Origin of the sequence: Hyphomicrobium sp., from assembly GCF_051860585.1 — a bacterium.
Lineage (GTDB): Bacteria > Pseudomonadota > Alphaproteobacteria > Rhizobiales > Hyphomicrobiaceae > Hyphomicrobium_C.
The window spans coordinates 55795-234332 of the sequence record NZ_JBHYDS010000008.1; the positions used below are offsets into that span (position 1 = coordinate 55795).

The window sequence follows — 178538 nt, forward strand, 5'->3', positions numbered from 1 at the left end:
TGTTGATACGGGTGTTATTCCAGACCACGCTCGTGCACTTGGCGAGAATGGTGATGCCACGCTCGCGCTCGATATCGTTCGAATCCATCGCCCGTTCGGCAACCTTCTGGTTCTCGCGGAACGAGCCGGACTGCTTGAGCAACTCGTCGACGAGGGTCGTTTTGCCGTGGTCGACGTGCGCGATAATCGCGATATTCCGGATTTCCATGGGTGTCCTGATGGCCGGGCGCAACCTGTGATAGACTTGTGTGCGCCGCAAAATCTGGCGCGGAGGTAGCACACCCCGCGGCTCATCGCCAGCGACAGGAGCCACTTTGATCAAGGGTGCGGCGCGCTGACAGCTTTCAGACGCCGGTGCCTGCCTTTTCCGCTTGGTAAAGGTCGTTCAGAAGGGCATCGACCTCAGGTTTTACGGGTGGTGCGGCATCCCGGCGCTTTTCCTGTCGGCCCTGGCGGAAGAGCGCGCGCCGCGTCGCCCCCGGCTGCTTGAGCCTCCGGCCCCTCGAAATCAGCAGCGGATGCGCCGGCTCGTCGAGATCGAGCTCCTCGAGCAGGGTCTCGCGCAGGGCGTAGAACGATTGCAGGATCGCATCGCGGGCGACCTTGCGGTCGTCCGGCGCGAGGTCCGGCCGTTTGCGCGGATCGATGGACTGCAGCGCGCGGCGCATGTCGTGCAGCGGTGCATAAGGATAGAGGCCAACCAGCGTCGCCGTCTCGCCCGCGTTGGCGTACACGATGCGCATGTTGTCGATCGTCTCGGAGATGCGGCAGAAGGCGGCCAGATAATCGTCCGTCGAAACGTACGTCTTCTCGCAGTAGGTGAAGAGCGCCGACTTCGTCCGCACGATGCCGCGCCACTCCTCTTCCAGGCTTTCCACGAACTTGGAGCGCTTCTGGAAGACATTGGCCAGATAGGCCGCAACCACCGTGACGAACACCAGCGCCATGTCCTTCAGATAGTCGTAGAGGTCCCGCGCCGCCGCCTCGATCGGACCGCCGGCGATGCCCGGAATCCGGTCGGCGAACTTCGCGGCCAGCGACAAGGCCAGCACGAGGAACAGCCAGAAGTAGGCGCGGCGCAGCGTGCGGTTCAGGGATGTGCGGGTCATGGGAGCTTCGAGCTGGCTTGCAGGAGAACTTGAACGGCAACCGTGAGGGGGACACGGCGGCAATTCAAGGGCAATCCGTAAGCCGTTCACCGGGCGGCGAAAAAGCACGCACGCCGCGCGGCCCTGAACGGCACGGCCCTCGCCCGCGCTGCCACCAGATCTGCGCCAGGCCTACTGTGCCGCGTCGCCACGCTTCTCGATCAGGAGCCGCGCGCCCTCGTAGGCCAGATAGGCGCCGCCCGCGAACAGCAGCGCCGCGAGCGCGTACGCACCGGCCCACGAGGCGCCGCTCGCAACGGCAACGGACCGGGCGAGGCACAAGAGCCCGAGCACGATCTTGCCGACGTTCCACCACGCCGGGCGCGATCGGGCGATGGCGTCGTCGCGGGCGTTCTCCCGCTCGAGGAACGCTTCGGCGCGGGCAAGTTTGTCCTGGAGCGAAAACATGGGAGGCCTCCTCTGGATCTGCAGCGGCGGCGATCCTCAGAGAACAATGGGCCCAACGCTGCTCCGTGCGGAACAGGCACGACGCGCCGAAAACAAATGTGCCGGAGACGAGGTCCCCGGCACATTCAAACAGTCAGTCTAGCGTGCGGCCGGCTTACGGACAGAACCATACCGGGCCGACGACGACACAACCGCGCGTCTGCCAGTAGCTCGGACGCCTGCTGTGGCGATGCCAGCCCTTCGGCGCATGCGCATGGCGGCTGCCCGGGCGGAAGCCATGGTTGCCTTTGAAGCCTCCCTTGTTGCCGCCGTAACCCTTGTTGAAGCCCTTATTGTAGTTCTTCTTCTTGTACTGGCTGTACTGAACCGGCGTGAAGCCGCTGTCGGCTTGAGCCGTTGCCGAAGCAGCGCCGGAAACCGGTGCGGCGAGCGTGGGAGCCGCGCCTGCAAAGGCGAGCAGGCATGCGGACATGGCGAGTGTGATAATTCTCAAAACAAGTCTCCTTTGGGGGAAATCGGCATGATGCGCGAAGAACGCGGCAGGTGCCGTTATTGTTCCCCAATGTGCGCAAACTACGGCGATGCGTCCGCAGACAATCCGTAAAAAGATCAAAAAATAGATCAGCCGTCACGGCGCACTGGCGTGGGTGCTGGCGCGTATGAAACGCAAGCGCGGGCGCGTTGCGCGAGACGCGCACGAGAGGGGTGCGCGATGATGCTCACGAGACGGACTTGAGCGCAGAACTCAGTCGATGTTGAAGCGATAGCTGAGGCCGAGGCCGCCGAAGAACTGGTTCTCGTCCTCGACGATCGGGCTGTCGGACGCGTCCCCGACGAGGCGCGAATAGCGTCCGCTGAGCTTGAGCGTCCAGACGTCCGACAGCGGCACATCGGTGGTCAGGCCGAAGTAAACGTCCTTGATGCCTGCTTCCGCGTCGTAGACGGCGAGACCCGCGACCGAGGCCGCGCTCTGCCCCGGTGTCACGGAGAAATAGGCATCCATGTACTCGTCGTCGGCGTAGCTCGCGCCGAGTGTCGCCAATACGAAAATGCCCGAAGCCAACGGCGCCCTCGCCTCGGCGCCGAAACGGATCAGCCCGCCCGTGTCGTCGCCTGACACCTGATGATGATACGAGACGAACGGCGTCACCGGTCCGCCGCGATAGGCCACATAGCCGCCGGCAACCACGCCGCCGTCCACATCGCCGAGACCGCGCAGACGGGCCGCGTCGTTGTCGTCGCGGTCGAAGCGCCAGCCGACCAGTGGGCCCGCCTCGAAGCCGCTGAACTCGAGTACGCGGAAACGCAGGTCGTCCGGTCCGCGGAACTGCACGCGGCTGGTGCCATTGTCGAGCCCGGTCGGAGCGATGAACGGCGCGCCGCGCACCTCGTACTCCTTCGCGCCTTCGTATTTCGGGGCGACGAACACGAACCCGCCGACTTGCCAGTCCGTATTGCCGAGGCCGAGATCGCCGAACCCGCCCGCAGATGCGAAGGAAACCGGTGTCGCGGCGAAGACAACAAGCGCAGACGCAACAGCCTTGGAACGAACAGACAGCATTGTGACAGCACCCCACGTGACAGGCGGCGAGTATGCAAACCGCCACGTCCGTTGACTACCGCCAAATGGTTTGGAATCTCCCAACGCACGGGCCCGGACGCGTAGTCCGTGGACGACCGTGTCCGATATGCATCACGAACAACGTGGTCAGAGGAATGAGCCGCCCACTGGATTGCAGCAGGCTTCCGGGCGTGCGTGCCGTCTCGCGGCCATCCCCGCCCAGCAAATGCACCGAACAGCACGGCGTCGACGTCGCGAGCCATGGTCCAGCGAGCCATGGCCAGGATGGGCCACGGCTGCATTGGCGTTGGTCAGTCCGTGTCGGGCTCTTTCTTCAGAACCTTGTAGTCGGCTGTGCTGATGTCGAGATCGTACAGCTTGCCATCGGCCGCGACGGCATCGTCCACGTCCCATTTTTTGTCATCGTCGAGTTCGATTTTGCCCCAGGCCGAGTAGCCTTCAGCCTTAAGCACGGTTTCGATTTTGGTCCGCTCTTCGTCTGTCGGAGGGCGGTCTTTGGCCTCGGCGTTGGCAGTAAAAATCGCTAATGCGGCCGCCGATACGAGAAGACGTTTGATCATGAGCGCTGTCCTTCGATTGCGGGCTGGGGGTGCCCGCAACAGGAATAGCACGCCGGCCCGAGGCGTCACAGTTTGCGGCATTAAACGGTTGATGTGACGTCAACTTCCCAGGTGGCCGCGTGCCGTATCGGCGAGCCAACCCCTCAACGGAACCGCTGTCGCCGCGCTTCGCCGCAATGTCATGTGACCGTGCACCCAGCCCTCGCCAGCGCACCGAGCAGTGCCGCGTGGACGCCACCGGCGTCGAGCGGTGAGGCGCGCGTGGGTTCTTGCGATTTGGACGCGGAAACAAGCAGCTCCAGCCATAATAGGCGTCGCGCCTCGGAAATTCCGATGTCCGCAATCGGCCTGGGGCAGAATTAGTCGCCGCCTGCGGCTGGAGCGTTGACGGAGTTCAATTTGAGGTCTTGGCGCCTTGAAACACCGATCGCAGCGCTGCTTTCAGTTCGTCGACGCCGCTTCTCTTGCTGGCCAAGAATTCGTTGAGTTCATATCGGGCGGGGTTCTGCTGAATGGAGCGGGTCAGATGATGCGACGTGTGTTCGACAAATACGGCGCGCGCTGTCTCGTCATAGACGAGATGCCACCAGTCCTCGTCCATGCGAGCCGGCCCGGACTCCATCTTTTTTAGTTCGAGCGTGTGACGGTCGCCTCGTGCCATGTGTCTATCCCTATGCAAATTTCGAGATCGTCTAAATTACACGGCGCGGGCGTCGGAGGTGACCCCGTCGCTCTCAAATACTGCCCGTTTCACTTCCTTGACAACGTCGGCGATGGTGACGCCAGGCTCCATGCGGATTGCTCCGCGTTCGACCATGTTTTTGAATTGTGAGTTACGGAGAATTTCGAAGAGTTCGTGCTTCGCCTGCAGATCCATTGGCAGGTCGCCTACCACCTTGAGTGCACGGATATCGATTTCAGCAATCTTACTGCTGCGCCCGATATCCAAAGTGGTGAGCGTGTCCGTTGCCTGAAAATATGCACTTGCTGTCATGAGTTTCTCACAGTCCTGAACTGGGTTTCAGCTGGCGACACGCCTCGCAGATAAAAAAATCCTATTCCCCTATCTCTTTTCGCGGCGACACAGCAGCGAGCTTTAGAGCTGCTGTTCGGGGTCGGGCCTCAGGCCACGGTCGACAATGACTTTCTCGAATCCGGCTTCGAGCTCAGCCTGCGTCAAGTTTGGAAACTTCCGCTGCATGGCTGTCAACAGGCTCGAATCCTGATGACCGAGCGTGATCAAGCGATCGAGCTCACAGGAAACTTCGCTACAATCCGTCATGATGCTGGATCACCCTTTGATGCCTGTCGACGCGCGTAGCCTCAGCCGGCGAAGTGCGGGTAAGCCACGGCGCGCGGCTTTGACGGCGAGCTTGCACGGCGAACGTGGAAGTCGCAGTAGGGGTACCCATCCACCTTCCGCTTGCCGCAATAGTGGAAGTCTTCTTTTTGCGGGTCGCCGATCGGCCAACGGCAGTCGCCGGCCAGCAGCGTCTCCATCGTCTTTCGTTGACCGACGGGAATGATCGGCTCCGGCGCTTGAACGGGGAGTGTCGGCTTTTTGTGCGGAAACATGACAAAGGCTTTCGCTGGGCGTACCGAGCACAATTGCCGGCAAGCAAATGGTGATGGAAAGCCCAAGCGACTTGCTTGGGCTTTCCATCTTAGCGTTTCGTCAGATCGAACAGCGCCTTTTAATAGTCCATTCCGCCGCCGGGCATTCCTGCACTCGGGGCATCTTTCTTCGGCAGCTCGGCAATCATCGCCTCAGTCGTGATCAGAAGGCCGGCAACAGACGCGGCATCCTGCAGCGCGCAACGAACGACCTTGGCTGGGTCGATCACGCCTTGCGCGACGAGATCGCCGTAGGCTCCTGTTTGGGCGTTGTAGCCAAACGCGTAGTCCGTATTGTCGATGATCTTGCCGACGATGACCGAGCCATCTTCTCCGGCGTTGATGAAGATCTGCCGGGCTGGCGCCTGCAGTGCTTTGCGCACGATGGAGATGCCCGTCTTTTGATCGTCATTCGTGGGCTTGAGGGCCGCCAGCGACGCGATGGCGCGAAGCAAGGCGACGCCGCCACCGGGAACGATGCCTTCCTCGACGGCCGCGCGAGTTGCGTGGAGTGCGTCGTCGACGCGGTCCTTGCGCTCCTTGACCTCGACTTCTGTCGAGCCTCCGACCCTGATCACCGCTACGCCACCGGCGAGCTTCGCCAAACGCTCCTGCAGCTTTTCGCGATCGTAGTCCGAGGTCGTGTCCTCGATCTGCGTCTTGATCTGCTTGATGCGCGCGTCGATATCGGCCTTCTTGCCCGACCCGTCGACAATCGTCGTGTCGTCCTTGTCGATGGTGATCTTCTTGGCGCGGCCAAGCATCTCCAGCGTGACGCTCTCGAGCTTGATCCCGAGATCCTCAGACACAACGGTACCACCGGTCACGATGGCGATGTCTTCCATCATGGCCTTGCGGCGATCGCCGAAGCCAGGAGCCTTGACGGCCGCGACCTTGAGCCCACCGCGCAGTTTGTTGACGACCAGCGTTGCAAGCGCCTCGCCTTCGATATCCTCGGCAATGATCAGCAGCGGCTGACCGGACTGAACGACTGCCTCGAGCAGCGGAAGCAGCGTTTGCAATCCACCAAGCTTCTTCTCGTGCAGCAGGATGTAGGGGTTCTCCAGCTCCACGCGCATCTTCTCGGCATTGGTAATGAAGTAGGGCGAGAGATACCCGCGGTCGAACTGCATGCCTTCGACGACTTCGAGTTCGGTTTCGAGGCTCTTGCTCTCCTCGATCGTGATCACGCCCTCGTTGCCCACGCGCTTCATGGCCTCGGCGAGCTTTGCGCCGATTTCCTTGTCGCCGTTTGAGGAGATGGTGCCGACCTGCGCGATTTCCGCGTTGGAGGTCACCTTCTTGGCCTTGGCCTTGAGCTCTGCCACGACGGCTGCAACCGCCTGGTCGATACCGCGCCGCAGGTCCATCGGGTTCGCGCCGGCTGCAACCGACTTTGCGCCTTCTTTGATGATCGCCTGTGCGAGCACGGTTGCGGTCGTCGTGCCGTCGCCCGCGAGGTCGGAGGTCTTGGACGCGACCTCCTTGAGCATCTGGGCGCCCATGTTCTCGAACTTGTCCTCGAGCTCGATTTCCTTGGCGACCGTCACACCGTCCTTGGTGATGCGCGGGGCGCCATAAGATTTTTCAAGCACGACATTGCGGCCTTTGGGACCGAGCGTCACTTTGACTGCGTTGGCGAGGATGTCGACGCCGCGCAGCATGCGGTCGCGCGCGTCTTGACCGAATTTAACGTCTTTGGAAGCCATGAGTGGCAACTCCTGAATGTGAGGAAGGCGCGTGAGGGTTAGGCGGCGGCTTTGACTTTGGCCGAGCCTTCGATCACGCCGAGGATGTCGCTCTCTTTCATGATAAGAACGTCGTCCCCGTCGATCTTGACCTCGGTGCCCGACCACTTGCCGAACAGCACCGTGTCGCCCGCCTTGATGTCCAACGCGTTGATCTTACCGCTCTCGTCGCGGGAGCCAGGACCGACGGCGATAACCTCGCCTCGCATGGGCTTTTCCTTGACGGTATCGGGAATAATGATGCCGCCTGCGCTCTTGCTGTCCTCTTCGAGCCGCTTAATGACGACACGATCGTGCAAGGGCCGGAATTTCATTGAAATCCTCAAATCTCTTATTTTTGGGGCGATGTGCGGTTCGGAGCGTTGAAAAACACCCATCACAGGCACGAAACAGCATCTTAGCACTTGCGCCGACAGAGTGCTAATTATGGTTTGGCCGGCTCCGTCGAGCGCTACTTCGACAACAGTTGTTATGCGAACGTGAGCCCGTGGATGTTGTCGCCCTCCCCACTCCCCCTATCCTGCCCCATCCCGCCTCGTCATGAGGGTCATGCCGGAGGCATTCTTCCAGCATGACCTCGCGAGGCGTCGCGAGAGGCGTGAGTAGGTCGGAACTATCGGCTACGGAGCCTTTGGTCCGAGGCTCGCGTCGTGCCGAAGGCGCGCTTCCGAGGCGTGCCGAAGGCGCGCTTCCGAGGCGTGCCGAAGGCGCGCTTCCGAGGCGTGCCGAAGGCGCGCTTCCGGAGTCGGTTGCGTCTCAGAACCGGTAGCCATAGCGGATACCGAGCCGGTCGAGCCCTTCGTTCGGGCTGACGGTATACCCGTTCGACGTGTGCTCGAAATATGCCGAGAGGCTGTTATGGGCGTCGAAACGGTAGCCGACTTCCACGGGGATGTGGAACAGCAGCCTTGATCCAAGCGCCTTCTGGTCCCAGTCCACGAGCTTGAGCTGCCCGTCGTGGATGGCGCCTCCGATCCCAAGACCGAAGAAGATGCCGCTCGGTGTTTCGTACTGCCAGCGGGCATCGATGTAGCCGTGACTCGTTGCTCCGGCGGTGTTGATCGTCCCGCCGATCGCGGGCCGAAGTGTGCCACCAAGGAACAACAGGGACGGCGACAAGAGGGCTTCAAGATTGATGTCGACAGAGTTCGGTTCGGCTCTGAACCCGCTCCACAATCCTGGGACGTCATGGTCGAGGACGCCGAATTTGAGTTCCTGGATGAGCCCATCGGCCAGCACGGGCGCGCCCGCGTCGAGCAGCAGCAGCGCCACCACGAGAAGGATTGCTAAGCTTCTTGCGAGCATCTGTTGTCAACCCGTCCGTCTCAACTGATCTTACAGAACACGAATGCTTGAGTCCGGGTAGCTAAACTGAGGAGTTCACGTCCATACAAATCGGCAATGTTGCTGCCGAGCAGCACAAGACCACGCGATGCAGCAATCATGGAAAGGACTAAGCCTGCCTGGAACGAAGTCTAGACAGACGCCTCACCTCCCAACTGATCGACGCGAGGCGCGCATCGCTGGCGCACCAAATGTCTCCCAACCCGTTGCCGCCGACCGGCGTTATGATCTCGCCGCTGGCGCCGACGTCGGCGCCGAAACCAACTTCAGCCGAGGGGTCGTGATGGTCGAAACTTCAAAGGATTTTCGCAGATCGCGCATCGCGGTCGCCGCGTCAGTTGCCGTGTGGTGTGTCGCGTTCTGCGTCGCAGCCGGCATCGCACCCGCGGCCCGCGCGGACGATGCCGCAATCCCGAACCTCGTCGGGTCCTGGGTCGGCGAGAACAGAACCGTGTCCGACAAGAAGGGCTACAAGATCTGGGGCGAGAAGACGGTCGAGATTACCGAGCAGCAGGACCGCCGCTTCCGGGGCCACTTCACCTACCCCGAAGGCACCAAGAATTTCTTCGGCGTGATCTACCCCGACAACGTGTCCTTCACGTGGGTTGCCTCCGACAGCAAGGGCTACAATCACGGCCGCATCCTCGGCCCCGACAAGATTGCAGCCTGCTACGTCGAATCCGGCGAGGACGCGACCGCAGGCTGCGCGGAGCTGACGCGCAAAAAGTAGCGCCACACGCGCTGTCCTCCGTCTTTAGAGTTCATTCAAGTTTAGGACCTCCGTGCGATCGTGATCGCCGCTGGAACGGGAGAGGCCCGTCTCATTGCGTGCATGGGATTGACGATGATCAAGTCTTGGCTCGAAACGCACTGGGTCGCCGGCGCTTTGTTCATGAGCCTCGCATTCCTGTTGCTGGTGCCGGTGACCTTCGCCGGCGAAGGGCAAGCCCTCCTGCTCATCTTCCTCGCGTCCCCCGTCTATATGCTTCACCAGCTTGAAGAGCACACCGGCGACCGTTTCCGCGCCTACATCAACCGCACGGTATTCGGTGGCGTCCAAGCACTCAGCGTGAGCGACGTCCTCTGGATCAATCTCCCGGGTGTCTGGGGTCTGAACTTCGCGGCCCTCTATGCGGCTCATTTCATCGACGTCGGCTGGGGTGTCGCCGCGGGCTATCTCATCCTCATCAACGCCATTGCGCATATCGGGATGGCTGTGCGGTTCCGCGGCTACAATCCGGGCCTCGCCACGGGCATAGTGATGTTCGTGCCATTCGGCCTCGCCACCATCCTGCTGGTGCCGGCAACGCTGTCGCAGCACGCCTTCGGCTTTGCGATCGCGCTCGCCATTCATGCCGCCATCGCAATGCGGGCAAATCACAACGCGACGGCCGCGCGTCGAATGGAAGACGTGCGGATGCCGGCGGCGGTCGCCTGACCGGTCGTCGCCAGTTTTTTCGGGCACCCCCATTTGAAATGCAAACGCCCGGCCGCAAAGGTCGGGCGTTGTCTTTTGCGAAGGACGGGTCGGCAGGATGCGCGGAGACGGGCGAAGGCTCACTGCTCACCGTCCAACGCCTTCAGCGCCGCGCGAGTTGGATCGTCGCGCGCCTGCTCTTGTAAGTACCCCGGCAGCCCCCAATGTTACACATCTTAACATTGGCCAAAACGGACGGAGCGGTGAGCATGCCCAGACACATGATGATGTGGTTGCTTGCGGGTGGCGGCACCCTTGTCGGCGCCAGCATGGCGTATGTCGCCACGCGCCCCGCCTTGGCCCCGTCGGCCGCGCGCGCACGCGCCGGATTGCAACATATCCGCTCCGCGTTCCCGAGCCTGCCGAACATTTTCATGTCGAGTGCGTTGGGAGAGCGAAGCCGGCGCGGACAGACATCCGTGACGGCGACCGAGAGCACGACGACGCGACGCTCGGACACCGAAAGCGCGGCGTTCGACGCCTACCGGTCTGTGGAACTCGCCAAGCTGGATGAGCAGGAGCGAGACTTTCAAGCCTATCTCAGCGGCCTCCGCATGGCGCGCGATCGGCAAGAGTTTAACGTGTTCCTGGACAACAGGCGTGAGCGAGGCGGCGTCGCGAACAAAGAATGAAACGCAATATCGCATCGGTCCTTCGGCTCGGTGCGCCCTTTAAAAAGAGATCGGAAAACTCATGAAGATGGCAGGATCGATCGTGATCGCAGCTGGCCTACTGGCCGCCAGCGCAGGCGGCGCCTTGGCGGAAAAGGTCACTGTCACCGGAACGGTGACGGACACGTTTGGCCATCGTTACGTCGTCGACGAAGGGACGAAGAAATCGCTGGTCGACATCGGCCCCAAGGGGCGGGATGCAGTCACGATCAAGAACGGCGATAAGGTCACGATCGAAGGCGAATTGACCGATGCCGGGGAGGTCCGTGCGGCTCAGGTCGCAGTGGGCAGCGACAAAGCAGTCGAGCTGCCGGGCGAGAAGTCGTGGCTTCAGAGGCTAACCGGTGGCAAGGCCGAAAAGGCGCCGTTCGGTCCCGCCGAAGCGAAGGCCGTTGTCACCAAGGCCGGTTACGAGCCGGTCGGCGAGCCGAAAGCGGAGAAGAAACACTTCGAGGTGCTCGGCAAGAAGGACGGCAAGTTTTTTGCGCTCGATGCGCACCGCAATGGCGACGTCAAGCATGTCCACGCGGTCGATGCCTCGGACCCCAAATGGGGTTCTCTCGTCCACTGAGGTTTGAGCCTTTGAATGAAAAAAGCTTCGGGCCCAGCCAAGGCCCGAAGCTCGCGACGTTTGAAAAATGTCCGGCGCCTTGGCCTTATTTCTTCCGGTCGCGCGCGCCGAGCGTGCGCAGCCGCAGCGCATTGAGCTTGATGAAGCCCTGCGCGTCCTTCTGGTCGTAGGCGCCCTTGTCGTCCTCGAAGGTGACGAGTGTCGAGGAGTAGAGCGACTTCGCGCTCTCGCGGCCGACGACGATGACATTGCCCTTGTAGAGTTCGAGCGTCACCTCGCCCTCGACGTGCTCCTGCGATTTGTCGATCGCCGCCTGCAGCATCTCGCGCTCGGGCGAGAACCAGAAGCCGAAATACACGAGTTCCGCATAGCGCGGCATCAGCTCGTCCTTGAGATGCATCGCGCCGCGGTCGAGCGTCAGGCTTTCGATGGCGCGATGCGCCTGCAAAAGTATAGTCCCGCCGGGCGTCTCATACACGCCGCGCGACTTCATGCCGACGAAACGGTTCTCGACGAGATCGATGCGGCCGATGCCGTTGTCGCGGCCGAGATCGTTCAGCGCCTTGAGCAAGGTTGCGGGCGAGAGCTTCTTGCCGTCGAGCGAAACCGCGTCACCCTTCTCGAAGCCGATCTTGATCGTGGTGACCTTGTCGGGCGCATCCATCGGCGAGATGGTGCGCTGGTAGACGATCTCGGGCGCCTTCTTCGCCGGATCTTCCAGCACTTTGCCTTCCGACGACGAGTGCAGCAGGTTGGCGTCGACCGAGAACGGGCTATCGCCTTCCTTGTCCTTGGCGACCGGGATCTGGTTCTTGCGCGCGAACTCGATCAAATCCTCGCGGCCCTTGAACGCCCATTCGCGCCACGGTGCGATGATCTTGATGCCGGGTTCGAGCGCGTAATAGGTGAGTTCGAAACGGACCTGGTCGTTGCCCTTGCCGGTGGCGCCGTGGCAGACGGCGTCGGCGCCGGTCGCGCGCGCGATCTCGATCTGCTTCTTGCCGATCAGCGGGCGCGCAATCGACGTCCCGAGCAGGTAGATGCCTTCATAGAGCGCGTTGGCGCGGAACATCGGGAACACGTAGTCGCGAACGAACTCCTCGCGCAGGTCCTCGATGAAGATGTTCTCTGTCTTGATGCCGAGCATCTCGGCCTTCTTGCGCGCCGGCTCGAGCTCTTCGCCCTGGCCGAGATCGGCCGTGAACGTCACGACCTCGCAGCCGTAGGTTTCCTGCAGCCACTTGAGAATGATCGAGGTGTCGAGACCGCCCGAGTATGCGAGCACTACCTTCTTAATGTTCGGCTTGGCGTCATTCGTGCTCATCGTCGCGACCTCGTTCCCTTCCTCGATTCGGCGGCACTATAGGGGCCCGCCGCGGCCTCGCAAGGCGCACGCCGTCTCATGTGCCCACAGCAAATCTGGCGGACCATGATCGCTTCGGACCCTATCAGTCCGAAGCGTGAATCATCGGTCCATCAAGTGCATAGGGCGCATTTGCGCCCCGGCCACGCCCAGGCTTTAAGGTACCGATGGGAAAATCTCCATCATCTGGCCCTGTTTTTCTGCATCAAACGGCCTAATCTGCGGGCAAACACGCCAAGAAGAGCAGTTCGGGGGAACGATTGTGAGAATGAAGCCGGCTAAGCTGTTCGCCAGAAGCGCTATCGCCGCCAGCCTCGCCTGGTGCGCGCCGGCCGTGGCCGAGGAGCTTCCCTGGGCGAACCAGCCCGTAGCGCCGCAGGCGGTCGCCCCACCCTCCGGCGATCAGGCCACCCTCGAAGCCGCTCAGTCCCAATGCGCGAGCCTGTTCGAAGCAGCCTGCCGCGATCTCAAAACGTGCAGCTGGGTGGGCGAGGTCGCCCTTCCGGACGGGACCGTTTCGCCGCAGCGCTGTGTCGCCCGGCCTCCCGCGCCCCCCAAGGCGGCCAAGAAGACGCCGAAAGCCCCGGCCGCCAAGAAGGAAGCCGCGGCGCCCACCGCTCCGGCCGCCCCCGCCGTGAAGGCGGCTGTGACGCGCGTCGAAGAGGTCGAAGCCCCCGCCGAGCCGAAGAAGGCCCCGGCCAAGCCGAAGCCGGTGAAGCAGGCTGCGCCGACGATCGAAGTCACGCCCGCCGCGGCGGACAAGCCTGTGGTTGTCGCGCCGGAACCGAAGGTCGAGGCCACGGCGAAGGAAGAGGCTCCCGCCGCGCCGGCCGACAAGGCTGAGGTGGCCGAGCCGAAGAAGACGGAAACCAAGTCGCCGATTGCCGTGAAGCCGCCGCAGCCCGAAGGCGCGCAGATGCCGTCGTTCAGCACGATCTCGCCGGTTATGCCGGGCGCGGACAGCAATGCGGTCGTCGTCACGGTGCCGTCGAAGCAATAAGCGAGCCCAAGCCCCCCCGCAGGTCCGCCAGCCGCCGATCGCTCGGCGGCTCAGGAGGCAACGGGAGCTAGGACGCCCAGGGAAACTTGAACGTCGGGATCGGCGCGGGGAACAGCGTCGATAGGAACGACTGCGCGGACCCCATCGGCGAGACGGCGTGGCCGCTGTCCGAGCGGTAGGACGAAAACGCCCGGTCGATCGATTGCGTCGCAAGCTGGGCTGCATCCATGGCGGCGATGTTAGCCTCGGCGGTCGGCATGGCGACGGCACGTGGAACGCCGGCGGACATCATGGCATAGGCCATCGGCCAGCTCGCCGGATTGCCCTGCAGCGGAAACAGACCCCACCAGGCCCGCGCCGGCGCGAACATCGGCGAGTTTGCCCAATCGGTTGAGATCTTTAGGAATTCATTCGGTGTCGATGGCACGACATGGGCCGATGAGACGGCCGACCGGTATGGCCGGGGGCCGGTCACGAGACGCAGATCGCGGTCGTCGCTGCTCGCGCCTGAGGTGTAGGCCTGCGCAGCGGTCGACCAGAAATCGAGCGCCTGGTCAGCCAGCGCCGCATAAGCAGCCGAGGCGGCTTGCGCATATCCGAACGCCGCCGTCGTGCAGCTTTTCGCAAAGCGCGTCGAAAGTTCGTGATCGTAGTGACCCATCGTGGCTCCACTCCCGTTCGCGTCGTAGCGCCCATTGTGCAGTGCACAATATAGGCGCGAACCCAGATTCGGGCAACCGGTCCGGTGGGTGATCTTTGGTGTAAGGGGAGAAGCGTGACCGATCGCTGGCTCAGACGCCGGAGGCTTGGTTTTTCGGAACAGCAACAAGCACATACATCAATCCGGCGGCCAAGCCGGAGGCGACGTAGGCGGCCAGCGCATAGCTGTTGTAGATCGTCTGCGCCCCCGCCTCGCTGACGTACTGGGCGGAGAACCCCGCGAGTGCGATCAGAATGCCGCAGGCCACGAAATAGAGCCGCGAGCGGATCGGCAGCCAGGCCGCGACGAGCGCCGCCAGCGCCGCGAAGGGCAGCGCGAACACGGCCGATTGCGTCGCCGCCAGCAATGTCAGCAGGCCGAGGCTTTCCAACCGCGCGAGCGCGAGCCCGTCTGCGCCCGCCACGAACAGGGCTTGGACGGCCCCCGCGGTGAGCGCCGCAGCCGCAAATCCGAGGGTGAACCTGACAATCGCAACGACAACCGACACGTGTCACCCCTGCCGAGATCTGTGACGTACCCTAGAGCCTGATCGTTGCGCATGCGAGCGATCAAGCTCGCATCATGCTGAAAGCATGCCTCCGGCATGACGACGATGTCAGACTCTCAAACGATGGTCCTAGAGCACGTCCGCGCCTGCCATCCGATGCGATGAAGCGAACGTGCTGTAGAAGAGACGCCTGACCCGCTCAAGCGTTCCGGCCTGCCAGCAACCAATAAGCGAGCCCGCCCGCGAAACCCGCCGTTGCGAACACGTGCCACAGCGCCGGCAGCGCATAGGTCATCGTGCCGGTGTCGACCTTGGCCAACAGCGGAATGACCGCCAGCGCGACACCGCCGCCGATCATGTAGTAGAGCCACGAGCGGATGCGGGCGACCTCCCCCGCAATGACGACCAGCAGCGCGGGGATGAGCGTCGCCCCAGACGCGATGATGGACCCCTGCCAGACCACGTCGTAGGCGGCCGAGATCGTATCGGCCTCGTCGAGGTTGTGCACCGCGTGCGTGATCGTCTCGAGGCCGAGCGTGACGAGCACGAGCATCGCCAGCGCGGCCGCGATCACAAACGAGAGCGGCACCCAGATGATCCGCCCGATCGTGCGCAAAACCATGACAGGTCAGTCTCCGGCGGTGGGAGAGGAAGCGGCGCCATCCGCGCCCGGCCGGTCGCGCGCCCGCAGCTTGACGCTCTCGCTCTTGAGCTGGCCGCACGCGGCGAGGATGTCGCGGCCGCGCGGCGTGCGCACCGGGCTCGCGTAGCCTGCCTTGTTCACGATGTCGGCGAAGCGCTCGATGGTCTCCCAGTCCGAGCACTCGTACGTCGAGCCCGGCCACGGATTGAAGGGAATGAGATTGATCTTGGCCGGAATGCCCGCCAACAGCCGCACCAGCGCCTTGGCGTCGGCCGGACTGTCGTTCACGCCCTTGAGCATCACGTATTCGAACGTGATCCGCTTCGCATTCGAGACGCCCGGATACGTGCGGCAGGCGTCCAGAAGCTGCTTGATCGGATACTTCTTGTTGATCGGCACCAGTTCGTCGCGGAGCTCGTCGCGCACGGCATGCAGCGAGATCGCGAGCATCGTGCCCGAAAGCTCGCCCCAGCGATGGATCTCGGGCACGACGCCGGACGTGGACAGCGTGATGCGCCGCTTGGAGAGCGAGATGCCCTCGCCGTCCGAGACGATGTCCATCGCCTCGCGCACGTTGTCGAAATTGTACAGCGGTTCGCCCATGCCCATCAGCACGACGTTGGTGATCTTGCGATCCGTCTCCGGCAGCAGTCCCTTGTCGTCCGGACGCGCCGCGCCCGGCCAATCTCCGATGCGATCCCGCGCCAGCAGCACCTGTCCGACGATCTCGGACGCCGTCAGATTGCGCACCAGCCGCTGCGTGCCCGTGTGGCAGAAGCTGCACGTCAGCGTGCAGCCGACTTGGGACGAGATGCACAGCGTGCCGCGCCCGCTTTCCGGAATGTAGACGGCTTCGACCTCGGGGGCGCGCGCTTCATGCCCGAGCTTGGGCAGGCGCATCAGCCACTTGCGCGTGCCGTCGACCGACACCTGCTCGGCCACGATCCCCGGCCGGTCGAGGGTGAAGAGGGCTTCGAGCGCCTGCCGCGTCTCCTTGGAGATGTCCGTCATCTGCTCGAACGACGTCACGCCGGTAATGTAGAGCCAGCGCCAGAGCTGTCCGACGCGCATGCGCCGCTGCTTTTCCGGCACACCCGCGGCCGCCATCGCCTCGGCCAGCCGTGCACGGCTCATGCCGGCGAGCGTTGGCCGGAATGCGGCGTCGGGCGCCTGCGTCTCGCGCGGCGGCGTATGGTCCAGAACCAGGGTCATGCCGCATCTTCTAGCGATTTCCGGCCCGCGGCGAAAGAGCGGCGCCGAGCGGCAAAGTGGTAAGCTTTGCCGGTTTTGGCGCATCCGCTATAAGGCGGCTCCGCGCAGTGCTGCCGATTTGCGCATCAGCAACCTAAGTCCGAAGACCGTTCCCATGGCTAAGCCCGACAAAAATGCTCCGAAGCGTCCCAATGCGCGCCTGCCGAAGGGCATGCGTGACATCGGCCCGGCGGAGTTGCGCCAGACGCACGCCATGCTTGAGACGATCCGCGGCGTCTACGAGCGCTACGGCTTCGAGCCGCTGGAGACGCCCGCCTTCGAGTACACGGACGCGCTGGGCAAGTTCCTGCCCGACAGCGACCGGCCCAACGAGGGCGTGTTCTCGTTCCAGGACGAGGATGAGCAGTGGCTCTCGCTGCGCTACGACCTCACGGCCCCGCTCGCTCGTTACGTGGCCGAGAATTTCCAGGACATGCCGAAGCCGTTCCGCCGCTACGCGACGGGCTCGGTCTATCGCAACGAGAAGCCGGGACCTGGACGCTTCCGCCAGTTCACGCAATTCGATGCGGACACGGTCGGCGCCGAGAGCGTCGCGGCCGATGCCGAGATGTGCATGCTGGCGGCGGACACGCTCGAAGCCCTCGGCATCGAGCGCGGCCAGTACGTCATCAAGGTCAACAACCGCAAAGTGCTCGATGGCGTAATGGAAGGCGTGGGTGTTGGCGGCGAGGAATTCGCCGCAACTCGGCTGACAGTGCTGCGTGCAATCGACAAGCTAGATAAGTTCGGCCCCGACGGAGTCCGTCTGCTGTTGGGTGCAGGTCGCAAAGATGAGAGCGGCGATTTCACCAAGGGTGCCGGCTTAAACAACGATCAGATCGAGTACGTGATGAGCGTTGTGGAGTTTCAACCCGGCTTCAATGCGGAAGACATCGAGTTAGTCAATTCGTGGCAAGATCGTCTTCGATCAAATGAGACGATGAAGACTGGCTTCGACGAACTCGACCAAATTCACAAATTAGTGCTGGCATCGGGTTACGGTCGAAATCAAATCCGCATCGATCCCTCCGTCGTCCGCGGCCTCGAATACTACACCGGCCCCGTGTTCGAAGCCGAGCTGCTGATCCCGGCCAACGACGAGAAGGGCAATCCCGTCCGCTTCGGCTCCGTCGGCGGCGGCGGCCGCTACGACGATCTCGTCGCGCGCTTCACCGGCCAGAAGGTCCCCGCCACCGGCTTCTCCATCGGCGTCTCGCGTTTGCAGGCGGCGCTGAACCTGATCGGCCGCGCGCCTGCTCCTGCACTGGGACCGGTTGTTGTCACCGTGATGGATAAGGACCAGATCCCCGCCTACCAGAAAATGGTGCAGCGTCTTCGCGAAGCGGGCATCCGCGCCGAACTCTATCTCGGCAACCCGAAGCAGTTCGGCCGCCAGCTCCAGTATGCCGACAAGCGCGGCGCGCCCGTGGCCGTCATCCAGGGCTCGACCGAGCGCGAGGCCGGCGAGATCATCCTCAAGGACCTGATCGAAGGCGCGAAGGCCGCCGCGGCGATCAAGGACAACAAGGAATGGAAGGAGACCCGCCCCGCGCAGGTCTCCGTGCCGGAAGCCAAACTGGTCGAAGCCGTCCGCGAGATCCTTGCCCGCCACGCCTAGTCCCACTCCGCGAATTCGTGGTTCGCCTCTCCCCTTGGGGAGAGGCCGGGCGCGATCGAAGATCGCGTCCGGGTGAGGGGGCCTGCAGCAGACGGTCGCGCGTGTCGCACGCCCCCTCACCCTCACCCTCACCCTAACCCTCTCCCCAAGGGGAGAGGGAATTGCGGGTTCGCCTCTCCCCTTGGGGAGAGGCCGCGCAGCTATGCTGCGCGGGTGAGGGGGTGAGAGGGACGCCGCGCAAGGGAGTGCTCTCACGCTCATCTGCCCATCACGGGTCTTGGCTCCCCCTCACCCTAACCCTCTCCCCGAGGGGAGAGGGAATTGCGGATTCGCCTCTCCGTCCATGCAAAGCATGGCTTCGCCATGATGGGAGAGGCCGACGCGAAGGCGTTTGCCTGTGCGGCGGGTGAGGGGCTTGCCGCTGGGCTCTGCCGGAACAAGAACCGTGAACCATCGGCGCGGCGCCTCCTTGCTCTCCCGCGTCGTCACCCCTATGAACGGCTTCCCTCTCTCTCCACACCTCCGGAGAAGGCCCACCGAGGACACGATGCCCGCTGAGACGGTGAAACATTTCGAGGCGCTGGAAGCCTCCGCCCAGACGCTTCTTGGTGCGTTCACGCGCGGCGGCTATGAAGCCGTGACCCCGGCCATCATCCAGCCCGCGGGCGTGTTCCTCGACGTGGTGGGTGAATCGCTCCGCGCCCGCACGTACGTCTTTTCCGATCCAGACGGCGACGAGCTGTGCATGCGGCCCGACCTCACCGTGCCCGCCTGCCGTCTGCATCTCGAGCGCCACCCGTCGGCCGACGTCACCGCGAAGTACTGCTACGACGGCTTGGCCTTCCGCTTTCAGCCGCTCGGCAGCGGCCTCGCCCACACGCGCGAGTTCCGCCAGACCGGCATCGAAGCCTTCGGCGAAGCGAACCGCGAGCGCGCCGACGCCGAGGTCGTGACCACGATTGCGGCCGGCCTCGAAGCGGCGGGCCTCGCGAATTATCAGCTGCGCTTCGGCGACCTCGGCCTGTTGCGCGCCATTCTGAAGGCCGCGGACATGCCCCCCCGCTGGCGCCAGCGCCTGATGCACCTGTTCGTGCGCCCGAAGGCGTTCAAGGCGGAGCTGGCGCGCCTCACGGTCGAGCCCGGCGCCGCATCGGCGAACATTCCCCCGCAGCTCCGGGACGCGCTCGATCCCGGCGATCCCGAAGGGGCGGAAGCGGCCGTCGCGAGCTACCTCGAAACCAAAGGCATCGAGCATATCGGCCTGCGCGATGCGTCGGAGATTGCCGCCAGCCTGCTTGGGCGTGTGGCGGACGCGCGCTCCGAGCCGCTGTCGGCCAAGACGGCGCAACTGATCGCGAGCTACGTCGCCATCGTCGCGCCGGCCCGCGCCTCCGTGCGGCGCATCCGTGAGCTGGCGACGCTGATGGGCATCCAGATCGAGGAAGCGGTCGGCGCCTACGAATGGCGCCTGGAACTGATGGCGCAAGCCGGCCTCGACCTCGAAAGGGCGGAGTTTTCCGCCGACTTCGGCCGCGCGCTGGCCTACTACACCGGCTTCGTTTTCGAGGTCGTGACGCCGGGCCTCGGGCACCGCAGCCCGGTCGCCGGTGGCGGCCGCTACGATCACCTGCTGAAGGCCGTCGGTGCACCGGTCGATGTGCCCGCGGTCGGCGCCGCCGTGCACACCGATCGCCTCGTCACGGCGCTGGCCAATGGCGGCGCCGCTCTCGCCAACGGAGGCGCGCACTCATGACAGACCTCGCTCGCACCGCAGGATCTCTTCTCCTCCCCCCTCGTGCCGAAGGCGCGGCTCCGCCACGACGTGGGGGAGGTCGGGAGGGGGGGACGGCGGAACGATTGCCGTTGGGATTCCCCCCACCCCTGGAGGGGAAAGTCCGCGTGAGCCTTGAGCGGCAGGGGCGACGCGATGTCTGACAGATTGATTTTGGCCGTGCCCTCGAAGGGCCGCCTGATGGAGCAGACGGCCGAGGCCTTCGCCGCCGCCGGCCTCACGCTGCGCAAGACCGGCAACGAGCGCGGCTATCGCGGCGAGATCGTCGGCCACCCCGATATCGATGTCGCCTTCGTGTCGGCGTCCGAGATCGCCTGGAACCTGAAGACGGGACGCGTGCATGTCGGTGTCACCGGAGAGGACCTTGTCAGCGAGCAGATGTCGGACGCGGCGACCCGCGTCACGTCCCTGAAGAAGCTCGGCTTCGGTCATGCCGATGTCGTCGTCGCCGTCCCGGACTTCTGGGTCGACGTGCGCAACATGGACGACCTGGCCGAGATCGCGCTGCCGTTTCGCCGTGCGCATGGCCGCTGGTATCGCGTCGCGACGAAGTACCTGAACCTTACCCGCCGCTTCTTCGCGGCCCGCGGCGTCTCCGATTACCGCATCGTCGAAAGCCTGGGCGCGACCGAAGGAACGCCAGCAGCGGGCACCGCCGAGCTGATCGTGGACATCACCACCACGGGCACGACGCTCGCCGCCAACGGCTTGCGAATTCTCGACGACGGCTTGGTGCTGCGGTCGGAAGCGAACCTGATTTCCTCCAACGTCGCGCCATGGACCGAGGCGACGCGGGCGGCCATGGCCGAGATCGCGCGCCGCTTCTCGGCCTGACGCCCGCCAGCAGGGTTGAAACGGGTGCGCTCCCTGGTCCACATTCAGGCGCGGTTCAGGCCGCCTCTGGCACGATGGGAACATCCGGGTCGCCGGCGCGAAGAAATTGGGGTCGAACATGCGTTTTCCGCGTCTCACCATCTCGGCGTGCCAGATCTCTGGGTGCATGCTGGCGCTAGCCGGCGCGATCGCCCTTTCGCCAGGCGCCCGCGCGCAGGCCAATTGCGACATGTACGGCAAGCTCGCGATGCAGCAGCAGCAGGAGAACGCTGAACACAAGTGCGGCTTCTCCGGCCCCCAATGGAGCCCGGACATGAAAGCTCACATCTCCTGGTGCGGCGGCGTCGGCCCCGATCAGTGGAAGGCCGAGCTTCAGGCGCGCCAGCAGAAACTCGACGCCTGCAAATCGAAATAGCTGAGAACAACGAGCGGCGCTTCTGCGCCCGCGTTGCCGATAAAAAAAGGGCGAGCCCGCTGAGCAGGCTCGCCCTTCATGTCTTCGCTATGCAGCGAGCGCTCTTAGTGGACGCTTGCGATCTGCAACTCGCCGTCCATGGCGTGGCTGAGCGCGGCCTGACGCGTATCCGTCAGCGCGATCGGCGTACCGTCGGCGGCGTGAAGTGCAAAGAGGTTGATGCCGCGAGGGAGATCCTCGATGGCCGGGAACATCTGCAGCGCCTCGTCGGAGGACAGCGTCTTGATGTAGGCGACCTGCCCGCCGCCGAGCCTTGCCAGCTCGATTTCGCTCATAATCGGAGCAACTGGTGCGGACCGCGTCGAGCGGCGCCGCTTCGTGGTATTCTCTTTCATGACGCAACTCCTCCTCTTTTCGAGGTCACTCGTCATGGAAACGTTCGACGGCGCGAAAATCCATCGCACCTACCGTCCATGATCGTACGATTCTAGGGTTTTGGCTGTAGCGGGCGGGCATCTAGCCCATTTGAATCAATAGCCTCTTGCCCCGCTTTCGCGTCCAAAGGACGCACTGTCCTCAGCCGTTCTCGATTTCGATCCGCCGCACCAGCCGATGCGGCTCATGGCGCACCAGATCGATCGCCAGCATCCCGTTCGAAAGCTCTGCCGACTGAACCTCGATCCCGTCGGCGAGCACGAACGTCCGGGTGAACTGACGCGCCGCGATGCCGCGATAGAGATAGGCGCGCGTCTTGTCGTCCTGCTGACGCCCGCGCACCGTGAGCTGATTGTCTTCGACGGTGATCTCGAGCTGGTCGCGCGAAAATCCTGCGAGCGCCACGGTAATCCGCAGCTTTTCCTTCTCGCCGGACTGCGCGGAGATCCGCTCGATGTTGTACGGGGGATAACCCTCGTTCCCGCCCTTGCCGGTGCGATCGATGAGACGCTCGATCTCCTCGAACCCGAGCAGCAGTGGATTGGACAGCACAGATAGTCTGCTCATGACAGCGAAAGCCCTTCCTTAAGCGACCTTCAAAACCTTCAAATTCGAGCGGCATCCGGATGGATCGCCGCCGGCCCGGCCCTCAGCGGCTCCGGACGTTTCGACACTTGATGATATGGGGCGAGCGTGGCGCCGTTCAAGCCGGTGAGCGGGCGCTCGCGGAGGGTGCGGCCGCGAGGCTGCGGGACGGCTCCAGAACCGCCTTGAGAAGGGTCGCCTTGCGCTCGAGGTGCCGCGTCACCGTATCGAGCAGGCCAGGCGATTTGAGTGGCCGGCCGATGGCCGCGATCAGCACGCCCTTGAGGTCGTTGAGCGTGTCACGCAAGGCCGCTTGAGTGAGCGCCAGGGTCTCGCCGATGAGATCGGCTGGATCGCGCCCGGGGAGCACGGCCCCGCGTGCCGGACGCGTCCAGCGGACCGGTTTCCCGGCCGTGATGTAGCGTCCGTAGGCGACCATGACGTAGCGGCCGAGCGGGGTCAGCGCGATCGTGGCCCGCGGCGCGGTCTTGGCCGGGCTCCCGACCTCCTTTTGGCGAGGGCCGGTCAGGGTGACGGCCCCAGTGACGACCGGTGTGACGACCGGGGCGACCAATCCGGCCTTGCCGAGCGAAAGCGCCGCCCGCCGCCGGGCCGCACTGAGCGAACGCGACATGCCGGGTTCCGTGAGAACGAGCGCATCTTGGGCAGCCGCCGCCAGCAGAATGTCGCGCTCGCGCTGGCCGAGGCGCATGTGGCGAAGCTTGTCGCTGCCCGCTGCCGAGGCGACGCTGCATTGGCCGCACGGCGCCAGCGAGCGGACGAAGGCGTGAATGTCGGCGGCGGTGTCGGCGGAGTCAGGACCGGAAACGGCTTGGAGGTAGGGGAAGAAAGCCGCGAGAGCGGGGCACGGCGCACCGGAATAGGGGCAGGCGAGGCCTGAACCGGCTGCGCAGGTTTCGCGTTGGGCCTCGGCCATGGGCGGCGGAGCGCCCGGCACGAAAGTCTGCGGCGGAGCGCCCGGCACGAAAGTCTGCGGCGGAGCGCCCGGCACGAAAGTCTGCGGCGGAGCGCCCGGCAGGGGAGCCCGTGGCGCATCCGGCACCTGATGATGCACGGGGTCTGCAACGTTGAGTGTCTTTGGCACGAGGTGATGCATGATCCGCCCTTCGACCGCCGTACGTGGCGCGAAACGTTGCGGGCCGTGGCACGAGGCGGTGCAGGCTGAGCTGCATCGGCAAGTGCCAGGCACGAAACGATACGTTGAGTCAAAGGGTTACTGGCATTTGCTGATGCGAAGCTTGCGCCCCGTTCCAAGCGCCGGTGCCAACATGCGCGCGTCTTTGAGAGGTCTGCGAGCGTCGAGAACTCCGAGACTTGCGTGGGTCCCGACCTGCGTCGGGATGACGATGAGGGGACAGGCGGCCAAAACTACGTCATCCCGGCGAAGGCCGGGACCCACGCAAACATCCCCAAGCGGCACGTCGGCCGGGTCCTCGTGCGACGCCAGAGTCCGGGGTCAGCGGACGTCTCACCCCCTTTGCGCATCGTAGAGTGGGGGGCGAGCCCTTACCGGAACCGCCCGCCGCGCTCCAGCACTTCGATCTTGTAGCCGTCCGGATCCTCGATGAAGAAGAACCGGCCGAACGGCTGCCCGTCGTGGGTCATTTGCTTGATATCTTTAGGAGAATATCCGGCGGCCTCGATCCGGGCACGCGCCGCGGCGAGGTCCTCCACCACGAATGCCAGGTGCCCGTATCCGTTACCCAGGTCGTAAGGCTCGGCCCGGCCCTTGTTGACCGTCAGCTCGACCTCGAAGCTGGCCTCGGCATTGCTCATGTAGATCAGAGTGAAATCCGGAAAATCGACCCTCTGCGCGACCGTCAGTCCAAAAACGGTGCTGTAGAAGGCGACGCTGCGCTCCTCCTCGAGCACCCGCACCATCATGTGGACTGCCTTCGCCATGGTCTTCTCCTCTGTCGGGCGGTCCCTGCGGGCACGCGCCAAGCCGCACCGGTCAGGCCCAACCTCCCATTGGCTGGCCCCCGAGGGCTGTGCTATCCCACGCCGCAGCACGACGTGTCATCGTACATTTACATACGGGATGGGGACTTATGAAGGACGTCATCGAGGAGCTTGAGCGCCGGCGCGACAACGCCCGTCTGGGTGGTGGTCTCGCGCGCATTGAGGCGCAGCACAAGCGGGGCAAGCTGACCGCCCGCGAGCGTATCGAGCTTCTGATGGACGACAACTCCTTCGAGGAATTCGACACCTTCGTCGAGCACCGCTGTGCCGAGTTCGGCATGGAGAAGCAGAAGACCCCGGGCGACGGTGTCGTCACCGGCTGGGGCACGATCAACGGCCGGACCGTCTACGTGTTCGCCAAGGACTTCACGGTGTTCGGCGGCTCGCTTTCTCAGGCGCACGCCCAGAAGATCATGAAGATCCAGGACATGGCGCTGAAGAACCGCGCGCCCATCATCGGCGTGTTCGATGCCGGCGGCGCGCGCATCCAGGAAGGCGTCGACGCCCTCGGCGGCTACGGCGAAGTCTTCCTGCGCAACGTGCTGTCCTCGGGCGTCATCCCGCAGATCTCCGTCATCATGGGCCCGTGCGCCGGCGGCGACGTCTATTCGCCGGCCATGACCGACTTCATCTTCATGGTGAAGGACACGAGCTACATGTTCGTGACCGGCCCCGATGTCGTGAAGACCGTCACGAATGAAACGGTGACCGCCGAAGAGCTCGGCGGCGCCAAGGTCCACACCACCAAGTCGTCGATTGCCGATCGCGCCTACGAAAACGACGTCGAGGCGCTGCTGCAGATGCGCCGCCTGATGGACTTCCTGCCTGCCAACAACAAGTCCGGCGTGCCCGCGCTTCCCACGTCCGACAGCGTCGATCGCCCGGACTATTCGCTCGACACGCTCATCCCCGACAATCCGAACAAGCCCTACGACATGAAGGAGCTGATCCTGAAGGTCGTGGACGAGGCGGATTTCTTCGAGATCCAGGAAGCCTACGCCCGCAACATCGTGACGGGCTTCGCGCGCATGGAAGGCCGCACCATCGGCATTGTTGCAAACCAGCCGATGGTTCTTGCCGGCGTGCTCGACAGCGACGCGTCGCGCAAGGCCGCACGCTTCGTCCGCTTCTGCGATTGCTTCGAGATCCCGATCATTACGCTGGTCGATGTGCCGGGCTTCCTGCCGGGCACCGCGCAGGAATACGGCGGCCTCATCAAGCACGGCGCCAAGCTGCTGTTCGCCTTCGCCGAGGCCACCGTGCCGAAGGTCACGCTCATCACGCGCAAGGCCTACGGCGGCGCCTACGACGTCATGAGCTCGAAGCACATCCGCGGCGACGTGAACTACGCCTGGCCCTCGGCTGAAATCGCGGTCATGGGCGCCAAGGGCGCGGCCGAGATTCTCTACCGCGCCGACCTCGCCGATCCCGAGAAGATCAAGGCCCGCATCGACGAGTACCAGAAGCGCTTCGCCAACCCGTTCGTGGCCGCCGAGCGCGGTTACATCGACGAGGTGATCCTGCCGCATGGCACGCGCCGGCGCATCTGCCGCGCGCTCAACATGCTGCGCAACAAGACCCTCGAGAACCCCTGGAAGAAGCACGACAACATCCCGCTGTAATCGGAGTGAGGTTGGCGATCTCGCTTTGGTGAGGTCGCCGGCCCTCTCAATTCCGTCATCCAGGCGTACCTTCCACGCGCGCCGCCATGCCTCTCTTGTGCTCCATGCGCGCGGAGTGGCTTGCCTCATCTCAGCCGCATCTCGACCTTAGTTTTCCCTGGCGCGGGACTGGCGGAGGGGATGGGGCTTGAAGCTGCATCAGATCGAAATGCTTGGCGTCGGCCGCGCTGTGCTGGTTCACCTCGTGATCGGCGATGAGCCGGACCCGGCTGCGTCGCGGCAATGGATCGAGGCCACCGTCGAGATCCCTGTCAAGGGCACGATGGACGAGGACGGGTTGCGCACCGCGGCGATGACCGTCCTGCGCGACACTCTGAACGACGAAATCGCCGCCCTCAGAAGCGGCCCGCTGGGCTGACGGGTACTCCAAGGGCGGGCGGCCGATCTTGCTCCTGCCGCGCTCGCCCGCTAACCTCGCTGTCAGTTTGGAGCAACGGGCTGCATGCCGCCAAGGGTGGCGCGCCCATCTTGAGAGATCACCAATGTCGCAATCGCACGACCGGACGACCTGTGAGGTCTGCGGGCATAGCGGAACCTCCGTCGTTCCCAAGTACACGCGCAGCCCCTGGCCCGTCGTGTCGTGCAACAACTGCGGCTTCGTGTTCCTCGGCAAGGTGCCCGACTACGAGGATTTGTCGGTCACGTACGCCTGGGAAAAGCAGCACGCCGAGGAAAAAGAGCGGCGCAAGAAGACCAACAAGCTGGCGCGCTTCGATGCCCTCACGCGCTTTCGCCTGAAGTTCGGCAAGGTCGTCGACCGCAGGCGTCATCAGCGCGCCGTCGGTGCCGGTGGGCGCGTGCTGGAGATCGGCTGCGGCGGCTCGACGCGCATTCCCGAAGGCCCGACGCCCTACGGCATCGAGATCAGCGAAGGTCTGAGCCAGAAAGCGCGCCCGATCTTCGAGGCGCGCGGCGGCGCCGTCTATCACGAGCCGGCCACCACCGGCATCGAGCGCTTCGACGAGAACTTCTTCGATAGCATCCTGATGCGCAGCTACCTCGAGCACGAGGCGCAGCCGCGGCTGATTCTGGAGCGCGCCTTCAAGCGCCTGAAACCCGGCGGCACCATCCTGCTGCGGTCGCCGAACTACAACTCTGCGAACCGCTTCATCATGGGCGCGGAGTGGTGCGGCTTCCGCTTTCCCGACCACGTCAACTACTTCACGCCGGCCTCCCTCAAGGCGCTGGCCACCGGCATCGGCTACGAGTTCCGCTGGATGAACTGGATGTCGCTGTTCGATGACAATCTCATCGTCGAGCTGAAGAAGCCGCGCCGGCCCGCCCGTCAGGCAGCGGCCGAGGACGTCGCCGCGGCTGCGTAATATCGCAATCCGGCTGCTACGGCTTGCCGCCCGGCAATGCCGCGTAGCGGGAGAGATACGCAGACCCGATCGCATTGAGATGTCCGCGGTCGCGATACACCAGTACGTCGTCCTTGAACGCGCTGCAGCGCTGCTCGGTGCACAGCAGCTTCACCATGTCGAGAAAGGTCACGCCGGGGTCCGCCTGCGCGATCTCCTGGAACGCCTTCTGCGACGCCGCGAGATTATGATCGACCGCGGCGCGCGGGATGGTGCAATCCACGTCCTCCGTGTCGCTGCGTGCGGCCGTCGCGAAGCAGTTGAGGGAAAACGTTTCAAAATGCGGGATCTGGCCGATGATGAGCACTTTGATCCCGCGCTTGCGAAAAATTTCGACCGTTGAGCGTGCAAACTCGGCGAAGACCCGCCGCTCGGGGGGCCCGTTCGGCGTCAGCAGATGATTGGTCATGGCGGTGCCATAGCTGCTCCAGGATGAGGACAGCACCGCGACCTTGAGATTGGGATTGCGGTTGACGAAGTCGAGAATGGTCTCCTGGTAGCGCGTGCAGGCCTCTTCCTGGATCGCAGGCCGGGCGCGCGCCGCGCCGATCAAGGCCGCGCACGCGCTCTGCGTCACCTGACGGCCGGCAAGATGAGCGCGCTGCGCGAGGCCAGCGACCATTGGGACGAAATGATCGGCGTTGGAATCGCCGAAGATTGCGATGTCGTAGCCGGATTGGGTCAGCGGTGCGCCGAAGGTGCAGCGGCTGTGACGGCTGAACGCCGCTTGATAGCCGTCGCAGGCCTGTCGCATCGGATTGCTCGAGGTCGCCGCGCGATAGACCTCCGCAGCAGGCCGGTCGAGGCGCTGCGGCCATCCATCGCCGGCGATGCCGGCCAGCGCGACCAGGATGAGGGCCGTGCTCGCGGCCAGCGCGCGCGCGATCAGCGGGAACGGGGGCATCGTCCGGAGCCCGAGCGCGCCGGTGAGCTTCTGCTCGACGAGCACCCACGAAAGCGCCGCGAGCACCAGCGCGATTGCGACCAGCACGCCCGCTTCGCCAGCGTGCGGCGCCCGTCCGAGCGCGTAGGTCGCCAGCGCCAGCACCGGCCAGTGATAGAGATAGATCGAATAGCTCATCTTGCCGGTGAGCAGGACAGGTGGAAGCGACAACGCGCGCGACACAAGCGTGGGCCCGCTCAGCCCCGCGCCGATCAGCAGCATCGACCCCAGGACGGCAGGCACCGCGGCGAGGCCGGGGAACGGCGTCTTGCCCGAAAGCAGGATCGCTGACCCGAGCACGAGAATGAGACCGGCGGCGTCGAGAAGCCAGCGGCCGCGCGCAGGAGACTTGAGGTACGGCAGCGCGAGCGCCAGCGCGCAACCGGCCAGTAATTCGAAGGCCCGCGACAGCGGTAGGAAGAACGCGGCTTCGGGATTGCTCGCAGTGGCGTGTTGCGAATGGGTGAGGGACAGGATCGCGAGCACGGCCAAGGCCGCGATCAAGCGCGGCCGGCTCCAGCCGCGCTTGAACAGCAGGAGCAGCAACAGCGGCCACGTGAGGTAGAACTGATCCTCGACGGCGAGCGACCACATGTGCAGCAGCGGCGCCTCGGCTGCGGGCGCATCGAAGTATCCGGTCTCCCGGTAAAAGTAGACGTTTGCGATCATCATCCAGACGGATGCGAGACTTCGGCTGAAGGTCTCGATCGCGTCCGGCATCAGGATGGCCATCGCGGCCATCGTCGTCAGGATGCAGCAAACGGCGGCAGCCGGAATGAGGCGACGGATGCGCCGCCCGAGAAACGCGAGATAGGAAAAGCTCCCGCCGTCCATCTCGACCGCGAGTTGCCGCGTGATGATGAAGCCGGAGATGACGAAGAAGACATCGACGCCGATGAAACCGCCCGGCAGCAAATTTGGCCAAGCGTGAAATATCACGACGAGCGCGACGGCAACCGCGCGCAGCCCGTCGACGTGCGGGAGATACCCAAGATGCTCGGCCTGAGTGTGAGAATTCCGCGTCACGAACGAATCCCGGAGCACAAATTTATGAGCGAGGCATTTGAACTCAGGAGCCCGCGATCTACATTAAAGAGAACAACACATGAGATCGTCGATAACGCAATTGCGTTGTCGCGCCGCACAGCAACCAAGACAGGAACTAAGGCTGTGCGTTGGCGTTGGCTATAAAAGTTGGAAGTGCGCGTGATGGGCATGCGTTCGATTAACTGCAAAGTCCGCGCTTATTGACCAGCGCGCGCAAATAGGCCGACATCGGAGCGATAATTCGGTCAAATTGCGAGCGCAATATGTTGGTCATGTGGATCAACTCAAGAATTTGCCGGGACCAACCTAGAAAGGACGTTCACATGCGAAGCTTGATAGCCGTGGCCTTGATCGGGGTAGGCGCGGCGTTGTTTTCCGCGAATGCACCGGCAAACGCCATGACTGCCGGTAGCAGCGTTGCAAAATCCGCCGCCACGGGCGCTGAAAGCGCGGTTCAAGAAGTCGGACGCCGCCACTGGCGGGGCGGTCACCGTCATTGGCGCGGTCACCGCCATTGGGGCGGCCATCACCGCTGGCACCGCCGCCACTATTATCGGCCGTACTATTATGGCGGATATTCGCCGTACTATTATAACCCGTACCGCTATCATCGCCGCCGCGGGTTCGGCCTCTACTTCGGATTCTAGCGGATTTTAAAATTCCCTAGGTAGTTGCGGCCGCGAGCAAAAAGCTTGCGGCCGTATTGCGTTGCGGCAGGGCACTCGCACATGCTCACTTGAAACGTCGTTTCGCAGGCCCCACCTCAGCTTCGGTTTCAAAATGCAACCGTCGGGGGTGCGCATGGTGATGCGCGATACGCTGGCCGGTTACGGGCTTGTGAGCCGTCTCGCACACTGGCTCATGGCGATCGCGATTTTCGCGATGTTCGGGCTCGGCCTGTGGATGGTCGATCTCGATTACTACAGTCCCTATTACAACTCCGCGCCTGCGCTTCACAAAAGTGTCGGCATTCTGTTGCTGATCGCTCTCGTGCTGCGGTTCGGCTGGCGCACGGCCAACGTCAAGCCTGACGACGGCGATCTCGGCCCGTTCGAGCGCGTGGCGTCCCGCATCGTTCATTGGGGCTTCTATCCCCTGCTTCTGGCCCTCATGGTCAGCGGCTATCTGATCTCCACCGCCGACGGCCGGCCGATCGAAGTCTTCGGCTGGTTCAGCGTCCCTTCGCCGGGTGAGAACAAAGGGCTCGAGGATACGGCGGGCGCGGTGCATGCCTACCTCGCCTATCTCACCATCGCGCTCGCCGCGGTCCATGCGGTGGGCGCGTTCAAGCACCATCTGATCGACCGCAAAAACACGCTGACGCGGATGTGGTCCGGCCCGCCTTCGATTTGATTTTCTCCACTTAGAAAGGAACTCCCAATGTTGCTTCGCCTTGCGCCTCTGGCCCTCGTCGCCGGACTCTGCCTGACCGGCCCCGCATCCGCCGCCGACTATGCGATCGATACGAAAGGCCAACACGCCGCCGTCAACTTCCGCATCAATCATCTCGGCTTCAGCTGGCTCACAGGGCGCTTCGATCGCTTCAGCGGCACCTTCAGCTACGACGACAAGGCGCCCGAGACGTCCAAGGTGGCTGTTGAAATCGAAACGGCGAGCGTCAGCTCCAATCACGCCGAGCGCGACAAGCATCTCCGCAGTCCCGACTTCCTCGACGTCGAGAAATTTCCCAAGGCGACTTTCGTGAGCAAATCCGTCACCCCCGCAGGCGACGGCAAGGCGAAGATCGTCGGCGACCTGACGCTGCGCGGCGTCACCAAGGAAGTCGTCATCGATGCGGCATATGTCGGCGGCGGCCCCGATCCGTGGGGTTCGACACGCGCTGGCTTCACCGGCACGACCAAGATCGCATTGGCCGACTTCGGCATCCCGAAGGATCTCGGGCCCGGTTCGAAAGAGGTCGAACTCACGCTCGATGTCGAAGGCATCCAGAAGTAGAGCCGTCCGGAAATGGTGAAAGAGCGCCCGGCGTCCGACAGGATGCCGGGCGCTTACGTCTCTCCGCTGCCGCCCGCGCGGCCACCCGCGATGGCGCGGTGCAGGAGAATGAGCGGTACGAGCCCCGCGAGCACGATCGTCAACGCGCCGAGCGCGCCGCTCTCGATCTGTTCCAGCGCCGCGAACGCATAGACGTGCGTCGCCAGCGTCTCGAAGTTGAACGGACGCAGCAGCAGCGTCGCCGGCAGCTCCTTCAAGGCATCGACGAACACCAGCAGCGCAGCGACGCCGAGTGACGGCACGAGCATCGGCAGATGCACGCGCCAAAGCGCCGACACGGCGGTTTCGCCGAGCGCCCGGGCGGCCGCATCGAGGTTGTGCGAGATCCGCTCGAGGCCCGCTTCGATGCCGCCGAGCGCGACGGCCAGGAACCGGATGACATAGGCGTAGACGAGCGCCGCGATCGATCCGGACAGGATGAGCCCGGTCGAGAGGCCGAGCAGGCTGCGCGCCCAGCCATCGACGAAGTTGTCGAAAGCCGCCAGCGGAACAAGAACGCCGATGGCGAGGACCGTGCCCGGCAACGCATAGCCGAACCCGGCCGCGCGCTGGCCGAATCGCGTGAGGCCGCTGCGTGCCACGCGTGGCGCATAGGTGAAGACGAGCGCGAGCGCGGTCGCCGCCGCCGCCGTCACCGATGCGAGGAAGATGCTGTTCCACGCCGCACTGAGAAACCCGCCTTCAATCGCGACCGACACATGCGAGACTGCGAACCTCGCGAGCAGCAGGAACGGCAGCACGAACCCGGCAACGAATGGCAGGGCGCACAGCCCCGCCGCCGCATATCCGCGCCATCCCTCGATGTCTTGAAACGGAATGGCCCGGTAGCGGCCGGTCGTGTGATGTACTTTCGCCCCGCCGCGCGCGAAGCGTTCGGCCGCGAACAGCAGCACGATGAGCCCGAGGATGACGGTCGCGATCTGCGCCGCGCCGCCCAGGTTCGACCGCTGCAGCCACGTCGCGTAGATGCTGGCCGTCAGCGTTTCCACGCCGAGGTGCTGCACCGCGCCGAGGTCGTTCAGCGTCTCCATGACGACGAGCGCGACGCCCGCGGCCAAGGCCGGACGCGACAGCGGCAGCGCCACCGCCCAGAACGTCCCCATCGGCGTACGCCCCAGCGTGCGCGCGACTTCGAGCGCGCAAACCGACTGCTGGACGAAGCTCGCCCGCGCCGCGAGGTAGACATAGGGATAGAGCACGGCCGACATCACGAACACCGCGCCTCCAAGCGAGCGGACGCTCGGGAACCAGTAGTCGTTCACGGACGTCCATCCGAACAGCTCGCGCAGCGTTGTCTGCACCGGGCCGGCGTAGTCCAGGAATTCGCTGTAGCAGTAGGCGGCGATGTACGTCGGAATGGCGAGCGGCAGCACGAGCAGGCGGTCGAGCATCACGCGCCCGGGAAACCGGTACATGGTGACGAGCCAGGCCGTCGCTGTCCCGGTGGCGAGTGTGAGCAGAGACGCGCCAAGACCGAGCAGCAGGGTTTGCTTCAGCGCTTCGGGCAGCACCGAACGCGCAAGATGCGGCCAGTCGTTGTTTTCAGGCGTCGCCGCGATGACGAGGACGGCTGCGGCCGGCAGCGCGATCAGGGCCAGCAGCACCGCGACGGTCAAACCCCACCCGGGCGCATGAGCCGCGCCCCGCCGGGCCGCGAGCCAGCCGCGCAGGGCCTCGAACGGACCGGCGGCCTTGGGCCTCTCTGACATCGGGGGCGTAACGCTCATTGGCCGGGACCATCGCTGCCGTGATCACCCGCGTCAAGCGCGGGCACTGGGCAAAAAAGACGAAGGGAGCGGCCATGGCGCCGCTCCCTCCGGTGCAGAGTGAGACGATGCGGCTTACGAGCTTGGACCGGCGTCGAAGCGCACCTTGTCGACCAGCTCCGAGGCCTTCTTGCGCAGAGCGGCGAGTTCGGAGAGCGGGATCGGATCGGCCTTCAGCTCGCCCCAGCTTTTGACCAGCTCGGACGGTTTCGCCGAGGCGATCACGGGGTACTCGCCGTTCGCTTCGGCATAGATCTCCTGCGCCTCATGCGAGGCAAGGAATTCCATGAGCTTCGCGGCAGCGTCGCGATGCGGGGCATGAGCGGCGAGCGCCGCGCCGGAGATGTTGATGTGCGTGCCGCGGTCGGCGGCATTCGGGAACAGCATCTTCACGGCGTCCGCCCAGACTTTCTGCTCCGGGTTCTTCAGCATCGCGGCCATGTAGTAGGTGTTGCCGACCGCGAGATCGCAGAGGCCGGCCTGCACGTCGCGCACGCCTTCGCGGTCGCCGCCGGCAGGCTTGCGAGCGAGGTTGTTGCGCAGGCCGATGAGCCACGCCTCCGCCTTTTCCTCGCCGAGGTGGGCGATCATCGAGGCGATCAGGGCGATGTTGTAGGTGTGCTGGCCCGAGCGGATGCAGATCTTGCCTTTCCACTTGGGATCGGCCAGCTCCTCGTACGTGATCGCATCCTGCGACACGCGCTCCTTGGATGCGTAGACGACGCGCGCGCGCCGCGTGAGCCCGAACCAGTGATCGTCGGGATCGCGCAAGGCGGCGGGGATGGCGTCTTCGAGCGTCTTGGAGTTGAGCGCTTGCGTCACGCCCGCGGCTTTCGCCTGAATGAGCAATCCGGATTCCGGGGTCAGCAGCACGTCGGCTGGGCTGTTAGCACCCTCCGCGCTCATGCGCTCGATCAAGCCGTCCTTCGAATAGATCGTATTGACCTTGATCCCCGTCTCTTCGCTGAACCGTTTCAGGATCGGGTCGATCAACCCTGGCTCGCGGTAGCTGTAGATGTTCACTTCTTCCGAGGCGCGCGCCTGGTGCGACGACACAAGAAGGCCTGCGATGGCGATCGCCGGCACCGCGAGCGTCGCCACAGCGCCGCGCAGATGGAATGCGTAGGGCATAGTTTGAGATCTCCAATAATCGGGGGTCAAGGCCCCGCTATCGGCCCGGCCGTCACGAATGGAGCTTGAGATCCATTACGGGGCAGGACGCACCGCCCATAAAGCAGCGGCGGTAAACTACGTCAAGAAAGTCAACAATCCGAGATACGGTCAGAGCATTGAAAGATTGTCACAATTCTCGATGCCCTAGGGGTCAGACCGGCACCACGCGATCCCTGCCGAACACGATGCAGGCCGACGTTCCGCCGCCCGGCGAGCTGTCGAGAGCGAATTCGGCGCCGTTGGCCTTGGCGAGGGATGAGACGAGCGGCAGCCCAATGCCGCGACCGGCCGCCGCGCTCGGCTTTCCGGAAGCAGCCGCGCGCAGGATCCGGTTCACGTCCGCGCGCGTCATGCCCGAGCCGGTGTCCGACATTCCAATCTCGAAGGTACCATCCGCCCGCATCTGCGCCGAGACGGTGATCGCGCCGCCGCGGCCGGTGTGCCTCAACGCGTTTGAAAAGAGGTTGAGCACCATCTGGCGGACGCTCGTTGCGTCCGCAATGAGATGCGGGAGGTCGCTGCTGGCGTCGAGCGCGAGGGCGACGCCGGCATCGTCCGCAAGCGCCGTCATTTGAGACAGCAGCTCGTCGAGCACGCGGCGCGTGTCGAGTTGAACGAATTCGAGTCGGGCCGCCTCTTCGCCGGGTGCGCCACGGTCGAGCAGGCGATCGATGAGCCGCAGAATATGCAGCGCGCTGCCGTGAATGTCGGCCGCATAGCCAGCATAGCGCGCATTTCCGAGCGGACCGAACCGCTCGTCTTTCATGATCTCGGACGCGGCGGAAATGGCTGCCAGGGGCGTTTTAAGCTCATGCGCCAGCGTTGCGAGATGTGCGGCATCGGGCGGCGCGCTGTCGTGATCGCCCACCGGATGGTCATCGGCTGATGATCCCTCGCGAAGGCGCCGCGCGATGTCTTTGAGCGTCGCGCCGTCGTCGCCCGTATTGCCGACCGAAGCGTGCGCGCGCGGCGCGTCCGTCTCGGGGCTGGCCGTGACGACCGCCAGCGTCTGCGGACCGGCGCTCGGGAAGTGGATGCGGGCGTGGACTTTTTGCGCTCCATGCGGCGTCCAGAATGTCAGCGCGGCAACCTGCGCGTCATCGCCCGCGGCCGCCATCTCGCGCAGCAGGGCCATCTCACGCAGGAGCGAGAGAGCAGGCGTCGCCGCATCGAGCACCGGCGGCGTGCCATCGCCCTCCGGAAGGCCCAAAGCCGCACGTCCGGCCGTGTTTGCCGCCAGGATCCGGCCGCCGGCGACATCGATCGCCCACGCGGCGGCAGGCCCGCTGGCGTCGAGCGCGTCGGCCACGAGCGCAGGCAGATCGGCCCTGTAGAGCGTGCGTGTGCGGCGTTTCATGCCGCAAACCTAGATCATGCCGCCGCGCGATCCTATCCTCTGTCCGAGGTGGCCGCGCCAAGCCGATGTTTTCGACCGGATATGCGAGCCCGCGCGCCTGGCGCCGGCCGCCACCCGGCCGGATCGTCGCGCGCGGCAGAAAAGCCCGCCGGAACGGCCCTGATGGTGCGTGATGAGGGTTGCAGGGCAGCGGCGCGGCTTCTATAAGCACGCTTCGCCGCATTCGCGACGCGGCCCGATCGGGCACGTCTACCGCACCGGCCGAAATGCCGCCTTAGCTCAGTTGGTTAGAGCGCTAGATTGTGGATCTAGAGGTCCCCTGTTCAAGCCAGGGAGGCGGTACCACCGCTCGGGTTGACCCGCGCCAGCAGCCATCTCACAGCCGGACCAAACACCCTCTCGTCAGCCGACCGGCCCCGCTATGACCGCCTGCGCGACATTGTTGCGCAGGGCCCGACGGCGGCCACGGGCTATCTCATTGAGACTTAATATTGACTAAGCTAGTATAGTTTCATTTATGGGGCTCTGCCACGTAGCCACCGGCGCAACTATGATCGCCTGATGCAGGTTCCGGACCCGACCATGACCTTGATTAGATCTATTCTAGATGCGCTTCTTCCGTCGCGGCCCTTCTTTCCGTCGCGGCCCGTCTTTCTGTCCCGGCAAAGCGTTCACGCTCTAGCCGTTGCGGTGCTGGCCGTCTCGTCTGTGACGCAGCCGCTCGCCGCAGCGCGCGCGCAGGACGCGTCGCCCGCGCCATCTGCTGCAGCACCGTCGGCTCCCGCGCCAACCGCCGAACCGCCGGCCGCCCCCGCAGCGCCGCCGTCAGTCGACACGGCGGCGCCCGCGACCGCACCCGTGACGCCGTCTGTCACGCCCCTCCCCGAAGCGCAGCCAGCCGTCGATGCGGCGGCCGCTTCGAGCGCACCCGAAGCCCCGGCCGATCCCACCGCGCAAGCGGTGCCAATGACACCGGGCGCCCTCGATGCCGCGCCAGAGCCGGTGGCGGAGTCCAAGCCGGATACGTCTCACCTCCCGCGCGATCTCTCGCCGTGGGCCATGTTCATGTCCGCCGACATCGTCGTGAAAGCGGTGATGATCGGTCTCGCTTTCGCGTCCGTCGTCACGTGGACGGTGTGGCTCGCCAAATCGATGGAGCTGACGTTATCGCGCCGCCGCCTGGTGCGCGACGTCAACGAGATCCACGCCGCCGCGAGCCTGGCCGAAGCCGCGCAGCGAGTCGGTACGAACAAGGGCGTCGTCGCCGGCCTCATCGAACTCGCCGCGCTCGAATTGCGGCTGTCGGCCGATGTGCCCGACAAGGCCGGCATGAAGGAACGCATTTCCTCGCGTCTGGACGGCCTCGCCTCAGCCGCGGGCCGCAGCATGAACAAAGGCACCGGCGTGCTCGCCACCATCGGGTCCACGGCGCCGTTCGTCGGTTTGTTCGGCACCGTTTGGGGCATCATGAACAGCTTCATCGGCATCTCGGAGGCGCAGACGACGAACCTGGCGATTGTCGCCCCCGGCATCGCCGAGGCGTTGCTCGCGACGGCCATCGGCCTCGTTGCCGCCATTCCCGCGGTCATTATCTACAATCAGTTTGCGCGCTCGATTTCCGCTTACAAGGCGCTCATCGGCGAGGCCTCGGCGGAAGTGATGCGCCTCGTCTCTCGCGATCTCGATCGCGGGTTCAAAGTCAAAGCCGCCCGGGCTGCAGAGTAAGCCGAACACGAGGGTCGAGACATGGCTGGACGGCTGGACGACGGCGACGACCTGTCGGAAAACCACGAGATCAACGTCACGCCGTTCATCGACGTGATGCTCGTACTCCTGATCATCTTCATGGTGGCCGCGCCCTTGTCGACGGTCGACGTGCCGGTCGATCTCCCGGTCGCCAGCGCCAAGCCGCAGCCGCGGCCCAACAAGCCGCTGTACCTCACCGTCAAGGCGGACCTTTCGTTGGCGCTCGGCAACGACGCCATTCCGGGCGGACGCTTGGCGAGCACGCTCGACTCCGCCACGAGTGCCGACCGCACGCAGCGCATCTTTCTCCGTGCCGACAAATCCGTTCCCTATGGCGAGCTGATGCGCGTCATGAACCTGCTGCGCGCAGCCGGCTATCTCAAGGTGGCGTTGGTCGGGCTTGAAGACGCGCCGGCCCCACCTCCGCCTGCAAAAGGCCCCGCGCCATGACCACCGGCCTCGAATATCTCGAGTCCGATTGGCGCCGCGTGCGCCGCTTCGTGGCGGCCGGCGCGCTTGTGCTGTCGATGCACATCGGCGGCGCCGCGGCCGCGCTCTGGCAATGGCCGGAAGATCAATACGAAGAGGAACCCGAGGGCGCCATGGTGCTCGAGCTGGCGCCGATGGCGATTGCGCCGCCCGAGGAGCGCCAGGACCTGACGCCGGGTCCGCTCGCCGAGGACTCGACGCCGACTCCGCCTGTCGAGGAAATCAAGGAGATGCGGCCGGAGGAACTTCCGCCGGTCGAGGAAGCGCCCCTCGCGCCGAATCCCGAAGTTGCGCTCGAAAAGGTGAAGCCTGTCGAAGAGCAGGTGAAGGAAGAAGAGGTCAAGCCGCAGGAGCTGGTGCAGGCGCAGGCCGTCGCGGCATCGCTGGCGAGCGCGCCGCCCAAAATCGAAGTGGCGGCCCGTGACGTGAAAGCCGCCGCGCCGCTTCAAGGCACGTCGAGAAAGCCCAACCAGGCGACGCTGTCCTGGCAGAAGGCCCTGCATCTCCACTTGAACCGCCACAAGCGCTACCCCGGCGAAGCCAGAAGCAATCGCGTGCAGGGCGTGGTGACGGTGACGTTCGCAATCGACAACACCGGCAAGATCCTGAACAAGAAGGTGACCAAGGGGTCAGGCTCGGCGCTGCTCGACGAAGAAGCGCTTGAGATGCTCACGCGAGCGAGCCCGCTGCCCGCGCCGCCGGAGCAAAACGAGGCAGGCGTCCAGAACCTGTCGCTGCCGATCCAGTTCAGCATCAAATAGTGGCAGCGCGGCCACGCCCGGCGATGCATGCGCCGGAAGCGGCCATCGAATCGCGTATAATATGTTGACATAAAAAGTCATAATAGGATGAATGCGTCCGTAGATACACGGTAGCAAGGCGCAAGCGTAAACCCAGCCCCGGTGTCGCGAGATTTCACTCTTTGGGGGAGTTCGACATGAGTTTGGGCGAAGAGATGACCCGTGGCTGGACGCTGACGGGTCCGAGCGGCGATAATTGTTCACTAGGCGCGGTATCGCTGGGCCTCGCAACCGTGCTGATGGCGTCGGGCGCCAGTGCGCAGGAAAATAACAAGCAGGAGGCGACGCCGCTCCCGCCTCTCGAGGTGACGGCCAAGAAAGCGCCGGCGAAGAAGAAGGCGGTTCAGAAGAGCTCTCCGGCTCCAATCGCTGCGCCCGCGCCGGTTCAAGCCGAGCAGACCGAACAGCCTCCCGCCAATCCGGACGCCGCGTTCACGCCGGGTTCCGGCAATTCGCTGCAAGCCGGAACCGGCATCGGCCGCCTTCCGGGCTCGGTGCAGGAGCAGCCGCAGGTCGTCAACGTCATTCCCCAGGCGCAGCTTCGCCAGCAGAACACGACCTCGGTCGAACAGGCGCTGCGCAACGTGCCGGGCGTGACCGTCGCCATCGGTGAAGGCGGCGGCGGTTTCAACGGCGACCAGTTCCGCATCCGCGGCTTCGAAGCCAAGGGCGATCTCTACGTCGATGGGCTGCGCGACTTTGGTGTCTACGTCCGCGACAGTTTCGCGACGGAAGAGGTGCAGGTCCTCAAGGGTCCGGCTTCGGAGAGCTTTGGCGCCGGCACCACGGGCGGTGTCATCAACCTGCGCCAGAAGACGGCCCACTTGGGCGATGCGTCGAGCTTCGACTTCAGCGTCGGAACGGACAACCTGTATCGCGGCGTCATCGACGTGAACAAGCAGGTGAACAGCACGACCGCCATGCGCGGCGTCGCGCTCTATCACAGTCAGGACATGGCCGACCGCGACCACGTCGAATCCGAGCGCTGGGGCTTCCTCGGCTCGATCGGCATGGGCCTCGGCACCGATACGACCTGGACCATCAACTACCTGCACCAGTCCGGCGAGCGCACACCCGACTACGGTGTGCCGAATATCATCGGCACCGGACAGACGTACGGCCGGCCCGCCACCGAGCTCGGCGTCGATCGGTCGGCATTCTATGGCCGCATCGACGATCACGACGAAACGGACGTCGACATCATCACGTCCAAGCTGCAGCATCGTGTAAGCGGTGCTCTAACGTTCTTCAATGACAGCCGCCTGGCATTCTATCAGCGCGACTTCTCGACGACCGGTCCCACCTGCACCGGTGCCTGCGCGGACGATTTCCTGGCTGGCGGCAATCCCAACACGGGCTTTAGCGGCGGCAACCCGACCATCATGCAGGACTCCTGGGGTTTCCAGAACGTTTCGAGCGCGCTCGCCCGCTTTCAAACCGGTGGCCTGAAGCATGAAGCCGTCGCGGGCATCGACGTCTTCTATCAGGAGGACGATCGGCCGGGATACGCCCAGCTCAACAAGGTCGCGAACAGCCCGATCCGCAATCCCGGCATTCGGTATACTGATCGCTACGATATCGTTCGCAATCCTGCCAATGATCGCAACAGCGACGGCACCGAGGTGGGCGTATTCGCGAGCGACCGCGTCTGGTTCACGCCCGAGGTTTCTGTTCTCGGCGGCGTTCGCTGGACGACCTTCGACTACAATTTCGACCTCCGCGGAGGCATACCCGTCACCGGCAATCCGGTCACGCCCATCGATGGCAGCTCGGAAGGCGACTACTGGAGCCCGAAGGTCAGCCTCATCTGGGAGCCGACGAGTTCGCAAACCTATTATGTGTCTTGGGCACGGTCGGCATCGCCCGTCGGCCAGTTCGTGACGAACTCGCTCAATCCGATTACGCCGACGCTTCCGCAGGATGCTGTCGAGGAGAACGAGAGCTACGAGGCAGGCGCAAAGTGGAGCTTTATGGACGGGCGTCTCGGCCTGACCGCCGCGGTTTTCCAAGTCGAAAAGAACGGCGTCATTGCACAGGACCCTGCCAATCCCAACACCGCGATTCAGACGGGCGAATCTCAGCGTGTCCGCGGCGTCGAGTTCGGCATCGCGGGTCAGGTGACCAGGGCTTGGGTCGTGCAGGCCGGCTACACGTACCTCGACGCCGAGATTACGAACTCGACCACCGCGGCCAACATTGGGCATGACATCGGCGGCGTACCCGACAATGCCTTCAGCATTTGGACCACGTACAATCTGTCCGAGAGCATCATTTCCGGCCCGGGCAAGTGGACCATCGGTGGCGGCATTCTCTATCAATCCGACATGTTCTCGGTGAACAACAGCGCTAATCAGTATGTGATCCCGGAGCTGTTCAGCCTCGACGCCATGCTCGCCTACGAGAACGACGGCTGGCGCTTCGCCGTCAACGGCTACAACCTGACGAACGAGTTGAACTACGACCAGTCGTTCAACAACCGCGCCACGCCGAGCGCCGGAACGACGGCGGTCTTCTCGGTCGGCAAGAAGTTTTAAGCCGATTGCCACGACAAAAGCCGCAGAAGGGCGCGCGTTGCACCTTTCTGCGGCATCCGCCTAATGGCCGGATCAGGCGAAGAAAAATCCTTACGGGTCGCCCGCCGCGCGACGCTTCGCGAGAGCGGTCCTGCACGTAATTTATCTTGATTTTCGGCGTCATATATTGCTGATCTGCAAAGGATAAGACCCGGCGGGCAGTCGATGGCGGCGAGGAAGCCTACAACGCCCATAGCCGCGGGCCACCACCAGACAGGCACAGACAGGCGCATGAGCGCGGAAGTCAGGATCGACGACGACTTTGAGCTCGCGGTCGCGGACCAGGGGGCGAAATTCCGCACGCTCTATGTGCGCGTCCTCCCGGCAGAAAACGCTCTGTCGGACGACCGCCCCGCACACGAGTGGCGCGATCGCGCCCTGCGGGGCTGTCTCGACTCTCAGGTCGCCTGGGGCATGAAGCTGCTCGAAGGCGACGGCGTCCCCCGTGATCCCGAGGCCGCCGCGCGTTGGTTCAACATGGCCGCCGTCCGTGGACACGCCGACGCCCTCAACATGCTGGGCCGCTGCTACGAGTTCGGCTGGGGCGTGCCGGCCGATGGCCGCGAAGCCGTGCGGTGCTATGGCCGGGCCGCCGACCAGGGGCACGCCTGGGGCGAATTCAATCTGGCGTCGTTTTATGCCCAGGGGCGCTTCGTCCCGTCCGATCCGCAACGGGCCTTGACGCTTCTGGTGCGCTCGGCGCGCCGCGGCAACCCGAAAGCGATGAACATGATCGGCCGCTACCGTGAAGAACAAGGCGTGCCCCGCGCGCGCGACCGCTCGGCGGCGCTCTGGTATCGCTGGGCGGCCGAACGCGGATGCTTCCGCGGCGAATTCCACCACGGCCGCTATCTTGTCGCCGACGGCCGCATCGCCGACGGAATTCGCTGGTTCGTAACGTCTTTGAGCCACGCGCCGCAGGAATTCCGCGACGATGCCATTGCCTATCTCGGCGCCCACCCGGACGCGCAGCTTCGCGCGCTTGTGGCAGGCGTCGAAATGCGTGCGCCGGGGAGCACACAGTGAACGTCAACGTTCGGCATCTGACGACCGGCCAGGCCGCCAAGGCCAACCGCCGCGCGCGCTTCATGCGCCAGCTTCGCCAGTGGCACTGGATCAGCGGCGCCATCAGCCTCATCTCGATGCTGCTGTTCGCGATCACCGGCATCACGCTCAATCACTCGTCCGCCTTCGAATCCAAAGCCGCGACCACCACCGCCGAAGGCACCCTCGCGCCGGACGCGCTGTCCGGCCTTTCCGCGGGACCCAAATCCGGCCGCGCTGGTGTATCCGCCGCGCTCGCGGCCGCCGTCGCCGCCACCATCGGGGTCGACGTGGCGGGCCGCGAAGCCGAATGGACGGACGGCGAGGTTTACGTGTCGCTTCCACGCCCCGGCGGCGACGCGTGGGTCTCGATCGAGCGCGACAGCGGCAAAGTCACGTACGAGAAAACGGATCGCGGCTGGATTTCCTACCTCAACGATCTGCACAAGGGCCGCCACACGGGACAGGCATGGAGCCTCTTCATCGACGCCTTCGCGCTTGTGAGTGTGGTCTTCTGCGTCACGGGCCTCTTGCTTCTCCAGATGTACGCCAACGGCCGCCCATCGACATGGCCGGTCGTGGCGGCCGGTCTCGCCATTCCGGTGTTGCTGGCCCTGTTTCTGATCCACTGACCATCAATCCAGACACGTCATTCAACCACGAGGCGATAGATGCGCATTCTCTTGAGTTTCGGCCTGACCGGACTTGTCGCGGCACCCGCGCTGGCGGCCGACATGGAAATCTCGATCGAGATTCCGAAAATCGACGCGTCCGAATATCATCGCCCCTATGTCGCGGTCTGGCTCGAAAAGCCGGACCAGAGCGTCGCGGCCAATCTCGCCGTTTGGTACGACGTCGCGAACGCGAAGAAGGAAGGCGACAAGTGGCTCAAGGATCTGCGCCAATGGTGGCGCCGCACCGGCCGCACGCTCACCGTTCCGGCTGATGGCCTCACCAGCGCCACGCGCGCACCGGGCAGCCACGTCGTGAAATTCGACGGCACGCATGCGGCCCTCAAGGATCTCGCGCCCGGCGAATATCAACTCATCGTCGAAGCGGCCCGCGAAGTCGGCGGCCGTGAGGTCGTGCGCATTCCCGTCCAGTGGCCTCCGGCGAAGGGCACCGCCCTCAACGCCAAAGGCGAACATGAGCTCGGCGCCGTCGCCGTCAACGTTACGCCCTGATCCGTTCGAGGAGACCTGACAATGAAATCGATCATTCGCACCGCAGCCGCCGTGGCACTCGCGGGCCTCGTTCCGCTTTCGGCCGCCCACGCTCACAAGGCCTGGCTACTGCCGTCCTCGACTGTTCTCTCCGGCAAGGACGATCTCGCGGTCACCGTTGACGCCGCCGCGTCGAACGATCTGTTCTATTTCGATCACCGTCCCATTCCCCTGCAAGGGCTTGTCATTACCGCGCCCGGCGGCGCGGCGGTGACGCCCGAGAACACGAGCACCGGCAAATACCGCAGCACCTTCGATGTGCCGCTGAAGGACACGGGCACCTATCGCATCTCGCTGGTCAACGACAACCTGTTCGCCCGCTACAAGGAGAATGGCGCGGAAAAGCGTTGGCGCGGCAAGGCCGAGAATCTCGCGAAGGAGATTCCGGCGACCGCAACGGACGTCGTCGTCACCCAGTCGCAGCGTCGCCTCGAAACGTTTGTCTCCGTCGGCAACCCGGACGAGGCGGCGTTGAAGCCGACCGGTGCAGGGCTCGAACTGGTGCCCGTGACGCATCCGAACGATCTCGTCGCCAATGAAGAAGCCGAGTTCAAGTTCGTCATCGACGGCAAGCCCGCCGCCGGCGTCAAGGTCGAGATCGTGCGCGGCGGCATCCGCTACCGCAACCAGCTCGGCGACACGACCGTGACGAGCGATGAAAACGGCGCGTTCAAGTTCAAGTGGCCCGAGGCCGGCATGTACTGGCTTGAAGCGTCCGTCACGGACGACAAGGCCTCGATCAAGGAAGCGAAGGAACGCCGCGCGAGCTACGCCGGAACGTTCGAAGTGATGCCGGAGTGAGCAGCGCCACAGCGGGCAAGATGGATACTTATGTCCATTCCGGCGGCGGCGAGCGGCGCGTGCTGATCCCGCACGACGTCGCCTTGCCGCCATCGTTCGCCGCGCTGCGCGTGCTGCAGATGAAGGAGTTCGGCGGCGAGACCATGGGCACGTCGTGGTCCGTCAAGATCGCGGTGCCGGCAAGCTTCGATGTCGCGCCGCTCGCGCGCGAGATCGAGGGCGTTCTCGCGGGCATCGTCGACGAGATGAGCCCGTGGGAGCCGAACTCCCACCTGAGCCGCTTCAATGCGGCGGCGTCCGGCACGTCCCATCGCCTGCCGCCGGGATTTTTCAAGGTTCTGTCGGCGGCGCTGCACTGGGCCAGGATGAGCAACGGCGCGTTCGATCCGACCGTCGGCGCGGCGGTTGGCGTGTGGGGCTTCGGACCCGGCGCTCGGACATCAGAGGTACCGGATCAGGCCGCGATCGAGGCCGCGCGCGCCGATCAGGGCTGGCGTAGCGTCACGCTCGATCGCCCGAACCGCACGGCCGTGCAGCCGGGCGGTGTGGCGCTCGACTTATGCGGCATCGCCAAAGGCTATGCCGTCGACGAGGTGGCGAAGGTTCTGCGCACGCAAGGCATCGGGCACATGCTGGTCGAAATCGGCGGCGAATTGCGCGGCGAGGGGTTGAAGCCGGACGGCGCACCGTGGTGGATCGCCTTCGAGCGTCCGCGCGGTGCCATCTCGGGCGCGTCGGCGCTTCCCGACATGCTGCTCGCGCTGACAGGCCGCTCGGTGGCGACGTCGGGCGACGAGCGCCGCTATTTCGAACGCGGCGGCCGCCGCTACGCCCACACCATCGATCCGCGCTCCGGCACCCCGGTCGCGCATGATCTGGTCTCGGTGACGGTGGTTGCCGAGGCGTGCATGACGGCCGACGCGGCGGCCACTGCGCTCACGGTTCTCGGCCCGGAACAGGGGCCGGCCTTTGCCGAGCGCCACGGCCTGGCGGCCCGGTTTGTGCGGTATGACGGCAAGACGCTGTCCGAGCAGCTGAGCCCGGCGATGCGCGCCATGCTTGATTGATCAACACGGAAATGCCACAGCCCGGTGCGAGGATCTGGCCATAAATTCACTTGACCCGACGCAATCCGCACGGCTTTTCTGACCTATGCGCCAGTTGGCTCGCCAGTCTCTGCAACTTCTCATGCTCGTCGTCGCGTTCAGCGTCACGGGCCTGAACGGGTACGCGTCGGCGCTCGCCGCATGTCCGATGCACGAGCACGGCGGCGCCGCGCATGTGCACGTCGCCCCGGGTCAAGTCGCAATCGATCATGACGCAGCAGCGTCGGCGCACGAGCATGGCATGGAACTTCCGGTTCTGCATTCTCATGCAGCCGCTGATGCAGCCACGCCCGACGGCGACCAACCCGCGTCGGGTGAAGGACCTTGCACGCACGTCCACCTGCATAGCTGCGCTACGTTTGCCGTGACCGCCTCAGACTGCGGGCTCACGATGGCCGCCCACGACCGGGCCGCCGTTCCCGTCGGGGAAGCGCATATCCTGCTCGGCCAGATCTCCTCGCCGCTCTTTCGGCCTCCTCGCGCTTCGGCCTGATCGCGCTCTCCGCCCGCGTATTTTGCGGGCGCAAGAGCTATCCCGCAATCGTCAGGCCACTTAGCGCTCCACGTTCGCGACGCCGTCACGGCTCGCGAGGCGCGTGACACACTCTCATCCTGCCGATTGCTCGAGCTTTCTCACGACGAGGCTTGCAGCATGATCGATTCCGCCAAGACGCTGATCCGCGTGGCGACACTTGCCATTGTCACAATCGCCGCCCCGGCGCTGGCCCACGAAGGCCATGACGACGCCCCGCCCCCGAAGCAGGGCGCCGCCGTGCCGCGCCTCGTCGCGGAAGGCAGCGACGTCGAGCTGGTGGCGGTGGCGCAAGGCCATACGCTGACCATCTATCTCGACCGTATCGCCACGAACGCGCCCGTTGCGGGGGCGAAAATCGAGGTCGCCGGAGACGGGCTGACGCCGGCGGCTGCGGAAGATCTCGGCAACGGCGTCTATGAGATCGACGGCGCGTGGGTGGACGAGCCCGGCAGCAAGCCACTTACGTTCACGGTAACAGCGGATGGCGAAGCCGACCTGCTGGCGGGCATCCTGGTCATTCCCTCGAAGACTGAGGCGGCAACCGAGCCCGACGCGTTATGGAAACGCCCCGTGGTCTGGCTCCTGATGATGGCAGCGGCGCTCGGCGGCTTCTGCCTCGCCTTTGCGTTCCGGCCCGTGCGCCTTCCGCCCGACGATCTATCTCCTCCCACGTCGAGCGCCGAAGCGTCGCCCCCGCACGCATCGAGCGCGCGCGTCGCGGCCGCTCTTGTCGCAATCGTTGCTCTGGCAGCGTTTCATGCGCCGTCGGCCGAGGCGCATGAAGGCCACGACCACGGCGAGGAAGAAAGCACACCCGTCACGTCCGGTATCGCGCCATCGAAGTTGCCGACCGGCGAAGTCTTTCTTCCCAAGGCGACGCAAAGATTGTTGCGCATACGGACGCAAGTCGCCAAGTCCGGCAAGGCGCTCGCGGGCAAGGAACTGGTCGGCACGGTCATGGCGGACCCGGCGCACGAGGGACGTGTCCAGGCCCCGATGGACGGCCAGGTTGAACTGGTCTCCGGAGAGCTGTCGTACGTCGGCAAGACGGTCACGGAGGGCGAAATCCTGGCGCTGATTGCCCCGGCCATGCCGGTCTACGAGCGCGGCACGCTGCAGCAGGTGACGGCCGACGTGGAAGGCAAGCTCCGCATCGCCGAGCAGAAGCTCGCCCGCCTTACGCGCATCTCCGGCGACTACGTTCCACAGCGCGAGATCGACGACACCAAGTCCGAGATCGAATCCCTGCGCGAGCAGAAGCGCGTGCTGGAGCCGAAATCCGGCGAGCGGCTCGAATTGAAGGCGCCCGTTTCCGGCATCATCTCGGTGGCGAACGTGCGCGCCGGACAGGTCGTGAGCGCGCGCGACACGCTGTTCGAAATCGTCGACCCGAAGCGCCTCTGGATCGAGGCCATCGGCATCGCCGGCACCGACGACGAAGCGCCAGTCACGGACGCCACCGCCGTCGACGCCGAAGGACACACGATCCCGCTGAGCTACATCGGCCGTGCTCCGGCCCTGCGCCAGCAGTCATTGCCGCTCCTGTTCAAAGTTGATGAAGCCCATGCATCCCTCGCCATCGGCGTCACGGTGAAGGTGCTGGTCCAACACGGCTCGCCCATTGACGGCATCGTCGTGCCGGATGTTTCGGTCGTGCGTGGCGCCAGCGGATTGCAGCAGGTCTGGGTGAAGGTCGCGCCGGAGCGCTTCGCGCCGCGACCGGTGCGCGTTGTTCCGCTGGATGGCGAGCGCGTGATCGTGACTGGCGGCCTGACCGACGGCGACCGCGTCGTCGTCGACGGCGCCGAGATCATCAATCAGGTTCGCTGAGGAGCGGCACATGTTCAACGCCATAGTCCGTGCCAGCCTCGCCAACCGGGTGTTGGTTCTCGCCGCCGCGATTGCCATGAGTATCTACGGCATGCTCGCGCTTTCGCGTCTGCCCGTCGACGTCTTTCCCGATCTCAACCGGCCGACTGTTACGCTGATGACGGAAGTGGAAGGCTTCGCGCCGGAGGAGGTCGAGCAACTCGTCACCTTCCCGATCGAGACGGCCATGAACGGCATGCCCGGGGTTTCCCGCGTCCGCTCCGTATCGAGCGTCGGTCTCTCCATTGTCTATGTGGAGTTCGACTGGTCATCGGAAATCTACCTCGCGCGCCAGCAGGTATCGGAGCGCCTTCAACTCGTCCGCGAGCAATTGCCGCCCAGCGTCGCCGCGCAGATGGGTCCCATCTCGTCCGTCATGGGCGAGATCATGCTGATCGCCATGTCGAGCGATACGGTCGACCCGATGACGTTGCGGGAATTGGCCGACTTCACCGTGCGCCCGCAGCTTCTGACCGTGCCCGGTGTCTCGCAGGTGATCCCGATCGGCGGGCAGGTGCGCCAGTACCGCGTCGTTCCCGATCCGCGCCGCATGGCGGGCCTCGACATCAGCTTCGACGCCATCCAGGAGGCCATCAAGGCGTTCGGCGTCAACACCGGCGGCGGCTTCGTGGACCAGCGCACGCGCGAATTCCTGATCCGCAACATCGGCCGCTCGACGCGCATCGAAGATCTTCGCAATCTCGTCGTCGCCTATCGCAGCGGACAGCCGGTCACATTGAGCCAGGTTGGCACCGTCGATTTCGCGGCCCGCGCTAAGCGGGGCGACGCTGGCTTCAACGGCAAGCCCGCCGTCATTCTCGGTGTCCAGAAGCAGCCGGGCGCCGATACGGTTTCGATCACGGGCAAAATTGAGCACATGCTGCCGGAGCTTCAGCGCGTGATGCCGGCGGGCGTCAGCGTCACGGACATCCAGTTCCGGCAAGCGACTTTCATCGAAGCATCGATCAGCAATGTGAAACGCGTGCTGGTCGAAGCCCTGATCGTCGTCGCGGTCATCTTGTTCGCGTTCCTGCTCAATTGGCAGACGACGTTCATCTCGTTGCTGGCTATCCCGTTCTCGGTGCTCACGACAATCATCGTCTTCGAGGCCATGGGGCTGTCGATCAACACCATGACGCTCGGCGGACTGGCCATCGCCATCGGCGCGCTGGTCGACGACGCCGTCGTCGACGTCGAGAACATCTACCGGCGGCTGGGCCTGCACCGCGCGGCCGGCGGCCGGGACCCGCGCTCCACGGAAGAGGTGGTGGCGTCAGCGTCCATCGAAGTCCGCTCGGGCATCCTCTACGCCACGGCGATCATCGTCCTCGTCTTCCTCCCCTTGTTCGCGCTCTCCGGCATTGAAGGCCGTCTGTTCGCGCCGCTCGGCATCGCCTTCATCGTTTCGATCTTAGCGAGCCTGCTGGTGTCGATGACGGTGACGCCAGTGCTCTGTTACTGGCTGCTGCCGCGCATGGCCTCGCTGGCCGAGCATGAAAGCCCGCTCGTGCGCGTCTTGAAGCGCTGGCAGCGGCGCGGCCTCGAGTGGTGCTTCGAGCGCCCGGCCTTCGTGGTCGGCATGCCCGTGGCGGCGGTCGCGGCGGCAATCGTTGGCGCGGTGATGCTGCCGCGCGCGTTCCTGCCCGCCTTCAACGAGGGCACGGTGCTGGTCGGCGTCTCCTTCCAGCCGGGCATCTCGCTTTCGGAATCGGACCGCATCGGACGCATCGCCGAAACGCTTGTCGCCGAAGTGCCGGAAGTCCACTCCCTCGGCCGCCGCACGGGACGCGCCGAACTCGACGAGCACGCGGAAGGCGTCCACACCAGCGAGATCGACGTCGATCTCCGGCCGTCGGCGCGCGGCCGCGAACAAGTGTTGGCCGACATCCGCACGCGCCTCTCCGTGCTTCCCGCCTCGATCACCGTCGGCCAGCCCATCGCCCACCGGCTCGACCACATGCTGTCCGGCGTGCGGGCCCAGATCGCGCTCAAGATCTACGGCGAGGACTACGACACCTTGCGCAGCCTGGCGGCCGACCTTGAAGGCCGCCTGAGGGCCATCCCCGGCATTGTCGATCTGCAGACCGAAAAGCAGGTGCGCATTCCGGAGCTGCAGGTTCGCATCGATTATGAAAAGGCCAAGCGCTACGGCCTGAACCCGAGCACCATTACGAGCGCGCTCGAAACGCTTTCGAACGGTCGTGTCGTCTCGGAGATCATCGATCAGCAGAAGCGCTTCGATGTCGTGCTGAGGCTGTCGGACGCCGACAGAACCACGCGCGCCCTCGGCGAAATGCTGATCGAAAGCCCGGCCGGCCGCATCCCCATCAGCAATGTGGCCGACGTTCTGGAGACGGACGGGCCCAATCAGATCCAGCGCGAGAATGGCCGCCGCCGCATCGCCGTGCTCGCCAACACGGACGGGTCCGATATGGCGGGCATCATCGAGGCGGTGCGCGGCGAGATCGCGCAAGCGAAGCTGCCGCAGGGATACTTCACGAGCCTCGAGGGCCAGTTCCAGGCCCAGGAGGAAGCCTCGCGCCTCATCGCGTTGCTCTCACTGGTGTCACTCGCGCTGATCTTCGTGGTGCTCTACACGCGTTACCGCTCGACGGCGCTCGCCCTCATCGTCATGGGCAACGTGCCGCTCGCGTTGATCGGCAGCGTGGCCGCGCTCTGGATTGCCGGACAGCCGTTCTCGGTCGCAAGCGCCATCGGCTTCATCACGCTGGCCGGCATCGCGACCCGCAACGGCATCCTGAAAATCAGCCACTACATCAACCTGACCTTGTTCGAGGGCGAGCACTTCGGCCGCCGCATGGTGGTCCGCGGCACGCTCGAACGCTTGACGCCCGTTTTGATGACAGCCCTCGCGGCAGGTGTCGCGCTTCTGCCGCTCATGATTGGCGCCGACGAGCCGGGCAAGGAACTGCTGCATCCGGTCGCCATCACGATTTTCGGCGGTCTCGTTACCGCCACCGTGCTGGACGCCTTTCTGACGCCGGTCCTGTTCCTGCTGTTCGGCCGCAAGCCGCTGGAACGCCTGGCGCGCGAGGCCGCCCAAACCGTTCACGCCGAAGCTTTCTGATCTCAACCTAGAAGGAGCATCTGATGATCAAAGGATTTGTTGTCGTTCTCTCTGCACTCGCCATGGCCGTCGCGCTTGGCACCGGTCTGGCGGGCGCGGACGAAGGCCATGAGCACGATCACGGGCCGAAGCACAACGGCATCGTCGTGCACAGCGGCCATCACCACCTGGAGCTGGTCGCCACAGGCGGCACCATCGACCTCTATGTGACGCACGAGGACGGCGAAGCCGAGGATGTCAGCGGCGCCAAGGCGACCGCAACCGTGCTCGCCGATGGCAAGACCGAGGTTGTGACGCTGGCTCCGGCCACCGGCAATGCTCTCAAGGGGACGGGCAGCTTCAACGCCGCCAAAGGCACCACGATTGTCGTCTCGTTGACGATGCCGGGCCATGAGGCCGAGCAGGCGCGCTTCAAGCTCGAATAGCGAAGCGTGAGTGAGGTTCGCGACGGGAGGCGCGCGCGTAAAATGCGCCGCCTCCCGTTTTTCTTGGTGCATTGACACAAAAAGATCCGGAGGCGGAGTATCCAGAATTTTGGGAGCGAGCCTTTAGTGCGTTGAAGATTAGGCAGATTCTGTCTGTTCAGCAGGCATTTGGCGCAGTGTCATGTATTGCGCGCGCAACGCAGCTTCAGTAAGTAGGATGCACGTGCCGGCTGCGGGGTTTGTTGGCATTTCAATCTAGACTCTTCATACGCGGAACAGCGGGCCTCATGACTGGCAAAGCTGAAAAGCGTCGTCCGTTGGCAGTTGCGATCGCCTCGCTCGGTTTGATCGGCGCGGCCCTCGTCGGGCCCGTCCTGATTGGATCGCGCGGACCTGCGCCTTTGCCGGGTTCGACCGTTCACGCGGACTCGCGCGAACTCATCGCCATCACGGCGCCGCTCGAAATTTCGAGCATGCCGCGCGTGACCATCGAGAGCGGCAGCGTCGCGTTGGTGGGCGAGAACGCAGGCGGAAGCACCGTCGGCAAAGTGTTTCGCACGCTCGTGCTGGGCGGTGGATCCGATCTCGTCCTCGACAACGCGCGCATTGTCGTCGATGGCTCCGCCTTTCCCTTGTCTCAGCCCGCGACCGACGCGGCCGACCCGCTTGGCCCGCTCGTATCGGCACTCAAAAGCTTCAAGTTCCGCTCGCTCACCTTTCTGAACACGACGGTCGCCGTCACGTCGCCGGCCGGTGCGGTCGAGACCGTCAAGGACGTCAATGCGGAGGTGGTGACCGATCGCAACGGCCTCGTGAAGGCCAAAGGCCGGATGGCCGTTCGCGGCGAGCCCCTGGATTTCGATATCGCGTTCGCTTCGATGCCCGGCGAAGACAAGGACGCGAAAGACGCCATGGTCCACGTTCACGCCGAGATCAACGGCAAGCTGATGAGGACCGCGTTCGATGGTCGCCTGACATTCGGCGAAAGCGCCAAGATCACCGCTGAAAAAGCCGAACTTTCGCTACCCAACGCCAGAAAGACCGCCGACTGGCTCGGCATCGATTGGCCGGATGGTCGCGGCCTGGGCGCCTTCACGGCCAAGGGCGCGCTCACGTTGCGGCCCAACTCCGTTTCGTTCGAGCACGCCGAATTTACGGTCGACGGCAATGCGGCGACCGGTGCGCTCTCGCTGAAGTCCGGCCCGGAACGCCCGAAGATCGAAGGCACGCTGGCGTTCCCGAATTTCGACGTCGCGCCTTATCTCGCCCCCACGGGCGCGTCCCCGCTTGCCCGCGCCACCGAATGGGCGTCCGGCCTCAGGATGCCCGGCTTCGCCGAAGCGTCCTTCATCCGGGCGACCGACGCGGACGTGCGCATCTCGACCGGCAACGTGACGAATGGGTCCACGCGGCTCGGCCGGTTCGCCGCCAGCATTTCGGTCCAAGGCGGCAAACTCTACGGAGAGCTTGCGGAAATCGAGTTCGAGCAGGGCGGCAAGGGCGAAGGCCAGCTCGCCGTCGACATGACGGGGTCCGAGCCGCATTACACGCTCCGCGCCGAACTCGAGGATATCGACCTTCCCATTGTCGCCGCGGGCCGCATCGTGCCGCCGATTGTCGAAGGTGCGGGTGACGTCCGGGTGCATGTCACGGCACGCGGATCGACCGAAGCCGAGGTTTTGGACACACTCTCCGGCACGATGTCGCTCGAGATGCAGGAGGCACGCCTCGGAATCGATATTGACGCTCTTCCCGAGGCCGCCGCGGCCACGCCGCCGAAGGGCTGGGGACCCGCCGCCGCGCGCAGCACGGCGCTCGAGTCGCTCGTCGCCCGCTTCAAGGCCAACGAAGGCGTCCTCACGACCGATGCCGTCGAAGCCACCGCTGCCGATCGCGTCCTGTCGCTGGCCGGCAGCGTGGATATCGACAAGGGCGCCGTCGATCTCGTACTCTCGATCGGGCACGTCGAGGTCAACGCCGACACGAAAGCTGCCACGCCGGCAGGGGCCTATAGGATCCGTGGGCCATGGTCGTCGCCCGCCGTCAGCCCGGCGGAGCCGAGAAAGGACGCGCGCAGCGTGAGTTCCGGTCCTAATCCGGGATGAGGCCGGAGCCCATCACAGGAGAGCGCCGTCGCCGGAGAGCGCCGTCACCGGAGATCGAACGTCATGGCGCTCGTGCCAGAGGAAATCCAGAGATACAAGCGCCACCTGCTGCTGCATGACATCGGCGGACAGGGTCAGGCCAAACTGAAAGACGCGCGCGTGCTGGTCGTCGGCGCGGGCGGCCTCGGCAGTCCCGTGCTGCTCTATCTGGCGGCAGCCGGCGTCGGCACGCTGGGAATTATCGACGACGATCATGTGTCGCTCGACAATTTGCAGCGCCAGATCGTCCACGTCACGGCGGGCGTCGGCCGCCCGAAAGTCGACAGCGCCCGCGATACCCTCGCCGCCCTCAACCCGCATGTTGCGGTCGAGACCTTCGAGACGCGCCTCGATGCGTCGAACGCCGCCGACATCATCTCGCGTTTCGATATCGTGGCCGACGGCTCCGACAACTTCACCACACGATTTCTCGTGTCGGACGCGTGCTATTTTGCCCGCCGCACGCTCGTGCACGCGGCGGTGGGGCCGTTTGACGGTTACCTGACGACCTTGAAGCCGTTCGCGTCCGGCGCCGACGGAAAGCCCTTGCCGAGCTACCGCTGCCTGTTCCCCGAAGCGCCTCCCGCCGGCGTCGTCGCCAATTGCTCGGAAGTGGGCGTGCTCGGCTCCGTCGTGGGTGTCATCGGCACGCTCCAGGCCACCGAGGTCATCAAGGAAATTACCGACTTCGGCGCGTCCCTTGCCGGCCGCCTATTAATGTACGACGCCAAGGATACGCGCTTCGAGACCGTCCGCGTCGGCTGGGATCCGGACAATCCGCTCACCGGCGAGCATCCGTCCATCTTCGACCTTTCGGCCTATGCCGATCCGCGCCTGGCTGTTCCGGCCGGGACAGAATAAGGCCGAGATCTTCGGCATCAGTGGTCGCGATCACGACGCGACGGTCCCGTGTGCAGGCGGATCGCGCGGGACTGTCCCTCCACGCTGACCGAAAGCCGAGCGATGACGCTGGTCGTAGATCTCCTCACATCCCTCTATCTGCTCGCCGCGGCGGCGGCAGACGCGCTCTTCGGCCGCAAGCGCCGCCGCTATAGTACCGCCGTCGATATCGATGCGCCTGTGGATGTTGTCTGGCGCGCCTGCTCGGCGCACGAAATCGAGTTTGAAGGGGCCCAGCGGATCGGCATCAAGGTCGCCCGCCGCCCCGGCACGCCGGACGTCTACGAGGGGCATGTCTTCGTCGGCGAGCGAGCCATCGAGATGGCCTATCGCGAAATCGAAAGCCGGCCGAACGAGGCCTTGCTGATCGAGATCCTCAAGGACGGCAGCGCGCCGAGCGTGGCGCCGGGCCGCGATCACTACGTCGCGTGCACGTTCGAGCAACGCGGCGAGGGCACCCGCCTGACGATGGTGCACGAACTCACCCATGAGACGTTCTGGAGCCGGGTGCTGATCCCGCTTGGCGCCCGCATCAATGGACGGCGCCTGAAGAGCTACTGCGAAAAGGAAGCGGGCACTGCCAAGCCGTCCTCGCGCTTCGGTTCCGCCCTTATGACCGGCGCGCTCACCTACGCGAGTTTCGGCTATCTTTTTAACTGGCAGTTCGCCGCCGTCCTGCTGTTCCTGCTCATCGTCCATGAGGGAGGACACGCGATCGCGATGCGTTGGGTCGGCCTGCCCGTGCAGGGCGTGTATTTCATTCCGTTCGTGGGCGGCGTGGCCGTTTCTGCGGCGCGGCACCGGAATGAGGGGGAACGTGGCTTCGTGGCCCTGATGGGGCCGGGCTTCAGCGTCTTGACGACCGGGGCGTTCGTCGCCGGCGCCTTCATGACGGAAGATCCGATGTTCGAGCTGCTAGCGCTCGCGAGTGCCATGCTCAACGGCATCAATCTGGCCCCGGTGCTGCCGCTCGACGGCGGTCAGATCGTCGATGCGGCGCTCTCGCGATCGGATCCGGAACTCGCGCGCGTCATCAACATGCTGACGCTCATCGCCGGCGTCGGCGTCTCGGTCTACCTCGAATGGTACGTGCTGACGGCGATCCTGCTCCTCACCGCGCCGATGGTGTTTCGCCCGGCCGCCGCGCGCCGCCGCGCCGCGCCGATTACGGAAGCGAGCCGCAACTGGCTGGTGGCGGGCTACCTGGCCACCGTGGCGTTCTACGTCACGGTCGCCGCGCACTACATGGTGTGATCGCGACCTTGCATGATCGCGACCTGTTGTGATCGAGCGACGCGAGATCAGAACATCGCCGGGTGAACCTTGTCCGGCGGCGCATGGCCGTCCAGGAACGCCTTGATGTTGATGATCACCTTCTGGCCCATGTCGACGCGGCCTTCGATCGTGGCCGAGCTCATGTGCGGCAGCGCGACGACCCGGTCGGATGCCAGCAACTTCGGATTGATCGCGGGCTCGTGCTCGAACACGTCGAGGCCCGCGCCTGCGATGGCGCCCGCTTCGATCATGCGCGCGAGTTCGTTCTCGTCGATCACCTCGCCGCGCGCCGTGTTGACGATATAGGCGGAGGGCTTCAGCAGCTTGAGGCGGCGTGCCGACAGCAGGTGATAGGTGGCCGGCGTGTGCGGGCAGTTGATCGACACGATGTCCATGCGGCTCAACATCTGGTCGAGGCTTTCCCAGTACGTCGCGTCCAGATCGTGCTCGATGTCCGTCGAGAGGCGCTTGCGATTGTGATAGTGAATCTGCAGCCCGAATGCCTTGGCCCGCTGTGCGACGGCCTGCCCGATGCGGCCCATGCCGACGATGCCGAGGCGCTTGCCGAAGATGCGATTGCCGAGCATCCAGGTCGGCGACCAGCCGGCCCACTTGCTCTTGGGATCGCGAAGATAGGCGGCGCCTTCCGGCAGCCGGCGCGGCACGGCCAGGATCAGCGCCATGGTCATGTCGGCGGTATCTTCGGTCAGCACGCCCGGCGTGTTCGTGACCGTGATGGCGCGGTTGCGCGCCGTATCGAGATCGACGTTGTCGACGCCGGTGCCGAAGTTGGCGATCAGGCGCAGCTGCGGCCCCGCCTGGGAGATCACCGCGCGGTCGATCCGGTCGGTCACCGTCGGCACCAGCACGTCCGCGACCTTCACGGCCTCGGCGAGCTGCGCTTGGGTCATCGGCGTGTCGTCGGCGTTGAGACGCGCATCGAACAGTTCGCGCATGCGTGTTTCGACGACGTCGGGCAGCTTGCGCGTGACGATGACGACTGGCTTCTTCACAGGGCTGGGCATATCTCTTCCACCGGCGGCAGGGAGCCTGGTGCTCCGGAAACGAGCGTCACGCGTCGAACCCGTGCATCAGGCCCAAAAACTGGGATTTGGAGCACGTTCCCGTCGCGTTTCCATATTTTGCAGCGCGAACGTGTCCTAGGATCAGGCAGTGTCTAACAGAAGGTCATGTCCGTGACAAAGTGATGGATTGTCTGGGCGCATCAATAAGGAGTCTGTGTAAAAGGGCAATGTGCGGGGATCGAGCATGAAGCAGAGCCGGCTGGCTCGGATGGAGCGCGGGGCACGAAGCGCGATCGCGGCCGTTATGGCTGTGTCGATCGTGGGCGCGACCCTGGCAGGCTCGGCGGCCCAAGGCGCGCCGGCGCAAGTGGCCGCTCCGGCGCAACCCGGCGTGGCGGCGAGCACGGGCAAATCGGAAAGCGGACTTCCGCTGCCTCGGTTCGTCAGTCTCAAGGCCGATCGCGTGAACCTGCGCGCGGGTCCCGGCACGGACTATCCGACGTCATGGGTCTACCGCCAGGCCGGACTTCCGCTTGAGGTGCTGAGCGAGCTCGAGGGCTGGCGGCAGGTGCGCGACGCGGAAGGCGCCACGGGCTGGGTGGTGCAGTCCCTGCTGTCCGGGCGGCGCACGGCGCTCGTCACACCGTGGGACGTGAAGGCGGGCCAGGCCGCGCCCCAGGTCGCAGTTCGCGACGACGACAGCGAGAGTTCGCGCGCCGTCGTCAATGTCGAAGCCGGCGTCATCGCCAACGTGCATTCGTGCGATGGACGCTGGTGCCACGTCACGATCGATCGCTTTCGGGGCTACGTGCTCCAAAAGCAGCTCTGGGGCGTCTACGAGAACGAGATCGTCAACTGACCGCGGCGATCAGGCTTTGCCGCTGGTCTTCGGAACCAGGCGCACGACAACGTCGATATGGCTGACGCGCATGCCCTCCGGCGGCTCCGGCAGGCCGTCGACCCGGATCGAGTCGCCCGGGATATCCATCAGCTGGCCGTGCTCTTCGATGAAGAAGTGGTTGTGGTTGGACGTGTTGGTGTCGAAGTAGGCCTTGCCGCCGTCGATCGCGAGTTCGCGCAAGAGACCGACGCTCGTGAACTGATGCAGGGTATTGTAGACGGTGGCGAGCGACACATGCTCGCCCTGCGCCAGGGCTTCCGCGTGCAGCATCTCGGCCGAGACGTGGCGGTCTTCTCCGCCGAGCAGCAGCGTGCCGAGCGCAACGCGCTGGCGCGTCGGGCGCAGGCCGGCCTTACGCAGGCGCTCTGCGATGCAGGACTGCAAAGGCGCAAGCGAGCCCTCCGCGAGAGTGTCCTCGCCGGCACCGGCATTGAGGTCGTCCGTGACGTCTTCGATCATGAAAAATTCGACTCGCTAACCGGACGGCGACCAGGCCCGACGTGGGCGGCCGCTATCGATCCCGGAATCTCCAACCACCTCAGTATAAAAGGACGCCTTCGCAACTGCAACCCATAGGCCAACGGGGGTATTTTAGGGGTAAACGCCTACTCCGCCGCGAAAAAGGCGGGCCGAAGACGCCGCGGGCCCTGCGCCGGTCCTCTGGCCCTTCCGCGCCGGTCCTCTGGACAATCCGTCACCCTGCAAACCCACGACTTGACGGTGGGCCTTAATATCGTTTGAACGTCAGCCGGATGTGCTAGACAACCGCGGCTTGGTGCGGACCCAACCGTACGCACTGCAGAGGGATGATACGGATCTATGGCCGAACGCCGTTCAAGCTACGATTTCGACGATCTTCTTGCGTGTGGACGCGGCGAGCTGTTCGGGCCAGGCAATGCACAGTTGCCGCTGCCGCCCATGTTAATGTTCGACCGCATTTCCCATGTTTCCGAGAATCAGGGCGCGCACGGCAAGGGCCAGATCGTGGCCGAGCTGGCCGTGGCCGGCAACGAGCGCCTCGATTGGTTCTTCGATTGCCACTTCAAGGGCGATCCGGTGATGCCGGGCTGCCTCGGGCTGGACGCATTGTGGCAGTTGACGGGCTTTTTCCTCGGCTGGCTCGGCGCTCCGGGACGTGGCCGCGCCCTCGGCGTCGGTGAGGTCAAGTTTACCGGCATGGTTCTGCCTTCGGTCAAAAAGGTAGAGTACGTTGTCGACATGAAGCGGGTCATTCTGCGGCGCCTGAAGCTTGCCATTGCGGATGGAACTCTGAAGGCGGACGGCCAGGTGATCTACACGGCGACGGATCTTCGCGTCGGCCTGTTCGAGACCGGCGAAGCGCCGGCGGCCGCTTGAGCGAAAGGGCGGGAGACGTGCGCGAGATGTCTTCGAGGCGAGGAAGGGATTGTCGATGAGACGGGTTGTCGTCACCGGCATGGGCATCGTGTCTTCGATTGGGAACACGACCCAGGAGGTGCTGGCCTCGTTGCGTGAGGCCAAGTCCGGAATCGTCAAGGCGGACAAGTACGCCGAGCTCGGCTTCCGCTGCCAAGTGCATGGCGAGCCGAAGCTCGACTGGGAATCCCAGGTGCCGCGCAAGCCCAAACGCTTCATGGAAGCGGGCGTGGGCTGGAACTATATCGCCATGGATCAGGCGATCCGCGATGCCGGCCTCGAGCCCGGCGAAGTCGTCAACGAGCGCACCGGCATCATCATGGGCTCGGGCGGGCCGTCCACGCGCGCCATCGTCTGGGCTGCCGACACCACCCGCCAGAAGGATCCGAAGAAGGTGGGGCCGTTCGAGGTCCCCAAGGCGATGTGCTCAGGCCCCTCGGCCGCGCTCGCCACGAGTTTCCAGATCAAAGGCGTCAACTACTCCATCGCGTCGGCCTGTGCGACGTCCGCCCACTGCATCGGCAACGCCGCCGAACTCATTCAGTGGGGCAAGCAGGACGTGATGTTCGCTGGCGGCTGCGAAGAGCTCGATTGGACGCTCTCGGTGCTGTTCGACGCCATGGGCGCCATGTCGTCCCGCTTCAACGGCACGCCGGCCACCGCCAGCCGCGCCTACGACAAGAACCGCGACGGCTTCGTCATCGCGGGCGGCGCAGGCGTGCTGGTGCTGGAAGAGCTGGAACGCGCCAAGGCGCGCGGCGCAAAGATCTACGCCGAGATCACCGGCTACGGCGCGACCTCGGACGGCCACGACATGGTCGCCCCGTCTGGTGAAGGCGCGGCCCGCTGCATGGAACTCGCCATGAAGGGTCTCGACGGCAAGGGGCTTCCCTATCCGGTCGACTACATCAACCCCCATGCGACAGCCACCCCAGTGGGCGATCTCAAGGAGATCGAGGCCATCCGCAAGGTCTTCGCCGATAAAACGATCCCGAAAATTTCGGCGACCAAGTCCCTTACGGGACATTCATTGGGTGCCATCGGGGTGCAGGAAAGCGTCTTCTCCATTCTCATGATGAACAACGGGTTTATCTGTGAGAGTGCCAATATCGAGGAGTTGGATCCTGCGTTCGAAGACATGCCGATTGTTCGTGCCCGCATCGACAACACGGAGCTTAACTGTGTCATGTCGAACAGCTTCGGTTTCGGCGGGACAAATGCAACTCTAGTGTTTAATCGCTATAATGGCTGAATTCTTGCACGGCAGCGCGCCATAGGGGATCAGCCCCGAGGGACTGCCGGGTATGAAAGTTTACAAAAGTGGGCGCGGCTGGTTCGAGATCGGCCGCAAGTTTGGTGCGAGTGCGAGGACGACCATGGCCGAATATGACCTTTCCAACCCCGGCCCCCTGATGGCGGGAAAGCGCGGGTTGATCATGGGCGTCGCGAACGAGCGTTCGATCGCCTGGGGCATCGCGCGCGCGCTTCACGGTCAGGGCGCCAAGCTTGGGTTCACCTATCAGGATGGAGCCTTTGGGCGCCGCGCCGTTCCGCTCGCCCAGTCGATCGGCGCCGAAATCATTGAGCCGTGCAACGTCCTTGATCTGGCGACCGTCGACAAGGTGTTTGACCGGGTCAAAGAGGTCTGGGGAAGCCTGGATTTCGTCGTGCACGCGTTGGCCTATTCCGATCCCCGCGAGCTCTCCGGCCGCTACGTCAATACAACGCGCGAAAACTTCACGAACACGATGGCGATCTCTTGCTTTTCGTTCACGGAAATTGCGCAGCGTGCATTGCCGCTCATGCCGAACGGCGGCTCGCTTCTGACTCTGAGCTACGGCGGCGCCACGCGCTCCGTTCCCTCCTACAATGTGATGGGTGTGGCCAAGGCCGCCCTTGAGGCATCGGTTCGCTATCTTGCTGCCGACTTGGGCCCCCAAGGCATCCGCGTCAATGCAATGTCGGCCGGCCCGATGCGAACGCTCTCGGGAGCTGGCGTGTCCGATGCCCGCGTCATCTTCAATTTCCAGAAAGAGCATTCCCCGCTCCGCCGGACGCCGAGCCTCAACGATGTCGGCGGCTCCGCACTTTATCTCCTGTCGGATCTCTCGGCCGCGGTGACCGGCGAGGTTCATTTCGTCGACTGCGGCTACAGCACGATTTCGATGCCGACCCTCGACGCCCTCAAGGCCGCCGAATCCGATGCGCCTGCCGCTGCTCGCCGCTCGCCCTCGGAAGCCGCCGAATAACCGGCGAACGGTTTCCATGCGCGCGCGAGGGGCGAGGCTGTTGACCGTGTCTGCGGTTCCCTGCCATCAGTGGCGCGCATGATTGGCGTCTTCGATTCTGGTCTCGGCGGGCTCACGGTGCTTTCGGCGCTGGCCGAGCGCTTTCCCGAGCAATCCTTCGTCTACCTGGGCGATCATGCCCATGTCCCCTATGGCGACAAGCCGTCGGAAGACATCATCGATTTGACGCGCGCGGGCGTCGAGGCGCTGTTCCGGCGGGGCTGCAAGCTCGTGCTGCTCGGCTGCAATACGGCGACCGCCGTCGCGGCCCGCCGTCTGCAGACAACGTGGCTGCCGGGTACGCCTTGGGCCACGGCGGGCCACAACGTTGTCGGCATCGTGGCGCCGACGGTCGAGGCCGCCACCCAGACACCGTGGGCCGTCACGACGCCTCAGTACCCGCAGAAATTCCTCACCGATCGCATCGCCGTCTTCGGCACCACGCGCACGATCGCGTCCAACGTCTACGCCGAAGAGATCCGCAAGCGCTGCCCGAAGGTCACCGTCGTGCAGCAGGTCTGCGCCGAGCTTGCAGGCGCGATCGAGCGCGACGTTCCCGAGGCGGGCTTGGAACGCCTCGTCGTCGCCGGCATCGAAGGCGCGATGGCGCAGGCGGACGGCGAACCCCCGCATCGCGCCATTCTCGGCTGCACGCATTTTCCGCTCGTCGAGCACCTGTTCCGCCGCCACCTGCCGGCCGCCACGCGCATCCTCTCGCAGCCCGAGATCGTGGCCGATAGCCTCGAGGACTACCTCTCGCGCCATCCGCACTATTTGAGCGGGTCGCACGCCGCCGGAGCCGATGCAGCAAGGGCCGCCGCGCCGAAACTCGTGCTGCTGACGACCGGTGATATCGTCGAGGCCAGCGCGCGGGCGCGCGTGTTCGCGAAAACGACGCTCGACTTCGAGCATCTCGACGCCTGACGCGCGGATCGAGACGCGCCGATCAAGCCGATCAAGGAGACCTGACGATGGCCGAGCAGACGCCTCTTTGCGATTTCGGATGGCGGGCGCCGGACTTCAGGCTGCCGGCGACCGACGGCAAGACCTATGCCCTCGACGAGCTGCGCGGCCCGAAGGGCACCCTCGTCATGTTCATTTGCAACCACTGCCCGTACGTCCAGGCCGTGCTCGATCGCCTGATCCGCGATGCGAACGATCTCGCGGCACTGGGCGTCTCGACGGTCGCCATCTCGTCGAACGACGCGGCCGCCTATCCCGAGGACGGCTTCGAGCGCATGGCGGAGGCCGCGGCCGCCCACGGCTTCCCGTTTCCCTACCTCTACGACGAGAGCCAGGACGTCGCCCGGCGCTATGGCGCCGTCTGCACGCCGGATTTCTTCGGCTTCGATGGCGCGCTGGGGCTCCAGTACCGGGGCCGGCTGGATGCCAGCGGCAAGAACCCCGCCCCGGCGGGCGCCCGGCGCGACCTGTTCGAAGCCATGCGGACCGTCGCAGCGACCGGTCGCGGCCCGGCCGATCAGGTGCCGTCCGTCGGCTGCTCGATTAAATGGAAAACAGCCTGAAACGGCGGCATGCAACGCCGCAGAGCCCCGGATTCAGGCCAAATCCGTTGACCGCGCACATGCCCCGAAGCTATAGACCTGCCATCGGACCAGGAGTCCCGTCGAAAACGGGGTCCGCGGTCCCATCGAAAAGCCGCTCGGAACGCAGGTTTCGGGCGGTCAACGCATTTCAGCCAGCGCCTGCGGGCGCCGGCATGTCCGGGCAAATGCCCCGGCGCGGAATGAAACGTCGTACAGTCGCATAGTCATGGAGAGGCCGCCCGGCTGGGTCTCGGCTCTCCGAAGAAAAGGAAGTTGAGATGGCCAATACGAAATCGGCAAAGAAGGCCGCCCGGCAGATGGTGACCCGGACCGCGGTCAACAAGAACCGTCGCTCGGCAGTGAAGTCGGAAGTCCGCAAGGTCGAGGAAGCAATCGCTTCGGGCAACAAGGACGCCGCCGCAACCGCGCTGAAGTCCGCTCAGCCTGCGCTCGTTCGCACCGCTCAGAAGGGCGTGATGCATCCGAAGACCGCGAGCCGCAAGGTGTCGCGTCTGGCTCAGCGCATCAAGGCGATGGCGTAAAGACGGGGGTCTACCCACCGCTCTTTCGCAAACGCGTTTGTCAGTATTCAACATGTCACCTGTTCGCCACAGGGAAGAGCGTCCGAACAGTCCGGACCCGCTCATTCAAGACATCTAAGTGACGGTATTTCGGGGCAGCTCTGGGTCGTTTTGCAAAGACTCGATATTCCCGCTGCCCCCCTCCGTTCCCCCCACCAAACAAAAAACACCATCCGCGGCGCTCTTCACAGGAGCGCCGCATTTTTTTCTGACGCTCGTTCGGGCGCTCGCGAATTGGCTTTCGCGTCAAAGAGTTTCCCCCCAGGTGCTGTGGATAGGACTCAAGTTTTCCACGTTGCACCCACTGCTCATCCCCTGGGTTTCGAACCGGTTCTGCACCCGCCCGGCCGCTTGCTAAGAAGTTAGCGACCCGTTAAAAGAGTCCTCGTCAGCGCGACGGGCCGACATCGACTGTAAAGTCTAGTATCCCCCGGCGCCTCGGACTCAGGGTCTGGTTGCGTATAGTCATCCTGAATTGTTCATGAGTTCAGTTGAGTGCGAGTATTCCGTAGGTATCTACGGAATGTGCCTGCATTTTACTGGGCGTCTACTTTTTCTTTACTTCATTAACCATCCGCGTTCGGGGCATCTGCCCCGATGAGGTGGTACCGGGTTCGGGGTTAAGAGTTTGAACGACACCGTCAAAATTGTGGATGTGCCCGCTGATGCAACTTGGGCCCGTCTCGAGGCTGACAAGGACGCCGTTCTGATCGATGTGCGGACACGAGCAGAATGGACGTTCGTCGGGCTCCCAGACCTCAGCTCGCTGAACAAACGCGTTTTGACGGTCGAGTGGCAATCCTTCCCAGAGTCTCGGATCGATTCCGGGTTCGCGGACAAGTTGGCGAGCCATTTCGAAAAGGCCGGCGTGCGGAAGGACGCAGAGCTGTTCTTCATATGCAGGTCGGGCGCGCGCAGCCAGTCGGCGGCGCACGCGATGGCAGAGGCGGGATATCCGCACTGCCGCAATGTTGCGGACGGTTTCGAGGGCCCTCTCGATAGCCGTCAGCAGCGGGGGCAGGTGGCAGGCTGGAAGGCCGCCGGTCTGCCCTGGAAGCAAGGTTAGAGGGTCAAAGTGTAGTGGCGCTGCCCGTTTGGGCGAATGAGCAGTGCCACGGGGTCATCCGTCTTGCGGAAGACGGAGCAACAAGTGCGCGGGGTACACGTCTATGCAAGCCATCTCAAAAGCGGAGCTATCTTTTTCACCTGAGCGGACAGCTCGGGCCCCGGCGGGCCAGCTCGTTGCCACCGCTCCGGCGGTTGCGAACGAGGCCACCGGCACGGCCGGCAAAGGCGCCAAGGTGCGCGCCACGCTGCGCGCCCGTTTGGGCGAGGACATCTACACGAGCTGGTTCAACGCGCTTGAGTTCGACGAGTTCGACGGCAAGACCGTAAAGGTGTCGGTGCCGGTCAAGTTCCTTCGCAAATGGATTCAGTCGCACTATATCGATGAATTGCTGGCGTGCTGCCGGTCGGAATTCAAGACGGCCGAAAACGTCGAGGTTGTCGTTCGCCAGCCGGGTGGTTCGGCGCCGCGCCCTGCGCTCGTGCAGGCCGAGCCGGCCAAGACGATGCGCGAAGCGGCAGCGGAACTGCGTCCGATGGGCGGCTTCGAGCCGATCCGGCCTGCAGCCATTTCCCGCCCCGTCGCCGGGCGCACGAGTGTCGACGGCTTCGAGGGCTCTCCTCTCGATCCTCACCACACATTCGAGAACTTCGTCGTCGGCGCTCCGAACCGCATGGCCTACGCAGGCGCCATGCAGGTTGCGGAAACCGTGCTGACGGACAGCCCGGCCTTCAACCCGCTCTATCTCTATTCGTCGGTCGGCATGGGCAAAACCCATCTCCTCCAGGCCATCGCCTGGGAGGTGAAGCGCCGGGCCCAGAACGCGCAGGTGCTCTATCTCACAGCCGAGCGCTTCCGCTATCAGTTCGTCGAGGCGCTGCGCGCGCAGGACTCGGTCTCCTTCAAGGAGAAGTTCCGCTCGATCAACATGCTCCTCATCGACGACCTCGAGTTCATGCAGGGCGAGAAGACCGAGCAGGAGTTCGACCACATCATCAACGCGCTGCTGGACGGCGGCCGTCAGATCGTTGTCGCCTCGGCACGTCATCCCGCCCAGATCGACCGCCTCAACGAGCGCATGCGCTCGCGGCTTCAGCGCGGCCTCGTGGCTGAGATCGGCAGCTTCGACTACGAACTGCGCATGCGTGTCATCGAGCAGCGCGTCGCCGAGAAGCGGAACATCGACGCCACGTTCGAGCTGTCGCGCGACGTGGTCGAGATCCTGGCCAGCCGCCTGACGGAAAGCGGACGCGAGCTGGAAGGCGCCGTCAACCGCCTTTTCCTGACGTGGCAGCACATGCACGCGCCCATCACGCTCGACATCGCCGAGAACGTCGTGCGCGACCTCTTCCAGGGCGTTGAGCCGCGCCGCATCAAGATCGAGGACATCCTTCGCATCATCTCGCGCCATTTCGGCGTGTCGAAGGGCGACCTCCTCTCGCAGCGCCGTCACCGCTCGGTCGTCTGGCCGCGCCAGATCGGCATGTACCTCGCGAAGCAGATGACGCATCGCTCGTTGCCCGAGATCGGACGCCGGTTTGGCGGCCGCGACCACACCACCGTCCTGCACGCGATTCGCAAGATCGAAGGCGTGATTGCCGGCGATGCGGGTCTCCGCGATGAAATCGACGAGCTCAAGAAGATGATCGGCCACTGATATGGCCCTGAAAAACAAATGAAAAATTCGAATTGGGCATGGCCTGTCGAGGGAGATCGGCGCCGTGTCTGAGCGGGGCGGGAGCGGTATCTTCGGATGCTGCTCCCGAAGCTTTTTTGCCGAACGGCCGCAAATTGCGGGACGGCCATGGGAAAGCGCCGGGAATTCGGGCGCGGCCCACTTGAAATGGTGCCCCTGATCGGGGCAAGTTGTGCGTCGCACGCCATTTCTTCATCCATGACGAAGCTGAGCCTTTTCACCCCTCTGGTCGTCAGAGGTCGGATGGCGATCCTTCGTCCCATCGGCGAGCCGGCCCAAATTTGGGGGCACGGATCGCAAACTTCGAGGCAACCGATGCGGCTCGTGATCGAACGCGGTGAACTTCTGAGGGCGCTCGGCCACGTGACGAGCGTCGTCGAACGCCGGACGACGATTCCAATTCTCTCCAACGTTTTGCTCAAGGCCTCGGGGCAGGCCCTCGAGCTCAAGGCGACCGATCTCGAACGCGAGGTCATCGAAGAGGTGCGCGCGGAAGTCGGCGCGCCCGGTGCCGTCACCGTGCCCGCCCACATTCTGCACGACATCGTGCGCAAGCTGCCGGACGGCAGCCAGGTCGACATCCGCCGCGACGCCGAGAAGGAGCGCCTGACGCTTGCGGCCGGCCAGGCCCGCTTTGCTTTGCAGACGCTCGGGCCGGAGGATTTCCCGGACATCAATGCCGGCGATCTCGGCCACTCGTTCGAAGTCGCGGCCAAGGATCTGAAGCGCCTGATCGACAAGACGCGCTTTGCCATCTCGACCGAAGAGACGCGCTACTACCTGAACGGCATCTACTTCCACATCGCCGACGCCGGCTCGACGTCGATGTTGCGCGCCGTGGCGACCGATGGCCACCGCTTGGCCCAGGCCGAGCTGCCGCGTCCGAAGGGCGCCGAGGGCATGCCCGGCGTCATCATTCCCCGCAAGACGGTGCACGAGCTTCACCGCCTGATCGAAGAAAGCTCCGACACGGTCAACGTCTCGGTCTCTGCTTCCAAGGTGCGCTTTGAAATCGGCCCGGTGACGCTCACGTCGAAGCTCATCGACGGCACGTTCCCGGATTACGGCCGCGTCATTCCCCAGGGCAACGACAAGGAAATGCGCGTCGCCAACGCCGACTTCATCAGCGCCGTCGATCGCGTTTCGACGATTGCGAGCGAGCGCGGTCGCGCCGTGAAGCTCAATCTCGCGAAGAGCAAGCTGGTCCTCTCGGTCAACAACCCGGAAGGCGGCAGCGCCACCGAGGAGATCGAGGTCAATTATTCGGCGGCGCCCCTCGAAATCGGCTTCAACGCGAAGTACCTCCTGGACATCGCGGGCCAACTCGAAGGCGAGGAAGCGCGCTTCCTGCTCGCCGACGCGGGCTCGCCGACCATGATCCGCGGTGGCGAGGACCAGACGGCCCTCTACGTGTTGATGCCGATGCGCGTCTAGAGTGCTTCCGGAAAAGTGGGAACCGGTTTTCCGATAAGAAGCGCGGACTGAAAAAAGTGCTTCCGGAAAAGTGGGAACCGGTTTTCCGATAAGAAGCACGTGCTCTAGTGCGCCTTGCGCCCCGCAGAAATGGATGCGATGGGCCGAACACTGCACCCCTCCCCTTGACGGGGAGGGTGGCGCGTCAGGCCCGAGGCATGCTTCGGCATGTCATGCCGGAGCATGCTTGGGCATGAAGCGCTGGGCGGGGTGAAGGTCGAAACCGTCGGCGGGTCACTTGGCTTCCCCCCACCCCTAACCCCTCCCCGCCCGGGGGGAGGGGAAACCGAAACCCAAAGGGACTCGGCGTCGTCCGACGGCATGGAAAGACGCAACGCTTGGCATCCGCCATAGAACATGACGCGCCCCGCGCCTCGCCTCTCGCGCCTCGCCTTTGGGTCGAGCGCCTGACGCTGACGGGCTTCCGCAACTACGGCACGCTCGCGCTCGAGCTCACGCCCGGTCCGGTCGTGCTCACCGGCCCCAACGGCTCCGGCAAGACCAACATCCTCGAAGCCGTGTCCCTGCTCGCCCCTGGCCAGGGCCTGCGCCAGACCCCGTTTCCGGATCTGGCGCGCTCCGGCGGCGACGGCAGCTGGAGCGTATCCGCCCGCGTCCACACGGCCGTCGGCGCCGTCATCATCGGCACGGGCCTCGCAGCCGATGGTCAGCGCAGCGAGCGGCCAACCGGCCGTCTCGTGCGCATCGACGGCGACGCCAAATCCGGTTCGGGCGCCCTCGGCGAGTATGTGGAGCTGGTCGGCATCACCCCGGCAACGGACGGACTGTTCACCGGCCCCGCCTCCGAGCGCCGCCGCTTTCTCGATCGCCTGATCGTCTGCTTCGACCCCGGCCACAGAACCCGCGCCGGTCGCTTCGAACGCGCCATGGCGCAACGCAACCGGCTGCTGTCGGATGGCGTGACACGCGGCGGCGGCATCGACGGCCTTGAAGTGGTCATGGCCGAGATGGGCATCGCCATCGCCGCCGCGCGTGCCGAAGCCGTGGCCGCTCTGACGGCCATGATCGAGGCGCGGCGGGCGCGCGACCCGGAAAGCCCCTTCCCCTGGAGCGCGGCGCGGCTCGAAGGCGCGGTCGACAACGATCTCGCCCTGCGCCCCGCGGTGGATGTCGAGGATGGCTACGCCCGCACGTTGCGCGAGACGCGCGAGCGCGACCGCGCGGCCGGCCGCACGCTCGACGGCCCGCACCGCTCCGACTTCTCTGTCAGCCACGGCCCCAAGGGGATTGCCGCCAAGCTCTCGTCGACAGGTGAGCAGAAGGCGCTGCTCATCGGCCTGTTGCTCGCCCACGCCGAGCTCGTCGCGGCGCGGCGCGACGGCATGACTCCGATGCTTCTGCTGGACGAGGTGACGGCGCATCTGGACAGCGACCGGCGCGGCGCTCTGTTCGCCGAACTGCTGCGGCTCGGCACGCAGGCCTGGATGACGGGAACGGATCATCAGGCCTTTTCTCATTTGCTCGGCAGCGCGCAATTCTGGCGTGTCGATCAAGGTCTGCTGACGCCGGGCGGCTGACGCTATCGACCTTGCCGCCGCACCTGTTCAACAGCTTGAAAAACATAACAAATTTAATGCGGTGTAAGCCGCTGAAAAGGCGCTTTTTTGCCCCGTTGCAGGGGCCGCTGTGATAGAGTGCGCCCGAATAGAAAAGACACGTTTCGACAGGCCCTAAATGAGCGCGCAACCCGCCAAGAATATCCCGCCTCCCGAAGACTACGGCGCCGACAGCATCAAGATGCTGAAGGGCCTTGAGGCTGTGCGCAAGCGCCCCGGCATGTACATCGGCGACACCGACGACGGGTCGGGTCTGCACCACATGATCTACGAAGTGGTCGACAACGCCATCGACGAGGTTCTCGCCGGCCACGCGAACGCGTGCGAGGTCACGCTGAACCCGGACGGCTCGTGCACGGTACGCGACGACGGACGCGGCATTCCGACCGGCATCAAGCACGACGACGACATGGATCCGAAGCGCTCCGCCGCCGAGATCGTCTTCACCGAGCTGCACGCGGGCGGCAAGTTCGACCAGAATTCCTACAAGGTGTCCGGCGGCCTGCATGGCGTCGGCGTGTCCGTCGTCAATGCGCTCTCGACGTGGTTGCGCGCCCGCATTTGGCGCGACGGCAAGGAGCACGTGATCGAGTTTAACGACGGCGTCGCGATTGCGCCGCTCAAGGTCGTGGGCGAAGGCAACGGCAACCGCGGCACGGAGGTCTCGTTTCTTCCAAGCCCGAACACGTTCACCAATATCGAATTCGTCTACGCGACGCTTGAGCACCGCTTGCGCGAACTGGCGTTCCTGAACTCCGGCGCGAAGGTCGTGCTGACAGACGCGCGGCACGCCGACATCAAGCGCGAGGAATTCTGCTACGACGGCGGCACGGCCGCGTTCGTGCGCTATCTCGACCGGTCCAAGCAGGCGCTCATTTCCGAGCCGATCATGATTCTCGCCGACAAGGATCGTGTCGGCGTCGAGGTCGCGCTGTGGTGGAACGACAGCTACCACGAGAACGTGCTCTGCTTCACGAACAACATCCCTCAGCGCGACGGCGGCACGCATCTCGCGGGCTTCCGCGGCGCGCTGACCCGCGTCATCAACAAGTACGCGGCCGACAGCGGCATCTCGAAGAAGGAGAAAGTCGATCTCTCCGGCGAGGACGCGCGCGAAGGCCTCACCTGCGTGCTCTCCGTCAAGGTGCCGGACCCGAAGTTCTCCAGCCAGACGAAGGACAAGTTGGTCTCCTCCGAGGTGAAGCCCGTCGTCGAGAGCGTCGTCTTCGAGGAGATGACGGCTTGGTTCGAGGAGCACCCGAAGGAAGCCAAAACCATCGTCGGCAAGATCGTGGAGGCAGCCCTTGCCCGCGAAGCAGCCCGCAAGGCGCGCGAGCTGACGCGCCGCAAGAGCGCGCTCGACGGCCTGCGGCTGCCAGGCGGCTTGGCCGAGTGCCAGGACCGCGATCCCATCAACACCGAGCTGTTCATCGTCGAGGGTGACTCGGCAGGCGGCTCGGCGAAGCAGGGCCGCAAGCGCGAGTATCAGGCCGTGCTGCCGATCCGAGGTAAGATCCTCAACGTCGAGCGCGCGCGCATCGACAAGATGCTGTCGTCGGAGCAGGTCACGAACATCATCGGTGCGCTCGGCACCGGCATTCGCGAAGACTTCGACCTGAAGAAGCTGCGCTACCACAAGATCATCATCATGACGGACGCCGACGTCGACGGCGCCCACATCCGCACGCTCCTGCTGACCTTCTTCTATCGCCAGATGCACGATCTCGTGGCGCAAGGCCACGTCTACATCGCCCAGCCGCCGCTTTACAAAGTGAGCCGCGGCAAGAGCGGCACCTACCTGAAGGACCAGCGCGCGCTGGAGGATTACCTGATCGACTCGGGGCTAGAGGACAACGTGCTCGTGGCCGGAGGCGAAGAGCGCGCCGGCAAGGATCTGCGCGACATCGTCGATCAGGCCCGCGGCATCGTCGGCGCGATGGATCAGCTTCATTCGCGCTATTCGCGTCTCGTCGTCGAGCAGGCGGCAATCGCCGGCGCCTTCGATACGGATCTCGTCAAGTCGTCGGACGGCGCCAACGCAACGGCCGCCATGATTGCCGCGCGGCTCAACGAAGTGGCGGAGGAAACGGAAAAGGGCTGGGAAGGGACCTTCGGCAACGACGGCTTCCTGCTCAAGCGTGAGGTCCGCGGCGTCACCGAGGCGCATGCGCTCGACCGCGCGCTGCTGGCCTCTCTCGATGCCCGCCGCCTGAACGAGAAGCGCAACCATCTGGCGGAGGTCTACGGGCTCGGCACCAAGCTCCGCCGCAAGAACGACACGCTGACCATCTTCGGCCCGCGCACGCTGCTCGATGCCATCTATGAGGCCGGACGCAAGGGTCTGTCGCTCCAGCGCTACAAAGGCTTGGGCGAGATGAACCCGGAGCAGCTCTGGGAAACGACCCTCGACCGCGATGCGCGCACGCTGCTGCAAGTCAAGATCGGCGACGTGTCGGAAGTGGACGAGATTTTCTCGAAGCTGATGGGCGACGTCGTCGAACCCCGGCGCGAGTTCATCCAGGAAAACGCGCTCACCGTCGCCAACCTCGACGTTTGAGGTCTCAGTAGACGGCGCGCAGAACCAGGACGCGGCCGCCTACGCGGCGGCCGGCGTCTTCTCGCTCACTTCGTCGGTCCAGACCTTGAACGTCGTCAAAACGTGCGGACCGAACGTATGCAAGAGCGGCACGTCCGTCGCGTCACGGCCGTGCGCCACGACGATGCGCCCGATGCGCGGCTTGTTGTGGCGCGCGTCGAACGTGCACCAGCGCCCGCCGAGATACACTTCGCACCAGGCACTAAAATCCATCGGCGCGGGATCCTTCGGCACGCCGATATCACCGAGATAGCCGTTGACGTAGCGGGCTGGAATGTTGAGACAGCGGCAGAGCGCGATCGTGAGATGGGCAAAGTCGCGGCAGACGCCGACCTGCTCCTGGTAAGCCTCCGCGGCCGTGCGCGTCGAGCGCGCATGCGGATAGCCGAACTTCAAACGGCCATGCACGAAGTCGACGATCGCCTGGACACGCGTCCATCCGGGCGTCACGCTGCCGAATTGCTTCCACGCCATGTCGCTCAATTGGTCCGTCTCGCAATAGCGGCTTCCGAGCAGATAGACGATAACGTCGTCCGGCAGGTCGGGGATCGGCACCTCGGCCAGGCTTGTGTCGATGAAGTCGTGATCGCCCCAATCGCGGATCGTGCCATTGAGCGTGAAGCGGAAATCCCCCGGCGGCGCCACCATGCGGCGGCAACGGTTGTTGAACTGATCCCGGTAGTGCGAGTTCGCGACTTCGGGCGTCGTCATGAATGCGCTTTCCGTCAGCACATCCGTCCGGCGGTTATCGCAAATATCGAGAAGCGTAATAATCGGGGTAGGCTGGGGAACATTGATAGCGATATCGAACCCGTAATTGATGAGCATGGTGATCACCCTCCGTTGGTTCGTAACGCGAGGGTAGGCCTCACTGTTCCGACTGTGAAGCGGCTGAAAATTGGGCACTTGCACGGGCTTTGCCCCTGTCTCAGAGTAATCGGACGATAAAGGACCATTGCCGCCCGTGACGTCTCCCCCGCAAACCGAAATGCCGCGCCCGTTCGACGCCGTCATGCTCGACGTCGATGATGGCCATTGGATTTATGCCGAGGAGATCGGTACGCGCGGCGGCATCCCGGCGCTATTTCTGCACGGCGGGCCGGGCAGCGGATCGCAGCACGGCCATCGGCTGCTGTTCGACACCGCGCGTGTCCACGCCGTGCTCTTCGACCAGCGCGGCGCCGGGCGCAGCCATCCGTATCTCGCCACCCACGCCAACACGACGCAGCACCTCGTGGCCGACATCGAGCGTATCCGCGTGCACTTCGGCTTCGAGAAGATGCTGATCGTCGGCGGGTCGTGGGGCTCGACGCTGGCGCTCGCCTACGCCGAAACGCATCCGGAACGTGTTGCAGGTCTCGTGCTTCGCGCCGTCTTTCTCGGCACCGACGCGGAAGTCGATTGGGCCTTCCGGCGCGCCCCGCAGCAGTTGCGGCCCGATCTCTACGCGAGCTTCGCCGCAGCCCTGCCCGAAGGCGAACGCGAAGACCCGCTCAAATCCTACGTCGTCCGATTGACCGACCCCGATCCGGCCGTGCACGGACCGGCCGCGCGGCGCTGGTTCCAGTTCGAGCGCATCCTGTCGGAGTTCTCGCCCGGTGCGGCAACGCTGACGGAAGGGGCAGCCGACACCGGCCGCATCCCGCCGACGCCGATCCTCGAAGCCCACTATATCGCCAATAGCTTTTTCCTTGCGCCCGGACAGCTGCTTGACGGCGCGTCCCGGCTGGGGTCCATTCCCGGCGTGATCGTCCAGAGCCGGTACGATCTCCTGTGTCCGCCGCGCGTGGCTTACGACATTTCGCGCCGCTGGCCGGGATGCCGCCTGGAAATCGTACCGGGCGCCGGGCATTCCATGAACGATCCCGGCGTGTTCGATGCGATGAAGCGCGCGGTGACCGAACTGGCCGGCATCAAGTAAGCATCACGCAAGAGAGCAAAGCAGCATCGATAGAGTGGCGATGTCCGTTACCATCACAGCATTCTACAAGTTCGTCGCCATCGAGGATCCGGAGGCGCTGCGCGAGGCCGTGTTCGCCCATTGCGGCCACGGCGCCGTCATGGGCACGATCCTGATCGCACCGGAAGGCATCAACGCAACGATCGCGGGCTCCGACGCGGCCATCCGCAGCGTGCTGGCGTGGCTGCGGGCCGACCCGCGCTTCGCCGATCTGGTGAGCAAGGAATCGTATGCAGACAACGCTCCGTTCGGGCACCTCAGGGTCAAGATCAAGCGCGAGATCGTGACCATGCGCCGTCCCGAGGCCGACCCGGGCAAGCAGGTCGGCACCTATGTTCCGCCCGAACAGTGGAACGAGCTGGTGAGCCGCGACGACGTGATCGTCGTCGATACGCGCAACACCTATGAGGTCGGCATCGGCACGTTCAAAGGCGCCGTCGACCCCGGCACAACCGCGTTCAGCGAGTTCCCCGATTTCGTCGAGGCCAACTTGGACCCGGCGAAGCACAAGCGCGTCGCGATGTTCTGCACGGGCGGCATCCGCTGCGAAAAGGCGTCGGCGTATTTGCTCTCGCTGGGCTTTCCCGAGGTCTATCACCTCGAAGGCGGCATCCTGAAATACCTCGAAAAGATCCCGCCCGAGCAGAGCCTGTGGCAAGGCGAGTGCTTCGTCTTCGACGAGCGGGTGTCTCTGGAGCACGGCGTGCGGCCGGGGTCTTACGCCATGTGCTACGCGTGCGGTATGCCCTATAGCCGTGAAGCGAGGAGCGAAAACAAGAGCAACGAGGCTGGAACGTGCCCGGCCTGCTCAAGCGGCGGAAAGCTTTAATCCCGCGATCGACGCGACGAGCAGCGTGAGAAAGACGAGCCGCGCCACGGCGACCGGCTCGTTGAAGAATAGAATGCCGACGCTGGCCGTGCCGATGACTCCGAGGCCGCCCCACACCGCATAGGCTGTCCCGAGCGGGATCGATGCCGTCGATTTGGCGACGCAGGCAAAGCTGAGCGCGGCGAGCGAAAGCACCAGCAGGATGGGCAGCGGGCGCGTGAAGCCGTCGGTGTAGCGGATGGCGGTGGTAAAGGCGACTTCGAGCACGCCTGCCAGCAAGAGATAGATCCAGCTCATGATGGTGTCCGTTACCTGCGACCCGCGATCCAGCGACGTGTGGTCGCGTCGCTGTCGTCGTTGTCGTTATGGGCGGCGGGCAAGGCGTCGAAGCGATGGTCGCGACCCGTGTGCAAATGCGCCCGGCCCGTAAGCAGGTCTTCGAATACGCGCACGAAACTTTCGATGGCGAGAAGCATGGCGATCTCCTTTCGGACTGTTGGGAGCACCGTGCGCCGCGAGCGGTTTCGGTACAAACGCCAATGCTTTACACGGCATGTAAGAAATTGTTACATGCCGTATGCCGCGAAGCCTGCCTCCTCTCAATGCGCTGAAAGCGTTCGAAGCCGCCGCCCGCCACGTGAGCTTCACGATGGCCGCGGCGGAGCTGAACGTGACCCACGCCGCCGTCAGCCGCCACATCCGCGACCTTGAAGCGTGGCTCGGCATCAAGCTGTTCGTGCGCACGGGACGCGGCGTCGAGCTGACCGAGCGCGGCAAGGGCTACGCCGAAGAGGTGACGCGCGGCTTCGATATTCTGGCCCATGCCACCGACAGCGCGTCCGGACGCCGCCGCCGTCGCACTCAGAAGCTGGTCGTCAGCGTCGAGCCCTCGTTCGCCGCGCTGTGGCTCATTCCGCGCCTGGGCCGCTTCACGGCCGCCAATCCGGACATCGAGCTGGTGCTGGAGTCGACGACCCGCCTGGCTGATTTCGCACGCGGCGAAGCCGATGCCGGGATCCGGTATGGCCGCGGAGCTTGGAGCGGCATCGCCGCCGAGCGGCTCGCGCAGACACAGATGACGCCGGTGTGCAATCCGGCCCTGCTTGAGGCGTCATCCATCCGGGCGCCGTCCGATCTGCCCGCGGCTCTGCTCCTGCAGGAAGAGACGCGCCGCTACTGGATGGAATGGCTGACGGCGGCGGGCGTCTCTCAGGATGTCCGGCCCGAAGGCCCGACGCTCGGCTTGCACCTGACGGTCCCAGCGGCCGAGGCCGGTCAGGGGTTCGCGCTCGCTGACGAGATCATCGCCGGCGACGCGTTGGTGAGTGGACGGCTCGTGCGCCCGTTTGCCGTCTCGATCGAGAGCTACGGGTACTACGTCGTGCGGGCGGCCGACCGGAAGGAAACCCGCGCGATGGCCGCCTTACGCCTTTGGCTCCAGGCCGAGATCGCGGCCACCGTCGCGGCCGTCGCCGCCGTGACGGCGCGGAAGCCCGTAACACGCAAACGCCGGCCGGCATCGTGACGGCGGCGCTGCGAACGTTAAAGACGGTGTGAACGTTTAAGGCGACGCGCGCCGTTTGCTGGCGCGCCACGCCAACGCGAGGCCCGTCACCAATCCGGCCAGCCCGCCGAGCGGCCCGATGCCGAAGATGGCCGTCATGCTGCGCTGACCTTCGAATTCGTTCAGCCCAAAAAAGCCGCCGAGCAGGATCGTGGCGGCCGCGGCAGCCACCCATCCCACGATCGTTCCCGCGAGACCGCCGAGAATGAATTTCAAAGCTGTCATTCGCGTCCCGCCTCTCGCCAAAGTCTTTCGTTCTAGAGAATGAACTTCGAGAGATCCGTATTCTTCGCCAATTCGCCCACGCGATCCTGCACGTAGGCCGCATCGACCGTGACCGCATCGCCGGAGCGATCGGACGCTTCGAAGGAGATCTCGTCCAGCACGCGCTCCATCACGGTCTGCAAGCGCCGCGCGCCGATGTTCTCGACCGTGGAGTTGACCAGCACCGCCGTATCCGCCAGCGCGTCGATCGCGTCCTCGGTAAACGAGATCGTGAGCCCTTCCGTCGCCATCAGCGCAACGTATTGCTTGATGAGGCTCGCTTCCGGCTCGGTCAGAATGCGGCGGAAGTCCTCGCGCGAGAGCGCCTGCAGCTCGACGCGGATCGGCAGGCGGCCCTGCAGTTCCGGCAGCAGATCCGACGGCTTCGCCACGTGAAACGCGCCCGACGCGATGAACAGCACGTGGTCCGTCTTCACCGGCCCGTACTTGGTGGAAACGCTCGTGCCCTCGATCAGCGGCAGCAGATCGCGCTGCACGCCTTCGCGCGAAACCTCGGCGCCGGAGCGCCCCGTCTCGCCGCGCGAGCAGATCTTGTCGATCTCATCGAGAAATACGATGCCGTTGTTCTCGACCGCGTGCACCGCTTCGGTGGTGATCTGATCGGTATCAATCAGCTTGTCGCTTTCTTCGGCGATCAGCAGGTTGTGGCTGTCCTTCACCGTGATGCGCCGCGGCTTGGTGCGCCCGCCCATCATTTTTCCAAGCATGTCGCCGATGTTGATCGCCCCGACCGAGCTTCCGGGCATGCCGGGAAGGTCGAACATCGGCATGTTGGCCCCGCCGGCATCCGCGACCTGGACTTCGATGATCTTGTCGTTGAGCTCATTGCCTCGCAGCCGCTTGCGGAAGGATTCACGCGTGCCGGGTGACGCGGTGGGCCCCACGAGCGCGTCGAGCACGCGCTCCTCGGCGCTCTTTTCGGCTTGCGCGCGCACTTCCTTGCGCCGCGCCTCGCGCACGAGCGCCAGGCCGACTTCCACGAGATCGCGGATGATGCTCTCGACGTCGCGGCCGACGTAGCCGACCTCCGTGAACTTCGTCGCCTCGACCTTGAGGAACGGCGCGCCCGCGAGCTTCGCGAGGCGGCGCGAGATCTCGGTTTTGCCGACGCCGGTCGGCCCGATCATCAGGATGTTCTTCGGCAGCACTTCTTCCTTGAGAGGACCTTCGAGCTGCTGGCGGCGCCACCGGTTGCGAAGCGCGATGGCGACGGCGCGTTTGGCGTCGCCCTGCCCGACGATATAGCGGTCGAGCTCGGAGACGATTTCGCGCGGGGAGAAATTGGTCATGGGACTTTCCGTCAAGTGGGCAAGGGAACCCGTCAGGTGGGTAGGGGAATGTGGGAGCGCCAGCGGCCCAGCGGCAGGCGCGGCACGATTGTCCGGCGCAGCGACCGCCAGCCGGCCGAAAGGGCGAGCACCAGCGCGGCGAGGCTGAGCAGCGTCAGCGAAAGGCCGAGCCCCTCCTGCTCGACGCTCTGCGAGAGCAGGTAGGCGATGGCGATGCCGGCGTACGTGAGCCCCGAGACGAGCAGCGCGCGCCGGTCGATCACCAGCGCGACCAGGCCGAGGAAGGCGAAAACGGCCAGAATGAACACGGCGCGAAGGGCGTCGATTTCCGTGGTGCCGCCTGTAGCGAGCGGCATCACAGAGCGCACGATCATGGGCGCCGCAAGCATGTGCAGCCAGAAAGCGACGTCGGACCGGCGCGTGACGCGCGCCGGGTCGGTGGCGTCGATGCGCTGTGCCGCGACGAACACGGCGAGGCCGAACAGGGCGGTGAGCGCGACGGAAAGGCTCTCCGACCACGATGGGAGGGCCGCATTCAGCGCAAGAAGCACGCCGCAGATCGCGGAGCCGGCGGCTAAGGCGGTGTCGATCGGCACTTGGAAGCGACGGTCGTGCAAGAGAGCGGCAAGGGCAGCCGAGACGGAACCGGCGACGAAGGACCAGGATGCGGCCGCGTCGCTCTCCAGGCCCATCGCCGTGAATGCGCTTCCCGCCAGCGATCCCCCGAGAAGCGCAGCCGCGCCCGCGAACATGAAGGCCAGCACGATGGAGGGCAGCGCAAGCCGCATCCGCCGCGAGAAGATCTCGGACAAGCCCCACGCCGATACGAGCGCGAGCACCGAGAAGCCAGGAGTGAATTCGAGCACGCGCGCGAGCCCGAACAGCGCGGCGATCAGTAGCCCCACGCCGATGGTGACGAACACGTCGTTGAAGCCGCCGATCAACCTGAACTTCTCGTCGTCGGGATCAGGGATAGAGTCGCGGTCATCCAATTCCGCCGACGCATCGCGCGCGAGTTCGCGCAGCCGTATAGCCTGGTCCGAGGTCAGGATGCCCTGCGCCACGGCCGCATTGATATGCTCGTCCCGGATCATGTGATCTCCGTCCTCCCCTGGACATCTACTCGACGAGCTTCAATCCGGCGCTGGAACCGATGATCATCGAAATGAAGAAGAGGCGCCAGAACGTCACCGGCTCGCCGAAATAGAAGATGCCGACCACGGCCGTCGCCACGGCGCCGAATGCCCCCCAGATGGCGTAAGCCGTTCCGAGCGGGATCGTCAGCGTCGCCTGGGCGACGAAATAGATGCTCGCGGCCGCGAGCAACAGCACGAGCGCCGCCGGCCAGAATTTGGTGAAGCCCTCCGTGAAGCGGATCGCCGTCGTGAAGCCAATTTCGAGCAAGCCGGCAAGCAACAGATAAATCCAACCCATGGAAGTGCTCCGATAGGGAGAACGCAGCCAAAGCCCGCCGCGTGAAAGGGGCTAAACCGAGGACGGCAGGCTTTCGACGACCAGATTGTCGTTGGTGTAGACGCAGATCTCGCCCGCGATCGCCATCGCCTTGCGCGCGATGGCCTCCGCATCGAGCGGCTGATCGAGCAGCGCGCGCGCGGCCGCCAGCGCATACATCCCGCCCGAGCCGATGCCCATGACGTGTTGCGCTGGTTCGAGCACGTCGCCCGTTCCGGTCAGCACGAGCGTGGTGTCGCGGTCCGCGACGATCATCATGGCTTCGAGGCGGCGCAGGAAGCGATCCGTCCGCCAGTCCTTCGCCAGTTCCACCGCCGCCCGCATGAGCTGTCCGGGATATTGTTCGAGCTTCGCCTCGAGCCGCTCGAACAGGGTAAACGCATCAGCGGTCGCGCCCGCGAACCCGGCAATGACGCCACCCTTGCCGAGCTGACGCACCTTCTTAGCGTTGGCCTTGATGATCGTTGCGCCAAGGCTCACCTGTCCGTCGCCGGCAATCACCACGCGGCCGTTCTTGCGGACGGTCAGGATGGTGGTGGCATGCCAGGAAGCGCCGTCGGTCGTCGAGTTCGCAGGATGGGACATAAAACCTGAGCCAAAGGAGAGGGAGGGCTAAATGGAGCGAATGAACGGCCCTTGAGCGCGCCGCGCGCACTGGATCGGGGCCCCTGAAGCTGATAGACGCTTGGGTTCGGCAACGCAATAATGGCGGGCCATTGCGCCCGCCGCGGTTTCGGCCGCAGGCGACCGGATACCTGGGGTGTGTTGGAGTATAATCAAGGCTCTATCGCGACATGCCGGGTTGAGCCGGGTTTCGGATTGGATGAGGACACCACGTGAAGCGGCAAGCGACCATCTCCCGCAGAACCAAGGAAACGCAGATCAACGCGACCGTCGATCTCGACGGCACCGGCACGTTCGACATTGTGACCGGCGTCGGCTTCCTCGATCACATGCTGGAGCAGCTTGCACGCCATGGCCTCCTCGACATCAAGCTCGAAGCCAAAGGCGACCTGCACATCGATTTCCATCACACGACGGAAGACGTCGGCATCGTGCTCGGCCAGGCGGTGGCGAAGGCGCTTGGCGACAAGCAGGGCATCACGCGCTACGCCGACGTGCATCTCCCAATGGACGAGACGCTGACGCGCGTCGCGCTCGACGTCTCCGGCCGGCCCTACCTGATCTGGAAGGTGGCCTTCTCGCAGCCGAAGATCGGCGAGATGGACACGGAGCTGTTCCGCGAGTTCTTCCAGGCTTTCTCGCAGAACGCCGGCATCACGCTCCACATCGAGAACCTCTACGGCGACAACAACCATCACATCGCCGAGACCTGCTTCAAGGGCGTCGCGCGCGCTTTGCGGGCAGCCGTCGCGCTCGATCCGCGCCAGGCGGGCCGCGTTCCGTCAACCAAAGGGATGCTGGCCTGATGCTTGGAGCGCTCATCGCCCGGCCGTCGCGCATGGCCGCCTATACGGTCCACGAGCCGCGGGAGAAGCCTGCGTCGAAAGAAGAGCTCGCCGAAAACCTCGTCTTCATTCGCGACGGCTTCTCGTGGCTGGCGGCGATCTTCGGGCCGCTTTATCTGCTGTTCCGTGGCGAATGGCGCGCGCTTGCGCTCTATCTCGTCATCGCGACGGTGTTGGGTGCCGCGCTGCAGGCGCTCGGCGCCCGGCCGGATTGGATCGGCTGGGCCATGCTGCTTCTCAACATCGTCGTCGGCCTGGAGATGAGCGAGCTTCGCCGCTGGTCGCTCTCGCGCGCCGGCTGGCGTGAGATCGCGACGGTCAATGGCGCGGGCGAGGATGAGGCCGAGCGGCGGTTCTTCGAAAGTTGGCTGCCGTCGGCGACAGTCGCGTCGTCGGGCCACGACGGTGCTATCCCGTCCCCTCGTAATACGCGTGACGACACCGCCAGCCGCGTTCAGCGGTCGCTCGATGGGCTGTCAGCCCGTCTCCGCAGCAAATTCGCACTCAAGCACTGAGCAGCATGCAACGCGTCGTCATCATCGATTACGGGTCCGGAAACCTGCACTCGGCCGCCAAGGCGTTCGAGCGCGCCTCGCGCGAATCCGGTGCGAACGCCGAGATTATCGTCAGCGCGAAGGCGGACGATGTGCGCACCGCCGACCGCGTCGTGCTGCCGGGCGTGGGCGCCTACGCCGATTGCAAGCGCGGGCTCGAAGCCGTTCCCGGCATGACCGCCGCGCTCGAAGAAACGGTGCATGGCAAGGGCAGACCCTTCCTCGGCATCTGCGTCGGCATGCAGCTGCTCGCCTCCCGCGGCTTGGAATTCGAAACCACCCAGGGTCTCGGTTGGATCGCCGGCGAGGTCCGCGCGATCGAACCCTCTGACCCGTCGCTCAAGATCCCGCACATGGGCTGGAACACGCTCGACGTGAAAACGCCGCACGCACTCCTCGCCGGCATTCCGACCGGGCCGGACGGCCTGCACGCCTATTTCGTGCATTCCTATCACTTCGTCCCGGCTGACCGCTCAGCCGTCGTCGCCGAAACGGACTACGGCGGGCGCGTCACGGCCCTCGTCGCCAAGGACAACGTGGCCGGCACGCAGTTCCATCCCGAGAAGAGCCAGACCCTCGGCCTCGCCCTTATCGCCAACTTCCTGAAGTGGACGCCGTAGGCCTCTGCGGAAATTAGCCCGTCACTAAAATGCGAGCATGGCCAACCCGTCAGGGCCGTCGTTGCCGTGTCAGGGACGTTTTTCCCGGGCAGTACTAAGGCTTCAAGTGATCAAGGTGGGTGAATGTCGCTTAAGCCATCGAAATTTATCGCCTCGCATCTGAAAGTTAAGCGCGCCGAAAGCCATCTCGAGGAACTTAGGCGAGGTGTCGAAGCATATTTGGCTTTAAATCCTGTAGTTTTAGTTTGGGAAAGCTGCCTTTGGTCGGAGAGATTCGCCGGTCTGTATTCTTCTGATTTTGCCATCGCGGCTCTCGTTTCACGCGTTAGAATCCCTGTCCCGGAGGAAATGGCTCCGATCGTAGGAGATATTGTTCACAACCTACGATCTGCCTTGGACATTATGATGTGCGAGATTGTGCGAGATGCCGATCCCAGCGTGGACGTCACTCGTACTTGCTTTCCTTTTTGGGAGGGCGGTAAGGGACGTCGTTCCAGGGAGTACGCCTTAGAAAAATCCCAGGCGCACCGTGCAGGCGAAAATGTGCTGTCCTTGATTGAGGCTAGCCAACCATTTAAAGGCGGTGCTTCTCGCCTCTATGCACTCTCCCAATTAGACAACATGGATAAGCACCGTGCGTTGATTCCCACAATGAACGGAGCGAAGTATAGCGAGGGACATGCTTCATGCATTCACAGAATCCCGGCACATGAGTTGATCGATCCGTTTCCTGTGCTCAAGGCAGCATACGACGGAAAACTGTTTCAGGTCTGTCCACTTGAGACTTCTCCGCCGTTAGGGACTGAAGTCCCGTGTGCATGCCTCCTCGGGTTGGATGGCGTAGAAGACATCGAGGGACGCGGGCTTCTCGAAGAGATGAAGTGGCAAATAGATGTAGTCCACGGGACTCTGCTAAGTTTTGAATTTGGAATGCCTTTTGAGTTCATGCCAGATGCGCCTAGAAAGCCGGCATTTGTGGGTAACGGAATTTGGATTGGCCCTCCGGAAATGTCCTTCGAAGACCTTTTGAAATAGGTGGAAACACACACCTTCGGGTCCGATTCAAAAGGGAATTCCAGTTAGAGCGATTGAACTCCTCCGCCACCTAGCGAGGCAAAAGGTGCACTAGCCGGGTGGACGCGCGCGCGGCAGCCGTCTATCAGCAATAAATCTCAGCTTGGAAGCCACTCATGACCAGCCCAGCCGGCGCCCGCGCGCGCCTCTATGACATCATCAAATCGAAGTCCTTCGTGCGCGGCTTCATCGTGCTCGCGTCCGGCAAGGAGAGCGACCACTACTTCGATATGAAGCCCTCGATGTTCGATCCCGAGGGCGCGGAGCTGCTGGCCGAGCTGATCTATGCGCGCCTCGCAGATGTCGAAGCCGACATCGTGGGCGGCCTCGAAATGGGCGCCGTGCCGCTCATCACGCCGGTCTCGATCGTCAGCCGCCGCGCGGGCCGCCCGCTGCCGGGCTTTTTCGTCCGCAAGACGGTCAAGGACCACGGCACCAAGAAGCTGATCGACGGTCTTTCAGACGTGAAGGGCAAGCGCGTCGTCATCGTCGAGGACGTGACCACCACGGGCGGCTCGGCCATGCAGGCGGTGGAAGCCCTCACGGCAGCCGGCGCGGTGATCACGCTCGTCATTTCGATCCTGGATCGCGAGGAAGGCGCCGCCGCGCTCTACGAGAAGGCCGGCATTCCCTTCCAGTCGCTCTTCAAGGCCAGCGATTTTCTGAACGCATAGCGCCCACAGCGCAACGCCACAAATTTGTCCGCGAGGTACTGGACCGTCGTGCGAGCTGAGATTTGCGTGGGTGCCGGCCTTCGCCGGCATGACGGAAAGAAGGATGGCGGTACGACGACATCCAATGCTCGAATATCCAAGCGACGATGTGACCAAACTAACGTCATCCCGACGTCATGGCGCAGCCATGCTTCGCATGGACGGTCGGGACCCACGCAAGCTGCAGCAGATCCGACGGTCGTTGGATGTTGCGGCCGACCAACTTGTCATCCTCGGGCTTGTCCCGAGGACCCATTGTGCCACACGGGCGAACGGTCCTGTCTTTCTCCCGCGTTCCCGCCCAGAGACATGGATCCTAGGCACAAGGCCTAGGATGACAGGTGGGTCGGTTGGAGCATTACCCGGCGCAGGTCCGTTTGGGCCTAGGCCTTCTTCTCCGCGCCGCCCATGCCCAACTCCCGGAACCGGTCCATCGACTCGAGCGGTCCGAAGTCCTCCAGCTCGTAGAGCTGCCGCATCTCGATTTCGCAGTCGGCGTTATGCGGATTGGGGAAGCGTTTGAACCAGTAAAGCGCTTCCTCGACCGAGTTGACCTTGATGAGCGAATAGCCGGCGATGACTTCCTTGGTCTCGGTGAACGGCCCGTCGATCACGATCCGCTTGTCGCCCGCATATTGCAGCCGAAAGCCCTTGGACGTCGGCTTGAGCCCGCTGCCGTCGATGAGCACGCCCGCCTTGGCCATCTCCTCGTGATAATCCGCCATCGGACACGCGAGCTCTTCGGTCGGCAGGACGCCCGCTTCGGAATCGGCGGTGGCTTTGACCATGATCATGAAGCGCATCGATATTTCCCTCCCAGTCGGAAAGCGCGGACGCGTCAGCCGGCCCGCTTCGCCGGAACGACGAACGGAGACGGCCGACCCCGACATTTTTTATCACAGCCGCGCGGCCACAAAAAAAAGGGAGGCTCGAAAGCCTCCCTTAGGAGCAGAACGAATGCGGGGGGGGGGGGAGGGACACCCGAACTGCTAAGTCTCTCTACGTTTTCGAGCGTGCTTCGGTTTCAGCAGGCTTCTGCGAAAGGCAGTTCCGGCTCGTCGGTCGGCCCGGCAGGCGCCATCGGGAACGCGATGATGTTGGAATCCGCGGTGATTTCCACGCCACCCTGGCGCTGCTTGAACCAGCGCACGGAGGTGTTGGTCAGCACGGCGTCTTCCTTCACACGCTGAATGAGCAGCCCGTCGTCGGTATCGAGGATGCGCGTCAATTTGGCCTCCAGCGCTTCCTCGCTTTCCTCGGTGCGCACGTACCAGGTCTGCTCGAGCGGGCGCGCCCAGCTCTGGCCGGCGGCCATGATGGCCTGGGCGACGACGTGCTTGAGGAGGTGGGGCTTGGCGAGTTCGTAAGAGATCAGATAGGTGCGCATTGGGGGCTCTCCATTGGGCGAGGAGGAGGGGGTCGGACGCGGTGAGAACGTAGGGGGAACGTGGCATGAGTCGCTCACCACGTCCAGAGTCCGTTCGAATTTTGTTCTCTTGAGGGTAACCGCGCGTTGAGACCGTGGCGGTGGTTGCCGGCGCAAGCGCCGGATCCGCTACGGGCGAGTTGGGAACAAGCTAAAACATATAAGGAAAATCAACACAATACGGCATAATGCTGCATGTGGTGTATAGCGGCCTTGGCAGCTACTCGAAGAACCGCATCTGGTCCGGATGGGCCGCTTTCGACATGCGCACATGTGGCCCCGGGTCGATCCGGTCGGCGAGCGACGGAAAGCGTTCGAGGAACACCGACAGCGCCTTGTCGCGGCTCCCCGCGAAGCGTTCTTCCTGCCAGATCTCGTAGAGGCGCCGCGGGTCGCAACCGTAGCGGCCGATGAGGTCGCGCCTGCGGATCTTGAGCCACCGCGCGATCCAGATGTCGACCGCATCCGCCTCGCTCAACGTGGAGCGGGATGATCGGGAGACGGTCGCGAGCGGAATGGTGATCGGCATGATGCAACACACGGACTTGACGCTTGGCGGCAATATCTATTGATCGGGCCCAAACGTAGCAATCTGATGGCGGCTGCCCCGCCCTTCGAGGAACCCCCCAACGTGATCCTATTTCCTGCGATCGACCTGAAGGACGGCCAGTGCGTCCGCCTGAAGCTCGGCGACATGAACGCAGCGACCGTTTTCAATGACGATCCGGCAGCCCAGGCGCGCACCTTCGAGCAGCAGGGCTTCTCCTACCTGCACATCGTCGACCTGAATGGCGCCTTCGAAGGCCGCCCGGTCAACGCGGCTGCCGTGGACGCCATCCTGAAGGCGATTAAAATGCCGGCCCAGCTCGGCGGCGGCATCCGCGATCTGGCGACCGTCGAGAATTGGCTCGATCGCGGCATCCGCCGCGTCATCCTCGGCACCGCCGCCGTGCGCGATCCCGCGTTCGTGCGCGACGCCTGCAAGCGCTTCCCGGGCCGCATCGCCGTCGGCATCGACGCCAAGGGCGGCAAGGTCGCGGTCGAGGGCTGGGCGGAAACGTCGGAGTTGACGGCCATCGAGCTGGCCTCCCGCTTCGAGGACGCCGGCGTCGCGGCCATCATCTATACCGACATCGACCGCGACGGCGTGCTCAAGGGCCTGAACTTGGAATCGACGGCCGAACTCGCACGCTCGACGAGCATTCCCGTCATCGCCTCGGGCGGCCTCGCCTCCATTGACGACGTGAAAGCGCTGCTCCGCCCGGAGTATGCGATGCTGGAAGGCGCCATCACCGGCCGCGCGCTTTACGACGGCCGCATCGATCCCGCCGAAGCCCTCGCGCTTCTGAAATCCAAGGCGAGGTAATCCAAGCGCCATGCTGAAAACCCGCATCATCCCCTGCCTGGACGTGAAGGACGGCCGCGTCGTCAAGGGCGTGAACTTCGTCGATCTCGTCGATGCGGGCGACCCGGTCGAAGCCGCCGCCGCCTACGACGCGGCTGGCGCGGACGAGCTCTGCTTCCTCGACATCACCGCCTCCCACGAAGCCCGCGATGTCATCTTCGACGTGGTCGAGCGCACGGCCGAACGCTGCTTCATGCCGCTGACGGTCGGCGGCGGCGTGCGCACCGTGGACGACATCAGGAAGCTCCTGGAAGCCGGCGCCGACAAGGTCTCGATCAACACGGCGGCGGTGACCAACCGCGCGTTTGTGAAGGAAGCCTCGGAGAAATTCGGCGCCCAGTGCATCGTGGTCGCCATCGACGCCAAGCGCGTGTCGGCCGAGGGCGAGGCGCCGCGCTGGGAAATCTTCACGCACGGCGGCCGCAAGCCGACCGGTCTCGACGCGATCGACTATGCGCGCGAAGTCGTGGCGTTGGGCGCGGGCGAGATCCTGCTGACCTCCATGGACCGCGACGGCACCAAGGCCGGCTTCGACATCGCGCTGACGCGCGCGGTATCCGACGCCGTATCGGTTCCCGTCATCGCCTCGGGCGGCGTGGGCACGCTGGATCATCTGGTCGACGGCGTGAAGAACGGGCATGCGAGCGCCGTGCTCGCTGCGTCGATCTTCCACTTCGGCACCTACACCATCGGCCAGGCGAAGGAGCACATGGCCAAGGCCGGCATTGCCGTCCGCGCCGACAGAAGCGCGGCGAAAGCGTCTTGACGGGCCAGCGGTTCGCCGCGCCGGGACCGCCGCACAAGTCCGGTCAGGCTATTTCGGATATCCGGCCAGCTTGACCTGGCAGTCGGCCACCGTGCGATCGACGTCCTCGCAAGGCACGGCTTCACTGAAATAGAAGCCCTGCATCTGCGTGCACCCGGCGAAGGCGGCGCCTTCGAGCTCTTCCATCAGTTCGACACCTTCGGCCACGGGACCGATGCCCAGCGTACGCGCGAGCCCGGTCACCGCGCCCACGACAGCCATCTTGTCCCGGCGCCCCGCGAGGTCGGTGATGAGGGAACGGTCGATCTTGATCTTGTCGAACGAGAAATTCTGCAGATAGCCGAGCGACGCGAAGCCGGTTCCGAAGTCGTCGAGCACCAGGCGCACGCCGAGTGCTTTGAGATCCCTGAGCACGTCCAGCGTATGCAGTTCACGCTTCAGCAGCGCAGACTCCGCAATCTCAATTTCAAGACGCTTGGCCTCGAGGCGCGACGCCTTCAGCGCCTTCTTGACGATGGCGGCGAGGTCCCCTTTCACGAACTGAAACGATGAAAGGTTGACGGCGACGGTGATGTGCGACGTCCAGCCAGCCGCGTCCTTGCACGCGCGGCGCAGCGCCCATTCGCCGATCTCGCCGATCAATCCGGTTTTTTCGGCGATCGGAATGAACACCGAGGGCGGCAGCAGGCCGAGCTTCGGATGCTGCCAGCGCATCAGCGCCTCGCATCCGGTGACCGTCGCGGCTGCAACGTCGACGACCGGCTGATAGTGGAGCACGAGCTGATTGCGCTTCAGGGCCTCGAGCAGGTCTGCCTGCAGCTCGATGCGCTCGCGTGCGACCTGTTCGTCGAGCGACTGATAGATCGAGCAGTTGCCGCGGCCGCAGGACTTGACGCGATAGAGGGCGGTATCGGCGCGCTGCAGCAGCGTATCGGGATCGGAGCCGTGGTCCGGGCAGATCGCGATGCCGATGCTGGCCCCGATACCGGTGCTCGCTCCGAGCACGCGATACGGCGCATTGAGGATCTTGACCAGCCGGCCGGCGAGGCTCGCGGCCTGATCCTCGTCGATGACCTCCTTCTGGATGATCGCAAACTCGTCGCCGCCAAGGCGGCCGACGAAATCCGTATCGCGCACCGTCGAGCACATGCGTTTGGCGACAGCCTTCAGCACGGCGTCGCCGGTCGCATGGCCCAGCGTGTCATTGACCTGTTTGAAGTGGTCGAGGTCGACAAGATGGACGGCGAGGCGTTCGTTCGGGCGCAGGCGTTCGATCTCGAGTTCGAGCCGTTCCCGCAGATGGAACCGGTTGGCGATCTCCGTCAGCGGGCAGTGGCGTGCCAGCCACGCGATGCGCTCCTCGGCCAGCGTGCGCTCGGTGATGTCTTCCTGGATGTCGACCCAGCCGCCGTCGGCGAGCGGCTGATTGGTCACCAGCACGATGCGGCCGTTTTGCAGGTGCTGCGTATGGGTGAACGTCTTGCCGTGACGAAGCTCTTCGCTGTGTTGATCGATCCAGTTTTTCTGCCGCTGCAGCTCCTCGGCGGTATTGGCCGAGCCCGTGCGCGCGGCGTGGAAGGCGATGATTTTCGAAAGCGGCGTGCCCGGCGTCGTGAGGGACTCGGGCAGGTCGTAGATCTCGCGGTAAAGCGCGTTGCAGACGATGAGCTGGTTGTTGGCGTCGAACATCGACAACCCACGCGCCATGTTGTTCAGCGCCACCTCGAACCAGGCGTTGAGCGTCGACAGCTTGTTCGCCTGTTCGACAAGGCGCTCTGTGTCGGTCGCCGTTACGGCGCCCGGGATGGTGGACTGAGCGTCCGATTGAGTTCGGGACGACATGTGGACTACGGATCTCCGGGCGACCGACGCGCAGAGGCGTCTCGTCATTTCATCTCAGTATGCAGACTGACGAATTTAAGCCCGGCTAATGAGGTGGCCGGATGCGGAAATGTTCACACCCGTGGTTGACGACTGGTAAATCCCGCCGAAGTTAGCTGCCCGCAATGACAACGTGATTAATCGAGTGTCTTGGCGGGGTATCGGCAGATGTCCCGGATTAGGCACGCGGGACACTCCGGCTTGCGCGCCTTGCACACGTAGCGCCCGTGCAAAATCAGCCAGTGATGGGCCGGAACGCCGTATTTGGGCGGGATCCGAACGAGAAGGTCGGCCTCGACCAGCAGAGGCGTCGCGCCGTCCGAAAGCCCGGTACGGTTCGAAACCCGCAGCACATGGGTATCGACGGCCATCGTGGCCGCGCCGAACGCGACGTTCATGACCACGTTGGCCGTCTTGCGCCCCACGCCCGGTAGCGTTTCGAGCGCGTCGCGATCTTGCGGAACTTCGCCGCCGAACTCGCGGATGAGCTTGTCACTGAGCAGAACGACGTTGCGGGCCTTGGCGCGAAACAGCCCGATCGTCTTGACGTGGGCGCGCACGGCGTCCTCGCCGAGCGCGAGCATCTTGGCCGGCGTATCGGCCGACTGAAACAGCGCCCGCGTCGCCTTGTTCACGCCGGCGTCCGTCGCCTGCGCCGAGAGCACCACCGCGACCAGCAGCGTGAACGGATTGCTGTATTCGAGTTCGCCTTTGGGCTCCGGGTTGGCCGCCGCGAAGCGCCTGAAAATCTCCGCGATTTCGTCCGAGGACAATCGTCCCCGGGCTCGCCCCTTGGCCGGCTTTGCGGTGGGTTTACGCTGTCGGAGGGTCGTCGGGGAACGATCGGGGACTGAGGGGCGCTTTGACAAGATCGATCTCGAAGGTAGGCTCTGCCGATGGATAGTAGTGGACCCGCGCCCGCAGACGCGAGTGTATTTCGCGCCCTTCTCCACCCCCACCGCTCGCTGGAGCCGAAGGGCTTCCTGATATTGATGCTGGCCATCGGCGGCGCGAGCTTCGTGACCGGGATGGTGTTTCTCGTCATGGGCGCGTGGCCCGTGACGGGGTTCTTTGGCCTCGACGTGCTGCTGGTCTATATCGCCTTCAAGCTCAACTACCGCGCCGCGCGCGCCTACGAGCTGGTGGAGCTGACACCCAACGTCCTGACATTGAAACAGGTTTCAGCGTCCGGCAAAACCCGCGCCTTCGAGTTCAATCCCTACTGGGTGCGGGTCCTGTTCAGCGAGTGGCCGGATGGGAGGACGCATCTGAAGCTCGCCTCGCACGGCCGCGAGCTGGAATTCGCCCGCCTGCTTAACGACGACGAGCGGCGCGATTTTGCGCTCGCGCTCAAGGACGCCCTCCACGCCGCCCGCCTGCGCGCGCCTCCCATCTGACGGCTGCCAAAAAGAAGGTCGGGCACGCCCCCCGGCATGCCCGACCTGTCCCCCCGCAAACTTTGCCCCCAAACTTCGAAAGTCTGGCTTAGGCGTCAGCCGACTCCTTGCTGGATGCCGCGACGAGCGCCGGCAGGCGTTCGATCTCGCGCTCGCGGCGGCGCGGCTGCGGCGGCTGGAAGGCGCGGCGCGCATGGAATTCGCAGTACGGCAGCCCGTTGACCTTGTTCTTGCCGCAGAAGTGGAAGTCCGCGGCCTGCGGATCGCCGATCGGCCAGCGGCAGCTGCACTCCGTTAGCGTCTGGATCGTACGGCGCTCCTTCAGCGGAATGACGAGCTCTTCGGCCTGCGGCGTGTAAGGCTCGGCTTCGGGCTGGTAGAGGGCGCGGAGCGCCGGGTTGCCCTGCTGGGCGAAACGCTTGGTCTGCTGCATCCGCCGGGCGCCGGCAGCCGTGGCGGCGCGGGCGCGGGGACGGTGTGATTTCATGCGCGAGGTGGTCGCGCGGCCGGAAAGCCCAAGCCGATGCACCTTGCCGATCACGGCGTTGCGGGTGACGCCGCCGAGGCGTCCGGCGATCTGGCTGGCGGAAAGTCCTTCCGACCAGAGCTTTTTCAAGAGATCGACGCGTTCGTCGTTCCAAGCCATTGTATCTGCGCTCCCCAAAGGTGGGCCCTCCGGGCTGACGACCCGGGACAGGCAAGGCGCACGAGAAAGCGGCGGCTACTCCGGCAAGGCGCGTGATGAAACACACGCCAAGCGTGAGCGGAGCTGCTGCTACCCGCAACGCGAACTGATGATGACGCAGGAACTAGAGGCGGACCGCGGCTTAAGCCGTTGATATACAAGGTCCGAACGCAGGCCAGACGTGGAACACCCGACCAGCCGCTGATAAGCGCGACATGTCGTGTCTGGATGCCGTTAACCTACAATAACTTGAATTTCTTGTACAAGCCGCGGCTTTCGAAAAGGGGGGTGTTGACAGGGGACGAGTGGCGCTATCGCCACAGACTGAGTCGCCCTATCCCCACGGTTACTGGATCAACCCGGCTGTCCCCGCAATTAATTGTCTTGCCCGCCAAGAAGTTGATCTGCTGGCGGACGAAACAGGTAGCTCGCCTGCGCGGACGTGCGCCGCCCCCGCCAAATCCTGGATTACGTTGACTTTAGACGGCCGTTCCCTTATCACGCCTGCTTTCGCGTGGCCGCCGGGAGGGCGGCTTTCGTCTTTTTTGGGGGAGCGGGATGGGCACCATGTCCAAACCCCTCACAGCCTCGGCCGCTAGCCAAACGGGTGCCTCGAAAGGCCCGTCGCCTGCGGTCATGAGCACATACGCGCGACAGGATATCGTCTTCGCCCGCGGCGATGGCGCGTGGCTGGAAACCGAGACCGGCGAGCGCTACCTCGATTTCGGGTCGGGCGTCGCCGTCAACGCGCTGGGCCATGCCCACCCTCACCTCGTCGCCGCGCTGAAGGACCAGGCCGAAAAGCTCTGGCACACCTCCAATCTCTATCGCGTGGCGGGCCAGGAGAGTTTGGCCGGCCGTCTCGTGGACGCAACGTTCGCCGACAAGGTCTTCTTCTGCAATTCCGGCGCGGAAGCCTGCGAGGGTGTCATCAAGGCCGCGCGCCGCTTCCATGCGGTGGCCGGCAACCCCGAGCGCAATCGCATCATCACCTGCCACGGCGCCTTCCACGGCCGCACGCTGGCGACGCTGGCGGCTGCCGGCAATCCGAAATACCTCGAAGGCTTCGGCCCCGACATGCCGGGCTTCGACCACGTCCTCTTCAACGATCTCGAAGCGGTCCGCGCCGCCGTCGGGGCGGAAACCGCGGCCGTCATGGTCGAGCCGGTCCAGGGCGAGGGCGGCGTCCATGTTGGATCGGCCGACTATCTCGCCGGCCTGCGCGCGCTCTGCGACGAGGCGGGCATCCTGCTCATTTTCGACGAGGTCCAGACCGGCGTCGGCCGCTCGGGCCGCTTCTTCTCGCACGAATGGGCGGGCGTCACGCCGGACCTGATGGCCGTTGCGAAGGGCATCGGCGGCGGCTTTCCGCTGGGCGCCGTGCTGGCGACCGAGCGGGCCGCTCAGGGTCTGACGCCGGGCATGCATGGCTCGACCTTCGGCGGCAATCCGCTGGCGACGGCGGCCGGCAATGCCGTGCTCGACATCGTCTTGGCGCCGGGCTTCTTCGAAGCCGTGCAGCAGAAGGCGCTGCGCCTCCGCCAGGGTCTTGCCCGCCTCCAGGACCAGTTCCCGGACCTCGTGACCGAAATTCGCGGCCAGGGTCTTCTCGCCGGCCTCAAGCTGACGGTTCCGCCACCCGAGGTCGTGTCTGCGGCGCTCGCGGAGAAGCTGCTGCTGGTCGGCGCCGGCGACAACGTCGTGCGCCTCCTCCCGCCCCTGAACGTGCCGGACGAAGACATCGCCGAAGGCGTCGAACGGCTCTCGCGCGCGCTGAGCCGCGTGGCGAAATCCAAGACCTGATTTTTCAACCCTCAATTCGGAGCCGGCCCAAGCGCCATGGCCAAAGCAAACGCTATTCGACATTTTCTGGATCTCGACGAGATCGACGCCAAGACCCTGCGCCGCATCATCGATGCCGCCCATGCCATGAAGGCCGCGGGCAAGCGCGTCCCGGCCAAGCTGCGTCCCAAGGGCATTGAGGACGATGTCCTCGTGATGGTCTTCGAGAAGCCGTCGACGCGCACGCGGGTGTCGTTCGACGTCGCCATGCGCCAGCTCGGCGGCCAGACGATCATGCTCAACCAGAACGATCTGCAGCTCGGCCGCGGCGAGAGCATCGCGGATACGGCGCGCGTTCTGTCGCGCTACGCCGACGCGATCATGATCCGCGCCAACTCGCACGAGACGCTGCTGGATCTCGCCAAGCACGCCACCGTGCCGGTCATCAACGGCCTCACCGACCTGACGCATCCCTGCCAGATCATGGCCGATGTCATGACGTTCGAGGAGCACGTCGGCCCGATCAAGGGCCGCTCGATCGCCTGGGTCGGCGACGGCAACAACGTGGCCGCGTCATGGATGCACGCGGCTGCCAAGTTTGGCTTCGAGCTGCGTGTGGCAACCCCGGAGGCCCTGCGCCCGGAACCCGAAGTGATCGAATGGGTCCGCCGCGAGAAGGCCAACGTCACGATCATGACAGATCCCGTCAAGGCGGTCCGCGGCGTCGACTGCATCGTCACCGACACCTGGGTCTCCATGGGACAGACCGATGCCGCCCGCCGCAAGCAGATCCTGAAGCCCTATGCGGTCGACGATGCCCTGATGGCCAAGGCCAACGACGGCGCGATCTTCATGCACTGCCTGCCCGCCTATCGCGGCCATGAGGTCTCGGAAAGCGTGCTGGAAGGTCCGCAATCGGTGGTTTTCGACGAGGCTGAGAACCGCCTTCACGCTCAGAAGGGTATTTTGGCGTGGTGCCTCGGCGCGGTCTGAGGCCCGGAAGGGCGCGCGGTCCATTGCAGCGCCTCCCGCCCCCGGTGTAAGACGCACCGAGTGTAAGACGCGCCGAGGGTAAGACCGGCGGCACACGCCGGGACGGGGAAGGGACCATGCTGACATGACCACGCACTCCGTCATCTCGTGGGCGCTCATCCTCGGGCTCGGTCTCGCTGGCGCCGTCTATGCCGCAGACACGCGGGAGCCGCTCGCGCTTCTCGGCGCAGCCGGCATCGTCAATCTTCTGCTGGTCGCCGTGGCCCTCAGTGAGCGGCGCACCTTGATCGCCGCCGGCGCCGCCGCCAGCAGGATCGAAAGCGTGACGGCCCGCTATATGGGGCTGATCTGGATCTGGGGCGCTGGAGCGCTGGTGCTCGTCTACACGCTCGTCCTCAAGTGGCGCGAGTGGCCGCTGTTCTCGGCATTCTTCGCCGGCGCCGGCCTGTTGTGCTTCGCTTTCTCGGCTCTGCTCGCGAAGGACGCGGCCAAAGGCAAGGACGACGCCACGATGCTGCGGCTGGGCCGCTACATGGCCATTGGCCAGCTCGCGGGCATGATCGTGACGATGATCGGTCTCGCCATCGACCCCGATAAGGAATTCCTCGACACGTCGGACGTCGACTGGGCCGGTAATGGAATTTTCCTCTTTGGCGCCTTGGCCTTGGCCATCGTCTCGGCCCACGCATTGATTGACGGCAAGAAAAATTCACCCTAGTCAAGAAGCTTGCATGAACACCCACCTGCCGAGCGGATCTTACGTACCGGGAATCTCCCTGCGGCCCTTGCTGCCGTGGCTGCTGATGGCGTGCGCGCTCAGCATCACGATGATGGTGCTCGGCGCCGGGCGCGGCGATCATTTCCTGCCCGCGCTGTCGGCCGGCCTGCTTGTGGCGCTGCTGGTCGGCACTGGTCTCGGCATTAACGCGCCGCTCTGGTCGCGCAACGGCAGCTTCCCGTCGCGCTATGCCGGCCTCGATGCTGTGCGCGAGGCCATTCGTTGCAACATCTGGCTTGCCGCGCTCGTCTACGCCTGGGGCGCGTCCGCCCTGTTCGGTGTCTATTCGCTCTCAGACCTCACGTGGCGCCATGCCTTCCAGTATGGCACCGGCGCCGCCGTGTTCGCCGCCTCGCTCGGTTTGTACGGGCTGCGGCTCGGCCAGGTGCGCACCATGCCGATGCCGCCCCTTCTGCTCACGGTCGCGCACGGCGTCGCCGTCGCCGTGGGGCTGCTCTACATGATCGGCACCGGCAAGCTCGCGACGGCCAAGGGCGACTGGGCGGCCAACGAAGTGTTTCTGTGGGGTGGCGTGGCGATCTTCGCGCTGTGCGTGATGTCCGCCGTCACTCAGACGCGCATCATTCGTGCCGGAATAGCGGGCGACGCTTCTCGGTAAAGGCGGCCATGCCTTCCTTCTGGTCGTGCGTCGCGAACAGGGCGTGGAAGGTACGCCGCTCGTAGCGGATGCCTTCCGCCAGCGTCGTCTCGAAGGCGCGGTTCACGCAATCCTTGGTCATCATCGCCGCCGTGAGCGACATCGACGCGATTGTCTCGGCCGTCTTGAGGGCATCCGCCAGCAGATCGGCCGCCGGCACCACGCGCGCCACCAGCCCCGCCCGCTCGGCCTCCGCGGCATCCATGTTCCGGCCCGTGAGGCAAAGCTCCATGGCCTTCGCTTTTCCGACCGCGCGCGCCAGCCGCTGCGAGCCGCCCGCGCCCGGCATGATGCCGAGCTTGATCTCGGGCTGGCCGAACTTTGCGGTATCGGCCGCGATGATGAAGTCGCAGCTCATGGCGAGCTCGCACCCGCCGCCGAGTGCAAAGCCGGCCACCGCCGCGATCACCGGCTTACGGCAGCGTGTAATGCGCTCCCAACTGGCGATGAAGTCGCCCTTGTAAGCCTCGATGTAGCTCTTGGACTGCATCTCCTTGATGTCCGCGCCGGCCGCGAATGCCTTCTCGGATCCGGTGAGCACGATGGCGCCGATCCCGTCATCGGCCTCGTAGCCGTCGAGCACGGCGTTGAGTTCGCCGATCAGTTGATCGTTGAGCGCATTGAGCTGTTGCGGACGGTTCAGCGTGATTAGCCCGACGCGGCCGCGCGTTTCCGTGAGAAGGGTCTCGTAGGCCATCGCAACCGCCTTTCAATGCTGACAGACGGGACAGAAAAAGCTCGATCGCCCGCCCTGGATGCTGCGACGCACAGTGCCCCGGCAGCCGGGGGTGAGGCAAGGCTCGCCAGCGCGCCCGTAGACGCGAAAGGTCTTTTGGAACGATCCCGTGCTGCCATCCGCTTGCCGATAATCGCGCAGCGTCGATCCGCCTGCCGCCACCGCAGCCGTCAGCACGTCGCGGATGGCGTCGGTCAATCGCTCGGCATGAGGCGTGGGTTTGCCGGTCCGGGTCGCAAGCGAGGCCGCGCTGCGCGACGGCTTGAGCCGGGCCATATACAGGGCTTCGAGCACATAGATGTTGCCGAGCCCCGCGACGTTGCGTTGGTCCATGAGGAACGCCTTGAGGTCGACCCGTCGCCCGGCCGCGCGGCGCGCGAGATAGGCGGCGGTGAGGTCCGGCGACAGCGGCTCGACGCCCAGGCCGGCTAGGGCGGGATGCGCGGCGAACTCGGTCTCGGGGATCAGCAGCATGTAGCCGAACCGGCGCGGGTCGGAATAGATCACGCGCCCGCCGCCCTCCATCTCGAACACCGCATGCGCGTGTTTGCCATCGTCGCCAGTCTCGTGCGGGTTCTCGTATTCGTAATCGCCCAGCAGGTGCGGGCGGTTGTCCCCGCGCGCCTGCACGTGAAAGCGGCCGGTCATGCCGAGATGCATGACGAGAGCTTCCCCGGTGGAAAGATGCGCGACGAGATACTTCGCGCGCCGCGCCAGGCTCGAGACGCGGGCGCCCGTGAGCCGTTTGACGAACCGGTCCGGGAACGGAAATCGAAGGTCCGCCCGGTTGAGGATCACCCGTTCGATGACACGGCCGGTCAGCGCGGGCTCCAGCCCCATGCGAACCGTTTCGACCTCAGGCAATTCGGGCATGCGCGCTCCCGGCGCTCCGCGCGCCCAATCTAAAGCGAGCTTCGCGGCGGCGAAAACTCATGAATGTCGCGAGCAGCTAAGCGGAGACGGGGCAAAGCGCAAGATCGGCCAATCGAGATCGGCCAGTACTGCCAGGCAAGAAAAGCCACCCTTCACCGGACCAGGAACAGCGGGCCTTCGAGCAGCTCGGCGAAACGCGCCGCCTCTTGGTCGGTGGGTGTCAGCCGCCCCCCGAACCGCGAGATCACGAAGCCGGCGCCTTCACGGCACATCAGTCCGGCCACGTCGCTGGCGCTGTGGCGCGCCATGTCGATGACATGCAGCCCGACGGCAGGATCGGACCCGAGCGCAAGCCGGATCTGGCCCTCCGTCCAGTCGCGACGGCTCTGATCCTGATCGAGAAGCCACAGCCGCGCGTCGCCGCCCGTCGCGCGCGCAATACGCTCGGCGGCGCGCATCATCGGCGCAAGGCGCTCGAGTTCTTCCACGACGGCAATCACCGGCCCCGCCGTGCGCTGGGCATTGGCTCCGGCAACGACGATGCCGGTCGTCGCCTGCACCGCATCGAACAGCTCCGCGAAGCCCGGCCCGCCGGACCCCGAGCCGTCGCCGCTCCGCACCGGTGCACCGACCGTGACGACATTCCAGGGCCCGTTCTCCGTGCACGCCCGTGCCAGCGCCCCAACCGGATCGGCCCGCATCACGCGCGCATGCGCGACCACGTCCGCGGCGTGCGCCCGCGCCAGCACACGGCGCTGCAGGGCGGACGCATGCGTTTGCATGTCACGCGCCAGGGCATCCATCGAAAACGAGCGCGTGCGCCGGCCCGAAAGCGAGATCTCGCGCGAGAACGGCAGGTCGGCGAGATCGAACAGTTGTCCGTCCTCGATGAAGAGACTGTCGATCTCGGATTGGAAAGCCTGCGCCAGCCGAACTGCGGCGTCGACGGCCATGTCGTGCGGTTCGCCCGACGCGCCGAGCCAGAGCACGACGCGGCCGCGTTGTTCGTCCGCGTGGGCGATGTGCGCGATCATGCGGACGCGTCGCGGGCCGCCGCGCCACCGGCCAATGCGCCGCCAGCTGCTGCGGCGTCCGTGCGCTCGCGTCCCGAGGTGAAGGCGCGTGAGCGTTCGGCAAAAGCGCGCAGCCGGGCCGCCACGCGGCCGTTGACCGTCGCGGCGCCGAACCCGTCGGCGCCTTTCTGGCCGGCTTCGAGGCCGGTCATCAGCGCGATTCCCTCGTCCACCGTCTTGATGGTGGACACGCTGAAGCGTCCCTCGCGCACCGCCGCCACGACATCCTCGCGCAGCATCAGGTGCTGGCGGTTCGCTTCGGGGATCAGCACGCCTTGCGTTCCGGAAAGCCCGCGCGCCGCGCACACGTCGAAGAAGCCTTCGATCTTTTCATTGACGCCGCCGACCGCCTGGATTTCTCCCCACTGGTTGACAGAGCCGGTCACGGCCAGGTCTTGGCGCAACGGCGCGTCTGCCAGCGCCGAGAGCAGTGCGAACAATTCCGCCGCGGACGCGCTGTCGCCGTCGACCACGTCGTAGGACTGTTCGAACACGAGCGTCGCGGCCAGCGCCAGCGGCGCATCTTCCGCGAACCGCCCGGCCAGATACCCCCAGAGGATCATGACGCCCTTGGAGTGCATGGGGCCGCCGAGCGTGACCTCGCGCTCGATGTCGGTCACGCGGCCTTGTCCGAGATGCACGCGCGCCGTGATGCGCACCGGCCGCGCGAAACTGAAGCCGTTCCGCTGCGCCAGCGAGAGCCCGTTGATCTGCCCGGTCTTGGAGCCGGACGTATCGACGAGCACGATGCCGCGTTCGATGGCGTCGTGCGCGTGCGTGCGGACCCGGTCGGCCCGGCGCGTGCGCTGGTCGAGCGCGCGCCGGATATCGTCGCCGGTGATGGTGTCGCGTCCGGCCTCGCCAGTCCAGTAGTCCGCCTCCTGCACGACGTCCGCGACCCGCCCGACTTCGAGCGTCAGCCGCTCGCGATGCTCTGCCAGGCGCGACGCTTCCTCGATCAGACGCGCGACGCCGGCGGCGTTCACGGGCTTGAGGCCGTGCATGTCCACCATCTGGGCGATCAGGCGAGCGTAGTCGCGGTCATTTTCCTTGGAGCGCGCGATCGTCTCGTCGAAGTCGGCCTGCACCTTGAACAGGCGCGTGAAGTCTGCGTCGGACTGTTCGAGCTGGTGGAACAGCTCGGCGTCGCCGAACAGCACGACCTTGACGGCCAATGGAATGCGATCGGGCGAAAGACCGCTCGGCGCGGGTTCACCTCCCGCCTCCGATGTGCAGGGCGCAATGCGGATCTCGCTGCTCTTGAGCGCCGCCTTCAGCGTCTCCCACGCCTGCGGCGCCTTGACGAGATCGCGTGCGTCGATCAGCAGCGCGCCGCCGTTGGCGCGATGCAGCGCCCCGGGCCGGATCGCGAGCGCCGGAGCGTCCGGATGACGCGCCGCCGCAGCCGCATCGAAGTGCCCGACGAGCGAGGCGGCCGTCGGAAGCATCGAAAGATCGCAGACGGGCGCACCAGTTTCGTCCGGGGCCCGCTCCGCCACCACGGTCACGAGATGGCGGGCGAAGACGCTCTTCTGCAGCGCGGTCGTCGAACGCGAAGGTGCGAAGTCGGACGCGAATTGCTCGCAATTGGCCACCAGGTCCGCTTCGAGACCGGCAATGAAGGCCGCGACCTCGGGCAGGTCCGAGAAATCCGCCGAGAGCGTATCGAGAGCCTCTTCGATCGGGCGGCGCGCGGTCTCTTCGTTGAGTTCGGCGACCTGCCGGCGATGATCCTTCTCCGCCTGGGGCGCGCGTGCGAGCAAGGCGCCGAGTTCCGTTTCGAGGGCGGTGATGCGCGTTTCCACGTCGCGCCGCATCGTCTCGGGCAGCTGGTTGAAGACTTCCGATTTGACGACCCGGCCGTCATGCATCGGCGCCATGCCGAAGCCGAGCGGCGTGCGCAGCACGGCGATGTTCTGTTGAGCGGCCTTGGACTGGATGATCGCGAGCGCATCGTCCTGCGAGGCCCGCAGCGCTTCGTCGATGGCGCGCCTGCGGGCGCGATGGTCCTCGCTGGCGAAGGCGGATGGTAGCGCCGCCAGCAGGTCGCGCAGCGCCGCGCTGACGCCCTCCGCCAGCGCGCGGCCGCGTCCGGCTGGGAGCGAAAGCGCGCGCGGGCGCCGCGGATCGTCGAACCGGTTGACGTAAACCCAGTCTGCGGGCTTGGGCGAGTCCGCCGCGACCTTGGAGACGTGCGCCCGGACGGCGGTGCTCTTGCCGCTCGCCGCCGGTCCGAGTACGAAAATGTTGAAGCCGTGGGCCTTCATGCTGAGGCCGAAGTCGACGGCTTTGAAGGCCCGGTCCTGACCGATCAGCTCTCGCGCCGGATCGAGGTCCGCCGTCGTCTTGAAGCCGAGCTTGTCGGGCTCGACCGTCTTACGCAGATCGGCGGCGGAAAGAGTGTGCGCCTCTGTCCGGCTGAGCAAAGCTGGAACGGCAGAGGCCGAATTCGCCTCGGCGGCGGGTGTCGCGCCGGCGGCGGGTTGGGCCCCATCGCTTTTCGCTGCCACCGGAGCGGGGGGCTGCTTGTCCTTGGTGAGCCGCTTGAAGAACATGAGAACCGCGCCTTCTTGAGGACAACTTCCGGGATACTCCGTGCAGAGGCGCGGAGCGCGGATGTCGATCCGAATGCGATGACCGGAGAGCCCGGGTGGGAGTTTGGTGGCAGTCCGAAATGGCAGATCAATGACCAGCATCGAGGACAGTGTGGAAAACGGATTTGACCGGCCGGATATTCCGCAGGCCTCGCACGGCGGCCCGCAATCCGATGCCGCGCGCGAGATCTGCCGGGGTGTGGTGCGGGTGTTGGCGGCGCATGCCTTTGCGGCGATCTCGGAGTTGCCCTTACCGAACGGGCGCCGTGCCGACGTCGCGGCGCTTGGGCCGGACGGCACGATCTGGATCGTCGAAATCAAATCGTCGATCGAGGATTTTCGCTGCGATCACAAGTGGCCGGAGTATCGCGATTACGCCGATCGGCTGTTCTTTGCCGTAAGGCCCGAATTTCCGGTCGACATTCTGCCTGACGACACCGGTTTGATCGCGGCCGACCGGTACGGCGGCGAGATTCTGCGCCCCGCGCCGCTGATGCGCATGGCGGCGCCGGTCCGCAAGGCGATGACCTTGCGGTTGGCCCGCGCCGCGGCGTCGCGATTGTCGGTCACGCTCGACCCGACGCTGCGCGCAGCCGTCGGGTTCGGGGTCGGAGATGTGTGAGGGTTACTTCGGTGCGCGCTTGGCGAGGATTCGCTGCAGCGTCCGCCGGTGCATGTTGAGCCGGCGCGCCGTCTCCGAGACGTTGCGGTTGCAAAGTTCGTAGACGCGCTGGATGTGTTCCCACCGCACGCGGTCGGCCGACATCGGATTTTCAGGCGGCGCAGCTTTGGCGTTGTGCGGCGCGAGCAACGCGTCCGTGACGTCGTCGGCATCGGCCGGCTTGGCGAGATAATCGACCGCGCCGAGCTTCACGGCCGAGACGGCGGTGGCGATGTTGCCGTAGCCCGTGAGCACCACGATGCGCGTATCCGGACGGACCCGCGTCAGTTCGGCGATCACATCCAGACCATTGCCGTCTTCGAGGCGCATGTCGACGACCGCGAATGCGGGCGCCTGCGCGCGGATCAGGTCGATGCCCTCGGCGACGGAATGAGCGCTGCGCACTTCGAAGCCGCGAAGCTCCATCGCGCGCGCGAGCCGCTGCAGGAATGGACGATCGTCATCGACGATGATGAGAGAGCGGTCCTCGGGCAGTTCGTCTTGCCGAAATGAAAGATCTTCTGTTTCCACCGCGCACCTCCCAGAAAGTGGGACTTATAAGCGTTCAATCAGCTTAGCCCAAGGGCAGTAGCAATTTTTATCATATCTAATCTCACTGGAAGAGCTTTCATAGTAAATGTCCGACAGCGAACACTGGGAAAAACCTTACAAGTGAAGAGTATCCGCAACTTATCTTAGAGTGTGTCGATGATTGGATCGCCAGGGCCCGACGGCTGGCGGCGGCGCGGCGGCGCCGGGCTGGCGTAATCGCGCAGTTCCACGGCCGCTTCGAAGGCTGCCCGCGGCCACGTGATCCGCACCACCGCGCCCTGCTCGGGCTCGGCCTTGTTTTCAAGGTGCAGCCGCGAACCCGAGCGCTCGAGCAGCGTCTTGGCGATGAAAAACCCGAGGCCCATTCCCGAGACTTTGTTGCCCCGCTTGTCCTTGCGGCTTCCGCCGCGCGTCGTGACATAGGGCTCGCCGAGGTTGTCGATGATCTCGGGCTTGAAGCCGGGCCCGTCGTCCGCGACCGTCACGGTGACGGTCTGGCCGTCCCACTCCGCACTCACCTCGACGCGGCTTTTGCAGAAGTCGGCGGCGTTCTCGATGATGTTCTCGAGCCCGTAGATGACGCCGGGGCGGCGCACGCCCTCCGGCAGCCGGGCGTCGGGGCCGGCCGCGCCTTCCGTGGGCGCAGCTTTGACGATGATGGACGCCCGCCCGCCGAGATAGGGCTGCGCCGCCTCGTGCAGCATTTCCTTGACCGTCAGGCTCGCGTGCAGCGGATCCTCGTCCGGTGGCTGACGGGTCAGCTTCTGCAGGATCTCGCGGCACCGCTGCGCCTGGCTGCGCAAAAGCACGATGTCCTCGTAGTGGGGACTGGTCTTGTCCATCTGCCGGTCGAGTTCGTTGGTGACCAGGGTGATGGTCGAGAGGGGCGTGCCGAGCTCATGGGCGGCCGCGGCGGCAAGGCCGTCGAGCGCGTGCAGCTTTTGCTCGCGCGCCAGCACCATTTCCGTCGCGGCGAGCGCCGCCGACATTTGCCGGCCTTCGTTGGTGAGCCGCCAGACGTAGAGCGCCAGGAAGGGCATCGACGCCGCCACGGCCGCCAGAATTCCGAGCTTATAGAGCGTCGGCAGAGTCAGAGGCGGATCCACATACCAGGGCAGCGGCATCGCGTGGAACGCGAGCACCGCCGCGCAGGCGAGCGCCAGGATGCCGAGACCGATCGTGCGGGCGAGCGGCAACGTCGCCGCCGAAACCGTGACGGGCGCCACCATCAACATGGTGAACGGGTTCATGATCCCGCCGGTGAGATAGAGCAGGGAAGCGAGCTGCACGACATCGTAGGCGAGCAGCGCCGTTGCGAAGTTGACGTTCAGCCGGTGCCGGGCCGGATAGCGAATAGCCAGGAACACGTTCACCCACGCCGAAACGGCGATGATGATGAGACACGGCCCGACCGGCAGGTCGAACCCCAGCCAGTAATAGACCACGCTGAGCGCGAGGATCTGGCCGATGACGCCGACCCATCTCAGACGGACGATGGTCTGCATGCGCAGCTGGCTGTCGCTGGCGTAGACGAGGCCGGAGTGAATGCGCTGGCTGAGTTTTTCTTGCACCGGAAATCTGCTTCAGTCCTGAGGGCGTTAAGGTGAAAACGGGATCGCCGGAAATATTAGCATAGCTTGCAAGCAGGCGATGGGTGATCCAAATAGGGCGCATCTGGATCAGCCGGAAGGATTAAACGTTCCGCCGGCCAATAGAAACTCTTTCGCTAGCCCGCGGTGGGAAAACACCCATGTCGAAACTGCCGAACAATGACACCCCGCCTACCGTTATGGGCGCGTCGCGAAAAGCGATCCTGCTCGCCCTTCTGATCGGGCTTGCGGCAGGCATTTTGACGGCGGTCCTGATCGCGATCGTGCCGGACGGCTCCGCGCCCTCCAAGACGGCCGGGCAGGCGTCGACCGGACGCGCCTTCATTGGCGGTCCGTTCACGCTCACCGATGGGAGCGGAAAGACCGTCACCGAGAAGGACTTCGCCGGTAAGCCGATGCTGGTCTTTTTCGGATTCACCAATTGTCCGGATGTCTGCCCTGCGGGGTTGCAGGTGCTTGCCGCCGCGCTCGACCGCCTCGGCGACAAGGCGCAAGGCGTGACGCCGTTGTTCATCACGGTCGATCCGGAACGCGACACGCCGGAGCTGGTCGGAAAGTACGCGAAGAGCTTCCACCCTCAAATCATCGGCCTCTCGGGCACGCCGGAGCAGGTCGCTGGCGCCGTTAAGGCCTACCGCGTCTATGCGCGCAAGCAACCGAGCGAGAGCGGTGGCGCCGACTACAACATGGATCACAGTTCGTTCTTTTATCTGATGGACGCGAGTGGCGCCTACGTGAAGCACTTCCCCTACAGCACCGACGCGATCAAGCTGGCGGACGATGTGGCCGCGCAGATTCAGTCGTCGGCTCAACCGGCGCGACTTTAGTCACGCGGATCGGCAATGTGCTTCGAATCAGTGCATTGTCGTCCCCTGGGGGACAGTAAATTTAGCCACATTGTGTAAGTTTCGGCGGCGATTGGCCGCGCTCCCGCTACCGGCGGTTTGATCGCAGTCGTGCGTTATAACCCGGCTGCGCATTACCTGCGGTCATCGCAGGTACGCAGCTTGAATGTGGGAGCTAACCCCCTTGCTCTATCACTGGTACGACATGAGCCATGCCGCCTTGAAGCCCGCCCGGGCCATGGCGGAATCGCTTCGCTTTCTGGTTGAGAGCCCGTTCAATCCGATGTCTCTGACGACGGCGGGACGCCATACGGTGGCCGCGCTGGAAGTCTTCGAGCGCACCACGCGCCGGTATGAAAAACCCATCTTCGGCCTGACGGAAACCCAGGTTGGACCGCGCGCCGTGCCGGTCGGAGAGGAGGTGGTTTGGGAACGCCCTTTTTGCCGTCTGATCCATTTCGTCCGGGACATGCCGGCCGCCGAGCGCGCCGCTAGTCCGCGCATTCTTCTCATCGCGCCGATGTCGGGACACTTCGCAACGCTCCTTCGCGGCACCGTCGAAGCGCTCTTGCCCGACCACGAGGTCTACATCACCGATTGGCAGGACGCGTCCGCCGTGCCGCGCTCCGCCGGACCGTTCGGTCTCGACGACTACATCGACTACGTGCGTGAAATGCTCGCGATCTTCAAAGGCGACGTGCACGTCTACGCCGTGTGCCAGCCTGCGGTGCCGGTGCTCGCCGCCGTCTCGTTGATGGAACAGGATCTCGATCCGAACGTCCCGCTGAGCATGATCCTCGCGGGCGGTCCCGTCGATACGCGCCAGAGCCCCACGGCCGTCAACACGGTCGCCGTCGAGCGCGGCACGGACTGGTTTGCAAACCACGTCATCACGTCGGTCCCCTGGTCTTACCCAGGCGCGGGTCGCCAAGTCTACCCGGGTTTCATGCAGCTTTCGGGCTTCGTCGCGATGAACCTCGAGCGCCACACGAAAGCGCACGAGGATCTGTTCCATCATCTCGTCACCGGCGACGGCGACTCGGCCGAAAAGCATCGCGACTTCTACGACGAGTATCTCGCCGTCATGGACCTGACGTCCGAGTTTTATCTCGACACCATCGATCGCGTGTTCGTGCGCCATCTGCTGCCGAAGGGCGAGCTGATGTATCGCGGCCGCCGCGTCGATCCCTCGAAGGTTCACCGCGTCGCCCTCATGACGATCGAAGGCGAGAAGGACGACATCACCGGGCTCGGCCAGTGTCGCGCGGCCCATGATCTGTGTAGCGAGCTCGACGACGGCCAGCGGCTGCATATCGAATGCAAGGGCGTGGGTCATTACGGCATCTTCAACGGTTCGCGCTTCCGCAACGAGATCGCGCCGCGCATCGCGCAGTTCGTTCGCTCGTTCGATCCGCGCGCCGAGTTGATCCCGGTGGGTCCGAAAGCGTCCCCTCGCCCGGCCGCCCAACCGGTCTCCGGCTACGATCCGTCCGCGGCGGCCTTCACGTTCGAGCCCGCTAACGATTCCGGACCCGTCGATCCCGCCGCCGGCAGCGCGTAAGGCGCCGCAACGGTCTTTAGAGTGCTTCCGGAAAAGTGGGGAGCGTCATGGCGAAGCCATGCAAGCAATGGTGTCCGATAAGAAGCACGATAAAACAAAGGGCTAGGGTCTTTCCGCGATTCAACCAAAACCGGAAAGACTCTAGGGGATCCAGCCCTTGTCGAGGTCCATCGCCTGCCGCGCCTTGGAGGCGCCTTGGCGGTCGAAATGCACGGCCGTCCAGCCGAGATGCGTGCCGGCTTCTTCCGAGGAGCGCGACCGCAGGCTGGCGAGGACGCTTTCGCCAGCCGCGACGGACATCGGTGTGAGAAGCGGGAAGAACAGCTGCTCCCAATGCGTGCGCGGCGCATCGGGCGCGGTCGACAGCGTGACGCCGGGCGAAAGCTCCGCCTCCCACCAGTACGCAAAGCCGTAGACCGTCGCCGCCGCGTCGAGCGTCCACGACGCTTCGCCCTTGCGCGCCGAGCGCGTGTCGGAGCCGAGCGTGACCGCGTCCCACTCCTTGGCTGAGCTGCCGCCCGCCAGCAGGTCGCCCGCCGTGAAGCTGCGCACGTAGACGTTGTTGAGGCTCATGGTGCGCGCGACCGCGAGGTCGATGTCGAAGCCGACGCCGTCCCAAACGGTGAGCTCGGTCCAGAAGCGATCCGAGATCACGGGCGCAACGAATTGGCGGATCCGCGCGGGAATGATGACGCCGCCATCCTTGAGATGGCGTTTGCGCGCGTCGGCGAGCGTGTCGATGATGTTTTCTTCGAGCGCATAGTTGCCGAGCGTTTCCGACACGACGACGTCAGCGCGTGGCGGATCGTCCATCTCCGTCGAATGGCAGGGAATGAGCTGGCATGCCTTGGCGCGGTTGGCCTTGAGCACCGCCGCGGCCACGCCCGCGACCTCGGCCGCTTCGTAGAGAAACACCTCGCGCGCGCCGAGCTTCGCGGCCATCAGGCCGATCAGCCCTGTGCCCGCTCCGATGTCGGACACGACGGTTTCGCCGCGCTTGATGACGGCGGCCATCGCATCGTGAAAAGCTCGATTGCGCACATGGTCGGCAATTAACGTGCGGTGGTATTCGATGCGCATGAAGGGCGGTTCCGGGGACGGGTCAGGCAGAGACGGGTCAGGCAGAGACGGGTCAGGCTGACGCGGTGGCGTGCCCTGGAGCGGTAACGGCGGATGACGGCTCCGAGACGGGTGCCGTTGTGTAGCTCAGGCCGCGGTCCTGCGCAAAGTGCAGCATCGCGCGTTCGGCAAGGGCCGTGATGGTCAGCAGCGGGTTGACGCCGAGTGACCGCGGGATCACCGCCCCGTCGATCACGTAGAGCCCGTCGTGCACGTCCGTGTCGCCGGCATTCGATGCGCCGTTGAACACGCGGCACTTGTGATCGACGACGCCGTCGCTGCGCTCACGTCCCATGCCGCAGCCGCCGAGCGGATGCGCGGTCGCGGGCTGATGTCCCATCACCGTGCCGGCCAGCGGGTTCTTGACGTACGAGCCGCCGCTCGCGGCCACGAGGTTCGAGAGGATCTTGTCGAGCCGCGCATAGACCGGCTCGTCCTTGGCATTGGCCCAGGAGAGCGCGAGCTGATTGTCCTCGAGCGAAAAGCGTCCCGATGCGCTGTCGTGCGAGACGGCGAAGAACGTCTGAAGATTGGCGAACGGCCCCTTGTAGACGCCGTTGATGAGGCTCTGCAGCGCGCCGAGCAAGCGCCCGTTCGGCACGAAGAGAACGGGCAGCACGGATGCGAACGCGGAGGGGAGCGCGCCTTCCTGCACGCGGACCTCGTTCGCGAGGATCTCGGCGTCGTGGAATTCGAGCTGGCCCGAAACTGCGGCGCCGACTTCGAGCCCCTCCACCTTCGACGGATAGCCGACGCCGACGGCATTCACCGTCGATTTCGCGCCGTAGCCGAAGGCGATGATGTCGCCGTTGGCGGAAAAGCGCTGCCCGATCTTGTCGGAAACGGCGAGCCCGGCATCGCGCGAGCGTAGCAGAATTTCCGTCGACCCGAGCGTACCCGCCGCGAGCACGACCACCGGCGCTTCGATCATGACTTCGGGCATCGTCCCGCGCTCCGGACCGACCACGCGGGCAGAGACGTGCCACAGGCCGTCCGCGCCCTTGCGGACCGTGTCGACCTTGAGCCCGGTGAACAGCTCCGCGCCGTGACGCACGGCATCCGGCAGGTACGTGAGCGCCACTGTGTTCTTGGCGCCGACGTTGCAGCCCGCGCAGCAGTCGCCGCAGCGGGTGCATGCGGCTTGCGCGACGCCCGCCGGATTGACGGTGTCCTCGAAGCTGACGGCGATGCGCGGCGCCACGATGGTCCCGCCGGCCTCGCCGGAGGCGCGGTCCAGCACCTTGTACTTGGTCATCTCACGTGCGCGCGGATCGGAGGCGGGACGCAGCCACTGCTCGGCGCGCCGGTAGCCTTCCTCGATGAAGCCGTCCTGCGCTACCTGCCCCGGCCACGCCTCATCGGTGAACACGCGCCGGTCAGGGACGAGCGAGACGCCCGCGTTGACGAGCGAGCCGCCACCGAGGCCGCAGCCGACGAGCACGTGCATATCGCGCCCGAGGCGCACATCGTAGAGCGCCTGCTCGGATCCCGTGCGAAAGCTCGCCCCGGTGACCTGGAATTCGTTCTTGAGTTCGGAAAATTTCTGCGGGAACTGGCCCGTCTGGATTTCGCGGCCGCGTTCGAGCACCGCCACGCGCTTGCCCGCGCGCGAGAGGCGCGACGCCGTGACCCCGCCGCCATAGCCGGAGCCAACGACGATCACGTCATAGCGGTGTTTCAGCGCGCTGAGCGGAGAAGCCAACCTAGACATCGCAAGTCCTATCTGTCGCAAGCGTGTCCGCCTCGCGCGTGCGCCGAAGCATCACGGCGGTCCGGAATGGCGGCCAACCTGCCGAGAGCGCTCCTGCGCCGCTGTTCCCGGCGTAACGGCCCGCCATCCCCGTCGTTACTCCCGTCTGCCGGCGACTGCAACGCGCCCGGCATAGGAAAAACAACGTGAGCTGATCGGGGTGGCATCCGTGTAACGATGTTGGCGGAAATTCTAGTGTCAGGAGTGGATTTCCGCCGGATTTTCCGCCTCTACTGTGTGTTCCTGAATGACGCCATGTGTCCGGGCTCTCTGAGACCCGGCTGGCGCGCTCCGCCCTGCGGCGGCGTGTTCCGCGTTTTCGGGAGAAACCGAGGCTTTAGCTCAGTGGTAGAGCGCCCGGCTTTTGCCGGGAGGTCGGGGGTTCAATTCCCTTAAGCTTCTCCAGTGGCTAGCTCAGTGGGTAGAGCACGAGACCGTTAACCTCGCTGTGGGGGGTTCGAATCCCCCGCCAATCGCCTCCAAGCGATCTCATTTGGGAAGCCAGTCGTTACTCCGGCCAACGTTTCGCCTCCGAGGCTTCGGCCGACGGGTGGGATGGAGGCAAGCGTCGAAGCGCTCCGCGTTCTTGCGGATACCGCCTCGCGGCAAAGCCGGAGCCGCACGGAACGCGTCGGCTGATCTTTCGGGATCGGCAGGCGACGATCGCGCGGTGGAAGGTCGAGCCGCGCGGCTCAAGCAAGGGCCCGCGTTTTCGTCGTGGCGTAGCGGCCGGCGACCTGCGATCGCGAAAGCTCGCGCACTGTATTTGAAGCCAACGGAGGTCTCATCGGCCCCGCAATTTTATTTCGGAGCGTTCCATGTCTCGCTTGAAATTCTGGACCACGGCCATCGTCAGGGATGACGAGCGCGGCATTCTGCGGCGCGACGGACGCTTCGAGAAGCTTCTGCAGCCCGGTCGATTCACGGAGCTGGACCTGATGGGCCAGCTTTCGGTCGAAATCGTCAAGGTTCTGCGGGCGGAGATCCTGCCCGAGCAGGCGCTGCTTCTCGCCAAGACCGAACCCGATCTCGCGCAGGAGAATTTCGTCATCGTCCAGCCCGGCCCGACAGAGATCGCCATCGTCTCGCTGGACGGCGATCCGAAGCATCTCGTGCTGCCGAACTCTACGCGGGCGTTCTGGAAGACGTTGACGACGGTTACCGTAGAGACGGTCGATACGGCCGAGACCTTGCGCGTCGAGAAACGCCATCTCGACAAGCTGGATGCGGGACGCTCCGGAAATGCCATCGTCTCGACGGTTGTGGAGGCCCACGAAGCCGGGCTGCTGTTCGTCGATGGCGTTCTGACCGAGCGCTTGACGCCTGGCCGGCATGCATTCTGGGCCGTCGGCCGCCAGGTGCGCGTGGCGAAGCTTGACCTGCGGCCCCAGCCGCTCGAGGTGACGGCGCAGGAAATCCTGACCAAGGATCGCGTCGGCATTCGCGTGACGCTGACAGCCTTCGCTCGAATCGTTGATCCCGAAAAGTCCGCGATGGCGTCGGGCGACGTCAACGCCACGCTTTACCGTCTGATCCAGTTCGCGATCCGCGAGGCGGTCGCCGCGCGGTCTCTCGACGAGATCCTCGCCGCCCGCGACACTATCGACCGTGAAGTGCGCGCCTATGTGTCCGAACGCGCGGCGGCCCTCGGCGCCGAGGTGGGAGAGATCGGCGTTAAGGATGTCATATTGCCCGGAGACGTGCGCGACCTCCTGAACAAGGTCGTTGAAGCCGAGCGCGTCGCCAAAGCCAACATCATCCGGCGCCAGGAAGAGACGGCGGCTACGCGTTCGCTGCTCAATACGGCGAAGCTCATGGAAAACAATCCTCTCCTGCTGCGCCTGAAGGAGCTTGAGGCGCTGGAGAAGCTGGTGGAGAAGGTGGGGCGCATCGATCTGCATACAGGGGCCGGAGCCGGCGCCTTCGACGCGCTGCTCTCCAACCTCTACAAACTGAGTGCCGACAAGCCCGCCGAGGGCTGAAACGCCGCGTAAGGGTTAACGCGCCAGGGATTGAAATAGGGACATTGAGGCGCGATATGACGAAGCGCGCGAAATTGCGCGCGCACCGGAGGAAAAGTCCCATGCACGTAACGATCGACGACGCCAAGAAGATCATCGAAGCCGCCCGCAAGGAGGCCGAGAAGACCAAAACCAAGATGTGTATTGCTGTCGTCGACAGCGGCGCCAACCTCAAGGCGTTTCACCGCATGGACGATGCCTGGGTCGGCTCGATCGATATCGCCATCAAGAAGGCGAAGACGGCCGTGTTCTTCGGCATGCCGACCGGCGCGATCGGTGGACTTTCGCAGCCAGGCGGCCCGCTGTACGGCATCGAGCACTCGAACGACGGCCTGATCACGTTTCCGGGCGGCCTGCCGATCGTGGACAACGAGGGCGTGCTCGTCGGCGCGATCGGCGTTTCGGGCAGCTCCGTCGAGAACGATCACAAGGTCGCCGCCGCAGGCGTGAAGGTGGTGGGCATCTCCGACCTCCCCGAGCATCCCTGGCGCACGTAATCCCCGCGCACCGGCGCGACGCTGCCATTATGCCCAAGCTCAAGCCCCTTCTGCCCCGCGCAGGAGGGGCTTTTCTTCGAGCGTGGTGCACACGATGTCGAGGTGGCGCGCTTCGGCGAGGATCTCGTCCAGACCGACGAGACCGTAGCAGGCGAAGGCGCCGCGCCGCGGCTCGAGGCCGGAGGCGAGCCGCCGCGCCAGCGCCACCGAGGCGAGCGCCGGCACATACGGCCCGTGGCCGGATCCCGCGACCAGCAGCCAGCGCAGGATTTTGCGCTGCCCGTTCGCGCCGGTGCCGCGCATTGCGACGATCATGCCGCCGCGGTTGCTGCCCCATCCGGAGAACGCTTTCTTGACCCGCAACAGCGCCGGCGCGAGCGGCGCGAGGCTGCGGACGATGCCGCTCCGCACCAGCCATGAAGCCGACCAAAGCCCGAGGTGGAACAGCGGCACCTCAAGTCCCGCCTGAAAGCGAACCGTGGCAAGTCCCGCTTCGTGCGCCGGAAAAAGGTCGAGATCCGGCACATCGACGTAGCCGACCCACCGGCGCTCCGCCTCGCCGAAACGGACCCGCCGCAGGCCTTGCCAGCCATGCACCGTCCGCCACACGCCACCGTCCAGGATGCGCAACGGCTGACCCACGCCGCCGAGCACCGACGCCACCGTGGCCACTCCGGGATCGAACGCATTGCCGGGCGAGATTGCGATGTCGAGGCATTCGAGCCGGGCGAACGCGTCGCGATGCTGCGCGACAACCGCGGACGACAGCCCCGGCACCGAACTCGCGCCCGTCACCGCGAGCACGTCGGCCGCCCGCGCGGCGCCGTCGAGGCTCGGAAACCCGGCGACGAAATCCCGCGCATCGGCAAGGTCGATGTAGTGGCATGGCGCGGCCAGCGCCGCCTGTGCAAGCCGGGTGTCCGAGCCCTGGTACGGACCCGCGGCGTTGATCACCAGCGCCGCACCGATCTTCGCGATGTCGTCGCCCGAAACCTCAGTTGCATCGAGAACGGCAACGCCGGTCGACCGCTTGGACGCACCGGAAAGTTCGCGGGCTTGGGCATCGAGCGCGCTGCGCGTCCGGCCGCCGAGAATGACCTCGATGGCCGCGTCGCGCACGAGAAGCTCTGCGATGCGGGCGCCGAAGGCACCCGTGCTGCCCACAATCAGGACCGGAAAGCGCTGCACGGTAAGGTCCCGCTAACCATGACGGAAGGTTGGAGAAAATAGATCAAATGCATCGCATTTGGGCAGCGCTTCGCAGGATCCGCGTTGCACGAGTCGATCGCTCCACTTTGGACGCCGCTTTTTGCCAGCGCAACGAGCAGACGTTAATCGCAGCTTACCGAATACACGTCCGGACCCCATGCGTGCTGCCCGCTAAATATGCATTTGTGGTCTGATTTGAAGGGCTTCCGCGCACACGGCAGCGCCCGCTAAAAACGGGTCTTTAAGAGGCCTGCCGGATAGTGGCCGCAGAAAATTGCATCTTGCGCGGGTACTTCGATGAATCGCCGGAAATTCGACAAGCGGCTGCAGGGCGACGGGCGGAGGCCTTTGCGGGCGGCCCTCAAAGTCCTGAGCGGCGACGTAGCCACGCGCCATGGCGCGGATGCGGCAGCGCAGATTTCGGAACTCGAAGCAGCTCTCGGGACGGCGCGCACGGCCGTCGACGCAGCCCGCACCGCCAGCGCCCGTCTCCGCGAAGCCTTGGAAATCCTACCCCAGGGAATCGTGTTCCTCGACGCCGAGGGTCGCTACGTTCTCTGGAACGAGCAGTATTCGAAAATCTACCATCGCACCGCCGACCTGTTCAAAGTCGGCGCGCGTCTGGCCGACACGCTCCGCGTCGGCGTCGATCGCGGGGATTATCCGTCCGCGATCGGTCGCGAAGAGGAATGGATCGCCGACCGCCTCGAGCAAATGATGACACCGACCGGACGCCATGAGCAGTGGCTGGCGGACGGCCGTTGCATTCTGATCGACGAGCGTCGCACCACGGACGGCGGCGTCATCGGCCTGCGCATCGACATCACCGAACTGAAGGAGCGCGAAGCCTCCTTCCGCCTCCTGTTCGAAGCCAATCCCGTGCCCATGTACGTCGTCGCACAGGCCGGCAAGGCGATCCTGTCCGCCAACGCGGCCGCGCGCGAACACTATGGCTATCCGGGCGATGAGATGATCGGCCGGCCCGTGCAATGCCTGCATGCAGCCGAAAGTCATGCCCATGTCGATGAGCTCTACAGCCCCGCGCCGGGCATCCTTCGCGACCAGTACTGGTCGCACCTGAAGCGCGACGGCAGCAAGATCGAGGTCGCCATCTTCTCGCAGGCGATCGTGCACGAGCGCGCCGCCGCCGTCCTCGTCGCCGCCGTCGACATCACCGAGCGCCGCCGCGCCGAGGCGCAGGTGGCCTATCTCGCCCATCACGATGCCCTGACCGGCCTCGCCAATCGCGCCCGCCACCTCGATCATGCAGCCGAGCTTCTGTCGGTCATCGCGCACGACGGCGGCATCGGGGCATCGCTCTGCATCGGCCTCGACAACTTCAAGGCCGTCAACGAAACGATGGGACAGGCCGCCGGAGATCTTCTGCTCCAGGCTGTCGCCCGCCGCATCAACCAGACGCTTCGTCAGGACGCCAAAGCGGCCCGGCTCGGCGGCGACGAGTTCGGCATCATCATGCCGGGCGTGGCCGACGTTGAAGAGATTAGCGCGGTGGCCAAGCGCCTGATCGAAGTGATCAGCCGGCCGTACATGATCCAGGGCCAGCCGATCGTCATCGGCGCCAGCATCGGCATCGCCGTGGCGCCCGGCGACGGCGACGAGGCCGACAAGCTCATGAAGAATGCAAGCTTGGCGCTCTCGCAGGTCAAGCAGCGCGGCAAGGGATCCTACCGCTACTTCGAAGCCGACATGAATGCGCGCGCCCAGGCGCGGCGCAAGCTTGAGCAGGATCTTCGCCTCGCCATCGAAATGGGCGGCCTGGACGTGCACTACCAGCCGCTCGTGTCGCTCACGACCGGCCATACGGTGGCGGCGGAAGCGCTCGTCCGTTGGCTGCACCCCGAGCGCGGCTACGTCTCGCCCGTCGAATTCATCCCCATCGCAGAAGAGTCCGGGTTGATCACGCGCCTCGGCGATTTCGTCCTCCGCCGGGCGTGCCATGACGCGATGGCGTGGCCGGAGCATATGCGCGTCGCCGTCAACATCTCGCCGGTACAGTTTCGCGGCGTCGACGTCTGCGGCATGGTCCACGCCGCGCTCGAGGCGAGCGGACTGGCGCCGGAACGCCTGGAGCTTGAAATCACGGAATCGCTGTTCCTCGACCGGTCGAACGTCGTGCTCGACACGCTTGACGCCCTGCGCCGCCTCGGCACGCGCATCGCCATGGACGATTTCGGCACCGGCTATTCCTCGCTCGGCTACCTCTGCAGCTTCCCGTTCGACAAGATCAAGATCGACAGGTCGTTCGTCAGCGGCATCTGCGGCAACGTCGAGAAACAGGCGGTCGTGCGCGCCATCGTCGGCCTGGGCGATACGCTGGGCAAGACCATCACCGCCGAGGGGATCGAGACGGACGCGGAACTGGCCTGCTTGCGCCATATCGGCTGCGAGCAGGGCCAAGGCTTCCTGTTCAGCAAGGCCCGGCCGCAGGCGGACATGCTGGCCTTCCTGACCAAACGCAAACCATCCAAGCGCGTCGCCTGACACCCCTCACTTGGGAGCGATTTGCATCGCTTTCGGCATCTCTCGTCATGGCGAAGCCATGGGAGAGCGAGCACGGTGAATTTCCCTCTCCCCTTGGGGAGAGGGTTAGGGTAAGGGGGCGCGAAAGTCGGAACAATCCTAGTGGTCCGATTTTCCGCCGCCCGGGCCGTGCCCCGCGATCCGATCCGAAAGCGCCAGCAGGACGCCGGAAACAACGAACACGACGTGGATCAGCACGAGCCAGAAGATGTCGCGGTCCGAGACCGTGTTGAGCGACATGAACTGCTTGAGCAGCTGGATCGCCGAGATGGCGACGATCGACGAGAGAAGCTTGAGCTTGAGGCCCGAGAAGTCGATGGTGCCCATCCACTCCGGCCAGTCGCGATGCCCGCTGTGGTCGATCTTCGACACGAAGTTTTCGTAGCCGGAGAAGATGACGATGACGAGCAGCGAGCCGGTCAGCGTCATGTCGACCAGCGCCAGCACGCCGAGAATGACCTCGCTCTCGGTCGAGGTGAAGGCGTGCGCCGCGATGTGAAACAGTTCCGCCAGAAACTTGATCAACAGCACGACGAGCGAAATCGCGAGGCCGAGATAGAACGGCGCGAGGATCCATCGGCTGGCGAAGATCAAAGTCTCCAGGGCTTTTTCAACTGGGTTCGTGGCGGGGTCCCGCATCGGATGTCTCTCGTTGGCCGGCTGATCGAAGATCAGGGTGAAATCAAGATTGAGATCAGGGTGTATGCCAAGCGCTGCCCGCGCCGCAAGGGCGGCAAACGTAGCCCCGCAAGCTGCGGCAAACGTGCGCGGCTGAAGGCATGGCCGCTGCTCAGCGCTGCTTTGCGATCTCGGGACTGCGGGGAATCACCGCCTCGGCGTGCGTCTTCTCAGCCGTCGTCACCGGCACCGGCTCCGGGCACCCCACATGGAGCGCGCCGAGCATCATGCCGCTGCGCGATTTTCCGCGCCCGCGCTTGTCGTCGGCCTCCGGGTCGGCGGAAGTCGCCTTTGGCCGCGCATCCTCGACGGTATATTGGCCTTTGCAAACGCTGACGCGCGGCGGGCGCCCCGTCCGCTCGAACGACGTGTAGCCGGGCTGCAATGAGGACCAGAACCCGTGCCATGGGCTGGTGGACCGGGCCGCGAGCGCAGCGTCCGTCAGGCGGAACGGAAACACGTGGATCGGCACATAGCGCTGCCCGCTTTGGATCGCCGCGGTGGCGAGGCCGTGAACTTCGCTCATCACCGGATTGGTCATGGCAAAACATCCGACCGACGAGCAGCCGCCGTGCATCAGAATGTAGGACCCGTCGCGGTTGAGCGCGCGGTCATAGGCGTTCGGGAATCCGAGATTGATGGCGCGCGGCCAGCGCCCGAGCCGGCGCAGCTGCCGCTGTGTCACGGTGTAGAAGCCTTCGGGCGTCTGCTTGTCGCCTTCCCGGAACTTGGGGCCGAGCGTGCCGGACCAGTGACAGATCGGATAGGTGGCGAACAGCACGAAGCGGTCGCCCTTCTCGATCCACATCTCGAGCTCGCTCGTCTCCTTGAAGATGCGCATCAGGATCGGCGCGCCGGACTTTACACCGGCCTCGGCAAGGCGCTCCTTGAGGCGAGCGGTGTCCGGCGTTTTTGGCAGTGGCAGGCGTCCGTCCGCAGCGGCGCGCTGGCGCTCGATCCGGTCTTCGGCGACGTCCTTGAGTTCGATCGTGATGGCGGAGGCCCGATCGGCAGTCAGGGCAAGACAGCCCGCCGCAAAGACAGCGCTGGCCGCCAGTCCGGCCGCACACCGTCCAACCGCAATCACCCATGAGCCCGGCTTCGCGCCAGCCATCTCTCACCCTGTCGAGGAATTACGCCCGCAGACTTACGCCCGAAAACTTACGCCAACAGATCGAAGCACGCGCCGGAGCGCCGCGAAACGATAGCTGTATTTTATCGATAATTCAGTCTTGCCGGCGCGAACCCGCTCGAAAAACAGAGCCGTGTGGATAACGTGCCGCGCGTCGGATGCCCCCGGCCGGTTCGGCCTAGGGGGCGGCGGGGGGCGGCGCGGCCGGGCAGCCCGCCTCGATGGGGCCGCTGCCATCGTAGCCCTCACCGCCGGGCGCGAAGGCATAGCTTTTCCCGCACACGCTGACCTTGGGCGGCGTCTGGCTGGCCTCGAACAGGTCGTACCCAGGCTTCAGGCTGGTCCAGAAGGCGTGCTGCGGCGAGGCGATGTGACGGCTGAGGTTCTTCTCCGTCAGCCGGAACGGGTACACCTGGACCTGGAACCGCGGCTGCTTGCCGCCGAGCGCGGCCGTCACGAGGCGCCAGATTTCATCGATGACCGGGTTCGTCATGGCATAGCAGCCGATGGAGCCGCAGCCCCCGTGCACCATCAGCAACGATCCCGTCCGCCCGGACGCGCGATCGAACGCGTTCGGAAAGCCGAGGTTGAACGATCGGTGCCAGGCGCTGTTCGGATTGAGCGCCTGCTTGTCGACGGTGTAGAAGCCCTCGGGCGCCTGCCGGTCGCCGGTCTTGATCTTCGGCCCGAGTTCTCCCGACCATTTGCAGATCGGATACGTGGCGAAGCGGTGGAAGCGGCCATCCCGCATCAGCCAAAGCTCGAGTTCGAATTCGCGTTTGAAGATGCGAAGCAGAACCGGATCGCCGGCGGAGACGCCATGCGCGGCGAGCCGGCCGTTGAGGTCGCTGAGATCGGGTGTGCCCGGCAGCGGGATGCCGAAACGCGAGGCCGTGACGCGCCAGTATCTCTGCAGGCCGATCCAGTCCCGCTCCGCCTCGACCGGGCGGGCAAGCGCGTAGACGCCCGCCACGACGGGGACGGCGATCAGCAGCAACAGGATCAGGCGGAAACCGGCCTTCAAAGCTCTCACAGCGAATGGCCTGCGCTCTTTGCTCACGACGTCACAGGGGGGTGAGTCACGAGGGGTTGAGTCACTAGGGATTGTAGCCGAGCGCGGAGGCGCCGGGCAGCATGGCGCGCGTATCGGGCAGCCCGCCGGTCTCGGAGAACCCACTCTCCGAGCTTGCAAACGTCTCCTGGTCCCGCGTCGTCGTCACCGCGACTTCGGTCGCGTCACGCGTCTTGGGCCCCGGCACCGTGATGCGTTCGGACGCGAGCGTCCCGTCCGACGGGCGCGGCGAGAACGGCTGCAGCTGCGGCCTGAGGAACGTGGGGCAGCGCCCGAGCGGATCGATGCGCTGCTGGGCCGTCATCACGGCGTTGACGACATAGCGGCGCTCGCAGACGGCGACGGCCGGCGGCACGCGGTTGATCTCGAAGAAATCGTAGCCCTGCTTCAGCGTCGACCAGAACGTGTACCACTTGTGCTTCTTGAAGCGGTCGAGCTTCTCTTTGGTCATGCGGAATGGGAACGCGTGCACCTGGAAGCTGGTCTGTCCGCTGCGGAAGGCGTCGCGCGCGAGACCGTAGATTTCCTCGGCCAGCGCATCGGTCATGGCGTAGCAGCCAGCGGACTTGCACTTGCCGTGCACCATCAGCGCTTCGCCCGTGCGTCCGTGCGCGCGGTCGTAGGCGTTGGGGTAGCCGATGTTGAAGGCCAGATAGAACTTCGAATTCGGGTTCATCTGGGTTTCGGAGATCGAATAGAAGCCCTCGGGCGCCTGCATGTCGCCCTGCACCTCCTTGGGACCAAGGGCGCCGGACCAATTGCAGATCGGATAGGTCTTGAAGTGGTAGAAGCGGCCGTCGTCGCGCATCTTCCAGACTTCGAGTTCGGACTCTTCCTTGAAGATCCGCACGAAGATCGGCGCGCTGGTGCTCATGCCCTTCTTGCCGAGCAGCGAAACGGTCTCGGGAGCCAGAGGCTGTTCGGAGGGAGGCAGGATCTCGGGCAGGCTGCCGCACGCGGCCAGCACGCCACCCACGAGCCCGGCGCAGAGCGCGAGCTTCAGTCGAGAGACGATCCTGTCAGCGAGGATGCTTAGACGCACACGCTTTCCCCCTGGCGCATACGAACGACCATCCGTCCGAACCCGTAAAGATTTCATTAACGTTACGGATTTCCCAATTTTTTCAGTGTGACGGCGCGATTGTCAAGCGTGCCAGCGGAATACGGCGTCGTTACGGCCAGCAAGCTGTGGAGGCCGGGTGACACGTCGATTGTGCGATAGTGAGGCGCGCCTACAACTGACGCCCGATGTCGAGGAAGCGGTCGTGCCGCAACCGTCTGATCTCGACCGGAGATTTGTCGTCGAACTCGGCCAGCGCCTTGGCGATGGCGTCGCCGGCCGTCTGGATGGCGAGCGTGCGGTCCCGGTGGGCGCCGCCGACCGGTTCGCGGATGATGACGTCGATCACGCCGAGCGTGTCGAGGTCCTGTGCCGTGATCTTCATGTTCGTGGCGGCGTCGATGGCCTTGGCGGAATCGCGCCACAGGATCGAGGCTGCCGCTTCCGGCGAGGCCACGGTGTAGATCGAATGCTCGAGCATCAGGATGCGGTTCGCCGACGCGATCGCGACCGCGCCGCCGGACCCGCCCTCGCCGATGATGACGGTGATGATCGGAACGCCGACCGCGAGGCATTTGTCAGTCGAGCGCGCGATGGCCTCGGCCTGTCCGCGCTCCTCGGCGCCGATGCCGGGATAGGCGCCGGCCGTATCGACCAGCGTGATGATCGGAAGCCCGAACTTGTCGGCCATCTCCATGAGGCGCACGGCTTTGCGATAGCCCTCGGGACGCGCCATGCCGAAGTTATGGCGGATGCGCCCTTCCGTATCGGAGCCCTTTTCGTGTCCGATCACGACGACCGAGCGGCCGCGGAACCGGCCGAGCCCGCCCATCACTGCTTCGTCCTCGGCGAAATAGCGGTCGCCCGCGAGCGGCGTGAAGTCCTCGATCAGCTCTTTGATGTAATCCAGGAAGTGCGGGCGCTCCGGATGGCGCGCCACCGCCGTTTTCTGCCACGGCGTGAGTTTGCCGTAGGTGTCGACGAGCGCCGCCTTGGCCTTCTGCTCGAGCTTTTTTATTTCCTCGGAGATCGACACGCCTTCGCCGCCCTCGAGCGCTTTGAGCTCGGACACCTTGCTCTCGAGCTCGGCGATGGGCTTCTCGAAATCGAGATAGGTTCTTACAGCGATCGGGCGATCAGACTTCGTAGGTTCCAAGGATAGGCCTCATCCTGCCGCGGGACTGCGTTCGGTCGGAAATATTGGAAAGTCGGGGCACGTTGACCCTTCCGCCGATTTTCTGTCAACCCCTGCCCGTTTCTTCGTAAACGAAGCGCCAGGCCGTCCTCGGTGGCGGCCCGGACGGCCGATCCCGGAAAATCCGCCAGTTTCAGCCCCGAAGCACGCCGAATGGACAGGCTGGGCGTTCCGCTGGGGTGGTCAGCTCCCGTCCTTCGCCAACGGATGATGCTCGGTCACGAGCCGCTTGAGGCGCTCTTCCAGCACATGCGTGTAGATTTCAGTGGTCGAGATGTCGGCATGGCCGAGCAGGCTCTGCACGGTTCTGAGGTCCGCGCCGCGGTCCAAAAGGTGACTTGCGAAGGCATGCCGCAGGACATGCGGCGAGACGCGGTCCGCGTCGATCCCGGCGGCGACGGCGGTCTCCTTGAGGTCCTGCGCAAACCTTTGTCGCGTGAGGTGGCCTTCCTCGGCGCGCGAGGGAAAGAGGTAACGCGTCGCGACCACCGCCGCCACGCCGTCCTCGGGCTGAGAGCCGAGCGCGAGATAGCGGTCGAGCGCAGTGCGGGCTTTCGAGTTGAGTGGCACGAGGCGCTCGCGCCCGCCTTTCCCGCGAATGGTGAGCAGGCGCGGATCGCCCTTCAGCACACTTCGAGGAAGCGACACCAGCTCGGAGACACGCAATCCCGTCGCGTACAGCATTTCGAGCAGGCAGTGGTGGCGCACGGCGCGCACGAGGTCGCGTCCGCTGAGGCCGTCCGTCGCGTGCGACGCCGCCTCGATCAGCCGGTCGACCTCGTCGACGGACAGCGTTTTCGGAAGCGGGCGTCCCTTGCCCGGCCCGGCGATGCCGTCCGCCGGACTTTCACGCACGGCGCCTTCCGCTTCGAGAAACCTGTAGAGCTGGCGCACGGCCGAAAGCCGTCGCCCGCGCGAGGCGGGCTTCAAACCGGCCACCGAAAGCTCGGAGAGATAGCGTGACACGTCGGCCTTCTCCGCTGCCGTCACGCTCGCGTCGGATCGGTCGAGGAAGGCGAGATAATCGGCAAGGTCGCGACGATAGGCATCGAGCGTGTTGGTTGCCGCGCCGCGCTCTGCCGCCATCATTTCGAGGAAGGCCGTTACATGGCGCTGGTCGTCGCTGCTCATGATTGGTCCCTACAGACTAGGGAGGGATCCGCGCAAGTATCACGGGCATTCCTCCCCCCTGGTGGGGGAGGATAGGAGGGGGGGATTGCAGAACGGTTGTTGTTGGGGTTCCCCCCACCCCTAACCCCTCCCCACGTCGAGCCGGAGGCTCGCCTCCGGCGAGATGGGGAGGGGAAAGATGAGGTGTCCCATCCCTCTCGGATCGTCGTCATTGGCTGACCGCGCGCGGCCAGGCGGCGAACAATCCCTCCACCGCCAGTTGCCGCGCTTCCGCGTCGAGGCCGGCGCGCTTCAGGGCGCGCAGCGAATCCCCGAAGGCGATCATGTGTGCGCCTTCCGCGCCAGACGGTCCGATCGCGCGCAGCACGAGCAGCACCGTTCGGCCGAACTCCTTCTTGCGGGAGGCCTCCGCCAGTTCCGACAGCACGCCCGTGTCCGGCAGGTGACCGCCGGCCGGTTGTGGCGTGCGGCTGGCCTGGTCCCACAGCGCCATCGGCACGGACATGCCGAGCGCATCGAGCGCCGTCGTCAGCCGATGCAGCAGTCCCGCATCGAAGCGGCCGGCATGCGTCATCGCTTCCACGGCCGCGAGGCCGCCGCCGCGATCCGCGCCCGCAGACGGGTCGGCGAGATCGGCCAGCACGATCCAATGCGCCAGTGGTTGCGGGGCGGCCGGGTTCAGGCTGTCCGACGAGCCGCTGAAGCTCGCCCACCGGCGCGCCGCGTCGAAATTTCCCGACGCAATGCTGACCTCGATGGCCGTTTCCGCGAACCACCCGATCTCGGGCACAGGTTCGAGCGACTGGGTCGGATCCGCCATCAGCTGCAGGGCCGGCCAGTAGAGACCGACGCGGCGGGCCTCGTCGAGAAATGCGCGGATGAGGCGCGCTTTTTTGACGGGCGTGCGCTCGTGCTCGGCAGAATTGAGAAGCGTCGCCCGCTCGATGGTGCCCGCGTCTCCGCCCGCGCCCGGCGCGCGGTAGAGCGGCAGCAAGCCCTGTGGCGCAAGAATATGAAGCTGAGCCGCCGCCTCACCCGCTGCGAGCCGGACATCCGGGGCCGTGCGCGGATCGTGCGCGAGCGCGGCCAGCAACGCCGGTGACGCTGCTTTGATCAAGCTGTCGCGCTCCAAGCCGCCCTTCAGCGCGCCGATCCGGTAGTCGAGCGGCGAAAGCTTGACGCCGGAGGGAATACCGGGCGCGACCCCGGCCGCCGCGGCGTCGAGAAGATCGGCGCCGGCCGAAGTCGAGAGTTCGAGATCGCGCAGCAGGCTGGCCTGCAAGGCGGCGCCGTCCGCGTCTCCACGCACGAGCGCGCAATACCCGCTGATCAGCAGCGCATCCGCCTGGATCGGTTTCGGCAGCGCCGAGCGGACCGCGAGCAGGCCCTTCGCGATTTCACACCCTCGTTCGGCATTGCCGAGACCGATCTCGCTGCGCGCCGCGAGCGCCATCAGCAGGGGATCTTTCCCCGCGGCCGCGTCGCGCGCGAGCACGGCGGCTGCCTCTTCGATCAGGCCGGATTGGTCGAGCGCTTCCACGCGCAGCGCCGTGAAACGCGCGGGGCTGGCACCCGGCGTCGCGACATCTGATGCGATCAAGCGCCGCCACAGCCCGTTCAACGTGCGCGAGCGCGGCGGCAGTTCGAGCTGGGCGATGGCCTCGGCAAGCTTGTCGGGAGAAAGCCCGCTCCAGAGTTCGTACGGCAAGCCCGAGCCGTCGGGAGAAATGACGGGGTCCAGCTCTTCGCGGATCACGCCGCGCGCGGCATCTTCAGACGCGGCGGGCGGAGCGAGGTCTTCACGCGAGAAGGTCGAACCGCCGGCTTGCGCAGGACCGCCGAGCAACGGCCCGGCAGCGGCGGCAAGCGCCAGCAAGGAAACGGTGCGGCCAACGCTCACGAAGGCGAAATGGCTCTGCGCGCGCATCGGCCCGGACACCCTCATGCTCTTGCAGGGATCATGATCGGTGGCTCATGGCGCATCGGTGGCTCGTCACAGCTTGCGAATTTTGACGCCGGGCACGACCTTAACCACCTCGTGCCGTTCTGGCTCGAACTGGTGGGCAAGAACATACAATCCCGTCGACACCAGCGCCACCAGCGAGCCGGTGGAGATGAGGAAGCGGAAAAGACTGGGCATGGGGAAAGATGTCCCGATCAGTTTGTCGGCGGAGCGGAAATAGCAACGCAACCACCGATATATCCTCAACAAGAGAGAACATTGCGCCAGCAAGAGAGAACATTGCGCCGCATTTTTGGCAACTGGCCAAACTTGAAGTATGAGTGCGCGTAAGACGCAATGGCCCGCGGCGGCGCCAGATCCGTGACGTGATCCGTGACGCACGAACCTCGGCCGGAAGACAGATACGGGATGGACCAGGAAAAGGATACGATCGAAACGGTGCGCCGGGCGCTTGGGCGGAGGTCGCTCGTGCTGGTCGGGCTGATGGGTTGCGGAAAGTCGTCCATCGGCAAGCGGCTGGCCGCGAGGCTGGGCCTCCCATTCGTCGATGCCGACGAGGAAATCGAGCGGGTCGCGCAGAAGTCGATCAAGGAAATCTTCAATGACCACGGCGAGGCCTTTTTCCGCGACCGCGAGGCCAGGGTCATCGCCCGCCTGCTGTCGGCGGGCCCGCAGGTGCTGGCCACGGGCGGCGGCGCGTTCATGATGGCCGATACGCGCGCCAAGATTCGCGAGGACGGGCTGTCGATCTGGCTGCGTGCCGAGTTGCACGTGCTCTTGCGCCGGGTCGGCAAGCGGGACACGCGCCCGCTTCTGAAAGGAGACGCCGAGGGCGTGATGCGCAGCCTGATGGACGCGCGCTACCCGGTTTATGCCGAAGCCGACATCACGGTCGAAAGCCGGGACGTGCCGCACGACACCATCGTGTCGGAGATCATTACGGCGGTCGCGAACCACCCCTCGTTGGCGCAATCCCCGTCGATCTGATAGCTGTGGATGCCGCAGAACTTGTAGCTGAGAAGATGAACGCCCGATGCCGACCCTAGCCCACTCCCTGGCCGCCACGACGCGCGCGAGCCGGACCGTCAATGTCCCGCTCGGCGACCGCGCCTATGACGTCCTGATCGGGCCGGATCTGCTCGCCGAGGCGGGCCGGCTCATCGCGGGCCGGCTGGGCAAGGCGCGCTGCGGCATCGTCACGGATGAAAACGTAGCCAATCATCACCTCGCCGCTCTCGAAGCGAGCCTGCGCGCCGAGGGCCGCCACAAGGGCTCCATCGTTCTGAAACCCGGCGAGCCGACGAAAAGCTTCCGCGAACTGGCGCCCCTCTGCGAGCGCCTGCTCGAGCTGGGTCTGGAGCGCGGCGATCTCGTGGTCGCGTTCGGCGGCGGCGTGATCGGCGATCTGGCCGGCTTCGCCGCGGGCGTCCTGCGCCGTGGCGTGCGCTTCGTGCAGATCCCGACCTCGCTGCTGGCCCAGGTCGACAGCTCCGTCGGCGGCAAGACCGGCATCAACACGCCCCAGGGCAAGAACCTGATCGGCGTCTTCCATCAGCCGTCTCTGGTGATCGCCGACACGGACGTTTTGAAGACGCTCGCGCCGCGGGAAATGCGCGCGGGCTATGCCGAAGTCGCGAAGTACGGCCTGCTCGGCGACGCCGGCTTCTTCGGCTGGCTGGAGCAGGCGCACGACGGCATCTTGTCCTACGATCAGGAAACGCTGGTGACGGCCATCGAGACCAGCGTGAAGGCGAAGGCCGCCATCGTCGCGCGCGACGAGCACGAGACCGGCGACCGCGCGCTCCTCAACCTCGGCCATACGTTCGGCCACGCGCTCGAAGCCTGGACCGGCTATTCGGATCGCCTCCTGCATGGCGAGGGCGTCGCCATCGGCATGTGCCTGGCGTTCCGGTTCTCGGAAAGCCTCGGCCTCTGCCCCGCGGGAACGGCCGAACGCGTCGGCAATCACATCAAGGCGGTGGGCCTGCCGTCGCGCATCTCGGATATTCCCGGCGGCAAGGCCAGCGCCGATGAGCTGGTGCGCCTCATGGGCCAGGACAAGAAGGTCAAGGATGGCCGGCTGACGTTCATCCTTGTGCGCAACATTGGCGAGGCGTTCGTCTCGCGCGACATCGACGAGGCAAGCGTCCGCGCATTCCTGGAACGCGAAATCGAAGCCGCCTAGACGCTCGCGAAAATCTGGATTGTCACGTGAGTATCTCGGTATCCGGCCACGTTCGTTTGGTAGAGCCCGTTTGGTAGGTAAATGACTCTCGAAATCGGCCTCCTGATTTTGGCGATCATCGTCCTGATCGCCATGAGCGCGTTCTTCAACTTGAGCGAGACCGGGCTCACCGCGGCCTCACGGGCGCGCATCCACGCGCTGGAACTGGACGGCAACCCCAAGGCGAAGCTCGTCAACAGGTTGCTGGCCTCGCCGGAGAAGTTCATCGGCGCCGTTCTCATCGGCAACACGCTCGTCGATGTCCTCGCGGCGGGCCTCGCATCCACCCTCGCCATCCGCATGGTGGGCGAGGTCGGTGTCATCTACGCCACCGCCATCGTGACGCTGCTGATCGTGATTTTCGCAGCCGTGCTGCCGAAGACCTACGCGCTCGCCTACTCGGAACGCGTCGCGTTGTTCGTCGCGCCGTTGATGCGGGTGCTCATCGCTGTGCTTGGTCCGGCGACGCGCGCCATCGAGCTGGTCGTTCGTTGGATCCTCTCCTTTACGCCGTCCGACAAGGACGACCGGGCCAACATTCTTGCGGCCCGCGAGGAGATCCGCGGCGCCATCGATCTCCAGACGAAGGAGGGCATAGTTGCCCGCCACGATGCGCACATGCTGGGTGGCGTGCTGGATCTCGGCACGCTCGAGGTGTGCGATATCATGATCCATCGCACCAAGATGGAAACCTTCGACGCCGCCGAAAGCCCCCAGGTGATTATCGACGAAGTGCTGCGCTCCCAGTACACGCGCGTGCCGATCTGGAAGGACGAGCCGGAAAACATTGTCGGCCTGCTCAACACCAAGGATCTGCTCGGCGCGCTCGCGCGCTCCAATTGGGACGTTTCCAAGCTCGACATCATGAGCATCGCCGCCGAGCCATGGTTCGTTCCGGACACGACCACCCTGAAGGACCAGCTGCAGCAGTTTCTGAAGCGCAACGCCCAGATGGCGATGGTCGTGGACGAATACGGCGAGGTGCAGGGCCTCATTACGCTCGAAGACATCCTGGAAGAGATCGTCGGCCAGATCACGGACGAGCACGACACCGCCGACCTTCAGATCCGCCCCCAAACCGACGGCACGATCAACGTCGACGGCACGGTCCCGATACGCGATCTCAACCGCTCGATGGACTGGGACCTGCCCGACGACGAGGCGACGACCATTGCCGGCCTCGTGGTCCACGAAGCCCAGATGATCCCGGAGCCCGGGCAGGTGTTCACGTTCCACGGCTACCGCATGGAAATCCTGCGCCGCAGCCGCAACAAGATCGCGGCCGTGCGCATCAAACGGCTCGGCCCTCAGGAGACGACGACGCTGGGAAAGCCCGCCGCCCGGGGAACGGCGCCCGCGATCGAACATAAATGATTGTCGGCTGAATCATCATGAATTCAGCGTGAGGCCGCCATAATCCCTCGCCAGACTTCTCCCCTGTCAGCTTGCGGAGAGTTGGGATGCAGGAAACGGCCCGTCCTTATGATCTTGTCATCGTCGGCGCATCGTTCGCGGGGCTGGTTGCCGCCCGGACGGCGGCGATGCGCGGCCTCAGCGTCGCAGTGCTGGATGCCAAACCCGAAGCCGGCCATCGCGTTGCCACCACGGGTGTCCTCGTCAAGGAAGCGGCCGACGAAATCGACATTCCGCACACGCTGACGCGGCGCGTCCACGGGGTGCGTCTCTACGCCCCAAGCCGCCGCTCGATCGATCTTTTTGCGCCGGGCAGCTTCTTCCTCACCACCGACACGGCGAACGTGCTGCGCTGGCTGGCCAACGAAGCGATGCGCGCCGGCGCCAAAATTCTCTATCGCGCGCGCTTTGAAGGCGCTTCGCGCGAGGCTGGTGTGTTTCGCTTTCACGGCCTCAACATCGCGGCCCGCTATATCCTTGGAGCGGACGGCGCCCGGTCGGCCGTGGCGCGCGCCTTCGGCCTCGGCCGCAACACGCGGTTTCTGACCGGCATCGAGGTGGAATACGAAGGCCTGACGCGCGCCGACCCGCGCTTCCTCCATTGCTTCCTCGATTCCAAGCTCGCGCCCGGCTACCTGGGCTGGGTGGCGGCGGGGCCATCCGTGACGCAGGCGGGCCTGGCTGTGGGTCCCGGCCGCCGGCCGGATCTCAAACGCTTCCTGGCCGCGACCGAGCCGGTCTTCGGGTATTCCGAGGCGCGTGCCGTCGAACGCCGGTCGGGCCGGATTCCCGCGGGCGGCCTCGTGTCCCCGTGGTCGACGGATGGGGTAATGCTCGTCGGCGACGCGGCCGGGCAGGTCTCTCCCGCAACCGGCGGCGGCATCAAGCTCGCGTTCGAACTGGGCCGGCGCTCGGCGCAGCTTATCGCCGATCACCTGCAGGATTTGGGCGCCCCGCCCCCCGTCGCCCTGGCGCCCGAGCTTCCCGCCTTTGCCGCCAAGAAGCTGATGCGCACCGCGCTCGACATGGCCCCGCCCAATCCGCTGATCGACCTGGCGCTCGCGCTGCCGCCGATGCGCTGGCTCGCGCAACATGTTTATTTTCACAGGCGCGGCGGCAAGGGCCTGAGTTTTGCCGAGTTCGAGGCCAAACTGATGCGCAACGGGGCGGCAGAGACGCGGCCTCAGCCCACGCTTTCGCCGGGTGCATAAGTCGAAAGCGCGAGCGCATGGATGCGGCCCGAAAGCTCGTCCGCGATCGCCTCGTTGACCATGCGATGGCGGCCGACGCGCGAAACGCCTGCAAAACGGGGTGAGACGATGAGAATCCGGAAATGGCTCTCGCCGGTGTCCGGCGACGAGCGATGCCCCGCGTGCAATTCGCTTTCGTTCACGATGTCGAGACGGGTCGGTTCGAGGGCAATCATGAGCTTTTCGCGCAGGCGCGCTTCCGCAGACATTGAACGTCCTTTCATTGAGAGGCGGGCGGATCGAGATGTGGCAACTCCGCTGCCGCGTGCGGCTTGTGCCGCAGGGTCGGGCGGACCATAATCCCAGCCATGAAACTCAATTCGAAATACTTCGATTCGATCCGCGTCGGTCCTAAACGCGCGGCCGATGAGAAGTCAAAGCAACAGTACCCCCGCTGCCAGTGGAAGGGGTGTGACCGCCCGGCTCCCCACCGCGCGCCGATGGGCCGTGGCCGCGATGGCGAGTATTTCGCGTTCTGCGTCGATCATGTGCGCGAATACAACGCGGCCTACAACTATTTTGACGGCATGAGCGATGCCGAGGTGAGCGACTTCCAGAAGGACGCCATCACGGGCCACCGGCCGACCTGGAAGGTGGGTGCGAACTCGTGGGCGCACGGCACCACTGAGGGTACCAAAACCGGAGGCCAGGCCGGGATCGGAGGCTTCAACGAGCACGATCCGCACGGCTTGTTTGCCGAAGCCGCGCGCAAAGGCCGCGAGGAACCCGTCGAGCGCCGTCGCGTCCTGAAGCCGATCGAGCGCAAATCCCTGGATCAGCTCCACCTGACCGAGACCGCGTCGAAGACCGAAATCAAGGCGCGGTTCAAGGAGTTGGTTAAGCGCCACCATCCTGACGCGAACGGCGGCGACACGCGGTCTGCGGACACATTGCGTGAAATTATCCAAGCCTATAACTATCTGAAGAAGGCGGGTCTCGTCTGAGCCGGGACGACGGCGAGCCGGCGGCTTGCTATGCCGGATCGGACCTCCGCCAAACCACCCTGGGCCGCTTTGCCATTGGCGAAGACCTGAGCGCCCTGAACCAGCCCGTCCGAACCATGCCTCGGATGCTTCAATTGCCGATTTTAGGGTCTCAATGCGCGCGCAAACAAGCACTGCTCCGGCCGCTGGCCTCCCCGATATGAAGGTTTCGGTTCGTCAGGTGTTCGGGATCGATTCCGATCTCGAAGTCCCGGCTTACTCCACGGCGGAAGACCACGTGCCGGACCTCGATCCGGACTACCTCTTCAATCGCGAGGTCACGCTCGCGATCCTGGCCGGCTTTAAGTACAACCGCCGCGTCATGATCCAGGGCTATCACGGCACCGGCAAGTCGACCCACATCGAGCAGGTCGCCGCGCGCCTCAACTGGCCGTGCATCCGCGTCAACCTCGACAGCCACGTCTCGCGCATCGATCTCGTCGGCAAGGATGCGATCGTCCTCAAGGACGGCAAGCAGATCACCGAATTCCGCGAGGGCATCCTGCCGTTCGCGCTGCAGTCCAACACCGCGCTCGTGTTCGACGAGTACGACGCCGGCCGCCCCGACGTCATGTTCGTCATCCAGCGTGTGCTCGAAGTGTCGGGCCGCCTGACGCTGCTCGACCAATCCAAGGTCATTCGCCCGCATCCGGCCTTCCGCCTGTTCGCCACCACCAACACCATCGGTCTCGGCGACACGTCCGGCCTCTACCACGGCACGCAGCAGATCAATCAGGGCCAGATGGACCGTTGGTCGATCGTCGCGACGCTCAACTATCTGCCGCACGACGACGAGGCGCGCATCGTCCTGTCGAAAGTGAAGTCGTGGGGCAAGTCGGAGGCCAAGCGCAAGGCGGTCTCCAGCATGGTCCGCGTCGCCGACCTTACGCGCCAGGCCTTCATCAACGGTGACCTCTCGACCGTCATGAGCCCGCGCACCGTCATGACGTGGGCGGAAAACGCCGAGATTTTCAACGACATCGGCTTCGCCTTCCGCCTGACGTTCCTGAACAAGTGCGACGAGCTTGAGCGCCCGCTGGTTGCGGAGTTCTATCAGCGCTCGTTCGGAGAAGAGTTGCCGGAGAGCGCGGCCAACGTTGCGCTCGGCTGAGGCGGGAAGCGTGGTGTCTGCCGCCATGGATGAGGATCGCGAGCGTCGCGAGGAACTGATCGCCGCCGGTTATACCGACCGGCGCGGGGCGCTCCTGTTCTCGGCCCTGATGACGGCGGTGGGCGCGGCGCTGGGATCGGTGGTATTCGCCATTTTGCTCCTCTTTCTCGTTCCCGGAAGCTCCGAGACGTGGGCCACTCTTGCCGGCGCCCTCTCCGGCGCGCTGATGGGCCTCGCCCTCGCGTTGCTTAAAGTTCGTCAAGGCAACACCGAAGCGCGCGAACTGGTCGAAGACAAGGAATGGAAGCGCATTCTCCGGCGCGAGCGCGGCAAGTCTCTATGACGCAAAATCCGAAACGCAAGGAAGCGCCGTCCGAGCCGTTGAAGCGTGTGCTCGGCCTCGCCGTGCGCGCCATCGCCGGCGACGGCGAGATCGAAGTCACGTACGGCGGCGGCAAGCCCGCGCTTGAAGGCAAAGTGGTGCGCTTGGCCGAGCCCTCGCGCATGCCGACCGCGGGCGAGATCGCCGTCCTGCGCGGCTGGGCCGATAGCCTCGCGCTCACGGCCGCCTGCCACGATGAAGGCCTGCACCGGAAGTTGGCGCCGCCCGCCGGTCCCGCCCGCGAGGTGTTCGAGGCCATGGAGCGCGCCCGCGTCGAGGCGGTGGGCGCCAATCGCATGAGCGGCATGGCCGACAATCTCGCCGCCAAGTGCGAGGACGAATACGGCCACGGCCGCTTCGACCGCATTTCGGACCGCGCCGACGCTCCGCTTGGCAACGCGCTGGCGCTGCTCGTGCGCGAACGCCTGACGGGACGCGCCCCGCCCGCCGCCGCACGCGCGCTGGTCGACGTCTGGCGCCCGCACATCGAGCAGTGCGGCGAACAGGTGTTCCGGCGCATGAAGGACATGGCCGAGGATCAGGAAGCCTTCGGCCGGCTCGTCCGCGACCTTCTGCAGTCGCTCGACCTCGCCGAAAACCTCGCCGAGGGCCAGTCGGAAGACACCGAGGAAACGACCGAGGAGGAGCCGCTCGGCGGCGAAGCCGAGGCCGAGAGCGAAGAGGACGGCGCCGAGGGCGGCGAGCAGGACCAGGAGCAGGACAAGACGGAAGGCGAGGCTGGTGAGTCGACCAGCGCCGCCGAGCTTCCCGATCGCGATGATTTCGAGAGCGACGATGGGGACCCCGAAATGATCGAGGCCACCGAGCCGTGGCGTCCCAACACCTCGGTGCTCGATGATCCCGAGCACTTTGGCTACAGGGTTTATACCCGCGCCCACGACGAGGAAGTCGCCGCCGATCAGATCTCGACGCCCGAGGAGCTGGAGCGCCTGCGCACCTTCCTCGACAAGGAGCTGAAGGCGCTCGCGAGCGTCGTCGCGCGCCTGGCCAACCGCCTCCAGCGCCGCCTCCTCGCACAGCAGAACCGCGCCTGGGATTTCGACCTGGAGGAAGGCGCGCTCGATGCCGCGCGTCTGACCCGCATCATCACGGACCCGATGCACGCGCTCTCGTTCAAGCGCGAACGCGACACCGATTTCCGCGACACCGTCGTGACGCTGCTGCTCGACAATTCGGGATCGATGCGCGGCCGCCCGATCATGGTTGCGGCCTGCTGCGCCGATATCCTGGCGCGCACGCTGGAGCGATGCGGCGTCAAGGTCGAGATCCTCGGCTTCACGACCCGCGCCTGGAAGGGCGGACAGGCGCGCGAGGATTGGCTCGCCGCGGGTAAGCCCGCAGCCCCCGGCCGCCTCAACGACTTGCGCCACATCATCTACAAGACGGCCGATGCCCCTTGGCGCCGCGCCAAGCGGTCGCTCGCGCTCATGATGCGCGAAGGTCTCCTCAAGGAGAACATCGACGGCGAGGCGTTGGCCTGGGCCTACCAGCGTTTGATGGCGCGCCCGGAGCAGCGCCGCATCCTGATGATGATCTCGGACGGCGCGCCGGTGGACGATTCCACGCTGTCGGTGAACTCCGGCAGCTACCTCGAGCAGCATCTGCGCAAGGTGATCGAGGAGATCGAAACCCGCTCCCCGGTCGAACTCATTGCCATCGGCATCGGCCACGACGTAACCCGCTATTACGCGCGCGCGGTGACGATTTCGGATCCGGGTGAGCTGGCCGGCGCGATGACGGACAAGCTCGTCGAGCTGTTCGAGGAAGAACCGAAGGCCCAGCCGAACGCAGGGCGTCGCCGGCCCCGCCGGGTCAACGCGAAAGCGCCTTAAGTCTGCGTCACATACATAGTCTAGGGTCTGCGATGGGATGCTGATGAACCGACTTTCGCCGGTGTTCGCAGGTCGGTGCACACGACGCGTGTGCGCGGCTGCCGCAAGCTTGCTCGGCGCCGGAGCGATGTTCTCCGCGTTGCCGGCGGCGGCCCAGTGGAAGCCCGAAACGGCCAGCCTCGCGACCCAGCCGATCGAGGTCAACGCCCACCGGATCGTAAACTTTTCGAAAAACGGCACGCCGTTCGTCAACGCCCGTCTCGCGTGGCGCGGCGGTCTCGTGCTGACGTCGCCGTCCAAGAATTTTGGCGGCTGGTCCGGCCTGGCGCTGTCGCGCGATGGCGCGGATCTGGTGGCCGTCTCCGACTCGGGGCTCTGGATGACGGCACGCGTCGCCTATGACGGCGAGCGCCTTCAGGGCCTGCGCTCGGCGCGCATCGGCGCCCTTCAAACGATCAAGGGCAAGCCGCTGACCCGCCAGCGCGACCGCGATGCCGAGGCGATCGCCATCGCCAGCGGATCGCCCACCAAAGGCACGGCCTATATCGCCTTCGAGCAGCACGACCGCATCGGGGTGTTTTCCCTCTCGGAAAAGGGTCTTTCGCGGCCGAAATCCTATCTCGCGATGCCGAAGGAAGCGGCGCGCATGCGCATGGACGGCATCGAAAGCCTGACCGTGCTCGCCGGTGGACCGCGCCAGGGTGCGCTCGTTGCTTTCGCTGAAAATCCATTGCGCGGCGAGACGCAGCATCGCGGTTGGATCTGGATCGGTGGCGAGCCGCGCGGCTTCACCGTGGCCGGCCTCGGCGGGTTCAGCATCACCGACGCGGCGAGCTTGCCCGATGGCAGGGTGCTGCTGGTCGAGCGCCGCTTCCGGTGGCTGGAGGGCCTGCGCGTCCGCCTGCGCCTGATCCCGGCCGACGCAATCAAACCCGGCGCAATTGCCACTGGCGACGTTCTCCTTGAGGCCGACACTGCTCAGGAGATCGACAACCTCGAAGGGCTCGCCGTCAGCGAAAACGCAGCCGGTGAAACCATTCTCACGCTCATCTCGGACGACAACTTCAACCGCTTCCTGCAACGCACGGTGCTGCTGCAGTTCGCCCTCACGGACGAGCCCGAAGCCAACGCGGCAAGCAACGCTCCGGACGCGGCGATCAAGCGCTGATGCTGACGCGCGCCCAAAGCCAATCGGCTTAAGTCATGAGAGATTGCGTAGAGAAGCGGCCTGCCAGCCGGCCTACATCGGCGAGCCGATGACGAGCGTCCAGAACGATTTGAACTCGGTCTTGGGATCCTGCACGAGGGCGAGGCCCATCTCGCTCGCATCCGCGAGCAGGAGGTTCTTGTTGTGGCCCGGGCTTTCCTTCCAGCCCCTGAGCACTTCCTTGAACGAAACCTGGCCCGTGCCGACGTTCTCAGCTGCCAGGCGCGGCTTGTAGCCGGTGCGCTTCACGCGGTCCCAGGGATTGGAGCCGTCCGAGCCGTAGTGCGAGATGCGGTCCCACTTCGCGAGATCGCGGCTGTGCCCTTTGGCGGCCTCCGAGAGCGTCTCGTTGAGCCGCAGCGGCTTGAGCCCGTTCTCGTGGCGGTATTGATTGATCATGTCGCGCGCCATCGCGGGATCGAGACTGGTCGACGAATAGTCGCGATCGGCGAGCGCGCCGGCAGGCGCCTTTTCGTAGGTTCCAGATGGCGCCTTGTCGGGCGAGAAGGCGGCGACCTGCGTGCCCTTCGCCGCGGCGCGAGGTGCAGGCTCGATGGAGCCGGTCGAGGTCGACTCCCGCGACCCGCTCATGGGATCGATGGAGGCCGTCGAGCCGAGATCGTTGAATCCGGAGGAAATGCCACCCGTATTGAGGCTGCAGGCTGAGAGGCCCACGCCGACGGTGGCGGTGAGGAGAATTCGAAGGGCGACGCGATACATTCCCGTAACTCCCGCAGGTGGACGCGCGGTTCTGAGAGCGACCATCGCAGTAACCAGTTAACCCGGCGTTAAGACTAACGGGGAGACCCCCAGGAGGCGGGAACGGATCGGAACGGTGCCCGGCGTTATTTGACGAGCGATGCCCGAACGGTACGTGCCCCTGAACCCAAGTCTTATGTTGCCAATGAACGTGTCGCGAATACGGCGCGCCGGCGTCAAAACGCGGGTGTTGTATGGCCCCGCGGTCGAAGGTTAACGTGCGGCCAGCTTAAGCATCTGCAACTCGGCAAAATAGCGCGCGGCGTGGTCCGAGAGACTCTTGGAAGTCCAAGCACTCTCCCGCAAAGTGTCTGAATCGAGCCGGTGATTCGTGCGTCTGGCTTTCCCCCTCTCAAAGGCCCACCGAGAAGGAGGCGTGCGAAAATGTCGGCGCTCAGCAGCGGTGCCTCTATGGCCGCGTCCCGTCGTGGACGCGCGACGGCCGTCGGCCACCTGATCCTGGTGCGTGTGTGCGCGACCGGCGGCGCGACCCGCGCCGAGGTCATCGCCGACCTCGCCCCCTTGTTCTCGCACAAGCTTTCGCCCGCCGACTGGCGCCGCCTCGCGGAAAAAGAGATCGGCCAGATCGTCGCCAACAGCCTCGCCCTCGAGGACAAGACCCGCCTCGCGCCGACGGAGACCGGCCTCCGCGCCGCGGCCCGTTACCTGGGCCTCAAGACGCTCGAACAGACGTCATGGGACGAACTCCGCGACATCGGCCTGATTGCCAAGGGCCTGGGTCTCGAAAAGGAAACGCCGGCGCGGCAGAAGCAGCTGGCGCGCATCGACGGCCTGCGCACCATGATCGTCCAGAAGGCCTTCGGCCTGTCGGTCAAGAAGAACGCCCCACCGACGAAGCTGCGCGCTCAGCTCGCCGTGCTGGCGCTGGAGCGCGCTTTCGGCAACCGCATCAAGGCCGGCTTCGGCAAGGGGTCGTCGCTCTCCGCCAAGGCCGGACGCCTGCTCGCGGGCCAGCTGTCGCAAAACCCGCGCGCGTTCGCGACCGACGCCAAGCTGATCGCGGAACTCGCCGCCGAAAATGCCGGCGCGCGCGACGCCACGCTCGAAGGTCTGCGCACCGGCGTGCTGCGCAGCCTCGGCGCCCGCGCTCTCGAAGCGGGATCGGCCGAGCTGCCGAACCCGGACGAGCGTTCGGCAATGCCGGTTCGGGTCAGCGAGCCCGCCCCAGCGATGGCGGCGGCCGCAAACGACGCCGCACCGGCCAAAGCTCAGCCAAAAGCCTATCGCCCGGATCTTGGGCAGTTCGCCACCGCCGTAAAGGCCGCGGCCGCGGCGCGCGCCGAGGGCTGGCCAGGCAGCCGGAAGGCGTTTATCTCGCACGTATGGGATGCGATTCGGACGACCGAGCCATCCTGGCAGGTCTCCGAGATCGAATTTAAATGCATGCTGGCCGAGGCGCACCGTCTTGGCGCCGTTGTTCTGGCCAACGCCGACCTCAAGGACAAGAAGTCCATCAAGGACCTCGAGAGCTCGGCCGTTCCTTACAAGAATACCGTTTGGCATTTCGTTCGGGTCGAAGACTAGGACTCCCGTTCAAGGGAGCCGTTTTTTTCTTCTGTAGGAAGCACATCTATTCAAGGCCCTAGGATTTTTCCGCGATTCATTCCTTAGTCGGAGAGATTGTGGCCGGCCGTTACGATTCGCGTTGGAGACCGTTGACGCATGCAGCAGGACGTCGTCGAAGCCGGGGCATCGGATAAGCTGTCCCAGGCTTTTGAGCACAGCATCACCTGGGAGGACGACATCTGGCGGGCCGATCCCGTCGATGTGCCTGCCGTGCATGCGAAGGCGCGCCGCAAATTCAATGATCTCCTGCGCGAGATCACGACCGGCACCCGCCAGGGCGCCGCCACGCAGTCGCGCATCCTTTTGTTTCATGGCCAGTCCGGTGCCGGCAAAACGCATCTTCTCCGCGCCCTCCGCACGACCGCGCATCGCGAAGGCCGGGCCTATTTCGGCTACGCGCAGATGACGCCCGACGTGTCGAACTACGCCGACTACTATCTCCGCCGCATCGTCCATTCGCTGGAAAAGCCCTACCATCCCGACCACGACGGTGAGACGGGCCTGGCGCGGCTGACCGCGCGTCTCGTGACCGATTCCGAGGTGTTGTCCGCTAAGCAGCTCGAAGAGCTCCGCGAAGGATCGCTGTCGGACGAAGCGCTTGCCGCGCTTGTGCTGAGGCTCGCCGACGAGATCGTGGCCAGCGCCAAGTTCCGCGAGCTCGAACTCGACATCAACATCGTCCGCGCCTTGCTCTATCTGGAGCGCAAGGACCCGCGCATCGACCAGCGCGTGCGCCAATACCTGTTCGCGCGCCAATTGACGCCGCTCGCCCATCAGGCTGTTGCTGCGCTCGACCCCAACACCGGCGAAGATCGCGCCTTCGAGATCATCACCGCGCTGGGCACGCTGATGTGGACCGTCGAGCGCGCGGCGTTCGTGTTCTCCATCGACCAGGTCGAAGACCTGCGCTTCTTCGACGACGCCGAAGACCGCTTCCAGAAAGCGGCGCGCGATCTGATTCAGATCGCCAACCGGCTCCCGAATGCGATCATCATCATTTCGGTGCTGGAAGACTTCTACGGGCAGGTGCGCGGCGTCCTCGCGCAGTCCTATGTCGACCGTATCGAGAAGTCGGGACCCGTGCCGCTCCTCGAGACGCGCACGCCCGAGGAAGCCCGCCTCATCATCGCCAAGCGCCTGGAGCATCTGGCCGACCAGGGTGACGGTCTGGGCTTCCCCGATCCGGCGCAATACTTCGGCCCCGAATTCTTCGAAGAGTTCGGCGGATTGTCGACGCGGCGTCTTCTCGAGCACGCGCAAAGCCGCCTGCGCGACAAGACCTCGCCGCAATCCGATGAAGAGCCAGCCGAACAGGGCAACTGGACGTCGACGCTGGCGTCCGTACTGGGCGGCATCTTCGGCAACGCCGACACGAACAGCGACAACGCCGCGCGCCCGCTGTCGCCGACCGTCGACTATCGCGACGCCTGGGAGCGCTTCCAGAGCGCGTCGGAAGCCGAAATTCCGTCCGACGAGAACGAGTTGATGGACGTGCTGACGTCCGCGCTGTCGCTGGCCCGCGACGAGTGGGGTGGCGCGATCAAGCTCACTGTCGGCCGTCTCGAAATCTCCGACGAGGTGCCGGGCGTCGACGTCCGCATCAATCACAAGTCCGGCCACATGAGCGAGCTGCGCGTGTTCCTGTGCAATCGCCCGACGCAGGGCGGCGGCTTGAAGCGCCAGCTCGACAAAGTCATGCCGATGATCGCCGGCAAGAGCTGCATGATGCTGCGCGCCAGCGACTATCCGCCGAACAAGAAGAACCAGACCGCGCAGGCCTTCCGCAAATTCCGCGAGGGCGGCGGCCGCCTTTTCACCATCCCGATCCCCGAGTGGGAGCGGATGATGACCGTGCGCGAGTTCCATGCGCACTATCGCAACGACCCCGGCTTCCAGGCCTGGTTCGAGGACGCCAAGCTGCTCTCGAACATCATCCCGATCATCAACATCCTGCGCCTCGATCTGCTGGGCCGCACGCTGCCGCGCACAGTTCGCGAGCCCGAGCCCTTCGCTGAGATTGCCGCGCCGTCTGCCGCCGCGCCACCGGCTGTGCGCCGCGAGAACAACGCGCTTCTTCCCCCGCCGTGGTCGCTCAACGGCGAGTCCGACGAACCGCTGCCCGCCAACGACGACGAGTTGCCGCTGTCGGTCATCCTCGACGAAACCGGCTCCAACGGAACGAGCATCTTCGCCGGCCGCGAGACCGGCGGGCGCGGCAGCAAGCCGATCACGCTCAACATGAACGTGCTGAAGCGCCATGCCGCAGTGCTCGGCGGATCGGGCTCCGGTAAGACGACGCTCGCCCTGTGTCTCATCGAGCAGCTTCTGCTCAAGGGCATCCCGGCCGTTCTGATCGACCGCAAGGGCGACCTTTGCTCCTACGCCAACCCGGATGTCTGGCGCGCCAACGACGACGAGTTCGGCGAGCGCCGCGGCGAGCGCGAAAAGCTGGCCGACGCGATCGACGTTGCCGTTTACACGCCCGGCCGTTCGTCAGGTCGCCCGATCTCGATCACGCTTCTGCCGAACGGCATCAACGAGCTTCCGGAGCACGAGCAGCAGCTGCTGGCCAACCTGTCGGCAGCCGCCCTCGGCGACATGCTGCATCTCAAGAACTCGGCCACGCACCAGAAGCAGTCGGGCACGCTCTCGGTGGCGCTTCGCATTCTGGGCTCCCGCCACAGCCGTGAAGTGACGCTGGGCGACCTCATCAACTTGCTCGAGGACGAAGACGCTGAGCTCACCGACCTGACGCAGCGCATGGACCCGTCGGGACGCATCCGGCGCGATCTCGTCGCCCAGCTCGACAGCCTCCGGCATCGCAACTCGGCGCTCTTCGAGGGCGGTGGCGAAAGCCTGCGCATGGAAAGCCTGCTCGGCCTCGGGCCCTACGCCCGCGACGGCCGCACGCGGCTTTCGATCATTTACACGGGCTTCCTGGGCGACAACGAGAACATCCTGTTCTGGGTCTCGCAGTTCCTGTCCGAAGCGCTGCGCTTCTGCCAGCGCAATCCGAACGAGGAGCTGCAGGCCGTCGTCATGTTCGACGAGGCCGATCTTTACATTCCCGCGAACGCCAAGCCGGCGACCGCCGAGCCGCTGCAGAGCCTGCTGAAGCGGGCGCGCTCCGCCGGTCTGGGCCTCATGCTCGCGACCCAGTCGCCGGGCGACCTCGACTACAAGAGCCGCGATCAGATCACGAGCTGGTTCATCGGCCGCGTCCGCGAAGACACGGCGCTGCGCAAGCTCAAGGCGGCCTTCCAGAGCGAAAGCGGCCTCGACCCGGCCGCCGTGCTTCCCGGCCAGACGGTCGGCGAATTCCATCTCGTCCAGGAAGGCCTGGTCCGGTCGATGAAGGCGCAGCGTTCGCTCATCGAGGCGGAGCAGGTGCCGTTCGACCGCATCGAGCAGCTCGCGCACGAAACGAAGGGGCAGGACGAGCGCCAGCTTCGCCTCTTCGATGCCCTGCGGTTATCCACGGCTCGGAAATCCTGACAGGGATAACTTGCGTGGCAAAAATGCCACAAATCTCAAATGTTTCGCCGCGACGGGCGTTGCGTGAGCCGAAAATCGGTTGACGGATGCGTTGAGCGCGTTCGCGCAAAGCATATGAAAAATCTTCAAAAAAAATCGTTCTCAAATTCAAATCGCAGCGCAACATAAAACCCCTCGGCGCTGCGAAACAAGATTGTGGCCAAATTTGGAAAACCCAATGAAGGAAATATTCTCTTGTTGTATTATCTCCTTGTTTCGCGGGTGAGGGGTCCTCGCGAAGCACTGGAATGCACCGGCGAAGAGTGGGCGGCTTCAAAGGTGGGCGAGTTGTGTGCGGGGTATGTAGTGTTATGCTTGGTCGATCATTTTTGATGCTCGTTGTGGCCACCTTATTGGGCCCGGCCGTCGGCGTTGGTCTGTTTATGCTTCTCAACACGATGTAATGCCGGCCGCTAAGCGGTCACGATACGGATGAATTGAGCCGGGATCTCAAAGACGTGGGACGGCCGTAGGCGTTTTTTTCCGACGCCAATCGGGCAACCCGTCAGACTTACCGGCGTCAGGCGATTTCGCCATTTTCCGGCCGTCTCTTTGGCGCCCGCCGCGTTTTGCCCGACCTTCCGCCATAAACCTCCGCTACGACGGCACCATCGCCAGCCAGCCCGCTGGGCGCTCCGATTTCTGTCGCATGATGCTGTTTCTATTTCGCCTTGTCGCCCGCGTGCGCGAGCTTTTGATCAGCATCCCCATGCGGATCGTGAGCCTTTTCGGCGAGTGGATCGCGTTCAATCCCCGCCTCGGGCCGTTCCGCCATCTCGCCGTCGCCGCCGCGATCTACGTCGCGTTCGCCGTCACCCTCGTTTATGTGGTCGCGCCCCTGCGAGGCATCGCCGGACAGGTTGTTCTGGGTGAAAAGCTCCGCTACGACGCCGAGCGCTGGCTTGCGACCGCCATCTATGACGCCCCGGGAAATTTCGTCGGCACCTTCGATGCCCGGCTCGATAGCCTGCGTGACGTCAATTACACCGACGCGGCGATCGACGTCGGCGGCTACACGGCCAACCCCGACCACAAATCCATCCCCGTCCGCGATGTGCCGCCTTACTACTGGCAATGCCTCGTCCATCACGAGGATCGCTATGTCGGCACATGGCGCAATCCGTTCGGCATCGATCTGCCCGGCGTCCTGAAGATCCCCTATTCGTCTCTCCTGCGCTCGCTCGCGCGCAAACGTCCGAGCCTCGGCGTCGGCGGATCCACCCTTCCGATGCAGCTCGTACGCGTGATCTACAACACACCGCCGCATGCTGACGAAGGCGCCGTGACGAAGCTACGCCGCAAGCTCGCCGAGTGGTGGCTCGCGCCGGTCGTCTATCGCGAGCTGACCCGCGGCGGTGACGACGCACCCCTCAAGCGATGGGCCGCGAACCACCTGTGGCTGGCGCAACGCACGGGCGGCGCTCCGCTGCATGGGGTCGAGCTCACGAGCCGCGTCGTGTTCGGCAAGGACTCGAGCGAGCTGTCCATGGCCGAGCAGTTCGTGCTCGCCTCCGCCGTCAACAAGCCGATCATCCTTTTGCAAGGCGACGCCCGTCTGAACGAGGTCCGCCTCGACCGGTGGCGGTTCATCGTCGAAGTGCGCGCGCGCGTCTGCGCGGAGGCGCTCATCACCGACGAGGAAACGAAGAAGCAAGTCCTGTTCGAGCTGATCGCCATGGCGGGTGGACCGCCCGACCCCAAAGTGAAGCCCAAGCTGCAGGCGGCGCTCGACGCCTATGCGCCCGAAGAGGCGAAGCGTGCCGTCGCAAACCCGGTGGCGCGCGCGAACGCCCTGATGCCGTCAGCGCGCTTCGGACTGCGCGAGGAGATGAAGGAGGTTTATGGCTTCGCCTGGCGTGATCATGTTCGTGGCGTCACAACGACCTTCGACGCCGCGCCCAACCTCGCGTTTCACGAGAAGATCCGGTCCGCACTCGCGAAAATCGACGTGGCCATTCAGCCGAAGCTTTTGCCCGGCTACGTGCTCGATCCCGCGCGCGAGGGGCCGGGACGGAAGATGCCGACGGTGACCGTCGTCGCCGCCGACGCGACAGGCGCCATCGTGCGCTACTATGAGAGTGGCGAGACGGCGCCCTACTTCGGCGCAACCGTCGCCCGCAGCCCGGAGACCGGCCTCTACGATCCCACCCGCGATCCGCGCATGATCGCATCCACCGGCAAGATGCTCGCCGCCATCGCCATTGCAAACAGCGGCCGCGACAGCACGGCGTCGCTGTACGTCGATACGGCCGCGCCGGATCGCGGGCTCGAAACGTGCGCGAAGGGAAACGGCCGATACGGCCGCCGCGCCATCGTGGCCTTCGCCTGTTCGCTCAATGCGCCGCTCCTGAACCGCACCGCGCTCGCGGGCCAGCAGCGCGTGCGCCGTCTGATCGACGGATTCGGCTTCACGATGCCGCCGCGCGATGCGTCGGGCGGCGACACGCCGCCGTCGACCGCGGTTGTGCTCGGGCAGATTTCGGGCGCGCCGCGCAAGGTGCACCACATGTCGGCGGTGATCCTGGCGTCGCTGCTTGGCCGTGGCGCGACGCCCGTGCGCGAGCCCACGCTCATCAAGCGCTACGATTTCACCGATGTGGAGGAGAAACCGGTAGCCGGCTTCGACGTCCGCGCGCCGATCATTCCGAACCGTCTCATCCAGCGCCGCGCCGTGCCGCTGCTGCGCGCGCTGCTGTCGGCCCCGCTCTGCTATACGGCGGGCGGCGCGTCTGTCGGAACTTTGAAATCCCTGTCGTCGTGGTGTGCGTCGCGGCGGCCGGGTCTGAACTTGCATTTTGCCAAGACCGGCACGCAGGTCACGGCCGACCCGAACGCGACCGTCGACGTCTGGGCGACGGGCGGACTGCAGTTCGCCAATGGCGCGGCCTATTCGTATGTCGTTCTCGTGGGCACGGGCTCCGGCCAGCAGCCGTGGGCGACCAAGGTGCACGCCGCCGATGTCGCCGCGCCGTTGCTCGAAATCCTGCTGGCCGATCTCGAAGGCCATGCCCGGCAGAATCCGAAGCCGCATCTCGCGCCTCAAACGGCGCGCCCGGCTCTGGCGACCAACGCCGCCCGGCTTCAGTGATCGAATCGGGCCAGCGGAAACGCACGCCGTGGCCGCTTAGTGCACGCCGGGCAGGAAGCGCCACGTCCGCTGCATCAGTCCGGAGTAGGGCGTGCCGAGACGCGAGGTCAGCAGCCGCTCTTCTTTGCGGGCGGCAAAAGTGTAGGCCGTGATCATGACCGCGGCCACCACGCAGGACAGCGGGTTGAACGACGACAGCGGCAGCCAGTTCAGCCAGTAGAGAATGTAGGATGTGTAAAACGGATGCCGGATCACACGGTAGATGCCGGTATCGATGACGGCGCTCGGCGTGCGCTCGCTGAACGCGAGCGAGAGGCCGCCGAGACGTGTTGCGCGGATCGCCGCTGCGAATACGGCAAATGCGATCAGCACGAGGCTGATGGCCAGCAGGGATTCGGGCTCGGTCGGCAGGGCATGGCGAAGTGTGAGCCACGCATTGAGAGCCGTCCCGAGCACGGTTGCGACGGTAAGCAGGCTCGCACCGCGAGGCTCGCGCTCCTTGCGCGCGAAATGCTTGAGCGACGCCCAGGCGCCGAGCGCGAGAAACAGGAGGTTGAGTGTGATCGCGAGGGTGGGGAGCATGAAAGTCATCCGTTGGTCTGTGTCTGCGCTTGAGCATTTTCGGACGAAGTGGAGACCGAAACGCTCTAGATCTCAAATATAACGGCGCCGCCCGTGAGGCCGGCCCCTGCGGCGGATAGCAACAGCCGCTGGCCCGCCGTGAAGGCCTGCCGCTCCGCCGCGAGCGACAGCGTGAGCGGGATCGTCGCCGCGGAGCTGTTGGCATAGAGCGCAACGGACGACAGCATTTTACGGTCCGGCACGCCAAGCTGCCGCTGCGCCGCCGCGATGATGCGTCCGTTGGCCTGATGCGGCACGAAGTAGTCGATGTCGTCGATAGACAGGCGCGCGTGGGCCAAGGCTTTGCGCGCCGCATCGCTCATCAGCTTGACCGCTCGCGTGAACACGGCCTTGCCATCCTGGATCTGCATGAGCAGCGCCGCAGGATCGAGTCCTTCGGTAAAAGGAAGACGGCTGCCGCCCGCGGGAATTTGGATCAGGTCGTACATCGATCCGTCCGACGCGAGATGCAAACCACGCACGCCCGATGTGGGTATTTCGGAGGGAATAAGCAAGGCCGCGCCCGCCGCGTCGCCGAACAGGATCGCACTGGTCGGATCGTCGAGGTTTAAGCGCCGCGACAGAATGTTGGCCGCGATCACGAGCACGGGAACCCGGTGCTGGCGCACGAAGCTGTCGGCAAACGTAAGCGCATAGAGAAACCCGCCGCACGCGCCCGCCATGTCGATGGCGCCGGCGCCCTGCGTGCCGAGCCGGTGCGCGACCAGCGGTGCGGTCGGCGGCAGCAGGTGATCGGGCGTCGAGGTCGCGAGTAGCACCGCGCCGATCGACGAACGATCGATCGCTGAGTTCGCCAGGGCCATCTCTCCCGCCTTGACGGCAAGGTCGGATAGCGATTCATCGGCGGCGGCGAACCGGCGCTCGCGAATGCCCGTGCGCTGCTCGCCCCAGCCCGTTTCCTTGCCGAGCCGCGCCTCGATTTCGGCATTTGTCACGCGCCGCTCCGGCACATAATGTCCGAGCGCTAGAAGTGCCGTTCCCACGTCTCTCCAATCAGCAAGTTTCTCCTGTCAGCCTGTCTCTCCTACAAGCACGCGTCTTCCCCGCACAAGGTCCAATTCATCCGATGACGAAGCCGACCCTGCTTGTCGTTGCCGCGGCGCTCGTCGATCGGGACAACCGCGTGCTCCTGTCGAAGCGGCCGGAAGGCAAATCGCTGGCCGGGCTCTGGGAGTTTCCGGGCGGAAAGGTCGATGCCGGCGAGACGCCGGAAGAGGCCCTGCGGCGCGAGCTGAAGGAGGAGCTGGGCATCGAAGTCTGCGAGACGTGCCTGGCCCCGTTTACCTTCGCGAGCCACTCCTATCGTGAATTCCACCTTCTGATGCCGTTGTTTTTGTGCCGCAGCTGGGAAGGCGAGGTGGAGCCGCAAGAGGGCCAGGAGATCGCCTGGGTCCGCGCCAAACGCCTTGCCGATTATCCCATGCCGCCAGCCGATGCGCCGCTCGTCCCCTGGCTGCGTGACCTTCTCGGCTGATCGAATGCGTTCCATCGATGGAACGCGTCCTCTCTCTCTTGACCCGGGCATGCGGGGTTGCGCACTCTCACGTCCCAGATGTGGCGGACTGACCGCGAGGAACCGAGGATGCGCGTTGAGCTGGCGAAGGGTGTGTGGCGGCCGATGACCGGCGCGGACTTGCAAGCCGTCTGCGCGATCGCCGATCGCGTGCATGTCAGCTATCCGGAGGACGACGCCGTCTTCGCCGAACGTCAGCGTCTCTATCCGGCCGGTTGCGCAGTGTTCGACAGCGAAGGAGTGCCCGCGGCCTATGCCGTCACCCATCCCTGGCGCTACGCAGAGCCTCCCGCGCTCAACGTCATGCTGGGCGAAATCCCGGTGCACTCGAGCACGTACTATATCCACGACATCGCGATGGCGCCGGAAGCGCGCGGCAGCGGCGCGGGCTCCGCGATTGTCGAGGCCGTGATCGCGCATGCCGGGGAGACCGGCGTGCCGAACCTGTCGCTCGTCGCGGTCAACAACTCGGTTCCGTTCTGGAGCCGCTTCGGCTTCGAGGTCGTGGCCGAGCCAGCGCTGGCCGAGAAGCTTCTCACCTATGACGCAGACGCGCGCTTCATGGTCCGCAAGATCGCCGCTTAGAGTGCTTCCGGAAAAGTGGGAACCGGTTTTCCGATAAGAAGCACGAAAAAACAAAGGGCTAGAGTCTTTCCGCGATTCAACCAAAACCGGAAAGACTCTAGAGCTTTCGCTCCGGTACGCCGAGCGCATCCGCCAGACGCGACTGTGCCGAGCCGGGACGAAGCGGCTTGGGCTGACTCGCATGCGGCGCCCAGGCCGTCAGCGTGAGAATTTCGAACGTGGCCGGCACGCGTCCCGTCCCGTCGATGGCGAACCGGTCGGCATAGATCTCGGCGGCCCGCAGCAGCAGCCCGCGCGTCACGGGCACCCGTCGCCGGTCGGCAAGCATGTTGGAGGCCCCCATGCCCTTGATGTCGCGCATCAGCGCCAGCGGATCGGCATAAGTGACGGTCACGATATCGGCGTCGACCACGGGCAGCGCAAAGCCCGCCCGCTGCAGCAGGCTGCCGAGATCGCGCACGTCGGCGAACGGCGCGACCCGCGGCGAGGCCCCGCCGAGCACTTCGTCCTCGGCCGCCAGCCAGGCTTCGCGCAGCTCGCGCAAGGTCTGCCCGCCGAGCAGCGCCGCGAGCAGCAGGCCGTCCGGCTTCAGGGCGTGGCGGATCTGGATCAGCGCGCCGGGGAGATCGTCCACCAGGTGCAGCGAAAGCCCGGACACGCAGAGATCGAGCGAGTGCTCGGCAAACGGCAACGCCTCGAACGACCCGGCCACTCTCGGCGCAGGCGCAGCCTCGAGCAGCTTGAGAGCCGGATCGAACGACACCAGCCGGCCGACGCTGGGGATCGCTGCGATCCGCCGCCCGAGCACGCCATGGTGGCTGCCGGCGTCGAGCGCGACCGGGAAATCGCGGCGCACGATCGCGAGCCGTTCGGCGAGGTCGGTTGCGACGCGCTCGAGCAGGAAGTCATGCGCACTGGCTTGCCCGGCGGCGCGGTTGCGCCGCGCGGCCAGAAGGGCGCTGTCGAAAATGCGGTGCGGCTCTGTCATTCGGCTGCGGACGGTTCGTTGCGTGACAAGGGCTATGCTATCACTCTATCGGACGCCAGAGGCCGCGCCACGCCTGCGGCGAATGGCGAACGCGAAGGATGGGCGCGTCGGGGAGAGAGCGTGTCGGACACGAGCCGCGAGGATGGCGCCGCAGATACGCAGAGAGAGCAGCGGAGCGCCGTGCGGGAAAGTCTCTTCCGCCGCGCGGTTACGGTTTTGTCGGACGTTGTCATGCCGCCGGTGTGCCTTGTCTGCCGGACGCGGATCGAGACGCATGACGCCCTGTGCGCCGCCTGCTGGCGCCAGATCGACTTCATTCGGCCCCCGCTCTGCGATCGCCTCGGGCTGCCGCTGCCCTTCGACATCGGCGGGCCGATGATATCGGCCGCCGCCGCGGCCGACCCGCCGCCCTATCACCGGGCCCGTGCGGTCGCGGCTTACACCGGCTCGATGCAGCAGCTCGTCCACGGCTTGAAGTTCCAGGACCGCCACGACGTCCGTCGTCTGCTCGGCCGGTGGCTCGTGGACGCCGGCCGCGAGCTGTTGGCGGAGTGCGAAATCGTCGTGCCGGTGCCGCTGGCGCGCACCCGGCTCCTGATGCGCCGCTTCAACCAGGCGGCCATCCTGGCGCGCGAGGTCGCGCGCGTGTCGGGACTTCGCTACGAGCCGATGGTGCTGGAGCGGACGCGGGCGACCACCAGCCAGATCGGGCTGTCGCGCGGCGAGCGCCAACGCAACGTCGCGGGCGCTTTTGCCGTCCCCAAGCGCCGCGCCGAGGCCGTCCGGGGCCGCCGCGTGCTCCTGATCGACGACGTCGTCACAACCGGTTCGACGGTGGCCGCCTGCGCGCGCGCCTTGAGCCGGGTCGGCGCCGCGCAGGTGGATGTCCTCGCCCTGGCCATCGTGGCCGATCGGGGCGTGATCCCGGCCTAAGCGCCGCACGGGCTGGAAAATGGCCTCAAATCCGTGTGAAATGGTGCCTGTCTACACTTTGCGATCGCGCCCCAAGGGGCTAGATCTTGAACACGGGATCGCGCTGGCCGCCGAGGAACTCTGAAGGACATGGCCAAAGTTACCATCTACACCTCCAGCCTCTGCCCCTATTGCCACATGGCAAAGGAGCTGCTGCGCTCGAAATGCGTGGCTTTTGAGGAGGTTGACGTTACCGGACAGGCCGGGCTGCGGGCGGAAATGCGCGACAAGGCCGGCGGCCGCAACACCGTTCCGCAGATCTGGATCGATGAGCGCCACGTAGGCGGTTGTGACGACCTGATGTGCCTGGACCGCAGCGGCAAGCTCGATCCCCTGCTGAGCACGAGCCAATAGAGCCCAAAAAGTCATGTCCTCGCCAGTTTCTCCGACGTCGTTTCGGGTCGGCCTCGTCCAGATGTGCTCGGGCCGAGACCTCTCGCGCAACGTTCGCGACGCCACCGCGCTGATCCGCGAAGCGGCGAGCGGTGGCGCGGACTACATTCAGACGCCTGAGGTGACGAATCTGATGGAGCTCGACCGCGAGCGCCTGTTCGCCGCCGCTGAGCCCGAAAGCACCAACGCAGCGCTGCAGCACTTTCGCGAACTAGCGCGCGAGTTGTCGGTCTGGCTCCACATCGGGTCGCTGGTGATCAAGGTGACCGATCAAAAGCTCGCCAACCGCGCCTTCATCATCTCGCCCGCCGGCGATGTCGTCGCCCGCTATGACAAAATACATATGTTCGATGTCGATCTGCCGAATGGTGAGGTCTACCGCGAAAGCGCCAACTATGAACCGGGCTCCAAGGCGGTCGTCGCGCCGTTGCCCTGGGGCGGGCTTGGGCTCTCGATCTGCTATGATCTGCGCTTCCCCCACCTCTACCGGGCGCTGGCCAAGGCCGGCGCCTCGTTCTTAGCGGTTCCGGCGGCCTTTACGCGCGTCACCGGGGAAGCCCACTGGGTCACGCTGCTCCGCGCCCGCGCCATCGAAGCCCAATGCTATGTGTTTGCGGCCGCCCAGGGCGGCCAGCACGAACACGGCCGCGAGACCTTCGGACACAGCCTGATTGTCTCGCCGTGGGGCCAGGTTCTGGCCGAGGGGGGTGTTCACCCCTCAGTCATCTTGGCGGACGTAGATTTGTCATTGATCGGGGATGTCCGGTCCCGAGTGCCGTCTCTACGGCACGATCGATCATTCGAAATCGCACCGGCGGAGCGGAATGCCGCCGAGGAGATCGCGTCATGATCAAGTTCAGCCTCGTGTGTGGCGAAGGCCACGAATTCGAGGGGTGGTTTCAGAGCGGCGCGGCCTACGAGGCGCAGTCGGCCGGGAGCCAGGTTGCGTGCCCGCACTGCGGCAGCCACGCCATCGACAAGGCGATCATGGCGCCGGCGGTGGCGAAGCGCGTTGCGGCCGAGCCGGCCCACACCTACGCGTCGAAGATCCCGCCGGACGAGCTCCGGCGCATGGCGCGCAAGGTGCGCGATGAAATCCAGGGCAAGGCCGAATATGTCGGCGGCCGGTTCGCGGAAGAAGCGCGCAAGATCCATTTCAATGAAAGCCCGTCGCGCGGCATCTATGGCGAAGCGTCCTCGGAAGAGGTCAAGAGCCTGGCTGAGGACGGCGTCCCGTTCCTGCCGATCCCGCGCGTCCCCGACGATATGAACTGACGGCGCGCCGCGCGGAGCTTAGACGCGCCGCGCCGGAGCTTGCTCGCAGCTCAGCTCCGGAAGCACGCCGCGAGATCGTCGAGCATCGAGAGCAGCGACGTGCGCGGGTCCGTCCCGAGCTTGTCCAGTCTGCCGGTCGCGATCTCCGGAAAGGCAACGTTTGGTGAGCCCGGCGCGACGCGGATCTCCACGCCCATCGACGCACGCAAGGCGTCCATGATCTCGCCGTGCGTGATGTTGCGGCCGAAGGCGACATTGGTGATCGGGTCTCTCCCGCGGACGGCGATTGCTTCCAGCGCCCGGACCACGTCGCCCACCCAGACGTAATCCTTCTCGGATGCAAGGCTGGTGCGAAGCGAGACACGCTTCTCTGTCGCCGCCTCGCGCAGCACGGATGTCAGGAAATTCTCGGACGCAAGGTCGCGGCCGAACACATTCGAGAGCCGCGCCACCCGCACGTTGGCGAGCCCGGAGCCGAGGCAGGCGGACTCGCCCATCAGTTTTGAGATGTTGTAGAGATGGTCCGGATTGCTGGGTGAGACCGGGATCGCCGTCCTTTCGTCCGTCGTGCCCGTCGTCGCGTAAACGCGCGTCGAGGAGAGATAGACAAACGACCGGAACCGCGCACCGCGCAGAATGCGCGTCAGTAGGCTCACATGCGCGTCGATGGTCTCGAATGGACGCGAGCGGAAGTCGGCCGTGAGACCGACCGTATAGAAAGCCTGCCCGAGATCCGCATCCTGCCAGGACGCATCCCCGCGCGTCACGGAGCGGACGGCGTAGCCCAGTTCCTCGAGGTGCTGCACGAGCGCGCGGCCCACGAAGCCGTTGGCGCCGAAGACCGTCGCTTGCGGCTGCGCCGGATCAGCCATGCGCGATCTCGACGGGCGGGATCTCGACGGGTCCGAACTCGCGGAACGGTGGCCACGCGCGGTCGCGATCCGAGATGACGATCGACGCCTGAATGGGCCACGCCACCGCGAGATCGGGATCGTCGAAGGGAAGCCCGGTCGCGTGCTCGGGCGAGAGCGGGTGAGTGATGTGATAGGTCACTTCGGTCTCGGGCGCGAGCGTCTGAAATCCATGCGCGAAGCCCTCCGGTACGTAGATCAGCCGGCGATTGGCGGCTGAAAGCTCCACGCCGAACCATTGGCCGTAGGTTGCGGAACCCGCCCGCACGTCCACGATCACATCGTAGATGGCGCCGGCCGTCACGCGGATGAGCTTGCACTCGGCGGCCGGTGGCCGCTGCAGGTGAAAGCCGCGGATCGTCCCGGCGCGCACGTTCTGAGACATGCTGATCTGGTCGAAGTGCGGATTGAGACCGCGTGCGGTGAAGGTCGCGGCGCAGAACAGCCGCGCAAAGAACCCCCGGCTGTCGGCGATCGGCGCGGGATCGAGCACGAAGGCGCCCGCAAGCGGTGTCGCCTCGAAGATCATGGCAGGATGTGCGGGTTCGGCAGCGGCACGATGAAGCGCCCGCCCCAGGCGCGGATGCCGGCCGCTTTCTCCATGATCTCGTCCTTGAGGTTCCAGGGCAGGATCAGAACGTAGTCGGGCTTGGTCTCGAAAATGCGGTCCGGCGCGTGCACGGGGATCGCGGTGCCGGGCAGCAGCAGCCCTTGCTTGTGCGGGCTCGAGTCGACGGCGTAGTCGATGAAGTCGCCGCGAATGCCGCAGTAGTTGAGCAGCGTGTTGCCTTTTGCGGCCGCGCCATACGCGACGATGCTCGCGCCCTGCTCCTTGAGCGCGATGAGCTGGCCGAGCAGCGCCCGCTTGGCGTGGCGTACTTCGGCGGCGAAGGCGGTGTAGATATCCAGCCCGTCGAGCCCCGCGGTGGCCTCCTTGGCGCGCCACGCGCCGAGCCGCTCGGATGCGTCGGGCGTGCTGCCCGCATGGCCCGCAAAAATGCGCAGGCTGCCGCCATGCGTCGGCAAGCCTTCGACGTCGAATACGGCCAACGAATGCTTCGCGAACAGCCGCTCGACGGCGAGCAGCGACAGGTACGAATAGTGCTCGTGATAGATGGTGTCGAAATACTTGCCTTCGATCAGCCCTAAGAGATGCGGGAATTCGATGGTGATGACGCCACCCGCCTTGAGCAGCACCTTCAAGCCGCCGACGAAGTCGTTGAGGTCGGGCACATGCGCGAGCACGTTGTTGCCGGCAATCACATCGGCCTGGCCGCTCCCGTCGTCCTGGGCGGCAACTTCGCGCGCCGTCTCGACGCCGAAAAAGCGCACGAGCGTCGGCACGCCGCGCTCCCGTTCGGCCACCTCGGCGCAATTGGCCGCCGGATCGATGCCGAGCACGGGGATTCCCTGTGCCTTGAAGTACTGCAGCAGGTAGCCGTCGTTGCTGGCGACCTCGATCACCTTCGACGATGCGGAAAGCCCGAACCGCGCCGTCATCATCTCCGCGTAGCGGCGCGCATGCTCGAGCCACGACGACGAATAGGACGAGAAGTAGGTGTAGGAGCCGTGGAAATGCGCTTCCGCCGGCTGCACGTCGTCGATCTGGACCAGCTTGCAGCTCTCGCACACGAACGTGCGCAGGGGATAGAAGGCTTCGGCCTCGTGCGCTTCGGAGGGCTTTCGCATGGCGTTGGACACCGGCGACATGCCGAGATCGACGAACACATGCGTGAGCGGCGTGCCGCAGGCGCGGCAGGGCAGAGTGCGCGTGACATCAGCCATGGAGATACTCATCGATTTGCCGCAGCGTGAAATCGTGCATGTCGTGGCTCGCATAGAAGGCCTTGTACCAGTCGATGGTGCGGTCGAGCGCCTGATGCAGCCGCCAGCGCGGCTGCCAGCCGAGCAGCGTTCGGGCCTTGGCGCTGTCGACCTCGAGAAGCCGTGCCTCGTAGGGCTGGAAGCGGGCATCGTGGCCCCAGCTCGCGCCGTCTGCCCAGCGGGCCGTAATCTCGTCGACAATCACGCGCACGGGCACGGCATCGTCGGCCACGGGCCCGAAATTGTAGGCGAACGGCGGAGCGAGAGACACGCCCGTCGCCAGCGCCTCGGCCAGCCGCAAGTAGCCCGACAACGGCTCGAGCACGTGCTGCCAGGGCCGCACGGAGGAGGGATTGCGGATCGTCAGCGGTTGACCGGCCGAGAAGGCCCGCACCGCGTCCGGGATCAGGCGGTCTTCGGCCCAATCGCCGCCGCCGATGACATTGCCGGCCCGCGCCGAGGCCAGGAGCCCGTTGTGGCCGTCGCCTGAAAAGTACGACGAGCGATAGGATTCGACGACCAGCTCCGTGCACGCCTTGCTGGCGCCATAGGGTTCTTTCCCGCCCAGCCGGTCGGTTTCGCGGTAAGCCCACGGCCATTCGACGTTGTCGTAGACCTTGTCGCTCGTCACCACCACGCACGCCGTCACACTTGGTGATGTGCGCACGGCTTCGAGCACCTGCGCTGTGCCGACGACGTTGGTGGAGAAGGTCTCGATGGGGTCGGCGCGCGCGGGCCTGACAAGCGCTTGCGCCGCGAGGTGCAGCACGATCTCGGGCGCGGCCTCGGCCATGGCGGCTTGCAGGCGGGGCCCGTCGCGAATGTCTCCGAAGGTCGAGCCGCCGAACCGCGGCACGTCCGCGGCCGTGAATACGCACGGCCCGGACGGTGGCGCGAGCGCGTAGCCCTGCGCATCCGCGCCAAGGCGGTGCAGCAGGCCCATTAGCCAGCCGCCCTTGAACCCCGTATGCCCAGTAACGAAGACGCGCCGCCCTGACCAGAAAGTGCGCGACAAGCCGGCAGCCGCAGTCATGCTAGTTCCACACGCGCCACGGAGCCGAGCCGGACGACCACATGTCGTTGAGGAGCTGCATCTCGCGGAAGGTGTCCATGCACTGCCAGAAGCCGCCATGCTGGTGCACGGCGAGTTCGCCCATTTTGGCGAGCCGTTCGAGCAGGCCGGTTTCGAGAGGCTCGTTGAGTGCGGGATCGAGCATGTCGAAGGCCTTGCGATTGAACACGAAGTAGCCGCCGTTGATCCAGCCCTGCGTGACCTGCGGCTTCTCCGCGAAGCTCGTGATCATGCCGTCGTCGATGGCAAGCTCACCGAAGCGCGACGAGGGATGCACGGCCGTCACCGTCGCCAGCCGGCCCATGCGCTTGTGGGTGGCGATCAGGCCGTCGATGTCGACGTCGGCGACCGCGTCGCCGTAGGTGGCCAGGAAGGTGTCGCCCTCGATGTGCGGCAGCGCTTTCAGGATGCGCAAGCCGGTGAGACTTTCGGCGCCGGTTTCGGCGAGCACGACGCGGGCATCGAGCCGGTCCGAGTTCGTGGCGCTGCGGGTGTAGATGCCGCCGGTCCGGATATCGATCTCGAGGTCGTGCGAGCGCTGGTGATAGTTGACGAAGTAGTCACGGATCGCGTCGCCCTTGTAGCCGAGGCAGAGCACGAAGCGCCCGACGCCGTGATGGCGGTAATGCATCATGATGTGCCAGAGGATCGGCCGTCCGCCGACTTCCACCATGGGCTTCGGCTTGAATTCCGTCTCTTCACGCAGGCGCGTGCCGAGACCGCCGCAAAGAATGAGTGCTTCCATGGCTGCTTTGCCCCCAAACGATGCGGCCGGCAATGGGCCGCAAATTCCCTACTTTTCGCGCATCCCGTGACGGAGCGACTGTTTGACGGGCTCCAATATGTACTCAAGGACCGTGCGCGAACCTGTCGGGATGATGATCTCCACCGGCGTGCCGGGTGACAGCTTTACGTCGCCCAGCGTCTTCAGCTCGGAGGGGTCGACGTCCACGCTGATGTCGAAGAAAAGTCCTTGATTTTCAATGCTGGGGCGGGCGTCCGCGGAGCGGTTTCGCACCGTCCCGTGCACCAGCGGCAGCTTCCGTCCCGGGGCCGTCATGAGCCGCAGCTCGGCGCGCATGCCCTCGTGGATCTCAAGCGCCTCCGAGGGGCGGAGCTGGCCCTTGATCACGATGCCTGCTGATTCGGCCGGCACGATTTCGAGCAAGCGCTCGCCCTTCGCGATCACGCCGCCGACCGTGTTGACGACGAGGCCGAGCACGTGGCCGCTGACGGGCGCCCGGATGCTGGTGCGGAGCAGGATATCCTGCGCCACCCGCTCGCGCTCGCGCGCGTCGGCGAGCTTGTTGCGGGCGTCCTCGATCTCCTGCGCGAGCTTGAGCCGGAAATCGCTCTCGATCTGGGCGATCTGGCTCTCGAGCTGGCCGACAAGGTGGCGAAGGCGGGCAATATGACCCGTGAACTCCTGCTGCTGTCCGAGCAGCGCCGAGGCGGCGCGTTTGAGCTGCATGACGGCGGCGTTGGTCGCATAGCCCTTGTCGAACAGCATTTGCTTCGGGCCGAGCTCTTCGTTGATCATCCGGTACTGGTCGGCCGCGGAGTTCGCTTGCCCTTCGTAGATCTCGATCTGGCTGTTGGCCTGCTTGACCTGCTCGCGCAGCGTACCGGTCTGCGTTTCGTTCGCCCTCCGCCGCGCCTGAAAGAGCTGTGTCTGGGAGACGAGAAGCTGGTCGATGGCGGGATCCGCGCGGCGCCGGCTCAGCAGGGACGGAAACTCGAGGGAGCTGCGTCCCGTCGATTCAGCCTCGAGGCGCGCCAGCACGGCCGACTGTGTGGCGACTACGGCGCTCTGGATCTCGAGCGCGGCGCGCGGCTGCAACTGGTCGAGCTGGATCAATTCCTGTCCGGCCTCGACACGGTCGCCTTCCTTGACGCGGATCGCCCCGACGATACCGCCGTCGATGTGCTGGACGGACTTGCGGTTGCCGTCGGCGCTGACGACGCCATAGGTGATGGCCGCGCTTTCAAGCGGGCTGAGCGCGGCCCATGCGCCGAGAAAGCCGAAGAAGCCCACAACCACGATGACGCCGGCTTTGATCAATCGATCGGCGTCGCGCGCGCTGGCGGCCGTCGCTGAGGGTGCGAGCGGCACGACGATCCCTGCCGGCGCCCCGGCCACAGGATGGGACGAAGGATTGGACGAACCCGGACCCGGCGCCGCGCCTGCTGCCGCCGCGTCTTGGAATTCCGCCTTCAGTAGCTCGAGTTTTGCGAGGGCCTGCTTCATGCGCTCTCCGCGATGCGCCGTTGTCCAACGGGGAACCCGGGCGCGATGCGCGGCATCACCCGCTCCACCGGACCGCAATCGGCAACCGTGCCGTTGGTCAGCACGAGAACCTTGTCGAGCGCGACGAGCACGCTCGGCCGGTGCGCGATCAGGATGACTGTCGTCCGGTTCGCCTTAAGTGCCGTAACCAGCTTGTGCAGGGCTGCCTCGCCGTCGCCGTCGAGGTTCGAGTTCGGTTCGTCGAGCACCACCAGACGTGGATTTCCGAACACCGCGCGCGCCAATGCAATTCGCTGGCGCTGTCCGCCGGAAAGCGGAGCCCCGTTGGGCTGGAGCGGCGTGTCGTAACCTTTCGGGAGCCCGAGGATGAGGTCGTGCACGCCGGCGAGCCGGGCCGCCGCGACCACATGCTCGGCGTCCGCCTCCCGGAAGCGGGCGATGTTCTGCGCGACGGTTCCTTCGAAGAGTTCGATATTTTGCGAGACGTAACCGGTGAAGCGCCCGAACTCGGGCCGGGCCCAGGACCAGACCTCCGCGCCGTCGAGGCGAATGCTCCCCTCGGTTGGCTTGATGGCGCCGACGATCAGCCGCGCGAGCGTCGATTTGCCGGCGGCGCTCGGGCCGACGATGCCAAGTGATTCGCCCGGCGCGACGGAGAATGTGATTTCGTTGAGCGTCGGAGCCGATGCGCCCGGCACAGTATAGGAGAGTCCCTCCGCAACCAGTCGCCCCTCGGGCGTCGGAAGTGACATCGCGGTTGGCCGCATGGGGATCGCCAGAATATCTTCGACCCGTCCAAGCGCGGACCAAGCCGCGAGGATCTGGCGCCAGACGCCGACGAGCTGATCGACGGGCATCAGGGCACGGGTGCAGATGAGAGAAGCCGCAAACAAGGAGCCCGGGCTGATTTCCCGGCTGACGGCCAGCCATGCGCCGGCGCCCATGATGAGCACCTGCAACGTGTAGCGCAGGAACTTGATGATGCTCGAAACCGTCGAATTGATCTTGCTCGCGTCCGCCTGCATGGCGATGGCCTGGACGCGGATCGCGGACCAGCGGCGCGACATCTCCGGCATCATGCCCATCGCGCGCACGGTTTCCGCGTTGCCGATGACGCCCTCGGTCATGCGGTAGCTTTCTTCGGTGAGCTTGCCGGAAGCCCCGATCTGCCGGCCGACGAGAAGCTGGTTGATCACCGCCAGCGACATGACCGTGATGGCGCCGCCGAGCGAGATGATGCCGAGCACCGGGTGCAGGTAGAAGCAGACGCACAGGAACAGCGGCGTCCACGGCAGATCGAAGAGAGAAATGATCGCGCTGCCCGTCAGGGCGTGGCGCACCGTGTCGAGATCGCGAACGGCCGAGCCCTTGGTTGCAAACGAGGCGCCGCCGTCACGCTCCACCAGGCGATCGAAAAGTTGCGTCGAGAGTTGCGCGTCGAACTGAACGCCAAGCGCCACCAGCAGGCGAGCGCGGATTTCCTCGAGCGCGCTCGAGACCGCGATGCCGCCCAAAACGGCCACCGTAAGAACAATGAGCGTCGCCCCGCTTCCGCTCGGCAAAACGCGGTCGAACATCTGGATCGTATAGAGGGGAATTGAAAGCGTCAGGATATTCACAAAGACGCTGAAAACGGCTGCCCATACAAGCAGGCGCCTATATCCGGATAATACGGTGCGAAAAGTAGATGGCAGAGCGCGCGTCATTGGGACCAAGCTTGTTCATGGGCTGAAGCCGAATCAAAGACGCCACTGCGACACACGCTACATCATTTCAAGATGCGATCATCATCGGCTCTCACAGAAAACCAAACTGTAAGAAATGAGCGAGCAAATGACGAGATTCATATTCAACTCGAAATAGGTTTTTTGTGTTTTACGTGCAATTTAAAAAATGATGCAGACTCAACAAGATCGCATCAGATCATAATCTGATTGCTTAAGGTTGCGAACTAGCTGGTTTCAATTAGCAGTTTTATTGCTGGTGTTAAATGGATCGGTTTCCCGTAGTTTACCAAATAGAAAGCATAAGAGTGCATCTATTGAAACGAGTACGGTGAAAAAGCCCGTAAAGGGTGTTTCTGATTGGGAATGTAGGTAGCTGCAAGTCGGTTTCAAAAAACCTTTGCAGCTGCGCTTGATCGGGAAATTGGCGCCGGACGTCTAGTGGGATTGAGTGCGGGGCCAGCCGGCATTTGTTTCGGCGGTGAGCGGGAAGCGCTAATTCGGGGTCTAAAATGGCTGTCGTAAATCTGCCTAACAAGAGCAAGGCCAATCAGTACACGGCCGCAACTGTCGATACATTGATCGGCGGCAGCTCTACAGACACCGTGGTCGTCACCGGCGCCGTGGTCAACGCCAGTATCGATCTCGGCGCGGGCAGCGACAAGCTGACCCTCGGAAACGGGACGAACACGGCGACGATCTCGAATGTCGAAACGATCATAGGCGGCGCGGGGGCATCGACAATCACCCTCGGCGCGGCGGCGGCCAAGACATCGATCGACCTGGCGGGCGGCTCCGACAAGCTGACGCTGGGCAATTTCGCCAACACGCTCACGGTTTCGAACATCGAGACTGTGATTGGCGGTACGGGCGCCGATACCCTCACCCTGACGCAGGCCCTGAACAACACGCAGATTATCGATCTCGGCGTCGGCAAGGACAAGGTAACGCTTGGCAGTTTTGCGAACATCGGTTCGCTCGCGAACGTCGAGACGGTTGTCTCGGGCACCGGCGCAGACACGATCACGATCTCGTCTCAGATCGTCAATGGATCGATCGATCTCGGCGCGGGCTTGGACAAACTCACCTTGTCCAATGCGGGCGCGAATTCCGTCACCGTGGGCAATGTCGAGACCATCATTGGCGGAGCATCCAACAACACCATCACGTTGTCGACGGCGTCCGTTAAGGGGTCCTTGGACCTTGGAGCCGGCAGCGACAAGCTCACCCTCGGCAATTTCGCGAACACGTCCACGATTGCCAACGCGGAAACCATCGTCGGCGGTGGCGGCATCGACACCATCAGCCTGTCCACGGCGCTCTCCGGTTCGATCGACCTCGCCGCCGGCAACGACAAGCTGACGCTCGGCAACTTTACCAACACCGGCACGATTTCGAATATCGAAACCGTCGTGGGCGGGAGCGGCGCGGATACCCTGACCATTGGGTCGGCACTCGCGAAGGGCAGTTTCGACCTCGGTGCGGGCAACGACAAGCTCAACTTCGGCAACTTCGCCACCGTGGCGACCGTCGCCAACGTTGAGACGATCCTTGGCGGTACGGGCGACAACACCGTTGTGCTGTCCGGCGCCCTGACGGGAACGAACCTGGTCGACCTCGGCGCCGGCAAGGACAAGCTGACGCTCGCAGCCACCGCCAACGCCGGCACGGTATCGAATGTCGAGACCGTCCTCGGCAACACCGGCGCCGACACCATCACGCTCGGCGCGCAGATCGTGAACGGCTCGATCGATCTTGCCGCGGGCAATGACAAGCTGACGCTTGGAGATTTCGCCAACAGCGCAACCCTGTCCAACGTCGAAACCATCATCGGCGGCTCGGCGAACAATACGATCACGATCGCCACCGGCGCGAGCAAGGGCGTTATCGATCTCGGCGCGGGCCTGGACAAGCTCGTGTTGGGCAAGGCGGCATCGACCGTGACCGTCTCTAACACGGAGACCATCATCGGTGGCGCAGCCGCCGATACGGTAACCATCGCGACAGCCCTCAGCACCCCAGCCAGCATCGATCTCGCAGGGGGCAACGATACGCTGACGCTGGGCAACTTCGTGAATACGGCGACGATCTCGAACGTCGAGACCGTGATCGGCGGGAGCGCCGGCAATACCATCACCGTTGCCTCGGCGCTTCCTAAGGGCTCTATCGATCTCGGCGCCGGTAACGACAAGCTGACCCTGGGGAATTTCACGAACACCCTCACGGTTGCCAATATCGAGACACTGATCGGCGGCACGGGCGCCGACACGGTGACGCTGAGCGGAGCGTTTGCCGGTACGCAGCAGGTCGATCTCGGGGCGGGCAAGGACAAGCTGACGCTTGGAAATTTTGCCAACACGGGAACGATTTCGAACGTCGAGACGATCATCGGTAACGCCGGCGCCGACACCATCACGCTGGGCGCCCAGATCTCCAACGGCTCTATCGACCTCGGTGCCGGCGCAGACAAGTTGACGCTCGGCAACTTCGCCAACTCGGCGACGGTCTCCAACGTCGAAACCATCATCGGCGGCTCTGCCAACAACGCCATCACGATCGGCACGGGCGCCTCCAAGGCGGTGATCGACCTCGGTGCCGGCATGGACAAGCTCGTGCTTGGCCAGGCGAGCTCCACCATCACCGTATCCAACACGGAAACCATTATCGGCGGCGCCGGTGCCGACACCGTGACCATCGCCACCGCCCTCAGCGCCACCAACAGCATCGATCTCGGTGCCGGCAGCGACACGCTGACCCTGGGCAACTTCGCCAACACCGCAACGATCTCCAACGTCGAGACCCTGATCGGCGGCAGCGCGGGCAACACCATCACCTTTGCCTCGGCCACTCCTAAGGGCTCCGTCGATCTCGGCGCCGGCAACGACAAGCTGACCCTCGGCAACTTCACGAACGTCGTCAGCGTCGCCAACACCGAGACCGTCATCGGCGGCACGGGCGCCGATTCGATCACGCTGAGCAGCGCCCTTACCGGCGCGCACACGATCGACCTCGCAGTCGGCAAGGACACGCTGACGCTCGGCGCATTCGCCAACACCGGCACGGTTTCGAACGTCGAAACCATTATCGGCGGCACGGGCGCCGACACGATTACGCTCGGCACGCAGATGTCGAACGGGTCGGTCGATCTCGGCGCCGGCGCGGACACGCTGACGCTCGGCAACTTCGCCAACTCTGCAACCGTCGCGAACGTCGAGACCATCGTCGGCGGATCGGCCAACAACACCATCGTTATCGGAGCGGCGATCTCGAACGGTTCGATCGACCTCGGTGCGGGCAGCGATCGCTTAACTCTCGCAGCCGCGGCCAACACAGTAACGATTTCCAACGTTGAAACCGTCGTCGGCGGCAGCTCCACGGACACCGTGGCGCTGGCGACCGCTCTCAGCGCATCGAACATCGTTGATCTCGGTGGCGGCAACGACAAGTTGACGCTCGGAAACTTCGCCAACACGGGCACCATTTCGAACGTCGAGACGTTGATCGGCGGCAGCGCCGCCGATACCATCACCTTCGGCGCGACCGTTCCGTCGGGCTCGATTGATCTCGGCGCCGGCAGCGACAAGCTGACCCTCGGCAACTTCGCCAACACCATCACGGTCGCCAACATCGAGACGCTGGTCGGCGGCACGGGCGCCGACACGGTCACGTTGAGTGGCGCGCTCACCGCTACGGACGCCATCGACCTGGCTGTCGGCAAGGATACGCTGAAGCTGGGAGCGTTTGCCAATACGGGCACGATCTCGAACGTCGAGACCGTCATCGGCAACACGGGGGCAGACACCCTCACGCTCGGCACGCAAATTTCGAGCGGTTCCGTCGATCTCGGCTCTGGATCGGATGTTCTGACGCTCGGCAACTTCGCCAACTCGGCGACTGTCGCCGGTGTGGAAACCATTGTCGGCGGCTCGGCCGCGGATACGATCGTTCTTGGTGCGGCAAGCTCGAACGGCTCGATCGACCTCGGCGCGGGTAACGATCACGTGATCCTCGCGAACGCGTCCAACACCGTGACGATCGCCAACGCCGAAACCATCGTCGGCGGCACCGCCACCGACAACGTTGCCCTCGTCAGCGCCCTCGGCGCATCGACCATCGTCGATCTCGGTGGCGGCAGCGACAAGCTCACTTTGGGCAACTTCGCCAACGCCGGTACGCTGAACAACATCGAAACTGTCGTCGGCGGCACCGATGCCGACACGATCACCTTCGGCGGTGCGGCAGTTAAGGCATCCGTCGACCTCGGCGTGGGCAACGACAAGCTGACCCTCGGCAATTTCGTCAACTCCGTCACCGTTGCGAATATCGAAACGCTGATCGGCGGCACGTCTGCCGACTCCGTGACCCTGAGCAAGGCGCTGACCGGAACGGACAGCATCGACCTCGGCGTGGGCAAGGACGATCTCACGCTCGGCGCGTTCGCCAACACGGGCACGCTCTCGAACGTCGAAACGATCACCGGCAACACGGGCGCCGATACGATCACGCTCGGTACGGCCATCACGAACGGCGAGATCGATCTCGACGCCGGTTCTGACATCCTTACGCTCTCGGCTGCGGGCGCGAATTCTGCGACGCTCTCCAACGTCGAGACGCTGATCGGTGCATCGGCAAGCGACACGATCACCTTCGCCAAGGGCATCACGGGCGGCTCCGTGGACCTGGGCGTCGGCAACGACCGCATCACGCTGGCCAATTCCGCCAACACTGTCACGGTTTCGAATGTCGAGACGATCACCGGTGCGGGAGCGTCCGACACGGTCGTGCTCGGAACGGCTCTGGGAGCCTCGCACAACATCGATCTCGCCGCCGGCAGTGATAAGCTGACGTTGGGAGACTTTGCCAACACGGGCACGCTCAACAACATCGAAACGATCATCGGCGGGTCCGGTAGCGATACGATCACCCTCGGTGCTGCCGCGGCGAAGGCGTCCGTCGACCTCGGCGTCGGCAGCGACAAGCTGACCCTCGGCAATTTCGCCAACACCATAACTGTGTCCAACGTCGAGACGCTGGCTGGCGGCACCGGCGCCGACACCGTCACGCTGGGTGGCGCGCTCGTATCGACGCAGGCTATCGATCTCGGCTCCGGAGCGGACACGCTGCTGCTCGGCGCCTTCGCCAACGTCGGCTCCGTATCGAACGTCGAGACGGTCATCGGTAACACGGGCGTTGACACGATCACGCTCGCATCGCAGGCATCGAACGCCTCGATCGACCTGGATAGCGGCGCCGACAAGCTGACATTCGGTAACTTCGTGAACCGCGCGACGGTCATGGATGTCGAGACCATCGTCGGCGGCTCGGACGCGGACACGATCACTCTCGGTGGGGCGGCCTCGAACGCCTCGATCGACCTCGGCGCGGGCAACGACCGCCTCAATCTCGCCAACGCGTCCAACACCGTGACGGTTTCCAACGTCGAGAGCGTCATCGGTTCTGGCTCCGTCGACTCCGTCACCCTCGGCAGTGCCCTCAGCGGGTCCGTCGTCATCGACCTCGCTGCCGGCAACGACAAGCTCACGCTCGGGGACTTCGCCAACACGGGCTCGGTCTCCAACGTCGAAACCATCATCGGCGGCACGGACGCGGACACGATCACGCTCGCAACGGCGGCCTCCAAGACGTTCGTCGACCTCGGCGTCGGCAGCGACAAGCTGACCCTCGGCAATTTCGCCAACACCATAACTGTGTCCAACGTCGAGACGCTCGTCGGCGGTACTGGCGCCGACACCGTCACGCTGGGTGGTGCGCTCGTATCGACGCAGGCCATCGATCTCGGCTCTGGAGCGGACACGTTGCTGCTCGGCGCCTTCGCCAACGTCGGCTCCGTCTCGAACGTCGAAACCGTCATCGGTAACACGGGTGCTGACACGATCACGCTCGGTTCGCAGGCGTCGAACGCCTCGATCGATCTGGATAGCGGCTCCGACAAGCTGACGTTCGGCAACTTCGTGAACCGCGCGACGGTTGTGGAAGTCGAGACTGTCATCGGCGGCTCGGACGCGGACACGATCACCCTCGGTGGGGCGGTTTCGAACGTTTCGATCGACCTCGGCGCGGGCAACGACCGCCTCAATCTCGCCAGCGCGACCAATACCGTGACGGTTTCCAACGTCGAGAGCCTTATCGGTGCGGGTTCTACCGACACCGTCACCCTCGGCAGCGCCCTCAGCGGGTCCGTCATCATCGATCTCGCCGCCGGCAACGACACGCTCACGCTCGGCAACTTCGCCAACACCGGATCGGTTTCCAACGTCGAAACCATCATCGGCGGCACGGACGCGGACACGATCACGCTCGCCACGGCGGCCTCCAAGACGTTCGTCGATCTTGGTGTCGGCAGCGACAAGCTGATCCTCGGTAGCTTCGTGAATACGGCGACCGTATCGAATGTCGAATCGCTGCTCGGTGGCGCACTGGCCGACACGATCAATTTGGGCACCGCGCTCTCGGCATCGCAGACCATCGATCTCGGCGCAGGCAGTGACCGCCTGAACCTTGGCGCATTCACCAACACCGGCTCCGTCTCGAACGTCGAGACCCTGATCGGCAACACGGGCGCCGATACGGTCACCATCGCGTCTCAGATCTCGAACGGCTCGGTCGATCTCGATGCAGGTAACGACAAGCTGATTCTCGGCGACTTCACGAATTCCGTGTCTGTGACCGACATCGAAACCATCATCGGCGGCTCGGCATCCGATACCGTCGTCCTGAGCGCTGCGGTCGTCAACGGCTCTATCGATCTCGGCGCTGGAGACGACAAGCTCATCTTCTCGAACTTCGCCAACACGGCGACCATCGCGAACATCGAAAGTGTGACGTTCGGCACCAGCATCGATACGATCACGGTCGCGAGCCAGCTCGTGAACGGATCTCTCAACCTCGGGGCCGGCAACGATACGCTGACCCTCGGCAACTTTGCGAACTCGGCGACGATTGCCGCTGCTGAAACGATCATCGGCGGTTCCGACGCAGACACGATCACGTTGGGCGCGGCCGCCTCGAAGGCCTCTGTTGACCTCGGATCCGGCGCCGATACGCTGACCCTCGGTCACTTTGCAAACACCGTCACGGTTTCCGATATCGAGTCCGTGATCGGCGGCTCCGGCGCGGATACCGTAACGCTCGGGTCCTCGGCTTCGAACGCGTCGTTCGATTTGGGCGCGGGCGCGGACACATTGACGCTCAAGGGCGTTGCCAACGTTGTCACGGTTGCGAACGTCGAAACGCTCCTCGGCGGCAGCGCCGCGGATGCCGTCACCCTCGGCAGCGCACTCACGACCTCGAGCAACATCGACCTGGCGGGCGGCAGCGACACGCTGACCCTCGGAGACTTCAACAACAGCGGCGGCGTATCGAACGTCGAAACGCTGATCGGCGGTTCGGATTCCGACAACGTCACCCTGAAGACGATCGCCACCGGCTCGGTCAATCTCGCGGCCGGAGACGACAAGCTCACGCTCGGAAACTTCCTCAACGTTGTCACGGTTGCAAATGTCGAAACGCTGACCGGCGGAACGAATGCCGACACCGTGACGATTAGCGCCCTGACCGGCGTAACCAACTCGATCGACCTCGGCGCGGGCAACGACAAGCTGATCTTCGCCGACATCGTCAGCGAAGCGACCATCGCGAATGTCGAGACGATCACCGGCGGCTCGGCCGCTGACACGCTCACGATCGCGTCGGCGCTTTCGAACGCCTCGATCGATCTGGGCTCGGGTTCCGACGTGCTCACGCTCGGAGGTTTCACCAACTCCGCCACTGTGGCCGGTGTGGAATCTCTGAATGGCGGCAGCGGCGCGGATACGATCACGCTTCGCGATGCGCTGAGCGCATCGTCGAGCATCGACCTCGGCGCAGGACTCGACAAGCTCGTCCTGGCGAATCTCGCAAACACCGGCACCGTCTCGAATATCGAAACGCTGATCGGCGGCACATCGGATGACGACATCACCTACGCGTCGCAGATTGTCGGCGGATCGATCGACTTGGCGACCGGCAACGACAAGCTGACGCTTGGCGATTTCGACAGCACGCTCACGATTGCAAACGTGGAAACCGTTACGGGCGGGGCGATGAGCGACCGCGTTACGGTCGCGACCGCCCTGGCCAACGGCAGCATCGACCTGGCGGCCGGCAACGACATCCTCGTTCTGAACGGCCTTTCGAACGTCGCCACGATCGCCAACGTCGAAACGTTGACGGCCGCGGCAGGCGACGACACGATCACCATCGTCGGCGGCATCACCGACGCCTCGATCGATCTCGGCGCCGGCAAGGATCTTCTCACCCTCAGCGATGCGGGCGACAGCGCCAGCATCGCCAATGTTGAAACGCTCGTAGGCGGCAGCGCGGGCGACAGCGTGACGCTCTCGACCGCGGTTTCACAGGTCAGCATCGACCTCAAGGCTGGAACGGACTCCCTGACACTCGGCAACTTCGCCAACGTCGCGACCGTCTCGAATACCGAAAGCATCCTCGGCGGCTCGGGCGCGGATTCCATCACGCTGGGCACCGCGCTGTCGAACTCCGTCACGATTGATCTCGGCGCGGGCTCGAACACCCTGACGCTTGGCGCATTCACCAACACCGGCACCTTGACCAACGTCGATACGCTCCTCGGCGGCACCGGCGCCGATACCATCACCTTCGCGGACAGCCTTGCCGCGGGCTCGGTCGATCTCGGCGCTGGCGCCGACAAGCTGACGCTCGGCGATGCCGCCAACTCGGCGACCATTGCCAACGTCGAGACCATCATCGGCGGCCAGGACAATGATACGCTGACGGTCGCCACGCAGCTCGCCAGCGCGTCCATCGATCTCGGCGCAGGCAACGACAAGCTGACTCTGGGCGATTTCACCAACGTCGCAACGGTCACCAACATCGAGACCCTGATCGGCGGCACGGGCGCCGACACCATCACGGTCGCCGCGGCGCTCGAAGCGACGAACAGCATCGATCTCGGTGTCGGCAGCGACAAGCTGACGCTCGGCAACTTCGCCAATAGCGGCTCGATCGCCAACGTCGAAACCCTTGTCGGCGGCTCCAGCACCGACGACATCACGATCGCAAGCCAGCTCTCGGGCGCTTCGATCAACCTCGGCGCGGACATCGACAGCCTGAAGCTCGGCAACTTCATCAACACCGCGACCATTTCGAACGTCGAATCGGTCACCGGCGGCTCGCTCGCCGACACCATCACGGTCGCGACCGCTCTGTCCGAAGCGTCGATCGATCTCGGCTCGGGCGCGGACACGCTCATCCTGGGTGATTTCACCAACGATGCCACGCTGCAGAGCATCGAAACCGTCATCGGCGGCACGGGCGCCGACACCATCACGATCGCAGGGCAGCTCCTGAACGCCTCCATCGACCTCGGCGCCGGCGCGGACGTGCTGACGCTGTCGGATGCCGGCAACACGGTCACGCTGGCTCGTGTCGAGTCCGTAATCGGTGGCACCGGCAACGATACCGTCGTGCTCACCAACGCCTGGTCGGCCGGATCGATGGATCTCGGCGACGGCGCTGACAAGCTGACGCTCGGCGATTTCACCAACAGCATCTCGGTCGCGCATATCGAAACGCTGATCGGCGGCACGGACGCGGATTCCGTCACGCTGATGGAAGTCCTGACGGCAGGCCACCAGATCGATCTCGCCGCCGGCAACGACAAGGTCATGCTCGGCGACTTCTCGAACGTCGGCTCGCTCTCCAACGTCGAAACCGTCATCGGCGGCTCCGATTCCGACACGATCGCACTGGCTACGGCGGCTTCGAACGTCTCCGTCGACCTGGGCGCCGGCGCCGACACCCTGTCGCTCGGCAACTTCACGAACGTCGTCAGCGCATCGAACGTCGAGACGCTGCTGGGCGGTTCGGGTTCGGATTCCGTCATCCTCACGACGGTCGCCTCTGAGGCCTCGATCGACCTCGGCAGCGGCGCGGACAAGCTCACCCTAGGCAACTTCGCCAACGTCGTCACGGTCTCGAACATCGAGACTGTCATCGGCGGCACGGGTGCCGACACCGTAACCATCGGCGAAGTGTTCAGCGGCGCCCTCGTGGACCTCGGCGCAGGCGCCGACAAGTTGACGCTGTCGGATCTGATCAACAACGGTTCGATTGCCAACGTCGAAACGCTCATCGGCGGCGCGGACGCGGATACGATCGTCTACACGACGCAGATCTCGAATGGCTCGGCCGATCTCGGAGCCGGCAACGACAAGATCACGCTCGGTGACTTCACCAACTCGCTCACGGTTGCGGGCTTCGAAACGCTGCTTGGCGGCGCGGGCCACGACACCATCACGCTGGCCGGCGAGCTCGTCGGCGGCGAGGTAATCGACCTCGGGTCGGGCAATGACAAGATCACGTTCGCCAACTTCGCCAACTACGCGACTGTTGCGAACACGGAAACCATCGTAGGCGGCTCGGACGCGGATTCGATCACCGTCTCGAGTATCTTGTCCAAGGGCTCGGTCGATCTCGGCTCGGGTGCCGACACGCTCACGCTCGGTGACTTCACCAACTCGGCCACGATCCAGAACGTCGAGACGATCTACGGCGGCTCCAGCTCCGACACCCTGACGGTCGTAGCGATCGTCTCGGAAGGCTCGTTCGATCTCGGCGCCGGTGTCGACAAGCTGACTCTCGGTGATTTCGCCAACGTCGCAACCCTCGCCGGCATCGAATCGATCATCAGCGGCAGCGCCGCCGATACGATCACGCTCGCCAGCGCCATCGGCGCGACGGACACCATCAACCTTGGCGGCGGCGACGATAAGCTCGTGCTGTCGGATTTCGCCAACGCAGGCACCGTCACCAACGTCGAGACGATTGTCGGCGGCCTCGATATGGACGAAATCACGCTCGGCTCGCAGGCCTCGAACGCCTCCTTCAACCTGGGCGACGGCCTCGACAAGCTGACCCTGGGCAACTTCGCCAACACCGCGACCCTTGCCAACGTTGAAAGCGTCCTGGGCGGCACCGGAACCGATACGCTGAACCTGGTGACGGCGCTTGCCGCCGGGTCCAGCATCGATCTGCGCGGCGGAGCCGACAAGCTCGTCCTCGGAGACTTCCTCAACGACGGCACGCTCTCCAACATCGAAACGATCGTCGGCGGCAGCGGCGCTGATACGCTCACGATTGCGTCCAACCTCACGACCTCGGTTTCGATCGATCTCGGCGCAGGTAACGATACGTTGACGCTCGCGAACGGCTCCAACACCGGGTCGCTCTCGAACGTCGAGACGATCATCGGCGGCTCGGCCACCGATTCGATCACCGTAAGCACGGCGCTTTCAGGCGGCTCGGTCGATCTCGGCGCGGGCAACGATAAGCTGACGCTCGGCGATTTCGCCAACGTCGCCACCCTTGCGAACGTCGAATCGGTCGTCGGCGGCAGCGCCGCGGACACGATCACGCTCAGCGCGGCCCTCGTCCTCAAGAGCAACATCAATCTCGGCGCAGGCAACGACAAGCTGACGCTCGGAGACTTCGTCAACGTCGGCTCGGTCGAGGGCATTGAAACGCTCGTCGGCGGCGCCGACGCGGACACCATCACATTCGCCGGTGTGGCCTCGAACGCATCGGTCGACCTGGCGGCCGGCGAAGACACGATCACCTTCGGCAACTTCGTCAACACCGCAAGCGTGGCGAACGTCGAAACCCTGATCGGCGGCACCGACAATGACACGCTGACGCTCACGACCCGCCTCGACGGCAACGCGAGCATCGATCTCAAGGCTGGCGACGACAAGCTCGTGCTTGGCAACTTCGCCAACACCGCCACCATCTCGAACGTCGAAAGCATCGTCGGCGGCTCGGCGAGCGACAACATCACGCTCGGTGCGGCCCTGACCAGCAGCGCCATTATCGACCTCGGCGCGGGCCTCGACACCCTCACGCTTGCGAACATCGCCAACTCGGGCTCCATCGCCAACGTCGAAAGCATCCTCGGCGGCAACGGCACCGACAGCATTACGATCTCGACCCAGCTGTCGAACGGCAATGTCGACCTCGGATCGGGCAACGACACCCTGACGCTCGCCAACTTCAACAACAGCGGCACGGTCTCCAACGTCGAGACGCTCACGGGCGCCGGCGGCGACGACACCATCACCATCGGCGCAACGCTCTCGAAGGCGTCGGTCGATCTCGGTGCCGGCAACGACAAGCTGACGCTCGGCGACTTTACGCACGTAGCTTCGATCGCAAACGTCGAGACCCTCATCGGCGGCGGCCTCGGCGACACCGTCACGCTCACCACGGTCGCATCGAACAGCTCGATCGACCTGGGCGGCGATGTCGACAAGCTGATCCTCGGCAACTTCGCCAACCAGGCGACGGTCTCGCGCGTCGAAACGCTGATCGGCGGCTCGGATGCGGATACCATCACCATCGGCGCGGCGCTCGATAACACCAGCAGCATCGATCTCGGCGCCGGCGCGGACAAGCTCGTCCTCGGCAACTTCGCCAACGTCGGAACGATCGCCAACACCGAAACGGTGCTGGGCGGCACGTCGTCCGACAACATCACGCTCGCCACGGTCCTGACGACCGCGAACAGCATCGATCTCGGCGCCGGAAGCGACAGCCTCACGTTGGCCAACGGCGCCAACGAAGGCTCGATCGCGAACGTTGAAACCCTGATCGGCGGCTCGAACATCGACGCCATCACCTTTACGGCGCAGGTCTCGAAGGGCCAGATCGATCTCGGCAACAGCTCCGACACCGTCACCTTCGGCAACTTCGTCAACACCGCGACGCTTCAGAACGTCGAAACCATCATTGGCGGCAGTGACGCGGATACCATCACTCTTGCCACCGCGGCCTCGAACGTCTCCGTCGATCTCGGAGCCGGTGCCGACAAGCTCACGCTTGCAGACCTCTCGAACAAGGTCACTGTCGGCAACATCGAGACCCTGATCGGCGGCGTCGACGCGGATACCGTCACGCTCTCCGCCATCCTTTCGAACGGCTCGATCGACCTCGGTGCTAGCAACGACATCGTCACCCTCGGGGACTTTGCCAACGTCGGCACGATCGCCCGCGTCGAAAGCCTCATCGGCGGCAGCGCCGCGGACACGATCACGGTCGGTGCACAGGCGAATTCCATCTACATCGATCTGGGTGTAGGCGCCGATAAGGTCACTCTGGGCGACTTCGTCAACACGGCCACGCTGGCCAACGTCGAGTCGGTCACGGGCGGCTCGGCCGCGGACACCGTCACTCTGGCAACCGCGCTTTCGGGCTCCGGCAGCATCGATCTCGGCGCCGGCAACGACAAGCTTGTTCTCGCGGATCTCGCGAACTCGGGCTCCGTCGCGAACGTCGAGACGGTCACCGGCGGGTCCAGCACCGACGCCATTACCTTCACGACCGCTGTTTCCAAGGGCTTCGTCGATCTCGGCGCCGGCGCAGACAGCATCACGCTAGGCAACTTCGCCAACACCATCTCCGTCGCCAACGTGGAATCGATCCTCGGCGGCAGCGCTGTCGATACCGTCACGGTCACGACCGCACTGTCCAACACCACGATCGACCTCGGCGCCGACAATGACAAGCTGATCCTCGGCAACTTCGCCAACACCGCCACCATCTCGAACGTCGAGAGCATTCTGGGCGGTTCCGCCGCGGACGCGCTCACGCTCGCCACCGCGCTCACGGCGACCGACGAGATCAACCTCGGCGCCGGCAACGATACGCTGACGCTTGCCAACGTCGCCAACACCGGCACGGTTTCGAATGTCGAAACCATCCGCGGCGGCACGAACGTCGACACCATCACCCTTGGCTCCGGCATCACCAACGGCTCCATCGATCTCGGCGGCGGCAACGACAAGCTGACGCTCGGCGGCTTCACGAACTCGGCGACCGTTTCGAACGTCGAAACGATCATCGGCGGCTCGGCCGGCGATACCGTGACGCTGGCGACCGCGCTCGGCGGCTCGAGCAGCGTCGACCTCGGCGCAGGGTCCGACAAGCTGACCCTCGGCGATTTCGCCAACACGGGCTCGGTCTCGAATGTCGAAAGCGTGATCGGCGGCTCGGATGCCGACACCATCACCTTCGCGACCGTTCTGTCCAAGGGCAACGTCGACCTCGGCATCGGCGCGGACAAGGTCACGCTCGGCGACTTCGACAACTCCGGAACGTTCTCCAACGTTGAGACCATCATCGGCGGCTCGGATTCGGACACCATCACGATCGCATCGCAGCTCAGCAACGCCAGCATCAACCTGGGAGCAGGCAGCGATAAGCTGACGCTCGGCAACTTCGCGACCGTCGCCACGGTTGCGGGTGCGGAGACCATCATCGGCGGCGCGGACAGCGATACCATCACGCTGAGCACCGGCATGAGCGGCACCGATTCGATCAACCTCGGTGCGGGCGACGACACCCTCATCCTGGCGAACGCCGCCAATACCGGCACCGTTTCGAGCGTCGAGACCATCGTCGGCGGCTCGGCCGCGGACACGATCACCATCGGAACCATCCTGTCGAAGGCCCTGATCGGCCTCGGCGCCGGCAACGACACGCTGATCCTGGGCGACTTCGCCAACGTCGCGACGGTCACGGATGTCGAGACCATCGTCGGCGGCACGGGTGCGGACACCCTGACGCTCGGAACAGCCCTCAGCGCAAGCCACAACATCGATCTCGGCTCGGGTTCGGACAAGCTGACCCTCGGCGACTTCGCCAACACCGGCTCGGTTTCGAACGTCGAAACGCTGGTCGGCGGATCGGGCGCGGACATCATCACGATCGCGACCCAGCTGTCGAATGCCTCGATCAACCTCGGTGACGGGGTCGATAAGGTCACGCTCGGCGATTTCGCGAACTCGGCCAATATCTCGAACGTCGAGAGCATTGTCGGTGGCTCGGCGGCCGATACGATCACCATCTCGACGCAGCTTTCGGATGGCGTCATCGACCTCGGCGCCGGCTCCGACAGCCTGACGCTCGGCAACTTCAACAGCACCGGCACGGTCTCGAACGTCGAGACGCTGATCGGCGGCAATTCGTCCGACAGCATCACGCTCGGCACCGCCCTCGCGGCGACCGACAGCATCAACCTCGGCGGCGGCAGCGACGTCCTCACGCTCGCGAACGTGGCCAACACCGGTACCCTGTCCAACATCGAGACGGTCGTCGGCGGCTCGGCTGCTGATATCATCACGATTGCAACGCAGGCGACCAAGTCACTCTTCAACCTCGGCGCGGGTTCGGATTCGCTCACCCTGGGCAACTTCGTCAACTCGGCCACGGTGTCCGGCGCTGAAACTCTGGTCGGCGGATCGCTGGCCGACACCGTCACGCTGGGAACGGCCCTGAGCGGAACGAACAGCATCGACCTCGGCTCCGGTGCCGACAGCCTGGCGCTGGCGGATGTCGCCAACACGGGCTCGGTGTCGAACGTCGAGACTCTCATCGGCGGTATGGATTCCGACACGATCACCTTCGCCACTCAGGTGTCGAACGGCTCGATCGACCTCGGCGCCGGCTCCGACAGCCTGACGCTCGGTAACTTTGCCAACACGGTGACGGTCGCGAACGCCGAAAGCATCCTCGGCGGATCCGCAGCCGACACGATCACGCTCAAGGCGGTCGCGTCGAACGCGGTCATCGATCTCGGCTCGGGTGCCGACACGCTCACGCTCGGCAACTTCGTCAACGTGGCGACGCTCGCCGGTGTCGAGACGGTCAACGGCGGCACGGGCATCGATACCATTGCCTTCAGCGCGCAGGTTTCGAACGGCTCGATCGACCTCGGCGCGGCCGTAGACTCGCTCACCTTCGGCAACTTCGCCAACACGGCGACGGTGGCCAACACCGAAACGGTCATCGGCGGCTCTGCGGCTGATACGATCACCATCACCACGCTTCTGTCCAAGGGCCTGGTCGATCTCGGCGACGGCGCCGACAAGCTGGTCCTCGGCAATTTCGCGAACAACGCAACGATCTCGAATGTCGAGACACTGACTGGCGGCTCCGACGCCGATACGATCACCCTCGGCGCGGCCATTGTGTCCAGCGGCAGCATCGATCTCGGCGCCGGCGCAGACAAGTTGACCCTGGCCGATGTCTCGAACACGGGCTCGATCGCGAACGTCGAGACGCTGATCGGCGGCGCGGATGCCGACACGATCACCCTCACGACTCAGGCTGCCAACGCCTCGATCGACCTGGGCGGCGGCTTCGATACGATCACGCTCTCGACCGCGGCCAACGTGGCCACCGTCTCGAACGTCGAAAGCATCGTCGGCGGCTCTGGAGCCGACACGATCACCCTCGGCGCGATGGCGACCGAAACCACGATCAACCTCGGCCTCGGCAACGATATCCTGACCCTCGGCAACTTCGCCAACTCGGTCACGGTGTCGGGAGTTGAAACCCTCACGGGCGGCTCGGCGGCGGATCAGGTCACGCTCGGCTCGGCGCTCGCTTCGACGCACACCGTCGACCTCGGCCTCGGCAACGACATCCTGACCCTCGGCGACTTCGCCAACACGGGTACGGTGCAGAACGTCGAAACCCTGGTGGGCGGCTCGGCCGCGGACACGATCACCACGGTCTTCACGTCTCTGAAGGCCTCGATCGATCTCGGCGCCGGAGCCGACAAGCTCACGCTCGGCACGGCCGATGCCGTGACCGTCGGCAACGTCGAAACCCTGATCGGTGGTGCAACGGCCGATACCGTAACGTTCGTCTCCGCCATCAACGGCACCGACAGCATCGACCTGGCCGGCGGCAACGACAAGATCACGCTGGCGGATGTCGCCAACACCGGAACCATCTCCAACGTCGAGACCATCGTCGGCGGCGCGGACACCGACACGATTACGCTCGCAACGCAGGCCCTGAACGCCTCGGTCGACCTCGGCGCCGGCTTCGACACGCTGACGCTCGGCAACTTCGCCAACACGGCGACGGTGGCCAACGTCGAATCGCTCACCGGCGGCTCGGCCGCGGACACCATCACGCTCTCGGCCGCCGCAAGCGATGCCGCGATCAACCTGGGTCTGGGCAACGACGTGCTGACGCTCGGCAACTTCGTCAACGTCGCAACGGTCTCCGGCGTCGAAACGCTGGTGGGCGGCTCGCTTGCCGACACCATCACGCTCGGCAGCCAGTTCGTCTCGAGCAACAACATCGATCTGGGCTCTGGCGCAGACAAGTTGATCCTGGGCGACTTCGTCAACGGCGGCACGATCTCGAACGTCGAGACCATCGTCGGCGGCGCCCTGGCTGACACGATCGTGATCACCGGCCAGATTTCGGACGCTTCGATCGACCTCGGCGACGGTGTCGACAAGCTGACGCTGGGCAACTTCGTCAACACCGGCACGATCGGGCACGTCGAGACGCTGGTTGGCGGCACGGCCAACGACACGATCACGCTGTCCTCCGGCATCAGCGCCACGGACAGCATCGATCTCGGTCTCGGCAACGACAAACTCATCCTGAGCAACTCGGCCAACACCGGCTCGGTCTCGAACGTCGAAACGCTGATTGGCGGCCTGGATGCCGACACGATCACCTTCGCCGCTCAGGCAGCTAATGCCTCGATCGATCTCGGCGGTGGCCTGGATACGCTCACCTTCGGCAACTTCGCCAACACGGCGACGGTGTCGAACGCGGAAACCATCGTCGGCGGCTCGCTGGCCGACACCATCACGCTCGCGGTGCAGGCCGTCGACGCCTCCATCGACCTCGGCTCGGGCAGCGACGTGCTCACCCTCGGCAACTTCGCCAACACGGCGACGGTGTCGGGCGTCGAAACGCTGAACAGCGGTTCGGGTTCGGATACCATCACGCTGGCAAGCCAGTTCACATCGCACCTTATCGATCTCGGCGCGGGCAGCGACGTCCTTCACCTTGGCGGCTTCGTCAACTCCGGCTCGGTCACCAACGTCGAGACCATCATCGGTGGCGCGCTGGCGGATACGATCAGCATCACCAACCAGTTCTCGAAGGCCTCCGCGGATCTCGGTGACGGCGCCGACAAGCTCACGCTCGGCAACTTCATCAACTCGGCCACGGTGGGCAACGTCGAAACGCTGGTCGGCGGCTCCGATAACGACACGATCACCTTCGCCACCGGTCTCGGCGCGACGGACTCGGTCGACCTCGGCGCCGGCAACGACAAGCTGACGCTCGGCAACTTCGGCAACTACGGTTCGATCGCCAACGTCGAGACCCTGGTCAGCGGCAGCGATTCGGACAGCCTGACGATCACCACCCAGGCCGCGAACACGTCGATCGACCTCGGCGCCGGCTCCGACACCATCGTCTTCGGCAACTTCGCCAACACGGCGACGCTGACCGGCGTGGAATCGGTCGTCGGTGGCTCGGCGGCGGACACGATCACCTTCTCCACGGCGGTGAGCAACGTCACGGTTGACCTCGGGGTCGGCAGCGACAAGCTGACGTTCGCCAACTTCACGAACACGGCGACCTTGCACAACATCGAGACCGTCATCGGCGGCACCGGTATCGACACGCTGACCTTCGGCAGCCAGGTATCGAATGCCTCCATCGATCTCGGCACCGGCAACGACACGCTGACCTTCGGCGACTTCGTCAACACGGCCACGCTGTCGAATGTCGAAACGGTCAATGCCGGCGCACTCGCCGACACGATCAGCATCGCCGCGCAGATCACGAAGGGTATCATCAACCTGGGTGACGGCGCAGACAAGCTGACCCTCGGCGACTTCATCAACACGGTCTCTGTGGCCAATGTCGAAACGCTGATTGGCGGCTCTGCAAACGACACCATCACGTTCACGTCGGTAATCGAGAACGCGAACATCGATCTCGGCGCCGGCAACGATAAGCTGACGTTCGGCGCCTTCGCCAACGTCGCGACGGTTACCAACGTCGAGACCATCGTCGGCGGCTCGAACATCGACACGATCACGCTCGGCAACGCTCTCACCACAGGCATGTCGATCGATCTTGGCGGCAACTCCGACTCGCTCATCCTCGGCAACTTCACCAACACCGGCTCTGTCTCGAACGTGGAAAGCATGCTCGGCAACGCCGGCAGCGACACGATCACGTACTCGACGCAGGCGGTTAACGTCACCGTCGATCTCGCCGGCGGCTCGGACTCGCTTAAGTTCGGCAACTTCGTCAACACCGCGTCCGTCAGCAACGTGGAAACCATCGTCGGCGGCACCGGCGTGGATACCATCACCCTGCAGTCGCAGATCGTGAACGGCTCGATCGATCTCGGAGCATCGTCGGATAGGCTCACGCTGGGCAACTTCACCAACAGCGTGTCGGTCTCGAACGTCGAATCCGTGATCGGCGGACTGGGCAACGACACCATCGTCATCTCGGGTGGCACCAGCCAGATCCGCGGCGGCGGCGGCATCGATCAAGTGACCGGCGGCACCGGCGTGGATACCTTCGTCTTCGATCAGAATTCGAGCGGCAACCACATGGTGATCCACAACATGGGCACGGGCGCCGACAAGATCGGGCTCGACACCAACACGAGCTCGACGCTGAACGGCAACACCTACATCATCTCGGGTGCGCTCTCGAACAACGTCAACATCCGCGCCGTAGCCGACGAGAACACTCGCGAGGCAACTGTCCTGAGCACCGGCGGCAGCGGCGGCTTCACCTACCAGCAGGATACGGGCGAGCTCTACTACAGTGCCGACGGCGACTTCACGTCAGGCGGTACGCTGATCGGCGTCATCACCACCGACGGTTCGACTGCCTGGACGTACGACTTCACGAGGTTCCAGGCGGTCTAAGGATACAATCGGCCGGCCGCCCTTCTGGGGTCGCCCGGAGCCGCGCCTGACTTTGGCAATGCCAGAGCGTCGCGAGCAGATACAAGTCGAGCGGCCGCATCTCCGGGTGCGGCCGCTTCGCGTTTGCGTCACGCGAGCGCGTTCAGGTTGAGACAAGCCAAATCGCATGGAGATGGAATGACCCATCTTCCTATCGAAAAGGCGGCTCGTCTTTATGCTGAAAATTGATGAGGCCCGGGGCGTCGTGATCGCCGAAGGCCCCGAGGGCGACTCCGTCCATCCGCTCGACAGCGCGGAAGCCTTCCGGCTCATTTCGAGAGCCTGGGTCCGCTGCGGCTGGGACACGAAATACGTCTATTCCTTCAGTTGGATGGGCCGTCCGGTCATCCAGCTCCCCGAGGACATGCTGCGCATACAAGAGGTGATCTACCGGGTGAAGCCGGACGTGATCATCGAGACCGGCGTGGCGCACGGCGGCTCTCTTATTTTCTATGCCAGCCTGTTCAAGGCGATGGGACGCGGCCGTGTCATCGGTATCGACATCGAGATCCGCCCGCACAATCGCGCGGCCATCGAGGCCCACGAAATGTATCCCCTGATCACGCTGGTCGAGGGCAGCTCGGTCGCGCCCGATATTGTCGAGGCCGTGCGTGCGCTTGTCGCTCCGGGCGAGACGGTCCTCGTGCTGCTCGACAGCAACCACACCAAGGCGCACGTCCTCGCCGAGCTCGAAGCGTACGGACCCATGGTCACGCCGGGCTCTTACATCGTCGCGACCGACGGCATCATGAAGGAAGTCGTCGGCGCACCGAGAACCGCGCCGGACTGGAGCTGGAACAATCCTCTCGATGCCGCCGCCGAATTCGCCGCCGCCCATCCCGAGTTCATCCTCGAAGAGCCGCCCTTCCCCTTCAACGAAGGTGTCGTGACCGAGCGCGTCACGTATTGGCCGCAAGGGTTCCTGAGACGCGCTGGGGAGACGGGCTGATATGCAGCGCCAGCCAATCGCAAGTGCGCCCGCGAGCGATGGCGAAGCCGTATTGCAGCGGGCCATGGCCGCGCTGGACCGTGGCGATATCGCGACCGCCGCGGCCGAGGCGCAGCTCGCGACCGATCTCGATCAATCGTCGGCGCTTGCGTGGGAGCTTCTGAGCCTCGCCCTGCACAGGGGCGGAGCGCTCGAACAGGCTATTTCCGCGGGCCGCCGCGCCATCGATCTCGAGCCCTCTGCGGTGAGCTATCACGCCAACCTCGGCGTGGTGCTGCGCGCGGCGGGACGAACCGCCGAAGCCGAGGCGTCCTATCGGGCCGCTATCGCGATCGACCCGCGGTTCGCGCCGGCCCACAACAATCTCGGCAACATCGCTCGCGATCAGGGCCGAAACGCGGAAGCCGAAGCGAGCTACCGCACGGCGGTCGAGGCCGACCCGGCCTACGCGGATGCCTGGCACGGCCTCGGCATCGCGCTCCAGCGCCGGGAGAAGCTTGGCGAAGCGGTCATCGCGCTCGAACGCGCCGCGACCCTGCGTCCCAAGCGGGCCGACATCCTGTCCGATCTCGCCGCCGTGCTCATGGGCCAGCAGAAGTTTCCGGAGGCGTCGGCGCTTCTGATGAAGGCCATCGCGATCGATCCGGAGTCCGCGATCGCCCACGGCAACCTCGGCGCGCTGAAACTCCGCCTCGGTCACATGGTCGCCGCCCAGCAGGCCACGGCGCGCGCCATGGCGCTGGCGCCGCACGAGCAGCGCTGGGTGAGCAATCTCGGCGTCATCGCCAAGGACCTGTCCCGCTACACCGACGCTGAGACCTTGTTCCGTCGTGCATTGGCGATGAAGCCGGATTATGCTCTGGCGCACGCGAACCTTCTGTTCTGCCTGAACTACCACCCGGACCGCAGCGCCGAGGAGATCTTCGCCGAGTACCAGCGCTTCGATGCGGCGCATGCCAAGCCGCACATGCCGGC

At 64.9% G+C, this 178538-nt stretch carries 156 protein-coding genes and 3 tRNA genes (1 of these 159 running past the window's edge); 88 read left to right on the top strand and 71 right to left on the bottom strand.

What is annotated here, in order from left to right:
- The 13 genes from typA to ACTIFK_RS13670 form a co-directional block, all read right to left on the bottom strand.
- Positions 1-208: the beginning of a translational GTPase TypA gene (typA, locus tag ACTIFK_RS13610; protein WP_439543620.1), read on the bottom strand. 1631 nt of this gene lie to the left of the window's left edge; 208 of the gene's 1839 nt are visible here — the first part of the coding sequence; the start codon lies at positions 206-208; the stop codon falls past the left edge of the window.
- A 136-nt stretch (positions 209-344) separates the two neighbouring features.
- Positions 345-1109, bottom strand: coding sequence for a hypothetical protein (locus ACTIFK_RS13615; RefSeq protein WP_439543621.1), 765 nt, complete (start codon positions 1107-1109; stop codon positions 345-347).
- A gap of 171 nt (positions 1110-1280) precedes the next feature.
- A complete protein-coding gene (locus tag ACTIFK_RS13620) occupies positions 1281-1556 on the bottom strand; it encodes a hypothetical protein (protein WP_439543622.1) in 276 nt (91 codons plus the stop codon).
- A 154-nt stretch (positions 1557-1710) separates the two neighbouring features.
- Positions 1711-2049: a hypothetical protein gene (locus ACTIFK_RS13625; protein WP_439543623.1), complete on the bottom strand. Its 339-nt coding sequence runs from the start codon at positions 2047-2049 to the stop codon at positions 1711-1713.
- A gap of 252 nt (positions 2050-2301) precedes the next feature.
- Complete coding sequence (locus ACTIFK_RS13630; RefSeq protein ID WP_439543624.1) at positions 2302-3117, bottom strand: MipA/OmpV family protein; 816 nt, start codon at positions 3115-3117, stop codon at positions 2302-2304.
- 311 nt (positions 3118-3428) lie between these two features.
- Positions 3429-3698: a PepSY domain-containing protein gene (locus ACTIFK_RS13635; RefSeq protein WP_439543625.1), complete on the bottom strand. Its 270-nt coding sequence runs from the start codon at positions 3696-3698 to the stop codon at positions 3429-3431.
- Between the two features lie 394 nt (positions 3699-4092).
- Positions 4093-4359 carry a hypothetical protein gene (locus ACTIFK_RS13640; RefSeq protein ID WP_439543626.1) on the bottom strand — a complete coding sequence of 89 codons (267 nt, stop codon included), beginning with the start codon at positions 4357-4359 and terminating at the stop codon, positions 4093-4095.
- A gap of 36 nt (positions 4360-4395) precedes the next feature.
- Positions 4396-4692 (bottom strand): hypothetical protein, encoded by a 297-nt coding sequence (locus ACTIFK_RS13645; RefSeq protein ID WP_439543627.1) that lies wholly within the window; start codon positions 4690-4692, stop codon positions 4396-4398.
- A 102-nt stretch (positions 4693-4794) separates the two neighbouring features.
- Positions 4795-4980 (bottom strand): hypothetical protein, encoded by a 186-nt coding sequence (locus ACTIFK_RS13650; protein WP_439543628.1) that lies wholly within the window; start codon positions 4978-4980, stop codon positions 4795-4797.
- A 41-nt stretch (positions 4981-5021) separates the two neighbouring features.
- Positions 5022-5273, bottom strand: a complete 252-nt coding sequence (locus ACTIFK_RS13655; protein ID WP_439543629.1) for a GcrA family cell cycle regulator — start codon at positions 5271-5273, stop codon at positions 5022-5024.
- Between the two features lie 119 nt (positions 5274-5392).
- Positions 5393-7021 (bottom strand): chaperonin GroEL, encoded by a 1629-nt coding sequence (groL, locus tag ACTIFK_RS13660; protein WP_439543630.1) that lies wholly within the window; start codon positions 7019-7021, stop codon positions 5393-5395.
- 38 nt (positions 7022-7059) lie between these two features.
- The gene (locus ACTIFK_RS13665) at positions 7060-7374 is read right to left on the bottom strand and encodes a co-chaperone GroES (RefSeq protein WP_439543631.1); all 315 of its coding nucleotides are present in this window, start codon (positions 7372-7374) and stop codon (positions 7060-7062) included.
- Between the two features lie 442 nt (positions 7375-7816).
- Positions 7817-8365 carry an acyloxyacyl hydrolase gene (locus tag ACTIFK_RS13670; RefSeq protein WP_439543632.1) on the bottom strand — a complete coding sequence of 183 codons (549 nt, stop codon included), beginning with the start codon at positions 8363-8365 and terminating at the stop codon, positions 7817-7819.
- Positions 8366-8687: 322 nt separating this feature from the next.
- Here ACTIFK_RS13670 and ACTIFK_RS13675 point away from each other — a divergent pair, with 322 nt between their 5' ends.
- The 4 genes from ACTIFK_RS13675 (at position 8688) to ACTIFK_RS13690 (ending at position 11123) form a co-directional block, all read left to right on the top strand.
- Positions 8688-9134: a hypothetical protein gene (locus ACTIFK_RS13675; RefSeq protein ID WP_439543633.1), complete on the top strand. Its 447-nt coding sequence runs from the start codon at positions 8688-8690 to the stop codon at positions 9132-9134.
- A gap of 114 nt (positions 9135-9248) precedes the next feature.
- Complete coding sequence (locus tag ACTIFK_RS13680; protein ID WP_439543634.1) at positions 9249-9842, top strand: HXXEE domain-containing protein; 594 nt, start codon at positions 9249-9251, stop codon at positions 9840-9842.
- Positions 9843-10090: 248 nt separating this feature from the next.
- The gene (locus ACTIFK_RS13685) at positions 10091-10513 is read left to right on the top strand and encodes a DUF2852 domain-containing protein (protein ID WP_439543635.1); all 423 of its coding nucleotides are present in this window, start codon (positions 10091-10093) and stop codon (positions 10511-10513) included.
- A gap of 61 nt (positions 10514-10574) precedes the next feature.
- Positions 10575-11123 carry a hypothetical protein gene (locus ACTIFK_RS13690; RefSeq protein WP_439543636.1) on the top strand — a complete coding sequence of 183 codons (549 nt, stop codon included), beginning with the start codon at positions 10575-10577 and terminating at the stop codon, positions 11121-11123.
- 85 nt (positions 11124-11208) lie between these two features.
- Here the strand turns inward: ACTIFK_RS13690 and ACTIFK_RS13695 are convergent, their stop codons facing one another.
- A complete protein-coding gene (locus tag ACTIFK_RS13695; RefSeq protein ID WP_439543637.1) occupies positions 11209-12447 on the bottom strand; it encodes an argininosuccinate synthase in 1239 nt (412 codons plus the stop codon).
- A gap of 307 nt (positions 12448-12754) precedes the next feature.
- Between ACTIFK_RS13695 and ACTIFK_RS13700 the strand changes: the two genes are divergently transcribed.
- Positions 12755-13486 carry a hypothetical protein gene (locus ACTIFK_RS13700; protein WP_439543638.1) on the top strand — a complete coding sequence of 244 codons (732 nt, stop codon included), beginning with the start codon at positions 12755-12757 and terminating at the stop codon, positions 13484-13486.
- Positions 13487-13553: 67 nt separating this feature from the next.
- Here the strand turns inward: ACTIFK_RS13700 and ACTIFK_RS13705 are convergent, their stop codons facing one another.
- The 4 genes from ACTIFK_RS13705 to rlmN form a co-directional block, all read right to left on the bottom strand.
- On the bottom strand, positions 13554-14147 hold the full coding sequence (locus tag ACTIFK_RS13705; protein ID WP_439543639.1) for a hypothetical protein: 594 nt from the start codon (positions 14145-14147) through the stop codon (positions 13554-13556).
- A 130-nt stretch (positions 14148-14277) separates the two neighbouring features.
- Positions 14278-14694 carry a hypothetical protein gene (locus ACTIFK_RS13710; protein WP_439543640.1) on the bottom strand — a complete coding sequence of 139 codons (417 nt, stop codon included), beginning with the start codon at positions 14692-14694 and terminating at the stop codon, positions 14278-14280.
- Positions 14695-14893: 199 nt separating this feature from the next.
- A complete protein-coding gene (locus tag ACTIFK_RS13715) occupies positions 14894-15316 on the bottom strand; it encodes a hypothetical protein (protein ID WP_439543641.1) in 423 nt (140 codons plus the stop codon).
- Between the two features lie 6 nt (positions 15317-15322).
- Positions 15323-16549, bottom strand: coding sequence for a 23S rRNA (adenine(2503)-C(2))-methyltransferase RlmN (gene rlmN, locus ACTIFK_RS13720; protein WP_439543642.1), 1227 nt, complete (start codon positions 16547-16549; stop codon positions 15323-15325).
- Positions 16550-16703: 154 nt separating this feature from the next.
- Here rlmN and hisS point away from each other — a divergent pair, with 154 nt between their 5' ends.
- The 4 genes from hisS to ACTIFK_RS13740 all read left to right on the top strand — a co-directional run bounded on the left by hisS (position 16704) and on the right by ACTIFK_RS13740 (position 21247).
- Positions 16704-18206 (top strand): histidine--tRNA ligase, encoded by a 1503-nt coding sequence (gene hisS, locus ACTIFK_RS13725; protein ID WP_439543643.1) that lies wholly within the window; start codon positions 16704-16706, stop codon positions 18204-18206.
- A 547-nt stretch (positions 18207-18753) separates the two neighbouring features.
- A complete protein-coding gene (locus ACTIFK_RS13730) occupies positions 18754-19959 on the top strand; it encodes an ATP phosphoribosyltransferase regulatory subunit (RefSeq protein ID WP_439543644.1) in 1206 nt (401 codons plus the stop codon).
- Between the two features lie 174 nt (positions 19960-20133).
- Entirely contained in the window at positions 20134-20832 is a 699-nt protein-coding gene (hisG, locus tag ACTIFK_RS13735; RefSeq protein ID WP_439543645.1) for an ATP phosphoribosyltransferase, read from the top strand.
- Positions 20833-20950: 118 nt separating this feature from the next.
- Positions 20951-21247: a hypothetical protein gene (locus tag ACTIFK_RS13740; RefSeq protein ID WP_439543646.1), complete on the top strand. Its 297-nt coding sequence runs from the start codon at positions 20951-20953 to the stop codon at positions 21245-21247.
- A gap of 104 nt (positions 21248-21351) precedes the next feature.
- Here ACTIFK_RS13740 and ACTIFK_RS13745 read toward each other — a convergent pair whose 3' ends face one another.
- The 4 genes from ACTIFK_RS13745 to ACTIFK_RS13760 form a co-directional block, all read right to left on the bottom strand.
- Positions 21352-21642 (bottom strand): DUF1150 domain-containing protein, encoded by a 291-nt coding sequence (locus ACTIFK_RS13745; protein ID WP_439543647.1) that lies wholly within the window; start codon positions 21640-21642, stop codon positions 21352-21354.
- Between the two features lie 181 nt (positions 21643-21823).
- Entirely contained in the window at positions 21824-22249 is a 426-nt protein-coding gene (locus ACTIFK_RS13750; RefSeq protein ID WP_439543648.1) for an Hsp20 family protein, read from the bottom strand.
- Positions 22250-22385: 136 nt separating this feature from the next.
- Positions 22386-23384 (bottom strand): hypothetical protein, encoded by a 999-nt coding sequence (locus ACTIFK_RS13755; RefSeq protein WP_439543649.1) that lies wholly within the window; start codon positions 23382-23384, stop codon positions 22386-22388.
- 410 nt (positions 23385-23794) lie between these two features.
- Positions 23795-24190, bottom strand: coding sequence for a VOC family protein (locus ACTIFK_RS13760; RefSeq protein WP_439543650.1), 396 nt, complete (start codon positions 24188-24190; stop codon positions 23795-23797).
- Between the two features lie 149 nt (positions 24191-24339).
- Between ACTIFK_RS13760 and ACTIFK_RS13765 the strand changes: the two genes are divergently transcribed.
- The 3 genes from ACTIFK_RS13765 (at position 24340) to ACTIFK_RS13775 (ending at position 27254) form a co-directional block, all read left to right on the top strand.
- Positions 24340-25872: an acyl-CoA carboxylase subunit beta gene (locus ACTIFK_RS13765; protein ID WP_439543651.1), complete on the top strand. Its 1533-nt coding sequence runs from the start codon at positions 24340-24342 to the stop codon at positions 25870-25872.
- A 187-nt stretch (positions 25873-26059) separates the two neighbouring features.
- Entirely contained in the window at positions 26060-26290 is a 231-nt protein-coding gene (locus ACTIFK_RS13770; protein WP_439543652.1) for a hypothetical protein, read from the top strand.
- Between the two features lie 124 nt (positions 26291-26414).
- A complete protein-coding gene (locus tag ACTIFK_RS13775; protein ID WP_439543653.1) occupies positions 26415-27254 on the top strand; it encodes a class I SAM-dependent methyltransferase in 840 nt (279 codons plus the stop codon).
- A 16-nt stretch (positions 27255-27270) separates the two neighbouring features.
- Here ACTIFK_RS13775 and ACTIFK_RS13780 read toward each other — a convergent pair whose 3' ends face one another.
- Positions 27271-29262, bottom strand: a complete 1992-nt coding sequence (locus ACTIFK_RS13780) for an acyltransferase family protein (protein ID WP_439543654.1) — start codon at positions 29260-29262, stop codon at positions 27271-27273.
- 344 nt (positions 29263-29606) lie between these two features.
- Here ACTIFK_RS13780 and ACTIFK_RS13785 point away from each other — a divergent pair, with 344 nt between their 5' ends.
- The 3 genes from ACTIFK_RS13785 to ACTIFK_RS13795 all read left to right on the top strand — a co-directional run bounded on the left by ACTIFK_RS13785 (position 29607) and on the right by ACTIFK_RS13795 (position 31239).
- Entirely contained in the window at positions 29607-29930 is a 324-nt protein-coding gene (locus ACTIFK_RS13785; protein WP_439543655.1) for a hypothetical protein, read from the top strand.
- 154 nt (positions 29931-30084) lie between these two features.
- Entirely contained in the window at positions 30085-30636 is a 552-nt protein-coding gene (locus ACTIFK_RS13790; protein WP_439543656.1) for a cytochrome b, read from the top strand.
- Positions 30637-30663: 27 nt separating this feature from the next.
- Positions 30664-31239 carry a YceI family protein gene (locus ACTIFK_RS13795; RefSeq protein ID WP_439543657.1) on the top strand — a complete coding sequence of 192 codons (576 nt, stop codon included), beginning with the start codon at positions 30664-30666 and terminating at the stop codon, positions 31237-31239.
- A gap of 53 nt (positions 31240-31292) precedes the next feature.
- On the opposite strand, the gene ACTIFK_RS13800 is transcribed toward ACTIFK_RS13795, so the two are convergent.
- The 3 genes from ACTIFK_RS13800 to ACTIFK_RS13810 all read right to left on the bottom strand — a co-directional run bounded on the left by ACTIFK_RS13800 (position 31293) and on the right by ACTIFK_RS13810 (position 35595).
- Positions 31293-33008, bottom strand: coding sequence for an ABC transporter permease (locus ACTIFK_RS13800; protein WP_439543658.1), 1716 nt, complete (start codon positions 33006-33008; stop codon positions 31293-31295).
- Positions 33009-33140: 132 nt separating this feature from the next.
- On the bottom strand, positions 33141-34196 hold the full coding sequence (locus ACTIFK_RS13805; RefSeq protein WP_439543659.1) for a Fe(3+) ABC transporter substrate-binding protein: 1056 nt from the start codon (positions 34194-34196) through the stop codon (positions 33141-33143).
- A 193-nt stretch (positions 34197-34389) separates the two neighbouring features.
- The gene (locus tag ACTIFK_RS13810; protein ID WP_439543660.1) at positions 34390-35595 is read right to left on the bottom strand and encodes a sensor histidine kinase; all 1206 of its coding nucleotides are present in this window, start codon (positions 35593-35595) and stop codon (positions 34390-34392) included.
- 268 nt (positions 35596-35863) lie between these two features.
- Between ACTIFK_RS13810 and ACTIFK_RS13815 the strand changes: the two genes are divergently transcribed.
- The 17 genes from ACTIFK_RS13815 to ACTIFK_RS13895 all read left to right on the top strand — a co-directional run bounded on the left by ACTIFK_RS13815 (position 35864) and on the right by ACTIFK_RS13895 (position 55592).
- A tRNA-His gene (locus tag ACTIFK_RS13815) sits at positions 35864-35940 on the top strand.
- Between the two features lie 237 nt (positions 35941-36177).
- Positions 36178-37320, top strand: a complete 1143-nt coding sequence (exbB, locus tag ACTIFK_RS13820) for a tonB-system energizer ExbB (RefSeq protein WP_439543661.1) — start codon at positions 36178-36180, stop codon at positions 37318-37320.
- Positions 37321-37341: 21 nt separating this feature from the next.
- Positions 37342-37791 carry a TonB system transport protein ExbD gene (exbD, locus tag ACTIFK_RS13825; RefSeq protein ID WP_439543662.1) on the top strand — a complete coding sequence of 150 codons (450 nt, stop codon included), beginning with the start codon at positions 37342-37344 and terminating at the stop codon, positions 37789-37791.
- Entirely contained in the window at positions 37788-38591 is an 804-nt protein-coding gene (locus ACTIFK_RS13830) for a TonB family protein (RefSeq protein WP_439543663.1), read from the top strand. The genes exbD and ACTIFK_RS13830 overlap by 4 nt, the downstream gene beginning before the upstream one ends.
- A 176-nt stretch (positions 38592-38767) precedes the next feature.
- Positions 38768-41164, top strand: coding sequence for a TonB-dependent receptor (locus tag ACTIFK_RS13835; RefSeq protein ID WP_439543664.1), 2397 nt, complete (start codon positions 38768-38770; stop codon positions 41162-41164).
- 270 nt (positions 41165-41434) lie between these two features.
- Positions 41435-42229, top strand: a complete 795-nt coding sequence (locus ACTIFK_RS13840; RefSeq protein WP_439543665.1) for a tetratricopeptide repeat protein — start codon at positions 41435-41437, stop codon at positions 42227-42229.
- A complete protein-coding gene (locus tag ACTIFK_RS13845; protein ID WP_439543666.1) occupies positions 42226-42879 on the top strand; it encodes a PepSY-associated TM helix domain-containing protein in 654 nt (217 codons plus the stop codon). Before ACTIFK_RS13840 ends, ACTIFK_RS13845 begins: the two co-directional genes overlap by 4 nt.
- Before the next feature lie 39 nt (positions 42880-42918).
- Complete coding sequence (locus ACTIFK_RS13850) at positions 42919-43431, top strand: DUF2271 domain-containing protein (RefSeq protein WP_439543667.1); 513 nt, start codon at positions 42919-42921, stop codon at positions 43429-43431.
- A 21-nt stretch (positions 43432-43452) separates the two neighbouring features.
- On the top strand, positions 43453-44271 hold the full coding sequence (locus ACTIFK_RS13855) for a DUF4198 domain-containing protein (protein ID WP_439543668.1): 819 nt from the start codon (positions 43453-43455) through the stop codon (positions 44269-44271).
- Complete coding sequence (locus ACTIFK_RS13860; RefSeq protein WP_439543669.1) at positions 44268-45338, top strand: FAD:protein FMN transferase; 1071 nt, start codon at positions 44268-44270, stop codon at positions 45336-45338. The genes ACTIFK_RS13855 and ACTIFK_RS13860 overlap by 4 nt, the downstream gene beginning before the upstream one ends.
- Before the next feature lie 85 nt (positions 45339-45423).
- On the top strand, positions 45424-45870 hold the full coding sequence (locus ACTIFK_RS13865; RefSeq protein WP_439543670.1) for a hypothetical protein: 447 nt from the start codon (positions 45424-45426) through the stop codon (positions 45868-45870).
- Between the two features lie 159 nt (positions 45871-46029).
- Positions 46030-47742, top strand: a complete 1713-nt coding sequence (locus tag ACTIFK_RS13870; RefSeq protein WP_439543671.1) for an efflux RND transporter periplasmic adaptor subunit — start codon at positions 46030-46032, stop codon at positions 47740-47742.
- Positions 47743-47752: 10 nt separating this feature from the next.
- Positions 47753-50869: an efflux RND transporter permease subunit gene (locus tag ACTIFK_RS13875; protein WP_439543672.1), complete on the top strand. Its 3117-nt coding sequence runs from the start codon at positions 47753-47755 to the stop codon at positions 50867-50869.
- Positions 50870-50892: 23 nt separating this feature from the next.
- On the top strand, positions 50893-51294 hold the full coding sequence (locus ACTIFK_RS13880) for a hypothetical protein (RefSeq protein WP_439543673.1): 402 nt from the start codon (positions 50893-50895) through the stop codon (positions 51292-51294).
- 287 nt (positions 51295-51581) lie between these two features.
- Positions 51582-53399: an AsmA family protein gene (locus ACTIFK_RS13885; protein ID WP_439543674.1), complete on the top strand. Its 1818-nt coding sequence runs from the start codon at positions 51582-51584 to the stop codon at positions 53397-53399.
- Positions 53400-53462: 63 nt separating this feature from the next.
- Positions 53463-54299 (top strand): HesA/MoeB/ThiF family protein, encoded by an 837-nt coding sequence (locus ACTIFK_RS13890; RefSeq protein ID WP_439543675.1) that lies wholly within the window; start codon positions 53463-53465, stop codon positions 54297-54299.
- Positions 54300-54401: 102 nt separating this feature from the next.
- Positions 54402-55592, top strand: a complete 1191-nt coding sequence (locus ACTIFK_RS13895; RefSeq protein WP_439543676.1) for a site-2 protease family protein — start codon at positions 54402-54404, stop codon at positions 55590-55592.
- A 47-nt stretch (positions 55593-55639) separates the two neighbouring features.
- Here ACTIFK_RS13895 and ACTIFK_RS13900 read toward each other — a convergent pair whose 3' ends face one another.
- Positions 55640-56638: a 2-hydroxyacid dehydrogenase gene (locus ACTIFK_RS13900; protein WP_439543677.1), complete on the bottom strand. Its 999-nt coding sequence runs from the start codon at positions 56636-56638 to the stop codon at positions 55640-55642.
- Between the two features lie 244 nt (positions 56639-56882).
- On the opposite strand from ACTIFK_RS13900, the gene ACTIFK_RS13905 reads away from it, so the two are divergent.
- On the top strand, positions 56883-57497 hold the full coding sequence (locus tag ACTIFK_RS13905; protein ID WP_439543678.1) for an SH3 domain-containing protein: 615 nt from the start codon (positions 56883-56885) through the stop codon (positions 57495-57497).
- Positions 57498-57506: 9 nt separating this feature from the next.
- Here ACTIFK_RS13905 and irrA read toward each other — a convergent pair whose 3' ends face one another.
- The gene (irrA, locus tag ACTIFK_RS13910) at positions 57507-57998 is read right to left on the bottom strand and encodes an iron response transcriptional regulator IrrA (RefSeq protein WP_439543679.1); all 492 of its coding nucleotides are present in this window, start codon (positions 57996-57998) and stop codon (positions 57507-57509) included.
- A 360-nt stretch (positions 57999-58358) separates the two neighbouring features.
- On the opposite strand from irrA, the gene fabA reads away from it, so the two are divergent.
- The 11 genes from fabA to gyrB all read left to right on the top strand — a co-directional run bounded on the left by fabA (position 58359) and on the right by gyrB (position 71719).
- Positions 58359-58895 carry a 3-hydroxyacyl-[acyl-carrier-protein] dehydratase FabA gene (gene fabA / locus ACTIFK_RS13915; RefSeq protein ID WP_439543680.1) on the top strand — a complete coding sequence of 179 codons (537 nt, stop codon included), beginning with the start codon at positions 58359-58361 and terminating at the stop codon, positions 58893-58895.
- 55 nt (positions 58896-58950) lie between these two features.
- Positions 58951-60186, top strand: a complete 1236-nt coding sequence (gene fabB, locus ACTIFK_RS13920) for a beta-ketoacyl-ACP synthase I (protein WP_439543681.1) — start codon at positions 58951-58953, stop codon at positions 60184-60186.
- 124 nt (positions 60187-60310) lie between these two features.
- Positions 60311-61183, top strand: coding sequence for an SDR family oxidoreductase (locus ACTIFK_RS13925; protein ID WP_439543774.1), 873 nt, complete (start codon positions 60311-60313; stop codon positions 61181-61183).
- Positions 61184-61261: 78 nt separating this feature from the next.
- Complete coding sequence (locus tag ACTIFK_RS13930) at positions 61262-62146, top strand: glutamate racemase (RefSeq protein WP_439543682.1); 885 nt, start codon at positions 61262-61264, stop codon at positions 62144-62146.
- Positions 62147-62193: 47 nt separating this feature from the next.
- Positions 62194-62748: a thioredoxin family protein gene (locus ACTIFK_RS13935; RefSeq protein ID WP_439543683.1), complete on the top strand. Its 555-nt coding sequence runs from the start codon at positions 62194-62196 to the stop codon at positions 62746-62748.
- A 299-nt stretch (positions 62749-63047) separates the two neighbouring features.
- A complete protein-coding gene (gene rpsT / locus ACTIFK_RS13940) occupies positions 63048-63311 on the top strand; it encodes a 30S ribosomal protein S20 (protein WP_439543684.1) in 264 nt (87 codons plus the stop codon).
- Positions 63312-63978: 667 nt separating this feature from the next.
- Positions 63979-64416, top strand: a complete 438-nt coding sequence (locus ACTIFK_RS13945) for a rhodanese-like domain-containing protein (RefSeq protein ID WP_439543685.1) — start codon at positions 63979-63981, stop codon at positions 64414-64416.
- Positions 64417-64519: 103 nt separating this feature from the next.
- Positions 64520-66073: a chromosomal replication initiator protein DnaA gene (gene dnaA, locus ACTIFK_RS13950; RefSeq protein WP_439543686.1), complete on the top strand. Its 1554-nt coding sequence runs from the start codon at positions 64520-64522 to the stop codon at positions 66071-66073.
- Positions 66074-66427: 354 nt separating this feature from the next.
- Positions 66428-67546 carry a DNA polymerase III subunit beta gene (gene dnaN / locus ACTIFK_RS13955; protein WP_439543687.1) on the top strand — a complete coding sequence of 373 codons (1119 nt, stop codon included), beginning with the start codon at positions 66428-66430 and terminating at the stop codon, positions 67544-67546.
- A gap of 377 nt (positions 67547-67923) precedes the next feature.
- The gene (recF, locus tag ACTIFK_RS13960; protein ID WP_439543688.1) at positions 67924-69123 is read left to right on the top strand and encodes a DNA replication/repair protein RecF; all 1200 of its coding nucleotides are present in this window, start codon (positions 67924-67926) and stop codon (positions 69121-69123) included.
- A 157-nt stretch (positions 69124-69280) separates the two neighbouring features.
- The gene (gene gyrB, locus ACTIFK_RS13965; RefSeq protein WP_439543689.1) at positions 69281-71719 is read left to right on the top strand and encodes a DNA topoisomerase (ATP-hydrolyzing) subunit B; all 2439 of its coding nucleotides are present in this window, start codon (positions 69281-69283) and stop codon (positions 71717-71719) included.
- Positions 71720-71758: 39 nt separating this feature from the next.
- Here the strand turns inward: gyrB and ACTIFK_RS13970 are convergent, their stop codons facing one another.
- Positions 71759-72586 (bottom strand): transglutaminase-like domain-containing protein, encoded by an 828-nt coding sequence (locus tag ACTIFK_RS13970; RefSeq protein WP_439543690.1) that lies wholly within the window; start codon positions 72584-72586, stop codon positions 71759-71761.
- Between the two features lie 160 nt (positions 72587-72746).
- On the opposite strand from ACTIFK_RS13970, the gene pip reads away from it, so the two are divergent.
- Both pip and trhO read left to right on the top strand, forming a co-directional pair.
- Positions 72747-73679, top strand: a complete 933-nt coding sequence (gene pip, locus ACTIFK_RS13975) for a prolyl aminopeptidase (RefSeq protein ID WP_439543775.1) — start codon at positions 72747-72749, stop codon at positions 73677-73679.
- Between the two features lie 40 nt (positions 73680-73719).
- Positions 73720-74547: an oxygen-dependent tRNA uridine(34) hydroxylase TrhO gene (gene trhO, locus ACTIFK_RS13980; RefSeq protein ID WP_439543691.1), complete on the top strand. Its 828-nt coding sequence runs from the start codon at positions 73720-73722 to the stop codon at positions 74545-74547.
- Here trhO and ACTIFK_RS13985 read toward each other — a convergent pair.
- Positions 74527-74844, bottom strand: a complete 318-nt coding sequence (locus tag ACTIFK_RS13985; RefSeq protein ID WP_439543692.1) for a DMT family transporter — start codon at positions 74842-74844, stop codon at positions 74527-74529. The genes trhO and ACTIFK_RS13985 overlap by 21 nt on opposite strands.
- An 11-nt stretch (positions 74845-74855) precedes the next feature.
- Positions 74856-75023 (bottom strand): hypothetical protein, encoded by a 168-nt coding sequence (locus tag ACTIFK_RS13990; RefSeq protein ID WP_439543693.1) that lies wholly within the window; start codon positions 75021-75023, stop codon positions 74856-74858.
- Between the two features lie 101 nt (positions 75024-75124).
- Here ACTIFK_RS13990 and gcvA point away from each other — a divergent pair, with 101 nt between their 5' ends.
- On the top strand, positions 75125-76072 hold the full coding sequence (gene gcvA, locus ACTIFK_RS13995) for a transcriptional regulator GcvA (RefSeq protein WP_439543694.1): 948 nt from the start codon (positions 75125-75127) through the stop codon (positions 76070-76072).
- A 36-nt stretch (positions 76073-76108) separates the two neighbouring features.
- Here gcvA and ACTIFK_RS14000 read toward each other — a convergent pair whose 3' ends face one another.
- Genes ACTIFK_RS14000 through hslV form a run of 5 tightly spaced genes read right to left on the bottom strand, consistent with a single transcriptional unit; the run spans position 76109 to position 79743 of the window.
- Positions 76109-76336: a hypothetical protein gene (locus ACTIFK_RS14000; RefSeq protein WP_439543695.1), complete on the bottom strand. Its 228-nt coding sequence runs from the start codon at positions 76334-76336 to the stop codon at positions 76109-76111.
- Positions 76337-76368: 32 nt separating this feature from the next.
- Positions 76369-77685, bottom strand: a complete 1317-nt coding sequence (gene hslU / locus ACTIFK_RS14005) for an ATP-dependent protease ATPase subunit HslU (RefSeq protein ID WP_439543696.1) — start codon at positions 77683-77685, stop codon at positions 76369-76371.
- A gap of 32 nt (positions 77686-77717) precedes the next feature.
- Positions 77718-78779: a hypothetical protein gene (locus ACTIFK_RS14010; RefSeq protein ID WP_439543697.1), complete on the bottom strand. Its 1062-nt coding sequence runs from the start codon at positions 78777-78779 to the stop codon at positions 77718-77720.
- 25 nt (positions 78780-78804) lie between these two features.
- Positions 78805-79119, bottom strand: coding sequence for a DMT family transporter (locus ACTIFK_RS14015; RefSeq protein ID WP_439543698.1), 315 nt, complete (start codon positions 79117-79119; stop codon positions 78805-78807).
- Positions 79120-79170: 51 nt separating this feature from the next.
- The gene (hslV, locus tag ACTIFK_RS14020) at positions 79171-79743 is read right to left on the bottom strand and encodes an ATP-dependent protease subunit HslV (protein WP_439543699.1); all 573 of its coding nucleotides are present in this window, start codon (positions 79741-79743) and stop codon (positions 79171-79173) included.
- A gap of 251 nt (positions 79744-79994) precedes the next feature.
- Between hslV and hisB the strand changes: the two genes are divergently transcribed.
- The 5 genes from hisB (at position 79995) to pyrE (ending at position 83549) form a co-directional block, all read left to right on the top strand.
- On the top strand, positions 79995-80588 hold the full coding sequence (gene hisB / locus ACTIFK_RS14025; RefSeq protein ID WP_439543700.1) for an imidazoleglycerol-phosphate dehydratase HisB: 594 nt from the start codon (positions 79995-79997) through the stop codon (positions 80586-80588).
- On the top strand, positions 80588-81142 hold the full coding sequence (locus ACTIFK_RS14030; protein WP_439543701.1) for a DUF2628 domain-containing protein: 555 nt from the start codon (positions 80588-80590) through the stop codon (positions 81140-81142). Before hisB ends, ACTIFK_RS14030 begins: the two co-directional genes overlap by 1 nt.
- Positions 81143-81147: 5 nt before the next feature.
- Positions 81148-81801 carry an imidazole glycerol phosphate synthase subunit HisH gene (gene hisH / locus ACTIFK_RS14035; protein ID WP_439543702.1) on the top strand — a complete coding sequence of 218 codons (654 nt, stop codon included), beginning with the start codon at positions 81148-81150 and terminating at the stop codon, positions 81799-81801.
- Between the two features lie 123 nt (positions 81802-81924).
- Complete coding sequence (locus tag ACTIFK_RS14040; RefSeq protein WP_439543703.1) at positions 81925-82836, top strand: hypothetical protein; 912 nt, start codon at positions 81925-81927, stop codon at positions 82834-82836.
- A gap of 155 nt (positions 82837-82991) precedes the next feature.
- The gene (gene pyrE, locus ACTIFK_RS14045) at positions 82992-83549 is read left to right on the top strand and encodes an orotate phosphoribosyltransferase (protein WP_439543704.1); all 558 of its coding nucleotides are present in this window, start codon (positions 82992-82994) and stop codon (positions 83547-83549) included.
- A gap of 422 nt (positions 83550-83971) precedes the next feature.
- Here the strand turns inward: pyrE and ACTIFK_RS14050 are convergent, their stop codons facing one another.
- The 3 genes from ACTIFK_RS14050 to ACTIFK_RS14060 all read right to left on the bottom strand — a co-directional run bounded on the left by ACTIFK_RS14050 (position 83972) and on the right by ACTIFK_RS14060 (position 85543).
- A complete protein-coding gene (locus ACTIFK_RS14050) occupies positions 83972-84391 on the bottom strand; it encodes a YciI family protein (RefSeq protein WP_439543705.1) in 420 nt (139 codons plus the stop codon).
- A gap of 221 nt (positions 84392-84612) precedes the next feature.
- A complete protein-coding gene (locus ACTIFK_RS14055; RefSeq protein WP_439543706.1) occupies positions 84613-84975 on the bottom strand; it encodes a hypothetical protein in 363 nt (120 codons plus the stop codon).
- 259 nt (positions 84976-85234) lie between these two features.
- Complete coding sequence (locus ACTIFK_RS14060) at positions 85235-85543, bottom strand: hypothetical protein (RefSeq protein ID WP_439543707.1); 309 nt, start codon at positions 85541-85543, stop codon at positions 85235-85237.
- Between the two features lie 102 nt (positions 85544-85645).
- Here ACTIFK_RS14060 and hisA point away from each other — a divergent pair, with 102 nt between their 5' ends.
- Positions 85646-86380, top strand: a complete 735-nt coding sequence (hisA, locus tag ACTIFK_RS14065) for a 1-(5-phosphoribosyl)-5-[(5-phosphoribosylamino)methylideneamino]imidazole-4-carboxamide isomerase (RefSeq protein ID WP_439543708.1) — start codon at positions 85646-85648, stop codon at positions 86378-86380.
- Positions 86381-86390: 10 nt separating this feature from the next.
- Complete coding sequence (gene hisF, locus ACTIFK_RS14070) at positions 86391-87185, top strand: imidazole glycerol phosphate synthase subunit HisF (RefSeq protein ID WP_439543709.1); 795 nt, start codon at positions 86391-86393, stop codon at positions 87183-87185.
- Positions 87186-87233: 48 nt separating this feature from the next.
- On the opposite strand, the gene ACTIFK_RS14075 is transcribed toward hisF, so the two are convergent.
- Positions 87234-89027, bottom strand: coding sequence for a putative bifunctional diguanylate cyclase/phosphodiesterase (locus ACTIFK_RS14075; protein ID WP_439543710.1), 1794 nt, complete (start codon positions 89025-89027; stop codon positions 87234-87236).
- A gap of 176 nt (positions 89028-89203) precedes the next feature.
- Complete coding sequence (gene nth / locus ACTIFK_RS14080) at positions 89204-89935, bottom strand: endonuclease III (RefSeq protein ID WP_439543711.1); 732 nt, start codon at positions 89933-89935, stop codon at positions 89204-89206.
- Positions 89936-89962: 27 nt separating this feature from the next.
- On the opposite strand from nth, the gene ACTIFK_RS14085 reads away from it, so the two are divergent.
- Positions 89963-90463 (top strand): DUF2244 domain-containing protein, encoded by a 501-nt coding sequence (locus ACTIFK_RS14085; protein WP_439543712.1) that lies wholly within the window; start codon positions 89963-89965, stop codon positions 90461-90463.
- An 88-nt stretch (positions 90464-90551) separates the two neighbouring features.
- Here the strand turns inward: ACTIFK_RS14085 and ACTIFK_RS14090 are convergent, their stop codons facing one another.
- Positions 90552-91109, bottom strand: coding sequence for a GcrA family cell cycle regulator (locus ACTIFK_RS14090; RefSeq protein ID WP_439543713.1), 558 nt, complete (start codon positions 91107-91109; stop codon positions 90552-90554).
- A 675-nt stretch (positions 91110-91784) separates the two neighbouring features.
- Between ACTIFK_RS14090 and ACTIFK_RS14095 the strand changes: the two genes are divergently transcribed.
- The 4 genes from ACTIFK_RS14095 (at position 91785) to ACTIFK_RS14110 (ending at position 95320) form a co-directional block, all read left to right on the top strand.
- Positions 91785-92951, top strand: coding sequence for an aspartate aminotransferase family protein (locus ACTIFK_RS14095; RefSeq protein ID WP_439543776.1), 1167 nt, complete (start codon positions 91785-91787; stop codon positions 92949-92951).
- A 36-nt stretch (positions 92952-92987) separates the two neighbouring features.
- The gene (gene argF / locus ACTIFK_RS14100) at positions 92988-93923 is read left to right on the top strand and encodes an ornithine carbamoyltransferase (RefSeq protein ID WP_439543714.1); all 936 of its coding nucleotides are present in this window, start codon (positions 92988-92990) and stop codon (positions 93921-93923) included.
- Between the two features lie 124 nt (positions 93924-94047).
- Positions 94048-94641 carry a hypothetical protein gene (locus ACTIFK_RS14105; protein WP_439543715.1) on the top strand — a complete coding sequence of 198 codons (594 nt, stop codon included), beginning with the start codon at positions 94048-94050 and terminating at the stop codon, positions 94639-94641.
- A 13-nt stretch (positions 94642-94654) separates the two neighbouring features.
- Positions 94655-95320, top strand: a complete 666-nt coding sequence (locus ACTIFK_RS14110) for a hypothetical protein (RefSeq protein WP_439543716.1) — start codon at positions 94655-94657, stop codon at positions 95318-95320.
- Here the strand turns inward: ACTIFK_RS14110 and ACTIFK_RS14115 are convergent.
- The 4 genes from ACTIFK_RS14115 to ACTIFK_RS14130 all read right to left on the bottom strand — a co-directional run bounded on the left by ACTIFK_RS14115 (position 95283) and on the right by ACTIFK_RS14130 (position 100596).
- Entirely contained in the window at positions 95283-96056 is a 774-nt protein-coding gene (locus ACTIFK_RS14115; RefSeq protein WP_439543717.1) for an enoyl-CoA hydratase, read from the bottom strand. The genes ACTIFK_RS14110 and ACTIFK_RS14115 overlap by 38 nt on opposite strands.
- Positions 96057-96068: 12 nt before the next feature.
- Positions 96069-96968 (bottom strand): bifunctional DNA-formamidopyrimidine glycosylase/DNA-(apurinic or apyrimidinic site) lyase, encoded by a 900-nt coding sequence (gene mutM / locus ACTIFK_RS14120; protein WP_439543718.1) that lies wholly within the window; start codon positions 96966-96968, stop codon positions 96069-96071.
- Between the two features lie 152 nt (positions 96969-97120).
- Positions 97121-98002 carry a hypothetical protein gene (locus tag ACTIFK_RS14125; protein ID WP_439543719.1) on the bottom strand — a complete coding sequence of 294 codons (882 nt, stop codon included), beginning with the start codon at positions 98000-98002 and terminating at the stop codon, positions 97121-97123.
- Positions 97999-100596, bottom strand: a complete 2598-nt coding sequence (locus tag ACTIFK_RS14130; protein ID WP_439543720.1) for a Lon protease family protein — start codon at positions 100594-100596, stop codon at positions 97999-98001. The genes ACTIFK_RS14125 and ACTIFK_RS14130 overlap by 4 nt, the downstream gene beginning before the upstream one ends.
- Before the next feature lie 130 nt (positions 100597-100726).
- On the opposite strand from ACTIFK_RS14130, the gene ACTIFK_RS14135 reads away from it, so the two are divergent.
- Positions 100727-101257 (top strand): MmcB family DNA repair protein, encoded by a 531-nt coding sequence (locus ACTIFK_RS14135; protein ID WP_439543721.1) that lies wholly within the window; start codon positions 100727-100729, stop codon positions 101255-101257.
- Positions 101258-101260: 3 nt separating this feature from the next.
- Here ACTIFK_RS14135 and ACTIFK_RS14140 read toward each other — a convergent pair whose 3' ends face one another.
- Together ACTIFK_RS14140 and ACTIFK_RS14145 are read right to left on the bottom strand one after the other, a co-directional pair.
- The gene (locus ACTIFK_RS14140) at positions 101261-101827 is read right to left on the bottom strand and encodes an ActR/PrrA/RegA family redox response regulator transcription factor (protein WP_291152724.1); all 567 of its coding nucleotides are present in this window, start codon (positions 101825-101827) and stop codon (positions 101261-101263) included.
- A gap of 164 nt (positions 101828-101991) precedes the next feature.
- The gene (locus ACTIFK_RS14145) at positions 101992-103419 is read right to left on the bottom strand and encodes an ActS/PrrB/RegB family redox-sensitive histidine kinase (RefSeq protein ID WP_439543722.1); all 1428 of its coding nucleotides are present in this window, start codon (positions 103417-103419) and stop codon (positions 101992-101994) included.
- A gap of 179 nt (positions 103420-103598) precedes the next feature.
- On the opposite strand from ACTIFK_RS14145, the gene ACTIFK_RS14150 reads away from it, so the two are divergent.
- Both ACTIFK_RS14150 and ACTIFK_RS14155 read left to right on the top strand, forming a co-directional pair.
- Entirely contained in the window at positions 103599-104285 is a 687-nt protein-coding gene (locus tag ACTIFK_RS14150) for an SCO family protein (protein WP_439543723.1), read from the top strand.
- A gap of 184 nt (positions 104286-104469) precedes the next feature.
- Positions 104470-105864, top strand: coding sequence for a polyhydroxyalkanoate depolymerase (locus ACTIFK_RS14155; protein WP_439543724.1), 1395 nt, complete (start codon positions 104470-104472; stop codon positions 105862-105864).
- Between the two features lie 141 nt (positions 105865-106005).
- Here ACTIFK_RS14155 and ACTIFK_RS14160 read toward each other — a convergent pair whose 3' ends face one another.
- Both ACTIFK_RS14160 and ACTIFK_RS14165 read right to left on the bottom strand, forming a co-directional pair.
- Complete coding sequence (locus ACTIFK_RS14160) at positions 106006-106944, bottom strand: 50S ribosomal protein L11 methyltransferase (protein ID WP_439543725.1); 939 nt, start codon at positions 106942-106944, stop codon at positions 106006-106008.
- Positions 106945-106996: 52 nt separating this feature from the next.
- Entirely contained in the window at positions 106997-108694 is a 1698-nt protein-coding gene (locus tag ACTIFK_RS14165) for a GMC family oxidoreductase (RefSeq protein WP_439543726.1), read from the bottom strand.
- A 370-nt stretch (positions 108695-109064) separates the two neighbouring features.
- Between ACTIFK_RS14165 and ACTIFK_RS14170 the strand changes: the two genes are divergently transcribed.
- From ACTIFK_RS14170 to ACTIFK_RS14185, 4 genes are all read left to right on the top strand, one after another.
- A tRNA-OTHER gene (locus ACTIFK_RS14170) sits at positions 109065-109138 on the top strand.
- A gap of 2 nt (positions 109139-109140) precedes the next feature.
- A tRNA-Asn gene (locus tag ACTIFK_RS14175) sits at positions 109141-109215 on the top strand.
- Positions 109216-109551: 336 nt separating this feature from the next.
- Positions 109552-110715 carry a slipin family protein gene (locus ACTIFK_RS14180; protein ID WP_439543727.1) on the top strand — a complete coding sequence of 388 codons (1164 nt, stop codon included), beginning with the start codon at positions 109552-109554 and terminating at the stop codon, positions 110713-110715.
- A 101-nt stretch (positions 110716-110816) separates the two neighbouring features.
- Positions 110817-111251, top strand: coding sequence for a GlcG/HbpS family heme-binding protein (locus ACTIFK_RS14185; protein ID WP_439543728.1), 435 nt, complete (start codon positions 110817-110819; stop codon positions 111249-111251).
- Between the two features lie 39 nt (positions 111252-111290).
- Here the strand turns inward: ACTIFK_RS14185 and ACTIFK_RS14190 are convergent, their stop codons facing one another.
- A complete protein-coding gene (locus ACTIFK_RS14190; RefSeq protein ID WP_439543729.1) occupies positions 111291-112439 on the bottom strand; it encodes a saccharopine dehydrogenase family protein in 1149 nt (382 codons plus the stop codon).
- 318 nt (positions 112440-112757) lie between these two features.
- On the opposite strand from ACTIFK_RS14190, the gene ACTIFK_RS14195 reads away from it, so the two are divergent.
- On the top strand, positions 112758-114962 hold the full coding sequence (locus tag ACTIFK_RS14195) for a putative bifunctional diguanylate cyclase/phosphodiesterase (protein ID WP_439543730.1): 2205 nt from the start codon (positions 112758-112760) through the stop codon (positions 114960-114962).
- A gap of 138 nt (positions 114963-115100) precedes the next feature.
- Here the strand turns inward: ACTIFK_RS14195 and ACTIFK_RS14200 are convergent, their stop codons facing one another.
- From ACTIFK_RS14200 to ACTIFK_RS14235, 8 genes are all read right to left on the bottom strand, one after another.
- Positions 115101-115640 carry a TIGR00645 family protein gene (locus ACTIFK_RS14200; RefSeq protein ID WP_439543731.1) on the bottom strand — a complete coding sequence of 180 codons (540 nt, stop codon included), beginning with the start codon at positions 115638-115640 and terminating at the stop codon, positions 115101-115103.
- Positions 115641-115791: 151 nt separating this feature from the next.
- Complete coding sequence (locus ACTIFK_RS14205; RefSeq protein ID WP_439543732.1) at positions 115792-116793, bottom strand: L,D-transpeptidase family protein; 1002 nt, start codon at positions 116791-116793, stop codon at positions 115792-115794.
- 196 nt (positions 116794-116989) lie between these two features.
- Complete coding sequence (locus tag ACTIFK_RS14210; protein WP_439543733.1) at positions 116990-117844, bottom strand: L,D-transpeptidase family protein; 855 nt, start codon at positions 117842-117844, stop codon at positions 116990-116992.
- Positions 117845-117908: 64 nt separating this feature from the next.
- Positions 117909-118925 (bottom strand): L,D-transpeptidase family protein, encoded by a 1017-nt coding sequence (locus ACTIFK_RS14215; RefSeq protein ID WP_439543734.1) that lies wholly within the window; start codon positions 118923-118925, stop codon positions 117909-117911.
- Between the two features lie 190 nt (positions 118926-119115).
- Positions 119116-120099, bottom strand: a complete 984-nt coding sequence (locus ACTIFK_RS14220; protein WP_439543735.1) for an acetyl-CoA carboxylase carboxyltransferase subunit alpha — start codon at positions 120097-120099, stop codon at positions 119116-119118.
- Between the two features lie 222 nt (positions 120100-120321).
- Positions 120322-121269 carry a site-specific tyrosine recombinase XerD gene (locus ACTIFK_RS14225; protein WP_439543736.1) on the bottom strand — a complete coding sequence of 316 codons (948 nt, stop codon included), beginning with the start codon at positions 121267-121269 and terminating at the stop codon, positions 120322-120324.
- 208 nt (positions 121270-121477) lie between these two features.
- Complete coding sequence (locus ACTIFK_RS14230) at positions 121478-123196, bottom strand: hypothetical protein (protein WP_439543737.1); 1719 nt, start codon at positions 123194-123196, stop codon at positions 121478-121480.
- 66 nt (positions 123197-123262) lie between these two features.
- Positions 123263-123409 carry a hypothetical protein gene (locus ACTIFK_RS14235; RefSeq protein WP_439543738.1) on the bottom strand — a complete coding sequence of 49 codons (147 nt, stop codon included), beginning with the start codon at positions 123407-123409 and terminating at the stop codon, positions 123263-123265.
- 291 nt (positions 123410-123700) lie between these two features.
- On the opposite strand from ACTIFK_RS14235, the gene ACTIFK_RS14240 reads away from it, so the two are divergent.
- From ACTIFK_RS14240 to ACTIFK_RS14255, 4 genes are all read left to right on the top strand, one after another.
- Positions 123701-124219, top strand: a complete 519-nt coding sequence (locus ACTIFK_RS14240) for a shikimate kinase (RefSeq protein WP_439543739.1) — start codon at positions 123701-123703, stop codon at positions 124217-124219.
- A gap of 46 nt (positions 124220-124265) precedes the next feature.
- Entirely contained in the window at positions 124266-125417 is a 1152-nt protein-coding gene (gene aroB, locus ACTIFK_RS14245) for a 3-dehydroquinate synthase (protein WP_439543740.1), read from the top strand.
- 81 nt (positions 125418-125498) lie between these two features.
- Positions 125499-126830 carry an HlyC/CorC family transporter gene (locus ACTIFK_RS14250; RefSeq protein WP_439543741.1) on the top strand — a complete coding sequence of 444 codons (1332 nt, stop codon included), beginning with the start codon at positions 125499-125501 and terminating at the stop codon, positions 126828-126830.
- A gap of 86 nt (positions 126831-126916) precedes the next feature.
- The gene (locus ACTIFK_RS14255; protein ID WP_439543742.1) at positions 126917-128080 is read left to right on the top strand and encodes an NAD(P)/FAD-dependent oxidoreductase; all 1164 of its coding nucleotides are present in this window, start codon (positions 126917-126919) and stop codon (positions 128078-128080) included.
- Here the strand turns inward: ACTIFK_RS14255 and ACTIFK_RS14260 are convergent.
- Positions 128053-128328: a BolA family protein gene (locus ACTIFK_RS14260; RefSeq protein WP_439543743.1), complete on the bottom strand. Its 276-nt coding sequence runs from the start codon at positions 128326-128328 to the stop codon at positions 128053-128055. The genes ACTIFK_RS14255 and ACTIFK_RS14260 overlap by 28 nt on opposite strands.
- Before the next feature lie 99 nt (positions 128329-128427).
- Between ACTIFK_RS14260 and ACTIFK_RS14265 the strand changes: the two genes are divergently transcribed.
- The 5 genes from ACTIFK_RS14265 (at position 128428) to ACTIFK_RS14285 (ending at position 133616) form a co-directional block, all read left to right on the top strand.
- A complete protein-coding gene (locus ACTIFK_RS14265; protein ID WP_439543744.1) occupies positions 128428-129063 on the top strand; it encodes a J domain-containing protein in 636 nt (211 codons plus the stop codon).
- A 154-nt stretch (positions 129064-129217) separates the two neighbouring features.
- A complete protein-coding gene (cobS, locus tag ACTIFK_RS14270; RefSeq protein ID WP_439543745.1) occupies positions 129218-130213 on the top strand; it encodes a cobaltochelatase subunit CobS in 996 nt (331 codons plus the stop codon).
- A 13-nt stretch (positions 130214-130226) separates the two neighbouring features.
- Complete coding sequence (locus tag ACTIFK_RS14275) at positions 130227-130556, top strand: hypothetical protein (protein WP_439543746.1); 330 nt, start codon at positions 130227-130229, stop codon at positions 130554-130556.
- A complete protein-coding gene (gene cobT, locus ACTIFK_RS14280; protein WP_439543747.1) occupies positions 130553-132448 on the top strand; it encodes a cobaltochelatase subunit CobT in 1896 nt (631 codons plus the stop codon). Before ACTIFK_RS14275 ends, cobT begins: the two co-directional genes overlap by 4 nt.
- 43 nt (positions 132449-132491) lie before the next feature.
- A complete protein-coding gene (locus tag ACTIFK_RS14285; RefSeq protein ID WP_439543748.1) occupies positions 132492-133616 on the top strand; it encodes an esterase-like activity of phytase family protein in 1125 nt (374 codons plus the stop codon).
- Positions 133617-133688: 72 nt separating this feature from the next.
- Here ACTIFK_RS14285 and ACTIFK_RS14290 read toward each other — a convergent pair whose 3' ends face one another.
- Positions 133689-134375 carry a CAP domain-containing protein gene (locus ACTIFK_RS14290; protein ID WP_439543749.1) on the bottom strand — a complete coding sequence of 229 codons (687 nt, stop codon included), beginning with the start codon at positions 134373-134375 and terminating at the stop codon, positions 133689-133691.
- Positions 134376-134798: 423 nt separating this feature from the next.
- Here ACTIFK_RS14290 and ACTIFK_RS14295 point away from each other — a divergent pair, with 423 nt between their 5' ends.
- The 3 genes from ACTIFK_RS14295 (at position 134799) to ACTIFK_RS14305 (ending at position 142623) form a co-directional block, all read left to right on the top strand.
- The gene (locus ACTIFK_RS14295; RefSeq protein WP_439543750.1) at positions 134799-135959 is read left to right on the top strand and encodes a hypothetical protein; all 1161 of its coding nucleotides are present in this window, start codon (positions 134799-134801) and stop codon (positions 135957-135959) included.
- A 138-nt stretch (positions 135960-136097) separates the two neighbouring features.
- On the top strand, positions 136098-139496 hold the full coding sequence (locus ACTIFK_RS14300; protein WP_439543751.1) for a helicase HerA-like domain-containing protein: 3399 nt from the start codon (positions 136098-136100) through the stop codon (positions 139494-139496).
- Positions 139497-140184: 688 nt separating this feature from the next.
- Positions 140185-142623: a transglycosylase domain-containing protein gene (locus ACTIFK_RS14305; protein ID WP_439543752.1), complete on the top strand. Its 2439-nt coding sequence runs from the start codon at positions 140185-140187 to the stop codon at positions 142621-142623.
- 36 nt (positions 142624-142659) lie between these two features.
- Here the strand turns inward: ACTIFK_RS14305 and ACTIFK_RS14310 are convergent, their stop codons facing one another.
- Both ACTIFK_RS14310 and ACTIFK_RS14315 read right to left on the bottom strand, forming a co-directional pair.
- A complete protein-coding gene (locus ACTIFK_RS14310) occupies positions 142660-143205 on the bottom strand; it encodes a methyltransferase family protein (protein ID WP_439543753.1) in 546 nt (181 codons plus the stop codon).
- A gap of 65 nt (positions 143206-143270) precedes the next feature.
- Positions 143271-144248 carry a beta-ketoacyl-ACP synthase III gene (locus tag ACTIFK_RS14315; RefSeq protein ID WP_439543754.1) on the bottom strand — a complete coding sequence of 326 codons (978 nt, stop codon included), beginning with the start codon at positions 144246-144248 and terminating at the stop codon, positions 143271-143273.
- Positions 144249-144331: 83 nt separating this feature from the next.
- Between ACTIFK_RS14315 and mutT the strand changes: the two genes are divergently transcribed.
- Positions 144332-144739 (top strand): 8-oxo-dGTP diphosphatase MutT, encoded by a 408-nt coding sequence (gene mutT, locus ACTIFK_RS14320; protein ID WP_439543755.1) that lies wholly within the window; start codon positions 144332-144334, stop codon positions 144737-144739.
- Positions 144740-144847: 108 nt separating this feature from the next.
- A complete protein-coding gene (locus ACTIFK_RS14325; RefSeq protein ID WP_439543756.1) occupies positions 144848-145363 on the top strand; it encodes a GNAT family N-acetyltransferase in 516 nt (171 codons plus the stop codon).
- Between the two features lie 97 nt (positions 145364-145460).
- On the opposite strand, the gene ACTIFK_RS14330 is transcribed toward ACTIFK_RS14325, so the two are convergent.
- Complete coding sequence (locus ACTIFK_RS14330; protein WP_439543757.1) at positions 145461-146351, bottom strand: methyltransferase domain-containing protein; 891 nt, start codon at positions 146349-146351, stop codon at positions 145461-145463.
- Between the two features lie 120 nt (positions 146352-146471).
- Between ACTIFK_RS14330 and ACTIFK_RS14335 the strand changes: the two genes are divergently transcribed.
- The 4 genes from ACTIFK_RS14335 to ACTIFK_RS14350 all read left to right on the top strand — a co-directional run bounded on the left by ACTIFK_RS14335 (position 146472) and on the right by ACTIFK_RS14350 (position 148991).
- Positions 146472-147284 carry a ComF family protein gene (locus ACTIFK_RS14335; protein ID WP_439543758.1) on the top strand — a complete coding sequence of 271 codons (813 nt, stop codon included), beginning with the start codon at positions 146472-146474 and terminating at the stop codon, positions 147282-147284.
- Between the two features lie 129 nt (positions 147285-147413).
- On the top strand, positions 147414-147677 hold the full coding sequence (gene grxC / locus ACTIFK_RS14340) for a glutaredoxin 3 (protein WP_439543759.1): 264 nt from the start codon (positions 147414-147416) through the stop codon (positions 147675-147677).
- A gap of 13 nt (positions 147678-147690) precedes the next feature.
- On the top strand, positions 147691-148566 hold the full coding sequence (locus ACTIFK_RS14345) for a carbon-nitrogen hydrolase family protein (RefSeq protein WP_439543760.1): 876 nt from the start codon (positions 147691-147693) through the stop codon (positions 148564-148566).
- A complete protein-coding gene (locus tag ACTIFK_RS14350) occupies positions 148563-148991 on the top strand; it encodes a DUF1178 family protein (protein ID WP_439543761.1) in 429 nt (142 codons plus the stop codon). Before ACTIFK_RS14345 ends, ACTIFK_RS14350 begins: the two co-directional genes overlap by 4 nt.
- Positions 148992-149041: 50 nt before the next feature.
- Here the strand turns inward: ACTIFK_RS14350 and ACTIFK_RS14355 are convergent, their stop codons facing one another.
- Genes ACTIFK_RS14355 through ACTIFK_RS14385 form a run of 7 tightly spaced genes read right to left on the bottom strand, consistent with a single transcriptional unit; the run spans position 149042 to position 156752 of the window.
- Positions 149042-149863: an NAD-dependent epimerase/dehydratase family protein gene (locus ACTIFK_RS14355; RefSeq protein WP_439543762.1), complete on the bottom strand. Its 822-nt coding sequence runs from the start codon at positions 149861-149863 to the stop codon at positions 149042-149044.
- Positions 149856-150431 carry a dTDP-4-dehydrorhamnose 3,5-epimerase gene (rfbC, locus tag ACTIFK_RS14360; RefSeq protein WP_439543763.1) on the bottom strand — a complete coding sequence of 192 codons (576 nt, stop codon included), beginning with the start codon at positions 150429-150431 and terminating at the stop codon, positions 149856-149858. The genes ACTIFK_RS14355 and rfbC overlap by 8 nt, the downstream gene beginning before the upstream one ends.
- Positions 150428-151687, bottom strand: a complete 1260-nt coding sequence (locus tag ACTIFK_RS14365) for a methyltransferase domain-containing protein (protein ID WP_439543764.1) — start codon at positions 151685-151687, stop codon at positions 150428-150430. The genes rfbC and ACTIFK_RS14365 overlap by 4 nt, the downstream gene beginning before the upstream one ends.
- Complete coding sequence (rfbG, locus tag ACTIFK_RS14370) at positions 151680-152759, bottom strand: CDP-glucose 4,6-dehydratase (RefSeq protein ID WP_439543765.1); 1080 nt, start codon at positions 152757-152759, stop codon at positions 151680-151682. The genes ACTIFK_RS14365 and rfbG overlap by 8 nt, the downstream gene beginning before the upstream one ends.
- 1 nt (position 152760) lies before the next feature.
- Complete coding sequence (locus tag ACTIFK_RS14375) at positions 152761-153543, bottom strand: glucose-1-phosphate cytidylyltransferase (RefSeq protein WP_439543766.1); 783 nt, start codon at positions 153541-153543, stop codon at positions 152761-152763.
- A 48-nt stretch (positions 153544-153591) separates the two neighbouring features.
- On the bottom strand, positions 153592-155046 hold the full coding sequence (locus tag ACTIFK_RS14380) for an HlyD family type I secretion periplasmic adaptor subunit (protein ID WP_439543767.1): 1455 nt from the start codon (positions 155044-155046) through the stop codon (positions 153592-153594).
- A complete protein-coding gene (locus ACTIFK_RS14385) occupies positions 155043-156752 on the bottom strand; it encodes a type I secretion system permease/ATPase (RefSeq protein ID WP_439543768.1) in 1710 nt (569 codons plus the stop codon). Before ACTIFK_RS14385 ends, ACTIFK_RS14380 begins: the two co-directional genes overlap by 4 nt.
- A 530-nt stretch (positions 156753-157282) precedes the next feature.
- Here ACTIFK_RS14385 and ACTIFK_RS14390 point away from each other — a divergent pair.
- The 3 genes from ACTIFK_RS14390 to ACTIFK_RS14400 all read left to right on the top strand — a co-directional run.
- A complete protein-coding gene (locus tag ACTIFK_RS14390) occupies positions 157283-176575 on the top strand; it encodes a beta strand repeat-containing protein (RefSeq protein ID WP_439543769.1) in 19293 nt (6430 codons plus the stop codon).
- 214 nt (positions 176576-176789) lie between these two features.
- Entirely contained in the window at positions 176790-177563 is a 774-nt protein-coding gene (locus ACTIFK_RS14395) for a cephalosporin hydroxylase family protein (protein ID WP_439543770.1), read from the top strand.
- Position 177564: 1 nt separating this feature from the next.
- On the top strand, positions 177565-178538 hold a 974-nt coding region (locus tag ACTIFK_RS14400; RefSeq protein ID WP_439543771.1), incomplete at its 3' end, for a tetratricopeptide repeat protein.

Excerpts from the sequence above, each read along its gene's own strand:
- irrA (WP_439543679.1), bottom strand. The coding sequence starts at position 57,998 with ATGATCGAAGACGTCACGGACGACCTCAATGCCGGTGCCGGCGAGGAC.
- ACTIFK_RS13850 (WP_439543667.1), top strand. The coding sequence starts at position 42,919 with ATGCGCATTCTCTTGAGTTTCGGCCTGACCGGACTTGTCGCGGCACCC.
- ACTIFK_RS13630 (WP_439543624.1), bottom strand. The coding sequence starts at position 3,117 with ATGCTGTCTGTTCGTTCCAAGGCTGTTGCGTCTGCGCTTGTTGTCTTC.
- ACTIFK_RS14115 (WP_439543717.1), bottom strand. The coding sequence starts at position 96,056 with ATGGCCTACGAGACCCTTCTCACGGAAACGCGCGGCCGCGTCGGGCTA.
- ACTIFK_RS13790 (WP_439543656.1), top strand. The coding sequence starts at position 30,085 with ATGGTGATGCGCGATACGCTGGCCGGTTACGGGCTTGTGAGCCGTCTC.
- ACTIFK_RS14090 (WP_439543713.1), bottom strand. The coding sequence starts at position 91,109 with ATGGCTTGGAACGACGAACGCGTCGATCTCTTGAAAAAGCTCTGGTCG.
- ACTIFK_RS14150 (WP_439543723.1), top strand. The coding sequence starts at position 103,599 with ATGTCGAAACTGCCGAACAATGACACCCCGCCTACCGTTATGGGCGCG.
- ACTIFK_RS14390 (WP_439543769.1), top strand. The coding sequence starts at position 157,283 with ATGGCTGTCGTAAATCTGCCTAACAAGAGCAAGGCCAATCAGTACACG.
- dnaN (WP_439543687.1), top strand. The coding sequence starts at position 66,428 with ATGCGGCTCGTGATCGAACGCGGTGAACTTCTGAGGGCGCTCGGCCAC.
- gyrB (WP_439543689.1), top strand. The coding sequence starts at position 69,281 with ATGAGCGCGCAACCCGCCAAGAATATCCCGCCTCCCGAAGACTACGGC.
- ACTIFK_RS14265 (WP_439543744.1), top strand. The coding sequence starts at position 128,428 with ATGAAACTCAATTCGAAATACTTCGATTCGATCCGCGTCGGTCCTAAA.
- ACTIFK_RS13835 (WP_439543664.1), top strand. The coding sequence starts at position 38,768 with ATGAGTTTGGGCGAAGAGATGACCCGTGGCTGGACGCTGACGGGTCCG.
- ACTIFK_RS14355 (WP_439543762.1), bottom strand. The coding sequence starts at position 149,863 with ATGGCTGATCCGGCGCAGCCGCAAGCGACGGTCTTCGGCGCCAACGGC.
- ACTIFK_RS14375 (WP_439543766.1), bottom strand. The coding sequence starts at position 153,543 with ATGGAAGCACTCATTCTTTGCGGCGGTCTCGGCACGCGCCTGCGTGAA.
- ACTIFK_RS13670 (WP_439543632.1), bottom strand. The coding sequence starts at position 8,365 with ATGCTCGCAAGAAGCTTAGCAATCCTTCTCGTGGTGGCGCTGCTGCTG.
- ACTIFK_RS14225 (WP_439543736.1), bottom strand. The coding sequence starts at position 121,269 with ATGAGCAGCGACGACCAGCGCCATGTAACGGCCTTCCTCGAAATGATG.
- ACTIFK_RS13715 (WP_439543641.1), bottom strand. The coding sequence starts at position 15,316 with ATGGTTTTGCGCACGATCGGGCGGATCATCTGGGTGCCGCTCTCGTTT.
- ACTIFK_RS13795 (WP_439543657.1), top strand. The coding sequence starts at position 30,664 with ATGTTGCTTCGCCTTGCGCCTCTGGCCCTCGTCGCCGGACTCTGCCTG.
- ACTIFK_RS13695 (WP_439543637.1), bottom strand. The coding sequence starts at position 12,447 with ATGAGCACGAATGACGCCAAGCCGAACATTAAGAAGGTAGTGCTCGCA.
- ACTIFK_RS14055 (WP_439543706.1), bottom strand. The coding sequence starts at position 84,975 with ATGCGCACCTATCTGATCTCTTACGAACTCGCCAAGCCCCACCTCCTC.
- ACTIFK_RS13765 (WP_439543651.1), top strand. The coding sequence starts at position 24,340 with ATGAAGGACGTCATCGAGGAGCTTGAGCGCCGGCGCGACAACGCCCGT.
- ACTIFK_RS14230 (WP_439543737.1), bottom strand. The coding sequence starts at position 123,196 with ATGCGCGCGCAGAGCCATTTCGCCTTCGTGAGCGTTGGCCGCACCGTT.
- mutM (WP_439543718.1), bottom strand. The coding sequence starts at position 96,968 with ATGCCCGAATTGCCTGAGGTCGAAACGGTTCGCATGGGGCTGGAGCCC.
- ACTIFK_RS14050 (WP_439543705.1), bottom strand. The coding sequence starts at position 84,391 with ATGCGCTTCATGATCATGGTCAAAGCCACCGCCGATTCCGAAGCGGGC.
- ACTIFK_RS13750 (WP_439543648.1), bottom strand. The coding sequence starts at position 22,249 with ATGAGCAGACTATCTGTGCTGTCCAATCCACTGCTGCTCGGGTTCGAG.
- ACTIFK_RS13665 (WP_439543631.1), bottom strand. The coding sequence starts at position 7,374 with ATGAAATTCCGGCCCTTGCACGATCGTGTCGTCATTAAGCGGCTCGAA.
- ACTIFK_RS14255 (WP_439543742.1), top strand. The coding sequence starts at position 126,917 with ATGCAGGAAACGGCCCGTCCTTATGATCTTGTCATCGTCGGCGCATCG.
- ACTIFK_RS13690 (WP_439543636.1), top strand. The coding sequence starts at position 10,575 with ATGAAGATGGCAGGATCGATCGTGATCGCAGCTGGCCTACTGGCCGCC.
- ACTIFK_RS13675 (WP_439543633.1), top strand. The coding sequence starts at position 8,688 with ATGGTCGAAACTTCAAAGGATTTTCGCAGATCGCGCATCGCGGTCGCC.
- groL (WP_439543630.1), bottom strand. The coding sequence starts at position 7,021 with ATGGCTTCCAAAGACGTTAAATTCGGTCAAGACGCGCGCGACCGCATG.
- ACTIFK_RS14305 (WP_439543752.1), top strand. The coding sequence starts at position 140,185 with ATGATGCTGTTTCTATTTCGCCTTGTCGCCCGCGTGCGCGAGCTTTTG.
- ACTIFK_RS14380 (WP_439543767.1), bottom strand. The coding sequence starts at position 155,046 with ATGAAGCAGGCCCTCGCAAAACTCGAGCTACTGAAGGCGGAATTCCAA.
- mutT (WP_439543755.1), top strand. The coding sequence starts at position 144,332 with ATGACGAAGCCGACCCTGCTTGTCGTTGCCGCGGCGCTCGTCGATCGG.
- ACTIFK_RS14205 (WP_439543732.1), bottom strand. The coding sequence starts at position 116,793 with ATGGCTGGCGCGAAGCCGGGCTCATGGGTGATTGCGGTTGGACGGTGT.
- ACTIFK_RS13730 (WP_439543644.1), top strand. The coding sequence starts at position 18,754 with ATGCCCGCTGAGACGGTGAAACATTTCGAGGCGCTGGAAGCCTCCGCC.
- hisG (WP_439543645.1), top strand. The coding sequence starts at position 20,134 with ATGTCTGACAGATTGATTTTGGCCGTGCCCTCGAAGGGCCGCCTGATG.
- ACTIFK_RS14200 (WP_439543731.1), bottom strand. The coding sequence starts at position 115,640 with ATGCGGGACCCCGCCACGAACCCAGTTGAAAAAGCCCTGGAGACTTTG.
- ACTIFK_RS13895 (WP_439543676.1), top strand. The coding sequence starts at position 54,402 with ATGACGCTGGTCGTAGATCTCCTCACATCCCTCTATCTGCTCGCCGCG.
- ACTIFK_RS13635 (WP_439543625.1), bottom strand. The coding sequence starts at position 3,698 with ATGATCAAACGTCTTCTCGTATCGGCGGCCGCATTAGCGATTTTTACT.
- ACTIFK_RS13785 (WP_439543655.1), top strand. The coding sequence starts at position 29,607 with ATGCGAAGCTTGATAGCCGTGGCCTTGATCGGGGTAGGCGCGGCGTTG.
- ACTIFK_RS14395 (WP_439543770.1), top strand. The coding sequence starts at position 176,790 with ATGCTGAAAATTGATGAGGCCCGGGGCGTCGTGATCGCCGAAGGCCCC.
- ACTIFK_RS14300 (WP_439543751.1), top strand. The coding sequence starts at position 136,098 with ATGCAGCAGGACGTCGTCGAAGCCGGGGCATCGGATAAGCTGTCCCAG.
- fabB (WP_439543681.1), top strand. The coding sequence starts at position 58,951 with ATGAGACGGGTTGTCGTCACCGGCATGGGCATCGTGTCTTCGATTGGG.
- ACTIFK_RS14030 (WP_439543701.1), top strand. The coding sequence starts at position 80,588 with ATGCTTGGAGCGCTCATCGCCCGGCCGTCGCGCATGGCCGCCTATACG.
- rfbG (WP_439543765.1), bottom strand. The coding sequence starts at position 152,759 with ATGACTGCGGCTGCCGGCTTGTCGCGCACTTTCTGGTCAGGGCGGCGC.
- ACTIFK_RS14250 (WP_439543741.1), top strand. The coding sequence starts at position 125,499 with ATGACTCTCGAAATCGGCCTCCTGATTTTGGCGATCATCGTCCTGATC.
- hisF (WP_439543709.1), top strand. The coding sequence starts at position 86,391 with ATGCTGAAAACCCGCATCATCCCCTGCCTGGACGTGAAGGACGGCCGC.
- ACTIFK_RS14350 (WP_439543761.1), top strand. The coding sequence starts at position 148,563 with ATGATCAAGTTCAGCCTCGTGTGTGGCGAAGGCCACGAATTCGAGGGG.
- ACTIFK_RS13740 (WP_439543646.1), top strand. The coding sequence starts at position 20,951 with ATGCGTTTTCCGCGTCTCACCATCTCGGCGTGCCAGATCTCTGGGTGC.
- rlmN (WP_439543642.1), bottom strand. The coding sequence starts at position 16,549 with ATGACCCTGGTTCTGGACCATACGCCGCCGCGCGAGACGCAGGCGCCC.
- ACTIFK_RS14260 (WP_439543743.1), bottom strand. The coding sequence starts at position 128,328 with ATGTCTGCGGAAGCGCGCCTGCGCGAAAAGCTCATGATTGCCCTCGAA.
- ACTIFK_RS13685 (WP_439543635.1), top strand. The coding sequence starts at position 10,091 with ATGCCCAGACACATGATGATGTGGTTGCTTGCGGGTGGCGGCACCCTT.
- ACTIFK_RS14130 (WP_439543720.1), bottom strand. The coding sequence starts at position 100,596 with ATGTTCTTCAAGCGGCTCACCAAGGACAAGCAGCCCCCCGCTCCGGTG.
- ACTIFK_RS14015 (WP_439543698.1), bottom strand. The coding sequence starts at position 79,119 with ATGGGTTGGATTTATCTGTTGCTTGCCGGCTTGCTCGAAATTGGCTTC.
- ACTIFK_RS14110 (WP_439543716.1), top strand. The coding sequence starts at position 94,655 with ATGAACACCCACCTGCCGAGCGGATCTTACGTACCGGGAATCTCCCTG.
- ACTIFK_RS13865 (WP_439543670.1), top strand. The coding sequence starts at position 45,424 with ATGCGCCAGTTGGCTCGCCAGTCTCTGCAACTTCTCATGCTCGTCGTC.
- ACTIFK_RS13745 (WP_439543647.1), bottom strand. The coding sequence starts at position 21,642 with ATGAAAGAGAATACCACGAAGCGGCGCCGCTCGACGCGGTCCGCACCA.
- ACTIFK_RS13615 (WP_439543621.1), bottom strand. The coding sequence starts at position 1,109 with ATGACCCGCACATCCCTGAACCGCACGCTGCGCCGCGCCTACTTCTGG.
- hslV (WP_439543699.1), bottom strand. The coding sequence starts at position 79,743 with ATGTCCCATCCTGCGAACTCGACGACCGACGGCGCTTCCTGGCATGCC.
- ACTIFK_RS13935 (WP_439543683.1), top strand. The coding sequence starts at position 62,194 with ATGGCCGAGCAGACGCCTCTTTGCGATTTCGGATGGCGGGCGCCGGAC.
- ACTIFK_RS14365 (WP_439543764.1), bottom strand. The coding sequence starts at position 151,687 with ATGGCTGATGTCACGCGCACTCTGCCCTGCCGCGCCTGCGGCACGCCG.
- ACTIFK_RS14085 (WP_439543712.1), top strand. The coding sequence starts at position 89,963 with ATGGATAGTAGTGGACCCGCGCCCGCAGACGCGAGTGTATTTCGCGCC.
- ACTIFK_RS14135 (WP_439543721.1), top strand. The coding sequence starts at position 100,727 with ATGACCAGCATCGAGGACAGTGTGGAAAACGGATTTGACCGGCCGGAT.
- ACTIFK_RS13775 (WP_439543653.1), top strand. The coding sequence starts at position 26,415 with ATGTCGCAATCGCACGACCGGACGACCTGTGAGGTCTGCGGGCATAGC.
- ACTIFK_RS13855 (WP_439543668.1), top strand. The coding sequence starts at position 43,453 with ATGAAATCGATCATTCGCACCGCAGCCGCCGTGGCACTCGCGGGCCTC.
- ACTIFK_RS14155 (WP_439543724.1), top strand. The coding sequence starts at position 104,470 with ATGTGGGAGCTAACCCCCTTGCTCTATCACTGGTACGACATGAGCCAT.
- ACTIFK_RS13760 (WP_439543650.1), bottom strand. The coding sequence starts at position 24,190 with ATGGCGAAGGCAGTCCACATGATGGTGCGGGTGCTCGAGGAGGAGCGC.
- ACTIFK_RS13755 (WP_439543649.1), bottom strand. The coding sequence starts at position 23,384 with ATGCATCACCTCGTGCCAAAGACACTCAACGTTGCAGACCCCGTGCAT.
- ACTIFK_RS14345 (WP_439543760.1), top strand. The coding sequence starts at position 147,691 with ATGTCCTCGCCAGTTTCTCCGACGTCGTTTCGGGTCGGCCTCGTCCAG.
- ACTIFK_RS14330 (WP_439543757.1), bottom strand. The coding sequence starts at position 146,351 with ATGACAGAGCCGCACCGCATTTTCGACAGCGCCCTTCTGGCCGCGCGG.
- ACTIFK_RS14040 (WP_439543703.1), top strand. The coding sequence starts at position 81,925 with ATGTCGCTTAAGCCATCGAAATTTATCGCCTCGCATCTGAAAGTTAAG.
- pip (WP_439543775.1), top strand. The coding sequence starts at position 72,747 with ATGCCGCGCCCGTTCGACGCCGTCATGCTCGACGTCGATGATGGCCAT.
- ACTIFK_RS14105 (WP_439543715.1), top strand. The coding sequence starts at position 94,048 with ATGACCACGCACTCCGTCATCTCGTGGGCGCTCATCCTCGGGCTCGGT.
- ACTIFK_RS14165 (WP_439543726.1), bottom strand. The coding sequence starts at position 108,694 with ATGTCTAGGTTGGCTTCTCCGCTCAGCGCGCTGAAACACCGCTATGAC.
- ACTIFK_RS14060 (WP_439543707.1), bottom strand. The coding sequence starts at position 85,543 with ATGCCGATCACCATTCCGCTCGCGACCGTCTCCCGATCATCCCGCTCC.
- ACTIFK_RS13680 (WP_439543634.1), top strand. The coding sequence starts at position 9,249 with ATGATCAAGTCTTGGCTCGAAACGCACTGGGTCGCCGGCGCTTTGTTC.
- ACTIFK_RS13830 (WP_439543663.1), top strand. The coding sequence starts at position 37,788 with ATGACCACCGGCCTCGAATATCTCGAGTCCGATTGGCGCCGCGTGCGC.
- rfbC (WP_439543763.1), bottom strand. The coding sequence starts at position 150,431 with ATGATCTTCGAGGCGACACCGCTTGCGGGCGCCTTCGTGCTCGATCCC.
- ACTIFK_RS13890 (WP_439543675.1), top strand. The coding sequence starts at position 53,463 with ATGGCGCTCGTGCCAGAGGAAATCCAGAGATACAAGCGCCACCTGCTG.
- ACTIFK_RS14095 (WP_439543776.1), top strand. The coding sequence starts at position 91,785 with ATGAGCACATACGCGCGACAGGATATCGTCTTCGCCCGCGGCGATGGC.
- exbD (WP_439543662.1), top strand. The coding sequence starts at position 37,342 with ATGGCTGGACGGCTGGACGACGGCGACGACCTGTCGGAAAACCACGAG.
- ACTIFK_RS14180 (WP_439543727.1), top strand. The coding sequence starts at position 109,552 with ATGTCTCGCTTGAAATTCTGGACCACGGCCATCGTCAGGGATGACGAG.
- ACTIFK_RS14295 (WP_439543750.1), top strand. The coding sequence starts at position 134,799 with ATGTCGGCGCTCAGCAGCGGTGCCTCTATGGCCGCGTCCCGTCGTGGA.
- ACTIFK_RS13840 (WP_439543665.1), top strand. The coding sequence starts at position 41,435 with ATGAGCGCGGAAGTCAGGATCGACGACGACTTTGAGCTCGCGGTCGCG.
- hslU (WP_439543696.1), bottom strand. The coding sequence starts at position 77,685 with ATGACCAATTTCTCCCCGCGCGAAATCGTCTCCGAGCTCGACCGCTAT.
- ACTIFK_RS13640 (WP_439543626.1), bottom strand. The coding sequence starts at position 4,359 with ATGGCACGAGGCGACCGTCACACGCTCGAACTAAAAAAGATGGAGTCC.
- ACTIFK_RS13645 (WP_439543627.1), bottom strand. The coding sequence starts at position 4,692 with ATGACAGCAAGTGCATATTTTCAGGCAACGGACACGCTCACCACTTTG.
- ACTIFK_RS13875 (WP_439543672.1), top strand. The coding sequence starts at position 47,753 with ATGTTCAACGCCATAGTCCGTGCCAGCCTCGCCAACCGGGTGTTGGTT.
- ACTIFK_RS14185 (WP_439543728.1), top strand. The coding sequence starts at position 110,817 with ATGCACGTAACGATCGACGACGCCAAGAAGATCATCGAAGCCGCCCGC.
- exbB (WP_439543661.1), top strand. The coding sequence starts at position 36,178 with ATGACCTTGATTAGATCTATTCTAGATGCGCTTCTTCCGTCGCGGCCC.
- ACTIFK_RS14000 (WP_439543695.1), bottom strand. The coding sequence starts at position 76,336 with ATGACAGCTTTGAAATTCATTCTCGGCGGTCTCGCGGGAACGATCGTG.
- ACTIFK_RS14125 (WP_439543719.1), bottom strand. The coding sequence starts at position 98,002 with ATGATCGCGCACATCGCCCACGCGGACGAACAACGCGGCCGCGTCGTG.
- ACTIFK_RS13925 (WP_439543774.1), top strand. The coding sequence starts at position 60,311 with ATGGCCGAATATGACCTTTCCAACCCCGGCCCCCTGATGGCGGGAAAG.
- ACTIFK_RS13930 (WP_439543682.1), top strand. The coding sequence starts at position 61,262 with ATGATTGGCGTCTTCGATTCTGGTCTCGGCGGGCTCACGGTGCTTTCG.
- ACTIFK_RS13655 (WP_439543629.1), bottom strand. The coding sequence starts at position 5,273 with ATGTTTCCGCACAAAAAGCCGACACTCCCCGTTCAAGCGCCGGAGCCG.
- grxC (WP_439543759.1), top strand. The coding sequence starts at position 147,414 with ATGGCCAAAGTTACCATCTACACCTCCAGCCTCTGCCCCTATTGCCAC.
- ACTIFK_RS13905 (WP_439543678.1), top strand. The coding sequence starts at position 56,883 with ATGAAGCAGAGCCGGCTGGCTCGGATGGAGCGCGGGGCACGAAGCGCG.
- trhO (WP_439543691.1), top strand. The coding sequence starts at position 73,720 with ATGTCCGTTACCATCACAGCATTCTACAAGTTCGTCGCCATCGAGGAT.
- ACTIFK_RS14310 (WP_439543753.1), bottom strand. The coding sequence starts at position 143,205 with ATGCTCCCCACCCTCGCGATCACACTCAACCTCCTGTTTCTCGCGCTC.
- ACTIFK_RS13985 (WP_439543692.1), bottom strand. The coding sequence starts at position 74,844 with ATGAGCTGGATCTATCTCTTGCTGGCAGGCGTGCTCGAAGTCGCCTTT.
- ACTIFK_RS14235 (WP_439543738.1), bottom strand. The coding sequence starts at position 123,409 with ATGCCCAGTCTTTTCCGCTTCCTCATCTCCACCGGCTCGCTGGTGGCG.
- rpsT (WP_439543684.1), top strand. The coding sequence starts at position 63,048 with ATGGCCAATACGAAATCGGCAAAGAAGGCCGCCCGGCAGATGGTGACC.
- ACTIFK_RS13705 (WP_439543639.1), bottom strand. The coding sequence starts at position 14,147 with ATGGGTCACTACGATCACGAACTTTCGACGCGCTTTGCGAAAAGCTGC.
- argF (WP_439543714.1), top strand. The coding sequence starts at position 92,988 with ATGGCCAAAGCAAACGCTATTCGACATTTTCTGGATCTCGACGAGATC.
- ACTIFK_RS14160 (WP_439543725.1), bottom strand. The coding sequence starts at position 106,944 with ATGCGCATCGAATACCACCGCACGTTAATTGCCGACCATGTGCGCAAT.
- ACTIFK_RS14290 (WP_439543749.1), bottom strand. The coding sequence starts at position 134,375 with ATGTATCGCGTCGCCCTTCGAATTCTCCTCACCGCCACCGTCGGCGTG.
- ACTIFK_RS13620 (WP_439543622.1), bottom strand. The coding sequence starts at position 1,556 with ATGTTTTCGCTCCAGGACAAACTTGCCCGCGCCGAAGCGTTCCTCGAG.
- ACTIFK_RS13805 (WP_439543659.1), bottom strand. The coding sequence starts at position 34,196 with ATGCCCTACGCATTCCATCTGCGCGGCGCTGTGGCGACGCTCGCGGTG.
- hisS (WP_439543643.1), top strand. The coding sequence starts at position 16,704 with ATGGCTAAGCCCGACAAAAATGCTCCGAAGCGTCCCAATGCGCGCCTG.
- fabA (WP_439543680.1), top strand. The coding sequence starts at position 58,359 with ATGGCCGAACGCCGTTCAAGCTACGATTTCGACGATCTTCTTGCGTGT.
- ACTIFK_RS13880 (WP_439543673.1), top strand. The coding sequence starts at position 50,893 with ATGATCAAAGGATTTGTTGTCGTTCTCTCTGCACTCGCCATGGCCGTC.
- ACTIFK_RS14285 (WP_439543748.1), top strand. The coding sequence starts at position 132,492 with ATGAACCGACTTTCGCCGGTGTTCGCAGGTCGGTGCACACGACGCGTG.
- ACTIFK_RS13700 (WP_439543638.1), top strand. The coding sequence starts at position 12,755 with ATGAAGCCGGCTAAGCTGTTCGCCAGAAGCGCTATCGCCGCCAGCCTC.
- ACTIFK_RS14385 (WP_439543768.1), bottom strand. The coding sequence starts at position 156,752 with ATGACGCGCGCTCTGCCATCTACTTTTCGCACCGTATTATCCGGATAT.
- ACTIFK_RS14195 (WP_439543730.1), top strand. The coding sequence starts at position 112,758 with ATGAATCGCCGGAAATTCGACAAGCGGCTGCAGGGCGACGGGCGGAGG.
- ACTIFK_RS13970 (WP_439543690.1), bottom strand. The coding sequence starts at position 72,586 with ATGCTCATCAATTACGGGTTCGATATCGCTATCAATGTTCCCCAGCCT.
- ACTIFK_RS13885 (WP_439543674.1), top strand. The coding sequence starts at position 51,582 with ATGACTGGCAAAGCTGAAAAGCGTCGTCCGTTGGCAGTTGCGATCGCC.
- ACTIFK_RS13650 (WP_439543628.1), bottom strand. The coding sequence starts at position 4,980 with ATGACGGATTGTAGCGAAGTTTCCTGTGAGCTCGATCGCTTGATCACG.
- pyrE (WP_439543704.1), top strand. The coding sequence starts at position 82,992 with ATGACCAGCCCAGCCGGCGCCCGCGCGCGCCTCTATGACATCATCAAA.
- ACTIFK_RS13870 (WP_439543671.1), top strand. The coding sequence starts at position 46,030 with ATGATCGATTCCGCCAAGACGCTGATCCGCGTGGCGACACTTGCCATT.
- gcvA (WP_439543694.1), top strand. The coding sequence starts at position 75,125 with ATGCCGCGAAGCCTGCCTCCTCTCAATGCGCTGAAAGCGTTCGAAGCC.
- ACTIFK_RS13990 (WP_439543693.1), bottom strand. The coding sequence starts at position 75,023 with ATGCTTCTCGCCATCGAAAGTTTCGTGCGCGTATTCGAAGACCTGCTT.
- aroB (WP_439543740.1), top strand. The coding sequence starts at position 124,266 with ATGCCGACCCTAGCCCACTCCCTGGCCGCCACGACGCGCGCGAGCCGG.
- ACTIFK_RS13800 (WP_439543658.1), bottom strand. The coding sequence starts at position 33,008 with ATGTCAGAGAGGCCCAAGGCCGCCGGTCCGTTCGAGGCCCTGCGCGGC.
- ACTIFK_RS14325 (WP_439543756.1), top strand. The coding sequence starts at position 144,848 with ATGCGCGTTGAGCTGGCGAAGGGTGTGTGGCGGCCGATGACCGGCGCG.
- ACTIFK_RS13810 (WP_439543660.1), bottom strand. The coding sequence starts at position 35,595 with ATGAAACGCCGCACACGCACGCTCTACAGGGCCGATCTGCCTGCGCTC.
- dnaA (WP_439543686.1), top strand. The coding sequence starts at position 64,520 with ATGCAAGCCATCTCAAAAGCGGAGCTATCTTTTTCACCTGAGCGGACA.
- cobS (WP_439543745.1), top strand. The coding sequence starts at position 129,218 with ATGCGCGCGCAAACAAGCACTGCTCCGGCCGCTGGCCTCCCCGATATG.
- ACTIFK_RS14010 (WP_439543697.1), bottom strand. The coding sequence starts at position 78,779 with ATGATCCGGGACGAGCATATCAATGCGGCCGTGGCGCAGGGCATCCTG.
- ACTIFK_RS13900 (WP_439543677.1), bottom strand. The coding sequence starts at position 56,638 with ATGCCCAGCCCTGTGAAGAAGCCAGTCGTCATCGTCACGCGCAAGCTG.
- hisH (WP_439543702.1), top strand. The coding sequence starts at position 81,148 with ATGCAACGCGTCGTCATCATCGATTACGGGTCCGGAAACCTGCACTCG.
- ACTIFK_RS14075 (WP_439543710.1), bottom strand. The coding sequence starts at position 89,027 with ATGTCGTCCCGAACTCAATCGGACGCTCAGTCCACCATCCCGGGCGCC.
- cobT (WP_439543747.1), top strand. The coding sequence starts at position 130,553 with ATGACGCAAAATCCGAAACGCAAGGAAGCGCCGTCCGAGCCGTTGAAG.